This is a genomic window from Pandoraea oxalativorans (assembly GCF_000972785.3).
Taxonomy (GTDB): Bacteria; Pseudomonadota; Gammaproteobacteria; order Burkholderiales; family Burkholderiaceae; genus Pandoraea; species Pandoraea oxalativorans.
Genome location: NZ_CP011518.2, coordinates 461,371 through 633,357 on the forward strand (window position 1 = coordinate 461,371; position 171,987 = coordinate 633,357).

Genomic DNA, 171,987 nt, shown 5'->3' on the forward strand with positions numbered 1-171,987 from the left:
AGGCACGGGCGCGTTTGCGCTCGCGTGACCACGAAACCGCGCACCTCAAGCGGCGCATCGACAAGCGCCGGCACATGCCGGCCGGGCGCAAGTCCGAGGAGCTCACGCGCCGGCTCGAACCCACGGGCACTGCGCCCGGCGGGTCCGCCCGCCCACCAAGATACCGCCCAGGCCCCCGCACCGATGCCGCGCGAGTCCGGAGCGCGCGTCGATCCGCCCGCGGCAGACGTTTGCCGCCGGTGCGGTGGCGGCCGCAAACCCTTGGGCGAGGCCGTCGCAAAACCCCTCGAGTCCGTGCGAGCGCACCGGCGTGTGAATCGCCACCGCCGGCCCAAGCCGCCGTGTGCGGGTTGCGATGCCGCCGTGCCGCACCCGGCGCCGCGTCAACGCCCCACACCCGACGCCCGACACCCAACATTACGGGACGGATCGCGCGCTTACCCCGCCGACTACTGAAAAAGACAACCGGTACGGCACGCACGCTGAGACCGACGTGAAGTGCGCCGACCCCTTCCTGAGCACGGAACGGGCGCTGTGCTCACGCAACGCCACCGCCGGGCGGCGCCAACAGGCGTCGAGAATGTGCAACAGCTTGACCCGGCTGACTCACTCGACCCACTCGACCGGCTCGACGCGGTGGCGCGCAACGCGGCAGACATCGTGCGCTCGTGGCGGTGGCCCGCCGATCCGCGCGCCCCGGTGCTCAGGTCTCACGCGCGCGGCGGCAGGCTGTCGAGGGACCCTGGCCGGGCGCCACGGGCGCGGCCCCCGGTGGGGACAAAATGGCGCCGTGGCCCCGGGGCCCCACGCCTGCGGTCGTGACGCTCAGGCGGTCAGGGTCGGCCCGCTCGGCCCGTCGCCTGAGGGCCCGCCCCCGGACTCGCGCGTCACCCGTCGGGCGGGGCACGCGCGATGGCGGGGCGAGCGGCTTGCAGGGCCCGGGAGCGCCGCCGGACGGAGGTCAAGGGCGGCGGGCGGCCCGCGCGCGGCGGTCGACGTGCGTGTCACCGCGACGGTTTGAGGGAACGCCGGAGGGAATGCCTGAGGGGACACCACGCCGCCGCAGTGCGCGGCGGCACCGCGCCGTTGCACTGAGGGCACAAGTCACCCACCTGACCGCGCGCGCCAGGCGCATCGTCGCGCCGCACGCCAAGCAACGACAACCCGGCGCTGCGTCGATGCCAAGCGGTTGGGCGCTCGGGCCACCGCCCAGGCATGCGCAGGCTGACCGGCCACAGTCAGGTCTTTACCCGAGGTGCGCCGCCGACGGCACCGACTACTGTCAGGTGCCGCCGCTTCACCCTCCCATCACTCACACTTTTGCCAAGGACTTGCCATGCATTTCGATACGGCTATCGCCAAGATCAATAACAACGCCACAATCGCTTTCCCAACCAAAGAACTTGATAAAAACCTCAAGAAGCGGCTGGAAACCCTGAATTTCAATGACCCGCTCGCCGTCAAGGAGCTCCATGAGATCGTCGCCAAAACCACCCTTGTCGAGAAAATCTGCGACGTCTTCTTCTACGGGGGAGAACTCCGAGCGTGTCATAAGGCCTGTACCACCCTCTTCTTTTTCAAGATCGCCGAACGACGGGGACAGCCCATGGACCACATTCCGGGCACCCGCGAGGAGGCACTCAAGACCGTGGCCACATGGATGTCACCCGTCGCACAAACCGAACTGCTGGCCGCGGTGAAAGATCAGTCAATCAGCAACGCGTTTTCCATGTACTTCTCCGTCCATGACCGGTATTTTTTGGCTGCCAAGGTACTCCTCATCCAAGAGGCCGCCATGCCCGACAAGGACGCGAAAGACGGCCCCGGGAAGATGACGCACAGTCACGTGAAGCTCCAGGCGGCCGCGGACCACTTCCGGACCGCGGGCTTGTACTACGCCAATCAAGCAAAGAACCCCGCGCTTGCCATCGCAAGCTTTCAGTTGGCGCAAAATGCCTACCGGGATGTGCGGTGGCTGAGCCAGGTCGCGGAATGCAAACAGGCGGTCGGCGCCGTCCTCGGGAAAAAGGGATTGAACGGCGAGGCCGCAGAAGCCTTTATCGATTCCGCCAAGACTTTCGAGGAGACCGCAGCCGACTACGAGAAGCAGGGAGACAAACATTTCGTTCGGGTGTTCACGCAATCCGCGGCAATCATGTATAAGACCGGCGCCAAATTCTTCGAGAAGGACAAAAAGCCAGTGGACGCCGGTGATCACTTCATGAAGTGCGCCGACCTCTACCGGGCGATTGGCGATCACGCGCGCGCGAAAAAGAACTATCAGAAGGCGGTCGACTGTTACAACAAGGGGGGCCCGTCCGAGAAGCTGACCCTGGCCAAGGAGCAGGTGCAAGAGCGCAGCCAGCCGGCGGCCTGAACCCGCCGACAGCGGTCCTTGCCGAGCGCGGGCCCCGCGCGTCGACCCGCGGGTGGCGCGCCCCGAACGGACAAGCGTCGCCCGAGTGACGGCGCAGCGCCCCCCGGGCGCTCCCGGGGCGGGCGGCACGGCCGAGCGCTCGGGCGGTCGCCCTCGGGATACCGGCGCACCGCAGCCCGCCCCCGGGGGAGAGCGGCCCCGCGGCCAGCGCCGGGCACGGCGGCCACCGTCCGGGCAGGATCCGCTTGCCGCCGGGGGGTCAGGCGGGGCGCGCGCGGGTGTGCGCAGACTTATCGGCCACGCTCAGGTCTTTACCTGAGGTGCGCCACCGGCGGCACCGAGTACTGTCAGGTGCGCGCCGGCAGCGGCGTGCCGCCGCGCCCCCCTCACCTCACTCCCGCTCGTGCATCGAACCGGCCATGCATCTCGGTACGGCTAACCCCAGGGTCAATCACCGGGGGCGCCGGCCGGGGGATTGAACGGGATCACCGGCGCCTGTGCTTGGAATTTCGTTATGCTCGATAATCGCCTTGTCGTCTTTCGCAGCTTCGGCCGTGTCCTGCCCCTCGTGTCCGAGACACGTCGCAAGGCCATTGAGGGGGCGCTGAAGACGCTTAACTTCAATGATCGGCGGACGGTGGACGCGGCTTATCGGGCGCTCACCCAAACGGGGTATCTGGACCAACTCTGCGACTTTTTCTTTGCCGGCCGTAATAAAGCCAAATCCTTGCAGGCCTTGGCCGCTCTGGTCTTGTACCAGCTCGCCGAAGACCCGAAGCATAATCCTCACGCAGTGAATCCTGAGCCATTGCTGAGGAACCGCCAAGACGCCTGCAGGACGCTGGCGGGCGGTCTCACGGCGAGCGCGAAAACGATGCTGCTGGAGCTGGAAAGGAACGACATCCACACCGTGGCGAACGCGATTACGGACTTCCTGAGCGAAGCGGACTGGCGTTGTCTGGCCGCCGAGATGCACCTGAACGACGGTAAGGAAGCGCCGTGCCGAGCGTCCTCGGAGAAGGCGGCGCTCGCCTTCACGGCGTGCGCGGTTGCGCACGCGAACAGGCAGCGGTGGGCGCAGGAGGCCGCCATGCGGCAGGCGGCGGCGGCGGCCTTCACGGCGGCCTATACGGCGGCCAGGCAGGCCGGGGCGGCCTTCGTGGGCGATCTGCTCGCGAAAGCCGCGGACGCCCAGTGGCTGGCCGTGGGCGCCTGCGAGAAAACCCGTCCGAGCGGGTGGTCGCGCCCTGATCGCGAGCTCCGCGAGATCTGCGACGACGCCGCGCGCGCCGCTCGGCAAGCCGGTGAAGCGGCTCTGCGTGATGAAGATAGAGACAAATACTTCGGCCTCGCCGTGCACGCCTACACCCTTGTGGGTCAGTACACCGACGTCGCCAAGATCCATCGGCAACGGGCGAACGAGCATTTGTCGCAGTTCCGGTTCTCAAAGGCCGCGGAAGCCTTCCAGGCGGCCGCCATGGCTGAGCTTGAGGGAAAACGCCCCAGTCAGGCGGCACTCGTTCAGGCGGCAATCGACTTGCGCGCCGGCGCCGGCGCCCTCCTCAAGATATCCAAGCCGCCCAAGCGCTTCTCTGATGCAGCCCGCCTGTACGAGGCGGCCGCGCGCGCATACCGCGACGCCAAACAATACCGGGAGGCTGCGTCAGCCGCCCTGGACGCCGCGGCCGCTTACGAGCGCGATCACAAGCCCTTTAGCAGGGCACAAGCGCTCGAGTTGGCCGCCCGTGCGCTCGCTCAAGTGCCTGACCCCCTGGGCGCTGCAGCGCTCTGGATGCAGGTCGCAGACATCCACCCCTACATCGGTCTCGGGCGCTATCGCCGGGCGCTGGCCCTTACGGCGGCCGGCAGCGAATTTAAGAAAGGCGGCAAGCTCGACCTGGCCGAAGCGGCCCATCTCCAGGCCGAGACACTCTACATGGCGACGGGCGAGGTCGAACGGGCACAGGCAGCACGGGCGGCGGCAGACGCATGCCGACCAAAGAAGCTTAACATGGCCGCCTTCGAGAAGATGGCGCCCGCCAACGACCAGGTGATCGTCGAGATCAACGCTCTCATCGACGCGCATCAGGTCGCCCTGCAGTCTGTTGACGGCCTCCAACTCGCCGACGGGCGCAGGCTTTACTTTGAGGAGCTCTGCTGCTACATCGAACAGGTCAAATTCGTTCCGGGCACGCGCGTTGAGTTTGTTCTGCTGTTCTGCCAGCACGTGGGGAACTTCGTGATCATGCCGGCTGCCCAGCAGCTGGTCAGCATGGGGCGCCACCACATCGAGCGCCGCGAGTTGCAAATCGGGGACGTGTTTCGGGGAGAGGCGCTCCTGGCGCTTCTGTCGCAGGTGAACTGACAGGTTTTTTTCGCACCGCTCGCGTCCGGAGAGTCACGGCGCCGGTGGTCGAACGACCTTCGCCGGCCCGATGAAACTCCGCTGGCGTCAAATCCTGCCAACGCGAATGCGGACGCACTTCGTTGTAGTGAATCGCGCCGCGTCGCCGGCCGGCGTGGTCGTGTCGGCCCCCGGCTCGGCGAGACCGCGCAGGCCCCCGTCGGCTTGCCCGATACGCTCAAACATCGCCCCGTAGACCGCGGATGCTCCGCGTGGGCCGGGGCAGGCCTGTCATAACGCGCACATCAGCGGCGCACCACCACTGGAGCATGCGCCCGAGTTGCGCCCGCGTTGGGCTCGCGTGCGCCGGGTCCCCGTCGCTTTCTCGGCAAGTCTGCGGGCGCCCCCGGCCCCGCACATCGAGCCTCGGCACCTCAGCCACTCAGCGCCTGCTGACGTGTCCGGTCCCGCTCGCGCGTCGAGACACGCGCATCGCCGATCAGGGACGCACCTGCCGCAAGCTCCCCGCTCAGGGCCACAGCGGGCTCGAGCATCGCAAGGTTCACGGGTCGCGCCACGCGCCGTACGCGCCCCTGCTCGCACCGGTGCACGGGCGCACGGGCGACGCGCCAGGGATGACAACCGCTGCTCCCCGCGTGCGCGCCGGCGCGCGACCGTTTCCCGTTTCCTTTACGTGACGATCAAGCGGCCTGCGGCCAAGGACACCGCGCCGGCCCACCCGGCGCGGGCGATCATCTCGGGCGGCCCCCCCGGCGCTCGCCAAAACGGCCCGCTCAAAGCCGCAAGGCTTTGCAGATTCGTCACGTCGTCACGATCACCGGCGACGCACCGGGCGCCTCCCCTGCGCAATCCCTGGCAATCGAGAAGGCCGTCGCGCGACGGTTTGCCGAGCCAAGCGAGCCGCACGCGCAGCCAGGGACGAAACCGCCGCCCGAACGCGCCGTCAAGACGCACCGCAACGTCGAGCTAGAAAGCACGGGGCACGCGGCCGGTACCCCTCGCCGCGACGAGGTCCGCGCGAATTGATCGGCCCCCCGGCGTTGGGCGGCGCGTCAGCGCCAACGGTGCCCACCGAAAGCCCTGTGCACACAACCAGGACCGCGCTCAACTGCGACCTCCCCCCGGGCTTCGCCTGGAGCCCCCGCGTCGGGCGCAACGGCAAACGGCGCGATGATGCGCCGTCGACGCCGCGCCTCATCCACGCCGGCCCGCCACGCGGCGCATCGCCGGCGGGGCCGGCACGGGGCCGGCACCGGGCCGGTACTCAAGGACAAGGGCGGCGTGAATGCGAACCCGTTGCGGCGACAGCTGCGGCGGTATCAGGGCCGTGGCGAGCGGGTCGCGCTGTCAGGCCCGAGAAGGCCGAGATGACATCGGAACGAGCCGCGCCCGGCGTGGCCGACGCCTAAGCGGCCGTGCCTGAGCGGCCGTCGGCGCGCGACTCCCATTGACAACGGCGGTGTCGCGATAACGTCGTGATCGCGACAAAAGGGGGTGGGTCACCCAACGAACGACCCACCGTACCGGCTGCCCTTCTCACCGCTGGCGCATGCGGCCCCCGAGGGTCGCCGAAAAGCTTGCCACAAACGCGCCACTCAGCAGTGCCACAAACGCCCAGATCGAGAAAAGCATCAGCGCTTTTCGCGCCGCCTCGGCCGCCTCCTTGGCCTTTTGCTCCGCCTGCGCCGCGGCCTCACGCAACTGCGTCTGGATTTGCGTGAGCCGTTGCTGTGCGGCGGCTTCATCGACGCCCGCGCGCTTGGCAACGAGCTTGACCAGATAAGCGCGATCGGTGTCCGTCAGCTGCCCATTGAGCAGACTGCGCGCCATGATTCTCGACACCTGCGCACGCTCATCGCCCGCGGGCGGCGTGACAGCGGGATCGCTCGGGCGTAGCAACGCATCGGTGAAATCATCGAGCAGCCCGGCGCGATTGCCGAGCGGCGCGCCTTGAGAGACGGCGGCGGTGGCCGAGCCGGCGAGCGAGGCCGCCGCCCGGGTGCCCCCCGAGAGCAACGACGTTGTCGTCGCACCGAGGAGCACCAGACCGATGATCACGCTCACGGCCCACATCAAAAAGCCGTGCGCCGTATCGCGAAAATAAACCTCGTCAGGGGCCGCGTCGCTCCATTTGGTGCGCAGCCGGCCGGTGATAAACCCGCCGACGCCGTACGCGATGAGCTGACTGACGAGCAGCCACACGATCGATCCGACGGCGAGCGCCGTGGCCGGCGGCGCGGCGTTGCGCCATGGAGAAATCGACGCAAAGCCCAGCCCGGTGCCGCCCGTGAGCAGCATGGCGGAGACGGCCGCCGCGATGACCGCCCCCGCAAGGACGGCCCCCCAGGAAACCGCGGAGTCAGTGGACTCGGCATGGGCCGCGGGAAGAGGAGTGTTGGCAACCAGTTGCGCATCTTGCATGACGGTTCCTTGTGCAGGTGGAGATCGGTGACAAGCCAGGATCAATGGGCAAACAACGCGATCAAAATGACGATGGGGATCGGCACCCCCAGCAACAGCAAAATAATGGATCTCACGGTACCTCCTTGTTGAGCGGCCGCGTGCCCGGCGCTTGCACTCGCGTGCTCGCGCCGAGGCACGGCCAGCGGCCGTTATGATTGAGGTAGAACAAAATCAGGGAGAACGCCCTGTAGCCGCGCGAGGCGGGGACGCTGCCCTCCCCCTCGGACGTGGCCAAGCCGCCGCGCTTACCAGAGCTTGTGCCGCTCATTCCACGCATCGACGTCGCGTTCGACGTCGGCTTTCGACTTGGCCTGCCCGTAGCGCTCCTGAATCACACCGACGAACTTGTCACGATTGCCTTCGACCCTGAGCAGGTCGTCGTCGGTCAGATCCGCCCACCGCTTCTTGACTTCGCCTTTGAGTTGGCTCCACTTGCCCTTGATCGTCTCTGAGTTCATAACACCTCCCGAGTGTTGGCTTGAGTTCGCACCCTGCCGCGCACCGGCGGGCGACGGGACACGCGCCGCGCCCGCTCGCCCGTGCGCCCGCATGCGCACCCGCCACGGCTGTGACAGTGCCTCCAGCATAGGCGGTGCGCCGCGAGTACGCTGTCAGGCGCGGCGACGCCGTCGCGTCAGCGCAAGCCGGAAGTGCTGTAGGCGCATTCCGCCTCGTGGCGCGAGAAATGAGGGGTAGCAGTGGAGGCGGCGGCGGCAGAGGCGGCAAGGGCGGAAAAGCGTCCCCGAGCGAACGGCGTGCGTGTCACGGCGCTCGATGACATCCGCAGATACCCGAGCGGCGACCGAACGCTCGTCTTTGCATCGGCACTGCAAGCCACGCGTCAAGCGCGCCAAGCGCGTCGACCGCCCGCCACAGCCGGTGCTTCTTGCGGTGGCGCGTCACGCCCCCTGCGTCAACCGGCCCCTGTCCACCACGCCCCGCGCAGCTCGGACGAATTCGCCCGGCGACGGCCGGATCGCACCTCATCGCCCGGGCTCGTGCCGTCTCATCAGTGAGCGCCATGCCCCGGCGGTCCGCCTGTCCTCGTCGATGCGCAGGCGCCGTGGAAACCGCGCCGACAGCCCCACCGAATCGCGAAGCTTGTGCGGCGCAAATCGGTCGCCGTTGAACGAGATCGCGACGTCGCGCGAGCGCGCGGAATAAGCGGGATGAGGGGGATAAGCGACGTTTGTGCAGGCCGCGCATCCGAGCCGTCCCCGCCTCGGCCCACCGGACACTCCCCGGCTCGCCGCTTGGTGCCGCCCGAGCGCTGCGGCCGGCCGCACGGTCTCACGCGGGAATGGGTCCGCGCCGTGTCGCGTCGCCCTGCCTTTTGCGGCATCGGCCCCCCGCGGCCCCGGCGGAGACTGACAACAACTAACAAAAACTAATAAGTTGTCGCAGCGGGGCACCTGCGGGCAGCGTGGCCCAAGCGCGGCGCCGTTTCCCGGTCGGGGGCGGCGCGCGTGCACGCTCGCGAAAGCGCCAAGTGCGGGCCGCGGGCATACGCCGTCGTGTGGCACTGACGCGTTGGAGGCGGTACGATAGCCCCACCTCTGCGCGGCTTCCCAGCGGCCTTGCCGCCGACACCCGGTCACGACGATGTCGCGCGCACCCACCCCCAAGGAGAAGTGCATGGCCGATATCAAATCCGTCCTGACCGACGCCGAAGACCTTCTCACGCAAGCCGCCAACGCGAGCGGCGAGCGTGCTTCCGAGCTGAGCGCCAAGGCCCTGGCGCTGCTTGAGCAAGCCAGAGTCAAGGCCTCGGACGTGCAAGTGGTGGTCGTCGAAAAGAGCAAGCAGGCCGCGCGCGCCACCGATGATTATGTGCATGGCCATCCATGGCAGGCCGCCGGCGTCGGCATCGGGCTCGGTGTGCTGGTCGGCCTGCTGCTCCACCGCAAGTAAGCCGCGCCGACGCCGGTCCTTTCTCACCGACTCCGCCCACCACCGTGCCTGTCTGACTCGCCATGCGAAACAGGCGCACCGCCCACCACAGCCCATGGCCGAAAATGATCATACGACGGCGCCGCCCTCGCTGCGGCGCCTCGCCGGTGCGTTGCTCGAGACGGTTCAGTCGCGCCTCGAACTCGTCGGAATCGAACTGACCGAAGAAAAAGAACGGTGGGTGGGCGTCGCCTTCCTCGGCCTTGCCGCGATGCTCTTCGGTGCCCTCGCCCTCGTGTCCCTCACCGTGCTGCTGATCGTGGTTTCCTGGAACGCCTGCCGCCTGCCGGCCATCACCGGCATTTTCATCGTGTATTTCCTGCTCGCGGGCTGGTGTGCCGCCCGTGCCCGCGCCATCTTGCGCACGGCGCCGATGCCGTTCGAGGCCACTCTCGCCGAATTCGCGAAAGACCGCGACGCGCTGCGAGCGGACTGACGGAGATCCGAGCGTGCCACCGCAACCCCCTTGCCCACCCCGGGCCGCATCACCACGACAGCCCCGCCCTTCGCGTCTCACGCCTCTCACGCGTCATGAGCCGCTCGCGATGCGCAAGGCCATGGTGCTCAGGCGCATCGCGCGCGAGCGGGCCGAACTGGTTCAGGCCACCCACGTTGCGCGCGCGCGGCTGCGCAATGTTGGCCGCGTTCCCGGTTTACTCCTTGGCGGTTTCGCCACGCTTTCGAGCTTCGGCACTTTGGGCACCCTCGCCACCCTCACCGGCGCGCTGCCGCGCGAGCCCCTGCGCTCGGTGGCGTCGTCGGCCCTCGGCGGCTTGGCCCACACGCGAGTCGGACGCATCGTGCATCGCATTCTCCCTTGGTGCGGCCTCGGCATGCTCGTTTGGCGAAGCATCCGGCGCCCGCGGGACATGACGAAATTGTCAGGTTCGCAAAGCGCTGGCGCGGCAACGCCCGACGCGGCGGTGTCATCGTCCCCCCCGGCCCGCGCAGCCGACTATCCTGGCGCGCTGCCGTTGATGTAGGGCACGGGGCGGCCGTGCGCGGGCTCAAGGCGACAGCGCGATGAGCGCCCCCTCTTTTGGCGTCCAACGCCTTGGCGCCCGTGCCTCAGCGCGCCCGCCGGCCCGGCCCCGACGAATCCGGCGGCAGGCTTGCCGTGTCTGCGATGCGGGTGGCCTTCAGCGCGCTTCGCGCCGGTGTTATCGGTGCCCGACTTGAAATCTCAGAAGACCGTCCGACCAAGCGAGACCCTCACCCACCGTTGCTCCTGCGGTAAGGCGCAGCCCACGGCTGCCGCTTCACGGCGTCACGGGGCGACGCTTCCTGAAATTGCCGGATCACGTCGCCCAAGCGTCGCGCGATATATAACGTATAACGGGCGCGCGCGGGCGGAGGATACGGAGGATATCAAGCCGCAGGGTTTCAGCACGCACACCGGCCACCCAAAAAAACAGGGACCTTTCGGTCCTTGTTTCCGGTCCTGTTCCCGGTCCTGTTCCGGTGCGCGACGACTATTCCTCATGGCACCGGTTTTCCCGCTGACTCGAATGGCGACGCGCGAGCACTTCGGTAAACCGGAAAGCACCTCCCACGCCTGCCACCCAAGAGGCCGCACACCATCCAACAGGTGCCGGTTCCTTCAAACTTTGTCGTCCTGCTTGTCGACCTCCTTGTTGGCGTCCTGGTCGGCGTCCTCCAAGCGCTTCGAGAGCGATCCCCACGACTGCATTCGGGCTTGTGCAAACGACGGCTATCTTGCCAGACTCCTTGACTGGCGTGCCTCTCAGGTCGAGTGATCCTTCGTGCGGTTGCCCTGCAGAGGGGATAGCACTTCACCGCACTTCGGGCATTGACCTGATGTCGTCCTGCGGGGCGCCGCCGATAATAACCGCATGGGCCTTGCTGCGGCCGGACTGTCAATCCCGACGTACGCCGCGGCTTTCAGGGAGCGGACGGTGTCAGGCGGAAGTTGCGCCGTCTCGCGGGACCCGGCGGTGAGCCCGTCAGGCTGGCGGGACTCGCCTGACGGGCCTTTGCATTTTCCACAGTCCGACTCGCCCAGGCGCGGCGCCAAGAGAATTTTTCACGTCAGAACTATCCGTTAAGATCCGGACCAACTTGATTGGCAGCATGACCGGCCTGAACACCGTCCGCACGACGGGCGAAAACAAAGGTCGGTGGCGCACCCGACTGGACCCGCTCCTGAACTGGGTCTGTAACGCTGATCGAACCGGTGCGATCGAGTTGCTCAATGAACTGAAGTCCGCGAAAAACGCCGGGGCCCAAAGCGAGGACGGTACCACCGTCCTCGGCGACCGCGCGACGCTGGAAGCCTATCTCAAACTGAAAGGCCTGGTGACCGACAATTACCAGCCCAACCTCTGGGAGGAACTGTCCTGCGGACACCTCAAGTTCACCATCGCGGGACTCGACGAAGACGGACCGGTCAGCTTTGCGGTGCCCGCGGAGGACGTCCGGGACCTGGTGTGGGACCAGATTGCCAAAAAGGTTGATCCGTCCAATAAGTAACTCGCCCGCCAGGCACTCGGGCGCTTGTTGAGCGCCGACACGTTGACACGACAGGGGCGCGCGTACGCTGACCTTCTCAAATATGCGCCGCCGTCGCGAGACAGCACCTTGACCTGGCGAATTCCGGCCAACGGAGATCCGGTCTTCCGCCTGGGCACGCTTGACATCCCGTACTGTAAGCCGACCACCGGTGGCGCCGAGTATCTGGACCTCGATTGCGAGGACACCGCCCGCATGCTTTGCTCGATGTACTATGACGAAGCGTGTGTGGTCACCCGGTTCCCCGACTTCGCGGCGCAAGGCTCCCGTCATCCGACCACCGATGCGATCATCGCGGCACAAATTAGTTTTCTGCAGCAGGCCCCCCGGCTCGTCGACGCGCCCAAGCTCCTCAGGCTGCACGAACATGGCAACGGCACGGGCGACTACGAGTTGCGCCTGAGTCGCGCGGTCGAGCCGATCGCCGCCGGGTTACATGGCGGCATTGGCGACTGGGAGTTGTTCGCAATACGTTGCGGGGGGAACGCGGCGACGCTGATGGACTGCATTAAGAAGCTCGACGAGCTCGCTCAGAAACCCCCGCCGCCCATTGCCCCCTCGAGGTTCGCTTAGACCGGGGGTGAGCTTGCCCCGTTCTCACGTACAACCACTCACGCCGCGATGCGCGGGGCGGCACGAAGACCGGGCGACGCCGGGTGTACGTGAGAAATGACCGACCCGGCGGCTCGCCCGAGAAGCGCCGGCGGTAGGGTTTGCCTACTCACCGGAGCGGCGTGGCGAACTCCCGCAACGCCATCCGGCGAACGTTAGCGGCGTACTTTAGCGGCGTGCCGCAGGCCGACGCGTTTGCCGGTTACGCACGCTCCACCCCGATGGCCACCTTCGCAAAGCGGCGTGTAGGGCGCGCGCAGAACACAAGGTCTACGCAAGATCCACGACTTGCACGCGGTACGCCCGAACGCGGCGACTGAAGAAGCGCTCCGCCAAATGGGCGAGCTCTTTCAGACAGAAGCGCACATCCGGGGTAAGCCGCCGGATGAACGACGGCGGCAGCGCCAAGCTCGAGCGGCGCCACGGCTTGAGGCGCTGCGGCAAGGGTACGCGTCGGTACTGCCCACGCGCTGCGCCAAGGCCGACACGACCCACGCGATTCAGTCCTCGCCGAACCACCGGCCCGCGCTCGCCTATTACTGCGAGGAGGGGCGGGCGGAGATCGATAATCCGATCGCTGAGCGTGCGCTACGCGGTGTGGCGATCCGCCGCCGCAATTCTCTGTTTGCCGGCGCCGACCCGGGCGGTGAGCGCGCCGCGGCCATATACCGCCTGAACGGCACCAACCCCGCAGCGGACCTCGCCTACGTGCTTGGGCGCATTGCCAATCACACGGCCAATCGCATCGACGGGATGAGGCCCCGGAATGTGGCTCGGTCCCTGCCCGACACCGCAAAAATCGCCCCCGTCCGACAACCGGCGATCACCGCCGCGTCAACGACCGGCACGACGGTACCGTTCGAGCGCTCACTTTTGTCGGGCCGGCGAACGGAGTTCCACCACCGGGGCCGTGATTCTCCAGACGCCAGTGGGACGAAAACGTCACGCCCCCTTTTGCCCTTGCCCCGCCCCTTAACACCCAGCCCGCATTGAACCCGCCAATGCCATGGGGGCGTGCGAGCGCCTTCCCGCCGCCCGCGTTTGGCCGGCTGTTCGCTTTTCGGCGACGCCAACCGCCCGACAGAGCGATCGCCTCGGCGCCAGGGCCAACGGAGGCGCCCCCGATTCAAGAGCGGGCCCGGCGTCCCTTGCATGTGAGCGCGGCGCGCCGCCGGCATGCGCTCGGGCAATGTCGTATGCCGGTTCCGGCGTCGGCCGCGGGCGCGCGCGGCAACACGCTTGCCACGGTGCACGACCTCGCCGCTGTAACGTGCTATGCGGGCGTAGACCTTAGGCGGGCCTAGACCCTAGGCGGGCGTAACTCTCTCGGCGCACGAGCTTGTGCGCGACGCCGGAATAGCGGTGATCGACTTCGACGTGTGAGTCGACGATCACGCGGCACGTTACGAAAGTCGCGCGCTCGTATCGGCGCGCCGGTAACGGGCGCGGCGCCGGCCGGTCGAGTCGCTCGAACCCTTCGCGGCGGTTGCCGTCGGGCTTCTTGAATGGCCGTTGGGCCGGATGTCATAGCCCGGACTCACGCCGACCGTCGTCGGTTTCTCCCGGGGCGCAGCGTTGTGCGTCGGATCCAGTGACGGCAACGTTGCGCTCCCTGAACCGCAAGGCGTCCGGCATGACTCACGATCGGAAAGTCATTTGTGCCAACGTCGGCATTCTCGCGCCGGCCCGCCGGCTCGGGAATGTCAGTCAAGCCTGGCGCGTGACGGGCTGTTCACGCCACAGTTTTTACCGGTTCAAAGCGCTGTACGAGACGGGCGGCGAAGCCGCCCCGCAGGCAATCTCTCGGCGGCGCCCGCCGCCCAAGCATCGCGTGGAGCCGCGGGTCGGAGCCGCAGTGGTCGCGCCGGCCCCGGCGTTGCCCGCCTGCGGCCCGATTCGCTTCGCCCATCAGGTGCTCAAGCGTCATGCGTTGCGCGTCTCGCCTCAGGGCGTGCGCGGCATCCGGCGACCCCACGACTTCACGACCTCACGACTTCACGACCATGAACCAACGCCTGACGGCGTGGGAGGCCCAATCCCCGCGGCAAGGGCCGGTGCTCGCCCCGACTCGCCTCGCCTCACCTCGCACGCGCGGGCCAAGCGTGAGAAAACAACGCACGGCGCATGCGAGTCAGCGTGTCGCCGCGACCGCGGCGCTCGGGACACCTTCTGCGTCGGCACGCGCCAAGGGGTGGGCCGGGTCTGACGGCAGACGTTCGTCGAGACCGACGCGCAGGTCGCGTTCGCCAAGCGCTCCGATCGCAAGCCGCCACGGCCGGCCGCTGATGCGTATGCTCACCGATCGTGGCACCGACTGTTACAGTCACCCCGGCCTCACACGTAAGAGCGGCGGCCGGCGGTGAAAAACATCGACCCCACCCGCACTCGTGCCCGGTCGCCCGGAGCAACGGCGTCGTCGAGCGGTTGCACCAGACGGTGCGCGACGCGTGCTCTCGCAGCGCCTTTCGCAAGCAAATCTACGCCGGACACGACGGCGCCGCCGCACTGCGGTGCCGACCTCGACCACCGGGTTGACGCGTTTGCCGAGTCCCCGAGTCCAACACGCGGCGCGAGCATCAAGGTCGACGGTGCTTATGGCAAGACGCCCATGCAGACGGTCCTCGACGCTGTCTCGCGCGCCCGGCGCAAACGCATTGCTCATTCAGTCGCCGTCGCCGCCTAAGCCCTGCGAGCCCGCCGAGCCCTCCGATCCCCTATGTCCTCCGAGCCCCTGTGCGGTCACGTCCAAGCCCATCCCCCTGAGGACATCCGCCCGGCCGCCGCCGGGCAGGACTTCCCCTTTTTCCGGCCGACCTCACTCAGGCGTTTTCACGGCGACGAATTTCTTTAGCGTGGCGTCAAGCCACTCGCGGTCGGAGATCGGCCGGACAAGCAGGTCGGGCGAGCTTAGCAGCCGCTTCGCCATCTCCGCCCCCTGAGTCAAATTCGCGAGCGTGTCCACCTCGGCGGCATTTTTAAGGGCTTGTTCGGCCTGCGGGCGCCGACCTGCCATGAAGTGCGCTTTTACGATCCCCCAGAACGCGGTTGAGGACTGCAGATACGCGGATTGCGCTTCCTCGCTCAGACCCGAGAGGTCGAAAGCTTTGCCGGCATTCAGAAGGGCGAGGGCTTCATGATCGCCCGTCGCGTCCTTGAGGGATTGCGCATACGCCAAGAAAGCATGTGCCGCTTGCCCATAGGCGTGTTTGGACGGCCCGGACAGACCCGCGAGCGCGTAAGTTTTTCCGGCGTCCATGAAGGCTTGCGAGGCCCAATGGTGTCGCCCCGCCCGCCCCCCCTTTAAGTGCCAATTTGCGAACGCCTCGAAGGTTTTTGCGGCATCCCGATAGGCCTCTTCGGCACCGGGCAACCCCTCGCGCTCGAGCGCTTTTGCGGATTCCCAAAACCCTTGTGCGGCCAGATCCAGCCGGTCCTCACACTTCAACCACTGCTCGGCGGACGCGCGAAAGGCTTGTGCGGCTTTCATCGTGACCTCTAAGGCCTGCGTGTCCTTACCGATGCGCTTCAAAGCTTGCACGACGCGCAAATAGTCTTCGCCGGCTTCCCAGTGACGACCCCTTTGCATCTTCACGTCTGCCATCACCCGACGGGCTTCCGCAGCCCACAAGTAGGCGTCTTGGGCGAGTTGGAGCTCGCCTGACGACTCGTGAATTGCGGCAGCGCGCAGACCGGCCTCTTCGACGGTTTTATAGACCTTTAAGATGCCCTCGGGGGCTTTATCCGTTGGGCCCACGTTGACTGCCGCGTACAACCAGAAGGCCTTTACCGCCTCCTGGTAGGCCTTGAGCGCCGCATCGCGCTGCCCCGTGCCCTCACAGGCTTGGGCGATCTTCAGGTAGAGGGATGCCGCCTGGTCGAGTTTTCCCCACCGCGCGATGATTCCCGCGGCCTGCAGAGCGGCCTCTGCGCTCTGCGCGTGCATACCGGCGAGCGTATAGAGTGCCGCGGCCGCCTGCAAATCCTTGACGGCCCGCGCATAGTTTGACAGATGGACGGTGTCGTCCACTTGGTTGAGGTGCGTCCGGGCAGCCAAACAATACCTCTGCTTAAGCGAGAATAATTCTGAAAACTCGCTGTCTCCCGCCCCACCGCCAATGCTTTGCAGCAGCGCCTCTTTCCCGTTAGGCGAGAGATGTTTCGCCACCGTCTGTTCTGCCGCTTCGAGCTCCATCATGGGCTCTGCCTGACTCGCTCCCACCGCATCACCGTTTCGGTAAGCGCTCAGGGCGTCCACGGCGGCGCAAATGTCGGCGTCATCGCCATCGAGGAACAGGGCGCAGAAGCGCTTCACCGCCTCCTCTTGTCCGAGTGCCGCCGTATTCGAGACGCCAGGATTGTGGAGCACGGTATTTGCGCTATTGGCACCGTCCAACGCGTATAGGTTGAAGCCTTGAGTGAATGAAGTACCCGTGGTTTTCATCAGTGAACCCTTAAAGTAAGCGCGAATGACGTTGATTTGTACCCGGTTCAGCCGCCGGCCACATTCATATTTCGTCAAAAAACCCGGAAGAATGAGAAATTCTCGCTTCCGACTCCGCTGCTCTGACCTGTGGGATGGCCATAGCCCGCCCATGGCGTTGTCTTGTGCCGCCGCACTTCTCCGTGGGGCCGACGGGTTGCTTTTCCCCCAAGGACGACCCGGGGGGACGCGGCTTTTTTTCGGACTGTTTTACGCTGTTGTACCGAGGTTTGCCGCAAGCAATGCGTACCGATAACGACAAGGAATTTTGCGCTCGTGCAATGCTGTGCCGGGCTGAGCCGGGCGCGGCGTCAACCTGGTCCTGACCGGCCGGGAACCCAAACAGAATGCCTGCACCGAATCGTTCAACGGGCGCCTTCGTGATGAACGCCTGAACCCACCCGGGTTCACCCGCCTGCATCGTGCCAAGGTGGTCATCGAGGCTTGGCGACGGAAATACCACGAGGCGCGACCGAAGAAATCACTTGGCGGATTAACGCCGGCCACTTACGCGCAAAACCGGCGGAAAACCGGCAGAAATGCAATGACCTTAACCCGCGGACTCCAAAGCCGGGGCGAGTGGAAAAGGGGATACTGAAAACGGGGAGACGGCGGGCGCCGCCCGAACCCTGGTGCACACGCCCGGTGAACACCACCGCCTCGCGCCTCAGGCATCCCGGGCGCTTACAGGCGTTGACTGGCGGGATTTGCCGGTTCTGAGCGGGCTTGAATGGGTGCATTTGCCCGGTCTGTCGGCGGCGCCATGCCGACACCCACTGTCAGGCGTGATTTTACAGACCTGCCCGGGTGAGCCACGCGGCAGACGGCGCCGCTGCGCGCCACTGCCGAGCCGCCGCTCACACGTCGGCGTGACGGCGAAGGCCAACGGCTACCGATCGCCGCGGCCCTGCACCCGGCCGCCCCGTTTGTCGCCTTCGCCGCGCCCGTCAAGGAAGACCGTCCCGTGCAAGCCATTGCCGCTGACGCCGGCGTGTCCGCGCCGGTCGTGCAGCCGCGCTTGCCCCCGGATCCTCGACGAGCTCGACGAGGACTTCGCCGGCACGCACCCCGACGAATCCGACGGTGGCTCGCGTCACCGCGCAGGCGGGAAAGCGCACCGCCCCGTGGCGCACGCGAGGCACGCGCTGCGACAGGCTCCCTTGCCTTCCACGCAGGTTAACGGCGAGTAACGAAGGTTCATGCCGGTTCATGCCGGTTCATGCCGGTTCATGCCGGTGCGCCGCTCGGCGGGGTTGCCGATGTCGAATTCGACAGGTTCGCGCTGAATCTAGAAAGTCCCGCGCCGGCGGTTTAGGTAAAAGTCAGTGAGTGTCGGTGACTTTAACCGTAAAAGAGAATGCCCTTTTTCATCCCTCGGCCGCCGGCCAACCACCGGCGCACCCCGCTTCCGCAGACCGACCGGATTTGCGTGTTCCGCGACATCCTGAACGCTCCCCTGACGTTGGGCGCGATCGAGGACCTCCCGGCGGTCTGTGTGTGTCTGGCCGATCGCTTTCTCGGCACCGACGCGTGCGCAGCCGAGTGCTTGACGATTTCCATCGCCGGTGAAGCGCCTGACGGCCCCCTGGACTTCACGGACATTGCGAACGACGCGTCGCTGGCGCACGAGGCGGGCGGAAAGGCGGTGCTCAAGCGTATCGCCGAGCACATCGTGCCGCCGCTGCTGCTCGGTTGCCTTGACACGGAAATCGCCTACGCGGCAGCGCTTCAGATTGCGACGCAATTGGGCGACGCCGAGTTCGCGGCGCTGGGGCCGAGTGCCGTGCGGCGCGCGGTGGACGATCGCCTGACGGGTGGGCCGCTCGGCACCACGCACATCGCCCTTGAGGGCGACGGCACAGTGCTCGTGCATCAGCGCTCGCAATGGGCCGCCTATGTGGACGGGCAAGGACAAACCGTCGCCTCCGAGCACGCGGGCACACCGGTGCTCGAAGTCGGTTGGCTCGCCGCTTTCCGGGTGGTCCCCCTCGTGAGCGATTCGCCCCGGGCGAATGCCAACGCAACAAAGCGGTTCGCCTTGCACGGCCACATGCGGCACTGTTATCTGGACACGCTTGACGCGGGTCTGAAAACAATGCTCACGCGCTACCCGTCGAGCCTTGACGATGACATCGCCCACCGGCTGGCGAGCGTCTTCGAGAAGGCGCGGATTCGCCTCGAGCCGCGCACGCACGACGTCCGCCGCTCGCGAACGCCCTTACCGATTCCGCATGACACCGCGCGACGAATGGCGGCGAGCGCGACGAGCGCAACGGGCACGTGCGCCCGCCCTCGCGCGGTGCAGATTACGACCCCCTCACAAGCGTCGGGCGTCAGGGGCGTGGGCGTCCCCGCGCTCATCCACGAACAATTGGCCGTTTCCGACTTTTGTGATCTTTGCGTGACGAGGGTTCGCCAATTGATTTTAAAATCAGCGACAGAAGAAGACTTCGATTCAGGGGGCATGCAGCATCAAATGGCGACGCCGCGGTTTCGATTTTATAACGAGGCCATCGTTGCCTATCGGAAGGACATTCCCGAATCGCTCCCGCCGCCGAGAAAATACCTGGCTTTCGTGTTGGCGGCCTTGAAATATTCGACGGGCAACTGCGTGGAGATGGCATTGACGGCCGCCGCGTTTGCGCAGTTAAAGACGCAGGATTTTTTTTCGATGCGAGGCCATCATTCTGACGGCGTGAAAGCGGAAATTTATGGCCCCGCGTTTTATGACCCGCAGCTCGGCGGCAGCGCGGATCATTTCTTTTGCGTGTTAAATCTGGTGGTGAACGGGCACCCCTATAAGATGGCGGTCGATCCGTGGATGTGGAATTCCATGCCATGTGACGCCTATCTCAGGGCGTTGAAAGACCATCCGATGCCACCCATTACCCAACCGGACACGCTATTTGTGACGGAGAAAGACATGACTGATGCGATAAATCATCCGGATTTCACCGAGCCGGTCCGCAGCGTTTTCAACCGCTACGCGATTTGAGGCGAGCACGCCTTGCGTTGGCGCTCACGGGCTCGCGACCCCATGTACACGCCGCGCCTGCCCGGGCCGTCATCGGGCGCGCGGGGTGGGTGAAGCGGCACTGTCCGCCCCCATTGACACGGCCGCGCGCGTGCGTTTCTCACATTTCCCTTGCCCGGCCCGCGTGCCGGCGCTCGATGCCTCACACATAAGTCAGCACTCGCCAAGGGGTGGGCGCGGATGTGGCGTCAGCAGGAGCGTCGTCCCTGTCGAGCCCCCATGCCTTAAACGCTTGCCGGCCACGCCCCGACGAATCCGCCGACCGCCCTCGCGGCGAGCGCGACGACCACGAGCAGTCGCACGAACCGCCGCACCGCGCCATGATTGGGTTGGTTGCCGATCTGCGATGCCGGTGAACTTCAGCGCGCTTCTCGCCGGTCGTATCGGTGTTTAACGTGAAACGTCCGCGCTTAATTTCGGAAGGGGGCCGCGGACAAAAAATCGGGCGACCCGGCGGTGGTTCATGTACACATACGAAGCGCGCATGCGCGCCGTCAGGCGCTGCATCAAACCAGGAAAGCGCGTTGCCGCGACCCTTCGGCAACTCGGTCAGTCCTATTTATCGCTCAGAATGATGGCTGCCACCGCTAACGTTCGACAGCGCGCGTCTCTCCTGCCCGCGCATTCCACTCCGACTGCATCCCCCGTTTCGGTTTGCTCCGCTCACTGCCGGTCGCTACCGAAATCGACGGGCGCTTGCTCAAAGTTGCGCCCCGCCCTGCTTGCGGGACCGCCATCCCGCAAAACTCGCTTTTTTTGCGCTCATGCTCACCACGCCGCTTTTGAAAATGTTCACGGTTTCCGAAATGGATGCGCATCGCGTCAAAATAACACCCTGCCAAGCAACGCCGTCCCGAAGCCGAAACGCGCCGGCTGTGGCGGTTCGCGGTGCCACCGCAGTGAACGCGTTCTGCCATGATGCGAGTCAGCGACGGCGTCCACCACAGGGAGGTCTGTGAGCTCACGACGTTCAGGCGCGGACCGCTTCAAGGCTTGCCCGCGCCTGCAAAGGGCCAGGATGGCGAGGACGGACAGGTCATCGTTTTTTTCCCCGCCGCGAAAGACCGTATCGGTGACGCGGTCCCCGATTCCCCGGTGGATAATTGCGTGATAAGCGGCGCACACTGCCCGCTCATCGGTGACGTCAACCGCATTCGCGGCGTCGAGGGCGTCCGGACGTATTGCGCACAGGTCGACAGGGGCGCGGCGGTCAATGGAGAAGGGGTTCCCGCCAAGGCAGTTACTCGGACACGCATGCGTGAAACCGATCGATACCGCAGTCAGCCCCGCGCACCATTCCCATTTCGGCCAAAACATGCGTGAAAACCCCTGTCGGGCAGCAGAGATCGCCGGCAACCCGAGGAAGGACGGTTTGCGTCGGAAATTTCGGCAGTGGCGACGTACCTCCCCGACAATGGGGGTGACCGGAGTTTTTTGGGACGCCCCGAACCGGAACGCGAAGCCTTGGCCCGCACCCCGTCGTTTGGGCGTGGGCACCGCTTGGGCGGCGCAGGTTCCGCGCGAGCGCGAGGCGCGCGGCAGATCGCATGCGCCCGATCAGCACTACGCGACGTGTGTCCGGCGACAATCACTTCCGCCGGTGGCGACAACTCGACTGGCCGGTTTTTACGGCCGACCCGCCGAGGTTGCAGTCGTCACTATCATGCGGCTCGCTTCCCGAGCCGGCATGAAAAACGACGGAGAAATCAAATGGTCGCGGGAAGCACGGCGAAAAGGAGCGAGCCGGAAGCCAGCGGCCGCGCGAACCGGTATGAGCGGGCGCACGGTGCGTAAGTTCGAGCGCGCTTGCACGTTGCCAAGTCAAATGGAGACAGACGCCGCGCACGCATCGCACGCGGGAGAATCCATTTCGTCTCGATCGGCCACGGGCAGAGGCCCATTTCAAACGGGATGCGGCGCTGCAGGCGCAGCCACTGTTCGCGTTGCCGTGTCAGGCGTTTGCGCGGCGCTATCAGGATAGGATAACTGCAGACCTTGCAGCGGCACATTCAAGCGCGGCGAGTGCGTCACAGTGCGGAGCAGGACGTCACGGTTGCGCAGCGGCCCGGGCCCGGGCGCATGGCGCAGTCCGATGTCACTTCCATGAAAACCCCGGGTCAACATTGGGTGAAAATCAACCGCGATAGAGGCAGGTGAGCATGATGAGAGATCACGCCCCGTATGCGGCAGAGTTCCGGGCACAGAGGGCGGGGTTGGTGATGAAGGCCGGGCGCGGCGTTGACAGTTCAGGTGTTCGCCTGAGCGCGGCCGCGGCGAGCCTGCTGAGACTATCCTATTAAGAAAGGCGTTTGCGCCGATACCCTGTTTCCCCGGGGAACAGAGAACGCCTCGTGTCGCCCATCGATCCGCCCGGGGGTGACGGCCGGTAGTTGCTCTTCATAGTCCAAGAAAGAAGCCAACCATGCCGTTAAATATCTCCTTTTCTCCTTCTTCTTACAGCCAGATTGAGGCAATCGAGCAGCGCTTCGTTGCTTTGAAGCCCGAGGTCAGCGATACGCTCAAGGCGTGTGCTGAACTGAAACTGCTTTTGCCGCAATTCATTAAATTTTTAAAAGATGGCGACAATGCTCGCCACAGCGAGGATGTTGCCCATTTTTTGATGGGAAAAATAGACGCTCGCCAATTACCACCGGCACTGCGAGCGCTCGGCAAGACGTTCAATCACCATGAGTATCAGCCCGTGAAAACCGAATTGTACGAGTTGGTGGCCACGCATCGACATGATAGGGGCATCATGGGCTATTTTTTGGGACGAGATGAACCCCGCGAAAAAACCATTGCAAAACTCGAATGGTTGAACGCGCGTTTAAACGACATTAATGAAAGTAAGCGTATCGCCAAGGCACGACAAGCAGACAACATTGAACTGCTTGTTAGCAAGACCGATGTCAACGGAAAGAAAGTTTTAGATGTTGGATCAGGCTTGTGTTTTAATAGCGCAGCAATGTCAAACCTTGGCGGCGACGTCTATTCAGTAGACCCTGACAACGACGCGACGACATCGGCACTTGCGCTCGGGAACACGACACTCGAGAAATTGCGTCCCACCCTAGTGGAGGACGTCGTGGAAGAATTTCGCGACAGCGTCGATCTGGCAACCGTCTTTTATTTCTTGATCCCGTTCGATGTCCGCGACTCCGCATTCAAGGCCCTGTGCGCGGTGATGAAACAAGACGGGAAAGTTGTGATCACAACGGAAGACGATGATCTCAAAAACAGTATCGTCGAGCATGGTACAAACTATTTTTCCAGCGTAGCGGCATTTCCACGAGGAAGTAAAGATCCTATCCGATTGTGGAACGATCCCGTCTTCGGGGTTTTTGGCGGCCTTTGGCAAATCACATTGGAGCGACCCATCAAGCCATCCTCCATTTAGGATAGGCTCCCTGGTAAAAGTGAGGTCGCCTGATCGAGACGGGCACGATGATTCGTCGCCGGAGGGCCTCCTACGCGACTTCGGTCGGGCGTTGCGACAGCACGCGCCAGCGCGTCGATCAGTCGATGCTGACCAGGTTGGCGTCTCCCGTCTGCCGGTGTTTCCTTCGGCCACGGGCCGATCGATATGCTTGAGCTGCGCCGCGCTCAAGCTTCGGCTTGCGGCCTCACTTCGTGCCGCGAGCCTTCGCGGCCCCTCGGCCGCTGCCGGTACGCTTAACGATCGGGCTACGCTCGAATTCGGCGATGCCGCCGAACACCGTTAACGCCATGCGGCCCGCGTGGTCGTGTCGAGCCAAGGCTCGGCAAGACTGCGCAGGCCCCGCCCCGGCATCGCGTACGCGCTGAACAATCTCCAATGGGTCACGAATGCTGCGCGCGAGACGATTGAGATGCGTGACGACGACGTCGCCCGCTCGTAAATGGTCGAGCAGCCGATCGAGCTGCGGACGTGCGCGCCGAATACCCGTGATCTTCTCGGCGAACATCCGGCCGCACCCGGCCGCGCCTCCTGATTCGTCAGGTCCCGGTCGCGCGTGGAAACGCGCGCATAACCGATCAGGAATGCACCGGTCTGCACGTCACCCGTGGCATTGTCTGTAGGATCTCGCATGACCGGCCCGCTGAATTTCGGACCCGTTGAAACTTGAGAGAATGGCTTCCAACGAAGAGAGGAAGTCATGAAGAAGCGCCGGTTCACGCAAGAGCAAATGGTCACGATCCTGCGCGAGACGGACAAGGCGCCGGTCGCCGAGATCCCGAAGACGCTGCGAGACCGCCCGACAAGCCGGCACGCGCGGCGCTCGGAGATGTTGACCTTCTCCCGAACCGCCGCCACTGTTTCGCGCTTGACTTGCGGGCTCAGGGCTTTCCCTTGGCGACGACCTTCAACGCTTCCGTGTCGAGCATTGCTTCGGCCGGCAGTTTCTTCAGCCGGCCATTCTCCACCTCAAGATCCTTGAGCCGGCGGGCTTCCAAGACTTGCATGCCGCCGAACTTCGCGCGCCAGGTGTGGAACGACGCGTCACCGAACCCGCGCTTCCTGCACAGTTTCTGGACCGGCATACCGGCCTCAGCTTCCTTCAGAAACCCGAGGATTTGCTGTTCCGTGAAGCGCTTGTTCATGTTCGTCTTCCGCTGCGAAAACGAACTTTGCCAGACTCCCGATGGCGCTGTTTGCAGGGAGCAGGTCATGATGTCGAGGGTTGGCTTGGTGATGTGCGGCCAATAACGAGGTATGTGGTCTGGCCTCCAACATTGCATGACCCGCCAATAAGGCGCGGTGTTCGTAGTTGCGGATTTGGTGCGCCCAAGCATGGTTGTCGAGAACGCGTCTGTGAGCGCGCTCGGGGACGCCGGAGGCGTTCCCGCCGACCGATACCACGCCTTCGTGGCTGACGCGCGGCTCCAGGCGAATCGCGGCACTGAATACAGGCGCCGGTAGTGCCTGCAGCGTGCGACGCTGCTCGACGAAGCGCTGACTGACGAGACGACGAGTCGTGCCATGCACTCGTGCGTTGGCGACGGTGTCATTCTCGGCCACCGAGGATAAGCGCGAAGGCAGCTCCCTTAGCTCCCTCTCAGAACGATCTTCCTCGATGCTGTCGCATTCGTCGCGCTCGACGTCCCCGTCCAGCGAGCGTAAGCGGGAATTTAGCTCGCTTAGCTGACTCCCAAAACGATCTTTCTCGATGCCTTCGTATAGCGGATGGACGTTTCTGTTGATGACTCCCGCGAGGCGGAGCAACTCGCTGCGGCCGCAGCTCTCCTGGCGTCGGAAACGGCTTTTGTATTCTTCCAAAGCCATTTCCTGCATTTTTGTGAGGCAGTATCGCTTTGTGTAGACGCAAGTGGTTCCGCTCAGGAAGTCTTTCAAGTACTCCCGGGCGTGCCGCGCTTGACCTGTGGGGAACCACTTTTCGATTTCGGCCCAGGCCTCGCTTTCCTGCGCCCGCTGTTCCGCAAGGTGCAGCGCCAGGGTGGTCGTCGCATCCTTCGGATCGAACCCCGTCGTCGCCCCCACTGTCTTAAGGTGCGCCGCCAGCGTTAGGCGGCAGTACGCCGGATCGAACTGTAGTGGTCTAATCTCCCCGGACACCAATTTAGGCGAGAATACTCGCCATGAAGAGGTGTCTGATGAGCAAGCAACGTCGTACGTTTTCCCCTGAGTTCAAACGCAGTGCTGCGTCGCTGGTCCTCGACCAGAGCTATAGTCACGTCGATGCCAGCCGGTCGGTCGGCGTTGCGGAGTCGGTTCTGCGCCGGTGGGTTCAACAACTGCACCAGGAACGCCACGGCATCACGCCTCAGAGTCCTGCAATGACGCCAGAGCAGCAGCGCATCCAAGAACTGGAAGCGCGGGTCGAACGCCTCGAGAGGGAGAAGACCATTTTAAAAAAAGCTACTGCGCTGCTGATGTCGGAAGGGATAGAACGTACGAAATAATCGACCAGTTCGGCGACGGCGTGTCGGTGGCAATGCTATGTGAGTTGTTCGATATACCCCGGTCGTGCTTCTACGCATACAGACATCGTCGAGAGCGAGTCGACGTGGCACGTATGGCACTACGCAGTCGCGTGCACGAGTTGTTTGTCGAGAGCCGAAGCTCGGCAGGCAGCCGCAGCATCATGGGCATGCTGCGCGAGCAAGGCGCGACGATTGGGCGTTTTAAGGTCAGTCGCCTGATGGACGAGCTCGGCTTGATTTGCAAGCAACCTGGCCGCCACGCATACAAGCGCGCTACGGTGGAGCGCATCGACATTCCGAACGTCTTGAATCGGGAGTTCGATGTAGCGGCACCGAATCAAGTCTGGTGCGGCGACATCACGTATTTATGGGCGCAGGGCCGCTGGCATTATTTGGCCGTGGTGCTGGACCTGTTCACGCGCCGCGTTGTCGGCTGGTCATTCTCGACGAGCCCCGACGCCGACCTGGTGGTCAAGGCGCTGGACATGGCGTTCGAGCAACGCGGTCGGCCTACGTGCTTGATGTTCCACAGCGACCAGGGCGGTCAATATGCCAGCCGGAAATTCCGTCAGCGATTGTGGCGTTATCGAATCAGGCAGAGCATGAGTCGGCGTGGAAATTGTTGGGATACTCAGTCTAAGATCGGCTTTGAACGTCGGTCCGATCTGACCCTTGCTGGGATTGGCGAAGCTGCCTTTGAGTTGACCTGTCGATCGATCTCCGACGTTCCCCGAGCGTTGCCGGGCCCAGCGTTTGTGACCTAATAGGAGCTTTGTTCTGCACCATGAGTGTCCTGTCCAGCGAATGGGGTTGGCGATGCGTCCACTTCTTGGGAAACAAATATGGACGATCGAGCGATTGAAGGCGAAGTCATTCTGGGCGTCGATACGCATCTCGATACCCATGTCGGTGCATTAATTAGTGAAACAGGGAAACTCGTTGGAACCCTGTCAGTCGCGGCCGAAACTACGGGGTATCTCAAGCTTCTGACTTGGGCGAACTCATTGGGGCATGTTCGGCGCGCCGGAGTTGAAGGGACCGGCACATATGGCGCAGGTCTTGCCCGAGTGTTGCGAGATCATGATATCGATGTACTGGAGGTCAATCGCCCTGATCGTGCAGCGCGTCGATCACGAGGAAAATCTGATCCGACTGATGCGGAAAATGCTGCGAGAGCGGTCCTCGCTGGACGAGCCACTGCGATTCCCAAAGAGCAGTCGGGCGCGGCTGAGGCAATGCGAACTGTATCAGTTGCACGTCGCAGTGCCGTCAAGGCGAAGACACAGGCGATAAACCAATTGCGAGCCTTGCTGGTGAGTGCGCCGCAAGACATCCGCGAACGGCTTCTGAGGACGAAGACTTCGGAATGCGTTGCTAACTGCGCGAAGCTGCGTTCGTTGGGAGGTGCACCAATGTTGCAGGCATTGGCGACTACGTTGCGCCTGCTAGCAAAGCGCTACCTCGCGCTCGCGGAGGAACTCTCAACGCTCGATGCGATGCTCGAACACTTAACACAAAGACATGCCAGAAGGCTTCGAGAGCGATTCGGCGTTGGACCTCAAACGGCAGCAGTGCTTGTCGCCGTTGCTGGCGACAACCCGGAGCGCTTGAAAAGCGATGCGGCGCTCGCTGCACTTTGTGGCACGAGTCCGTTGCAAGCCTCCTCTGGCAAGACAGTCCGACATCGCTTGAACCGTGGGGGTGATCGAGCAGCGAACAATGCCCTGTGGACCATAGCGATGGTGCGCATGCGCAGTGATCCGAGAACTCGAGCATACGTCGAGCGCCGAACCAAAGAAGGTATGTCGAACAAGGAAATTCACCGCTGTCTGAAGCGCTATATCGTCAGAGAATTGTACCCACTCATTCTTGCCGATCTAGCCGATTCAGCGAGTGCTTCTTGACATAGGAGCGTCAACAGCCCGATGGAACGCCTGTTCCGAAGCTTGAAAACGGAATGGGTGCCGAGCATTGGATATACGAGTGCTGGAGAAGCCCATCGGGACATCAGCCACTACCTGATGCAGCGATACAACTGGACTCGACCACATCAATTCAATAACGGTGTGGCGCCGGCAGTCGCAGAAGAAAAACTTAACCCGGTGTCCGGCGTGAGTTGACCACTACAAACTGCGTTTGTTCGAGCAGCACCTTTCGCGGCACCCTTATCGAGATAGGGGTTTGATCGATGCTGATGATCGCGTAATCGTGATGGTCGGGGTCACAGTGGGCTTGGAATCGACTCAGTTGCGCGTTCGACGCCATCCCAAACAGACTGAGTAAGCTCTCGATTCGATTTTCGTCGCTCTTGTCCGGCGCCATCATGGCGTTAAGGTAGCCCGTGGCTTCCGCCCTGCGGGTCGTGCAGAACATGTTTTTCAGGTCGTCCCAAAATTTTTCGAGGCGGCCTCTATCGATCGGCTTGGCGCCTTTTGTGCGTTCGGCGTGATCGACCTCGGCCGCGCTGATCTGGCCATCGACGAGCCAGTTGCCGCGGAGCGAGATCGGAACGGTCTTGATGGGCGATGTATCCGAGGGTGGCATGATGTAAGTAGTCCTATTTATCGCTCAGAATGACGGTAGCCGCAGCTAACGTTCGACAGCACGAGTCTCTCCTGCGGGGCCGGGCGGACATGGCGCGCCGCCTCGCCAAGTGCGGTTCGGCCATCGGACCATCCCATCGCTCGACTCTCGCGCAGCACACGCGCGATGCCGAGCCCAGGGAATGCCTGAACACGCCCGGTGACGAAAGCCACGAACGGATCCATGACACATGGCCGCGGCCGACGCGGGCCATATCGAGGCGCCTGCACGCCGTTCTTACTCCGTTTGCGCACGGTCTTACGATCGATCTCGAGGCAAGCGGCGACGGCCCGGATGCGCGGTCCTGGCGGGGCGATTCCGGAATCGTCCTCACTTCTCCCGGTTCGATCACCGGTGCGCTGCGGAAAAAGCCCAAGCGCGACAGGGTTTGGGGGGTCGGGGGTCGGGGTGCGGGGTGCGGGGTGCGGGGTTTAGAGACCGGGCGCCGCTGACACGGGGTCCGGGAACAGCAAACCGGAGAAAATGACGTCGACGAAAAATGCGGAGTATCCGCCCGACAGTGACAACGAACCACCGGCTCGTTGGCCGGTCGAGGCGCAGAACTTGCCCGTCACGCCCGTCACGCGCGGCATCGGCAGCACGGCGGCTGCCGCGCAAACCCGCTTCACCGGACATTGAGGGCGGGGTGATCGCGCCCCCCCTCAACCTGTGGAGCGCCTTTGCGCCGACGCGTTTGCGCAAAAAAAGGAGCGCGGCGTGCGCCACACGCAAACGCTTCCCCCTTCCGCACCAAGCCCTTCAGACCCAGAAGCATTGGGAGCCCATCTCCGCCACCGGTTGCGCCACGTCGATCATCACGAGACTGAAATCCCGGGCCAGCCCAAGCGGGTGGGTCTCCACAAATTCGATGAACTTCAGGTATGTCTCATAGATTCCCCAGATTTCCATGGTGCGTTCCTCTCAATTTGACATTGGTTTCGGTCAGTCTCGCCAGCGTGGATTTCGCCCCACAGACCCGTTCGCGGCAACGTGTTAGCCGTTGAGTGAAGTATCGTCCTCACCGGTGGCGCGCAGCCTCAGGTATAGACCTGAAGTTATGACCCGCCCCGCCCCCATCGCCCAGGGCCGTCGCACGAAGGCATTCCCCGTTGAAATCACGGGATTGGGATTTCGCTTGCAAGCGCCGCGGAGAGGTCGCTGACTTTTGTCTTTTGCGCGGCAAAAGATACACGGTGACGTGCCCGGTACTGAAGACGCTGCGGGTGATCCGACCGATGCGCGCAGCCGCACGCCGGGGCACGGCCCGAGGCCGAGGCTGCGGGGCGCGCGGTGCACGCCGGCGCGCACCGCCGGGCCGGGACCCGGCCAGGGGGCGGGCAAAGCGGGAGTGGCTGCGCCGCCATGGGCCGCGCAAGAACGCCATCGCGTCGCACGATACCGTCGGCCGGTTGACCGCAGCGCTCGACCGTGAGCAATTTAAAGGTTCATCGCGCAATAGCGTGGAGGGATTTGACAAGTTTTCGTACTCTTGATGGCAGGAATTTGCCATCAGGAGTGCGTGGAGATGCTGGATCGCAAGCTGCTGGAGTCGCTGGGAGGCTGGCAGGGCTATGCCGTCGAACGCGTGGAGTGGCCCGAGGGCACAGGGCGCACGCTGTCGATCTATTTGAAGCCAACCGCCAAGGTGATGCTGTGCGAGCAGTGCGGCGCACGATGTCGCCAGGTCCATGAGACCACGGTGCGCCGGGTGCGAGATCTGCCGTTATTTGAGTACCGGGTTGTTCTTCATGTTCCACGCCGGCGCTTGTTGTGTGAGCAATGCGGTGGCCCGCGCCTGGAGCGGCTTACTTGGCTGGGTCGCTACCAGCGGGTGACGGATCGGCTTGCGGCGGCCTGCAGCCAATTGCTGCAATCGAGCAACGTGCAGGCGGTGGCGAGGTTCTTCGAGCTGGGTTGGCATACCGTCAAGACGCTGGACAAGGCCCGGCTCCGAGCGTCAGTGCGCGAACCGGATTGGTCCAGGATCGAGTATTTAGCGATGGACGAGTTCGCCCTGCATAAAGGGCATCGGTACGCGACGGTAGTCGTCGATCCGATCAGCAGGCAGGTGCTGTGGATCGGCCCAGGACGCTCACGCGAGACGGCTCGGGCGTTCTTCGAGCAATTGCCGCGTGGGGTCGCCCAACGCATCAAGGCCGTAGCCATCGACATGACTACGGCCTACGAGTTAGAAATCCAGGCCCACTGCCCACGGGCGGAGATCGTCTATGACTTGTTCCATGTCGTGGCCAAGTACGGACGAGAGGTCATTGATCGGGTGCGCGTGGATCAGGCCAACCAACTGCGCCAGGACCGTCCCGCGCGCCGGGTCATCAAATCGAGCCGCTGGCTGTTATTGCGCAACCGCGACAAGCTAGACCGGCAGCAGGCCGTCCGGCTCGACGAATTGCTGCAAGCCAACCAGCCGCTGCTGACGGTCTATGTCCTGAGGGACGAACTCAAGCGGCTCTGGTTCTACCGAAGACCTGCCTGGGCAAAACAAGCCTGGCACCACTGGTGCGAGCAGGCCGAGCAAAGCGGAATAGCCCCCTTGAACACCTTCGCTCAGCGTCTGAAAGGCTATCTGCATGGCATCCTGGCCAGATGCCGACATCGTCTAAACACCAGCATCGTTGAGGGCATTAACAACACTATCAAGGTCATTAAGCGGCGCGCCTACGGCTACCGAGACCAGGAATACTTCTTCCTCAAAATCCGCGCCGCCTTCCCCGGTAATGCTCAATGAACCAATTTAAAGCCCGCCTGAAGCCTGCTTGAAGCCTGCTTGGAGCCTGCTTGAAACCTGCTTCATGCCGTGGAGGGGCGGTGGAGGGGCGGTCGGCGCCCGGCACCGGCAGGCCCGGGGGCTCGCCATCGACGGCAAGACCGTACGTGGCTCACATCAGCGCGGCGAGCGCGCCATCCCTCGGGGGGCGGCCTACGGCGGCGGCCCGGGGGTGGCGCCCGGGCAGGTGCACCCGGCCCGAAAGAGCAACGGGATTGCCGCCCTCCCGGAGCCGCTTGACGCGTTGCAGCCAACAGGCGCGATCATCCGCCTGGACGCCCGGGGCCGCCGGCGCCATATTGCCACCCAGATCGGGGCCGCCGGCGCGCCGGTGCCATGCCTTCGACGCGCTCGGGCGCTTCCCGGACATCTTCCGCGACCTCACGAGCGAGCATGGCGACATCGAGAAACACCACGGTCGCATCGAGACACGCCGTGGCACCGCGCCGCGCTTTGAGAATCCGAACTTCGGTCCCGAGGGATGGCCAGGCATGCCATCGATCGTCACGATCGAGTCCACCCGTGCAGTGGGCGACCCCGTCTGCACAGAATGTCGCTATGGCGTCTGCCGCCTGCCGGCGCGACGCGCAGCGCCCGGCCCATGCCGTGCGCGCCCACCGGGGCCTTGAGAACGGCATCCACCGGCGCCCGGAGATGGCCTTTGGCGAGGGTCAGTGCCGCGCGCGTGCCGTCACCGCCCGAACGCAGTAACGTCGACAGGGCCTTGGACCGGAAGGCGGTTGTGCGTCGGTCGACGCGAAGGCGTGAGGCGGCGCGTCGCCCAGCGGGTTTCTCGAAGGCTTTATTGTCAACACGCCGGCGCGTCAAGACGGGCGGACCGGAGAACTCATCGTGGTCCTACCGGCCGTTCGCATTCACGGCCATTTCCTAGCAAGCGCTTTCCGCCAAAACACCGCCTCCTGTCTGACTATCGCGTGTCCGGCGTGTCACGCAGTCATTCGCGAACTTTGGGAAGCCGTTCAGGAAGGTGAAGCGCAGGGGATGTTATGCCCCGAATGCGCGACAAACTTCACGGTGCTTTTGCGTGAAAGTCCCAAGCGCGCGAGTGACGACGTGGCAGCCTCGATGACCGGAGGAAATTTCCCGGCTTTCGCATGCGCCGCGTGCGGGTTCACCGGTTCTGGCGCGACAACAAATTAGGCGGAAGCGAGGCCGGGGGCATGTTGGCTCTTACGCGGTCAGTGCATAGAATTGCTCGGCAGGGGACCCATGGGGTCCCTTGGGGGCAAGCGTCCGCCCCTTGCGAATCATGTGCATGGCCTCGATGCCGCCCAGGACGACGCGGGCACAACGGAAATTCCGCAAACCCAGCATCGGTCCGACGCGCCGTTGGATCGCGCGGTGGTCCCGCTCGATGCGGTTGTTTAGGTACTTGCGCCCGCGGCTTTCAATGGGTGTCTCGCGCCGGGCGCCCAGCGCTTGCAGCGCGGCGCAGTTCGCCCCGCCGCGTTTGTCTTCGCTCAACGGCGACGGCCTTGGGCGTGCCCCGCCCGGCGATGGCTTCTTCGAAGAACCGGCGCGCGGCGGCGGTATCGCGGCGCGCGCATAGCCGAAAGCCAATGGCGTGGCCGGCCTTATCCACCGCCCGGCAGAGGTATGTCCACCGGCTTCTGACCCGAATATAGATCTCGACCATGCGCCGGCGGCCGCGCATCGCTTTCTCGAAAACCGGCAGCCACTTGATCACCCGGCGATGGATCGTCGAGTGGTCCGCCGCCACGCCTCGCTCGGCCGTCATTTCCTCCCGTTCTCGCGAGCTCAGCGAAAAGGCTGGGTAATAGCGCACGCACGGCAACATAACCTCCAACGGATAGTGCAACCGCTTCAGCACCTTGGCGATGCCTGCGGGCAGGGCTTTCTCGGCGGTTTGGCTGCGCGCTTCATCGACTGCGGTCCCGGCGCTCGAAACCACAGAGCCTACCTGACTACCGCTATCGCGACGGAACCGTTATCTGCGCCCGGCGGGTGGGTCGGTTTTGTCAGCCGCGCTTCCAAACTTGCCAACGTTGGCACGGTTTTTCGAGATGCCCGGCGGTCGTTCCAGCCTCCGGGGCGGCGCGCTACGTGAGTCCGCGTTTCACCTTGTCGGGCGTTGGGGCGGCCATTTTCAATGTAAAAGCTCTTCGGACAAACTGGCGGTGGGCGTGATGTGCAACGCAGCAGAAGATAAACGTTCCGCCAGTTTTGAAACTTTGTGGTCACTTAACTGGGCAGTAATTTTGTTAGTTTTTCCGTGATGAAAAAACACGTCGGTCATCATATAAATACGCGTTTCATTTATAAACAAATTGTTCTTATTATGAGCGGCAAACAATTTAAAAACCAATCTGTATGATTTATCACCGCCGACGATGCGCATTTGGTACCGGTCTTTGTCTTTTTCGTTGTCTTTGATTTTTATAATTCCCTGCACTTTATACCGGCTTCTTAGGCAGCTGTTCGCCTGAATATCCAGCATTAGGACTTTATATTCTGATTCTGTAATTTTTTTTGATAGCTCGGAAAGAATCTCCTGGGGAAAAAATGCGTAATCTTTTGGGTGCTCTGTTTTGGTGTAACTAATGACAGATTTGAGGCGATCCTCGGTCTGCCATAAGCGACCGATGGAGAAATTTTCTTTTGTCAGATGTAGCACCCCCCCAGGAAAAGAAATTTTTCTTAAATCGCCGGCAAAAGCGTTGGGGTGCAATAGTTTTTTTGCATCCTTGGCGCTTATCATCCCATCTGACTGGTGCAATGTACTATTTTTTTTACTTTTCGGCTGCTTGATATTGTCCTTCTCAATTTTTTCAGGCTTTTCTGGCACTTCTTTGAAAACCTCAATGTCGGTGCGAGACGTTTCTTTTGCCAGAGCAGTGATGAAAGGGATGGTCTCAACAGGTTCCGGCGTTCGCGACCGACGAGGTTCTTCCCATTTAGCAGCCGCCATTTCGGAACTTTCTTGAGATATATCATCGCCCTCATCACTCAATGATTCGTACTCAATCGAAGGTGTCAGGTCTATGTTTTTCTGAACGGCTTGCTCGATAAGATTATTGGTGAATGCTAATACCAAAATTTCCAACGAATAAAGATTTTGCGGTGAAATCAACTCGATGGGGACAAATGTCGACACCGCTGTCAAGGTGGGATCCGGCAAGTCGTTCTTTTTTGACAGCATATACTCTTCCCAAATATCGTTCACTTCACGACGGGAATTCCCTTCCAGCATGGCGAGCAAAGAATCCTTATTAATTCCACAATCCATCGGCTCACTTTCTTCAATCGGTTCGTTATTGATTCTGGCTAAAATCCGTCTGTTCTGAGCGGCAAATTCTTTTAGATTTTTCAGGTAAGCGGCGCCTGCCTTGGCGACCAAGACATCACTTCCATTAAACCATTTCATTTTTTCAAAGTAATAATCGCAGTAGTCGGCCATAATATAGATGACGTCTTTCATGTCGTCGGCCAGCTTTTCAGATAATTCCCCTCCGCGAAAACGACGGGAAAGTGCATGAGTCCAGATTCTGCAGGAGGTATTGAAGCTTCCTCGAGTCATCTCAAAACACTCAGCACGCTGCACACTATCTTTCGCCAGCGGGATAACTGTTTCCTGAAAAAGATCTTCAATTATTTCATCGGATCGCTTAACGTCATCGCTCTCAACAACTTCTTTTTTTACAACCTTTGAAAAATACGCGACATCGTCTGCAGCCGTGGTTTTTCCGGAAATCCTAGGAATCGAAAAATTTTTCAAAACGTCAGCATCTGACATCTCCGCGTCAGAATATTGACGATACACTGCCGTTTCGTATTTTTTTGAATTTTTGTGTACCGAATTTATGAATTTTTCTATAGTTTCTATTTCGGTCATTTCATATAATTTGTTTTGAACATATATCAACTCTTTCAGATCATTTTTTAGATCTTTTTTGCCAACTTTATCGAGTAAAATATCTACAATATCGATAATTTTTTTTAATTCGTAATTATAATTTTTGCCGCCAAATTCAAATATGCAATCCACAACTACTTTTAAACATGTCGCTTCCATTGATGACCGAACTGTTTCAGGTGCATCGAGCACCAGCTTGATAATTCCACCAAATTCAGTAAGTAGCTTACCCCTTAACGCCATCGCCTTAGGGTTCATTTCCCCACAATTGAGAGCTTGCAAGTAAGTGGTAAAGGTATTCATATAACCCGATAGGCGATTATTTTCCTCTCCGTCAAAAAAATCGTCACTCCTTACTTTAACCTCTATTAACTTCTTTATTTCCTGACAAGCAGCGATGCCGGCATCGTAGTGCCTCTCTTCGTCTGAGCGCAACACCCCCTGGCCTGAGCAAGATGCCTTGCCTTCAAGTGGGTCCGTGCACGGCACCGGTTTCGGGCGTGTTTGGTAGTTCGGGTAAAGTTGTCTGTCTACAAATACGCGATTTCGCATAAAACCAACCTATTAAAAAAATAAAAATGGTTATCCTGTAACGCCCTGCTAAGGCCATGCGCATGATTCGCAAGGGGCAGATGCTTGCCCCCGTGGGACGCCGTGCCTCCCCGCTGAGCAGTTCTATGCGTTGGGCGCGTAAAAAACAATGCGCCCCCGGCTGCGCTTCGGCGTCACTTCGTTATCGCGCCAGCAGCCGTTTTTTCAATGGACAACCGGCAACGGGCGTCACAACCAGCAGTCCGGCGCGATGTTGGCCAGTTGGCAGGGGGACTGCGCGCACAGGGACGCGTAGTAGCGCTGGCCGTCCCGGATCATCTGCACGGCGTGCCGCATGGCGTCGAGGTAGGCTTCAGTGCCGGGCGGAGGATGATTGGCGGCACCCAGATCGTATCGGACCCTGGCGGCAAATCCGTTGGGTACCGCCAGGATCGTGTCGGACTGGCCGCAGCGTCTTAACAGTTGATTCAGGAGGATCTGAATCCAGACGCGGTTGTTCGCATCGGTAAACACATGGGCGGTGACCATGTCCGACACAAACCCGGCGATCAGGGCGATCTGCTCGTCGGCGGACCTGCCGGTATCCAGGCCGTGAATCAGGAATTTTTCCAGCTTGCCCCGATACAGATCCCGGATCTGGGCTTCGTCCTGATAGACGGTATGAAAATAAAGCTCCCTGCCGGCGCTGAAGGTGCGCACTTCGGAATAGAAGGGCGGCACCTCGTCCGCGCGGGGCTTTGAGCACTCGACAAAATCATTCGGGTATCGACGCCCAGGGAAGTAGGCTTCCGTCCAGCCGGGCCCGTGCATGGAACACTGTAAAACGCGGTGCGGCGCGAACAGCGTCTGCAGGCGTTCGCTCACCTCCTCAAACAGGCCCACCAATGTTTCCTCCGACACCGGGAGGCGGGCCAATTTTCCGTCCGGCCGTACGAACCCGCGCAGGTCCTCCCCGAATTTGGCCTTGGTGGCCGTATCGACGCCGGTCCTGAAAACGTGCGCGCTCAGTTTGCCGTGCGCCCTGATAAACAGCTGCTCGGTCGCGCGCTCGAAGTAGACGCCAACCCGCGCGTACCGTCCCATCGGCGTTGGCTGCTCCGCCGGCTTCATTAGGTCAGTCGGCATCACCGCGAAGGCCGGCGCGGCGACGCACAGCCTGACCCCGGGCCGGGCAATTCCATAAAGGCGGACAATGTCGTCAAATCGCTCGATATCAAATGCGGGGGAAGCGACATACATCACGCTACGGATAAATCGTTCCAGATAACCCGGTTCGTTGCTGTCAAACATATCCGCGGTGTACATCCGGCCACAGGTGTCGAAATGGCCGCCGCAGTACGCCGCGTCGAAGCAATAAGGTCCCCATTTCCCCCCCAAGGCGACAAGCCACGCCGGTAGCTCCAGCCCCCCGGACACCACAAACGCCAGCGACGCCAGCGGCGGCAACTCCATCAACGCGCTCGGCGGCGGGTAAAACTCGCACGCCGGACCCGCCAGTCCGGCACGCTGCCAATAGGGTGGGGTATCGGTGCTCTCGAGCGGGTCCGGCTTTTTGGGGGGCACGGGGCTGCGGCTGAGCGCGGTATTGGTGTACTGGAGCAGGTCCGGCTTTTTGGAGGGCACGGGGCCGCGGCTGAACGCGGTGGCCAGTCCCGTCGTCGCGGTACGGGTCAGGATGGCGGAAATGCCGGGGGGCCGATGAATCGTTGCCATGGGGGCGTCTTATAAAAAATAACGGGGCTGTCGCGATAACGCGCTTGCGTCGAAGCGACGCCCGGGCGCGCCGGTTTTGACGCGGCCGGCGCATCGCATGGCTCGGCAGCAGACGCACGGCGTCCCTTTAGGGGGCGAGTCTCGGCCCCTTAAGCCGGCGCAGGCGGAACGTTTCACGCCATTCGGGGTTGACAGGCCGCTGACGGCACCGCCGGCGAGGGTGCGCCGCGCCGCGTCGCCGGACATCGGTTCGTCCGAGATGCCTGCCGCAACGAGGCCCGACATCCAGTGGCAGCAAAGGTGCCGCAGCCCCCCCCCCTCGCAGGGGCCTGCGCAAAAGCGCGGTGTGCGGTCACCCCTTATACCTCGTGCCACGGCGCATGCCTTTCGAAAACCTGTCGCGATGGCCGATTTATGAAAGGGCGATGATCGAAGGCACGGTCAGCATCATCGTGGCGGTGCTCGGTTCCCTCGGTTCCGTATCGCGCCTGTCTGCGGGCAAAGCCCATCGCTCGTGATCTCGCCATTCTCCGTTGATGCGAAGACTGCGTGCAGAGAAGCCTTCCCTCCTGAATCCGAGGAGCCAATGTCAAATGCGGTGTACGGCGCTCAAGCGGCATGCTCCGGCGGCAAGCGCTTGCGCAGGCGCCGGCGTGCTCTCGGTCGTCGGTGTGCTGTCCTTGAAGGACACGCCTTTCAAGCGCGGTTCGATTTTGTCGACACCGCGAATGCGACGCCACCACTCCTGAACCGCTTCGATGAGCTTGAAGGCCATGCCAAGGAATGGCGCGAAGGTCGACTCGGTCGGATTGTCGTGCGCACGTGCTGCCAGTGCTCGGCCGGCAAGTCGTAGAACGCGAGAACGCGTCTGCCGGCATCACCGGGCGCTCTAAGACGCGATCTTCGCCGATGCAATGCGCTGACTCTGCAGAGCGGCCTTGGTGACTTTACGGTGCCGGGTACGTTCGGCCTCGGCCAAGCGAGTGCGTTGCCTGAACGGTTCCTGTTCGAGCACCGCCCCGTGGATGATTTCAAAGCCGCGAATCGACGCGCGCAGTTCCGTCAACGCCGCATCCGTTGCGCGCGCAAACGCCGCGTCGACGGCCTTAGGCACCTGGTTCTTTGCACCGGCCGCACGGCGCGGTGTACAGGTCGAAAAACGCGGGCGGGTCGACGTGTAGCCCGAACGCGCGCTCGTACCGGCGAAAACCGGCCTCAATCCGCGCCGAATAACACATCGAATCCTCCTCATTGTCCCCTCATTGTCCCCTCATGGCGCCCTCAGGGTCCGGCGCGCCGTCACTGCCGAGCCCGCCGGCGTCACGGTTGAAAGCCTCATCGTGGCTTATCTATAATACTGTACAAATAAACAGTATTTCGCTCTATGCTTGTCGACGTCATCCCGCTTCGCCGCGCCGGCGAAAAACTCTCCGAGGCGGACTTTCTTGTCCGCCCGCCCCTGCGGGGGCACCTGTGCAGCTGGTCCTACGCCGGCGGCTATCGCGCCGGCAGGCCCCTACGGGTGCAGGCAGTAACGCTGACCGCGTGCGGACGGGCCTCCGGCACCGCGCTGTTACCCCCACTGCACAACTTCCGTGTGGTTTGCTTCAACGGCGGCGGGCTCATCCTTGCCGGAGACGAGGAAGTGGAGGTCCGCCGGCGGCATATCGACGTTTACCGCCAGGCGTGGTTTTGCAAACCGGTGTTCGCGGATGTCTTCCAATGACATGGGGTGCTTGTGGGGAGCCATTGCGTGCCGCGAATCCCAATGGGCCCGAGGCGTTTTTTCCTGTGCATGCGCGGCAGAATACGACAGGGCCGGTTTGCGGCTTTGATCGGTACGCCCACCGGCCAGGCGTTACAAGTGCCTTTTCTTCGCGGCCGCCAACACGTACCGGCGCTTCGGATGAAAGTGCCCGGTTTGAAGCGGCCAACCAGACGCCGCCCGTTGGCCGCCGGTCCAATAGCAGGCTTCTGATCTTGCCGTCGTTTGCATTCTGCAGACTGACGCGAAGGGCGTTGACTTCCTCAGTCGTTGCTCCCAGGGCGCCTTCAGCAAAGATAAAAGAGGCGGGGCCTAACGATGCCGCCCCGAAGCCGTTATCGACCCGCGTGACGAGCAAACCAATGGCTTGAGCCGCAACGCGGCCGGGCAGAAACTCCTGCTTTTCCGGCGCACCGAGCGGCGGTACCAGGCGTCCCCCGGGCTTTAAGCGGTCGATCCAAGAGCGGGCAGGTCGCGCGACGCCGAAGTTGACGTAAATGCCGTCGACGGGCTCCACCGGATAGGCGGCGCCATCGGCGTGCACGACTTGAACATTGGTTCTGTGTGCAAGATTCTTGACAGCCCTGGTACACAGATCCTCATCGTATTCGAGGGCGATGACGCGGCCGGTACTCCCGACCAGCTCGGCGAGGATCGCAGTGTAGTAACCCGCTCCGGCGCCGAGGTGCGCGACCACCTCGCCCCTGTGCGGGGCCATCGCATTTAGCCATCGGGCGTGCAGCGCGGGACTGCCATTATTCACACCACGCTGCGTGGCCAGTCCGACCACGACATCCTGATAGATCAGGACGGGATCGTTCTCAGGTAACGGCGTGTAGCCGGCGAGCGAGGTCGGAATCCGCCATCGGTCTTCGCCAAGAAAAGTCTCGCGTGGCACCGCCGCGAATGCCCGTTCAAGCCGATGATTTTCCGACGCATTGGCAAGCGCCAGGATCTGTCGCGCGTAGGTTGCGCGCACGCGCGCCATTGAGGGTCCTGCGGAGACTCCCATCGAGGCTCCTGTCGTTGGCGTTCGGAGGGCGACCGGACGGTTTGGATGACGCCGCGCTCACGCCGCCTTTTTGCGCCGTTTAGGTTCTGCTGTAAGCCCAACCCGCCAGTGCGAGCCGGCTTGCTGTGACAAAGGGCGGCACGTACAGCACGGCGTGCGCCCGCGGAACGCGGAAAATCAGCATGGTATTGATTCGTGGCGGGATGCAGACGGCCGCGGAGGCCCCTTCCGACCACCGGCAGGTATGTGCGCCCCCATCATCACGCCAACCCTGCGTCAGATACAGAACAAAAGCCACTTCGCGCCGGCCCACGGATCCTTCCGGCTGTCGATCCGTATGCGACAGGATGAAGTGCCCCGCGTCGAGTCGTGAAGCCATGCCGGTCACGTCGGTCAGGCCATCGATACCGGTCATGTTGCCGATGAGCCCGAGAAAGGCACCGCTCACCAGGAGGCGCGCGAGGCGCATCATCGGGATGTCGCCATCTTCGCCCGTCCTGAATTTTTCGATCAGCGGGTACCGCTTGAAATACATCTCGAACGAAGCGGCCGCCCGTCCATGAAGATCGTCAATAATCGTGCGTTTTTGTCGGGCCGCCATGCGCTCCCATTCGGCTACCCGCCATTCGGTGCAATCACGCCCCGATACTCGGGCAGGTTCTTTTATGGTGATAAACCACTCCTGATGCGAGGCAAGCCGCTGATGCGCGTCGCGCGCCCCCGCCTCATCAAGCACCTCCTCGACGCGCACCGCGCCTGATTGCCGGAAAGCCTGGTGCAACCGCGCTATTTCTACGGCGGTTTTGGGTCGCATTTCCCTTCGCTGTTTCCCACGAAAGCTACCGCCCGGCCGAAGCTACGCGGCGACGGCTGCGTCCGAGTAGCCGCCGCGCTTGTGACCCTTGCGCATAGGCGCAGGACTGACGCGGGCGGAGCCGGCCCCCGCCCCTGACGATTCCTGTTTCAGCGATCAGCCTAGCGCCGCAAGTTTTGCGGTCAATGGGCCGTCACTACGCTCGCGGCTCGCGGCTCGCGGCCGGCCAGTCTGAGAGCCATTCACAATGCTGTGGATATTTCACCGCCGGGTATTGCTCAGCCGACGTCCCATCACCGTCGCCGAGCCACTTCCGCACCTTTCCCAGATCGGCATAGGGAATCGGCAACGCCATGTGCAGTTCGACGGCAGTATCCTTCTCGGGCGTGGCGTCATCGCAGTTGACGCTTAAATTCGGAACACTGGAACCCATCATCGCACGCCTAAAAAATGGGGAGATGCGCCCGCGACACTGTCAGCGGACGCCGGTTACCGGTTAATGACGTGCACCGGCGAAGATCAAGTCAAACTGAGATCGTTTCAGATTGACGTGCGCCGGGCCGTCCGCTTCAAACGGCGGGGCGGCGTCTCGACTTGGGCCCTTCTCCATCGTCCCTCACTGAATTGGGCTGACCTGGCCCCTTCGGCCCGGGTTCATTCCCCCGGCCCTGCGCGCTTCGCTTGCACACGGTCGGCATGCAGCACTGCCCTTTCCCGTTAAGCCATCTTTCCTGCATTCGTCCCCTTGTCCGCGACTGTAGCGCACGGCCCCCCCGGAAAGCGGGCTCCGAATCTTGGAATCCGGTCGCGATGAATGCCACCCCTTTTTGATGGAGGCCGATATGCCATCGCTGTCACTGCATCACTGAATTGTGGTCCTGGGTTGCGCGTACATGGAATACACGTTCACGCCTTGGGATGGCCGCGATCACTACCGCCGCACCGTCGATTGTGGCCACGTCGTGTGGTGCTGACAGGCGGCGTGCGACATGCGACCAAGCGCGGAGCCTGCGAAAGAGCGGCGGCACCCGCGCCCAAATGAGGGCGCCGGCCCAGGCGTCGCCTTCCTGCTTGGGGTCGTCTCGGATCGATGGCCCCCCCCTCTTTGTCAGGAGACACACCCCGCAACTCACTTCCCATTTTGCTTCCCATTCACCGGTGCTGCGCGCCGAATCTCCCTTGTCGGACGACCCGATCCGTGCCGTTGCACCGTCCATTTTCGCACCGACCCCGCATGAAAGCCGCGCCGAGCGATACCGCCACATCCCCACCGCGACCGTGCTGCCCGCACTACGCGGCGAAGGCTTCGCGCCCTTCACGGTGTGTCAGACCCGCGGGCGCCACGACGACCGGCGAGACGCGACCAACCACGTGATCCGGCTGCGCCACGTGAGCCGGATCAACGGCCGCGAAGCCGACGAAATCATTTTGCCAAACTCGCATGGAGGGACTCGTAGCTATCAAAGTAAGCGCTCGATTCATACCGTCTTGTGCGCGATATGAAGGATTGCGAAAGTGGCTCCCGCTACGTAAGTGACGGGAACTACTGTGGAATCGGAAAAGAATCATGGGATGGGTCGGCGGGGTCGTGCGAACCACGATGTCGCGTTTCGCCGGCGCCTGGCAGCCGCGGCGTGCGAGCCCGGGGTGTCGGTTTCCAAGCTTGCGCGTGCGCATGACATCAACGCCAATAGGCTGTTCAAACGGCAGCGAGAGTATCGGGCGCCGCTTGCCATCGAACCCGCGCCATTGCTGCCGGTGACGCTCGTATCGGCTGACTGGCGGCATTTCGGACGAGGCGGCAGTCGTTCATGATTGGCCCTACGCCAAAGAGCCCGTGTCGCGCGCGGTCGCTGACAAGGTGCTTCGCGAAGCATCAGCGGTTACGGGCGTACCCGGGTGGCTGGAGTTGACCCTGTAAAACCGGACACACCATCACACTAAGGTTGCTGAATCCATCGAGCGCCGGAACTCGCGAGGCGAGCGGTATTTCAGCGCGCTATGGGGGTGCTTCTCGTTGTAATGCTCAAATGCAATGGCCAGATTGTGAGCAGCGGTTGCAGCATCCGGCTTCGGCATGAAGGCGACGTAGTCGCGCTTCATCGTTTTCACGAAGCTCTCGGCCATGCCGTTACTTTGCGGACTGCACACGGGCGTGGTCAATGGCTTTAGTCCGATGTTCATCGCAAACCGGCGCGTATCGTCAGCCGTATAGCCCGAACCATTGTCGCTCAGCCACTCGATTTCGGACGGCGTATGCACCTCGTTGCCGAACCGATTTTCCACTGCGGCCAGCATCACGTCGCGCACAATGTCGCCGCTGTGGCCTGCTGTCGTCGCCGCCCAGCTCATCGCTTCTCGGTCGCAGCAATCCAGCGCAAACGTCACACGCAGCGGCTCGCCGTTGTCGCAGCGGAACTCGAAGCCGTCCGAGCACCATCGCTGATTGCTGCGCGCGACGGCCACTTTGCCATCATGTCGACGGTGGGCTCGCGGCGCAATCGGTCGGCGCTGCGTCAGCAGCCCATGCGTTCGCATGATGCGATAAATGCGCTTGGCATTGAACGGCGCCAGTCCAACTGCAACGCGCTCGTTGCGCAACGTGCCCCAAACCCGCCGGTAGCCATAGCTGGGCAAATCGCCGACGACACGGCGGATTTCCTCGACTACAGTTTCGTCGTCGGTCGGCCTTGATTGCCGGCCATCGCGCCACGTCGCCGGACGCGACAGTCGTGCCGATACGTTCGAGCGCGACACGCCGAGAACTTCACAGACCAGTTTCACTGGCCGTCCTCCGGCAGCAAGGGCGAGTGCGCTATCCATTTTTTTGCTCGGCTGTATTCAACTGCTTCCCGGAGAATCTCGTTCTCCATTGTTTTTTTGCCGAGCATCCGTTGCAGCTCGCGAATCTGCTTGAGCGCATCAGCCAACTCCGATGCCGGAACCACTTCTTCGCCAGCCTTGACCGCTGACAGGCTACCGTCCTGGTACAGCTTGCGCCAGTGGAATAGCTGGTTCGGGTTCACGCCGTAATGGCGCGCGACCATTGAAACCGATTTTCCCGGTTCGAAACTCTCGCGAACCATCGACAGTTTCTGCTCCGCCGTCCAGCGACGCCGGCGCTCTGGGCCCGTCAACACTTCCATCACTTCCTGCTTGGTGTTAGTCAAAAACACAGTCTTATGCCTACCCGTTATTGTAAGTGGGTCGCTGTGTCCGGTGTTTCATGGGGCCGCTCCAGTGGCGTCGGTGGCTGACGTGTCGGGGGGTGCGGTTGAGTGTCACATCGCACTGGCGTTGATGCTGCCCGTATCAAGGACGGGTAGCCGCACAGGGCCGCGTCCGACTGATAAGCAAGCGACCACCCGGTAACATGAGAAACTTCGTTTGCCTATATAATTGGAAAATGTGTATTTTTTATGAATTTTTCTAAAAATCATTGAAACTTTCGGGGGCGAAGGTGTTTTCCAACGTACATGCTGTCTCGTGGGTCCTTTCTTGTGCGATTGTTCCACTTTTGTCGGCGGTCGTTCTTGCGCGGCCAGCCGAAGCCGCGGCTGTGTGCGGCGGTCGATCTGCCATCATCGCGATTTGGGAGTGCGGCGCTCAGGGGAAAAGTGAGATTTGTACCCTTTGGGGCGTCGATGTTCCTCAGGCAGGAGCATGGACTGAAAAGAGCCTGTATGTTCTGGAACGGCCCGGCTCGGTAGAGCGCGTCGGATACGACGAAGTTTGCGAAAACGGTCGTTGTGCCCGCCCGCATTATTCGGTTTGCTCAACGCCTGTTGCTCACCCTACGCCAACGAAACTGGAAGTTCTCTTGGGTTCTGGCGGGTAATCTCCGTGTTGATTGCGCCGGCCCGCCAACTCCGCTCTTTCCGCTTGCACATCGGCACGCCGGCGTCGCTAGAATAGGTGCCTGTTGATTTTGCAAGGCTTCGTCGACCAGCCCGTGGCTCTCCTGCAAGGCCATCAGCCGTTCCTCCCGCGACCAGTCTTCCGGTCGTCGTGGGTCTGCAGAGCTCGGGCGCCGGTTCGTGGCGCCGGCACCTCTCGTCCTTTTCCTTAATGTCAGTACGTTGACGTTCAATTCGTCGGCCACCGCTCCAACCGTGCGGCTCCCGCGCTGCAGAACCTTGGACAGCGCCTGCGCCTTGAACTCAACAGAATACGTTTGTTTCACTTTCAACCTGCACCTCTGACGCTACTTGATAAGGAAGTTCAGAGGCGACAACTATTCTGACGCCGGGGGCGCATCGAGATCTCACCGGGTTCGATTTCGGCCAAGCGCACGTGGATGAAGTGTTGGTGCGAGAACTACACGGTTTGGCGTTTCTCTCCAGCGCACACAACGTCGTGTTTATCGGCGGGCCAGGTACCGGCAAGACGCACTTGGCCACCGCCATAGGCATCCAGGCGGTGCAGCGCCAGGGCAAGCGCGTTAGATACTTCTCAACAGTGGAGCTGACAAACGCGCTGGAGCAAGAGAAGGCTATCGGCAAGCAAGGCCAAATAGCACACAAACTGATGTACGTGGATAGGGTGATCCTCGACGAGCCGGGCTACTTGCCATTCAGCCAGACGGGCGGCGCGCTGCTATTTCATCCGCTCTTGAAGCTGGACGAACACACCAGCGTGGTGATAACGACGAACCTGAGCTTTAGCGCGTGGGTCGGCGTATTCGGGGATGCCAAGATGACAACCGCGCTGCTCGACCGGGTGACGCATCACTGCCACATCGTGGAAACGGGCAACGAGTCCTGGCGGTTCAAGACCGGTTCGGCAAAATCTCGGGTATCGCGGAAAAAGGCCCCCAAGGGCACGGCAACCGACGACTTGACGCTCCTATGTCAAGAAGCACTCGCTGAATCGGCTAGATCGGCAAGAATGAGTGGGTACAATTCTCTGACGATATAGCGCTTCAGACAGCGGTGAATTTCCTTGTTCGACATACCTTCTTTGGTTCGGCGCTCGACGTATGCTCGAGTTCTCGGATCACTGCGCATGCGCACCATCGCTATGGTCCACAGGGCATTGTTCGCTGCTCGATCACCCCCACGGTTCAAGCGATGTCGGACTGTCTTGCCAGAGGAGGCTTGCAACGGACTCGTGCCACAAAGTGCAGCGAGCGCCGCATCGCTTTTCAAGCGCTCCGGGTTGTCGCCAGCAACGGCGACAAGCACTGCTGCCGTTTGAGGTCCAACGCCGAATCGCTCTCGAAGCCTTCTGGCATGTCTTTGTGTTAAGTGTTCGAGCATCGCATCGAGCGTTGAGAGTTCCTCCGCGAGCGCGAGGTAGCGCTTTGCTAGCAGGCGCAACGTAGTCGCCAATGCCTGCAACATTGGTGCACCTCCCAACGAACGCAGCTTCGCGCAGTTAGCAACGCATTCCGAAGTCTTCGTCCTCAGAAGCCGTTCGCGGATGTCTTGCGGCGCACTCACCAGCAAGGCTCGCAATTGGTTTATCGCCTGTGTCTTCGCCTTGACGGCACTGCGACGTGCAACTGATACAGTTCGCATTGCCTCAGCCGCGCCCGACTGCTCTTTGGGAATCGCAGTGGCTCGTCCAGCGAGGACCGCTCTCGCAGCATTTTCCGCATCAGTCGGATCAGATTTTCCTCGTGATCGACGCGCTGCACGATCAGGGCGATTGACCTCCAGTACATCGATATCATGATCTCGCAACACTCGGGCAAGACCTGCGCCATATGTGCCGGTCCCTTCAACTCCGGCGCGCCGAACATGCCCCAATGAGTTCGCCCAAGTCAGAAGCTTGAGATACCCCGTAGTTTCGGCCGCGACTGACAGGGTTCCAACGAGTTTCCCTGTTTCACTAATTAATGCACCGACATGGGTATCGAGATGCGTATCGACGCCCAGAATGACTTCGCCTTCAATCGCTCGATCGTCCATATTTGTTTCCCAAGAAGTGGACGCATCGCCAACCCCATTCGCTGGACAGGACACTCATGGTGCAGAACAAAGCTCCTATTAGGTCACAAACGCTGGGCCCGGCAACGCTCGGGGAACGTCGGAGATCGATCGACAGGTCAACTCAAAGGCAGCTTCGCCAATCCCAGCAAGGGTCAGATCGGACCGACGTTCAAAGCCGATCTTAGACTGAGTATCCACACAGAAGTCGATGTACTACGCTGTTCGGGGTGGGTTAAATTTGGTTCATTGAGCATTACCGGGGAAGGCGGCGCGGATTTTGAGGAAGAAGTATTCCTGGTCTCGGTAGCCGTAGGCGCGCCGCTTAATGACCTTGATAGTGTTGTTAATGCCCTCAACGATGCTGGTGTTTAGACGATGTCGGCATCTGGCCAGGATGCCATGCAGATAGCCTTTCAGACGCTGAGCGAAGGTGTTCAAGGGGGCTATTCCGCTTTGCTCGGCCTGCTCGCACCAGTGGTGCCAGGCTTGTTTTGCCCAGGCAGGTCTTCGGTAGAACCAGAGCCGCTTGAGTTCGTCCCTCAGGACATAGACCGTCAGCAGCGGCTGGTTGGCTTGCAGCAATTCGTCGAGCCGGACGGCCTGCTGCCGGTCTAGCTTGTCGCGGTTGCGCAATAACAGCCAGCGGCTCGATTTGATGACCCGGCGCGCGGGACGGTCCTGGCGCAGTTGGTTGGCCTGATCCACGCGCACCCGATCAATGACCTCTCGTCCGTACTTGGCCACGACATGGAACAAGTCATAGACGATCTCCGCCCGTGGGCAGTGGGCCTGGATTTCTAACTCGTAGGCCGTAGTCATGTCGATGGCTACGGCCTTGATGCGTTGGGCGACCCCACGCGGCAATTGCTCGAAGAACGCCCGAGCCGTCTCGCGTGAGCGTCCTGGGCCGATCCACAGCACCTGCCTGCTGATCGGATCGACGACTACCGTCGCGGAGCTATTGTCGAATCTGGTGTACGGGGTGCTTTGGGAAATATGAGAAGGCGGTGGCGGTTTAGCTGAGAATGTTGCTTGTCGAAGGCACACCGAGCAAAGCCGGCGCGAGCCGGCCCCGACCACCATGAAGAAGATTACGAAAGAAACGAACGGCAGTAAAGCACAAACGAAGAGCGCGCTCGATGAACTGATCCAGCAAGGCGCGCGGCAGATCATCGAGCAGGCAGTCGAAGCGGAACTGGCGAGCATGCTTGAACAGTACAGCAACGTGAGGTCGATCGACGGTCGGCGTGCCGTGGTGCGCAACGGCTACCTACCAGAGCGCGAAGTCGTCACGGCCATCGGTCCGGTGCCGGTTCGGGTACCGAAGGTGCGTGATCGCTCGGGTTCGGGCATCCGCTTCAATTCGGCGGTCGTGCCGCCGTACGTTCGCAAATCCGCACGCGTGTCGGCCGCACTACCGTGGCTGTACCTGCGAGGCATCTCGACGGGCGACATGAGCGAAGCCATGGGCATCATGCTGGGCGGCCAGGTCAGCGGCCTGTCGCCAAATGTGGTGAGTCGTCTGAAGGCGCAATGGGCCGATGAGCATGCTCAGTGGAATCAGCGTGAGTTGTCGTTGGCGCGCTGGGTGTACTGGTGGGCTGACGGCATTCACACCGGCGTGCGCAGCGACGATTCCGACGGCCAGTGCCTGTTGGTGATCATTGGTGTCAAACCGGACGGAACGAAAGAGCGTGTGGCGATCAGTGACGGGTATCGGGAATCGAAGGCGTCGTGGGCCGAACTGCTGCTCGATCTGAAAAAGCGCGGTCTGCAGTCAGGGCCGCTGCTGGCTTGCGGAGATGGTGCGATGGGATTCTGGGCAGCGATGGAAGAAGTGTTCCCGCAGACCGAGCATCAGCGCTGCTGGTTCCACAAGATGGGCAACGTGCTCAACGCGCTGCCGAAATCGCAGCAGGCCCGCGCCAAAAAGGCGATGCAGGACATTTGGATGGCCGCCACGCGTGCCGAAGCGCTGGTTGCCTTCGATCACTTCGTTGATACCCACTCGGCAAAGTATCCGAAGGTGGTCGAAAAGCTGACGCAAGATCGCGACGAGCTGCTGGCATTTTACGATTTCCCGGCCGAACACTGGCAGCATCTGCGCACGACGAATCCGATTGAATCGACCTTCGCGACGGTGCGTCACCGCACCAAGCGCACGCGCAACTGCGTCTCGCGCGCGACGTTCCTCGGCCTGGCATTCAAGCTGATCGAGTCGGCCGAAGACTCGTGGCGGCGCATCCGCGCCCCCGAAAAGATCGCGACGATGCTTGACGGGATGACGTTCAAGGATGGAGAGCCGGTGACCGACAGCACACCGGCTCAGCAGCCCCTGGCCGCCTAATCTTGCTCACGCCCCGTACACCAGATTTGACTTTAACTCACCGTCGCGTACCGATGCCCTTTATGCAGGGCGAACTCGTCCATCGCTAAATACTCGATCCTGGACCAATCCGGTTCGCGCACTGACGCTCGGAGCCGGGCCTTGTCCAGCGTCTTGACGGTATGCCAACCCAGCTCGAAGAACCTCGCCACCGCCTGCACGTTGCTCGATTGCAGCAATTGGCTGCAGGCCGCCGCAAGCCGATCCGTCACCCGCTGGTAGCGACCCAGCCAAGTAAGCCGCTCCAGGCGCGGGCCACCGCATTGCTCACACAACAAGCGCCGGCGTGGAACATGAAGAACAACCCGGTACTCAAATAACGGCAGATCTCGCACCCGGCGCACCGTGGTCTCATGGACCTGGCGACATCGTGCGCCGCACTGCTCGCACAGCATCACCTTGGCGGTTGGCTTCAAATAGATCGACAGCGTGCGCCCTGTGCCCTCGGGCCACTCCACGCGTTCGACGGCATAGCCCTGCCAGCCTCCCAGCGACTCCAGCAGCTTGCGATCCAGCATCTCCACGCACTCCTGATGGCAAATTCCTGCCATCAAGAGTACGAAAACTTGTCAAATCCCTCCACGCTATTGCGCGATGAACCCAAAAAAAGCCGCAGATAGACAGATGGTATGAACGCCGCCCTCCCTTCGCGCTGGATTCAGGCCCCGGACACGGAAGTGACTTTGGGAGTGTTGGGTCCCTCCAGAACCGAATGGCATCAATGTGCCAAAGTGGAGGTGTCGCGACCACTTGAGGAACGGAGGGACCATCATGAATACTACGACGTTCGGGCTCGACATTGCAAAGCGGGCTTTCCAGATGTATTGGGTCGAAACGGAAACGGGAGAGATTGTGAACCGGCGGTTCACGAAGCAACAGGTTATAGAATTTCTTGGCCAGCGACCGGCCGGACGGGTGGCTTTGGAAGCCTGCGGAAGTGCGCACTGGTGGGCACGCAAGATCGTAGCGCTGGGTCATGAAGTCGTATTGCTGCATGCGAGATTCATCCGCCCGTTCGTCCAGAATAACAAGACCGATGCGACGGACGCTCGTGCGATCTGGACGGCAGCACAGCAACCCGGCATGCGTTCGGTAGCACCGAAGACAGCGGATCAGCAGGCCACGCTGGCCCTGCATCGCATGCGTTCACTGCTAGTCAAGTCACGTACCATGCAAGTCAACCAGTTGCGCGGCCTGCTGTACGAATTTGGCGTGACGCTCAAAGCGGGTCGCGTCGCCGGCCTTGCCGAGGTCCGCGAGCGACTACATGAAATCGAAGAGGTCGTTCCGGGCACGTTGTTCGATGCGCTGCGCGACCAGCTTCAGCACATCGAGCGGATCGACGGCGAGATCAGGAAACTCGAGAGACAGATCGTTGCCTGGCAACGACAGGAGGCGGCATGTCAGCGGGTCGCTACGATTCCAGGTATCGGACCATTGACGGCGACAGCCCTGGTCGCGACGATCGGCGATCCTGCTGCATTCAAATCCGGACGTGAGCTTGCCGCGTACCTCGGCCTGGTTCCCAGGCAAAGCGGTACAGGCGGCAAGGTACGGTTGGGCGGCATAAGCAAGCGCGGCGACAGCTATATACGCATGCTACTGATTCACGGTGCACGAGCGGTCATGTTCAAGAGCAGGAGCAAGGGCGCCTGGAGCGAGCAACTGTCCCTGCGTCGGCCTACGAATGTGGTTGCCGTCGCGCTGGCAAACAAGATGGCGCGAACAGCGTGGTCGTTACTCGCGCACGACAAAACTTACCAGACAGACTACGCAGCACAAAGGGCTAGCTGAAAAGCAGGGGTATCGAGCACGAGTCACGCAGACAGGTTGCGAAGGTCGATAACGATGTGATGGCGAGACAGGTTGGTCCGCAAGAACGTAAGCCTGATTGACGCTGTGCGCTTCGAGCGCGCTAGACAGTAGAGGTCGTTCTTGGCGAATTCCATCAGGGCGCGCAGGCTGGCCTGCAGACGCCGGATATAAGCCTGCAACCAAATTCTCGTCCAATGTCACAACGATATTACCTTGCAAGCCGGGCGGCGTTCATATAAGCGTCAAGCAGCATGGCCGGTCAGCGACAACTATCTTGGCCGGTCAACGGGTGTAGTTGTCGCTGGTTAAGAGGCCATAGTTGTCGTTCCTCCTTCGCAATTGTCGTTAGGTAATTGACGCCGGCGGGCGCTTTGTTTGTCGCTGGCCTTACGACGGCGATAGCTTTCGACGTTGAGCTCGAAGATCGTCGAGTGATGGACGAGCCGGTCGATAGCGGCGATCGTCATGCCCGGATCAGGGAAGACATCGTTCCATCCAGAGAAGGGCTGGTTGGCCGTAATCAGCAGGCTTTTGCGCTCATATCTCTCGGCGATCAGCTCGAACAGCACGCTGGTTTCGGCCTGGTCCTTGCGAGCGTATGACAGGTCATCCAGGATGATGAGATCGAAGCGATCGAGCTTCGCGAGCGCGGACGGCAGTTGCAGGCTTTGGCGCGCGGCCTGGAGCTTCTGGACAAGTTCAGCGGTGCGCGTGAACAGCACGCGATAACCGGCGTCGATCAACGCATGACCGAGGGCTGAGCCCAAATGACTCTTGCCGCCGCCCGGCGGGCCGAACAGGAGAATTGTGGCGCCTTTCTCCAGCCAGGATTCTCCGGTGGCCAGCGCCGTAACATGCGCCTTCGAGACCATCGGCACCATGCCGAAGTCGAAGGTAGCAAGCGTCTTCGTCGGGTCCAGATGCGACTCGGTACGGTGCCGCTCAATGCGTCGTTTGGCGCGTTCGGCCAGTTCGTGCTCAAGCAGCGCCCCAAGCAATCGCGTAGCGGGCCAGCCTTCCTTGTCAGAGCGCTCAACGAACTCGGGCCATAGCCTGCCGATCGTCGGCAGGCGTAACTCGTTCAACATCAGGGCCAGACGGCCGTTGTCGTGGGCAGGGGCGTTCATGCTGCCACCTTGTCGAGAAGCTCGTCATAGAGCGCAACGGGCGGCATCTCGACCACCACCTCGGGACATAGGGCCTGACGCGGCGCGAATTCATTGCACAACTGCTTTAGATCGGGCAGCTCGCCTGCTGCGAGCAACGCATCAAGCCGTTCGGCCAATAACGCCTCAACGCCGTGGTGGCCCGCGAGTTCAAGCAGACCCACCATGGTCTTGCAGGCCTGCCGTTGCGTCAGTTGCGCCTCCAGCCGCTCCCAGGTCCGGCGGTAGGCCTCGCGAGGAAACAGTGCGTCACGAAACGCGAGCCCTTTGAACGCTTGTGGCTTGCGTCGCAGCGAGTCGATGAAGTGTCGGTAATCAAGCGCGTGGCGGTTGTCGGCGGCACGGGAGCCTCGCGGGGTGCTATGCACCAGTGCGCCGGACAGGTAGCAGTCGAGCCGGTCACCGTAGACCCGCACCTTCAAGCGGTGGCCGATCAGGCGCGACGGCGCACTGTAGAGGATCCCGCGCACGGTGAACGTGCTGCAGCGGGTCACGCGTGCCTCTTCCTCGACGAAGTCAGTGGTACGACGTTCAGGCAGATCCTGCAGCTGTGCGCGCTCGATGCGAAACGCTGCGGCGTTGCGCCGGTTTCGACGCATCACCACCTCGCGTACGAACTCATCGTAGGCAGGCCGGTCAGCGAAGTCACGATGGCCGCGAAGCATCAATGCCTGCTCGAGCGCTTCCTTCAGATACCGATGCGAGGATTCCACGCTGCCGTTCTCATGGCCCAGGCCGCGATTGTTGCGCGTGCCATTCATGCCGTAATGGTCGAGCAGCGCTGCGTAACGCGCCGTGAAGTCCTCCTGCTCCGTCAGGTTCTTGAAGGCGGCCGACAGGCTGTCAGATCGATGTTCACGGGGACAGCCGCCCGCCTGCCATAGCGCGTTCTGCAATCCGGCCGCGAGGGCTTCGAAACTCTCGCCCCCCTCAACCACGTTCGCGTACTCCCAGCGCGAGAACGCCAGCACGAAGTGATACAGCCGGTGACCGAACGGGGCGCCACCGATCGTCACGCACAGCTTGCTCATATCAGTGAAGTCCGACAGTCCGCGCACACCGGGCTGATGCTCCTGCGGGAAGAACACCTCTTGAGTGGGGCCCTCGAGAGCGCGCCACTGGCGAATACGCCGCTCCAGCGTGCGCCGCATACTATCGGGATAACGATCCGGGTGATCATCTTGCAGCTTGCGTAAGACCGTGATGCCCATCAGGTGGGGCGAGTTACGCAGCAGCGGCACGACTTCGCGGTCCCAGACGTCGACAAACGGATCGGGACGGGTCCGCCAGGAATGCCGCGGCTTCTGGGATGGCAAAGTGGCGTCACGTTCGATACGGCGTGCCGTACGCACGCTGATGCCGGTCTTGGCGGCCGCGACTTCCTGCGGGTGGTGTTTGCGCTTGTTCATGTAGAGACGAACCTGTTGGTCGGTAATGCGGGTTCCAGACATGAGCTGACCGCTTCCTCAAGCTTCGGTCAGTTCATCCTAAGCCCCGTCGACCCGGCGTCGCCGGTGGCTCGTCGTCTCCGGCGGCTACGCCGCCTCCAACGCCTCACCACCGGCCAAAACAATCGTCAACGACCGGCCAAGATAATTGTCGCCGCCCACGCAGACAAGCTGCGGCGAAGAGGGAACCGGGTGCGGCTGGTGATTCCCCCCTGGGACCGAAGATATCCTGTGCCCGTTCTCACTTAACGTTTGGCTGCATCGTCGTCGACCGCCTCGCGAGCCAGAAAGGTCTCCGTGACCTGCGGAAGATGAGCGAGCAGCCACCGCGCCATTTCGATCTCCTGCGGAAGGATCGCTTCACAAGTCTGGCGTATGTCGTCGCGCCCACACTCTCGGGCGGCCGCGATCAGCGTCGTGTATGCGGCAATTTCGATATTCTCGAAGACGAAGCCCGCCATCGCGCCCTTGACCACTTCGTCCGACGCGAGGCCACCGCCCAACGCTTGTGCGAATGCGCCCATCCGGGCAGCAAGATCCTTCATCGCGGAAGGGCCGCTGTCCAGTCCTTCCAGGCACGTTTCGAGCGCTTTCTGTTGCCCGATCGTCTCGTCGATATGCTGCTCAATTCGCGTCTTCAGCTCGGGGTAATTGTTAAGTCGCGACGCCTGTGTCCTAAGCATGGTTTCAGCATGCTTTTCCATCGCGTAAGCGTCTTGCAGCCAGTCGACCAGATGGTCTATCGATTCGTTCATGTAACTCTCCATTTACGTTGGCGTTCGGTTTGGCAAAGCATCCCACGGCATGTACCGCAGGCTCACGCCCCGCCCGTCGCGATATCCGACAGCCATTGCTTGACGCTCGTCAGATGCTCGTTCTCTTGCTTCAGGGCGTCACCGAAGGCGTCCACCATTTCCGACAGCCCCTCCGCCTGCGCCATCGCGATCAGTAACTCCCAGCCGCACTGATCTGTCGCCTCCACCGCGAGGAGCGCCGTCAGCGCCTGCGACACGTCGGTGCGCGGATCGCACATCACCTGCACAAATCCCATGCTCGTCACACCGCAAACATCTGCCGCCGGGGTCTGCGCCGTGGGATCCGCGCCAAGCTCGACGATGCAATCGCAGAGCAGCGCAAAATGCTCTGCCTCTTCAGCGCGGAAGTGTTCGAGTCGCGCCTTCATTTTTCCGTCGCCCTCGCCGTAGCTTTCCACCTTGCTGATCAGCGCTTCGTAAAGCCTCACGCCGCTACGCTCGAAGGCAAGCCGCTCCCCGAGTCGGTCCAGGAACATCGGCGAAACCGGGGTTGCAACCACGTCGGACGACGTTCCGGCGGCCGCCATATCTGCCATGCCATCGACAGGTATGGAGCCGATGGGGTCGGCTTCGGCGGCGCATGCCGCACGCATCGTGGCAATGGAGGTAGGCGGCGCATTCGGATCCGCCGGTTGTTCTTCGGCGAAATCGCGAAGTTTTCGGCCGTCGATGGGATTGAAGAGAATGCCGGTTCGATTGACGCTCTCTTTTTGCAGAAGACTCATGGTGGTGTCCTCGGATGATTTCGCGGCGATGTAATGCGGCCCGCGCGAGTAATATTCCTGCTGGGATCGGACGCGAGACCAGAGACGGGACCGTAGACCGGCCATCCGTCTCACAGCGCCTTCGTGTTGAGTTCGGTGCCGGGCTTCCATTGGTAACCGGTCGCGACGGTGTCGGTGGGGGACCCCTCGGCGTTCAGCCCATCGCGATAGGCATTTGAGGCGTCCGAAGCGTCCGTGGATTGCACATACTCCGTTCCCTTCGCCCCCATCTGCACCTCCTTGTGCAGCACGCTTCGCACGAAATCGCGCTGACTGCGCATGTCGATAGGTTTCGGCAGTGGCCCTGCCAGCACTTCCGCCGGGTCGCGCCGCTCATGTTGCTTGAACAACTCGCACACGAGGTTCAGATGGCCCAGTTCGTAATCCAGAAATCGCTCCCAAATCGCCTTGATGCGAGGATTCGGTTCCTGTGCGACGCAGCTGTAATACGTGTAAGCCTCCATCGCCTCGTGGACCAGCCATTTTTCGAGCGGCGATTCGTCCGGGTCCGACAGGCAGCCGTATTGCGTCACGTGCTGCTCTTCGATGGAAGCTATTTCGGCGTAAAGCGCGCGCGCCACCGGGTCGGCAAAGGTCGGGCCGATGTTCATGTAGTAGTCATGCGTCTGATATTCGGCCCCCGTGAGCATTGCGGCATGGATCTTGGTAATCAGCGCGGCCTGCTTCCGGCCGTAGGGCGTTCGGATATCATCTTCCGGCGCGCGATGCTCGACGCGCGTCGGCCGTCCGGGAACGATATCGGTATACCCTTGCAGAATATTGTTGGCGTCTTTGCCTTCAACACGATCGAGCAATGCCGAATAGCGATAGAGGTGATCGAAGTCCTCCAGCAAGCCGAAGCGATACGTCTGCGCCTGATACGGGTCGGGCTCCGCCTGCGCAATCGCTGCGGTCACTTCCACAGCCACTTGCTCGTAGGCGATCGTGGTCTCGATCGGCGAGTGGTCGGCAGATAGCATCCAGTTGACCATCGTCGCCTGATGTTGCTCAACGCGCCGGACCTGCGCCAGGGGCAGTCTGAGTTCACCGCACATGCGCGAGAGAATATGCTTCAGACGAAGGGCGTCGCTTTCCACGCCGTTCATCAGAATGACGCGCACGCGGGTGAACGCGTCGTCGTCCAGCTTGCTGATCGGCCTGCCGACCATTTCCTTCCAGGTGAATTTCTGCCTGCCGAGCGGCGTGCCTTTCGCATCCAGCAAGTTCGTCAAGCTTTCCATGAGGTCTCCTCGTAGGTGGACCGAGTGTCACACTCCAGCTGCAATTGCCGTGCCATGGCACTTTCACTGCCCATGTGGAGACGAAGAAAGGTGTTTGTTGGAAAAAATACACCTATCTGTAAATAGCGCTTCGCCGCAGCGCGCGGCAAATCTTCGCTGAGCATCCTGCGGCGCGCAGAGATAGCCGGCGGTAATCGAACTAGCGGGGAAGGAATTTGCGTCAGTCCCTTGGATTGTGGAACCTGCAGCAGAGCGAGACGCAAAGCCCAGGAGGTTCGACAACCTAGCCGGGCGCTTGTCGCGGCTCGAGTACCTGCTACAGGAGGGCGACGAGGAAGAAGCGGTCAGACCGTCGCAACGAAACGACGGATTCAACAATGCTGACGCCGCCGCTCAGCGGCCCCTCATTGGCCCGCCGCTACACTGACCGAACGCTAACTCCACGATGTATCTTGACGGCAGACTTGTGTTGAGACGTTTCACGCTCCGCCAGTGAAACCACCCGCAGCACCGTATCTCGTTGCTCGGTTTTGGCTTGGTGAAGCGGTCGACCGTGATTTCAAAAACGTGATGCCGCTTGTTAAGCCCGCCGAATGCGAATAAATAGGAGACTGCGGGCGCATTGATCGTGGTTTGCTCATACAGTTCACGTCGAGCGGCAGAGGACGCTGCTTCCTGGCGTTTCAATGCACCGCCAGGAAGCGACCAACGGCGGCCATCACGAGCGACAAGAAGCACCCTTGGACCTCGTCGGCATACGACAGTGGCGCGCTCTCTCACCCGCGGCTCCCGCAAATATGGTGAACTGGAATGCAGCGGCTCATGGGACGGGCCCCTTCTTTCGCTGACCCTGGGCAGCCACTGCGTCTAGCGATTCTGCGACCCAAAGCGCCATCAGTGCGCTCACGATACATCCCCTCGATAGCGACAGCGCGCCAGATCGTCCTTTTTCCGCCAGTCTCCTCACGCGACGTAAGAAACCTCCCCATTCACCCTACCGCGCGCTGCCGTCGCCCCGTTAATAACCGCGCTCCGATAGCGTGCTTTGATCGGATTTATCGAGGTGAGGCAAAGGCCCCCACAGTGCGGTACACGTCCCAAAGACGGCATAGAAGACACCCGCCTGGGGCAGGTCGCTCATGCCGCTGGTCAGCGTCAGCGCCCCGTTCAGCGCGTCCGCGCGCGCAGGCCCGTATTTCAACCGTATCCGGAGCGTCAGCGTCACGGCGACAAAAGAATAGCGCGGCAGGGCGCTCGCTGGCGTTGGACGGTTGCTCTCCGTGGGCGCCTCTCGGGGCGTGTGCATTCTGTCTTCTCCCCGGTTTACCCGATTCAGCAAATGGCGGGCCATTAGTGACGGCACAGTAATTGCATACGCTCTTATCCGAGGCAGTCCCCCACCACTGGCAGGAGATAGGTATGACGACCCGCAAAATGCAATCCAATGACCCCGGCCTTCAAGAGTTGTTGTTTCAGGCCTACGAGACCGAACTCGGCGGGGAGCAGGTCTACACGGCAGCGTTAGCGTGTGTAAAAAATACAGATCTCGAGAAAGAATGGAACGAATACCTGGAGCAGACGAAAAACCATCAGGAGATGTTACGCGAGGTGTTCTCCGCATTCGGACTCAATCCCGATACCCGCACGCCCGGGCGTGAGGTTGTCGCACATCATGGCGCGTCGCTCGTCAAGGCGATAGAAATGGCACGTCAGGCCGGCGACGAAGCGCTTGCGCAAATTACCGCTGCCGAATGCGTCGTGCTGGCGGAAACCAAGGACCACCAAAACTGGGAACTGCTCGCAACCGGGGCGGAGAAAACGGGGGGCGAACTCGGCAAGGTGCTGCAAGAGGCCGTGTCTGCCGTGCAGACCCAGGAGGCTCATCATCTGTACCACACGATGGGTTGGGCGCGGGAGCTTTGGATCGAGACGCTCGGCTATCCGGCCGTGCTGCCCCCGCCCGAAGAGAGAAAGCAGGTCGAGTCCGCCATCGGCGCGGCGCGCGCGCAACAGGCAAGAGACAGCATGGTCCGAAGCCGACACTGAACTGGAGCGTACCCGTTGGTCGAGCCCGGCGCGCGGGCTCGACAGCCTGATGCCCGTTGGTCTCCGCGCAACGTCAGTAGGTGCCCAAACGTCCCGGCTTGGTAACAAAAATTTCCTCCCTGTCCGTCATGTTTCTGTCCGATAAACGCCTTCTTTGATAAGACCGACCGCGGCCCGCATTGTCGTCAGAATGCGCGTCGCGTCAGCAGAGAGATCCAGCAAGGCGGAATGCTTCACGATTGCGTCTTCGTTCTCGCGTCCGATGTGTGCTTGCCCCGAAGTGACCCCTCCGCCCTGCTTCGCGGATTTCAAGGAAACGCTCATCTCACGCCTGGCGTGCCTCAGGAGCCGTAGGCCCCGCTGACGTGCGGGGGCGGCAAGTGGGGTCGTCAGTCCGTCCAGCCGCCGAAACGGGATGACTCGAAACCTTTCGTGCATTTCGCCATGCACTTGTGTAGGAGCGCGATCAGCAAAAAAATGAGGGCCCGTGCGCAAGCGTAGCGGCAGCACCGCCATGAACAGGACTCGACCCCGCCCTGAGGGAAGCCGGCTCGGTCGGCTCGCCGCATACCGGCGCGTGAGCACCGACACGCCTGCCCATGGGGCGGTGGAGTATCGACGACGGAGCGCCTGTACGAGGTAATCGCGAGATTCCCGTTGTGTTCTTTCCCGTGCCGCTCCTGCTTCGGGCAACGGATTGCGTACTTATGTCCCCATCCGTCCGATGCCTCTGCGCAACGGGCGGCCGGAGCTTCATGACATGACCCAGACACCGACCCACGCTGGCGAGCGGCCGTTCCTCGACGCACTCGCTTTCACCTTCCGGCGCTGGCGTGCTCAGCCGTGGCGTCTCGCTGCGGTCTTCACCTGTGCGCTCGCCGTCGCGCTCGGCGACGTGCTCGCGCCGTTTTTCGCGGGCCGCCTGATCAACGCGCTGGCACACGACGCTGCGGGCGATGGCGCCCCCTGGCGCGACGCGCTGCGCGCGTTCTGCGCGTTGACTGGTTTGGGCCTTGCCAGCACCGTGCTGCGGCAAACGATGCTCGCCCAGATCATTCACCTCACGCTGAAGATGATGAGCGACATCGCGGGCGACGCGTTTCGTCGCTTGCAACGCTTCTCGACGGACTGGCACACAAACAGCTTTGCCGGCTCGACCGTGCGCAAGATCACGCGCGGCCTGTGGGGGCTCGACCTGTTAAACGACACGCTGCTGATGGCGCTCTGGCCATCCTTTGCGATGCTTGTGGGCACGACGCTGCTGCTCGGCGTGCATTGGCCGGTGATGGGCGAGATCGTAGGTGTGGGCTCGATCATTTATATCGTGGTGACGGCCATCATGTCGCTGCACTGCGTCGCGCCGGCCGCGCGCCTGGGCAACCATTGGGACACGCGCCTGGGCGGTGCGCTCGCCGACGCGATCACCTGCAATCCTGTCGTTAAGGCCTTCGGAGCCGAAACCCGGGAGGAGGCGCGGCTTGGGCGCGTCATCTCGAAGTGGCGCGCGCGGCTGCGGCGCGCCTGGGGGCGCAGCATACTCAGTGCCAGCGTGCAGAGCCTGATGCTTGTCGCGATGCAGGCGACGATGCTCGGCGTGGCGTTGTGGCTCTGGCGAGCCAGGCACGCGAACGTCGGTGACATCGCCTTCGCGCTGACAACGTTCCTGGTGATGCAGGGCTATCTGCGCGACATGGGGATGCACATCCGCAATCTACAGCGCGCCATCAACGACATGGAGGAGCTCGTGGCGCTTGAACGCCAGCCGCTTGGCATCGAGAACAAGCCGTGCGCGCGGCCCATCCGTATCTGCCGGGGCGAGATCCGGTTTGAGCACGTCACCTTCGGCTATCGCGGCACGCAGCGCCTCTACCAGGACTTCTCGCTGGAGATCGCCGCTGGCGAACGGATCGGACTGGTGGGGTATTCCGGGTCCGGTAAGACGACGTTCATCAAGTTGGTCCAGCGGCTATACGACGTGGCGGGCGGACGCATCCTGATCGACGGCCAGGACATCGCGCAGGCCACGCAGGCGTCGCTGCGCAGTCAGATCGCGATTGTCCAGCAAGAGCCGTTGCTGTTTCACCGCACGCTCGCCGAGAACATTGCCTACGCGCGGCCCGACGCCGGACGCGCCGACATCGAGCACGCCGCGCGGCTGGCCAGCGCGCACGAGTTTATCGCCGCGCTGCCCCATGGCTACGACACGCTCGTGGGCGAGCGCGGGCTCAAGCTGTCGGGTGGCGAGCGCCAGCGCGTCGCGATCGCGCGCGCCTTCCTCGCCAATGCACCTGTACTCATTCTTGATGAAGCAACGTCCAGCCTTGATAGCGAAAGCGAGGCGGCGATCCAGCAGGCCATGGCGCGACTGATGATCGGCCGAACGACGATCGTCGTCGCGCACCGGCTATCGACGGTGCGCGCGCTCGACCGGCTGATCGTGCTGGACAGGGGCCGGATTGTGGAGCAGGGCAAGCACCACGAGTTGATCCGGCGCGACGGCAGCGTCTACCGCAAGCTGTTCGAGCGGCAGGCGCTCGAACTCGCCAAGGGACTTGTTGGCCCCTCGGGGTAGCAGTTGATGCACCGTCGTCGATTTTTGTCTTTCGCTCGCTCGTCTTATGTTGCACGAGAGGCAAATTTTTAAGGAGAAATGTCCTGCGGAGAACCAGTTCTTCTCAACCTTTCGTTTTCGCATCTCGCCCGTAGCGTATCCGCTTCTACGCAGGGACGCCATGTGCTTGTGCTCACCGAGGAGACAGATCATCTCGAAAGCTCGCATGCTGAAAGGTGCCGTAAAGTCGCTGTTCAGGCTACACGGTCGGCTCGGCAGAAAAGCGCGTGCGGCGCAACTGGCTGCCCTTGATGCGCTGGCCAGTGACGCGCCCCGCGTCGTGCTCACGACTGGCAGACTAGTCGGGGAAGGTTTTGATCATCGAGCGCTGGATACGTTGGTGCTGGCGATGCCGATCGCATGGAAAGGCATCCTGCAGCAGTACGCCGGCCGACTTCACCGAGAGCATGCGGGTAAGACTGGCGTACGGGTTCTCGATTACGTTGACGGTGGGCATCCGATACTGCTGCGAATGTGGGAGAAGCGCCAGCGCGGTCGGCCACGTCGGAGCACCGGTTGTGAACCTCATCGTTGCTTACCTATAATACTGTACAAATAAACAGTATTTTGCGCCATGCTTGTCGACGTGTTCAGGCTTCGCCGCGCCGGCGAAAAACTCTCCGAGGCGGATTTTCTTGTCAGCCCGCCCGTGCGCGGGTACCTGTGCAGCTGGTCCTACGCTGGCGGCTATCGCGCCGGTACGCCACTACGCGTGCAGGCAGTGACGCTCACGGCGTGTGGACGGGCTTCGGGCGCAGCGCTGTTACCCCCACTGCACAACTTCCGTGTGGTTCGGTTCAACGGCGGCGGGCTGATTCTTGCCGGCGACGAAGAAGTGGAGGTCCGCCGGCGGCATAGCGAAGTCTACCGTCAGGCGTGGTTTTGCAAACCGGCCTCCCAGCGTGAATCCGGATGATCGAGGGTCCTGATTCCCGCTTTGCGGCACAGGTGGGCGCGGGCACCCGTGGAGCGGGAGCCCTATTTCAACGATGCATTATTTACCTACGGGAAGGAGAGTGCATGGATCTGCTGTTTGCCGCTGTTGCGGCCGTGAAGGAAACGGTACCGGCGGTCGTGTCGCGTCGCCGCACGGCCGGAGTATTGACCTGGGCGCTGCTGCATCAGATTGAGTCGGAAGTTCTCGCAGAGCTCGCGGCGAGCGGAGCACATAGTCCAAGGATCCTCAGTATGTTGCGTGCGCCAGCAGTACTCGGCTATCCGAAAGACGATCGGCCCGTGTCGTTTGACGGGCATGAATTCGTACCGCCGGTTCTCGGCGCCATTGATGATGCCTGGCGACGCGTCAACTGACACCGCCGTGTTCCGCTTCACGCGCGCGGGTGCGGCCGCCGCCTGTCAGGTGAGAATCCCGAGCATCTTCCCTACGAGGTACGAGAGCCGGGCCCCAGCCGGCTCCGGGGTAGCCCCGGGGCGCGACTCCGTTCCGTGATAGGAACCGGTTCAGGGCGGCGCAGGCTGTGCGCCGTTTTTCCAACATCGGTGAATAGCGGCGTCGTGCGGATCGCCACCATGGGAGGACAGGCCGCCGACATGAAGTCCGCGAAAAGTGACGACTATGGCTTCGGTTCTGACTTTTCCCTACAAGGGCTATCGGGTTTTCTGCACGGCTACGCCGACAATGCACGGCAGGTTTCGCGGGGCCGCGAAAATCCAGCGGCCCGCGCCGGGTTTATTCCAGGAGCAGCAGATGGGCCACGCGGGCGATACGATCCGACAGAAGGAGCAGGTGGCGCTTGGGTCGGCGGCGTCGCTCGCGCGTGACTGGATCGATCAACATCAGGAGGCGCTTTGGTAAATCACCATCGCACTCGGCCCGGCGTGCCCTCGAACCGTTACGCCGGCACACAAAAGCAGTGTCGGCGTGACATAGCGTGCGACTGAGGCTCAACTCAGGCTCGACTGAGGCGCGACGGTCGGCCAGAACACCGAAGCGCCGGTATGAGTGAGCCAGCGGGACATTCGGAGGAACGATGACGGAACGCTCGAGTTTGGGCGGAAACGCTCGGGCGAAGGCGCTTCGCCCGCAACAGCGCGCACAGATCTCCCGTGCGGGGGGCCTAGCGCGAATGGCGGGCATGTCGCCAGCAGAGCGCAGCGCCCTGGCTCGCCGGGCAGCCCAAAAACGGTGGGCCAAGCGGGGCTAGCCGTACCGCAAGCCCCGGGCCGGTTGCACACTGCCCTGCACCGCAGGCTTGATGAAGCGAGGCGCGAAAAAGGACAACGGCCAGACAACGTCGCGGCCACCTCGACTCGTTCTGCACGCGCATGCCCGGTGCCGCGAGCCGGATATGGTAACGCACCATGTGCCGCGTCTTCGGTCTTTAACTCTGGTGCCCATCGACCCACGCTCTGGCCAGAGAGGAGGCCACCTCAATCGACCAGGAGGCCTCACGGTACAGGCCACCCTGCACCGTGACTGGCAGATTTTTTTGCGAAACGGTGGGAGTGAGGGACGATATGCGCGCCGTGGCGCGAAAACCGCCCCCGGTGTTCGGAAGTGCCGTACAGAGCACTCGGAATCCCTTGTAGGCGAAAGCGAAAACGACAGCCATTTGTAATTACTCCCATTCACCTGACGAGGGCGCCCCGGCGAGCGGCGGCACGTCTTTGGGCTGCAATTCACATGCCAACCATCGCACGGGGTGCGTGTCGCGCGTCGCGCGGCAGCGGGTTACGCCGAAGAATCAAAGTTTTTCGGCGTGTCCTCCACGGCGCTGAGCAAACCTCGAGACACGTCTTTATCGTCCCTCACTCTGTTCGGCTGATATGACGCCTCCGGCCCGGGCTCTTCCATCCGGGCCTGCACGCTTCGCTTGCGCGCGGTCGGCATGCAGTCCTGCCATCTGCCGTCAAGCCATCTTTCCTTGTATGGTTCGAAACACCCAGGGGAGCTCGGCATGGTTGACGGTTTGCAGGTCTTCTTCAAAGGCGGTGGGCAACTCGCAAGAGTTGTCCGCGGCCGGCCCCCGGTCGACGTGGATGCCGCAGCGATCACGTCAGCCCCGAGTTCCTCGTTCACGGTTGTTTTGGCAGGGGCGTACAGCCCGTTCTTTCCAAGAGCTGGCGATCACCGTCGCAAGCCCGTAACTCAGCTATTGGCGTACGCCCCTTGCCGCTTGTTGTTAGCCCGAACAGTTGTAGGAAGGCTTCACTTCGCATGTACAAGGAGGGGTAATGACGAGCCTGTCAAAGCAAGCTAGCGGCACGCCGCTGTGCATTGGGGTAGACGTGGCGAAGGCCATGCTGGAGGTGGGCTTTAGCGACCGGGAGACGACGTTCGCGCCGGCTAACGACGCAGTTGGTCATCAGTCTCTGGTGATGCTCCTGCGCGATCTCCAGTCGCAAGGTGCATCGATCGGTTTGATCGTGCTGGAAGCGACGGGCGGCCTCGAAATCGTGGTGGCGACGGAGTTGCAGCTGGCCGGCTATTCAGTTGCTGTGGTCAATCCACGTCAGGCGCGCGACTTCGCGCGCTCGATGGGCTACCTGGCGAAAACAGATCGACTCGATGCCAAGGTGCTGGCCCACATGGGCCAAACACTTCTGCAGCGCAGCGATTTGCACAAGCTAGTGAAGCCGCTCACCGACGAAACGCATCGGATGCTGCAGGCGCTCGTAACCCGCAGACGACAGCTGATCGACATACGCACTGCCGAACAGCAGCGTCTTGCCGCCCCCGATAAGCGCATGCATCGAAGCGTGAGTTTCATGATCGAGACGCTCAACAGTGAACTCGGTCGCGTGGACCAGGATCTGCAGTCCTTCATCGAAGCGCATTACAGCGAACTGGCAGCATTGCTCGACAGCGTAAAAGGCGTCGGGAAAGCCACGATCAGCACGCTTCTGGCCGAGGTTCCGGAACTGGGGAAACTCAGCGGCCGCGAGGTCAGCGCATTGATTGGTGTGGCACCTATCAATCGTGATTCAGGTGCAACGCGCGGCAGGCGATCTATCTTTGGTGGCCGTCGGGATGTGCGCAAGGTGCTCTATATGGCCGCTCTTACCGCGTCGCGCTACAACCCCGTCATCAAGGTCTTCTATCAACGCCTGGTCACCGCTGGCAAGCCGAAGAAGCTCGCCTTGACGGCCTGTGCGCGCAAGCTGTTGGTCATTCTCAATGCCATCGCTCGAGCCGGAAAACCATTCGACATGACGCTTCACAGTGCTTGACTCAAATCACAGTTGCTGAGTTCATCCCCTTGTCCGCGACTGTAGCGCACGGCCCGCTGCCATCAAGGCGCGCCGGGCCGTGTCCTCGGCTGCGCCTGCGGGCCGCACCCACCCTGCGCGTGTTTCCTTGACGGCAGCGGGCCGCGCGCTCCTGACCGTCGCGGGCGATGAACTCAGGAAAGACGGCGGCAACAGGCCATCCGGGCTCCTCGTGCCGACCGCACCGAAACCCCGAAAAGCGGGCTCCGAATCTTGGAATCCGGTAGCGGTGGATCCCACCCCTTTTTGATGGAGGCCGATATGCCATCGCTCTCACTGCATCACTGGATCGTCATCCTAAGTTGCGCGTACATGGAATACACGTTCACGCCTTGGGATGGCCGCTACCACTACCGCCGCACCGTCGATTATGGCCACGTCGTGTGGTGCTGATAGGCAGCGTTCGACGTGCCGACCAAACTCCACACCTGCCCCACCGGGCCATGCGCACTATGCAGGGGTTCGACAATGATATTTGCCTCAATCGTGCCTTGCGGTTGCTGCCTGGTGATATCACGTGAACGCGATTCCCGAAACCCAACACGATGCCGAAGCGCCCGCCATCGCCGCCGCACCGCTCGAAGCGGCCGCCCCAACCCAGCACCTGATGCTGGTTCCGCTGTCCCGGCTGCGCTCGCGCCGGTCCAGGCGCAACGTACGCACGACGCCGCGCGTGTCCATAGACGAACTTGCCGCGAGTATTTTCGCGCGTTGGCTTGCTGCAAAACCTTATCGTGATCGCCGGCGCCGGTGAGCGATACGAAGACGTCGCGGGCGATCGCCGCTTGAGCGCATTGAAACTGCTGGCGAAGAAAAAGCGCATCCCCGCCGATCACGAAGTGCCGGCCTGCTCGTCGCCGATGCGTCGGCCCGTACCGTAAGCCTTGCCGAGAACGTGCAGCGCGAGGCCATGCACCCGGCCGACCAGTTCGTCGCCTTCGCCGCATTGGTTAAAGAAGGTCGTCCCGTGGAAGACATTGCCGCTGTTTTCGGCGTGTCCCCGCTGGTCGTGCCGCGACGCCTGAAACTCGCGAACGTCTCGCCGCGTTTGCTGGCCGACTACCGCAACGACTCGCCGGACGCGCCGACGCTGGAGCAATTAAATTAATGGTGCTGATTAGCTCACCCGGCTTCGGCCGGGTTTTAATAGGATGGTCAGCCCGTTCCCCATTCAGTGGACTACGCTGAGTGGGGTCGCGAGTGGCAACACGTTGTTCGGGTCCCATCCAGCACGCAGCTATGTGTTAGCGCCGATGTAAAACTGACCCACCGGGGATGCGGACAAAATCTTGGACTACTTTGAAGGTAGTCCATGTATTCATACCAAGAACGCGTTCGGGCGGTCGAGCTGTACCTGAAACTCGGGAAGCGCAGCAAAGCGACCATTCGCCAGTTGGGTTACCCGACGAAGAATTCTCTCAAGGCGTGGTGTAACGAATTCGAGAAGATTGGCGATCTGCAGAGGGGGTATGTTCGCGTAAAGCCGAAGTACTCAGAAGAACAGAAGAACGTAGCACTCGAGCATTACGTCAACCACGGGCGCTGCTTCGCCTTCACCCTCAGGACATTGGGCTATCCCTGTCGCCAGATACTAACGGAGTGGGTTCGCGAGCGCTATCCGGAAACCAGGAAATGCGTGGTTGGCAAGGCCGGTCGACCAACTGCTTCATTGGTGTCCAAGCAGGCTGCGGTGTACGAACTGTGCACACGGGAAGGAAGTGCAGAGGCGGTGGCCCGAAAGCTGGACGTCGACAGGGTGACGCTGTACAACTGGAAGAACCAGTTACTCGGCCGAGAGGCTCCTGCATCCATGAAACGCGACAAAGGCTCGCCCGCAGAGACAGATCGGGACGAACTGGAACGGCAGGTCGAAGCGCTCCAGCGCAAAATTCGCAATCTGCAGCTTGAACAGGACCTGTTGAAGAAGGCGAATGAACTCCTAAAAAAAGACCTGGGCGTCGACCTGCAACTCCTGAGCAACCGGGAGAAGACGACGCTGGTTGACGCCCTGAGAGAGCAGTACGTTTTGGCTGAGCTGCTTGAGCAGCTGGACTTGGCGCGCAGCTCCTATTTCTACCATCGGTCGCCCATGCGGGTTGCCGACAAATATGCCGAAGTTCGTCGTACCGTTGCGGAAATCTTCGAGGACAATCACCGATCCTACGGCTATCGTCGGGTGCAGGCAGCGCTCAGCAGACAACGCGTGTTTCTATCGGAGAAAGTCGTGCGTCGCCTCATGAAACAAGGCGGCCTCTACGCGGCGAGGCCCAAGCGGCGCCGATATCGTTCTTATGTCGGGGAAATTAGCCCTGCCCCAGATAACATCATCAATCGCGATTTCCACGCTACCGCCCCCAACGAAAAGTGGCTGACGGATATCTCCGTGGAGTTGACCCTGTAAAACCGGACACACCATCACACTAAGGTTGCTGAATCCATCGAGCGCCGGAACTCGCGAGGCGAGCGGTATTTCAGCGCGCTATGGGGGTGCTTCTCGTTGTAATGCTCAAATGCAATGGCCAGATTGTGAGCAGCGGTTGCAGCATCCGGCTTCGGCATGAAGGCGACGTAGTCGCGCTTCATCGTTTTCACGAAGCTCTCGGCCATGCCGTTACTTTGCGGACTGCACACGGGCGTGGTCAATGGCTTTAGTCCGATGTTCATCGCAAACCGGCGCGTATCGTCAGCCGTATAGCCCGAACCATTGTCGCTCAGCCACTCGATTTCGGACGGCGTATGCACCTCGTTGCCGAACCGATTTTCCACTGCGGCCAGCATCACGTCGCGCACAATGTCGCCGCTGTGGCCTGCTGTCGTCGCCGCCCAGCTCATCGCTTCTCGGTCGCAGCAATCCAGCGCAAACGTCACACGCAGCGGCTCGCCGTTGTCGCAGCGGAACTCGAAGCCGTCCGAGCACCATCGCTGATTGCTGCGCGCGACGGCCACTTTGCCATCATGTCGACGGTGGGCTCGCGGCGCAATCGGTCGGCGCTGCGTCAGCAGCCCATGCGTTCGCATGATGCGATAAATGCGCTTGGCATTGAACGGCGCCAGTCCAACTGCAACGCGCTCGTTGCGCAACGTGCCCCAAACCCGCCGGTAGCCATAGCTGGGCAAATCGCCGACGACACGGCGGATTTCCTCGACTACAGTTTCGTCGTCGGTCGGCCTTGATTGCCGGCCATCGCGCCACGTCGCCGGACGCGACAGTCGTGCCGATACGTTCGAGCGCGACACGCCGAGAACTTCACAGACCAGTTTCACTGGCCGTCCTCCGGCAGCAAGGGCGAGTGCGCTATCCATTTTTTTGCTCGGCTGTATTCAACTGCTTCCCGGAGAATCTCGTTCTCCATTGTTTTTTTGCCGAGCATCCGTTGCAGCTCGCGAATCTGCTTGAGCGCATCAGCCAACTCCGATGCCGGAACCACTTCTTCGCCAGCCTTGACCGCTGACAGGCTACCGTCCTGGTACAGCTTGCGCCAGTGGAATAGCTGGTTCGGGTTCACGCCGTAATGGCGCGCGACCATTGAAACCGATTTTCCCGGTTCGAAACTCTCGCGAACCATCGACAGTTTCTGCTCCGCCGTCCAGCGACGCCGGCGCTCTGGGCCCGTCAACACTTCCATCACTTCCTGCTTGGTGTTAGTCAAAAACACAGTCTTATGCCTACCCGTTATTGTAAGTGGGTCGCTGTGTCCGGTGTTTCATGGGGCCGCTCCACTCCGAGTTCCAGATCCCGGCCGGGAAGGTATATCTATCGCCGATGATCGACTGCTTCGATGGCATGGTAGTCAGTTGGTCGATTGGCACAAGCCCCGACGCCGAGCTCGTGAATACCATGTTAGATGCGGCTATCGAGACCGTGACCGAGGACGATGAGAAGCCGATCGTACATTCCGATCGGGGTGGCCACTACCGTTGGCCTGGCTGGCTATCGCGAGTTGCAAAGGCTAATCTGATCCGATCCATGTCGCGTAAAGCCTGCTCACCAGACAATGCGGCCTGTGAGGGATTCTTCGGAAGGCTGAAGACCGAAATGTTCTATCCAGGGGACTGGCGTTCGACGACCATCGTGCAATTCGTAGAGGCACTGAACGCCTACATTCGCTGGTACAACGAAAAGCGGATCAAGGGCTCCCTTGGCTATCTCAGCCCCATCGAGTACCGTGAAAGCCTCGGGTTAACGACGTAAAACAGTCCAAGAAAATAGCCGCATCCCCGGTGGGTCAGATTTAAACCGGCGTTGACAGCTATGGCGATGCTCGGTCTGACACACACGGTAGACCTCGCAGTAGCGCTCCACGAAACGCCTTGACAGTACCAGCTTATCAATGTATTGTCGGCGCTGAAAGATTCAAGAAGCTCGATTGCTGATCATCATTTTTCTGCGTCCTCTCCTCTGCGCGGTATTCGCTGTCCTCTCCTCCTCCTTGAAATTTTTTGCGCTCCGCAACGAGCTTATTACGTTTATTTCAAGGAATTGTCATGGAAACCGGTACTGTTAAGTGGTTCAACGATAGCAAGGGCTTTGGCTTCATTACGCCGGATGCAGGCGGCGACGATCTGTTCGCTCACTTCTCCGAAGTTCGAGGCGAGGGTTTCAAAACGCTCGCAGAGAATCAGAAGGTGAGGTACGAGACCAAGCGTGGCCCGAAGGGTTTGCAGGCAGCAAATATCAGCCCGCAATAAAGTAATTCAAGGGCCGGTACACCGGCCCTTTGCTTGAATAGCATCCTCGCGGAGCTTTGCGCTCCCGATCTGATCGCACCGTTTCAAGGTGCGCATCGTTTGTCTTCTCGACACGATTCCTCTCTCGCTCCCACTTCGTAGTTATCCATTTGTATGGTGCTAAATGCCATGCAAGTCTCTCGCTTATCGCTTATGAAAAATAATAACCATAGCCACCATTACAACGGGTATTTAGTCTCCCCTTCCGCCTATCGGCTACCGGACGGCTGGTTTGCCGCCAACCTCTTGCTCGTGCGAAGTGACGTCGCTGAAGCAGAGTCAGCCGCCTATACGTTCCACGCGCTCGACTATTTCGTTAACGAAATGCAGGCACTTGGACACGCCTCCACATGGGCACGCGACTGGATCGACAATCGGGGGTAGTCAGCAATTCGTCTGCTGCCATCGCGCCCCTTCCTCACTGAGTCAGAGCAAGCCCTGATCACGCTGGAGTCGGACAAGGCAACGATGGAGGTGCCAAGCTCGGCCGCAGGGTAACGTGCGACGGACGCCGTGAGATTGACCGCCCCCGACGTCAGAATAGTTGTTGCCTCTGAATTTTTCTTATCAAGTAAAGGCAGAGGTGCAGGATGAAGGTGAAACAAACGTATTCTGTTGAGTTCAAGAAGCGAGCGCTGTCGAAGGTGCTGCAATGCGGGAACGGAGCCAACTTGGAGGGGGCCGCAAATTCGGACGCCGAGGCTGACACGCCGCGCATCGCTGTCGCGGGGGTGGACACCGACGAATTGCCGGGTAACGTTGTCCGAGCGTCGCGCGATACGAGAAATCAAATCGTGCGACGCTTGTCGTCGCAAATGGGATTTGCCCGGCTTCGGCCGGGTTTTTTATGTCACGGTGCTTGCAAAGCAGCCGGGGGACGCAACAGCCGGATGCCCGCACCGCTAAGTGCGCAATTGTCGCGGGCAAAAAAGCGCACGGGCAAGACTGGCCGAGGCGATGACGCGAGGGCCGCCCGTCTTTCAGTGTCCTCGCCTCAGAGGCCCGCCAGCCGGGCCCCGACGAATCCACCTACCGCCCCCGCAACCAACGCGAAGCCGACGAGCAGCAGCACGAAGCGCCGCGCCTTGCGCTCAAGCGCGAGGTTCGCCGCGACGAGCTGCGCCGCGCCATCATTGAGTTGATTGCCGATCTGCGCCGCCGCGTGGCGGCCAGCCTCGGTCAGCTTCGCGGCATTGTTGTCGATGACGGTCTCAAAGTTAAGCCGGGCGGCCAGAAACGCCTTACCGGCCGCGTCCGTGGTTGCCTGCTCCATCCTGGCGGCCAGCGTCTCATCCGCCTGCTCAAAGCGACGCACGAGCGCGTCCGCCTCCTGCAGCAGCTCGGCCATTAGCGCTTCGCGCGCGGTGGAGACATCAGTGGTCATGGCCCCTCCCGATCACCTGAACAACGCCCGGTAGACGTTCTCGAGGTTCTTGTGGGCGGATCTGGCGAGTCGCTGGGCGCTGATCATGCTCACTGCGCGCGAGCGGGTCGCTTCATCACTCGCTTCGCGCAGCACGGCCCGATAGTCCGTGTCATCGGCGACAACGTCGGCGACGGATTTGTTCAGTCCCCGCAGCCGCTCGAAAATCTCGTTTTTGAACACCACGGCGTCTGCTCGCAGCGTGAAGCTGCGGGTGTCTTCATGCAGGCCGAAGATCGTGCGAAACAGGCGCGGCACGTCGCTCGCGTCTTCGAGTTCGACCTTGTTGAACACCACGCGGATTTTCTGGGCCGGCACGCCGAGGCCAGCCAGTGTCTCAATCGTGTTCACAGTGTCGGTTTGTTGCTTTTTCTCGCTCACCGCAGGCACCACGAAATAGTCAAACTCGTCGTGCGACCCTTCGAATTGGCCCATCTGTTTGATAAATTCCTCGACGTTGGACGCGCCCACGTCGACGATGGCCGAGTCCAGCATCATCAGGCCCTCTTGCAGCCCGCCGTAGTCGCGGCCCTTCAGGCGCAGCGCGCCGGTGTCGGCCGAGCCGGCATTGAGAGTCTCGATCTCGAACCTCGGCGCGTTCATGCGCGGCGCGAGCAGATGGTCGACCAGCGTGGTCTTACCCGGATTTCCGCTGAAATTTAAGACGGCGACTTTCATTTTCGGCTCCTTTCTTTCTCTATCGCGATACGCTCATAGCGCGCGATCCGTTCGGCCAGTTCTGCCGGATCGGGCTTCATCAGACGATCGATCTCCTGCACCGAGAGCGGTTCTCGCGGCGGGGGAGGCCCGCTATCTGTTGCGGGCGGGACATTCTCCTGCGACACGCCCGCCTCGGGCCGGGGTGACGCCGGTGCCGCGGCCGTCCGTGAGTCGACAGGCTCTGCCTGCCGCCCCGCGGACTTTGCCCGACGCTGCTTTCGGTATCGATACAGGTACGTCTTGAGCGTCTGGAACGTCAGCTCGAAACCCGCATCTGTCAGTGCCCGGTGAATCGTGCCGAGCCGTACCCCTGCGGCGAGCTTCGCCTCGATCTGCGGCATCACTTCGCGTAATTGCGCCGCTTTCGTGGTCGGTGCGGTCTGCTGGATAGCCTGTTGCGCGTCGGTCTTCATTGTGAATTCGCCACCGTCGTCATGTTGTCCTCCACCTGTCCCCCGCTCGTCCTCTGTTTGTACCCAACCTGCCTACCTGATGTCCCCGCTTTGTCTTCTGTATGCCTTCTGTTTGTTCACGCTTTGTCCGCTTTCTGTCGCCGACACCCGACGGCCTTCGGCCTATATCGTATGAACGTCCTTAACCCTGGAGGTTTTTGGTCCCTTAACGGGCCCGAAAACCTCAATACACAGAACGCACCCCTTACGGGGTCCACCGGGGCGCCGCCCGCGCTTTGATGGCCTCGGGTTAGTCAAAGCGCCCGTACCCCGGCGGTTGCCTGCCGCGCGCCGGCGCCGTGCGCTGCGGCTCAAGCGGCCCAAGCGGCGCGCAGGGCTGTCGCGAGCGCGCCGACTGGCCGTCGAGCGCACCTTTTGGTGGCAACCCGGCCTCGCGCCGCGACAACTGTCGTTCGCGCTGGAGCGCCAGGGCCGTGCTCTTGTCGAAGCGCCGGGCAATGGCGTCCGGCAGCTCGCCCAGCGAATTCGTGTAGACGCGGGCCTCGCGCCGTGCTCGGCTGATGGCGACGTAATAAAGGTTCATCGACGTGGTGCGGCTCCTCGTATCGAGCGCAATCAGCGCCCGCTCACTGGTCAGGCCCTGCGCGCTATGAACGGTCGATGCGTAGGCGTACTCGAGGTGCAGCGGTCGGAGGGTCGGCAGCTCGAGCGAGCGCACCGGCCGCCCGTCGCGCTGCTCGAGCGATTCAAGCGTGAGCGCCCCGCGGCTCACACCGGCCACCCGCATGCGGTCGCCGTTGGTCAGGTCGCGCCCGGCATCGTTGCGATTAATTCGCACGGTATCGCCGACCGAGAGCTCGGCGCGCTCCAGATGGTAGACGCTGAGCCGCGTCGCGCAGCGCGGGTTGAGGGTGGCCGTCGTGCCGTCCGGGCGTCGCAGGAGCAGCATATTGCCCGGCAACGCCTCCCGGACGCGGTAAGTTTCGCCTCGCGTCAAACCGGCTTTCCGATAGTCTCGCTCCGGCTGTATCACCATGCCCGGCTGATAGCTCGGGGCAAAGCGACGCTGCGCCTGCGTCATGTCCACCCGCGTTAAAGTCTCGAACTCGCGGCCGACGCCCGTGAGCCCCAACGACTCACGCACCATGCGGTTGATCTCGCGGCGGGCATCATTGGTGCCAGCGACGATCAGCGTATCGCGGCGATCGGCCTCGGTGAGCGCGATGTAGTCGGAGACGATGGCGCGATGCCGCTCGGTCGGCTCCTTGTATTCTTTCACGTGGCTCACGTGCGCCAGCGACTGTGTGACGCGGCCCTCGGCGGCGTGTTCGACCGCGGCTTTGAGCGCGCGGTCTTCTTGCCGCGTAATCTGGCTGATGCGCGTGGTGGGCATACCGCCCTGCTGGAGCTGCGCGAACGGCTTGCCGGCCTCGATGGCCTCGGTCTGCTTGGTGTCACCGATCAGGACCATGCGCGCTCCGGCCTGCTCGACCGTGCGCATGAGTTGTTCCATCTGACGCGCGCCGACGACGCCGGCCTCGTCGAGCACGACGAGCGTCCGGGCGTTGACGGGCGTGTCCTTGGCGCGAAGAAAGCTCGCCAGCGTGTGCGCGTCGAGTCCCGCGCTCCTGAGCATCTTGACCTGATTGCCGTACGGCGCGAGCGCGACGGTGCGGTAGCCCTCCCCGTCGGCCGACGCGTGTCGGATGAGCGCGACCGCCTGATTGACGGTGTAGGTTTTCCCGGTGCCGGCGTCGCCCTGAATGCCGACGAATCGGTGCGGCGTGGCGACGACGGTCTCGACCGCCAGACGCTGGTCAGCGTTCAGGGGGGAGCCCTCGAGCGCCGTTTTGACCGCTGCGGCGCTCAGGATCGGCGCCAGGGCGGCGCGGCCGGCATGCTCAATGGCGAGAATCGCCCTCTCACGCGCAAGCGCTTGATGCGTCGTATAACGCCTCTCCACCGGCACGAGAGAACCGCGCCGAATGGCATGGGCGACATATTCGCGCGCCGCTTTGGGCGTGCATCCTTTGCTTTCGCGCAAATAACACGCCCAGCCGGCCGATGAGAGCACCGGAGCGTCGGTGGGCCCGGGCGCGGGTGTCGCCATGCGGTACGCCGGCACCGACTCGATCAGGGCCCCCTGGGCGACCCGCCGCCGAATCTCGGTCCGTACCTCTTCCATACCCGCCAGCCCGACTGCGCGGCGCAGGGCCGTCGCCGTGAGCGTACTTTCGCGCACCACGGCCTCACGCTCGGTGAGGTGATTAATCGCGTACTGCACCACCGCCTGCGCCGGCGTGAGGCTTACGGGCAGGCTCATTGCCGCCGCGCGATCGAACGCGCCGCGCGGACCGTCGCCGCGCCCGTCAGGCGGCGAGCGAGCGCCATAATCGATGCCCAGTTCGCGGCTTTTCTCGATCCAGTACTGTTTGACGATCTGCCGGTCGGATTCGTCTTTACGCTGCCGTGTGGCGAGTGCCATCACCTGTTTTTCCAGGGTACTCGCGCTCGCGCGCGTCTTGCCCTCATTCGCCAGCGCCTGCTCGATGATGTGACTTCGTGCCGAAAACGCCTCAATCTGCTCGCGGCCGAGGTGGGCCAACTCAAAATTGCCCTTGTCGTCCACCACGCGAATTTGATAACCGATCGCCAGGAGCCCCTTAGCCAACTCCGCCTGGTAAATGGCATCGATCGCCTTTTTTGCGCCGAAAATGTCCTCGTTGGACAGCGCGCGCCACGCGCCGTCGGCGCGCCGCGTCATGTTTAACACCACGGCGTGCGTGTGCAGTTGCGGGTCTTTGGCGCGGCTCATTTCGTGCCGGAATTTGCCGATGACCAACTTCCCGGTCCGCTCGTGACAACTCTTGCCCTGGACCTTCTTGCGCGCCTTGGCGAGCCGCTCGACCTGCTCGAGGGCGCGCGTGACGGCGCGGTCATGCGCGGCACTGACCTGCCGGTCACCGGCGACAAGCGCCTGCATCGACACCGACTTGGGGGCCGAAAACGTGAGGTCCAGCCCCATACGCTTTTTGTGAGCGCTCCTGTCGAACGTCGTCTGGATGCGCTCGCCATTGGGCATCTGTCCATCGAGCAGGCGCGAAAACTGGGCCTGCTCGATTGGCCCGGTGAGCCCGAGCAGCCGTGCCGCTTCGCCCTGCCACTCGCCGCAATGTTCCTTGGCGTAGTAATCGTCGGCGGCTGCGAAATAATGCGCCGCCGCGTATTGGTTGTTGCCGCGAATCGGGGTCACGTTGAGCATGGCGCACTCCTTACTTGACCTCGATCGCCGCTGCGCGATGCGGATAGTTCACATAGGGCAGCGTGATGCGGGCAATCGGAAAGTCCTCGGCAAACATGACGTAGCCGTGCAGATCGCGCAGGTTCGAGATTTCCGAGTCGAGCACGACCGGCTCGGGCGGACTGGCGAGCACCTGGCGGCTGAGGCCGGCCCCGCCCCGGCCGGCGTTGGACGTGACCTGGACGCGCTCGACGTGCTGCTTGCCGAGGATCTCGCTGGCCTTGTCCGCATTCAGCGCGTTCGACGCGCCGAAGATCAGATAGTTGCGAAAGCACGCGAGCAGCGTCTTGGCCGCGTCCGTGCCGTACGCTTCGTCGAGTTGCGCCCAATCCTGGATCGTGCCGACCATGCGCAGTCCGTGCTTGCGCCCCTTGGTGGCGGCCGGGACAAACGACTCAAGCTTGCCGAGCGACTCCAGCTCGTCGAGAAACAGCCACAGACGGGCGCCGGTCATCGGCGCATAGCTCAGGATCGTGGCGCAAATCGTGTCGATCCACGCGGCCACCAGCGGCCTTTGCGCCGTGCGCATGTCTTCCCGCCACGTGATGAACAGATTGCCGGCATGCGGGGCGTGCACCCACGTGTGCAGCGAGAAGTCGCCCTGGCTCATGAAGCGCAGCGGGCGCACATACTTGTTCATCATGAATTGGATTGAGGCGATGGCCTTCTCGGCGTTCACCCGAAAGTAGCCTTGCGAATCGGTGTTCTCGAGAAATTCGCGGATCGCCTCGCCATCCTCTCGCACCAGCAAATTTACGAGCCTGTCCTGATCGGGCGCGTCGGTCTCGACGAGCTTGCGCATGGTGTCGGCGAGCACGTCGCGCGCGTAGGCGCACCATTGCTCATCATTCGGATCGACCTGCGGCGGGATCACGCTCTTGGCCATGCGGTCAAAGTCATGCACGCCCTTGACCTCGTTAAACAGCGTCCAGCCTGCCGTGCGGCGGTCGAACGGGTTGAGAATCGTGTCCCCGGGAAAGGCGAACTTTGAATAGAACGTGCCATTGGGGTCGATCACCGCCATCTTGTCGCGCCGCTTCACGGCCGAGGCGATCATGCTCTCCATGGCCACGGACTTGCCCGCGCCCACGGACGCGCAAATGAGCGTATTGCGATTCTCCAGACGGATCGGCATCGGCATAGCCCCGACCATGATGGGGGCCAAAGCGGTCGCGGCCTCATCGTCCTTGCGCCGACGCCGGTTCTCGCGACGGTTGGCCGCGTTGACCTGACGCTTGACGCGATGCCAGTTCGCCATGCGGGCGCCGCGCATCCAGCGGCGATACGGGGCGCCGCGGAAGCCGTCGTCACCGTATTCGTGCACCACGTAAGCGCTCGCTGCGGCGAGTCCCAACCCGAGCATCGCCCCGCCGGCGATCAGCGGATGGTGCGGGGTCATCCGCAGCACGGCGGTGAGTGCTTCGGGTAGCGGGCGAAGCGGGACATGCGCCGCCCACGCACCTGCGAGCCAGCCGGCGATCGGCAGACTGACGCCAAAGAGCAGCGTGGCATTTTCGACCTCATGTTTCTGCATCACTGGCTCCCGATGGTGGGATGGTTTCGCCGGCCGGCGGCCGACCTATGCTAGTCACTCGGCCGGTACGGCCGGCCTTGCTCCCAGCGGCTTTGCCAGTGCGCAAGATACTGAGCGGCCAGCACGGGGTAATTCCACAGGACCAGCACGTTTTCGCTATTGCGCTTTGCGGCCCCCACGGTGAAATTGAAGCTCCCCGTCTCGACGTGCAGGCCGTCGATGACCACGTATTTGTCGTGATGGACCGCGTAGACGCTGACCGTGCGGGTCGCAACGCCGGCGTTGACCAACAGGTTGAGCGCCTGCCGGGACGCGGTCGAACGGGTGCCCTTGTCATCGACTATGACCGCCACATCGACGCCGCGCCGCTTCGCATCGAGCAGGGCGCGGACCACGGGCGGCGACGTGAAGAGGTAGCCAGCCAGGCGGATGGACGTAGTCGCGGCCCCCATCGCCTTGAGCACCAACGCTTCGCCGCCTGCCTCCGGCGAAAAAGCAACTTCCGCGACGCGAGCGGCTTCGGCAGTCGGCGCGCGCGCTGCGGATCCCGGCTCGGCGGAGGCCGTGTTATACCCGCCGGCTAAGCCGTCAAACGTGAGGCCGTGCGCCTCCGTCACAAAGGCGAAGGCCAACCAGGCGGCGCAAACGATAGATCGACGCATCACTTTTCCTCTCTCGCTCTCTCGGTCACCAGCGCACGCGCTGTTGCCGAACGTTGTTGATAAACACGTCAATGGCACGCGGATTCTGGGGCGGCTGCCAGAGCACCTGCTCGAACACGTTGACCGTGACACTGTCGTCATAGCCGCCAATGGTATAAGTGCCGACCGGCTTGCCGACGCAGGCGCGCGGGCCTGTCCCGCCGCCACTCTGGCCACTTTGCGACTCGGAAATCTGCGGTTGACCGCTTAACGTGTACTGCCCGCTGCCGTCCCAGCCTCTCCCGCCACTGCCGGGGTTGCCGCCATTGCCCACATTGCGCCGGCCCTGCACGACGTAGGCGCCGCGTGTGGCCGGCCGCAGCGGCGGAGGACATGGGTCGTAAGGGTCGTAGACCTGGCGGGCATAGCTGCCACCGTCGTTGCCATCCGCGAGGTCGCATGTCGGAAACGGTCGGCCCTTGTCCAGATCGTGGTAGAGCCGGTCGATCGGCGCCACGCATTCGGCGACCCCTTGGGGACCACCGTTCGATGCCGGATTCGCCAGGCACAACAGCACCTTGCAGCCAAAGTCGGAAGCGTGCGCGGAGGCGGCAGCGCCCACGATGAGCAGTGCGATAAGCCGATTCTTCATCGCGTTGTCTCCTGATTTTCATATGCGAGCCAAGTGAGCTGTCTTTGGGCCACACGTCGCTCAATTCGCAAACTGCACGAAGGGAGCTTCCTTCTGAACATTGTTCGCCGTGGGGCGCTTTGTCCGCACCGCGCGTGCCTCACGAGGCGCGCCGACTTCTGGCCGGGCCACGGTGGCGTCGCGCGCGCCCTCGGCGCCTTTCAAATCCGCCGTACCTGACGTCACCCGTCGGACTTGCACCGCGGGGCTATCGGGCGTTCCGCCTGTCGAAAACGCGGACGAGGGCGTCGCCCGCTCTTCGTGCGATGGTGCGTCCGCGAAGAAAACCCATTGCGGCGGTGCACCGCCAGACTTGGCCGATCCCGCAGCCGCCCCGGCCGCCGGTAACGCCGGAATCGCCCCTTCGCTGCCGGGTGGTTGGGTCGCTTCGAGTGGCTCGATCGCCGGCACCACCGGGATCGGCGGCACCGCATCACTGGCGTGTGCCACGACCTTCTGCACATAGCTGGGCTGCCCCGCTTTGTCCGGGCGGAATCCGCGCGCAAAGTTGCCTGAGTAGTAGCAGCTGAATGCGGCGCGCAAGGCGTGCTGGTCGTCGCGCATTTGCGCCTTGGCCCGCGCATAACAATCCCTGAGGATGGCACCGCCCGTTTTGAGGTTGCGGCATGGATCGAACACCGTTTCGTAGGTTTCGCCGTACCTCGCAAGGTTGCCGCGATTCACCTGCCCGAGCCCCATCGAGAAATTGAAGCCCTTGCGCGCTAACTCGCGAGCCGTGGCGACCGCTTCGGCCAGATTGCGAGGCTGACGCTCGAGGCGCGCACCCACCACGCCGATGGCATAAGGGTTGCCCGAGGATTCCGTGCTCACCACGCCTCGCAGCGTGGACGGGTGAACGTCCGGCGCGCACTGAGCGGCCAAGGTCTCGAACGGGGTCTCGAGCAACGTCGCCGGCGGCTGCGATTGTGGCTGTGTCGGCGTGTGCGCACGCGCGGCGCATGGCAGCATCGGCAGCGCCACCACCACAGTGAGTACGCGCGCGGCGGTCGCCTTCCCGTTAAGCGCCTTCATAGAGGATCTCCGAGACGTAGCGGCAGCCATCCGCAGCGCGCTTGAACTGCACCACCACCTGTATCAGCGACTTCGCATACGCGATAATCTGGTCGCGGCTCATCGCCGCGCCGAAGCGCATCACCATTTGTGAGAGGCGCTCGTACATCAGCTGCGGACTGTCCGCGTGAATCGTCGTAATCGAGCCGGCGTGCCCGGAGTTAAGCAACTCGAGATAGGCATACGCTTCCGCACCGCGCAGCTCCCCCATAATCGGCCGGTCGGGCGTGAGGCGCAGCATCGCTTCGAGGAGCTCTACGGCCGTGACGCGCGCCGCCCCTTGCCCGCCTCTCGAATACAGCATGTGCAGACAGTTACGCTGGCGCGGCCGGATTTCGCGCGCGTCTTCGATGGTCACGATGCGCTCATGCTCCGGAATCTCTTTGAGCAGCGCGTTAAGTAACGTGGTCTTGCCGGCGTTCGCGCCGGCCGAGATCACAATGTTCTTGTGCGCGCGAACCGCGCCGCGCAAAAACGCTTCCCACTTGCGCCCCCGGTACAATTCCCGCAGCCGTTCGTCCGAATCATCGCCGTCCTCGAGCGGCGCGTTCACGCGATCGAACGCCCCCTGCTCGCAGTATTGATCCAGCCCGATATCGAGCAGCGTGGGCTTGCGAATACACAGCGCGATGGTCTTTTCCTCGACGGCCGGTGGGCGCACGACCTGCACGCGGTAGCCGCCGCGCTCGGTGTCATCCACGCCCTCCGCCAGATTGATCGGCATCGTGGCCGCCAGCAGTGGCCGCTCCCGATCGGTTTCCTGATTGGTGTACGCGGCGGTCACCTCGGCCAGCGATTCGAGCAGCCGGTAGGTCAGCTCCGGCACATCGACGTGCTGCATATAGCGTTGGCCCTGCCGGCCGATCCACACTTCCCCGGGCCGGTTGATTGCGACTTCGGTGATGCCAGGATCATCGAGATAGTCGGTCAGCAGCGAGAGCTTGGCGCGAAACGAAGCGATCTGTGACATGGGCCGGCCCTCACTGGATGAACGTCACGCCGCCATGCTTTGCGGCGGCGCGGGCAGCATCGATATCTGCCTGATAGACCGGCGTGAAATCGAGATCCTGGTTCACGTAAATGCGCACGCGCGAGCCGGCCGGCACGGTGATGGTGGGCGCGATGTTGATATACGGCTGAAGCACCGACTGCGAGGTTTGCGCGGCCGCCTGCTGCACCGACTGCCGATAGGCGGCCGCGGAGTTGTACTGATCGACCGGATTCACCCCGACGGTCGCAGCGCCCGCACCGATGATCGACAGCAGCGCGGACATGCCGAAGACCTCCGCAAAATGCGTGTCCACAAGACCGCCCATACCGGACGTGCCAAGCTGGTCGGCGCCGGCGCTGTCGAGCGCCACCTCGACGCCGTCGGGTCGGCGCACCGTGTTCCAGATCACGAACAGCCGGTCCTGCCCCTTGCGCACTTCGGCGCTGTACACACCGCACACGCGCGAACCCCAGGGAATCAGCTTGTGCCGGTCCTGTGCGCCGTACACGTCACGCTGCACGGTCGCACACACCATGCCGGGCAAATCGGAGATCGCGCGCGGCTCCAGCACGGCCTCAATGAGCTTGCCTTGCAAAATCTTGTAGGGCAGGTTGTCGATCTGGTGCGCCTGACCGACGGCAACACCATTCCCCGAGACGGCCCGTGCGAAGCGCGAATTCGGATCTTGCGCGCCGCCACCCCCACTGCCGCCACCGAGCGCACCGGCATGGGCCTGCCCTGCCTCGCCGCGCACGCCGGCCGCTGGGTTGTTGGTATTCGGCGCGATGATGGCCGACTTCATGCGCGCTTCGAGCATGCGGCGCGCCTGTTCCTGCCGTTGCAGCTCCATCTGTTCGCGCTGGGCGGCCATTGGGTCATCGCCGGGCGTCGCGCTCGCCGGCGTTGTGGCCGGCGCGGCGGGCGCGGCGGGTGCGGACACCGCCACCGGTACGCCGGCCCCCTCCTGATCCTTGAGTTTCGGCACCGGCTTACGCTCGGCAATGCTCAGCTCGCTGTTACCCGCCGGCTTCGCCGGTTCGCTACTGACGTGCTTGATGTACCCGGCAGCAGCGAGCACGGCCGCCGCGACTGCGACCATGGCGATGCCGCCCGCCTTCTTCTTGCGGCCATCGGCCACCAGCGAATGATGGTGGTGCTGTTCCCACTCGCGCACGGCCGCCTCGCGGTCCTCCTCGGGTTCTCCGGCAGGGTCGCTCATGTCAGTTTCCCCCTCCGGGATGCGTCGGATTGCGCGCCGGAGCCCTCACCGAACCACCGAGCGCACGCTGATACGGATTGGCGTTGTTCTGCACGCACAGATACGCGTCGCCATTGCGCAACGTGAAGAGGCTCGCCGTGCGCTCGACCACCAGGTACGTGCCTTCGCGCCGCGTGTTGACGATGGACTCGGTCCCGTCCGGCCCCACGGTGTACACGGTCGGGATCTCGGCGTTCTGGTCGAACAGGAAGTAAGTGAATTGACCGTCATCAAAGGCGCGAGTCAGCCGGATGGCCGACTTATTGCCCGAGGTGCCGTAATCGAGATTGAGCTTCGACGGGTCGAAGCCGTGGTTAGATCGGCCCGTACCGCCTGACTGGCCCGTGTTGGTATTCGGATAGATGAAGCGCACCAGGAAGGTCTGCGAAGCGCGGTTCTTCGCGCTCATGAGCTTGAAGTAATACGTGCGCTTGTCCGTAATCACGGTCAGGTTCGTGGCCGCGTTCGGCTCGACCGGCTTGATGAAAAGGCGGTTCTGGTACGGCACCGTCTGCCAGGCGATCGAGTCGCCTACGGTCACGACCTTGACCGTCTCGTCGTCGGCGAATTCGATCGAGGTCTGATAGCCATACGTGCCGACCAGCTCATAGACCTGATTGGGATCGTAGGCCACCTGTTTCACCCGATCGTCGGTCACCAGCTGTTTGGGCTTTTTGGCGGCCCACGCCGGGGCCAGCGCCAGCGGCACGCAGACACCGCCCAGAAGAACAAGCGCGAGGGACGCAGCGTTGGGTTTCATGGTCGGTGTCCTTGCTGAATTCGATGACGGGTGCCGGTCATTGACGTCGATTATTAACGCAGGTTACTGCCGGCTCAGTTCCTGATCTTTGCGATACGCCGTCGCGGCGAAACCCAGCGCGTTTTCCCAGCGATCGCCCAGCGCGAGCGGTTTGAACGTGAAGGTGTAGCGCACCAGCGCGGTGTAGTACTCCGTCTTCGGCTCCGTGCCAGCTTTCTCGGTAATCGACTGAAACGACACCTGATAGGCATCTTTGCCCAACGAGGTAATGCCGGTGATTTTGGGATAACGTCGCCCCCCCTGCCCGACCAGGTAGTACGGGTTTTGCGAGTTCTCCGCAGCAGTTTCCGCGTCGTACTGGCGCGCCACGTCGGGCGTGGCGTGCAGCCGGCACAGATCGGCAAAGCGCTGTCGCCATGCCGGATCGAAAGTGTTGCAGTCCATGATGAAGTCGTACACCTGGCTCTGAACGAAGCTCTCCTGTCCTGTGATCGTCTCCCGGTCCACCACCTGTTGTTTGAGTACGTGGCCGTTGGCATCCATCACGGACACGACGGGGATCACGGTATGGATGGTTGCGAGCACCGTGATGGCGCTCGCCATGCCGCCGACGACGAAGAGCAGCAGACCGATGAACAGATAGGCGCGGTTTCGCTCCTGCTTGAGCTTGTTCGAGCCGCCCAGTTGCAAACTTTGGGTATTGGCGTCGCCTTTGAAAGTGCCACGTCCGAAATTCATCTGACCGCCCCTTTCGAGAGCGCCATGCGCACGATCATCATCAACACGCCAGTCGACGACGAAGCACCACCCGCAAGGGCCGACGCCCACCCGCGAACGCCCAGCATGAACAAGATCAAGACGCCTTCCACGAGGACGAGCTGAGCGGTTTGCTCACTGGTTGCCAAATTTTCAGACTGCGCGACCATTCCCGCCGTCGCGATGGCATCGCCAAACGCCATATAACCAAAGCGAACAATGGCGATGACCAAGATGTAAATGAAGCAGAAATTCAGCATCATGCTCAGCCAGTTCATGAACCACTGTCGCGTTTGCGGAAACATCAGAAAACCGATAAACAAGGGGCAAAGCACCATCGTGATCGCCAGCCCAAACTTGGCGATGGTCATATAGACGAGCGCGAGAACAAACAGAAGGGAGTTCAAGGCGAACAGAAAAATGCCGTCACAGATCATGGCGAATTGATAGAGGTCCAATGCACGAAGCCGTGTAGAAACGGCATCCACATTGCTATACAACGCATCAAGCATCGAGGCCGTGGGCTGCCCGGCCATAATCGTTGCCGCGGTGCTCTCCATGAACGACACGAAGGCGTTGTAGAGCTTCTGTGCCAGACCGCCCCAGCTGAGCGTGCCGAATACCGCCACCGTCATGACGCATTTCGCGAGGAAGTCTTTCCACTGGAAGCTGGCATATCCGGCATAAACCTGGTAGCCAAAGATCGCCCAATAGAGCACGGCAGCGAAGTAAAGCGGAGTCGAGATTGCATCTGCGATGGCCGGGTACGTTTGCGACAGAAACGATTGGGTGACCCCGTCCGCAGCCCCCACCAAGCCATGTAAGGTCATGTTGGCCATCCTATTTCGCTCCCATCACTTCTTGCCAATGCGCCTTGACCCGAGGATCAAGCACGTCGTTACGACTGATTGACGCGCCGGTATAGTGGGCAACACGGTTGCGTATTTCGCCAATGCAAAATGTGAAGTTTCGGGCCGTGGGATCGGCATTTTCGAAGAGAATTTCCCCGCAGCGGATGGGATAAAGGGGAACCCACCGGCCCAATTGCCGTCGACTAGCGGTCAGCAGCGGATTGTCAGCTGGCACGACACGTACACGGCTGTCATTCGATGGTTGGGGCGGTACGCTGAAAGCGCTGGCGTCCGGTTCCGCTGACTGCCTCGGAAGGAGGTAGTACACCGCTCCGCCGATGGCCACAGCCATCGCAAAGCCAGATACGACCATCCAGACGCTACGCATGGGTCGTCCCTCCGAAGCTGCCCGTGTTGAGCCGGTTGAATTCGCAGCCACACGGCGACTTGTCGAACTTGTTCGGTGTGCTCGCGCAGCCCGAAAGGAGTGCTGCGAGAACCAGCATCATGAACAGACGCCAACTCTTCCTGACGAGCAGGATCATTGGCCACGTCAGCACGATCGCGGGCAAAAAAGCGAAAAATTTCATGATGGCGGCTCCTTGTTGGCTGTTGTGTCTCACAGGCGAGGACGGCTCACTGTCCGGAGCGGCGGAAATACTTCTGCGTCGCGGCCGTCGCCTGGTTCTGCTCGTTCACCATGTTCGCTTGCAGATTCATGTTCATCGTATTGAGCTTGGCCATCGCGCTCTGCAACATGCCGTTCTCGCTCGAAATGCGGTTTTGCAGATCCTGTGCGTCCTTGATGTTCGTCGTGACGTCGATCTGCTGGCTCAGGCGTGCCAGATTGATCAGGTGCGTCTGGACTTCCGAATACAGCGCGTCGCCACCGGCGAGCGCAGCACGCACGGCATCGGTACTCATCTTGTACGACGTGGCGTCCTGCGCTTGAGGATTGGCAAAAACATCCTGCGGCATCGTTTTGATGAGCTTCTCGTAATCGGCCTGCTTCGAGGCGAACGCGCCGCTTTGCTGCTGCGCGACAACTTCCTGCCACGATCCCGGCACCACCGACGCCGCATGCAGGGCATCGCTCAGGCCGATTTGCCCGCGGCCGTAGGTGCCCGTGATCGCCGCATACTGGCTCTTGAGCGTTTCGTATTGCTGCTCCAACTGTTTGAACTGCTGTTGCAACTGAAGCACCGTCGCCTCGTCGAACGTCGGAATGCCACCCGCGGGCGCGGGCGCGGAGATCCCGAGTGATGCCCCTGCAACCGCAACGGTGAATGCTACGTGAGCGTTTTTCATGCGCGTGCTCCTTGGCTCGTGAGGTTGTGCGCGAGGTTGTGGGTGTTGCGCGCCAGCGCGCGTTCCATAAACACCGGCCCCCAGACCTCGGGATCTTCGGTGCCGAATTCACGCATGAGCTCGTGCATGAGCGCGACGCCCTTATCGTTCGAGGACAGCACCGGAATGAACTCCGGCAAGTCGGACAGATCGAACACCGCCCGGATCGACTCGTTGCCGCGCCGGATCAGAAACTTGTAGGCTTCGGGTGGGGTGTCCCGAATGAAGTCGTACTCCGCGGGCGTGAGCTCGAGCTCGTCGATCAGGTCCGCGCGGCTCGCGTTGCCGTTGGGCAGATACAGCTTGGTCGCCGTCTGCTTCTTGATCGAGTCGGTTTCGCTGTAAAGAAATTTGGCGTCGGGGGTGACGAAACCGAGAATGCCGTTCTTGCGGCGAATCTGCATGAGGTAGCTGTCGATCTTCTCGCGCCAATAGGCGTGCTTGACGAGGTTTTGCCCTTCCTCGAGCACGATGATGAACGGCTCGCCGTTCATCGACTGCTCGATGCGATGAAATGGGTAGCTCAGCACTACGGGCAACTCCGGGCGGGCAGTGCCATCCTTGATCAGTTGCCGCATCTCGTAGCAGTAATGCCGGCACGTACGCAAATCGATGTTGTCGGTCTCGTTATCGAACACGCCCGCATTCGCGCCCGCAACGCCGTTGGCGCCGTGCCACACGCGCATGTCTTTGGCGAGCTCGCTCTGGCCAAAGCACCAGGCCACGTTGCGCAACCGGCGGTCTTCGACGGGCAGTTCGTAGTTCTCGGTCACCGCCGACTTGAACCGGTCAATGTCATCGGGAACCAGCTTGCCGCCGTAGCAGGTGCGCATCAGCGTGAGCAGTTCGACCAGATAGGCGCGGTTCTCGGGCGTATCGGGCAGGCTGAACGGGTTCCAACCGGTCGTGCCCTGCACGGAAAGCGTCGTGTGCCGACCACCCATCATGCACATGAATACCTTGGCGCCTTCTCGGTTGTCGAACCAGAACACGCGCGGCAACGCTTTGTCGGCCATCGTCACCAGCGCGGCCAGCAGCGTGGTCTTGCCCGCGCCGGTGTCGGCCGTGAGAGCGAAATGGCCAGCTACCATCCCCTCCATCTCGCGATGGAAATTGAAGTAGTAGGCCGTGCCGCTCTCGGTCTCGAATGGCATGATGGCCGGCCCCCACAGGTTCTCGTCGATCTTGCCCACTGCAAAGTTGTGCAACGACGCAAAGCCGGCGAAGTTGCCCGACTTGATCTTGCCGCGCCGGCCCATGAAGTGTTGCGCCTGACCCGGCAGTTGCGCCCAGAAGAACGTTTCCAGGGCGAACCATTCGCGCACGGGCTTCACGCCGAGATTCACAAATGCCTTCTTGAGCAAGCCGACGGCGGCATCGAGCTCGGCTATCGTTTCACGTCGGTTATCAAGGGCATCAACACGCTTCACGGTGGCCGGGACATGCACCAGCATGGTCAAATGATGCAGGCCGTTGACCGAGCGACCGCGCGTGAGGTCTTGTAGCCCCCGCGTGATCTCGTCCTTGTCTTCCTCGGCCACGCCCTCGTGATCGTTGACCGCCAGGCGCCGACGCTCCTGACGCATGTCATGCTCAGCGCTGATGCGGTCGGTAAAGAAGAACGATTGCGTGATGATGTACTCAACCGGCTGCTGCAAAAATTCGTCGAGCATGCGCGAGGGCGTGCGCGACGGCCACTCGGCCATGCTCAGCATCGCTGCGGCGCGCGTACCGCTGAGGTTCTGCACGGCCATCATGTTGCTGACCATCTTGAAATCGACCCACGAGACGGCCAGCGTGCGATCAAGCGGCAGCTCGGTCACGGGCACGCGCTCGTCTTCAAGATTGATCAGGTAGTGCAGAAACGCCCCGATCTCGGTGTAGTTTTCCCCGAGATAGTCGAGCACTTCGTCACGGCCATAGGTCTCGCGCTGGCCGAGATCCGTCACAAACTTGTGCCAGTCGAGTTTGAACTGCTCGATCGCGACGCGCGCTTCGGCCGCACTCACGATGTCACTCACCCACTGTGGCCGGCGCTGAACTCGCAGCTTGCGCGCGCCATAGGCCGCCAGCGTCTGCACCACAAAGTTAGACGCCTCATGAACGTCCTTGGCCTGTTCCTCGAACGATGCCAGATCGTCTTGCGTGAGCTTCTCGCCTGATACCAGCGAGAACAGGCGATCGAGCACGCCGGGCGCGCCGTGGCGAAAGCGGTTGCGAACGATCGAGATATAAATCTCGTTCACGTAGAACGAGCGCTGGCGATAGCGCTCGCGCCAGGCCGCATTGAACTTGCGCGCGAACCACGTTCCGCCCTCGCCTGCCGGATACTGGTTCACCTTGCGGCGAATCAGATGGACGTAGATGCCCCGGTCGCTGTTGGCGATCGAGCGCAGCACGGTATTACGCCGGGACTCGAACTGACGGATCTGCTCGGCGCTCAACGATTCGAAGTAAAGGCCGTCCACCTTGACGACCTGCACTAGCCCGTCATCCTTGGTGATGACGGTCTCGTCATCGTAGTGCACGGTGTACGGGACCATGTCGCTCAGCGCCATTTCCCTCGCGTCGGCACTGGCTCCGGGCGGGACCGGCATCGACAGCGACAGGTCGAATTTGGCTTTGAGCACATCAGCGAGGCGCATAGCGTCGGCACTCCCAAAGCCTTTGGTTCGGACACGCTTTCAAATGGGTGGCGGCCGAAAGGATGTCGAACAGGTACACGTCTTTGAGGCAAACCAGATAGCTGATCAGCAACAAGACCGGAATCAATGCCGCCGCCCACAGCGAGCGCGTGATTAACGCGGCCATGCCGGGAAAATAGAAACTCATCGCCAGACTGGCCAACGTGAGGCCACCTACCATCGTAGGCCGGGTCATCGCCGCGACAAGCGGCTCCCCTTCGTCGAGAAGCGGGGCGTCCTGGCTCATACCGAGCCCCCGGCACGGCTTTTGAGGTCGGACACGATGTTTGGCGCGAAGAATACGAGCCCGATGCCCAGGCCCCAGCCACCGAGCGCCATCATGTCGATGCGGCCCGTTTTCCAGCGGTAGCCCTGGATCGCAAGCGTGATGATGCCGATGTAGTAGCCCCACTCGTAGATCAGCAGTTGCGTGACCGATTTCAGGAATTGTGTGATGCCATCAAAAGCACCACCGCCGGCGCTTTGGGCGTTGGCCAACCCGGGAAGCAACACGAAGGCGACGACCAGCAAGTTCACCGTCAGTTCGAGCGCCTTGTCGACTTTGTCACTGGGGGGAAGATCGATTTTCCCCTGTCCCTGTTTACGAGTTCCATGCTCTTTCATAGCGTTCACCCAATTGTGAATTGCATCAGAAAAATGCTAGGTCAGCCGCTTTTCGCTTGGTGTTGGCCCAGGTTTTTAATATGTACTCCTATTTATATTAGCTATCGTTGGAGCGTGCTTTAGCTGCTCCTGCTATCTGTTGTTTCTATCGTCGGGACGTGGCTGAACCGGTGATGGCGGTTCCGCAGCGGCCTGCATACGAGCCCTCAGTTCAACAACGAGTTGCGCATTTCTCGAACGCTGTTCGTCCTTGGCCCGCGTAACCAACCAGTCATGGAGCGCCCTCGGAATGCGATACTGCGAACGAAAGACCTCCTCCATTCCGCCCCCTTAGTTTAGTCACTATAAAGTGACTAACAGTCACTATACGTCGTTGTCTCGGCAGTGTCAAATAGACGCATGGAAGATACCCACCGCTCTCAATACCGCCTGCCTTGGGCCCTCTATGAGGCACTGAAAGCCGCGGCCGAAAAGAACCGCCGCCCTTTGAATGCCGAGTTGGTCGCCCGCCTGGAAACGACGTTTCCCCAACTCAGTGTTGGCGCGTCTGCCGAGACCCATCAGCTTTACGACACCGTCTCGAAAATGACATTGGCCGAGGTCATGACGCCGGCCGAGCTAACAGCGCTTGCTGAGCGAATGGTGCAAATCGTCTCTGGCCGTGGCACCAGATAGTCACGCCGTGGCCATGAGGGAATTCTCTACCACGGACAGCGGGGAACACATGAGTAAAAATTACGTATAGCGGGGGCGATAAGACGGTCCGGGGAGCGATAGCAACAGGCGTTCTCCCGAGGTCAACCCCTTCTGGTCACATGATGCGGGGAAACGAACGCAACGGCAGACGGTGACTGATGCACGCTTCAAAATTCGGTTCGACGCATTCTCTTCGCTATTCGGATTACAAGGCCATCGCTTTCGTGGCGTTGGGCGGGACGCTCGAATTCTATGTCTTCGTGATCTTTGTCTTTTTCATAGAGACGGCCGGCACACTCTTCTTCCCTGCCACGATTTCCGATTGGCTGCGCCAGCTGCAGAGCTTTGGCATCTTCGCGGCAGGCTATCTGGCCAGGCCGCTCGGAGGGGTGGCTATCGCCCATTTCGGCGATTTGGTTGGCCGCAGGCGCACTTTCCTGTTTAGCCTCAGCCTGATGGCGCTGCCAACACTGGCGATCGGGCTACTGCCCACCTACGATCAGATCGGGCTGTTTACCCCCGCCATGCTCCTCGTATTGCGCCTGATGCAAGGGGCCGCCGTCGGGGGCGAGATGCCTGGAGCGTGGGTATTTGTCGCGGAGCACGTGCCAAGCATGCGGCTCGGTCGTGCCTGTGGGATCGTCGGGGGAGGCGCGTGTGCCGGTCTGTTATTCGGATCGGTAGCAGCCTGGGCCATCCATCGATTCCTCACACCCGATGAAGTGCTTCGCTACGGCTGGCGGCTTCCGTTTTTGCTTGGGGGCATACTGGGTGTCGCGACAGTTTGCCAATGCCGCAGATTGCGTGAGACGCCGGTGTTTCAGGCACTCCAACGAAACACTACCCGCCCCCGTGACGCCCCGCTGACAACACTTGCGCGCCGCCATCAGTGCAATGTCCTGCTCTTGATGTCGCTCTCGGCGGTGGTCGCGACGACTTTCGTGGCGGTGATGTTGATGACGCCGACGCTGCTGCAAAAGCAATATTCGCTCCCATCGGCTGACATTTTGGCGGCGCACTGCGCGGCGATCCGCGCACTCATCCTGGGGTGCGTGGCGGCAGATGCCTTGGTCGATTGCGTTGGCCAGAGAACCACGTTGACATGCGGATTTGTATTGGTCGCGGCCAGCAATTACGGGTTGAATGTCATCGCGTCACACCACCCCGCCTGGCTCCTCGCGCTTTACCTTCTCACCGGCTTTGCCCTTGGCACGGTCGGCGCCATGGGCGCGGTACTCATCCGTGCGTTTCCGCCCTCGGTGCGCTGCACGGGAGTCTCATTTTCGTACAACTTACCGTACGCATTGTTGGGCGGCATCACCCTCATTTGCGCATCGTTTTTATCGGCGCTGACACCGCTGGGCCCCGCCCACTATGTGGCCGCTGCGTGCGCGTTCGGGGTTCTTGTCGCGCAGACCGCCGCCATCAACGATAAGTCAGCAGGCCCCCGCCCGGCCGTGGCTAGCCACAGCGGCAACCAGCCCGATCACGATTCCCCTCACCCTTCTCCGAGAACGTGACATGACCCCCTCTTTCCTTCCCGATGTGTACCAGGTCACCCCCAACCCGAGCGAGCCACCGGAGTTCGAACCGTTTCTCTCCCATCTGCGCGCCACCTTGAATTCAGGGATCAAGCTGGTGCAACTTCGCGCCAAGCAGACGCCCCTGCACGAACGCATTATCGTTGCTCGAAAAGCCGTTCGTTTATGTCACGACCACGGGGCCATGATGATATTGAATGGAACAGTCGATGACGCGCTACAGGTTGGCTGCGACGGCGTCCACCTGGTCACTAATGCCATGATGCAACTGTCAGCGCGCCCCACCACATCCATACTGGTTTCAGCGGCCTGCCATAGGGCCGAGCACGTGGCGCACGCGGACCGACTCGGCTTGGACTTCGTGACGCTTTCCCCGGTGTTGCACACCCTGACACACCCCGAGTCGACCCCAATGGGTTGGGAGCGCTTCGCGCAAATCGTCGCCGGGGCACGTATCCCCGTCTTTGCGCTCGGCGGCATGACCCCGGATATGCTGGACACGGCAAAGCGTCGCGGAGCCCACGGAATTGCCGCGATTCGCGCCACTTGGCGTACGGACTCGGTCGTCTAAGATTGGCAGACGCCAACGAGTTTATTTGCGCGGAGGACACCATGACGATGGCAAGCCTTTCATCCGATACCCTTGAAATATGCCGGCCGTTCTTTATAGAAACTGGCATCAATGCGTTCTCTTACTCGAGGTTCTATGCGGACGGCACGCGCGCCGAGCTCTGGAGCGATTTTCAAGCGCTCGAGCACACCTTCTTCACCGCGCGCTACGTTGCGGGTACCTATACGCCCCAGTATTACGGGACCTCCGAGCGGCATTCGCTCATGCGCGAGAAGGTAGAAGCATACCCAAGCGAGCTCCGTGACCGCTTTCGTCAGCAACTGATTGATCAGCGGGAGTTTTTTAATCACGATCATTGTCTGGTCACGGTCAATCACAATGCAGACTTTGCCGAGTACTTTTGCTTTTACATGCCGCGCAGCATGACGGGCGCTGCGAGTTTTTATCTCAATAACATCGATCGGCTAGATGCTTTTTCTCAGTATTACGTCAATGTTGGGAAAAAACTGATTTGTCAGGCCGATGATTTTCTCATCGATAATCGCGCGACGCGCAACGCGCCAGACGCCCGAGCACCCACGACCACAGACGTCACGAGCCCTGGCCCGATGCGCAATGGGCGAGAGTCGATGCGCCAACAGTGTCGTTCAGGAGGTGAGTGGTCCCTGCTCACGACGCGCGAGCGAGAGATCGCAAGGTTGCTTCTCAGAGGTGTCGTGATGAGGGAAATTGCCATGTCTCTCGGTATCTCCCCTCGCACGGTCGAGCGTCACGTCGACAATATGAAGACGAAATTGAATTGTTATAGAAAATCAGAACTCATCAGCAAACTGTACCTACCTTTTTAAGCGACAACGTTCTGCGCTGCCGCGTATGCATACTGCGAGTGACGTTCAGCTCCTTGCAAGAGTTGCTCAGGGCTGGGCTGGCCCTCGGAAGCGTCCCTATAGTGTGGTTCGTTTCAAGCCGGAAGCTTGGCGGCCTGCCTCTCGTTCCTGCTGCCAGCGCGCCGAACACGAGGAAGATGAACCGCCCGCCTTGCGTGGTGATGTCGATGGCCTCCGTAAGAGGTCGCGGTTCGCCAAGTCGATCGAGGTGCTGGCGGTCCGGAAATCGCCGAGCAGGTCAACTTCCGCGTCCGGGGCCCGAATCCAGCGCGAAGGGAGGGCGGCGTTCATACCATCTGTCTAGCCCGGGAGCATGAGCTCTGCACGCTCCAGCGGTTGCAGCGTTCGACCGGCCTGGCCACCGAGTGCGTAAGCGACCTTGGCCCTCTCGCGAGCGGCTTTCGCCTCGCCTTCCAGCCCCACTGCGTAGTACGCGTGGGAGGCCGCTTCTTCGGCCTGTCCGGCGCGCACAAACATCTTATCTTGCCGGTAAAGGTGCGCGGCCTCCTCGAAGGCTTTCGCGGCAAGCTCGTGCTCTCCCGCTAATGTAAGGCTTTGTGCGGCCCTCTCATTGGCCTTTGCAGCTTCGCGGAAATCACCCAGATTCAAGTAGGCAAGTGCGGCGTCCTTGTGCGCTTTTGCGGCCAGGGCGTGCTCACCCATGCCATGGTAGGCGGCGGCTTGCGCTTCGATGCCGACGGCGTGCGCCAGCGCCGGCTGGTTGGCCGATTCGTAGGCTTGCACGGCGTCGCGGAAGGCTTTTGCGGCCAACTCGAACAAACCCAGCTTCAAGTAGGCGTAGGCCGCAAGGCGCCAGACGACCGCCGCCTTAAATTTCCTCTTCGACTCCGAATAGGCACTGCCTGCCAGGCACCAGTTTTCCGCCGCCTCCCGATACCGACCCGCCACGTTATGAGGGATAGCGGCGTGATCGTAAGGGTCGGCGGCATCCTCAGGTCGCCCCTCCATCATGTACAGGTCTCCCGCCCGGCGCCAGTGATATACGCGTAGCGCGAGCTTCTCCTTCGGAGGGTCCTCAGCGTAAAGGTTATGGGCCACTGCCGCCTCGATGCGGGCCTGGCTCGCTTGATCAACCTTACATGCCAGCGTGGCGGCGAGTACGGCGTGTTCGAAGGCGTACGCCGCTAAATCAAACTGCTTCAGCCGCATGTGGGCGTGTGCCTGCTGCCGGTAGGCGTCTGAGGCCGCTATGGGGAAATTTAACTGCGCAAGGATTTGCGCGGCCATCTTGTAAGCGCGTGCAGCGTCTGCAAACAAACCTGCCTGAACGTAGCAATCTCCGGCCACCATAGAGGGCGTTACCTTGCGCGAACCACACAGGAGCCGCGAGATAATGCAGGTCGGCAGCCGCGAGGTGTTGCGCAAACGCCGACTCACGATGGTCGACGCCCACGGCTTGCAACAGTTCATCTTTCCCGGTAGGTGACAGACGGTTGCTCACCGTTGCCAGTGCGTCTGAGCGACTTTGCGCAATCGCCGGCCCACTCACGTGCCATTTATCGGCCAACGCATACAGCTTCAGGTTGACCAGGGCGGCCTTGGCCAAGTCAATATCGACCCGGTCAAAGAACTGCCCACAGAAGTCGTGCAACTCGTCGGAGAAGAAAAGGGCGCGACGGAGTTTGCCGAGTTCCCACGGATCACTCAAGTCAATTTCATCCGCACTTACGTCGATGGCCGGCGCACGCGGCCCCGGGCCGCGAACATTCGTGGAATGGGTGATCCCCATAGGAAGGTGCCTCTACTAATATTGGTGAGGTCTATCTATAGCACCGGCAGCCCCCCGCCGCATTCGCATTCCAGCCAAAATGCGCTCAATTGGGAATTGAAGACCGTATCCATGCAGAATGTCGCTTCCGTCGCAATAGGGGGAGTCAGGAAGACTCAGCGGTTTCACGCGCCGGGAACCCGGTCGATGAAGTGCGCTGCCAACCCACCGAAAAAGCCCCTGTCCGTAGGTATGGCCAGGGTCCTGAAGCATGTGCACGACCGGTTGGAGGTTATGGGGCCGAGCGTGCGCTGGCACGTAGCCTATCCGCTGCGCTCGAGCGAACTGGAGGACATGGTAGTCGAGCGAGGCGTGGTGGTGAACCCCTCGGCGATCCCTCGCCGGGTGAACAAGGTGTTGCCGGTTTTCGGACGCTGTCGCAATAAGGCCACCGCTGACAATGGAGGCCTCCCATTTCAGATTCGGCTCGAAATGTCGCGCCTGCGCAACCCTTGACGAATCAGACTGCGGCGCACGCATTCGGCAGTGGCCTCCAAATGTGCTGTCACGGCGATTCGACGGCTAGGGGGCAAATCAAGCGTGGACGACGGAGATCACGTATCTGCCCACCGCCCGGGGCTGGTTTGGCCGCTGGTATGGATCTCGGCAGCCGGCGCATCGTCGGTTGGTCGATGTCTGAGCACATCGATACCGAGCTTGTCTGCCACGCATTGCGCTCGGCGTATTGGCAGCTAGGCAGCGCCGTCCCAACGCCGGGTTGATTCTACATTCCGACCGCGGCAGTCCCAATACGCAAGCTGGCGCTACCGGGAATTGGCAGGTCAATATCGAATGACGATGTCCCTGGGTCGGCGCGCCAACGAGCAGGGTCCACGCTTTACCCGCCGCTTTCGCCGCCTCGCCGATCTGCACGAACAGCTCGGGGAGGTCATTTTCCAGCGCTCCGCTGTCCGCTACCCCCACTTCAGGGTCGACCGCTATCGAAAGATCTCCGTATTGGAGCTTGAAGGCGGAGGCAAAGGATCGCAGCGCCCGCAGCGCCTCGTGCGCTTTCGCCTTCCCGTTGGCGACGACCGACAACTTGCGCAATACCTGATGCATGCGGGGTCACAATTGTTCACCCAGCGATTTATTCTCCGGTGCCTCAATCATAGAAGTGACATGACCCCGGTCTGTCACAAGTTTCTCGACCGCATTGAGCCGCACGGTTTTGCCACACCCCGCAAGCTCAAAAACATTTGCGAACGGCCTGGCTTACCCAGCAGCACGCGTTCGATGGCGATGCGCGCGTCCTCGATGATGGTTGTCCGGCCGGCGAGTTCGGGGGCTGACTGCCGGCCCCCGGTGAGAAAGGGTTCCGAACAGGATCCATGATCGTCGTTTTCTATAAAGATATAGCGACGTATATCGTCACGTTAATATACATGCCTATACTTTCCTAGTTTTACGTAGAGTTCGCTCAACACCTCTCGTCCGAATCGGCGCCGGCAGGACCCGCTCGCGCAACCGCCGTCGCCAGATCGACCTGGCACAGTTGGTCGCCATTGCCGACCGTGCAGAGGCGGCCCTCGCGCAACTACAAGACGACCTTGTGGAACCGTTCCCGCGCAAAGCCGCGCCGATGGTCACCGGTTCCCGCCTTGCCGAGATTTGCAGGATCGATCGTACCCGGGTTCAGTACCTCTGCACGCGCGGCAACACCAACGGCGAATACCCTGCGGCCATGTGGTGGGAAACAACCGCAGCCGTGAGTTTTCGCTTGCGGACGCCCAGCAGTTCATTCGCCTCGTCGGTACATATATGCGACGCCCCGAAGGGTGCCGCTAAGGTATAAGAACTGAAGGAAGGGGAGGATGCCAAACTCCTGCATGCTTCCTCACGCGCGACGTCCTGCTCGAGCGTGCGGCCCTGCCCTGCCTTCGCCGCCCGTCCATGGTCGCGATGCTCAGTGCTTTGCAGAAGAATTCAAAAAAACTGTACATATAAACGGTGTTTACCCATCTTAGCTACTGCCGCACACCGGACGCACTGGCTCATGTCATGCCGGCGGCCTCGAGCTCCCCCGACGAAGCCATGGCCACGATGGCCCCTGACGCGGCGTAAGGCCGCGAGCCTAGCGGCATCCCTTCGGGCGAAACGAACTCGTGCACCCTCTTGGCAAACCGAATCACGCCGCCACTGCCCCACTTGAACGATTTTCCACGTAGTGCCTCACGGGTCGTCACGGCCATGTTTGGGCGGCTGCACGGCGTTTCGGCGCGCTTGAAGGAAGGCACACCAGCGCCTTCACCGCTCGTTTCAGCGGCCAATTCGCCAGCGCAAGCTTTTGCGACGAGATCGGCGCAGGCTTCGTAAGGCCGTGAGCCGAGGAACCGGTTCTTTATCGAGTGGAACTCCACCATCAGGTCGGCAAAGCGGACCACGCATTGAGCGCGAGTGCACGCGGTTCAGGTGTTCGCTCGATAGCGGCCCGGGCGCGCCCGCGGACAATCGCGGCAAGATGTGCACGACGGCCGGTTGCGGCAAGCGAGAAGGCGGCGCTTTTGCGAAAGCCAAGTGTCGTTTCTGGAAGTTACCGCCGCCTTGTCATTAGGTCGTATTCCTTCACGATCGAAGCCTCGACCCGGCGACACCGAAATCGGTGCCGAAGGGGCGAGAAGCTCAGGCGCCAACGCGGCATTTGCAAAGCGGCGGCGACACCGTGCGCGACCTCGGACGACACGGCGACGCCAAGGCGGGCCACTGGCGCGGCGGGCTCCGGCCCGCACTTGTTTGCCGCCGTGCGCGCGGGTGTCGAAGACGATCGTGCTGAGCGATCGGCGCTCGTCGACGGCTACACAGGCGGCGCCCGCGGCACTTGGGCGGGGACGTCGGGCGCAGCCCCGCTCACCGGCGCATGGCGTTGGGCCTTAATGCCGCGACGAGACGGAGGCCGATCGCGGCGCTCGACCAGGCGTTGCTCCAGCACCTGGGCGTGACGAAGACCGGGGGCGCGGGGGACGGCGGTACGCCCCTCGCACTCGCCAGCCAGACGTTCCGGTCGCTACGCTCGCGCCTGGGCGCAGAGATTCGCTTCGCGTTGCCGGTGTCTGTGGCGGACGCGTTGCGCGAGCGTCTGCAGCCGACGTGACATCACGAGCTCCTTGACGGTGCGAGGTCGCGCGCGTCAACGCGCAGCGCCCGATTTCGCGAGGGAGGCACGAGTATGGCTATTCAGTAACGCATCGTCATCGCCCATCGCTTGCTTACCCGCGATGGCCTTGGTGGCGGAGAACGATCTCATATCCGACGCGATGACACGCTTGTCCCTCGCGACAACCCTGACCCGACGGAGGCGGGCACTAGGCACGTTTCAGATGACAGGTTGCTTTTTCGATCACGCGATGTGCGCGCTTCAGTGTTGTGTGGGGGCCATCAAGTGACGATATTGCTTTCCAAACAAAAACCCCCGTCGATTCTCATGCGAAACGCAATCGATGACGGGCTCAGATCAGGGTATTCAAAAATGATGGCTTTGCCGTTTTTGATTTTCTTCGTCAGCGTGGTGGCGATCTTACGCGACAGAAACGTTGTGGCGCTGTATGCCGGAGGACTGGCTATTGCTTCGACATTAGTGCTTTTCTTTTGCCACGCGACCAGTGCTCTGGGGCTAAACTTTTGACGAGGTGCGGTATGTCCCGAAATTTCTCTCAGACCTTCAATGTCGCCGCACTCGTGCTTATCAGTGTGGCACTCGTCGGTGCCTTCTTCGAACAATTTGTAAAGCACGAACTGCCGTGCCCGCTTTGTCTTTTGCAACGCGCCGCGTTTATCGGCGTGGGGATTGGTTTGGCGATGAACATACGGTTCGGCGCCAAACCCTCGCACTACGTGATAGCCCTGGTTGCGACAGCGATCGGGCTAGTCATTTCCGGTCGTCAGACGTTGCTTCATGTCGCTCCCGGCGCCGATCCTTATGGCAGTGCGCTCTGGGGACTACATTTGTATGTCTGGTCGTTTCTGCTCTTCGTCGCAATCGGCGCGGCGATTGTACTGATGCTGATATCGGAGTGGGCGCATCAATCCTCTGGCGCGCCGATGTTGCGTCTGCCCGTCGTGGTGTCGGTAGGTCTTATCGCCTTATTGAGCTTGCTGGCGCTGAGCAACGGGATCGCGACGGTATTTGAATGCGGGTCGGGAATGTGTCCAGACGATCCCATCGATTGGTTGATTCCCGGATAGCCATGCATCCGTGCTGCCGGGCGGCAACCGCGGCTCGGTAGCGCATTCCAGTGGCTTGGCCCGGTTGCGTGGGTGCGTGGAAAGCCTCGGTATTAAGCGTGGCGGGGCTGATTGCGAGCCTGCGCAGACGGTACAGGCAGAGGCGGCTTCGCTCGTTCGGACAGTTTTCTGAGATTTTTCAGTGGCACGTCCGAGGCAATTATGTGTATTAGCTGGGACTTGACCTGACAGGTGGTCGGACGGATTACGCGGCGACGGCGACTGAATGAGCAATGCGTTTCCGCTTGGCGATCGAGACAGAGTCGAGGAAAGTCTGCATGGGCGTCTTGCCATCGCACCGTCGACCTTGATGCGCTCGCCGCGTGGTGGACTCGTCAAGCGGTGGTCGAGGTCGGAACTGCAGTGCGGCGGCGCCGTCGTGGCTGGCGTAGATTTTCTTGCGAAGGCGACGCGATAGAACGCGTTGAGCCTCGCCTTGTGCGACCGCTCGACGATGCCGTTGGTCCGGGCGACCGGACACGAGTGCGGGTGGGGTCGATGTTCTCCACCGCCGGCCGGCGCTCATACGCGTGAGCCGCGAAGTGACCGCAATAGTCGGTGCCACGATCGGTCACGATGCGCATCAGCGGGATGCCGTGGCTATCGACGAAGGGCGCAACGCGGTGGTTGAGCCGATCGGCCGCCGTCCGTGGCGGCTTGCGATCGTAGCGCTTGGCGAACGCGAGCGTCGCGTCGGTCTCGACGAACGTCTGCCGTCAGACCCGGCCCACCCCCTTTGCGCGTGCCGACGCAGAAGGTGTTGCGAGCGCCGCGGTCGCGGCGACACGCTGACTCGCATGCGCCGTGCGTTGCTTTCTCACGCTTGACCCGCTCGCGCGAGGTGAGGCGAGGCGAGTCGGGTCCGGGTGAGCACCGGCCCTTGGTGCGCGGAGTCGGCCTCCAACGCCGTCAGGCGTTTGCTGATGGTTGCGAGGTCGTGACGTCGCCGGATGCCGCGCACGCCCCGGGGCGAGACGTGCAACGCATGGCGTTTGAGCACCTCATGGGCGAAGCGAATCGGGCCGTAGGCGGGCAACGCCGGGGGTGACCATCACATTACGAAAAATGGTACGTGTGCGAGACGGCGTCGCGCCGGTGACCGTCTCGACTCGCAAGGGCGCCTGAGGCTCCGTGTTGCCCCCCGCGACAGCCTACCGCGGCGCGAGGGCCTGGAAAAGAGCGGCGGAGCCGGGCGCAGAGGCCACGGGCTCGCCGGTCAGACGCCTCGAAGATTCAGGTGTTCACCTGAGTTCGGCCGGGCCGAGGATACCGACAATGTCCGCACGACAGGGTCTCGGCCGCGGCGTCGACACCGAAAATACGGCGCTTTTTCGTACGCGCCGCGCGTCGCGCTGCGGTGGCGTGGTTCGGGTATCCCCGTAAAGCACCGCGCCCAGTACCTCGAAATCGCCCCCTCGCGCGGCTTTTGAATCAAATCCTTAAAAAAACACCCATGTCAGGCTCAGGAATTGAGACAGGCTTCCGCCGGCTAAATACAGCCGGCCCGTCACCGATTGACACATTGTTCCTCGCTAAAATTGAACTTGAGAATCGAACCGACGCCGAAGTTGCCAAGCAAATGGAGACGCTGTATTTTGCGCCGCCTGCGGGTCACGTGCCGATCGCGCTGACCGTAGGGGAGGAAGCGTGGGACACGGTGGCTGGTAACGATCCGAAATTCCAAAGCGATCCGGGGGGCGCCCTGCTGCGCCAGATGATCGCAAAAATTCAAGACGCCTTAATGACCCGTAATCGGGAACCGGCGGATATCGCGTACCTCAAGGCGCGCGATATCGCGCGGCATTTGGGAAACGAAGCGTTCCTGAAGGCGAACCACGTGCTGGCCACGCACAATGGCCCGCACAACGAGCGTCGGCAGGCCATCAACGTGAGCATCGATGGCAACAAAGTCCGCATTCACACGACGACGACGTTCAAAGAGCCGAGGACGGAGGTCGTGGACGTGACGAAGGAGTTCACGAGTACGGACAGTGGCCTTGAGTTACGGGTTATTCACGCCGCGGTGCGCGTGGCTGCGCCGTCTGAGCCGTCTGAGCCGTTGGGTAACTCATCAGTCGAAGATATGCGCAAGCGATTCGGCATGCCGACTCCGCATGGTTCGCCACTCACTGCGACCACTCTCCGGTCAATCGACTGTGCCGTGTGGTGAGCGTTTCGCGCAGCGGCGACTGTCACCGGCGGGTACGCGCACCGAGCCGCAGGGCATAGCGAGGTGCGCGGTGGGATCGCCCAATCGCGGCACGGCACGCGCAGGGGGTCTCACAACCCGTGCCGAGCGCGCGCGCCGCAGTCTGTTTCGTCAAGGGCTGCGGCCGGCGTTCCCGCGAGCATGGAAGATAACCACGGACCCGGTGCACCGCTTACCCGCGGCCTTCCCAATCCGCTAGCCCGTCGATTCGACGGCCGGGGGCAAAATAAGCCCGGCCGACGAATATCACGTATCCGCCTACTGCCCGGGGCGCGTGACATCCGGCCGCTGTTTTGAATCCCGGCAGCCGACGCGTCGTCGGTAGGTCGATGGCCGAGCCGATCGATACCGAGCTTGTCTGCAACGCATTGGCAACGCGTTGGGCGCGGCGTATTGGCGGCGCCGTCCCCACGCCGGGTTGCCGTTACCTTCCGATCGCGGCAGTCAGCAGGTCAGCCGGCGCTATCGGGAATGGGCAGGTCCATAGCGAATGACGCGGTCCCTGCGTCGGCGCGCCAACGCATGGCACAACGCCCCGTGGGAAAGCGGCTTCAACGCATTGAAAGTCGCGCAAACCCGCGGTCTCGGTACGAAACACGAGCCCAGGCGCGACTGGATGCGATGAACCGGATCCGAAGCTTTCACCGTCGCCCACCTATCCGTTCGTCGATCGGGCACCGCACGCCGTCCGATGACGAAGCGATATTGCAAGCGGCGTGCGTTGCTGTACGTGATGACGCAGCGAGGTCATCAAAACATTGACTTGCTGTCCAGGGCCGTCCCTATATGTCGAACGTGGCTTCCGAACCACCCGTTTCCCGGCACACTTTTGCCACCGTGGTACCGACCTCGGCCTGCTTCAGCGCGAACGCAATCCGCCCATCGGTGCACTGCGACCTTTTCATTGCAAATCCCCCTGCCCGACAGGGCTTCACATTTGCCAGAAATTTCTAATTTCAGGTGTGACCGTTTCTCGGGAGAAGCCCACCCCCGTGGGTCGGAAAACATTGGACGGATTTTGGGTCACGCCGGGAATTCACGCCATTGAGCCAAGCGCGCCGTGCGCCCCTTGCGAAAGCGCGGCGCGCGCGGCCAACGGCGTTTGAGGGCGAAGGGGTGCCGAAACAGGCCCGAAGCTCGAGAGCAAGGTCTGCGTGCGCGCCGGGGCGTGAAAGCCTTCATACGCCGCTCGCGCTCAAGCGTCGGCGGACGGCGGTTGTGCGCGCGGCGGTTGGCCCGGGCTGCCGCTTTGATGAACCCATGCGTCCCAATGCCCGGCGCCGGGAGCCCGGCTTTCGCCGACGCATACCTGCGCAGTGGATCGATCACGATCGTGTGAGGCGACCCGGTTCGAGCACAGCACCCGCGTGAAGGCGCGCCGGGTGCCCGCCTTGTCGCGCCGCGCCTGCAGCGGGAGGTCGAGTGGCGCGCCAAAGCACGTATGACTCACCGCGCAGGCGCGTGAACCTCGCGTCGCGGCGCCAAGCGTCGCTCCACGCTCGAATCGCAACGCTTCGATGTCGCACAGGCTGTGCTGACATCGGAAGTCCCAATGCACACCGCATGGCCGATGATCGACGCCGCGAAACGGTGGCCGTGATAGAGTGATTCCGCTTTGCTCATCGCTTCATCGTATGCCAACACCCCGCCAACGTGACCGTGCCCCCGGCACGCTACCGCAAGAACGCTGCCATGGTTAATGACGTCGGAAATCACGCGCCCCCCCCCTTGGCGCAGACCCAGTACCGCGCGTCCGTGTCACCGGACCCCGTCGTTGTTAATGCAGCGTTCACGCACGCCCTCCGCGACTTTCTGCGCAACATTCCAAGATTCTTAAACGATTTTGATGCGATCGGCGGCAGTGGCGCGGGTCATACCGCATTGACCGACTGTCTGCACCACATCGAGCACGTGGAGACAAAGTGCAGACTCGGGCCGGTGGAGCGCCCCGAGATCCTGGTTGATTTGGCTCAAGCGGCGCAGTTCTTGGATGTTGCGAAACAAGAAGTCATCGATCAACTCCCCACGCTGGTGCCGGGTTTTGTGGAAAAGTTGTTTGCGGACTTCGGCCTGCTATTTGGGTTGATCGCCGCGGCGGCGCTCTTATGCGCGGCACCGTCTTGGGCGCTCGCCGCGGGGGGGCTGTTGCTCGCCGGCTTCTATGGGCAGGGCTGGGCGATGGAGCGCGAAGACGCGCGCGAACGCCTTGTTGAAAGATACGCGCCTCAGTTGGACATGATCCGGTCGGCGACGGTTCGCGCGGAGAGCGCCTATACCATTGCCTACCTCAAGGCGCGTGTGTCCGGAGTTGCCGCTGCGCGCTATGAGGCGTTACTGGCGTCACCGCGGCGCATCCCCGCCAACGATGCGTTAAGCGGCACCGCGTCGTTGCCCCAGATGCACTTGAGGGCGGATACGAATGGAAGTCCCCTTGACGGGATTCTCCTGGAGATCCAGACGGGCGCGATATCGATTCCTGACGAGCAAGCCAGAGCGCTGCTGTGCCAACTGCTTGACGCGGAAGCGCTGGCTCAACAGCAAGGCTCGGCGGCGGGCGATCAAGAGAACGCGCTGATTGCGGAGAACTTCCTCAGACTGCTACAGTCCTTGAAATTTCGCTTGCCCGCCATGCAATTGATTTTGGAGGGGAACGCAGGCGAAAAAAGAATTTGGACGAGGGGCGCGGCGCTCAATCGACTCCTACGCGAGCATACGCAGGCGCCCATCGATATCGATGAGCCGCCCCCCTCGACGCGCGACGCGCTACTCCAAGACACCGAGCTTGCGAAAGCGCGGCTTTGCGCGCCCCTGCCCTCGGCGCGGGACGCGCAGCAGGACGTGGAGACGGGGAACGACGCGTCGCGCCACGCCTCATGAAGCAGGCTGACACGGGCGTGCGCGCGTCCGAATTCGCCCTCGAGCCCCCTTCCGCGACGCGCGTGACACCACCAAGAAGTCCCTCCGAATAAATCCATTCCGCCGCGCGCCGAGGTGATGCAAGCTTCGTCTGAACGCGCTTAACGCGACATGGCCCTGACGTTTTTTTCATGTCGCTTTCTCTCGCCTCGACCAAATAAGCTGACCATACCCGTCCATACCCGTCGAAGACACGGTCAGCGGCACGAGGGCGGACCGCCCCGGTTTGTCCCAGACACTCGCAATGCCCCGCCAGGCGGACGCCCCGATCTTCGGGACGCCGGATCGTTTGGACCCCGTCGCGTCGCCTTGGTCGCGAGCGGCACCAGCCAGGCCTGCGGCGCAAGAGCGTGACCGACTCCACCGGCACCGGCACACCCTCCGGTTGCTTCTTTGTCCACGCCATGGCTATCCGGCCGAGACGGACCGGCGCCGATCGTCGCGCCAACCCGCGCCGGATTTGACGCAGCCAAGCAGCGTGCCGCATGGGCGGCCGCAAGTCCACGTTGCTTGACCGGCAGGTTGAGTCAGCCAAGACGCTGCCGGCCAACGGCGTTCCCCCCGAGGATGCGGCCAAGAACCTCGGTGCGCCCGGGGCGACGCTGTCGCGCCGGGCACCCGCCTCGGCACACGCTTGAACGCCCCGTCACCGTCCTCGGCCGGTGCGCACTTCGTCACCCGGAGGGGCCAGGACGCGACCGGACAGCGGGGTTCGCGGGTGCCGCGGCGACGAAGGCGACGGCGGCGACGAAGGCGACGGCGGCGACGGCGGCGACTGCGAGGCCCCACGTTGTTCGGCGGCCCGTCCTGTTCGGTTCGACCACCGCGAGAAACCCACGCCCATCGAACGCGCTCATGTAGCTCGCCCGGGGGTCCATGCGAACGACCGCGTGATCTCAGGTGTACGCCCGATGATCCGGTTGGCCCCGCGCGCCACAATGACGTACGCGCCTCTTGCGCCGCATCCCCCGCGTCGCGGCCGGGGCCAGGGTCAGCACCGAGACAAAAGATATGACGAAGCTAACTTTTGAAGCGATCAAGCAGATGACGTACGAGGACCTCGAAGCGATCGGGGATCCCATGGACCTGACCGGCATCGGGTTCATCTCGCCGATGCTCGTCGCCTATGCCGTGCGCACAGGGCAACTTCATTCGCGTTATGCCGGGATCGCCCTGCCGGAGCTTCTGAACGCGATCAACAACGCGACGACCATGATTGCCTCCTGCCCCGACGCCATACGCAACGCTTGCAGTGAACAGCGCGATGTCATGGTGGATGCGTATCTCGATCGCCTTCAGCAGCACATCCGCGCCGCGCTGCGTCCACACTAACCGGTGCGGGCAAGTCGGTGCGCAGGCGCGGCCCTGCCTCGGCGATACGCGTCGAGACCGTGAGGGGCCACGCGCCGTGCGCGCGGCTCGCGCGCACGCAACGTTAAGGAGTCTTTCAGCCATGTCGATCGACTGTGTCCCGCCCGCATCGCACGGGCGCCGCACCGCGTGCGCACCCGCGCCGAGCGGCGGAATGACTCACGCGCTCAGCGAGGCACGGAACACGCTTTGGCGCGAACTCGGAAAGCTCAGGCCCGGGTTATCGCGTTTCGCACGCGAGCTCGCAACGCTGGAAGAGCCGAGCGAATGCCGCGCGAGCGTCGAGCGTCTGAATTCCCTGTGCAAACCATCCCCCGCCAACGCCGACCGGCTCATTGACGCGCTTGCCCATGCAGCGGCCTCGTTAGCGCGGGCACAAGACGAAGCGCTCAGCCGCAAAGCGCGGCTCAAGCCGGGCCTGCATGTCGAGCTGCTCGAAGAGCTCGGGGCGCTCCTGGGCCTGCTTGCCAGCGTGGCCGTGTGCGCGTGGGTGCCGCAGTGGACGGGGCCGTCCAGCGCCACACCGCTGCTGACCAAGCTCTGGGCGGCAAGCGTCTTTCTGGCGGGAGGGGCGGCACAGCTGTGGGCCACGGCTCGCGCGGGGGCGTACCGGCGAGCGGACAAGCTCGCGCGTCAACTGCACGTCGCGAGAGCGGCGATACTTCACGCCGAAGCGCTCCATACGCTCGCAAGCCTGAGCACGGGGTTGTCGGTTCGGGCACAGCGTTTTTACGCCGCGCTGCTCGCGGAGGCACCGCCCCCGTGCGACGCTCGCGCGGCACGCGACCGGCGCCATGCGCCAGCGACGACGTGCCTGTGTGCGGCGAGCGACAAAAGTACGCTTTGCACCGTGTTGCTCGGAATTCGGGCCACGGTCATCTCTTTGCCCGATGAGCAAGCCCGAAACGAGTTACGCCGTCTGCTCGAAGCGGAGGCGCGCGCGGCCGATCCCGGCGAGCCCGCACAGACGAGTGTTCACACCGACGCCGAGGTGCCACCCTTTGGGCAACTGAAACAGTACCTGTTTTTCCGCCGAGCCATCACGACGCTGCAATGGAGCGGGCCGGTATGTCAGAACCGGTTGACGTTGGACCCGATATTCGACGCGTTCCTGCGTCAGCGGATGCATGTCTGTGGCGTGCCCGAGGACCGCCTGAGGACTGCCCGAGGACTGCCCGAAGTCGGCCCGCGACATGCCGGCGCACCGTGGATGCCGCCGCACCCCTGAATTGACCTGGAACCGAGGCCTGGGTGGGGTACGCCGAAGCCGAAGTCCGCTACCGTTGACCGAAGACACACGCGGCGGGGCGAACCGCGCTGCGAGCGCCGGGCGCCCGGCGCGAGCCCCCCGTCGGAATCCGCCGGAACCGGCCCCCGAACCCCCGCGTCGCGCAGGACCGTCGGGCGAGTACACGGCGCGTCAGGCCGATGCCGGGTTTTCAGCATTCCCGCGGTGCCCACATCGTCCCGGGCGACATCCCGGCCCCGCACCTGAACGCACACGGGGCGCACACGGGGCGCAAGCTTGCCCCCAAGGCACGCCGTGCGTGCCCTGCCAAGCAATTTTATTCGATGGCTGCGCCCCCCCCACGCGCCCCCTTGACTTCGCTTCGACGTCACTTCGGTGTCACGACACTCGCCCTTTTTTACGTCAGGTTTGACATATGAGCTCTTTCAAAATCACCACAAAACACTGGCTGGGTTACTTAAAACCCCCGGCTGACGATGACACTGACAAGCCCAACAATCAGCAAAGCCAGACGCTCGTTAAGGAACATGAGAAACAGCCAAGCGTGGAGCCATCGAACGCGGTTCTCGAACCCATTAGCCTCACGAGGCCTCACGTCGGCTCGGCGCTTCGTACGTCGTCCGACGCTGACAGAAAAAATCTGTATCGCTTGAGCAAATTAAGAAAATTGGATGTATTTGATGTGCACATTCTCGCGCATGGGCATGTTTTTGCCCAAAAAAAGACTGTGGCCAAACTGGTTTTCTTGGGAAACACGAAGCACCCCTTATATAGCTTAGGTGCCACTTTGCCAGGCTGCGGCCTCACGCTTAGGCACCTCAAGGAAATTTCCACATTAATGGACAAACATAAGCACAGCCTGAAACAGCTGGCTCTAATAATGCCAAAAAGTGGCTTTGGAAATTTTTTTGTTAATGCCGACTTAAGTCAATACAGCGAATCCGCGACCAAACTCACATCCCTTTTCAATGCCCTGGTTCTTTTAAGAAATTTAAAGTCACTCACGCTAAATATTAATGCATCAGCGTTTCTTGAATTTGACCAGACGCTGACCTCACTCGCCAAAACTGTGCGGCACCTGCCTAAACTGCGTGAGCTTTCTCTCGGCATATCCCTCAATATTTTCCGCGACGCGGAGATGAGGGAGCTTTTTTATAATTTGATTTATCAAGATGAGCTCGAATCACTCGCCCTGAACATTTCGCGGAGCTATAGAATCGCAGACAGGACATTGTGGGACGCCTGGGCTAACGTAAGCGAAATAAGGTCACTTAAAAATCTGACGATCGATATCTCGCAAATTCACCGCGTCGACGATAAGGTAATTGCCCATCTCGGCTGGGCTTTGTTGGACTTAAAAGAACTTAAAGAATTAAATTTGAAAATAAATTCCACTCACTGCACCACCGAGAGTATCGTTATTTTGCTACGCACCGCACGTGAACTGGAGCACCTGGAGCGATTAACCATTCATGCCGCAGGCTGTCAAAAAATTGACAAGAAACGCACCACGGCGCTCTTCACGGAGTTCGCCGAAGGGCGGCGCGTAGTGGCAACTGTCAGTTTCAAAGGTGACAAGCCGGAATTCGGACTCAAAGGCCCCCATGAATGACCGGGCGCAACCGTGTAAATTTGCCCGCGCAACGAAATATGCGGGCACCTCGCCCCCCCTGCGCAGGCATGAGGTCGGGATCGGCGGCAGGCGGCATCGCGCCTGGCGTCACCCCGTCGCCGGTGAACGCCCTACACGCGACTGACGGTCTGCCCGGCGCGTCTTGCGCCTTGACCGGTCGCGCGGCGCACCGTTGCGCGCCGTCCTGCGGTACGGCATCTCCGAGGGGTTCCGGTCACGCACGCAGCGCCACAGCAAAGGTGATGCGGGCGCTTTGGGTGTCAGCCTTTCGAGCCGGTCCTGCAAGGTCAGACTCACGCCTGGCGAAAAAAGTCGCCGCTACGCAAGCGTCCCTGCAACATAAGCACTCGATGGGTACCGGGGATCGGGTTGTTGACGCACCGGACAAGGGTGGTGGGCGACCGGGGCTCGATCTTGGCGGTGTCAGGCAGTGGCTGCGCCACGTTCCCTGGCGGCACCCCGTCGAGCCGATCGGCCGGGTGATCGGCCGGGTGATCGGCAATGCGCTCAAGCACATAGGCGAGGTACGCTTGCGGGTTAATGCCGTTCAAGCGCGCCGTGCCGAGCAGGCTTTACACAGCCGCAGCACGCTCACCGCCCGAGGCGGCGCCGGCAACCGGGTCATTGCGGCGGCCAATCGCCACGCCGCGCAGCGCACGCTCGGCCATCAGGTTATCGATCTGCGCCCGCCCGTCCTCGCAGTCATACGCGGGCGCGGGCCGGCGGTTCAGGGCGTACGGAATCGCGCGGACGGTGTCGGACTTTGCGCAGAGTGTTGGCGGCACGGGTGCGTACCACTGCCGTAACGCTTCGAGCCGAGGTACGGCCCGTACCCGTCGCACTTGCCGCCGCACTTGCCGTCGCTCGTCCGCCGGTTTGCCCCGGATTTCGGCTTCTATGCGAGATATGGCTCGCCGAGGCGGCGCAGCGCTTCTTATGTAATGGCGTTGGAACATACCGTATGCAGCTCGCACGTCTTGCGTCGCGCGTGCGCCATGCACGCCGCTTCGCGGATGCTGCCGTGCTCAAAGAGCGGCGCGTCACCGGCAAACGCATCGGCTTGCCGCACCCCGCCAAAGCTTGCCGGATGTCGCTGCGGGTGCTCACCCCGTCGATCGGGCGTGCAAGCAACCGCGTTTGCCTAACTGCCCGGACACCCGCATAAATATGGGTGGCGAAGCGAGGGGGATTCGAGCCGCCGACAGGCCATTAAGCGCGGGCGGGGGCGCGGAGCCCGGTGTCGCAAAGGATGCCCGGCAAGCGTGTTTAACGACTCCCGGCATGGTGCCATTGCAGCAAGCCTATGAATTTAAAGACCACTGATTCCACGAATAGCAGGCCAACGCACAGCCTGATGCAGGATGTTGGCCGCCAACGAAAGCCGCGCCGCTGTCGCGGCCAGACGCGTGTCTCTGGTCCATAAAGCCGCCCCCGGCGTTAAACGCGTCGCGGCCAGCAGATGCACGTCCACGTAGCCAATCCCGCATCCAAAGAGGGTTTGCTCACCCACGAAGCGCTGCACCTCTTCGTGCGTGGCCACGGTCACGCGAGGCAGATCCCCCAGCGTTGAAATCACAAGCTCACGGTTCTTCAAGCTTCCGAGAGCAAGTTCACCGATGACGTACGGATGCACCAGCACTCGTCCGGTCTCAAGCAACCGGACGAGTGCCGCATCACCCGCGCGCAAGTGATCAATCCACACTGACGTGTCGACCAGAATCATGCAGGCTGCGTTTGGCGTCGAGGAATGTCACCAAGGTCAGCCTCGGTTCCCCCCAAACGCGCCAAGCGGCGGGCGCTTTCACGCTCGATCAACGCCTTGAGTGCCTCGCGGATCAGCGCCGATTTTTCCTGCAAGCCGGTGAAGGCTTGAGCCTTCGCCAAAAGATCATCATCAAGCGCCAAAGTCGTCCGCATGGTTCGCCCCGTTAACAGTCCAACGGCACGATTATAGCATCGAATGATGTTTAATTTCGTGCCCATCGATCCGCGCATCTCGTCGTCCAACGTCGCGTTCCCCATTCCAAACGAGAAGAGGCGAAGCTCCCGACCTCCCTCCCAACCACCCTACATGCGACGGTATGTAAGCCTCAGAAGAAGCGTCCCTATTGAGGCTGTTGATGTGCAACGATGCCTGGCGGTTCAAGACCGGTTCGGCATATTTCGTCACCTGCTGACACTCGGCCGCACGGTGGCAAGCACGGTGTTGCACGACTTAGGCGTTTTGCAACGCGATACGCTCGAGCAGAAGCGCCCGGTGTGCGTCCGCGTGTGCGTCCGTGAAAGGGGTCCTCGCCAAGGTCCCTTTTCGACGACCCTGTTGATGACGAAATCGGTAGGTTAACGCTCACTTCCGAAAGAAAAACACATTTTTACAGAGTAAAAGCCATTTATGGTCGTCGGCGTGCCTACCTTCCCCAGGACGAATATGTGGTTCCGCGCTTCCTCTTCCTTTTGACATCCCAGTGTGCGGGGACGAACGTTCGCCACGTACGCCACGTGGCACGCGCACGAACCCGCCGCGATGTGCTCGCCATCGAGCGCCCCACTGATGCGTCGCTTTGCGGCGGAAACAATCAGCGCGACCCGTACTGTGTCCATAAGAGCCTGCGGGGGAGTCGTCCTGCTGCTCGTGTTCGGCGTGTATTTATCTCAGTTGCGCCTTCGCAAGGCGATGACGCTACTCCCTTAGCGATTATGACTGTCAGCATTTCATACCCAAGCAAGGACGGCCATCCGTAATAGGGTCCCCATTCACCGGTACTTATTTTTCCGGAGTTGAACTATGCAGGTATCGTTAGTGAGTTACAGCATGACCATTGACGAATGGGGCGCCGGTGAGTTGGCGGCCAAGGTGAACGATAAACACTGTGCCCCTCTGGACTTGCCCCACGGCGTCGGGATCAATGACGTGGCGCAAGAAAAGAATCTATACATTAATAGTCTCGATGTCTCATTCAATAGTCTAACCTACGACCCAGACTTACCCTTGAGCGCGCAAGGACTTGACCCTTCTTTCACATGTGGATTCAAGCGGCCATTGCATCGTTTACGAGTCCAATTTCGAGGCGTAGAAATTTCTCAAAATCACCTCAGTGAATTAGCAAAATTCATACGACGCAACAAGAATTCTATTAAAAGCATAGAAGTCAGCGTGCTGGATAGCACACCCCAAAACCTCGACGCACGGATCATTAAACCACTGATTAAGGCGATAGAAGAAATAAAAGATTTGCATGCTTTTGTGCTTAATCTAAATTCGTCGCGCTTCAATCGGCAGCACACAAACTTTGAATCACTAAGGTCTTTGGGAAATGCTTTACGATGCCTTCCCATGCTTGAATATCTAGCGGTCGGCGTAGATACCAATAGTTTTTCTCAAAGATCATTTGATAGACTATTTTATAATTTATCATACACACCAAAACTAAAATCGGTTGTCTTTGATTTCCAGAACAGCTGGGGAATTGGCTGCGGTGATTTCTGCAAATATATGGCCGATTTGCAAAAATTGCCTTGCTTGGAGGAATTGACTCTCTATCTTGGCGACAATCTTCACGTCAACGATAAGGTAATTGATTTTTTATGCGCTTCTTTGCGTCATCTGCCCAAGCTAAGAATGTTGAGCATAGACATTGATCGCACCGATTGCACCATCGAAAGTTTCGAGGAAATAGCCACGACTGTGCATTCGTTGCAAAACGTATCACTTGAGATTTCAGCTGTGCGAGATGAAATACGCATAGCAAATCGCGGAGCAGAGGACGAAGCAACGCCCGCAGAAAAGGAAGCGGCCAAGGAAGTGGCCAAAGTCATCGAAGCAGCCAGCGGTCCAATCGATGAGATCCCGGATACCGTCGGAAAGTTTCGGCCTACGAAGCGGCCCGTCCCGAATTTGAACGATCCCGTCAAGGACTTGAACGATCCCGTCCAGGATTGGAGCGGCCCCGTCGGTTGGATCGATAGCACCGGCATGAGGAGAAAACTCGACAGATACTCCCTCGATCATTGGCGCGACGGTGTCGAAACCTCGACGCGCCGTCGTGACCAAATAGTGTTCAATCGCCTTGCATAGCGGTTCACACGTCCGCTTTACCAGTCACTTTCCACGTCTGAAAAGCTTTGTCTCGTTTCATGGGTTGGATGAGTATGCGCTCGATAATGAAATTGAGCGAAATCTCCACCTCGTTCATTTCCTGATAGTCGCGCTGATAGTCGCGCTGATAGTCGCGTAACTCGGTAGGTACCGCTTGCGGTAGGTTCATCTGGCGCTTGGCCTTTTCCGGCTCACGCTTGACGATCGGGAGCATCAGGCGGGGCGACGAGCTACGCGGTGACTTCTGTGTCCTGGAGGGTTTGTGAGATCGGTCGGAAAAAGGGGAAGCCAACGTTTCGTACAATGACGAGACGGAGAGCACCATGCATCGAATTCCCAAAGCGAGCTATACCCCGGCGTTTCGTGCAGAAGCAGTCAAGCTGGCGCACGAGGTGGGCAGCAGCGCGGCGGCCGGGCGGCTGTCAATCTCGATCAAGACGCCGGCGAACCGGCAACGCTCGGACAAGGCCGCGGACCTCGCGAAGATCGGCAGCACACAACGTCCGAAGACTGAGGCCGAGTCAGCGCTGAGCCGCGTCAAGCGCGAGCTCGCAGAAGTCAAGATGGCGCGTGATCTGTAAAAAAATTTGCGGCCTACTTCGCCAGGAAGTCGCGATGAAGTACGCCACGATTGAACAGGTGCGACCCCGCTATCCGGTGCCGACACTGTGTCGCCTGCCGAGTGGCTCGGACAGCGGATACCACGCTTGGCGGGGGCGTCAACCTTCGAGGCGAGCGCAGGCAGAGCCCCGGCCGGCAACCGAAATAAGAGCCGCTCACCGTCGCACGCGTGAAACGTTCGGTCCCGAGCGGCGGCAAAGTGAATTGGCCGGGCGCGGTTCCCGGGTTGATGTGCATCGCATCACACGTCTCCGGAGTCAACCGGGCCTGCGTTGCCGGCAAAAGCGCAAGTGCAAGGCGACGACAAACTCGCGCCATGCTTTGCCGGTGGCACCCAACCTGTCGGTGCAATCGTGCAGCGTTCAGGCCCCCAATCGGGTTTGATGCGGTGACATCACCTGTATCGCCACTGACGAAGGCGGGCTCTATCTGGCCGGACCCAAAGACCTATGGAGCGGTGAAATTGTGGGGTGGGCGATGAGCGATCGCATGGCCAAACAGCTCGTCATGCAGGCGTTATTGCGGGCGACAAGCGCACACCGGCCGCCGGCCGGGCTGATCCAACACACCGACAGAGGGAGCCAATATTGCTCCCACGATTATCAGCAGCTGCTCGGGCAATTCCAGATGCAGGCATCGATGAGGCGCAAAGGCAATTGTTACGATAACGCCCCAATCGAATCGTTCTGGGGCACGTAAAAAACCGAGCCGGCGAATAACGCCCGTTTCGCCCCGCGAGCGCAAGCCCGACAAACGATCACTGCGTACATCGAACTGTTCTGCAATCGACAACGCATTCGGGCCCGGCGCGATGATGTATCGCCTGCGGCATACACCGCCCGATACTTCTCCGACGAAATCACCGCCTGATATCCCCATCCGTTGGCATACACGGATTCCGTCCGACTCAAACAAACCTCGCGCGCTGCGCCTCGTACGCCGGTGGTGCGGGTTCGGGCGCCCCTTGGCCAAAGAAATCGAGCCCGGTGGTGACCTGCGGAGCGCGCACGACGTGATGCATTTGCATGCGCTTTTACGTCGGTCATCCACGCGGCGTCGGCATCGCTTGCCACTGGACTTCCCGATGTCGAATCGCCTCCCGGCCTTCGAGCACGCGGGGTGAAGCGGCGCACCGGTCATGACTTCAGGTGTCCACCTGAGTTCCGCCCCCGGCGCCCCCTCCTACGCTAACGCTTTTGTGGGCGGCCCCATGCCGCCCGGCACCGGCCGTCGCCGAGGCCTGCTCGAGGAGCTCCTTATGTTGAAGAAGGTCGCCAATCCCGGCACCGCGCCGGTTGACCAGCTTATGCCCATCAACGCCCCCGTCGGCGACCCCGACGCGATGCCGGTCATCCCCCCCGACCTGCAGGACGTCCAGGCGCTGATCGAGACGCGTGAGGCGCTCCTCCGGGTGCCCGCGCTGCATAACTTGCGCGACGCGAACTTTGACGGCACGGACCCCGAGGGGGACCTCATCGGCCTTGTCGAGCTCATGCTCCACGCGCACTTCGATGACGGGCACCCGCTTGGCACGGCGTTGGCGCCGCGCGAGACCGCGCTGATGAGCCTGGCGCGCCATCTTTCGCCCACCGGCGCGGAGGCGCTGCGGCGAAGCCTCGACCCCACCGCGCCGCCCAACGGGTTTGGCACGCACCTTAAGGAAGAGGACCGGTGGCATCTGGATGGCGCGGTGTGGTACCAAGACGCGAAGGCCTGCCTGGCGCGCGGCGAGCACGCACAGGCCGCCATCTGCTTCGAGGCCGCCGCGAAGCGCTTCGCGCATGTGCCGGGTAAGGAAACGTGGGTGGCCCACCTCCATCGCCACGCCGGGGACGCACACGCGCAGGCCGATAACCGTGTGGCCGCCGTCGTCGGATTCATTGCGGCCAGCAAGCTTGAGCTCGCGTATGCGCTCGCCCTCACCGCACGCGTGCCGCCCCAACCCAGCGACGCGGCGGCAGCCCTGGACGCCGTGACGCGGGCCACCTGCGATTTGGCGGTAGCGGCCGCCTTCTATCGAGCGTTGGAGCTGCCCAAGTTGGCCCTCGTCGTTGGCGCAGTCTCCGCCTCGGCCTTCGTGGATTTGGGGTTGTGCCCACAGGCCGCAGCCCTCCTCGACGAGATCTCCGACATCTGGGCCGACGTCGCAAAGATACAGTGTCAGGCCAATCAGTTCACGCTGGCCGAGGCCGCCGTCGAGCAGGCCGTGCGTGCCGCCCACAGCGCCGCGCTCGCCCATTGGGTGACGCCCGATCACCCGGCCGCCGGGCATAGCTTGGTGAAGGTGTGCGACTACGAGGCGGCCGCCGAGCTCTTCAGGTTGGAAGGCGATCACGGCAGTGCCGGCCTGTGCTACCTGGCCATCGGACAGCACTGCGAGGCCGCCGTGGCGGCGCATCGGGGCGCGGCGCGGCCCGAGCAGGCCGACGCGGAGGCCCAGAGAGCTTTGGCGTTCTACGCGCTGGCCCGCAGCGAATTGGCCAAGGCGAGCGAAGACCCCGTCAACGCGCCTCGGTACGCCGAGGCGGCCGCCATGCTCTTCACGATAGAAGGCGATCACGGCAGTGCCGGCCTGTGCTACCTGGAAATCGGACAGCGCTGCGAGGCCGCCGTGGCAGCGCATCGGGGCGCAGGGCGGCCCGAGCAGGCCGGCGCGGAGGCCCGGAGAGCTTTGGCGTTCTACGCGCTGGCCCGCAGCGAATTGGCCAAGGCGAGCGAAGACCCCGTCAACGCGCCTCGGTACGCCGAGGCGGCCGCCGAGCTCTTCACGATAGAAGGCGATCACGGCAGTGCCGGCCTGTGCTACCTGGCCGTCGGACAGCGCTGCGAGGCCGCCGTGGCAGAGCATCGGGGCGCGGGGCGGCCCGAGCAGGCCGGCGCGGAGGCCCAGAAAGCTTTGGCGTTCTACGCGCTGGCCCGCAGCGAATTGGCCAAGGCTCGCGAAGACCCCGTCGACGCGCCTCGGTACGCCGAGGCGGCCGCCGTCGCTCAGAGGTACTTCGAGTCCTTACTGCTCTCGTGGCAAGCGCCATGACCCCGGCGACCCGGTGACCGTCCCCGCCGCCACGCCTGGCGGGCGCTTAGCGCCCCCCGGGCCGCCCGGAGACGCCGGCGGCGCCATCGTGACGGTAAGCTCAGGTCGGTTGGTTGACAACGAGCCAAGGCGCCATGGCGGATCCGGCGCAGGAAGCAACGCCCCTTACGCCACCATGGTTTTTTGCAGGCCCACTCACTGCTTGGGCAAACTGCAATGCAAAACGCTTCATTTCCCCTTCATGGCGCCGTCGATGTCTTCATCGGCGTCGACGTCGGCAAAGGCCATCACCCTGCCGTCGCCCTCGATCGCACCGGCCGCCGCCTCTACAACAAGGCTCTGCCGAACGACGAGGCCCAACTGCGCGCTCTCATCAATGAGCTCAAGACGCACGGCCGGCTTCTGTTTGTCGTCGATCAGCCCGCCCCCCTCGGCGCTCTGCCACTGGCCGTGGCCCGTGACGCCGGTGCACTCGTCGCTGACTTGCCAAGTCTGGCCATGCGTCGCATCGCCGATCTGCAGGCCGGCGAAGCCCAGACTGACGCGCGCGACGCCGCAGTCATCGCCGAAGCCGCGCGCGCCATGCCACATACCTTGCGCTCGCTGCGTCTGGCCGATGAGCCGCTCGCCGAGCGGACGATGCCGTGCGGCTTCGACGACGATTTGGCCGAGCAGGTCAATCACACCGGCGACCGCATTCGCGGCCTGCTCACACAGTTTCATCCCGCGCCTGAGCACGTGCTCGGGCCTCGCCTGGGTCACCCTGCCGTACTCGATTTAATTGAGCGATCTCCATCGCTGGCAGCACTGGCCCGCGCGGGGCGGAAAACTCTCGCCAATCGCCTGATCAAGCTCGCACCACGCAGCGGCAAAAACCTCGCCGCCGCGATCTCGCAAGCGCTTACCGAGCAAACCGTGGTCGTGCCCGGCACCCCCGCCGCCACGCTGGTGAAGCCGCGTCCAGCCCAACAACTCGCCGCGCTGCGAAAGCAACGCGACGAGATTGCTGCCGAAGTCGAGCGTTTGGTACAAAGCCACCCTCTTTGGCCGGTCCTGAGTAGCATGCCGGGAGTCGGCCTCAGGAGCGCTGCACGACTCCTCACCGAGGTGGCACACAAAGCCTTTGTCTCGGCCGCCCACCTGGCTGCGTACGCCGGGCTTGCGCCGGTGACCCGGCGCTCGGGCTCCTCGATTCGCGGCGAGCCCCCTCTCGGCGGGGTAACAGAGTGCTAAAACGCGCCTTGTTTCTCTCAGCATTTGCGGCGTTGCGAGACCCGATCTCGCGCGCTTATTACAGCCGCAAAATCCAGCAGGGCAAACGCCACAACCAAGCACTGATCGCGCCGGCTCGCCGGCGCTGCGACGTGCTTTTTGCCATGCTGCGCGACGGAACTTTTTATCAACCCAAGACTGCCCCTGGTGCTTGACGAACCACATAGGGGCACCCCCTAACGGGCGATCATTACTTCGCGTGATACTTATTTACTGACACCGGCACGCGTTGCCGTCGTATTCCCCCCGTCACGAGCTGCCCCATGCGCAAGCCTGCCCCGCCTCCTGTCTTCGTCTATGGGCTCAATCGTGCCGACATGCCCGTATGGGTGCCCGGCGCGGTCGTACCTCACGGCGTTTTTCTCTGGCCGCAGGTCACGGGATCGGTTGAGCGCGGGGCGTGGCAGGACTTCACGCGAACGAACGTCGGCACGCTGCTACTCAGCGCACCAGCGTTGCGGGCGATGGGCAGCGGCCGGACGGCCGGGGCAGCGTAGGGCCGGGCAGGCGGTCACGCTTGGCCGATGCAGCCGCGCCCGTAGCGTCGCTCCATTGCTTCGAGCACCGCCGGCGCTTCCTTAGCGTTGGTAATCGGCGGGTGATCGAATCCGGCGTTACATTCCGGTTCGTCCGGCGTTGTGTGGCCGTGGCGGCGGAACGCGGCCGCGCCGTGGGCGCTCATGTAGATATCAGTGGCGCGCCGGCCGGGGGACGTGGGTGTGTGCTGTGTCGCCATCCATAAAAGCGTTTCATGCACGGCGAGTCGGCCCGAATCGGCGGCCGTTGCCGGTTCCTGCGCGAACGCTTGGGCGAACGTCGGCCATTCCAGCGCGCGGCCGGTGGCCGGGTTCGTGATGGGGGCACGGCACCGGCTCGGCGGCACGCCCAAACGCAGCAGGCCCGTGACCGTGGCGCGGTCTTCGTCGGTCGGGGCGTAGGCTTGGCCGCGAGGGCGGCGCGTGTGCTTTGGCTTCTCGTCACGCATGACTCCGTCTCCCGATGGTGTGTCACTGCGCTCGCGGCCGACAACGTTTCTCTGTACGGAAAATTGCCGTATAATCTTAATCGTTGTACGGATGACCTCCGTATGATCTTTGCCGGGCGAGCGTCTTCGTGGCTCGGCATCGCCAATCACTCCTATCCCCCAAAGTACACGTAGCCAAGTATCCGAACCCCAGTACCCAGAGGCCAAAAGCATGAACGCAACCGCCCGATTTGAGGCTCGAATCCCGACCGAAGTCCGCGCCCTGCTTGAGCAGGCGGCAGACATTCAAGGTCGCTCGATGTCCGATTTCGCTATCGCCGCGATTTGGGAAGCCGCAACCAAGGTGATCGAGCAAACCAATCTCGTTCGCCTTTCGGTGGCCGACCAACATCGTTTTTTTAACGCGCTTCTCTCGCCCGCCGAACCGGCCCCGGCGCTGATGCGAGGCGCGAAGAAGTACCGGCAATTACAGGCGGATGAATGACGCAATTTCGCTTTGTCGCGCTTACCCCGAGCATGGGCCGCACGCCCTTTACGTGTGGCAAACCGGCTTTAGATACATATCTCAAGCAACACGTCTCGCAGGATGTGAAGCGCGACCTTGCGAAATGCTTTGTAGCCCTTGCCCCTGATGACAGTATCGCGGGTTTCTACACCCTGTCGGCGGCCAGTGTTCCGCTTGACGACTTACCCGCCGCGCTCGTCAACAAACTGCCCCGCGACCCGGTGCCGGTGGCGCTCATGGGCCGTCTTGCCGTGCACACGGCACATGCCGGGCACGGGCTGGGCGTATCGCTGATTTTCGACGCCGCCGCTCGCGTGATGGCCTCAGATATTGGCATGCTCGCGCTGATGGTTGACGCCACAGACGACGACGCGAAACGCTTCTATGAACACCTCGGTTTCGTCCCCTTGACGGACAAACCGCACACGCTCGTTATCGCTCTGTCCGTGCTGCGCAAAGCACTCGGCAAGCCGTAAGCACTACCGACGCCGGCGGGCGAAGCGCAGCAGGTCGGCCCCCTTCGGTGCAATCCAGTACCCACGAGCACGCGCCCCCCAGCGCCAAGCGCGGCGGCCTGATGGCGTTCGGCATCCGGCACGCGCAGTAGCGTATCGCGGGGTGCCGGGTGGGGCGGTGGATCGCCCGGCAAATCGACGGCGAGCGGACGGGGCACAGGGCAACCTTCCATGATGGGATAAAGAAGTTGCGTTCTCGCGCCGGCTACCTCCCTTTCTCAGAATCAACTAAAAGCGCATCTGTCAGCGCTAAAGAAGCAAGTCGCTGACAGCTCGTAGGGATTGGGTTTTGCGGAAATCGCTGACGCGGCTACGGCTCGAAATGCAAACGGATACTTCGCCAACGGTTGGTTATACCAGGAGCGGTACGCCACCAAGAGCAGTACGCCACCGACACCGGCCTGCGTCCGCACCTCAAACGCGAATTTACGACTCGAACGCCACACTTCGCAACATCCCAGCAGTCCATCGGATATCTCGCCCACCGGTTGGCGAACAGAGACGCATCGGCGTTCACGATGTCATGCGTGGCTGTCGAAGAAACGCTCGCGGAAAAGGTACTTTCATTCCTCCGTCAATTTGCCGAGCATCGCGCCGGCAAGCGGAACGATGGGGACAACGCATTAGTCCGCCACCTCTATGATGTGGGGTGCGTCGTCAAGGAAGAACAAGCCGTGGCTCACCGAGCGGCTGCGCACTTCAATGACTCGGTGGCGTTGGATCCGGGCGAATTCACGCGTCACAAAGCGTTTTGGGAAAATCCCGCCGCGTGCATGAGCGCCGCGCCGCAAACGATGGGCAACGACAAACAGACTGCCGAAGAATACGAGACGAAGCTCATCGCCCTGATCCACGGGTCCGATAAGCCGCCGACCTTCGCCGAGGCATTGGGCGTATTCAGAGACGTTGCGCGGAAGCGGCTCAACACGATACCGCGCGCACACGCTTAGCCAATTGATCGCCAGTCGATCACCCGTCGATGTCCCGCACGACGCGTCGATGCGGCTCTCTCACGACACCATTCATCAGGCGCTCTCTATTCAAGGGCGCGGCGCGCACAAGCGCGAGCGCGAGCGCGTGGGTTTCCTGCGCACCGCTTAAGCATTGCGAGCTCCCCGGGCACGAGCGCGTGCCCGCGCATGCGCGCGCCTCAGCGAGGAAGGGATGATCTCCAGTCGGCCCGCACAGGCGGAAGATCGCGCGGTGCCGGGCCACGGGGCAGGGCGACCTATTCATTGGCCGGAACCGATCGCTGATCGGCCCACGGGTGGCAGGATCAAGCCGCTTCCCAATGCCCGCGCACTTACCTCGCGAGCCCGGCTATGGACGGATGCCGCGCACGAAAAACGGCCCCCGCCGGCCGGCGACCGCGCCGTCACGACGGCCAACGCACGCAAGAAAGCCGCGACCGCCCTGCCGGCCGAGTTGTGCCGATCATTGGCCGCGGATCGGGGCAAGGAACTGTCGGATCACGCCCGTTTCACCCGCGAGTGCGGCATGAAAGTCGTCTTCGCGGCCCCACCTCGTCCATGGCAACGCGGCACGCACGAGAACACCGATGGCCTGTTGCGGCGCTTGACCGACGCAGGCCGTGTCGGCGGTGTGCCGCCGATCATCGGCGCAATCGATTCGACCGCCGCCGCCCTCAACGGATGTTCGCCACGCCGCTCGCACACCAAACGCACTGCGCGCGCTCGAACTTCCCGGGAACACTGGGTTACCTTCGTGTTCCTGGCGCCCTTCGCGCGAGCGTGGGCGTCCTCACAAAATACGAGGTGGTTCGGGGAAGCCTTTTCGACGGCGTCTCAAAGCCGGCGAGCCCCGCGGTGGCGAAGGCATCATCCGCCATTGACGGACAGACGAAGACGGTCGTCCGGATAGCGCGCAACATTGGCGCTTCGCCGCAAGTCTGTCATCGCGGAACCGCCGGCGCCGACGCAAACAGCGGAAAACCGGGGATGAAAACTCGGTACGTGGCGCGCGCGTGGCCCGGCGGTATCGCGAGCGCCCCGCCGCGCGTCAAGCACCGGGCGTGAACTTTTCCTTGTCGTCGCCGGCGACGCCCGACGACGCGCACCATCGCGGGCCAGGCAGCCACGCGCGAGCCGCCGACACTTCCCGTCGACAGCCCCATGGCAGATCCTCCGCAGACAACGGCAGGGAGCCTCGAACGCCACGACTCGGCATAATCTCGTCAACGGCACGTTAGCGGTCATTGAGGCTGGTCGCCTGGCGCACAACGGCCGGCGTCGGCGCGCGGCACCGATGGTGCCGCCCGCGTATCCGCCCGGCGCACGTGCGTGCGCCAATCAGCCGATCCCCATCAGGGTCACCGCATACTGAGCGGCATACTGAGCGTGTTCGGCGATGCTCGGCACCCAGGACACCAGCGTGTCTCCGGTGGGGATCACATACTTGCTAAGTTCGTCGGGAAGCGTGAATTCAAACGCGAGGACTTCGGACATGACATATCTCCAAAAGAAAAAACGTTCGGTTCAAGACGGTTGCTTTTCACGCCAAGCCGGAACAGCGCGGCACCCATTCAAGCTCACCTGAGACAAATCCCAGTACTCAATCACCGGTAAGCCGTCAGAGGAACCGCTCCCTGTCTTTCGCTGTGATGCGTTAGCCGTCGAGTGCAGTATTGTCATTGCCGGGGGGCCGGGGGATCAGGTCAAGACCTGAAGTCATGGCCGGCCAAGCGCCATCGCGGGCGCGTCGTCTCGCCGCGCGTCGCGGACACCACGTGTGGACACGCAGGCGTGCGCCAAGAAACGGATTTTTACGTACGTGTGCAAAGACCGACACTCGCCGGGACGGCGGCGCGACGACGGCGGGATGACGGCGGGATGGGCCCGCCGAAGCGCTTGGCCAGGTCCTCAGGCGAGACGCCGGTGGCGATTAGGCGGGGCCGGTGGGCGTTGTGCGCCGAACAACCGACGGCATGCGTGGGCGGACTCGGCCCCAACGGGTGGAGCGCGCCGGGTTTTGAGAGGGCCCCGGGCTTTGTCAGGAATCCGAATCTTGAGACGCGGGCGCGATGAACCGGAACGTCGCCGAATTTTTCGCGGAAGGCCGCGAGCGATACCTCGGATGCGCGAGCCGCATCCCGAACCTGCGTCGGTGCGCACGGCGCGCGCGTCGATGGCGCTAATGATCGGCGGTATGCGCAGACGGCTCGCGATTGGGCAAGTGGGACCCGGTGGACCTCCAACCCGGTGGACCTCCGGTGAGCGCGAACGGCGAAAGCTCCTGGCGCGCAAGGTTAAGACGCCGTGTCGTGCAACGAGATTCACACGGTCGCGAGCGCGCTTTTTTCACCCTGGCGGAGCTCGAGCGCCGTTTCAAGCCCTGAGGGCCTTTGTCGATCAACCTCGCGCCCCCGTGGGGCCACCGACGCCTGGCGGCCCGGCTGCTGAGTCCGTGCCGATGCTGCGCCCGCGCGAGACGCGGTAAGATTGTGCCACCCGCGGCTCACGCGTGGGAGGCACTGCAGGTCTGTCGCATGCCGAAGCTGCGCGAGCGGATGACCCGAGAGGGCATGGCGATTGCACGCGACACCGTCGCTCGGCTGTTGAAACGACAAGACTTGCGGGGTGCGGTTCGCGGCAAACGAATGCGCACCGCAATTGCCGAAGCGCAGCGGCCGAATCAGCGCCGGGTGTCGGACTTCCCTCACGTCACGACGCGGCCGGGCGGGCACTTCGGTGCGGTCGTCATCAACGCCATCGCCTCGGACGATTGGCCCGCGAGTCGGTTCCCCGATGCCCCCGGACTTCGTACGCGCCACATTTGCATAAGCGCTAACAGCACGCCAACCGGGCGAGGACAGGACACCGATCCCTCTTTCGCTCGGAGGCCCCATAGGTCCGGCTTTGCCACAGGCTTCGCTACCGCCAACGCCGGGCCGAAGCGGGCGTGGCGCCTTCGAGTGGCCGCCGCGGCGAGAGCGGTGACGACGCGCCGGCTGGCACGACCAACGGCCTGTACACGACGGAACCAATGCCTCGGCGTGCCCATGAGAAAACGAGCGAATCGGCCGACCTCGCGACGCTCGCGCCGGTCGCCTGAGGCCCCCCTCATCAACGGACGGAACCGCGGGGCGATGTCCCGCCCGCCGCAGCCGAGGCCAACGACTCCGGGCAACGCCGAACTACCGCTGACGTGCTCGCATTCACTTAGCCGCCCCAAGCCTCACCCGTTGCCGGTGCGGTTCGGGGTTCGGCCGGCCCGGTCCCGGCCACGTCGCAACCGAGCGTGTGACGCCCGAGCGACGCACATCACCTCCCGGCGGCGTCGGCCTGCCCGGGTCGACGCGTCTGCGCAAGCGTCCACGCGCGCCTTCCGGCAAGGTCGCCGTGCCGCGCGAACCGTAGCGCCCGCCCGGATTGGATGAAACGGGTGTGCCCCGTGTCGTCTGCGCAAGCGGCCGGGGCGAGTCGAACATGACCGAGCGACGGTGTCGGGGCGCGAATCGAGGCTGGACCACCGGGCAAGCAAGGCGATCCGGGGCGAACCGCGGCCGATAACCGCGGGGTTGGTAAAGCCATACTCCGGATCGGCCGAACGGGCGGCCCGTGGCGCGATTTACCCACCGAAGTGGGCCGTTGGCGTACGGGGTATCTGCGCTTCTCGCGATGGCGTCGCAACGGACGGGAGTGCGTGGCGCACGCGGCGTCCGGGCCGACGCGGATCAAACGCGGGTGGATCGACTCGAGCGTCGCGCGAGCCCGGCCGCATTCGGCCGGCGCTCGCACAACAGCGGCCCGCAAGCGCTCGGGCGTTCGCGCGGCGGACTCACGAGCAAGCGGCCTCCGGCGCTCGATCAAGCCGGGCGAGCGCTGCGAATGCTCACCGCCGAAGGACAGGTTCCGGATATTTCCCGGGCGCACGAACGGGTCGCGCCTTCGCGCACGGGCCTCGGGTTCGCCGACACCGGCCATGATGCGGATGACGTCGTGAGCGCCCTGCGCGCCGCGCGTGCGAAGGCCGTTATTGCACCGCGCTCGAATCGAAAGACCGAGCGTCGCTGTAGTCGTGTGCGGCATCGAACTCGGAACGTCGTCGAACGCTTTTCCCATCGCGTTCAACATTTTCGTCGCGTCTGCCGGCGTGACGACACGCCCGCCGGCCACTATCTCGCCTTCGCGGCGCCCGCCCGCGGCTTGGGACGGCCACGCGCCCGCGAGCGGTCTGGGTGGGCCGTTCCGGCCGCCACTTCAGGTGTTCACCTGACGCGAGCCGCGCGCCCCTTGACGACAATGTCAAGCAGCCCTCTAACACCGCTGACACTCTCGCCCCGGCGGCCCGCTTCCCCGGCGCCGGCCTCGCTACGCTCGCCGCGGGCGGCGCGCCGCTCGATAGCAGAAAACACTATGTCCAACGACTCGATCTCCGCTAGACCGTTTATTTCACTGCCGCTCAAAGGCGTTCTCGACAGTGAGCTGGCTGCCGAATCCATGGATCTGGCCGCTGTCCAAAAAGGCGAAGCCGGTCGCGCCCGCGGCTGTGTTGAGACAGTCTGGCGAGCTATCGTCCGCGTCCTCGGCCTGACCAATCTGACAGCGGCCGAAACCGCCGTCGAGGGCATGGCCGGCGCTCCCACCGACCAAGAAAAGCTTGAGCACTACCTGGCACTTATGGACGTGACGGCGAAGGCGGACCACACTCGATTCACCTACGAGCGGCAGGGCGAAAGCGTTGTGCTGCGCGTCACCGGCACCCCGCTCGAGCTCAGTTTGGGCGCGTCGAAGCTGGGGAATTGGGAGAGTTGGGAGAGTCGACTCACCAAGGTGGCGGATTACGACGCGGCCGGGGCCCACCTGTCCCAGGTGGGCAATGTCAACGCCTCGGACTCGAGGGATCACCCGGACGAAATCCCGAGCGCACGGTTGCCTTTGCCTGCTGACCGATATGACGAATCGCCTGACGGGGCGGCGGAAAAGAAGCACAGTGCGCATGTTAGGCGCACGTCACGAGCGCAAGTGCTGGACTTTAAGCCGTCTGTCCGAGAGAAACAGGTTGTCGCTTCGTCGCCGACCGAGGCCGGGGTGGCGCTCCCTGACGAGCGCGGGACTGACCCATCGGCCCCCAACGCGTCGGGCCCGGAGAACGGGGAAGTGGCTTCGTCGCCGACCGACGCCGGGGTGGCGCTTCCCGGCAAGCCCGAGACTGACCCATCGGCCCCCAACGCGTCGGGCCCGGAGAACGCGGGTGTGGCTTCGTCGCCGACCGACGCCGGGGTGGCGCTTCCCGGCAAGCCCGAGACTGACCCATCGGCCCCCAACGCGTCGGGCCCGGAGAACGGGGAAGTGGCTTCGTCGCCGACCCACTCTGGCGTTGCACTCACTGACGTGCGCCAGTCTGGACCATTGTCCCCCGTCGCGTCGAAAACGATTCGCCCGGCGGATACGAACGTTCGGGCCACCTCCGTCGAAGAGCAGGTCAAGTCGTGGTTCACTCTCGACAGGTTCGGTCAGCTATGGCAGGCGGTCGCACCGCTGCTTGACGATCCCAACGACTCAGAAAAAATCGACACCGCCAAACTGCATTTTGGACTCGCCATATCCTCCAAATTTGGCCTCGAGAGCCAGATCGAAGGTTTCCTGGCCCTCAGAGAGCTGGCGAAGAAGTCCGCCCATGAATTTGAAATGGTAGGCCCCAACGGCGCAAAGACTCATCTGCGCATGGGCACAGTTCACACGCCCTTGGGTCGACAGAACGCGCGGCGCCCCAACGCGGGCGGGCGCGATCGCGTGGGTTTGTCCAATCCGAGAACGATCTCGCCGGGTAACGAGTCGTTGGTGCAAAAGAATGAAGCGCCGATTAAGTCGCAGACTACCGCCCCCATGGAGAGCAGGAATGTGCTTGGGGTGCGCCCATCGCACAACGCCGCACCGAGCGGCGTTCAAAGGCCGACGACACAAGCCCGGCCCCCCACCTGGGCGGACATTGAGCGTTTCTTCAAGTCCAATCAAACTCCTGCCAAGGCTCACTTCGCCGCGGTCCTAAACCCCCATTTGAGTCATCAGAGCAGGATGACCAGTTTTACGGAGTTGAAAACGCTGGCGGGGCAGGCCGCCGCCGGGGACTTTGAAGCGATCAAGGTGGGCGAACGGACGACTCTGAAATTAGGCAAGCATTTCGTGAGCGTGGAGCCAGACGGGAGGGTGGTAAGCCCAAAGCCCACCGGGCCAAAGTCATGACGCGCCTTTGGGATGCGCCGGTGGCGGCGAAGGGCCGTCACCGGGCGGCCGCGGCCTCGCCCACCCCGCGCCGGATTCGCGTCGTGTCGGCGCTTGACTGCCACGACCGTACGGGCCTACGGCAGGCGCATGCGCGGTTGCCGCAGGGTTCGCCGCCAACGTTGATGGCGCAAGTTGGTTCAGGGCACTATGCGGTCTCGGCCCGTTGTCGTCCTGACGCCATGCCGCGATGACGGCCCAAGCGTGCGCTCGCATCGGGCGCCCGTTGGTCAGCCGTCGTCGTGGAACGCGTCGTTGAACGATTCGATGTTCGCCTTTCGCGTTGGCGTGCCCGCCTCCGGCAATTTCAGAGTGACGCCGCTCGCATACGCCCACGGGTCAAGCGCGCGGCTCGTAAATTCGGGCTCCGGGTCCGTTCGCACCGCCTTGCGCTCAACCACGAGGACGCGGTGCACGGTCCGATCACGGTCCGATGCCCGAGCGACAGACAAACCTGAGATGCCATGGCCGACGACAATGTCCACAGCCTCTTTCATGAAGTCGTCGACGACGGTCAGACACTTCACACGCGGGCCACGGCAAAGCGCCTTCATCGCGAAATCGATCGACTCCACCGCATGGGGCGCGCCCGGCAATGCCCGTGGCGCGCGCTCAACCACGCGTCCGTGGCGCGGGCGCCGGCGTCGCACCGCCTAGCGTGCCTCACGGTACGAGCGACAGCCGCGCGTGTGAGGGGCGAGCGTGCCGGTGCGCTCCACCCGGGGCGCGCGGTCGGCGGCAGCCGAATCGACGACGCTCATGCGCCAACGCCACCAAACGTGCCGCCGGGGCCCGTGCACATTCTTACCGGCCGTCCCCAGGCGCGGGCGAGCGCCGTCAAGGCGGGATAGTGGCCGGCGGGCGTGTCGTCACGCCGGCAGACGCGACGAAAATATTGAATGCGATGGGAAAAGCGTTCGACGCCGTTCCGAGTTCGATGCCGCACACGACTACAGCGACGCTCGGTCTTTCGATTCGAGCGCGGTGCAATAACGGCCTTCGCACGCGCGGCGCGCAGGGCGCTCACGACGTCATCCGCATCATGGCCGGTGTCGGCGAACCCGAGGCCCGTGCGCGAAGGCGCGACCCGTTCGTGCGCGCGGGAAATATCCGGAACCTGTCCTTCGGCGGTGAGCATTCGCAGCGCTCGCCCGGCTTGATCGAGCGCCGGAGGCCGCTTGCTCGTGAGTCCGCCGCGCGAACGCCCGAGCGCTTGCGGGCCGCTGTTGTGCGAGCGCCGGCCGAATGCGGCCGGGCTCGCGCGACGCTCGAGTCGATCCACCCGCGTTTGCTCCGCGTCGGCCCGCACACCGCGTGCGCCACGCACTCCCGTCCGTTGCGACGCCATCGCGAGAAGCGCAGATACCCCGTACGCCAACGGCCCACTTCGGTGGGTAAATCGCGCCACGGGCCGCCCGTTCGGCCGATCCGGAGTACGGCTTTACCAACCCCGCGGTTATCGGCCGCGGTCCGCCCCGGATCGCCTTGCTTGCTCGGTGGTCCAGCCTCGATTCGCACCCCGACACCGTCGCTCGATCATGTTCGAGTCCCCCGGCCGCTTGCGCAGACGACACGAGGCACACCCGTTTCATCCAATCCGAGCAGGCCCCAAGCCCTGTTCTCCAACGTCAGGAGCCGAGTATGGAACCGACCACCGGTCGCGTCGCCAACGTATCGCTGGTTGAGCGTCGCTCAATTGCCCCCATTCCCGAAGCCGAGCGCCACGGCAATCTCTTCAGTCAATTCACTCTCTGGTTCGGCGCGAACCTGCAGGTCACGGCGGTCGTCGTCGGCGCACTCGCCGTCGTCCTGGGCGGCGACGTCCTATGGTCACTGGTCGGCTTGCTCCTCGGGCAGCTTTGCGGCGGTGCGGTGATGGCGCTGCACGGCGCACAGGGACCGCAGCTGGGACTGCCACAGATGATCTCGTGCCGCGTGCAGTTCGGCGTATATGGGGCGATCGTGCCGCTTGCGCTCGTGTGCGTCATGTACGTCGGCTTCTCGGCCGGTGGCACCGTGTTGGCCGCACAGGCGCTCGCCGAACTGCTACATGTCAGCCACGCCGCGGCGATTCTGATGTTCTCGCTGTGCGTGACACTGCTCGCGGGGCTCGGCTATCGCACGATTCACGCGATGGGGCGCCTTTCCAGCCTCGTCGGCACGCTCGCGTTCCTATACCTGTTCGCGAGCCTGCTGCATGGCCATGCGCTCGCTGCGCTGCTCGCCAACCGTCATTTCACGCTTGCGTCGTTTCTGCTCGCCATCTCGCTGTCGGCATCTTGGCAAATCGCCTACGGGCCTTACGTCGCCGACTATTCGCGCTACCTGCCGGTCACCACGTCGCCGGCAAAGACTTTTCTGGCGGTGTTCAGCGGCAGCGTGCTCGGCGCACAGGTGTCGATGACCTTCGGCGTGCTGGCCGCGGCGCTCGGTGGCGATCGCTTTTCGGGCCATGAGGTCGCGTTCATCGTCCAACTCGGCGCGACAGGCGCCATGGCGGCGGGACTCTATTTCACCATTGCGCTTGGCAAGCTGACGGTCACCACACTCAACGCCTACGGGAGCGTGATGTCGGTCGCGGCTATCTTGACCGGCTTCGGCGGCCGGCGCGAGATCTCAGCGCGCACGCGGCTCGTATTCGTGCTGCTGAGTGTCGCGGCGTCGAGCAGTATCGCGCTCGCAGGGCAGGACAATTTCCTGAAGGCATTTTCGTCGTTTCTGCTGTTCCTGCTGGTCTTCTTCACGCCGTGGAGCGCCATCAATCTTGTCGATTACTACTGGATCACGCGCGCGCGTTACGACCTGCCCGCCCTGTTCGAGCCGGACGGGCGCTATGGGCGCTGGAACGTGACGGGCCTCGCGGTCTACGGGATCGGCGTGCTTGTGCAACTGCCCTTCGTCGCGACGGGGCTTTATACGGGGCCGTGGGTCGACGCGCTGGGGGGCGTGGACGTGTCCTGGATCGTGGGCATCGTCGTGCCAGGCCTACTGTACTACGCGGCTTTGCACCGCTCGTACCGGGGCACCTGATCGCGCGAGCGCGCACGGGAGCGGTAGACACCCCCGTGCGCCGGCCGCGCGAAACGGTGCAACGCAGCGGGGACGTCACACGGTGCGAGCTGCCGGACACCTCGCCCGGCGCGGCTCCGTCGCGGTGTTCGCCGACCGTAGGAAAACGGTCACTGTTTCACCGGACGGAGCGGCAACTGCGGCCATACGCGCCGCCCATTTCTTCGCAAAACTTACGGTATAAGGCTTCAGAGGACCGCTGCAGGGCGGACAATGCGTACACCCTGATCCTACCCGGGGTGGCCGATACGTTCGGCCGGCAGGCATGCCGCCAACGCTGCGCGCTGTTCCGGGTGCGCCTCACCGACGACGCGACGCATTGAAGGTCACGCACGGCGACGGTGGCGCCACACGCGGGCTCCCCCCACTTGCGAAACTTGCGAAGTTTGACGTCCGGATCCTCGATGACGGGGGCTCGCAGGATCTCTATCAGGCCGCGCGCACCGATCTGCTTGAAGTGCTTGAAGTGCTTGAAGTGCTTGAAGTGCTTGAAGTGCTCGATGATCGTGTCGGCTCGCGCTGGATCGTCGTCCCTCGTCAGTTGCCGCCCGAAGACCGGCGCACCTGGCGCCCAGACCGCACGCCCGCACACGCGATGCGCGTCCGCCGCGTGCATCGGGCTCGCAAGCTTCGGATCCAGGGCGATTTGATGCGCAAGACAACAGCAAGACACCACGACCTGTTCCGGCCAACGCCGGGTCGGGCCCCCCTTCACCCCCACCCATTGACCGTGCAACACCCCCCCTGACGGATCAGGATCGCCGAAATTTGCAGACAACGCCGATCCGCGGGCATGTCGGCGTCTGCGGCCATCCCCAAGGCGTGGCGACCCGCTGATCCGAACCGCCCCTGTGCGCGTAAGCGCGTAAGCGCGTACCGCCGTTCGGTCGGCGTTTACCGCCGACTCGGACGCATTCGCTTGCATTTGGACTGGCGCAGTCGTCCTCAGGCGGCAGGGGCGGCGGCCCCCTGGTCGAATTCCTGAGGGGCAGCCCGCTGGCCGAGTTCCTGAGCCTTACTGAGAGCGCCCTCCGCCTTAGACTTCGCGTCGGCGGCCAGGAAGAGTGCCTCCGGCTCGAGTATCCCCAGCTGGAGGAAAACTCGTTCGGCCGCAAAGAAGGCGTCTGAGGCTGACCCAAAACGATCCGTGCCCATGTGGGTTCCAGCGAGGAACGTGTACGTTCTACCAGCGCTCAAACCGGCGCTTACGGCGTCCTTGTCACTACCTTTTTCCCCGAAGAGCTTTGCGGCCTTCTTATAGAGCCCTGCGGCCTGCGTGAACGCGTGTTCGCATTTGCAACGGTTGGACTCGATCAAATTCAAGGCCGTTTCTCGCGTGGCGCCGCCAGAAACGGCCTCACTGATGGCGTCCGAGAGCTCGTAGGAGTGACCTTGCACGCTCAACACCTGCGCGGCCAGACAAAGCCTGATAGGTTCCGACAGGAGTTGGGAGAACGCATTGTCTATGGCGCCCGCTCCAAGGGTGTGTAATACCGCCTCTTTCCCCACGGGTGAGAGATGCTCGGCCACCCCCTCGATGGCGGCTTCCCAAGCTTTCTCAATGAACTCAGTGCTCGCGCCCCGTTCGTCGGCGTGCGTGTAAAGCGCCAGGATGGCAAGGTCGGACGGCGCGCGGTTGTCGCGAAAGAACGTCGGGTCGATGCTGTCCTTCAATGCCCGCTCGAGTGACTTAAGGGCCCTCTGGACTGCCCGCGGGCCAGAGACGTCAACCTCGACGGCGATCTTAAGGCTGTCGGGCACGAGCGGGGTAAGGCCACCGCGCAGAGCAGAGAAAGTGATACCCATAAGGGAGCGCTTCAGATGAGAATGAATAATGCCCATAAATACCACCGTCGGGCCCCCGCCACATTCGGGTTTTGGCCAACATTTGCATAAACGGGAAACGTCGGGGCCGGGGCCGGCTCGCAGGCAAGCCGTGAGCGCGCGAAGGTGTCCGTACAAGGGAGGCGCGTGCAGCAAATGTCGTGGCAGTGTGACGGGCGGCCGCAGGGGTCCGAAGCCGGGAGGTCCGGCGTGCGCCATGCGTCGCGCCGGCCCCGCCTGCGCCACTCACGCTTGCGGGTAACCTGATGGCGGCTGCGCGCGCGATGATTGACGCACACCGCCGCTTTGACGTGCGCCGGCGTCACACGAGCAAACTCAGCGCGCTCGGCTTTCGCCGCCAGACAGCGGTGAGCGGTGCCGTTGCCCCCCTCCCAAGCTCGAAAATCGCGCCCCCGAGGCGAACGGCCGAGGTCGACTCGCCCGCCAACTTGCCGAGTTTTCCCCAAGGCGGCTGCGCGGCCGTCGATGTTTTCGCTACCTATTGACCGCCGCGGCGTCTGTCGAATGTTGACCGACCTAACCCGCCACCGCGCGACGCGCACCCCGTACGATGCTCGGCATGGGAATGGCGGGGCCGCAAGACGCGACGCCGCACCTCGGCACGCGCGCGCCGAGCAGTGCGAAGCCATTGCAAATGGCTGTCGCGGTCGCTTTCTCTTTCGCCCACCGGCGAAAGACGGCAATGCGCCCATGGGCCAATTCGCTACGCTATGCAGATCGACGCATCGGGCCTTCCGGGGCATGACTTCACCCGCCTGGTGAACGCGCAAATTCCCCCCGAGTCTCCAAGCGCCAAGTCGACGACGACCGCTCTTGCCACAGCACCTGCCACCGTGCCCACGGGGGCGCTCCGCGCAGGCGCCCCCCTCCTGAATTGCCTCACTTGCCTCGCTTGCCTCGCTCCACGCACGCGCTTGCCGACCCCTGCGCGGGCGGCGGGACCGGTGATCACTCGCCGGTTACCCTTCGGCGGATGCCGAGATATCGGAGCATTGCGCGCCCCCGGTGCTTCACCCGGGCGCCGCGTTCGCCTGCTGCTGACTTCCCGCCCAACGTCATGACCGGGCGGCGACAGGTTTGGCCGTCGGGGCCTGCGGGGCCTGCGGGTCGCGGCCCTGCCGGGCCCGCCTCGCTCAAGCGACGCATCTCGCGTCGCAGCGCACAGGCCGTGCGGCGCCGATGCGCTCGTTGGGCGCCGAGCCCGCGCCCGATACTTGCGGGGCAGGCGTACGCGGCGCCAAGCCGTCGGGTTAGGCCGCGGCGTTCACGGTCGTGAGGTTGGCGGCCGCAGCGAGTCGCCGCTCCAGCCCCCGCTTGCCCTCAATATGTTGGGTGATACTGGTGACGATCTCGACAAACTCCGTCTTATCGGGGTTCTTCACAGCGGCGTCGGACACCTCCCGGAGCGCTCTGAATTCGTCAATCGCTGCTTGAATGCACATTCGCTTGGTCACCTTGACGCGAAGTTTCGAGAAGCGGCGGCTTCTGTTCGGCTGCTGCGCGTCGAGGGTCGCCGACGACTCCTCCTGCGCGTCGACGTTCGTTGACAACGCAAGATATCTCGCCATCAGCGCACCCACGAAGAATTCTTCGGGATCCTTCTCGGCCAGAAACTTCTCTTCGAGCGTCGTGAGGTCAGCGTCGGCCCAACCCCGAATCTTCTCGAGCTCGGCGTCGGCCGGCGCACCGACCTGTTTTTTGTCTCGTCCGGCCCTGACCCATTCGGCGACCGCGAAACCGAGCCAGCCGACGGCCAACGTAACGACGGCCGTGACGAAGCCCACGGCAAGCAAACCGCCGATACCAAGATACGCGAAGACGCCGAGCACAAGCGAACAAACCACTGACCCACCCCCAAACCCAATGCGAATATTTGCATTACGACGTTGCCTGGCTGCCGCTTCCATCATATGCTCGGCGTTCTTCGACAACTTGGCGAGTACGACGTCCGCCAGCTTGCTCGCAACGCTCAGGTCATACTCTTCGGATCCCTCAAGTAATGTGCGGAAGTGCTCTTTGCCCGGCATACCGGGGCTGTCCTCGCGCAGTCGACGGTCAAGCTGCACCAAGCGCGCGCGCGAAATGTCAGCTGTCGAAAGGGCGGCGGTCAACGGGGCGGCAGTCAAAGGGGCGCCTGTCGAAGGGGCGGCTTTCAAAGTTGCTGCCTGCAACGCGTCATCCTCGCCGCTGGCGAGCCCGAGCACTTCAGCGTTAAAGCGCTTCAGCGTCGCCGTGTCCTGCATGGCGCGCGTGCGCTCGAACGTGCCTTGCACGATATGCAACACACCGCCCACTGCCCCAAACAAGCCGGTGAACGCACCCAACAGCGGGGAAATTAAAAAGCCGAATTTGGTGCCCGCCCAATTCAACAAGCGCACCACGGTGGCGCCTGCCTGAACGTAGACGTCGCGAACATACCACACCCGGTTGGCGCGCGCCGGCAAGCCCGCCACCGCCGAGAGCGTCGTGAGCTCCGTCCTTTCGAGGGCCGCGCGCGCGTCCTCAACCCTCGGCCGAACCGGGCGCGCCTCAGCCCCGACGGCGCGCTGGGTGGCCTCCGTTTGACCGCCCTCATCAACGGCCACTTCGGGACTTTTGAGTGCCCCCCCGCCGGCGGGTTGCTCGCCCGCTTGCGCCTTAAGCAGGGTCATTTTCAATTTGTACGCGGCGTCCTCTGCACGGAACCGGTCGGCTTGCGTCCCGACTTTGGCGAGGTCCTCGTCTCGGGTTCTTTGCTCGGCCGCCTGCTTACGGCCCTGCCACCAAACGGTCACCACTTCGGCGATCGCCCCGCCTTGCATGACCGGGTAAATCAACATGGTGGCCGCAGCGCCGAGGGCTTGAAGCTTCTCAAAAAACTGCACAGCGGTGCCGGTCAAATAGGCCGCCGCCGCGGCCAGCCAACTGCCGTACAGCGTCGGCGTCCACCAACCACGAGCGCCGGCGGCCGCCTGCTTCGCGGCGCTCGCAGAAGACGCCGGCACTTGCGGCTCGTGCGGGGCGGCCCGCATCGACACGGGCACGGGGCCCGGCCCGTCGGGCCGGCTCGCGCTCGCCCGACTCAGGGCGCCCGGGAGTGCGGCGCCCCCTTTGGGCGAGGGGGGTGCCGCGCGCTCCGCGGCGCCCCCCTCGCCCAAAGGGGGTGCACCTCGATCGCCGGCGCTCTCTTCGGGTTGCCGGGGCGCGACCCAATTCGCCGCGCCGACGACCCCTAACCCGACCGTGGCGCAAGACTCTTTATCTCCAGGCGGGCCGCCGACGCCGCGGGGTGGCACGACGCGGAACCCGGCGTTACCCCATACTCTCGCCAGCGCCTCGCACACGTGATTCTCGAGCCCCAAGCCGCCGGACTTCAGCTCGGCGTCCGGACCCGCACCGAAGTTCGCCCGGGAAGCGCTCTCCACCTGGACGTGCCAAACAAATCGCGCCGCGCCGACCGCCTGCGCCGAGCTCACGGCGCCTATCTCACGCTCAAGCCAGATGGCGCTCTTCACAAGCAATGTGAATTCCTGGGGATCGGACTTTTCGGTCTCCACCGCGCCGTATGCCGGGGGCGAGGAATCGACAGGCGGCGTCCACAGAAATTCACAACCCACCTGCACCTTCCCCTCGAGCGTCAAGGCAATGCGCGTCGCGCTCCGCGGCGAGCCCGTCAACGAGGCGGGCAACGCGCTCGTCGCCGCTAACCGCGGGAGCTCCGCGAACTCGGGCGTTCCCAACTGGGTCGCGAGCGCGACCGCTGCCGCGCGCGCGCTCGCCGCGTCGGCGCCGCCGCTTGCCAGCGTCGACGCGACGTACCCGACGATTCGCGTGAATAACGCCTTGCCGCGCGCCACGGGCGTGAGCGTGTGGTCGGTGGCGACGCTCTCGGGGTTGAAGAGGATGGTTGTGCCGGGGGAGGACGCGGTGATCGTCAACGGGTCCGCCGCTCGACCCGCAGTGCCGAAAAACCGATCGGCCAGACTTTCGTACACCTCATCCGAGGGTTCGGGCGCATTGCTCGGCATGGATTCGATCGACGCGAGGTTAAGGGCGGGTTCAAGACGTGGCACCCCCTCCTTGTTGGGACTTACGGCAAGGGCGAAATTGTTAGGCATAACGGAGAAGGCTCAAAGTCATTGGCTGCCCAAGACTCTTACCCTAAATCCGGTAAAAAACTTTCGGTATTGCGTGCAAACTTTCGTATCGTGTCACCCCTCGGCGCAGAGCGCACCGCCCTTGCCACGAAACGACGTACCGCAGAGACGTTCGATACTCTGCTAAGCGGGGGTCCCCACGGGCGAAAAAGGCGGACCGAACCGTCGCTACCCGGATGAGTGCCGGGGGGCGGTTGCGAGGCCGACACATTCGGCGCGACACCCTCGGGCGGCACGCGGCCGGGGCGTACCGGTGGCGGCCATCGGCCACGGGGGCGCACCGGCCGCGCGAAGGGGCGAGCGCGCCCGACGCGCTCGCCGCTGCGAGCCGAGCCAAGGCCGGCGTCCAAGGCCGGCGTATCGGCGCTCACAATGCCGGTCAGCGCGCGGTGCACGGGGCTCGCCAGTGCAAAGTGCGATGTGAAAATCTTCCGAACAGCGACGCCATACGTCGCCAAGGGGTCGCCAAGGGGTCGCGGTGACGTCCGCTTGGGTCGACCGCTCCCCGCGACCATGGCGGCGTGCGCCGGCTGCGGGCAGGCGGCCTTCGACGACGAAGTGGTGCGCGCAGCGCACGCGACAAGCGCGGAGCGCGGACGCTGCGCCCGGATGCGTCAAAGGTTACGGATGGTGTCGCGGCGTGCAAGGCGGATTGACATCCCCGCCTGCCTGAAGGAAGGGGGTGCTACAGCGCTTAGGCTGCGGGAGCCCGGGGCGCTTCGGTAGGTTCCCGCTTCTTCGAGCGGCCTGAGCGCACCTTCTCTCCGCAGGCTGAAACGGCGCGCCCCTCCGCTAAAACATGGATCGCGCCGACGTGATCGGCATTGGCCGTGTGCCCGCATGTGAGGCAGGCGAACCGCGCCTGCGTCTTACGGTTATCGGCTGAAATGTGGCCGCAGCGAGCACAATCGGCAAAAACCACGCCATGGTCGCCGTCGAGCACTTGCAGGTGCGCAACATGAGCAAGTCTGCACACGGCACGTTCGCGCTCGGAAAACGCTCGGTTAGAAGACGTCCGCGCACGCTTCCCACGAACGGTTATCCGCCACATAACGACGGGGGCTGCGACGACTCCTTGAACCTGAGCATTACGCGCGCGGGGCACACCGCGAGCTCGCCCAAGGGTACGCACGCATCATGTCGATGCGCCCGCGTGCCTTTGCTTGAGGCAACGCCCCGCCGGAAAGCGTCTTCACCCGCCGGGAAGTCGAGCCGACCGCCCGGTGTCGACCCGAGCCCCGAGCGCAGGCAAGACGGGACACGGTCGACGGGCCCGAAGGTGCTGAAGGTGCCGCCCCCCCGCCGACGCCCGCCAACGCCCGCCTGCGTCGATCGTCTACGGCACACCGCATGATGACGAAGCGATGCGACACGTGGCGTGAGTTGCCGTGCGGAAAAACGCGGCGCGGTCATTCGGCCGTCCCCGTGCCGATTGGCGTTGCCTCGACTATGACGGGGGCGGATTGTCACGCAGTCAATACGCCCACGCCTAATCACTTAAGCGCACAAGGATTGATAATAGGCCATGCCATCCCGAATGGCATCGACCGCCGGGCGCATCACCTCCAGATAGCCGGGGGTGCCCGGTTCAGGCAACCCTCCGGTCACCCAATCGTGACGGACGGCATGCGCAAAGCCATTAGGCACCGCAAGAATAGCCTCACTGCGCTTGCACGATTTGAGCATATGGTTTAAAAGTATTTGCACCCATATTCTGTTATTTTTATCTCCAAAAAAATGCCAATGCACCATAGTGGAAACAAAACCCGCAATCAACGAAATCTGCTCATCTTCGGTAAAATTATTTAAATTTGCGATCTTGTACCTATCGTAGGCATCTTTATACAAGTCCTTGATTTGAGCTTCATCCTTGTAGTTTGTTCGGTACAACATAAAATATCCGGCGTGATTTTTTTCCAAGGAACTGTGCAAAAATCCTCTTTCCGCCATGGTGGGCTTTGCATCGAGCGAAAACCACCGCGGATATTCCTGTTCGGGGAAATACAAATGGGCATATCCCGGCCCGTAAGTGGCTGAAAAATCGTAGATTCGATCACCCTCCGGAAGCGCGTACTTGGCATATTCAAAAAGATCCGCGAGCCTTTCCGGAGCGATCAACCCATCGGTGGTTTTGAGGTCATCAATAAATTTGTTTTTGTCGACCTCATCGATCCCGGGCTTGAATTGAAATGCGCAATAGGCATCCCCCGCCTCTTTAAGGTTGAGGGTCCTGTCCGCTATATTGAAACAAACACTCCCCTCTTTATAACGTTTCATTACGCTGTACTTGGCGCCGCAACTACCGGCCGAAACAAGAGACACTAGAAAACTACGTGTCTTCAGTGGCACACACAGCTTCACATCCCCTGCCACGATCCGGTAAAATTCTTTAATGCACTCAAAATCCCATAACTTAAAATCTTCGGAGTCGGCATAGTGCATCCCTGCGCAAAATTTTTCCGCATGCCGGGTTCCCCGCCAGGCGTCAAACAGGCTCTCACCAAAGGTTCGAGACGATGGACAGTCATCCACGTAGAACAGCGATGGGTCAATATAAAAAACATATCGTGATTCAGGCCTTAACTTGCTGATTGACAGCGGCAAGTGAATCACCTTGCATAAATGGGCGCCGGTACCCTTGGGCAGGTCGTCGGGCGGCACAAACAGCCGGCTCGCCAGGCTTTTACAATTCAACTTTTTATAATAGGCCTCATCACACCCCACCCGACCTCGAGGGGCCTCGCGAGCGTTAGGGAACCCCGCCACCTGCGGCGTGCCCCTGCGTGACGTCGGCACAATACTTCTGACCATAAGGTATTCTTCCTTCATCAAAAAACGCGTAGCCGCCACACAGCGACGGGGCTTTGCATCGACCGACGCACCGGCTTCGCGCGGCGCGCGCTCGCCGCGGGTGCGGCGGCAACCCGCGCTTGATGCATGAGGACGGTAGAGCCCCGGTCGGGGCGGGATGCCGCGGCGACCGAGCGCGAGCCTCACCGCCGCGCGCGGCCCGTCAGGCAAGGCGTCACGGGACCGGCTCGCTCCGTTTTCCCTGCGCCGGATCGATCCCGGCGCTTGCGCTCCTCTGCAGGCGTGGCGCCCGTCGTCTCGCGTGGCCGGCCGGTCGCGGCGCCCGCTCAGGGCAGCCGCGAGATCCGCGCGAGCAACGTGTCGTAAAAGCGCTCGGCGTCCACATCCGTGAGCCACATGGCGTTTGCCGGCCGCTTCGAGCGGCCGTTCCAATCCACCACGGTTTGCCCGAGCGTGAGTTGACCGGTCGTCTCGACAGCCACGCTCACACGGCGCCCGCCGAACATCGTCGGGTCGATGAGATAGCCGATGGTGCACGGGTCGTACATGGGGGCCGAGGCCACCCCGACACGTCGCTGCTGAAACGCCACTTGCGCCGTCATGATGTCCGCGACGATTGCACCGCACCGGTTGTTCAACGCGCGGAACGCCGCGATGCGCGCGGGCGTGATGGGCGCCTTGACACTCACGTCGCGCGGCACGACCGTGATCGGGGCGCCGGCGCCGACCACGATGCTGGCCGCTTCCGGGTCGACGTAGACATTAAACTCGGCCGTCGGCGTGATGTTGCCGCGCTGGTACCACGCCCCCCCCATGATGACAATCTCACGCAGGGCCCGCACCCCCTCGGGCGCGGCGGTCAGTGCGAGGGCGAGGTTGGTCAGCGGGCCAATGCCGACCAACGTGAGGCTGCCCGGCGCGGCAGCGCGCAGGGTGTCGATCAGGTACGTCACGGCGTGCGGCTTTTCCAGCGGGCCACGCGGTGCATGCAGCGTGACACCGTCCAGCCCCGAGCGACCGTTGACGTCGGCGGCGGTCGTGAGCCCGCGCATGAGCGGCCGGGGGCACCCCGCGTAGACAGGCAGCGTGTGGGTTTTGCCCGCCCAGTCGCGCACGATCCGTGCGTTGCGCTCGGTCAGCGCCAGCGGTACGTTGCCGGCGACGGCCGTGATCGCCGACAGGTCAAGCTGATCGTCGGCGCCGATGGCGAACAGGATCGCAATGGCGTCGTCCTGGCCCGGGTCGGTATCGATGATAAGGGTGCGGCGCGGCGCGCCGGTCGCGGTGAGGCGTGCAGCGCCGTCGGTCAAGGTGAGCTCGGCGTTCGCGCCACCGGCTGCGCTCGCGCTGAGCGTGACGAGCGACGCCGCGAGCGACGTGCTCAGGAAGCGGCGGCGGCCGCGCAGCCGGTGCGCGCCGCCCTCGCCGTGACGCACTCTATCGTTCGGTTCACTCATCGTTGCGGGCTCCCTGCGCCGTCTGCGGTGCCACCCTGTCAGGCGCGGCGTGTCCTCGAATGGGGGCGCACCGCGTGCGGCCGGCCGGTGAACGCTTCGCGCGCGACGCCTGCGGCCGGGTGCGCGTTGCGCGAAGCGGCGCCAACCGGGTGCCCCCCGTGAAACCGACGCCACGCGAACGCCCCCGCCGAACTCACCTCAAATACGCGTCTCAGGGTAGCGTCCGGTGCGTATGGACGACGCGCACACAGTGGATGTCATCGCGTGAGATGAAGAACGACACGTCGATAAAATCGGTTGGCCCCAAGTACTTTATGCGCGCGATGAGGTAGCCGTTGTCTTGCCAGACAAGCACTAAGTTCCGCGTGAACGACGCGAGCTCGTTCGCCAATTCGGCACCGTCGATTCCCGCTTTACTCAGGCTGATTTGATCGGACTCCTTGCATTCTTCGAGCTTGTCAGGCACCCCGAAGAGCTCAATGGTGACGGGCTTGCTCGGCTGAGGCTTCTCCGGCAACGACTTCTCCGGCCGAGACTTCTCCGGCTGAGGCTTGTGCATCCGGGCTTGCTGCGTCGGGGTTTTCTCGGGCCGGGGCGGCCGCAACGCTTCGGCAAGTGCCTCAAACGTCGACGGGGCGGCGAGCTTGGCCAGCATCGTCTTTTGCCAACTGTTGGCGCGCTCGAAAACGGGGTCAAACGCCCGAATGTTGACGGCCTCCCACAGCGCCTCCATGTTGACGTACTCGGGGTTAGCCAGTTGCCGGAAGGTGTCCGTGGTGCGCTTGAGCTCGCCGCTTGTGGTCAACTGTTGGGTGAGCGGGGCGGCGTCGACCCCCGTGAGCGATACCGTCACGGTGTCATGATTCATCGCCAGGAAGACAAGCTTATCCCGGTGCTCAGGCGGGAGCTTGTCCGCCAGTTTGGCACAGCAGGCAACGAGTTTGGACTGGTCGATGGGCGCATCCGGATGCACTAAGCCGAAAAACACCGCGCGGGCGAGCTCCCTGTCCTCACTGGGTTCAGGGCGGAAAATATCCCAAACGCAGGGCTCGGGGTTGACGTCGTGGTAGCACTTCGCCTCCTTCGCGTCCCTCAGGTCCCCGAACGTGATCGGGACAGGCGGGTCACCGGTGAGGGTGAACAAGACCTTGGTGCGCGGCGTGTCCGACCCGACCGGGGTGACGGTGCTCGGCTGTGCCGTGATGCTCGAGACGGGTAGCATATGCATGATCTGTTCTCCTGATCGTAAGAGGGGGGCCCAGGCAACGGGCGAAAGCCAAACCTCCGCCCGGTCCGCCCGTGAAGGCATTGGGACGATGGACGATGACCCTGGCGACGCTCGGCGGTCCCTCCGCCCCCACGCGAGGCAGCGGTGCGGTCTGCGCGCTCTCGGCCCTCTCCGCGGTGTCCGCGGTGTCCGCGGTGTCTTAGGGGCGGCCGGGCGGGTCACGCGGCGCGTCTCGCCGCCTCGCCCATGACGCACCGGCTTATGCAACGCCGGCCGCGTCGTGGGTTCATTTGTAGATCATGGCGCCGGCCATTTCTTTCGGAATTGAGCGGCGATCGCCGAGTTATGGCGCAGATAGCGACGGGGACTATGACGGTGCCCGTGCGCGCAGCGTGAACGGCACACGGCGCAGGCGTTGATTCGCGAGCACCGGCGAGCGGGCGAGCGTCACGGCGCGACGAACAACAGCCCTGGGCGGGTTGGCGGAGTGGCGATGGAGCGCACCGCGCATGGCGTCGTCATGGTCTCGCCATCGGCGAACGCGACGGTCGGCGTGACGGTCGGCGTGACTGTCGGGATGATTGTCGGCGTGACTATCAGCGCAACCATTAGCGCCACCGCGTCGCCGGCGCCGAATGCGCGATGCGGCTGCGCCGACACCGCGCGGTCGCTGCGCGGGGCGACGCTGCCGGTCCCCTGCGCGGGCACCGGCACCTTGGCGACGGGCTGCAGAGGTGCGCCACGCCGTTCTGTTGCAGGCTCGCGTGCACGGTCGTCATGCCGAAGGTTGACGGTGATACGCCCACCGCGTCGATCAGCGCGTTGCCGGCGGTCACGACGCAGGAATAGGCCGCCAAGAGCGCGCCGCCGGGAAGGGTGCCTAACTTCCCCTCGAGAACCCTCATGACGCCGTTCGCCGCGGCCCCCCTCACCGGCGCACCCGGCTCACCCGGCCCGTCAGGCGCCGCCCGCCGGCAACACCGGGCAGCGAGCCCCCTGCGGCGATCGACTTCGACGGCCACCCGACCTTGCGGGCCAGGCGGCACCCGCGGCGGCTCCGCCAAGGCGCCGTTGCCCCTGCGCGGTTCACCCAGGCGGCCGGTGTGGTGCGAGCAGTGGGGTTCGAGAAAATGGGCAGCCTGCCGCGCGTCGAGCGTCACGGGCGGGGCGCGGCCCCCTATTGACGCGCGGCCGCGCGCAGGAGGAGCAGGAGAGGAACGGCGGTGCGGCGCCGCCCGTCTGTCGAGCGATTGTCGGTCGATGCGGGTGCCTTCCCCCGGTCCCACGCGTGCGCCCGACCATACAGCGGCGCCCGGAGCGGCGCCACCATGAGCGCTTGGCGCGGCCCGGTACGCCACGCCGCGGCCGCGTCAGCCCCCGCCGACGTACCGCGCACTCAACCTCGACCACCGACCGACCGGCAGGCCTGCCGGTCGCGACAGTCCTCGTGCAGCGCCCACGCCGCGGCATGCCGCTCAAACGCCGGGGAAAACGAACGACGTGATCGGGTCGTGAGCCACCTCTGCCTCGCCGGCCGTCTCACGTCCCGGCGCTTGCGCGGGCATAAATTCCGTGCCTTGGACCGACCCGCAGGTCTCATGCGTGATTCGCTCAACCCCGGCCAGCAGACAGTAGCCAATACGAGGAATCGTTCGGATGCAGTCCGCGCCGACCCCCGCGTCGTCCAAGGCGCCGCGCAGCACAAAAATGGTCTGATTAATGCTGCCTTGCGACACCTCAAAGCCAAAGTCTTCCCACACCGCGCGAAAAATTTCGCGGCGCTTGACGATCACATTCGGGTGGCAGCAAAGAAAGAGCAGCAACCTCGATGCGACCGGCGCGAGGGGGAAGGTCCGGCCCAACCGCTTATTGACGAGCAGGTTGTCCTTCGGCGAAAAAACGGCGCTGCCATTGACGCGAAACTCGTACATAAAAATGCGATGCATCTTGTCTTTCTCCTCCGTCGTGCCCTGAACTGCAGGCGCGATTGGCTAGTCGATCTCACCAGGTGACGTCCCTGTGACCCTCTTTTTTTCCTCGTCCCTAAGCCTAGAGAGCGGCCCGGCATGAGTACACCTCGGACTTTTGCCGCACGTCGTATAGTTTTGCTGGCGGGAAAAATTTCCGTGATGACGACGCAGGACGCCCCGCATGACCCTCGGCCCCGCCGGGGCGCCGGGCACGCCGCGGCGGGTGCCGGGAAGGGCCGCCGCCCCGCCGAATCGTCGTGTACGGCTTGCGGGTAGCGGGATCCTGCGGCCCCGACAGGACGGCCCGCGGACCGTGGCCGGGCGACCCGAAGTGCGGGACGCTCGCCCCGATCGCGGCGGCCTGTCGGATCGACATTTTCCACCGCGCAGCGGGGACCACTATCCGGCGAACACCTGAAGTGCCCGCAGTGGGCGGCGGGCAGCGGGTGCCACGCAAGGGATCGGGCGGCGCCGATGCGCTACAGGCCGGGGTGGCGACCTCGCGCGTGCCCCTCACGCCCGCAGGACCGGCGAGCGCGCGGGTTGCCGGTTCCCCCGGCGGCGGCGCGCCCGGCGTCGCGTCGAGACTTCCCCGCGATCCGCCGCCCGCCTCAGTGGCGTGCCACCGTGTCGGCCGGGCGCCGACGACCGGTCCCTATGGTTCCATGTGGCTCCAATGTGGTTCCAAGTGGATCCATAAGGGGACGGATGGCCGCCCCCCGCCACCGGCGGGCCCGTCCCCGTCGACGCGTTTGTCACGCGGGGCGCGCGCACCGCCGCTGCGCCGGGACCGGCGGACCGCACGGCACGCCTACCCGTCCCGCCCGACGCACGCTCCCGCGACGCGACGTCCTACCCCGGCTCCCGGTGTGCGCGGCCGGGCGCACGGTCCATCCAACCGGGCCACGCTCATCGACGCCAAGCGCCGCGCGCGAGGCATGCATCTTCAGGTATGCACCTGAGGTTGGTCCCGACACGGGGCACTGACAATGGACTCGTGCCATGGAACGCGTGTGAGCCGTCGAGCCGTCAAGCGGACGCCGCGCTTTTTTGGCCCTCCCGAGCCCGAGCAGCGACCACTCCTTTGATTGAGCCGCGCCGCCGGCGCTCGGCACGCCGAGGCGAATGGCGCCGACGGCGTCTCACCCCGCAGCGCCCAGCGCGTGCGGACCATGGATCGCACAGAGATCACACTATGGACAACCTTTCCGTCTACCTGGCCGGCCAACCGTCGCGCCCGCACTCGCCGACGCAGCGCCACCTCCCCTTGACCCTCAAAGATCGCCACGCGGGCACGATCGGCGACCAAGAGTGGATCGCGGCCCGCACGCGTGGCGGCGACGCCGCGCTCGGCGCGTGGCCCACGCGGGTCTGGGAGCGCCTGTTGCAATGGCTGAACTGGTCCGATCGGCGCAGCGCCAAACTCGCCTGTCGCGATATCTACCAAGCCGAGAGCGACCGGGAAAAGCTGGCGAAATTCATGGACCTGCGCGACCTGGTGGTGCCGGCGGACCGGGCGCGCTTCACGTGCGAGTTTCGCGGCACCCAGGTCAGGCTCGCCATCGTGGACAGCCCGCTCACGGTGGAACTGGAGTGGGCCGCCACGATTTGCTTGCCCGGTCGTTGAGCGGCAGGTCCGCCGCGCTGGCGGACGTTTGCGCCGGGCTCGCGAGGTGCGCGTCGTCCGCCTCCCTGCGCGGCCCACGCCTCACGCCTGCCGTCACGCCAAAATGACCCCCGCGGGTATGCCCGGCCGCGGAAAAACGCCGATGCGCGCCGCGACCCGCCATGCACGTGCGTCAATCATGTGCGCCAACGCCGAGCCGCCGGCGCGAGCGCCTGACGCGCCGCGTGGCGTGACTCGGACGCATCGAGCCACGCCCGGGCCACCCTCGTTGGCGCGATGCCGAAGGCCGTCGCCCCCGCACCCGGTCCGCGCGGATGTCAGGCGGCGTCGACGCCCCGAGGCCCGTGGTCGGCCTCGATGTTTTCGCGACTAAGCGACTAAGCGACTAAGCGAGTGAGCGAGTGAGCGAGTGAGCGAGTGAGCGAACTCCGCGCGGTTCGCGGCGCATCGGGTTGGCGTACCAGGCCCGCCCCCGACGTTGCCGTCATGCATCGGTTGGGCGGGTCACGGCGTTATTGGACCGCGCGGGTGCGCCTGGGCAGGGCCACGCCGGTCGGGGCCCGCACCCGCGCCGCACTCGATTGCCCGGCACCCGCCGCCCTCTAATGTGGTTTAATTTCTCCATGGCCGAATTTTCTTTACCCTCAGGTTGTGACGCCTTGCCAGGGCAATCGATTCTCGTCGTGGACGACGAGGAAAGCGTCCGAACACTGCTCGCGGAGTTCCTGCAAACGCTCGGCTACCGCGTGCGGCTGGCCAACGACGGGCAGGAGGGGGTCCACAAAGCGCAGGTGTTGCGCCCCGATGCCATCCTCATGGACGTGCGCATGCCCGTGTGTGACGGCGTGGCCGCCTGTCGTTTGCTCAAAGCCACGCCCGCCACGCGGGACATCCCGGTGATCTTTATCACCGCGGCGAGCTTGCCACAGGAGCGCGTCGCAGGGCTGATGGTCGGCGCCGTGGATTACATCACGCACCCCTTTGACTTGGAAGAAATCCGGCTGCGCTTGGCGATTCATCTGAAGCCGCCGCCGGACGAAGCGCGCGAACAGGGCGACCCGGCGGCGCCCCTGCCGTCGTGCACCGCGCGCCTGGACGTGGCGCTCTTCGAGGCCGCGCGGGCGCGCTTGCTCGACGATCTGGCCCATCCGCCGCAATTGCAAGCGCTCGCCGCGTCGATTGGCACCAACGCGAAGCGGCTCAATGCCGCCTTCAAACAATGTGTCGGCGTAACGGTCTTCGACTACTTGCGCGAAGTCCGCATGAAAACCGCGTTGCGCCTGCTCTCGGAGACCTCATTGGAAGTCCAACAAATTTCCCATGCCCTCGGCTATGGCAGCACCGCCAATTTCTCCACCGCCTTTCGCGAGCGCTTCGGCGTCGCGCCCCGTCAGTTCCGCAAAGCGCGCCACAGCGGCGTGGATTGATCTCGCGGCCGCGCCGCGCGCGTCGTGCGGGCGGAGGCATCGCCCGCGGCGCACGCGCGCGGGCCGGTGGGGCATCCTTTGGCTGCTGTGCTGCCTCCTCTCGCCCGCGCTGCGCGCAGCGCCGCCCTCGCCTGCGTCGGCCGCGTGCACGCCGGTATCGGCCGCGCCCTCGCTCGCGCTCACGCCGATGGCGATGCTCACGGTGGCGCAGCGCGACCTGACCCTGCGCGAGGTGCTCGCGCGCGACGACTGGCGCCCGGTGCACGGTGCGAATGTGAATGTGGGCTTCACCGCCGCGACGGTCTGGCTCACGGGCGCGCTGTGCAACCCCGGCCGCACGCCGGTGACGCGGTGGCTCGCGGTCGGCACGCCACGACTGGAGTCGGTGACGTTCTTCCGTGAGGGCGATGCGACGCGCGGCGGGGCGCCGCCCCTGGTGGCGGGCAACCACACGCCGCTGGCCGCACGCGCCGTCGCGGCGTTGCTGCCGGTGTTCCCGATCACGCTCGCGCCCGGCGAGCGCATCCGGTGGGCCTTGCGGGTGCAAAGCCGCTCGGCGGTGGCGATCGTGCCGACGCTGTGGGAGCCGACGGCGTATCGCCAGCACGAGGGCCTGGCGCTGGTCGGCACCGCGTTGCTGGCGGCCATCGCGCTGCTGGTCGCGCTCTTCTCGCTGGCGCAGGCATGGAGTTGGCGCGATCGCGGTTTCCTGCTGCTGGCGACGTGGATGACGCTGGCGCTGCTCTACGCGCTGGCGTTCGACGGCTACCTGTATCGGTACGTGTTCGTGCAAGGGGGGGCGTGGGCCGTGCGCGCGCCCGGTACCCTGGGCAGCCTGGCCAGCCTGTGTTACGTCGCGGTCACACTGGCCTTTACCGGCCTGGCTCGGGTGCCGCTGTGGCGATGGGTCTATCGGGGCTTTGTCGGCTTGCTGCTGCTTGCCGTGGGCTGGACCGCGTGGGGCGATTACCGCGCCGGCGCGCTGTACGCCAACGGCGTGGGGATGGCGTTCTACGCGGTGTGGTTCGTCTCGCTGCTCGATGCGTGGCGGCGGGGCTTGCCGCACGCGCGCGTGTTCCTGCTGTGCTACACCCCGGTGTGGGTCTCGGTGGCCCTGGGCATGTTGCAGGTGCAAGGCGTGCTCGATTGGGCGCCGTTGAGGCACCTGCACACGTCGTGGCTGCCGGGGCTCTGCGTGATGGGCATGGTGGGCCTGTTGGCCACGCGCCGCGCACAGCAGCTTCACACCGCGCATGCGGTGGCGCTGAACACCTATCTGAGGGCTCAGGACGCGGCACAGGCACGCCTGGAACAGGCGGTCAGTGAGCGCACCACGGCCTTGCGCGCGGCGCTGGCGGGCGCCGAGCAGGCCCGGCGCGCGAAGGCGGATTTCCTCGCCAGCATCAGCCACGATCTGCGCACACCGCTCACCACGATCCTCGGGCAAGCCGAGCTGCTGCAGTCCGGCGGCGGTGCGCCCGCCGAGCGCGCGCGGCTCATTCGCAGCAGCGGTCAACACATGCTCACCATGGTCAGCAATTTGATCGACTACGCCCGCGACGACGCGCTGGAGGCGGCGGAGCCCACCGCCGTCTATTTGCACGCGATGCTCGAGACCATCGCCCACACCGGCGCCGAGCTGGCGCGGCGCCACGACAATCAGTTCACCTTTTCCGTGGAAGGGACGCCGCCGCCGGTGGTGGCCCTGGACGCGGACGGGCTGTATCGCGTCCTCGGCAATTTGTTGGATAACGCGAGCAAATACACCCGGCACGGCACGATCCGCCTGCATGTGGCGTTCGAGGGCGGCGATGCGCGCGACGGGGGCGAGGGGGGCGAAGCGGTCGACGCGGGCGCGAGCGCCGAGGCGCGCGCGGGTGACGCGGTGCCGTGCCGTGCCGCCACCCTGCGCTACCAAGTGTCGGACACGGGACCGGGCATTGACCCCGCCGACCATCAACGCATTTTGGAGCCCTTCACGCGCCTGGCGAATGCACAGGGCCTGCCCGGCATTGGCATGGGCTTGGCCATCGCCCATCGGTGGGTGACGCGCCAGGGCGGCACCTTGGTCATTGAGAGCGCGCGCGGGGCCGGCACCACCGTGCGCGTGACGGTGCCGGCGCGTGTGGCGTCCGAGGTGGACGTGGCGCACCCCGCGCTCACCGCCGTGGCATGCCCCGGGCCTGACATCGACGGGACGGGACGACGGCTCTGGCTGGCCGAGGACACGGCGGAGATTCGGCACCTCTTGGAGGACCGCTTAAGCGCTCTGGGCTTCGCGGTCGAGGCGTTTGCCGACGGTCGCGCGCTCATCGCGCGCCTGCACGCCCCGCACACCGCGCGGCCCGACGCGGTGCTCACGGATGGCGCGATGCCACACGCCGACGGCATGGCGGTGCTGCGCGCGGCGCGCGCCTGGCGCGCCGAAGTGCCGGTGGTGTTGCTCAGTGCGTGGCCCCTGCCCGACACCGCCGACGGCGCGCCGGCGCGTCCCTCGTTCGACGCGGTGTTACGTAAGCCCATCGACTTTTCCGAGCTGCAGCGCACGCTCGCGCACCTGCTTGGGCTGGGGGCCACCGCGGCCCCGGCCCCGGTCCCTCCCGCCGCGCCCGGCGCGGGCGACGAGCGCGCGCCGGTGGGTCAATGCCGCGCCAGCCACCGGTCGGCGAGCTCCGCCGCGGGCAGCGCGGCGGAGAAGTGAAAGCCCTGTCCCCATTGGAAGCCTAGCCGGATGAGCGTGGCACACTGCCATTCGGTCTCCACGCCTTCGACGATCAGCGGCAGTTCGAGCATATCGCCCAGCAGCAGCATCGCGCGGCACAAGGCTTCGTCGGCGCCGCCGTCGGCCAAATCCTCGACGAACTGCTTGTCGATCTTGAGGCTGTCGATCGGCAGTTTGCGCAGATAATGCAGATTGGAGTGCTCCGCCCCGAAATCATCGAGCGTGACGCGAAACCCCAGGGCGCGAATGCGGGCAAGCGTGGCGGCCGCCACCGAGACATCCGCCACGATGGTCGACTCGGTGATCTCGAACTCGAACAGGGCGGGCGCGAGGCCATGGCGAGAGGTGCATTGCAAAATTTTCCGGGGCAGCTCGGCGTCGCTCAGTTGTCGCCCCGACAGGTTGATCGCCACGCAGGGCAGCACGAAACCCTCGGCACGCCAGCGCAGCAGCTGCTGACACACCTGCTCGAGCACCCACCAGCCGAGCAGTTCAATGAGTTCCGACTCTTCCGCGATCGAGATGAATTCGCTCGCCGGCACGACGCCGAAATTCGGACAGGTCCAGCGGCACAGGGCTTCGACCCCGTACAGGTTCCAGGCGGTCAAACCGACCTTCGGCTGATATTGAAGGTGCAGGCTGAGATCGTGCTCAAGGGCGCGCCGCAAAGCGGCCTCGAGCGCCAGCCGCCGCGCCGCGGATTCGCGCAAACTGGGGGTATAGAGATTCACCGAATACTCGCTGAGGGCGGCGGCACGATCGAGCGCGCAACCGCTTTGCGACATCACTTCCTCGGCCCCGTCCATGCCGAGCGGCGCCAGGCCGATGCCCACATTGACGCCGATGACCACATCCACGCCATGCGCGTCGAGGGGCCGTTGGAACGCGGCAAACACGCCGCGCGCGAATTCGCAGGCTTCGTCCTCGCCGCTGACCTGCCGGTAAAAGCAGAAACGGGTGCCGTCAAGGCGCGCGAGCGAGGCGCCGCCGATGAACGCAGCGAGTCGGTGGGCCGCCTCCGTGAGCAGGGCGTCGGCGGCGGCGTCGCCGAGCGCGGCACGAATGCGACGCACGCGGCGCAAGCGCAGCGTAAAGACCGCGATCTGCGTGCCGGCGCGCCGCGGCCGGGCCAGCACCGCCGCGAGTTCCAACCGAAAGCCGGAGCGATCGAGCAATCCCATGAAGCCTTCTCCACGTAGGGTAATGAGGGGCGCGCCCCACGGCGCGGCAGCCGCCCGAAGCACGGGCGCGGCCGCCGCTGCGGGGCGACAGCGACGCTGTGACGGATGCCGCCGCCGGGATGGCGGGGGCGGGGGCGCGCGCGATGACCTCCGCCCGCGCGGGGCGAGGGTCCCGGGCCGAAGGTCGTCCGTTGACGCGGTGGAGGGCGCCCTAACCGGCCGGGGTGACCGCGCGCTCGCCCGGGGCATGCGCCGCGGCGCGCGCGCGGTGCGGCGCCGTGTCGGCGCCGCCCGCACCGGCGGGCGGCGTCAGCGGCGCCTCGCGGAAGCCGGGGATGGTGCGGATCACGTTTTTCACGTAGGTCGGGGTAATCAGGCCGGTGCACTCGAACTGGCGCGCGGTGCCCTTGTGGCGCGGGCACCACATGAAATCGAAATGGTCGAAGCGATGGCGCACGTCATTCCAGCAGCTGTTGCACGTGTGGTGATTGACGATGCGATACGGCGTCTCAAACTCGTTCGTCTCATGCGTGAAGCCACTGATCATCACCACCGGCGTATTCGTTGCCCAGGCGAGCCAGGCCAGGCCGCTCGACAAGCCCACAAAAAAATCCGCGTGGCGCAGCCAGCGCGCACGCTCGGCCAGCGGCCGGTCACCGGTCTGGTCCTCGCAGCCCCACGGGATGTGATTCCAGGTGGTGCCCACGCCATGGGTGGACTTCTGGTCGATGCAGATCACCCGGTACCCCGCGTCCTTGAGGAACTGCACGATCTCCTTCCAGCCCCCGGGAAAATTCCAGTACTTGCATTGCGTTGACGCTTGCACGGCGATGCACACATAGCGCTCCGGGATGGGGCGTGTCTCATCGGGCAGCGACAGCAGCGGCGGCATTTCGGTCGGATCCACGCCCAAGATGTGTCCGGCCGTGCGGTGCAAGCCGACCTGCCGGAAGTCACTGGGCTGGAACGCGTACTCGTGATCGTCGAAGAACAGGCCGATGCGGTAGGTCGCGTAATACTGATCCACCTTGACCTGCTCGGGCGTGACGAACTCGATGTGCGGGTAAGCGCCTTGGAACAGCGGGATCAGCAGCGCGGACATCGACACCGTGAGGCGGCATTGGTGCTTTTCCTGAAACTTCACGGCGTAGGGAAACCAGCCGACCAAGTCGCCCAGCGTGCCCACCGGGAACAGGATCAGCACCGCCTTGTCGCGCGCATCAAACCGATGGTGCATGACCGACTTGCCTTGGCGGCTCACGTCGATCTCGAACGGCACGAAATACTTCTTCGCGCTCATCACACAGCCTTCGGTCATGCTCGTCTGGAACAGCGTGTTGCCGGTATGACTGTCGCTCAAGGTCACTTTCCAGTCCCCCTTGGGCACCAGAATGCGGCAGCCGTCGTTGAAATCAAACCGAATCCCCGTGCCTTTCGGACCCGCCAGGGTGGGCAGCGTGGGGGCCGTCGGATACGGCGGCTGGCCGGGCGCCCCGGCGGAGGTGAGCACCGGTGCCGCCGCGGGGCTGGCGGGCGCCGACGACGACGCGTCGACCGGGGCGGAGGCGGCCACGGGCGCCGAGGTGGGCGCCGGGGTGGGCGCCCCGGCCTCGGCACCGGGACTCACCGATGCGGCGCACAGGCGGAAAGCAGAATCGACGCTCGACATCAAGGGCTCCTGGTTCTTGAAGCGGGACTGCGCTCGTCCTCGGGACACCCCGCCACTCGGGAGTTGGCCACCGTGGCCAAACCAAGGGCGCGCTGGGGACGGGGGTTTGACGGGTTCAGAGAGATTGCATGGTCTCGTTTGGCCAGGCCCCCGGACAAGTCTGCAACCATCACGATTTATCAGGACTTCTCATCATTGCCGCGGCTCGCGAGCGGCACGGCGCCGGGGCCGCCCCTGCCGAGCGAAAGACCTCGCCGGCCCCCGTGCCTCGTCCCGACGCCCCGCCCGGACGTCGAAGCGTCCGGTGAACGACGGCCCCTGTGGGCGAAAAAGGCACACGGTCAGGGCGGCGTGCCCGTCCACCTGTTTGACGCGTCCGATACACATTGGGCGTCGCAGATCACCGGTTTCGGTCGCGCAAGGGCATAACCGCGGCGTCCTTATCCGGACCTTGATTCAGCAGGGGACTTGGCCGCGGACATGACACGCCCGCACGCGTGCCCCTCGCGGCGAGGGGCGGCATGCGCATCGCCGGGCCGGCCTCGGTGAGCGCCGCCCCCTTGGGCGCGGCGCCGCCCGCAGGGGACCTTACGCGCCACGCGCGGCGCCGGCGGCCGCGCATGTCACGTCTGCGCCTCGACGCCCACGCCGCCACTGGAGAATCAGCGCCGCGGCGACCACGCATCCGGCCAACGCGCCGGTGGTGAGCATCTCGCAGCGCTGTTCCTCGCGCCACACCATCGTCAGCAGAATCGCGCAAATGAAGACGATCACGGCCCACGTGAGCCACGGGTAGAGCCACATCCGAATCGGCAGCTCCACGCCCTCGGCCCGGAACTTGGCGCGCATGCGCAACTGCGACACCGCAATCACCAAATACACAAACAAACCGATTCCCCCCGTCGTCGACAACAAAAAGCCAAAGACGTACTCCGGGAGAAAGTAGTTGGCAAACACCATCAGGAAGCCGACGGCCGTCGAGGCAAGCACCGCCGGCCGTGGCGTGCCCCTTGCATCGGTGCGCGTCAGCAGTCGCGGCGCGTCGCCGCGTGAGGCGAGCGAAAATACCATGCGCGACGCCGTGTAGAGCGCGGAATTGAGCGCACTGGCCACGGCGACCAGAATCAACAAATCGATCATGAGGCGCGCGCTCGGAATCCCGATCAACTCGAGCGTGCGGTGGTACGCACCGTGCGAGCGAAGCAACGGGTCATCCCAGGCCACCAGCGACGAGATGATAAACACGGAGCCCAGGTAAAACAGCAGAATTCGCCAGATCACGGAATTCGTGGCCTTCACGATTTGCGACTTGGGGTTGTCGGACTCGGCCGCCGCAATGGTGATGATTTCAGTGCCGACGAAGCAGAACATCGTCGCCAACATGGCCGAGAAGATCGCGCCCACCCCGTGCGGCATGAACCCGCCATTCGCTACCAGTTTGGACACGCCGGACACCGACGAGAACGGCAGCCACCCCATGATTGCCGCCGCGCCCAGACACAAAAACGCCACAATGGCGGCGACCTTGACCATGCACAGCCAGAACTCGAACTCGCCGTAGTTCTTCACCGATAACAGATTGCTCAAGGTCAACAGCGACGTGATCCCCAGCGCAAAAACCCAGGTGGGAACCGCTTGCATCCATGCGTTGAGGATGGAGGCCGCCGCAGTCGCTTCGATCGGAATCACCAAGACCCAAAACCACCAGTAAAGCCAACCAATCGAGAAGCCCGCCCAACGCCCGATCGCTTTGTCCGCATAGGTCGAGAACGAGCCGCTGTCCGGCATCGCCACGGCCATCTCGCCCAGCATTCGCATCACCAGCCCCACCAAAGCGCCCGTCAGCGCGTAAGCGATGATGGCCGCCGGCCCGGCGTTCGAGATCGCGATGCCGGCCCCTAGAAAAAGGCCCGCGCCGATGACCCCCCCGATGGACATCATCGTGACATGTCGCTGCTTGAGCCCCGAGCTTAAGCGTGCATTCGGTATGTGTTGCATTTCGTCTCCGAGTAACTTTTTTAGGCCACTGCCCCCCAAACGCATGTCGGGGGAGCACTTGAGCCATATCGGTGCATGCGCAGCGCCGCCTCACGGACAGCCCGCTTGCGCCCGACACCGTCAATCCACGTCGATATCGTCGATATTCGCGTCGACCTCGCCGCCCCGGCGTAGTGGCGTAGTGGCGTAGTGGCGGATGCCGGGCCGTGCCACACGCGCGCATTTGGTGACATGGGCGACATGGGCGACATGAGGCGACGAGCGCCCGGCCCGCCGACCCCGGCCGACCGGCATCCGACTGGCTCAAACCATGGGCGGCGAGGCCACTTTTTAAAGCATGACCCGTCGCATTGCTTTCGAAATCGTGTCGCGATGCCCGATTTATGAATACAGGGACGCGCCGGTGTTGCGCAGACACGCGCGGCAAGCGACCCAATGACGACGCCGCTCACGTCGTTGCCGCAAGGGGCATACCGCGTGGTGTGAATGCGGCGACGTCGTCGGCCGCGGTGGCCAAGGGCGGTTTTCCAAATGGCCGGCGCAGCTAACGATACGGCGCGATGCCATTGGCCGTGCACGTCTTAACGAGCCAGTGCAGATTCGCACTGGCCCGGGTGCCGGCGACGGTGCCGGAAAACCACCCGCTCGTGCGCCCGATGACGCACGGGCGAATCGCGTTCTCACACAGAGAGAACGCGCGATCGGGCAGGTACCGCTCTCGACGTCGCGCCCCCGCTTGGGCCACTGTCCCTGCAGGGACTGCCAGGCCCGGCCAAGCGGGCTCGACAGCCCGACGCCGCCCAGGTGTTCGGCGAGGACGCGAGCGCGGTTGCGCATGCGCAAGCGTCGACGCTGCCAAGGCTCCCCGGTGGCGCTGTGAGCCGCGACAGCGAATCGCTTGCCGATCAGGGTGGCGCGGCGCGTGACCGGCAGAGCCGGTGGGCGAGCGGCTTTCGGCTCCGGCTTTCGGCTCCGGCTTTCGGCTCCGGCTTTCGGCACCGGCTGTCGGCACCGACGCCTCTGCCTTGATAACTGCGCGACGCGCAGGCACCCCGCATCCGAGAGGCACGAGCTAACGCTTTCGGGCCATGCCGTTGTGGGGCTCGTAGGCGTCGATCCTCAGGGCAGCGCCCGACGCCACACCGCAAGCGTCAAGCCAAGGCATCTACCGAGGTTTTGCAACCCTTGTCATGCTTATTGGATTTCAGCTTATTGAATTTCAATAAGACATGAAAATGCAAAGCAACGATGGGGTGACAGTGATGCCGCGCACGGCGCGTCGTCGTTTCCGTGCGCAGTTCAAACGGGATCCGGTCGAGCAAACATTGCGCCGGGATGTCTCGCCGGCGGCCGTAGCGCTCGCCAACGGCGTAAGTGCAAACCCATTGTCGCGGTGGCGCCGGCTGCATCTTCAGCAAACAACGGCCGCGACGTTCGTGCCGGTCGAGGTCGTTGAAGCGGCGCGCTCTGCACATGCAACGCCGGTCCGCGCGCCGAGCGGCGAGATCGCGTCGCGGCACGGCGCGACGTGCCTGACAACACGCGCTCACGTCGATGCGGCGATACTTCGCACGATCACCTCGCAGGCTCTGGCGCGCGGCGGCACAGCATCGGCATGCCCGCAGGAACATAGATCCGGCGTGTCGCCGGCGTGGCTGATATGCGTCGCGGCGTCGACGGCCTGATGGCCATTGTGCAGTCCAAGCTCGCGAGCAATCCTTACGGCGGCCATGTGTTCGTTTTACGGAGGCGCCGTGGCGACAGCATCAAACTGCTGTGGTGGGACCGGGACGGATTGTGTCTGCTGTGCAAGCGCCTTGAGCGTGGCCATTTCGTCTGGCCCCAAGCCTCAGACGGCAGCGTGTATCTGAGCGCCGCACAACTTTCGATGCCGCTCGAAGGCATGGAGTGGCGCCGTCCTCGGCGCAGCGCCGATACACCGGGCCCCCCGGCCGATCGGCTCGTGCCACCCTGGCGGGTCTCGACGCCACGCCGGCGTCTGCAGCCCGCCCGCCGCCCGCCCCGCGGGGCGGGCACCTCGGCGTCATGTTGAGAAGGCTGATCGGGCACGTGGGACAGGCGGGAGCGCTCGGGCCGTGATCGGCAGGCCCGCCGCCCCTACCGGATCGGGGGCCACGGCGCGAGGCCGTGGTGGGTGGATCCCGCGCCAGTAAATTAAAGCCTGTCCAAACGATGAAAATGCGCGTTCCCCATAAATCCTGCCTCCGCGGCTGCTTGCTGTAACGCCCGCTGGGACGCATCGTCATCGGGCAGGCCCATATTCAGGTAATGCGCCTGCATTTCGTAATAGCTTTGGCCCGCGACAAAGGGCCGGACGTAAATCTTCGCCTTCGCGAGCGCCTGACAGAGACACTCATTCTCCGGGGTGGGGGCTGCGCGCATGATCCCGGTCATGATGAGCTCAACGGTATCTCGATTGTCACGTAGGAGTTGGGGCGCAGTCTGGGCGAAGTCGGCCAGCTGACGAAGCAGGACGTTTTCGTTGTCGGCGTTGGTGTCCATCCAGCGGGAGCGGGCGAAGTCGTCCGCCGTCAGCCGGCCCTTGTCGTCTCGGCCGTACGCGTACTCGTGAAAGCATTCCGGGACCAGGGCCAGTCCAATGCTGATCTCGCCGTGCGGGCCCGCGACCGTCACTTTCGCCATGAACTGCCCGTCTTTGCGCAGTTCCAGCGGCGTGTTCAGCATGCTGACATGCGCCTCCGCCACCATGTGCTCCAGGAGATACTCGGTGCTTATCCGGAGGTCATACAGCTTGCCCGCCTTGACGAGCTACTCATAGCCTTCCGGCGTGCCGGCGGCGACTTGATACGCGACGGCGTTCAGAAGTTTTTTCTGGCTGCCGCCCTCACTCAAGCGAAAGATGTGAGAGAGCATGTGCCTGAGCCAGGCGCCTAGCGTCATGTGGGTGAAGTCCTTGATAAACTGCTTCACGTCTTGCGTTTGGGCGGCCTGTTTTTGAAAGTCCTCAAGGAGCTTGGTCTGCTTGACGTTCAGCGCGAACTACGGCGCGGCTCGCGAAGAGGTGCCGTGTACGGGCATAGGAAATCCTCCATAAGAAATGCGTTGTCTAAGAATGGAAGGGCACGCCTCGTGTGGCCGAGCCAATGGCGACCATCGCCAGCTGCGCGCGCGGCACCGCCCTGTCGAGAAAAACCCGCGGCCTTCGGCGTGAAGTGCCCGATGGCGTTCAGGGGGTGCCCGTTGATTGTCGACGGAAACGGGCCGCCCGACTTCAGGTGATCACCTGATTCGGGCAATCGGTGCGCCCGGCGCCCCCGGGCCATCGTACGACGGCTTGACGCGCTGGCCGCAGCGCGGGACGAAGTCGTGCAGCCCTGCGGCGGCGGCGCGCACTCCGTCGCCGCAAGTGCGTGTCGAACGACTTCGCGCAGTCGGTTCGGATCAAGCGGCGGGCGCCCGCGCTTGCGGGCGGTGAGGGTGGTGCCCGGCACGTCGCCGCGCACGGGCTCCGGGGGTAAGAGGCTAAGAGGTTAAGAGGCTAAGAGGTTAAGGGGCTCGGGGCTAAGGACAGCGGCCGGCCACTCGGCTTCTTGAACCGGCCGAGTGGGTCGGCATGACGGCTTCACGTGATGCGCCGAACAGTTCGCGCTTATCGGCGCGCTGTGTCGCTTCTGCCCGATCACGCCGGGTCGTCACGACTCGACGCTCGCCTCACAACGCGTCGCGCTCGGCAAGCCGCCCCTGGGATTCCCAGCACTGAGCATGCGGGTGCCTTGACGACTTCATTGAACGTTGCGTCCGCAACGTGCGTTTGCGCACGCAAGCGTGCCAATCCAATAGCGACGACGTTAGGACCTCGCTGTCTGATCGCTGAACACACGTCTGCAAAACCTTGAACGTCGAACAAACCTCGCGGCACCGATACGAAACACGAGCTCGGGCGAGACCGGCGGTGACGGACGGAATCGAAGGCTGTTACCAGCGCCCACGCATCCATGCGTCGATCGGTATTGCCGCCGTGCGATGACGCAGCAATATGACAAGCGACGTGAGCGGCTGCACGCGCTAACGCGGCACGCTCACATCCCCCCAACCCTTGTGAGCTGCGCGTCGACGCCAACATCATGCCTGCCAAACGGTGGCTTTTCGAGGCGCCCGAAGGCGACGAAGTCCCTATCGCGACTCCGACTTATCCACGCCCTCGTTCACCTCGCCTGAGGCGCCGGGCGCATCGTAAAGCGCTTGCCAGAACTCGTTGGTGGCAGGTTTGATGTCCCCCTTTATCTCTTTGGCCTCGCCATCGAACCGTGGCCTCGTGGCATAGTATTCAGGCAGAATGCAGGTGCCCATTAGCATTTGCTCCGGTGTCGGCACAATTTTCTTATTCACGACCTTAAAGTCCCACAATACTGCGTTTTTATGATGATGTTTGCTAAGGATCCGCCCGCTTTCCAATGCCCCCTCCTTGAATGTACCCGTCAACAAAACCTTTAGTTTCGGATCGAAATAGGTTCCGTCCCCGTCGAGTGCGTTACCGCGCTCTTTCTTGAGTTCCTCCGGTATGTCGCGCATCGGTTTTTCCCCCTGAGCAGCATCGATTTTCTCGGCGCCACCGTAATGTCGGAAAGCGCTTTGCACAAGTGACGGCGGGCGATGAAACGAAGTTGTCGTCTCGGAGACGGAAGCTGTCATCGGGCTGTCGCCCACGCGCGCCTCGTCGCGTTCGCCTGCAGTCGGGTGTGGCTCGGTCGCCGACGTTTCGCGCTCGCCACCATTTGTCCTATGGGCCGCGTGGAGCGGGGAAGTTTCCCCCTGGGAGTTCGTTGGCAGGCCATCCCCCCCCTGCGTGGCGCTTTGGGTGTGCGTTGTGGGCCGCCATGGAGCGCCAAGATCCAACAGGTGAGAAGATCGAAGAATTTTCATAACGGTTTCCTTTAATGATATGACGGGGTTTTCGGTGTCGAACACGACGCGTCGTACTGCCGTTCGCGAATGTCACTGACCTCGGTCAGCGAAGGACAGCCACTTATCAGCCGTGCCGCTCAGTGCGGCTTGACGCCGGTGCTACACCTCCGACCGTGCAGGTGCAAGTGCCCGAGCCCTCCCAATAGCCTCCCGGGTCGGGGTAAGCGGAACCCCGGGACTGTCGAGAAAATGCGTTGGCTTTCGGCTTTTCATGCGCCCGCCGCGCCGGGGGTGCTCACCTCCATTCTCGGCATGGCGGTCCACGCCCATATCGAGTAAACACCTGAAGTGTTGGCCACTAAAAGGGGCCTGCCGCGATAAGGGTCACCCCCGCTTCTAACGCGGAGGGTAACGCCGTACCGATGTCACCCGGCGCGGCAGAAAAAAGCCGGTGTCGGCAATGACGCCCGGCGGGTGGGCGTTTAACACGTTTTCGCGAGGCCCGTCGTGAAGCGGAAGTTCTCTGCGCCGAGGTTCTCGAGCGTCAGCGAGCGGTTGCGCAACGGATCGTGGATGTCCTTGCATCGGACGATCGGCCCGGCGATCGGTTGCGAGAAGAACAGGATGTAAAGCCCGCCCTCGATCAGATTGCGGATCGGCTTCGCATTGCAGCGGTAGAGCTCGATCAGGTACGAAATCGCGTGCAACGTGTCAAACGAGATGCCCGGCGCCTGCGCGAGATTCTCGACGATGGCGGGCGCGTGCCCCGGCGGCGCGGCGGTCCGGCCCCACGTCTCGACGGCAAAGTTGCCCGACTTGAAAACGCCCGGCGCGCACAGCTTGAGCGTCACGGCATTGGGGCTTGGCGCGCTTGTCACTGACGGGCCCCTTGAGGCGCATGCCGAACTCTCGCCCCCCACTTTCGGGGTTCCGGTCCGGTTGCGCCCGCCGCACGCCATTCGGCCTACCCGATGTCGCCCGCCGGTCACAGCGGCCGTGCGTCGCAATGCCCCACCGCTGCGCCACATCCGCCTCCGAGTGAGCACCCTCCGCGACCGGCTTGAGCGCTTCGGTCCTGAACTCATCCGGATAGCACGTAGGACTCCTACCGAGCGCCTCGGATGCGAAAAAAAATGGCTCGACGAGGTCTACGAAACGCTGCCCCGTCCAAGCGTTGGCACCGAAACCGGCGCTCGCGCGGCGCCGGCGTGTGCCTGTGACGAGATCCCGAGGAAGATGACCGTCACGCCGATGGCCGCCGCCGCTTGGCGGCGCCGCGGGCCGGCGTGGCACCGCCCTCGCGCGCATGCGATCACGCTACAATTTCACCCCGGCGCGTAGCCAAACCGTACGCCCGGGTTCCATCACCGGGACATTGGCCGGGTAGCCAAAGCCGGCGTTACCCGCAAGATTCAGATGCTCGGCATAGGCCTTGTTCAACACATTGTCGACGCCGACCGAGATCTGCACGGCCTTACTGACCTTGTATTGCGTATGCAGCGACAGCACGCCGAATCCGGCGCTCGGACCGAAGTCCTGGCCCACCACATTGCCCTCGCCCAGCGTGTAGCGATGCTGCGGCGCAACGACCCGCCACAGCCCACCGACCGACCAGGCCCCACGCGTGTATTCGAGCCCGAGGCGCGCCTCGAGTGGCGGCATCTGCGGTAGGGGCGCCCCGCTCGAGGCGTTGCGCCCCCAAGCGTACGCGAGCGACGTCGCGACGCGCAAAGGTGCCACCGGGCGCCAAGACACACCGGCTTCCCCCCCCATGATCTGCGCATTGACGTTGCTCACCTGCGAGGTCGGTCCCATCATGCCGGGCGCGTAGTTGAACAAAATGAAGTTCTGCACGTATCCCGCATACGCCGAGAGCCAGGCATCGAACCGAGCGCTTTTGTAGCGCGCGCCAACGTCGAGCTGCGTGGTCTTCTCCGGCTGTACGGCGGTGAAAGCGTTGACCGACCCCGCCGGCCCCGCGTCCGCGGAGAACAGCTCCCAATAGTCGGGATAGCGCTGCGCATGACCGATGCCCGCATACCATGTGACGGGCAGTGACGCGAGATCACGCTCGTAGCGCATGAAACCGCTCGGCAATACGCGCGCCCGTCGGTCGTCGAAGGTCGGATTCGGCAGCTCCGCCATGTCGCCGGCCATCGCACGCTTGTCGCGCGCGCCGGCGTAGTCAAGGCGCGCGCCCCCGATCACGCGCGAGACGTCGCTCGCGTACCACGTCAGCTCGCCGAACGTCCCCGCGTTCCACATCATGGCCTGCGCATCCCACGGCTGGTCGCCGTAGTTCTGCCGCCCCATCGCCGAGCGCGAATCGAGCCAATTCGCTTGCGCGTCGACGCCCGTCACGAGCTTGAGATCGCCGGCCAAGCGCAACGTCGCCGCGGTCCGTGCGCCGAACGTGCGCCGTCGTACGTCGGCAGCCATCGGCATGGGCATGCCGCTCGTCGGGTCGGGCGCGCGCAACGTATAGTTGTCCATAACATGCTCGACCTGGTTGTAATACACGCGCGCCTCGATACGCTCGAGCACCTCGCCCAGATGCCGCTTGTCAAGCGACAGGCCAAAGGTCTCGCGACGAAAACGCACCCCGTCCATGCTGCGCCCCGCGTAGCGCGCATAGCCGTCGCCACCGCCCGCGCTCAGCTCGACGCGCGTATGCTCATCGGGGGTCCAGCCGAGCGCCGCGTCAGTGCTCCACTTGTCCCATTGCGACGGCACCGTATTGCCATTGCCGTCCCGGTAATCCTGCGAATGCGCGTGATTCGCACTCACACGGCCATACCCGGTGGGCGTGCCCACCGTCATGTCGACGTTCTGATCGTTGCGCCCGAACGAGCCGCCCACCACGCTGCCGTCAAAGCGCATGCCGGGGCGCTCAAAACGCGGCGTCACCCGCTCAAAGAGCACGGTGCCGGCCGACGCGCCAGGGCCGTACACGACGCTCTGCGGTCCCTTGATCACCGTCACCTTGTCGTAGCTCTCCGGCGCGATGTATGAGCTCGGCGCATCCATCCTGGCCGGGCACGCCCCGAGGGTCGGCAGCCCGTTCGCCACGAGGTTCAGTCGCGAGCCGAACATCCCGCGCAGCACGGGGTCGCCATTCGTCCCGCCGCTGCGAATCGACGTGAACCCCGGGATCGTCTTCAGATAGTCCGCCCCGTCACTTGCGGGCAGCGGCTGGCGCGCCGCCTTCGGATCGGTGAGAACGATCAGCGGTGTCGTCAACGGCGACGCGACGACCTCGACCGGCGCCAACTGCACTGCCGCCTCCTGCGCCGGAAGCGGCGTCGGGGGGGCGGTTTGAGCCACGGCAAGCGTGGGGCTCAGCACGCTGATGGCCAGCGCCGAAACGTTGCTTCCCAATCGTTGCGACAGATGCCGCGAATCGGCACGGCGGCGCGCCTGCGGCGCGCGCGGGGAGAATACGGTCATGTTGGAGAGTCCGAGTGGCGCCGTGGTCGCACGGCCTCGCCGCACCGCACGTACCCCGGCAGTCAGAAAAAAAGAAAGTGGGCGTCGCAGCCGCGCTCGGGTGGCGCGCGGGAACGACACGCACAGGCACAGCGCTCGCCTCGCGCCTGCCCCGGCGCAGGCATCGTTGCGCGCGCGAACCCGAGGGGCGTCACGGCGTGCGCACGGCACCACTGCGACATCCGTGGCGCCGTGATCACGAACCCCGTCGCGAACACGCCCGGCCAGGCCCGCCGGTGACGACGTCGATTCAACACGCGAGCCGGGGCGGCGTTGCGCACTTTGGGGGGCGGCGGCGCGCGGGGCGGTGAGTGTCGCGGGAAATCGGCCGGCCTCCTGGTGGTGACAAGACTGCGATGGCGCGGCGCATGCTGCACCGCGACCCGCTCGCGCCTCTTGCAATACGGTTGTCCGGCACGTTCGGGAATCGCCGCCGCGCTGCGGCCCCCTGTCTTGGCACCGATAACGTTGGACACGCGGGGGCCTCCGAGGCGGCGCGCTTCCGAGAAGCGTCCGACGAGCTTCCGACGAGCTTCCGACGCGCTTCCGACGCGCTTCCGAAGAGCTTTTGACGAGCTTCCTTAGGCAGGCCCGACGGGCTTCAAAGGGTGACATGCAGCCCGGTGTTTCGAGGCGTCAGGGCCGTCGAGCAACGAAGGCTTGGCTCGGAGCGACCTCTCAGAACCGGATCGGGTCACGGCAGTGATCCGAAAGGGGGCGCGGGCCGGCGACGCTGCCGCTTAAAGCGTCCGGTTTTCACTGCCACGATCAATCGGCCGCCCTTTCTGTTCCCAAGCACCACTCGCGTGGCGGGGCGGCAACTCGGACGCGGGGATTTAGGCCGCTTCGTAGTAAAAGGCGTCGTTTTTGCCAGTTACGGTGTTGTGCCGATTAGGTCGGGCACCTCTCCTGCTGCCGTCTTCGCTAGCTCGCCCTGTCGAACCCAAGGCACCCCCACCCCAGAACGCTTCACCGACAAACGCCCTCGGGTGGAGGTGGCGGGAGTCGAACCCGCGTCCAGAACGCCTTCACGTTGAAGGAATTACAGCAATCACCATCGCTTGATGGCAGCACCGATTCTGCTTATCAGGTTGCGCTCGTGCTTTCGAGAATGCGCAAAAACTTGCGGCTTTGCACATCAGCGCGTGCCACGTGCCCCGCGCGAAAAGGGCAGTCGCCGCGCCAGAGGAGCGACCGCCCATAGACGGTCGCGGCGTCGTGCGTTCGGTGCGCTTGGACCGGCGCGTCAGCAGCCGTGACAGCGCAACCCGCATCAGGGACCCAACGCGGCCAGTCAGCACCCTACGCCGTGTCCCTCGCCGCCGGTGCAGCAGTCGGGGCTGCGATCCTCCCAAGGCGTAAACACGTATTCCCTGTACGCGCCACTCATGACCACAATCCAGTGATGCAGTGAGCGCGATGGCCTGTCGTGCGCCACCAAAAGGCAGGGGAGGCATCGCCACCGGATTGCACGATTTGGCGCCCGCTTGCCGGGGTTTCGGTGCGCTCGGCCCGAGCAGCGTTGATGGTCTGCTGACGGTCTGCTGATGGTCTGTTGTGACCTGCAGCCGCCGTCATTCCTGAGTGCATCGCCCGCGACGGCCAAGGGCGCGCGGCGCGGTGCCGCCCCGCCAACCCGCACAGGGGGGGTGCGGCCCGCAGGCGCAGCCGAGGACGCCGCCCTGCGCGCCGTGATCGCATTGGCCGCGCGCCACCGTCGCGCACAGGCGGAGGAAGGCGAGGACGACGGCTTGACCGGAAATGGCCGCGCCCGGCTGGCAAGCGCGCGCACGCATCGACGTGTCAGCGCCGTAGGCGTAATGTCAACCGAACGGCGTGAGCGATGATGGAGGCGTGCCCCGGCTCGAGATGCCGTGATGGGCTCGGGTCGCCGCACCACCGATGCCGATGCCGATGCCGATACCGATGGCACGGGGGACGTTTGAGCCGCACGGGCATGTTCGGCCGCCCCGCGCCAAATGGCGGGTCGTTGAGGCCCGCCGCTTGGGTTTCGATGAGAGTCGCCCATTCAGGCGCGATCGGTGTCATCGGCGCCGAACCGGCGCCTTGCGCCGCTCACTTGCCGCTCACCGCGCGCACACCGGACGACTTCCCCATGGGAGGCCGTCTGACAAAACCGCGCCGCGCTCGGCGCGCCTTGGTAGCTTGAGCTTTCACGGTGACGCCTTGGCGAGGCGTCCGGAACGTTGTCGCGCGTCTCGTTGCGCGTCATGAAGGAGCGCTCGGGTGGATCGCGGTTCGCCCGCACCGTCCCCCCGCGGCACCCCATGCGGCGTGCGTAGCCCTTTGGACGAGCCACCGAAAAACTTCGATTCCGCGATGTCACCCGCTGCCGCGCGACGCGCAACACGCCCCCATAGGAGGGTTGGCACGTGAATTGCTGCCCGAAGACGTGAGGCCGCACGTCCGCGCGCGTTCGTCAAGTGATGGGGAGCAATTACAAATGGCTATCGTTTTCGCTTTCACCTACAAGGGATTCCGGATGCTCTGTACGGCACTGCCGGAGACCGGGGGCGGTTTTCGCGCCACGGCGCAGATATCGTCTCTTACCCCCGGCGTTTCGCACGACGATCGGGTAATCACGGTGCATGGGGGCGTGTACGTCAAGGGCCCGGCGGCGATTGAGGGGGCCGCTTCTCTGGCCCGAATGTGGGTCGATGCGCACCCGACGAAGTAAGCGCCGATGATGCGCCACCTGATGCGTTACCCTATCCGGCGCGCAGCACCGGGCAAGCGCGCAGCACGAGTCGACGCGAGCGCGACGGTGTCTCGCCGCTGTCGTTTTTCATGCCGGGCGACCTCCCGCACGCGGGACCCGGCCGTGTGCCGCCGGGCCGCCGGCGCGGCGGATCGGCGCCCGCGGGGCCCAGCGCAGCGCATTCGCCCGGGCCTGTGCGCCCACACACCAGCGTTCCGTGATCGATCCGCCGGGCGTCCCGCGGGCTCCCGCATACCGGCAATGGGAAAAATGGCAGATTCCGGCCGGCCGTCGCGCCTGAGGTGAACTTCAGTCGAACGTCAGGCGAATGCCGGTCGCACGCGACGTCACGCCGACCCCGCTTTTGCCTGTCGGCGGCTCGGCGCGAGCGCGCGACAGGCCGCGTGCGAGCGTGATTTACCAGCGGGCCTTCCGGTGAAGGTCGATCCACTCGCGCGCGAGCGACGCCGCCGACGCAAGCGCAAGCTGCTCCTTCTGACGGAACGTGTCCCGCGCGTGGGCTATCTGCCGCGCTTGAAATAAACCCGGGGCGGGCCACAGGATTTTCGCCGACCCTCGAAACCCGCCGTGCGTTGCCGGCGTAGCCGTGCACAACACCCGAAAGCCCTTGTAGGAAAAAGTAAGCACCGAAGCCATCGTCGTCATATTTCGCGGACTGCATGTCGGCGGTCTGTCTTCTTAGGGATGCCATTCGTACGACGCCGCGATTTACCGATGTTGGGGAAAAAACGGCGCACAGCCTGCGCCGCCCTGAACCGGTTGTTATCATAGAATGGACGCGCTCGCCGGCGCTACCCCCGGCGCCGGCCGACGACCGGCTCTCACCCGTCATCGCGACGACTCTCGGATCTGCGCGCGCGTTTTGCACGTGGCAGTCGGCGGCCGTCCCCCCACCCGCATGGCGCGGCACGCCGCGGTGTCACTTGACGCGCCGCCAGGCCTCATCAATGGCGCCGAGCACCGGCGGCACGAATTCATGCTCGTCAAACGACACGGGCCGATCGTCTTTCGGATAATTCACTGCGGCTTGCCCACGCAGCAAACCAAGCATCCTGGCGCTATGCGCGCCGGTCGCCGCGACCTCTGCGAGGACTTCCGACTCGATCTGATGGAGCAGCGCCCAGGTCAATACTCCGGCCTCGCGGTGACGCGACACAACGGCCGGTACCGCATCCTTCACGGCCGCAACAGCGGCAAATAGTGGATCCATTCGATCTCTCCTTGGCGTAGGTAAATAATCCATCGTTGCAATGGGGCCACCGCCTCGGCACACCTGTCCCGAACCGAGGCAGGCCATGGATCATCCGGGTTCACGCGGCGATGCCGTTTTGCGAAGCCAAGCCTGACAGCAGACTTCGCGATGCCGCCGGCAGACCGCCCCCCGGAAGTTGTGCAGCGGGGCCAGCGTGGCGCGCCCAACGCCCCTGCACACGCCGTGAGCGTGACTGTGCGCATGCGAAGTGGCGCACCGACGCGATAGCCGCCGGCGCGGCGAAGCCCGATGACGGCGACACGCGGAGCGCCCTCGGGCTAGTTGCACCGCGTGCCGCACCGGCGGCGGCGAGGCCCGACGGGGCTGCGTCAGACATTTCGATCGGATAGCACCGCATGCTTGGACATATTTTCAGCCAGCAAACGTAACTTCCTTCGCTGCTCGGCGTCCGGCTCAAACCGGTACGCCCGCCTGAAGTTAGCTTCGGCCCGCTCATACATATTCCTGCCGAAGTAGGCATGCCCGGCCGAAGCGGGCTCCTTCGCGCGCTCGAAGAGGGGCGCGGCCGTCAAGGAGTCGCCCCGCTCCATGTGGGCCACTGCGGCCGGCAAGTACGCCCACCCCTCCTGGTAATAACCTGCGGCTATCAGGAAGGCTTGGTTCTGCTTGTCTTCGGGCTCACCCGCCCCCCTGAGGGCGTAGCCGAGCTGCATGTAAAGGTCTGCGATCAGCGAGAGATCGTTCGCCGCCAGGGACTCGTGGATGGCCCGCGTGCAGGCGACGACGGCCTGTTTATAACTGCTCGCCAACATGTAGGGGTTTGTCGCCGCCGCGACCAAACCCTCTTTCATGAAGGCGTGGGCGGCCCGTTTGTAGGCGTCTTCCGCCAGCTGTCGGTGCTCCTTTTCGACCTCCTTGGCATTTTCGCCCCGCGCATGCTTCGCCACCGCCTCGTGGGCGTATGCGGCGAGCAGGAAGTAGTGTGCGGCGGGCAGGGGCTGAACAACGTCCGGGCCACCGAGCGCGGCCCACCGGTAGGCGGTTGCCACGTTCTCATTGGCGTCCGCGGACAACTCGGGCTCACCGAGTTCTTTGTGAAGGGCGGCGACGCCGCGCCAAGCGTCGCCGGCCAAGCCGGGTCGGCGGGCCTCCGTGTTAGCCTCGGCCGCCTGCCGATAAGCGGCTAACGCCTTGCGGGGCTCATGCGCCCGCGTGTAGGCTTGAGCGGCCCACAGCCAGGCGTCGGCGGCCAGGTCGGGCCGCCCCGCGTCGGCGTAGCACTTGGCCACGAGCAGGTAGACGTCGCCCGCCAGCGCGTACTTCCCCTTCTGCGGATGGGCGTCTGCGGCCGCCCGGGCGGCGTGTGCGGCCTTCAGGCAAGTGGCCGCGGCCAGCTCCGGCTGGCCCAAGTCCGTGTAGAGGTTGAAGACCCGCAGGTAGACGGCGGCGGCCCGCCCCGGCCGCCCCGTTCGCAGGTAGGCGTCAGCGGCCGTCAGGTAGAGGTCCACCGCCTTGTTGGTTTGATGCGTTTGCATGGAGAGATCGGCGGCCAGCAGGCAGACCGGCGCGGCGAGGCCGGATTGGCCCGCGCGCGTGTAGCAATCGACGGCCTGCAAATACTCTGCGGCGGCCTGCGCATCGGCATCCTGCGGCGCCGGACCGAGGTCCCCTGCCGCCCCACGGGTACTTGCGCGTTGGCGGTACAAGTGGCCGGCCAGACACCACCTGTCGAGCTCGCCGAGGTATCGTGAAAACGCGTTCTCGCCGTGACCGCTCTCAAGGCTTTGCAGCAGCGCGTCCTGCCCGGAGGGCGTGAGACGGCCGCACAGCGTCCCGAGGGCGTCGTGCGCGCCGGGCGCAATCCACCGCGTGCTCCGGTTGCGCTGCGCGGCCCCATGAGACAGGATCAGGCTGGCCAGCGCGCGTCCGACGTCCTCGGGAGCAACGCCGTCAAAGCACGCGTCGGGAAAGAGCGCCGGCGCTTGCGTCTGCAGACGCAGTTGCGCGGCGTTGACCTCTCCCGCATCGTTGAAGTTAAGCGCGGCCAGCATGGCAGACACGGCGCCGTGAGCCTCGGGCGGCAACTGCACGACGCATTTGGAGACGCCGGATTCTATCGACAGGTGCATCGGCAAGTGCTCCGACAAAATAGGGGAAAGCCGGTTATAGATACCATTGTCGGCGGCCCGGCCCTTTCGGATTGTGGCCAAAACATCGGATAACGCACAAGCGCGAGTGCCGGTGAGCCCGGCATGGCGCTCACCGCGAAAAATGAGCGGCAGGGACGGTCAGGGGGTTACGTTGAAAATGCGCCCAAGCCCCCGGGCAGGTGCGGCGGCTTGGCGTCAGATAGCCAGGTGGCCGGAAACGATGCTCATCATTGACGCCGCGGCCGGCGACACGAGTGACGCGCACCCACGTGACACCGGCGAGGCCTTGTGAGAGGAGCCGGCGCCATGCGCGGTGCGGGCGATGAGCCGGCCGTCAACGTAAGGCGCCGAGGGCCGAGCGCAGCGTCGAGGTCAAACATGCGTGGCTGCACCGCCGCGTCATCAAGCGCGTGCCGCTGCGGCAAAAAAGCGGTTTGCAAACGCCCGCGCGCGAGGGGCCGGCGCGGCGCGTGGAGGCGCCCGACGCCAACATCAAACGCCAATGGAAATCGCGGCACCGGGCACTCGTCAGGGTGGGCAAGACGGGTGAATGCCTGGCGCGCGACCCTCGTGAGCAGGCCGCGGCGCTTCATTATTTCACCCGGGCGATCGACCGAAACGACGCACCCGAAACGGCGAACCCGAAACGATGACCGTAGACAGCCGCGGTGCCGTTGCGGCAGCACGCGCAACGCGAACCGCGCAACGCCGACCCGCCGCTGCGGCTCAAGGTGCGACTCAAGGTGCGGCGGCCCCCCGTAGCAGCACCCCCGTGCCGCCCAATGCCCGGTGGCTCGCGCATCACGACTTCGCGGCATTGCGCCGGCGGGGCGACCCAATCGATGAGGGGCTGAATCCGCGTGGGCTGAAAGCCGCGATACGCGCGTTGCGCCCGGTGGTCGTTCTCGCCCTCGTCCTGCGCTTGCGCGGGCGGCGGTCGCGCCGCTACGTGTGCTTGTGCAGGGGCCGCTGCCGCCGCTCTTGCCGATCCCGGCGTATTTCACGATGTTCGTGGCCGGGCGCGTCACGCAAGGGTGACAGCCTTTTGTCGTGCCGGTGCCGGCACCGGCGTTGCGTGTCGCGTGCGTGGCGCGCACCGCGCCCGGGCGGGACACCTTCCTGCGTCGCGCCGTCACAGATTCGCGGGTGCTGCCGCCCGGGTCGTCGGAGGCTACCCGATTTGATTTTTTTGGACGCCAACGTGAAGAACGCCGGGCGGAAGCTCCTCGGGCCGAAGACGTTAAGCACGGCGCTCGAACAGCGCCGGCATGCCCGGTACGGTGCGCCATTGCGCCACGCGGGCGGCCCCCCGCTCTCGCACGGGCCGACATTTTACGTACCCCGCAATCCGCGTCGGCTCGTGACATGGACGAACGCGGCGCGGCCCACCGTCTACACGCACGACATTGACGCAGGCCGGTGTCTGGCGCGAGGGCGTGCCGCGCGTCGGCGCGTCGGCGCGCCGGACGTGCGGTGCGCCAATACCGACTTTACCGCGTGGCTAACCGCTCGGCCAAAGCGGTGGCCGTCGCCAACGGTTGATGCGACCGAGGACGTCCTATTCTCGTTTCATGGAAAAGTCGGGCAACAGCGGAAGCCTCTTTGCGTCGCGAGGGGTGCCCCGTTCGAGGCGCCCGCGGCGCATGGAATTGCGTGCGGGACGCCGGCGCAGAGGAAATGCGCCCGCGCGGCGTGCGTTCCCCGCCGAGCAATTGAGGCACCGGCCGCGTCACACCCCGCGCTCCTTTGGGCTCGCTTTCGGGGGGAGCCCCGTTAGCGCGACTGAACCGCCCGCGGTCCCGGAGGTGCCCGTCATCAAAAAACAGGTGTTTACCGGATAACGGCACGGAACGAACCCACGTAGAAATCGGCGCTGCGATCCGGCACTCGCCAGTCACTCGCGGAAAACAACAGCTTCAGGATAAATATGCCGACGGAAACAAAACTCATGCCGAGTAATGCCTGCGCCATGTCGTATAAAAAAGGCGCAGATGCAGTATTTGATGCCAAGACCCATGCGTTAAATTTGATCAAAATCTACACCGAAGAGTGGTCGCAAATGTGTGGAAATACTGACGCCTTAGACGAGACCCTGGGTGAAGTGAAGCGCACCATTCAAACCCGGAGAAACAACTCCTCACTAGGAAGAGATGAAATCTTCGGCTGCGTGGCAAAAATAAAACTTTGCCCGGGGGACAGTTATCAAACAGAGCAGGCCAAACAGGCGGTGGATTTTTTAAAGTGCTGCATTCTGATAGCAAGGCATGAAGACGGGTTTCTTCACTCATTGAATACAAAACTAAACCGAAATACCGATTCAATGAATAAAGCACTAAAAAATGACTCGTATTATCAAATCCAAAACGGCAACAGGATAGCCACAACTAACAATCCATACAATACACCCGGCTACAAGGCCGCCGCCATCCAGGCAATAGAGCGTCACTTCAATAGCTATACGGACTTAGTGAGATTCGACACAACATCATTGCCACAACCAAGCACAAACGAAAAGCAGCATAAAATCCCTGCAGATTACGTAAACTATATTCGGGAGCACATGCAGACAATCAATGGAAAAATTAAATATTCACCCACCGCCGAGCCGGCCTTGATGTCCCGGTTAAGACCCGACCGTACGGCACATTGGCGGAGTAAAGCACTGCAAAGAAACGCAGAAAATGTACGATGTCAATAAGAATCTCGACGAAAATAAAAAATCCCACCCTATCGAAAAAGAAATGGGAAACAGCGGAGAAATCAACCAAGTTCTCTATCACCTTATGAAAAATGATAGCAGAATGAACAAAGACTTCAGAGACACAATCCACCTGGTCCGATTGGTCGATCCGGATGATCATGTATTTATTTGCATAGGCGACATAAACGGCGACACACGCTTTGATTGCTCCGCTTTGGATCATTGGAGCAGGTATGTTGATCAGGAGGACGCCACACATTGGGGGCGCGGGGCGGAAAACCCAACCTATGGGTTTATCGGTTCGCTCGAAGATTACAAAGAATTTTTAGCGGGTCGCGAGGACGCTATTTTTATAAAAAGAAAAAATTTTCACCATTTCGAAAAAGCAGTTATCAACACTGACACGGAAAACGCTTACGCTAACGTTTTTAAGGAAATCGAGAAGTCGAATCCTCACAATTATGCATAACCGTTTAACATTCATTCGATCATGCGCGTCGCGTAGACGCGTTGACCGGTTTGATGATCCGCACTCAAGTACGTGATTGCCCGTCCGAACGGTGGGCGGCTGACAATAATGCGGCATGCAAAGCGTCTGACGCGACGCTCTCGTTCACGGGCCGGCGCGTTGCGCCGCACGTTATGCGCCAAGCGGTGTAGCGGTACGCCCGGTTTGCGCCGAATCCGCGCATGCTCACGCAACGGTTGGCCGCCCCGGGCGGCCGAACTCACGCGACGGGACGGTGCCGGGCGACGACGGTCGGCTTGACCGTCGTTTGGCGCCTCCGAGCAAGGCGCGCCCTCCCGGTGGCTCAGTCTTTAATCGGCGTTGACATTCGGAATGCCTCACGCCCGGTTTGACTCGCCCCCCTTTCGCTCGTACCCGGGGCCGGCATTGCTCGGCACGGCGCTGTTGACATGGGCGGTCCCAACGCCGATTGCGAGGGCGTCGATCGCCCCGGGCAAACCCCGGCAGAACAGCCCCCTCGAGCGTTTTGACGGAAAATTCGCGTGGGGCGTGTTTGGCCATGGCGGGGTGTCGGACACGGCTCAAGACCAAGGTTGTCATTGCGCCATGGCGGCGGCACCCGGCTGCCGCGGGGCCGCATTCGAGCCTGCCCCACCTGACGCCGAACGAGCCATTCGCACGGCGCCGGCCCGGCCGGCTCATGCGTCGGCGCGCTCGAGCCAAACGGCCGAGAACGCCGGCGTCAAG

The 171,987-nt window shown here is 63.2% G+C and carries 124 protein-coding genes, 1 other RNA gene and 27 pseudogenes; 72 read left to right on the top strand and 80 right to left on the bottom strand.

The annotated features are described in order from the left end of the window. Positions 1–1,336 precede the first annotated feature (1,336 nt). Together MB84_RS26655 and MB84_RS26660 are read left to right on the top strand one after the other, a co-directional pair. Positions 1,337–2,377: a soluble NSF attachment family protein gene (locus MB84_RS26655; RefSeq protein WP_052653925.1), complete on the top strand. Its 1,041-nt coding sequence runs from the start codon at positions 1,337–1,339 to the stop codon at positions 2,375–2,377. Between the two features lie 514 nt (positions 2,378–2,891). Beyond that, positions 2,892–4,742, top strand: a complete 1,851-nt coding sequence (locus tag MB84_RS26660; protein WP_052653928.1) for a hypothetical protein — start codon at positions 2,892–2,894, stop codon at positions 4,740–4,742. A gap of 413 nt (positions 4,743–5,155) precedes the next feature. On the opposite strand, the gene MB84_RS31530 is transcribed toward MB84_RS26660, so the two are convergent. Next, positions 5,156–5,287 carry a hypothetical protein gene (locus tag MB84_RS31530; protein ID WP_281192330.1) on the bottom strand — a complete coding sequence of 44 codons (132 nt, stop codon included), beginning with the start codon at positions 5,285–5,287 and terminating at the stop codon, positions 5,156–5,158. 244 nt (positions 5,288–5,531) lie between these two features. On the opposite strand from MB84_RS31530, the gene MB84_RS26665 reads away from it, so the two are divergent. After that, positions 5,532–5,768 carry a hypothetical protein gene (locus MB84_RS26665; protein ID WP_052653931.1) on the top strand — a complete coding sequence of 79 codons (237 nt, stop codon included), beginning with the start codon at positions 5,532–5,534 and terminating at the stop codon, positions 5,766–5,768. 510 nt (positions 5,769–6,278) lie between these two features. Here the strand turns inward: MB84_RS26665 and MB84_RS26670 are convergent. Both MB84_RS26670 and MB84_RS26675 read right to left on the bottom strand, forming a co-directional pair. Then, positions 6,279–7,163 (bottom strand): hypothetical protein, encoded by an 885-nt coding sequence (locus MB84_RS26670; protein ID WP_052653934.1) that lies wholly within the window; start codon positions 7,161–7,163, stop codon positions 6,279–6,281. A gap of 287 nt (positions 7,164–7,450) precedes the next feature. Beyond that, the gene (locus tag MB84_RS26675) at positions 7,451–7,663 is read right to left on the bottom strand and encodes a CsbD family protein (protein ID WP_052653937.1); all 213 of its coding nucleotides are present in this window, start codon (positions 7,661–7,663) and stop codon (positions 7,451–7,453) included. 1,144 nt (positions 7,664–8,807) lie between these two features. On the opposite strand from MB84_RS26675, the gene MB84_RS26680 reads away from it, so the two are divergent. From MB84_RS26680 to MB84_RS26705, 6 genes and pseudogenes are all read left to right on the top strand, one after another. Further along, complete coding sequence (locus tag MB84_RS26680; RefSeq protein WP_425415926.1) at positions 8,808–9,116, top strand: ElaB/YgaM/YqjD family protein; 309 nt, start codon at positions 8,808–8,810, stop codon at positions 9,114–9,116. 94 nt (positions 9,117–9,210) lie between these two features. Beyond that, positions 9,211–9,591, top strand: a complete 381-nt coding sequence (locus MB84_RS26685; RefSeq protein WP_052653940.1) for a phage holin family protein — start codon at positions 9,211–9,213, stop codon at positions 9,589–9,591. Between the two features lie 109 nt (positions 9,592–9,700). Then, entirely contained in the window at positions 9,701–10,138 is a 438-nt protein-coding gene (locus tag MB84_RS26690; protein WP_052653943.1) for a hypothetical protein, read from the top strand. 1,108 nt (positions 10,139–11,246) lie between these two features. Then, positions 11,247–11,645, top strand: coding sequence for a hypothetical protein (locus tag MB84_RS26695; RefSeq protein ID WP_052653946.1), 399 nt, complete (start codon positions 11,247–11,249; stop codon positions 11,643–11,645). A gap of 24 nt (positions 11,646–11,669) precedes the next feature. Continuing rightward, positions 11,670–12,257 carry a hypothetical protein gene (locus MB84_RS26700; RefSeq protein WP_052653949.1) on the top strand — a complete coding sequence of 196 codons (588 nt, stop codon included), beginning with the start codon at positions 11,670–11,672 and terminating at the stop codon, positions 12,255–12,257. Between the two features lie 56 nt (positions 12,258–12,313). Then, positions 12,314–13,109, top strand: a pseudogene (locus tag MB84_RS26705) (IS66 family transposase); the annotation flags it as partial. 274 nt (positions 13,110–13,383) lie between these two features. Here the strand turns inward: MB84_RS26705 and MB84_RS29500 are convergent. After that, positions 13,384–13,811, bottom strand: a pseudogene (locus MB84_RS29500) (IS21 family transposase); the annotation flags it as partial. A 118-nt stretch (positions 13,812–13,929) separates the two neighbouring features. Here MB84_RS29500 and MB84_RS31855 point away from each other — a divergent pair. Continuing rightward, a complete protein-coding gene (locus tag MB84_RS31855; protein WP_425415927.1) occupies positions 13,930–14,502 on the top strand; it encodes a helix-turn-helix domain-containing protein in 573 nt (190 codons plus the stop codon). Between the two features lie 609 nt (positions 14,503–15,111). Here the strand turns inward: MB84_RS31855 and MB84_RS26710 are convergent. Beyond that, positions 15,112–16,737, bottom strand: coding sequence for an ATP-binding protein (locus MB84_RS26710; protein WP_052653954.1), 1,626 nt, complete (start codon positions 16,735–16,737; stop codon positions 15,112–15,114). A gap of 263 nt (positions 16,738–17,000) precedes the next feature. Here MB84_RS26710 and MB84_RS29510 point away from each other — a divergent pair. The 3 genes and pseudogenes from MB84_RS29510 to MB84_RS26725 form a co-directional block, all read left to right on the top strand. After that, positions 17,001–17,374 (top strand): annotated as a pseudogene (locus MB84_RS29510) (integrase core domain-containing protein); the annotation flags it as partial. A gap of 1,047 nt (positions 17,375–18,421) precedes the next feature. Continuing rightward, entirely contained in the window at positions 18,422–19,771 is a 1,350-nt protein-coding gene (locus MB84_RS26715; protein ID WP_157123065.1) for a hypothetical protein, read from the top strand. 2,461 nt (positions 19,772–22,232) lie between these two features. After that, the gene (locus MB84_RS26725; RefSeq protein ID WP_052653963.1) at positions 22,233–23,207 is read left to right on the top strand and encodes a class I SAM-dependent methyltransferase; all 975 of its coding nucleotides are present in this window, start codon (positions 22,233–22,235) and stop codon (positions 23,205–23,207) included. A gap of 226 nt (positions 23,208–23,433) precedes the next feature. Here MB84_RS26725 and MB84_RS26730 read toward each other — a convergent pair whose 3' ends face one another. The 3 genes and pseudogenes from MB84_RS26730 to MB84_RS31305 all read right to left on the bottom strand — a co-directional run. Then, positions 23,434–23,754 carry a recombinase family protein gene (locus MB84_RS26730; RefSeq protein WP_052653966.1) on the bottom strand — a complete coding sequence of 107 codons (321 nt, stop codon included), beginning with the start codon at positions 23,752–23,754 and terminating at the stop codon, positions 23,434–23,436. Between the two features lie 275 nt (positions 23,755–24,029). Then, positions 24,030–24,391 (bottom strand): annotated as a pseudogene (locus tag MB84_RS26735) (transposase); the annotation flags it as partial. 73 nt (positions 24,392–24,464) lie between these two features. Next, positions 24,465–24,797, bottom strand: a pseudogene (locus MB84_RS31305) (Mu transposase domain-containing protein); the annotation flags it as partial. Between the two features lie 605 nt (positions 24,798–25,402). Between MB84_RS31305 and MB84_RS29515 the strand changes: the two are divergent. The 3 genes and pseudogenes from MB84_RS29515 to MB84_RS30310 form a co-directional block, all read left to right on the top strand. Beyond that, a pseudogene (locus MB84_RS29515) lies at positions 25,403–26,361 on the top strand (IS3 family transposase); the annotation flags it as partial. A gap of 213 nt (positions 26,362–26,574) precedes the next feature. Then, a complete protein-coding gene (locus MB84_RS29520) occupies positions 26,575–27,636 on the top strand; it encodes an IS110 family RNA-guided transposase (RefSeq protein ID WP_084009614.1) in 1,062 nt (353 codons plus the stop codon). Between the two features lie 12 nt (positions 27,637–27,648). Continuing rightward, positions 27,649–27,852 (top strand): annotated as a pseudogene (locus MB84_RS30310) (IS3 family transposase); the annotation flags it as partial. Here MB84_RS30310 and MB84_RS26760 read toward each other — a convergent pair. Further along, on the bottom strand, positions 27,827–28,276 hold the full coding sequence (locus MB84_RS26760; protein WP_052653975.1) for a hypothetical protein: 450 nt from the start codon (positions 28,274–28,276) through the stop codon (positions 27,827–27,829). The pseudogene MB84_RS30310 and the gene MB84_RS26760 sit on opposite strands and share 26 nt — an antisense overlap. A 65-nt stretch (positions 28,277–28,341) precedes the next feature. Then, a pseudogene (locus MB84_RS31310) lies at positions 28,342–28,667 on the bottom strand (IS21 family transposase); the annotation flags it as partial. 131 nt (positions 28,668–28,798) lie between these two features. On the opposite strand from MB84_RS31310, the gene MB84_RS30315 reads away from it, so the two are divergent. Then, entirely contained in the window at positions 28,799–28,954 is a 156-nt protein-coding gene (locus tag MB84_RS30315) for a hypothetical protein (RefSeq protein ID WP_157123067.1), read from the top strand. 120 nt (positions 28,955–29,074) lie between these two features. Here MB84_RS30315 and MB84_RS30320 read toward each other — a convergent pair whose 3' ends face one another. After that, the gene (locus MB84_RS30320; protein ID WP_157123069.1) at positions 29,075–29,224 is read right to left on the bottom strand and encodes a hypothetical protein; all 150 of its coding nucleotides are present in this window, start codon (positions 29,222–29,224) and stop codon (positions 29,075–29,077) included. 616 nt (positions 29,225–29,840) lie between these two features. On the opposite strand from MB84_RS30320, the gene MB84_RS26770 reads away from it, so the two are divergent. Then, positions 29,841–31,061, top strand: a complete 1,221-nt coding sequence (locus MB84_RS26770) for an ISL3 family transposase (protein WP_046289972.1) — start codon at positions 29,841–29,843, stop codon at positions 31,059–31,061. 1,230 nt (positions 31,062–32,291) lie between these two features. On the opposite strand, the pseudogene MB84_RS26785 reads toward MB84_RS26770, so the two are convergent. The 8 genes and pseudogenes from MB84_RS26785 to MB84_RS26830 all read right to left on the bottom strand — a co-directional run bounded on the left by MB84_RS26785 (position 32,292) and on the right by MB84_RS26830 (position 41,287). Next, positions 32,292–32,919 (bottom strand): annotated as a pseudogene (locus tag MB84_RS26785) (IS6 family transposase). A gap of 309 nt (positions 32,920–33,228) precedes the next feature. Next, a complete protein-coding gene (locus tag MB84_RS26790; RefSeq protein WP_157123071.1) occupies positions 33,229–35,547 on the bottom strand; it encodes a hypothetical protein in 2,319 nt (772 codons plus the stop codon). Between the two features lie 228 nt (positions 35,548–35,775). Continuing rightward, positions 35,776–37,260: a hypothetical protein gene (locus MB84_RS26795; protein WP_052653987.1), complete on the bottom strand. Its 1,485-nt coding sequence runs from the start codon at positions 37,258–37,260 to the stop codon at positions 35,776–35,778. Between the two features lie 589 nt (positions 37,261–37,849). After that, a pseudogene (locus MB84_RS26800) lies at positions 37,850–38,124 on the bottom strand (hypothetical protein); the annotation flags it as partial. A gap of 25 nt (positions 38,125–38,149) precedes the next feature. Then, positions 38,150–38,326 (bottom strand): hypothetical protein, encoded by a 177-nt coding sequence (locus tag MB84_RS30640; RefSeq protein WP_169835089.1) that lies wholly within the window; start codon positions 38,324–38,326, stop codon positions 38,150–38,152. A gap of 556 nt (positions 38,327–38,882) precedes the next feature. After that, positions 38,883–40,004, bottom strand: coding sequence for a protein-L-isoaspartate O-methyltransferase family protein (locus tag MB84_RS29525; protein WP_169835090.1), 1,122 nt, complete (start codon positions 40,002–40,004; stop codon positions 38,883–38,885). Between the two features lie 112 nt (positions 40,005–40,116). Beyond that, complete coding sequence (locus MB84_RS29530) at positions 40,117–40,851, bottom strand: 2OG-Fe(II) oxygenase (RefSeq protein ID WP_084010138.1); 735 nt, start codon at positions 40,849–40,851, stop codon at positions 40,117–40,119. A gap of 196 nt (positions 40,852–41,047) precedes the next feature. Next, positions 41,048–41,287: a hypothetical protein gene (locus MB84_RS26830; protein WP_052654006.1), complete on the bottom strand. Its 240-nt coding sequence runs from the start codon at positions 41,285–41,287 to the stop codon at positions 41,048–41,050. Between the two features lie 650 nt (positions 41,288–41,937). Between MB84_RS26830 and MB84_RS29535 the strand changes: the two are divergent. From MB84_RS29535 to MB84_RS31860, 3 genes and pseudogenes are all read left to right on the top strand, one after another. Next, positions 41,938–42,348, top strand: a pseudogene (locus MB84_RS29535) (DUF932 domain-containing protein); the annotation flags it as partial. 75 nt (positions 42,349–42,423) lie between these two features. After that, positions 42,424–42,666 (top strand): transposase, encoded by a 243-nt coding sequence (locus MB84_RS26835; RefSeq protein WP_052654012.1) that lies wholly within the window; start codon positions 42,424–42,426, stop codon positions 42,664–42,666. Continuing rightward, positions 42,638–42,772, top strand: coding sequence for a DUF1353 domain-containing protein (locus tag MB84_RS31860; protein ID WP_425415934.1), 135 nt, complete (start codon positions 42,638–42,640; stop codon positions 42,770–42,772). Before MB84_RS26835 ends, MB84_RS31860 begins: the two co-directional genes overlap by 29 nt. A gap of 14 nt (positions 42,773–42,786) precedes the next feature. On the opposite strand, the gene MB84_RS26840 is transcribed toward MB84_RS31860, so the two are convergent. Then, a protein-coding gene (locus MB84_RS26840) for an IS3 family transposase (protein WP_157122856.1) occupies positions 42,787–43,997 on the bottom strand; the annotation gives its coding sequence in 2 pieces (ribosomal slippage) (positions 42,787–43,682 and positions 43,682–43,997; 1,212 coding nt in all). A gap of 1,105 nt (positions 43,998–45,102) precedes the next feature. On the opposite strand from MB84_RS26840, the pseudogene istB (MB84_RS26850) reads away from it, so the two are divergent. Further along, positions 45,103–45,768 (top strand): annotated as a pseudogene (istB, locus tag MB84_RS26850) (IS21-like element helper ATPase IstB); the annotation flags it as partial. Here istB (MB84_RS26850) and MB84_RS29550 read toward each other — a convergent pair. Further along, a complete protein-coding gene (locus MB84_RS29550; RefSeq protein ID WP_084009614.1) occupies positions 45,702–46,763 on the bottom strand; it encodes an IS110 family RNA-guided transposase in 1,062 nt (353 codons plus the stop codon). The pseudogene istB (MB84_RS26850) and the gene MB84_RS29550 sit on opposite strands and share 67 nt — an antisense overlap. Before the next feature lie 264 nt (positions 46,764–47,027). After that, positions 47,028–47,738 (bottom strand): annotated as a pseudogene (locus MB84_RS26860) (ISL3 family transposase); the annotation flags it as partial. Between the two features lie 127 nt (positions 47,739–47,865). Between MB84_RS26860 and MB84_RS26865 the strand changes: the two are divergent. After that, positions 47,866–49,131, top strand: a complete 1,266-nt coding sequence (locus MB84_RS26865; protein WP_046290067.1) for an IS256 family transposase — start codon at positions 47,866–47,868, stop codon at positions 49,129–49,131. Between the two features lie 38 nt (positions 49,132–49,169). Here MB84_RS26865 and MB84_RS26870 read toward each other — a convergent pair. Then, a pseudogene (locus tag MB84_RS26870) lies at positions 49,170–49,688 on the bottom strand (helix-turn-helix domain-containing protein); the annotation flags it as partial. Between the two features lie 253 nt (positions 49,689–49,941). On the opposite strand from MB84_RS26870, the gene MB84_RS26875 reads away from it, so the two are divergent. After that, the gene (locus MB84_RS26875; protein ID WP_046293183.1) at positions 49,942–50,964 is read left to right on the top strand and encodes an IS110 family RNA-guided transposase; all 1,023 of its coding nucleotides are present in this window, start codon (positions 49,942–49,944) and stop codon (positions 50,962–50,964) included. 326 nt (positions 50,965–51,290) lie between these two features. Here MB84_RS26875 and istB (MB84_RS26880) read toward each other — a convergent pair whose 3' ends face one another. The 6 genes from istB (MB84_RS26880) to MB84_RS29555 form a co-directional block, all read right to left on the bottom strand. Then, complete coding sequence (gene istB / locus MB84_RS26880) at positions 51,291–52,112, bottom strand: IS21-like element helper ATPase IstB (RefSeq protein ID WP_044453167.1); 822 nt, start codon at positions 52,110–52,112, stop codon at positions 51,291–51,293. Next, complete coding sequence (istA, locus tag MB84_RS26885) at positions 52,109–53,602, bottom strand: IS21 family transposase (RefSeq protein ID WP_044458677.1); 1,494 nt, start codon at positions 53,600–53,602, stop codon at positions 52,109–52,111. Before istA ends, istB (MB84_RS26880) begins: the two co-directional genes overlap by 4 nt. Positions 53,603–53,844: 242 nt before the next feature. Further along, positions 53,845–54,354, bottom strand: coding sequence for a ferritin-like domain-containing protein (locus tag MB84_RS26890; RefSeq protein WP_052654613.1), 510 nt, complete (start codon positions 54,352–54,354; stop codon positions 53,845–53,847). A gap of 62 nt (positions 54,355–54,416) precedes the next feature. Continuing rightward, a complete protein-coding gene (locus MB84_RS26895) occupies positions 54,417–55,244 on the bottom strand; it encodes a DUF892 family protein (protein WP_169835091.1) in 828 nt (275 codons plus the stop codon). A gap of 5 nt (positions 55,245–55,249) precedes the next feature. Then, on the bottom strand, positions 55,250–56,419 hold the full coding sequence (locus MB84_RS26900) for a hypothetical protein (RefSeq protein WP_052654018.1): 1,170 nt from the start codon (positions 56,417–56,419) through the stop codon (positions 55,250–55,252). A gap of 393 nt (positions 56,420–56,812) precedes the next feature. Next, positions 56,813–57,199 carry an NUDIX hydrolase gene (locus MB84_RS29555; RefSeq protein WP_084010143.1) on the bottom strand — a complete coding sequence of 129 codons (387 nt, stop codon included), beginning with the start codon at positions 57,197–57,199 and terminating at the stop codon, positions 56,813–56,815. A 639-nt stretch (positions 57,200–57,838) separates the two neighbouring features. Here MB84_RS29555 and MB84_RS26915 point away from each other — a divergent pair. After that, positions 57,839–58,465, top strand: coding sequence for a hypothetical protein (locus MB84_RS26915; protein ID WP_052654027.1), 627 nt, complete (start codon positions 57,839–57,841; stop codon positions 58,463–58,465). Positions 58,466–58,591: 126 nt separating this feature from the next. On the opposite strand, the gene MB84_RS30330 is transcribed toward MB84_RS26915, so the two are convergent. After that, entirely contained in the window at positions 58,592–58,789 is a 198-nt protein-coding gene (locus MB84_RS30330) for a hypothetical protein (protein ID WP_157123073.1), read from the bottom strand. A 436-nt stretch (positions 58,790–59,225) separates the two neighbouring features. On the opposite strand from MB84_RS30330, the gene MB84_RS26925 reads away from it, so the two are divergent. The 9 genes and pseudogenes from MB84_RS26925 to MB84_RS26960 form a co-directional block, all read left to right on the top strand. Beyond that, complete coding sequence (locus MB84_RS26925) at positions 59,226–61,037, top strand: ABC transporter ATP-binding protein (protein WP_052654033.1); 1,812 nt, start codon at positions 59,226–59,228, stop codon at positions 61,035–61,037. A gap of 150 nt (positions 61,038–61,187) precedes the next feature. Then, positions 61,188–61,635: pseudogene (locus MB84_RS31315) on the top strand (hypothetical protein); the annotation flags it as partial. A gap of 15 nt (positions 61,636–61,650) precedes the next feature. Then, positions 61,651–61,992, top strand: a complete 342-nt coding sequence (locus MB84_RS26935; protein ID WP_052654036.1) for a hypothetical protein — start codon at positions 61,651–61,653, stop codon at positions 61,990–61,992. 104 nt (positions 61,993–62,096) lie between these two features. Next, positions 62,097–62,387 (top strand): DUF2471 family protein, encoded by a 291-nt coding sequence (locus tag MB84_RS26940; RefSeq protein WP_052654038.1) that lies wholly within the window; start codon positions 62,097–62,099, stop codon positions 62,385–62,387. A 265-nt stretch (positions 62,388–62,652) separates the two neighbouring features. Continuing rightward, entirely contained in the window at positions 62,653–62,892 is a 240-nt protein-coding gene (locus MB84_RS26945; RefSeq protein WP_052654041.1) for a hypothetical protein, read from the top strand. A gap of 1,379 nt (positions 62,893–64,271) precedes the next feature. Next, positions 64,272–65,267 carry an IS110 family RNA-guided transposase gene (locus MB84_RS26950; RefSeq protein WP_052653755.1) on the top strand — a complete coding sequence of 332 codons (996 nt, stop codon included), beginning with the start codon at positions 64,272–64,274 and terminating at the stop codon, positions 65,265–65,267. Positions 65,268–65,567: 300 nt separating this feature from the next. Then, positions 65,568–65,699 carry a hypothetical protein gene (locus MB84_RS31535; RefSeq protein ID WP_281192331.1) on the top strand — a complete coding sequence of 44 codons (132 nt, stop codon included), beginning with the start codon at positions 65,568–65,570 and terminating at the stop codon, positions 65,697–65,699. Positions 65,700–65,823: 124 nt separating this feature from the next. After that, positions 65,824–66,408, top strand: a pseudogene (locus MB84_RS29565) (ParB/RepB/Spo0J family partition protein); the annotation flags it as partial. 210 nt (positions 66,409–66,618) lie between these two features. Then, a pseudogene (locus MB84_RS26960) lies at positions 66,619–67,689 on the top strand (IS3 family transposase); the annotation flags it as partial. Positions 67,690–67,721: 32 nt separating this feature from the next. On the opposite strand, the gene MB84_RS26965 reads toward MB84_RS26960, so the two are convergent. Then, positions 67,722–68,932, bottom strand: a protein-coding gene (locus MB84_RS26965; RefSeq protein ID WP_157122856.1) for an IS3 family transposase whose coding sequence is annotated in 2 segments (ribosomal slippage) — positions 67,722–68,617 and positions 68,617–68,932 — 1,212 coding nt in all. Because the reading frame shifts where the segments join, the coding sequence is not laid out codon by codon here. 95 nt (positions 68,933–69,027) lie between these two features. Here MB84_RS26965 and MB84_RS26975 point away from each other — a divergent pair. The 3 genes and pseudogenes from MB84_RS26975 to MB84_RS31540 form a co-directional block, all read left to right on the top strand. Next, a pseudogene (locus tag MB84_RS26975) lies at positions 69,028–69,498 on the top strand (IS3 family transposase); the annotation flags it as partial. Between the two features lie 293 nt (positions 69,499–69,791). Next, positions 69,792–69,995 (top strand): cold-shock protein, encoded by a 204-nt coding sequence (locus tag MB84_RS26980; protein WP_052654047.1) that lies wholly within the window; start codon positions 69,792–69,794, stop codon positions 69,993–69,995. 462 nt (positions 69,996–70,457) lie between these two features. Next, positions 70,458–70,529: pseudogene (locus tag MB84_RS31540) on the top strand (biotin/lipoyl-containing protein); the annotation flags it as partial. Between the two features lie 499 nt (positions 70,530–71,028). Here the strand turns inward: MB84_RS31540 and MB84_RS26990 are convergent. The 19 genes from MB84_RS26990 to MB84_RS27075 all read right to left on the bottom strand — a co-directional run bounded on the left by MB84_RS26990 (position 71,029) and on the right by MB84_RS27075 (position 89,099). Further along, the gene (locus MB84_RS26990) at positions 71,029–71,382 is read right to left on the bottom strand and encodes a hypothetical protein (protein ID WP_052654617.1); all 354 of its coding nucleotides are present in this window, start codon (positions 71,380–71,382) and stop codon (positions 71,029–71,031) included. Between the two features lie 48 nt (positions 71,383–71,430). Next, positions 71,431–72,135, bottom strand: coding sequence for a StbB family protein (gene stbB, locus MB84_RS26995; RefSeq protein WP_052654050.1), 705 nt, complete (start codon positions 72,133–72,135; stop codon positions 71,431–71,433). Then, positions 72,132–72,590 (bottom strand): hypothetical protein, encoded by a 459-nt coding sequence (locus MB84_RS27000; protein WP_052654053.1) that lies wholly within the window; start codon positions 72,588–72,590, stop codon positions 72,132–72,134. The genes stbB and MB84_RS27000 overlap by 4 nt, the downstream gene beginning before the upstream one ends. Positions 72,591–72,879: 289 nt before the next feature. Then, complete coding sequence (gene mobF, locus MB84_RS27005; RefSeq protein WP_052654056.1) at positions 72,880–75,852, bottom strand: MobF family relaxase; 2,973 nt, start codon at positions 75,850–75,852, stop codon at positions 72,880–72,882. Positions 75,853–75,862: 10 nt separating this feature from the next. Next, positions 75,863–77,425 (bottom strand): type IV secretion system DNA-binding domain-containing protein, encoded by a 1,563-nt coding sequence (locus MB84_RS27010; protein WP_052654059.1) that lies wholly within the window; start codon positions 77,423–77,425, stop codon positions 75,863–75,865. Between the two features lie 50 nt (positions 77,426–77,475). After that, entirely contained in the window at positions 77,476–78,057 is a 582-nt protein-coding gene (locus tag MB84_RS27015; protein ID WP_425415935.1) for a phospholipase D family nuclease, read from the bottom strand. A gap of 55 nt (positions 78,058–78,112) precedes the next feature. Then, positions 78,113–78,718 (bottom strand): hypothetical protein, encoded by a 606-nt coding sequence (locus tag MB84_RS27020; protein ID WP_052654064.1) that lies wholly within the window; start codon positions 78,716–78,718, stop codon positions 78,113–78,115. A 60-nt stretch (positions 78,719–78,778) separates the two neighbouring features. Then, complete coding sequence (locus MB84_RS27025) at positions 78,779–79,789, bottom strand: lytic transglycosylase domain-containing protein (RefSeq protein WP_052654067.1); 1,011 nt, start codon at positions 79,787–79,789, stop codon at positions 78,779–78,781. Continuing rightward, positions 79,776–80,798, bottom strand: coding sequence for a P-type DNA transfer ATPase VirB11 (gene virB11 / locus MB84_RS27030; RefSeq protein WP_052654070.1), 1,023 nt, complete (start codon positions 80,796–80,798; stop codon positions 79,776–79,778). Before virB11 ends, MB84_RS27025 begins: the two co-directional genes overlap by 14 nt. A gap of 10 nt (positions 80,799–80,808) precedes the next feature. Continuing rightward, complete coding sequence (locus tag MB84_RS27035; RefSeq protein ID WP_052654073.1) at positions 80,809–82,038, bottom strand: TrbI/VirB10 family protein; 1,230 nt, start codon at positions 82,036–82,038, stop codon at positions 80,809–80,811. Position 82,039: 1 nt separating this feature from the next. Then, positions 82,040–82,837 (bottom strand): P-type conjugative transfer protein VirB9, encoded by a 798-nt coding sequence (gene virB9 / locus MB84_RS27040; RefSeq protein ID WP_052654074.1) that lies wholly within the window; start codon positions 82,835–82,837, stop codon positions 82,040–82,042. A 63-nt stretch (positions 82,838–82,900) separates the two neighbouring features. Then, a complete protein-coding gene (locus MB84_RS27045) occupies positions 82,901–83,575 on the bottom strand; it encodes a VirB8 family type IV secretion system protein (protein ID WP_052654077.1) in 675 nt (224 codons plus the stop codon). Continuing rightward, positions 83,572–84,432: a TrbL/VirB6 family protein gene (locus tag MB84_RS27050; protein ID WP_052654080.1), complete on the bottom strand. Its 861-nt coding sequence runs from the start codon at positions 84,430–84,432 to the stop codon at positions 83,572–83,574. Before MB84_RS27050 ends, MB84_RS27045 begins: the two co-directional genes overlap by 4 nt. A gap of 1 nt (position 84,433) precedes the next feature. After that, positions 84,434–84,832, bottom strand: coding sequence for a hypothetical protein (locus MB84_RS29570; protein WP_084010144.1), 399 nt, complete (start codon positions 84,830–84,832; stop codon positions 84,434–84,436). Further along, the gene (locus tag MB84_RS27055) at positions 84,825–85,034 is read right to left on the bottom strand and encodes a hypothetical protein (protein ID WP_052654083.1); all 210 of its coding nucleotides are present in this window, start codon (positions 85,032–85,034) and stop codon (positions 84,825–84,827) included. Before MB84_RS27055 ends, MB84_RS29570 begins: the two co-directional genes overlap by 8 nt. Before the next feature lie 46 nt (positions 85,035–85,080). Then, positions 85,081–85,752, bottom strand: a complete 672-nt coding sequence (locus MB84_RS27060; protein ID WP_052654085.1) for a TrbJ/VirB5 family protein — start codon at positions 85,750–85,752, stop codon at positions 85,081–85,083. Further along, on the bottom strand, positions 85,749–88,400 hold the full coding sequence (locus tag MB84_RS27065) for a VirB4 family type IV secretion/conjugal transfer ATPase (RefSeq protein ID WP_052654619.1): 2,652 nt from the start codon (positions 88,398–88,400) through the stop codon (positions 85,749–85,751). Before MB84_RS27065 ends, MB84_RS27060 begins: the two co-directional genes overlap by 4 nt. Before the next feature lie 22 nt (positions 88,401–88,422). After that, a complete protein-coding gene (locus MB84_RS27070) occupies positions 88,423–88,722 on the bottom strand; it encodes a VirB3 family type IV secretion system protein (RefSeq protein ID WP_052654088.1) in 300 nt (99 codons plus the stop codon). Beyond that, a complete protein-coding gene (locus MB84_RS27075) occupies positions 88,719–89,099 on the bottom strand; it encodes a TrbC/VirB2 family protein (RefSeq protein ID WP_052654091.1) in 381 nt (126 codons plus the stop codon). Before MB84_RS27075 ends, MB84_RS27070 begins: the two co-directional genes overlap by 4 nt. A 399-nt stretch (positions 89,100–89,498) precedes the next feature. On the opposite strand from MB84_RS27075, the gene MB84_RS27080 reads away from it, so the two are divergent. From MB84_RS27080 to MB84_RS27095, 4 genes are all read left to right on the top strand, one after another. Continuing rightward, positions 89,499–89,774: an Arc family DNA-binding protein gene (locus MB84_RS27080; protein ID WP_052654094.1), complete on the top strand. Its 276-nt coding sequence runs from the start codon at positions 89,499–89,501 to the stop codon at positions 89,772–89,774. A 179-nt stretch (positions 89,775–89,953) separates the two neighbouring features. Then, entirely contained in the window at positions 89,954–91,315 is a 1,362-nt protein-coding gene (locus tag MB84_RS27085) for an MFS transporter (RefSeq protein WP_065225896.1), read from the top strand. Position 91,316: 1 nt separating this feature from the next. Beyond that, the gene (locus MB84_RS27090) at positions 91,317–91,907 is read left to right on the top strand and encodes a thiamine phosphate synthase (protein WP_052654096.1); all 591 of its coding nucleotides are present in this window, start codon (positions 91,317–91,319) and stop codon (positions 91,905–91,907) included. A 2-nt stretch (positions 91,908–91,909) separates the two neighbouring features. Next, the gene (locus MB84_RS27095) at positions 91,910–92,755 is read left to right on the top strand and encodes a response regulator transcription factor (protein WP_052654099.1); all 846 of its coding nucleotides are present in this window, start codon (positions 91,910–91,912) and stop codon (positions 92,753–92,755) included. Between the two features lie 339 nt (positions 92,756–93,094). Here MB84_RS27095 and MB84_RS27100 read toward each other — a convergent pair whose 3' ends face one another. Further along, positions 93,095–93,964, bottom strand: a complete 870-nt coding sequence (locus tag MB84_RS27100) for a soluble NSF attachment family protein (RefSeq protein WP_169835092.1) — start codon at positions 93,962–93,964, stop codon at positions 93,095–93,097. Then, positions 93,945–94,544, bottom strand: coding sequence for a hypothetical protein (locus MB84_RS30650; RefSeq protein ID WP_169835093.1), 600 nt, complete (start codon positions 94,542–94,544; stop codon positions 93,945–93,947). Before MB84_RS30650 ends, MB84_RS27100 begins: the two co-directional genes overlap by 20 nt. Before the next feature lie 532 nt (positions 94,545–95,076). Between MB84_RS30650 and MB84_RS31330 the strand changes: the two are divergent. After that, a pseudogene (locus MB84_RS31330) lies at positions 95,077–95,405 on the top strand (DDE-type integrase/transposase/recombinase); the annotation flags it as partial. A 1,172-nt stretch (positions 95,406–96,577) separates the two neighbouring features. Here the strand turns inward: MB84_RS31330 and MB84_RS27120 are convergent. Beyond that, the gene (locus MB84_RS27120; RefSeq protein WP_157123077.1) at positions 96,578–96,967 is read right to left on the bottom strand and encodes a hypothetical protein; all 390 of its coding nucleotides are present in this window, start codon (positions 96,965–96,967) and stop codon (positions 96,578–96,580) included. A gap of 551 nt (positions 96,968–97,518) precedes the next feature. Between MB84_RS27120 and MB84_RS27125 the strand changes: the two genes are divergently transcribed. The 4 genes from MB84_RS27125 (at position 97,519) to MB84_RS27145 (ending at position 100,974) form a co-directional block, all read left to right on the top strand. Beyond that, positions 97,519–97,674 carry a hypothetical protein gene (locus MB84_RS27125; RefSeq protein ID WP_157123079.1) on the top strand — a complete coding sequence of 52 codons (156 nt, stop codon included), beginning with the start codon at positions 97,519–97,521 and terminating at the stop codon, positions 97,672–97,674. A gap of 330 nt (positions 97,675–98,004) precedes the next feature. Next, entirely contained in the window at positions 98,005–98,205 is a 201-nt protein-coding gene (locus tag MB84_RS27130; protein ID WP_052654117.1) for a DUF5993 family protein, read from the top strand. Between the two features lie 11 nt (positions 98,206–98,216). After that, positions 98,217–98,765, top strand: coding sequence for a disulfide bond formation protein B (locus tag MB84_RS27135; RefSeq protein ID WP_052654119.1), 549 nt, complete (start codon positions 98,217–98,219; stop codon positions 98,763–98,765). A gap of 1,561 nt (positions 98,766–100,326) precedes the next feature. Next, positions 100,327–100,974 (top strand): hypothetical protein, encoded by a 648-nt coding sequence (locus MB84_RS27145; RefSeq protein ID WP_157123081.1) that lies wholly within the window; start codon positions 100,327–100,329, stop codon positions 100,972–100,974. An 830-nt stretch (positions 100,975–101,804) separates the two neighbouring features. Here the strand turns inward: MB84_RS27145 and MB84_RS31340 are convergent. Next, positions 101,805–101,918: pseudogene (locus MB84_RS31340) on the bottom strand (IS3 family transposase); the annotation flags it as partial. 823 nt (positions 101,919–102,741) lie between these two features. Between MB84_RS31340 and MB84_RS27155 the strand changes: the two are divergent. The 4 genes from MB84_RS27155 to MB84_RS27175 all read left to right on the top strand — a co-directional run bounded on the left by MB84_RS27155 (position 102,742) and on the right by MB84_RS27175 (position 108,161). Continuing rightward, positions 102,742–103,890: a hypothetical protein gene (locus MB84_RS27155; RefSeq protein WP_052654129.1), complete on the top strand. Its 1,149-nt coding sequence runs from the start codon at positions 102,742–102,744 to the stop codon at positions 103,888–103,890. A 993-nt stretch (positions 103,891–104,883) separates the two neighbouring features. Next, positions 104,884–105,261 (top strand): hypothetical protein, encoded by a 378-nt coding sequence (locus MB84_RS27165; RefSeq protein ID WP_157123083.1) that lies wholly within the window; start codon positions 104,884–104,886, stop codon positions 105,259–105,261. A 193-nt stretch (positions 105,262–105,454) separates the two neighbouring features. After that, a complete protein-coding gene (locus MB84_RS27170; protein WP_157123085.1) occupies positions 105,455–106,528 on the top strand; it encodes a hypothetical protein in 1,074 nt (357 codons plus the stop codon). A 436-nt stretch (positions 106,529–106,964) separates the two neighbouring features. Continuing rightward, the gene (locus tag MB84_RS27175; protein ID WP_052654141.1) at positions 106,965–108,161 is read left to right on the top strand and encodes a hypothetical protein; all 1,197 of its coding nucleotides are present in this window, start codon (positions 106,965–106,967) and stop codon (positions 108,159–108,161) included. A 425-nt stretch (positions 108,162–108,586) separates the two neighbouring features. Here MB84_RS27175 and MB84_RS31655 read toward each other — a convergent pair. From MB84_RS31655 to MB84_RS27195, 3 genes and pseudogenes are all read right to left on the bottom strand, one after another. Beyond that, positions 108,587–109,311: pseudogene (locus MB84_RS31655) on the bottom strand (IS66 family transposase); the annotation flags it as partial. Between the two features lie 180 nt (positions 109,312–109,491). Beyond that, positions 109,492–109,905: a type II toxin-antitoxin system VapC family toxin gene (locus MB84_RS27190; RefSeq protein WP_052654150.1), complete on the bottom strand. Its 414-nt coding sequence runs from the start codon at positions 109,903–109,905 to the stop codon at positions 109,492–109,494. Next, entirely contained in the window at positions 109,902–110,099 is a 198-nt protein-coding gene (locus MB84_RS27195; protein ID WP_052654621.1) for a type II toxin-antitoxin system VapB family antitoxin, read from the bottom strand. The genes MB84_RS27190 and MB84_RS27195 overlap by 4 nt, the downstream gene beginning before the upstream one ends. 895 nt (positions 110,100–110,994) lie before the next feature. Here MB84_RS27195 and MB84_RS30350 point away from each other — a divergent pair. Further along, on the top strand, positions 110,995–112,257 hold the full coding sequence (locus tag MB84_RS30350; RefSeq protein WP_157123087.1) for a hypothetical protein: 1,263 nt from the start codon (positions 110,995–110,997) through the stop codon (positions 112,255–112,257). Between the two features lie 4 nt (positions 112,258–112,261). Here MB84_RS30350 and MB84_RS27205 read toward each other — a convergent pair whose 3' ends face one another. Next, positions 112,262–112,603: a hypothetical protein gene (locus tag MB84_RS27205; RefSeq protein ID WP_245725603.1), complete on the bottom strand. Its 342-nt coding sequence runs from the start codon at positions 112,601–112,603 to the stop codon at positions 112,262–112,264. On the opposite strand from MB84_RS27205, the pseudogene MB84_RS27215 reads away from it, so the two are divergent. The 4 genes and pseudogenes from MB84_RS27215 (at position 112,602) to MB84_RS27230 (ending at position 117,702) form a co-directional block, all read left to right on the top strand. Next, positions 112,602–113,769, top strand: a pseudogene (locus tag MB84_RS27215) (IS3 family transposase). The gene MB84_RS27205 and the pseudogene MB84_RS27215 sit on opposite strands and share 2 nt — an antisense overlap. Positions 113,770–114,157: 388 nt before the next feature. Continuing rightward, on the top strand, positions 114,158–115,933 hold the full coding sequence (locus MB84_RS27220; RefSeq protein WP_157123089.1) for a tetratricopeptide repeat protein: 1,776 nt from the start codon (positions 114,158–114,160) through the stop codon (positions 115,931–115,933). A 216-nt stretch (positions 115,934–116,149) separates the two neighbouring features. Further along, positions 116,150–117,360 (top strand): annotated as a pseudogene (locus MB84_RS27225) (IS110 family RNA-guided transposase). A gap of 108 nt (positions 117,361–117,468) precedes the next feature. Further along, the gene (locus MB84_RS27230; protein ID WP_052654161.1) at positions 117,469–117,702 is read left to right on the top strand and encodes a hypothetical protein; all 234 of its coding nucleotides are present in this window, start codon (positions 117,469–117,471) and stop codon (positions 117,700–117,702) included. A gap of 14 nt (positions 117,703–117,716) precedes the next feature. Here the strand turns inward: MB84_RS27230 and MB84_RS27235 are convergent, their stop codons facing one another. Next, positions 117,717–118,190 (bottom strand): hypothetical protein, encoded by a 474-nt coding sequence (locus MB84_RS27235; RefSeq protein WP_052654163.1) that lies wholly within the window; start codon positions 118,188–118,190, stop codon positions 117,717–117,719. 211 nt (positions 118,191–118,401) lie between these two features. Between MB84_RS27235 and MB84_RS27240 the strand changes: the two genes are divergently transcribed. The 4 genes and pseudogenes from MB84_RS27240 to MB84_RS31345 form a co-directional block, all read left to right on the top strand. Then, a complete protein-coding gene (locus MB84_RS27240) occupies positions 118,402–118,674 on the top strand; it encodes a type II toxin-antitoxin system TacA family antitoxin (RefSeq protein ID WP_052654165.1) in 273 nt (90 codons plus the stop codon). Continuing rightward, complete coding sequence (locus MB84_RS27245) at positions 118,671–119,171, top strand: GNAT family N-acetyltransferase (RefSeq protein ID WP_052654168.1); 501 nt, start codon at positions 118,671–118,673, stop codon at positions 119,169–119,171. Before MB84_RS27240 ends, MB84_RS27245 begins: the two co-directional genes overlap by 4 nt. Before the next feature lie 386 nt (positions 119,172–119,557). Then, positions 119,558–120,160 carry a nucleotidyl transferase AbiEii/AbiGii toxin family protein gene (locus MB84_RS29595; RefSeq protein WP_169835096.1) on the top strand — a complete coding sequence of 201 codons (603 nt, stop codon included), beginning with the start codon at positions 119,558–119,560 and terminating at the stop codon, positions 120,158–120,160. A 7-nt stretch (positions 120,161–120,167) separates the two neighbouring features. Continuing rightward, positions 120,168–120,800, top strand: a pseudogene (locus MB84_RS31345) (transposase); the annotation flags it as partial. A 719-nt stretch (positions 120,801–121,519) separates the two neighbouring features. Here the strand turns inward: MB84_RS31345 and MB84_RS30355 are convergent. Beyond that, positions 121,520–121,675: a hypothetical protein gene (locus MB84_RS30355; protein ID WP_157123093.1), complete on the bottom strand. Its 156-nt coding sequence runs from the start codon at positions 121,673–121,675 to the stop codon at positions 121,520–121,522. 2,008 nt (positions 121,676–123,683) lie between these two features. Between MB84_RS30355 and MB84_RS29600 the strand changes: the two are divergent. Both MB84_RS29600 and MB84_RS30360 read left to right on the top strand, forming a co-directional pair. After that, a pseudogene (locus tag MB84_RS29600) lies at positions 123,684–124,369 on the top strand (IS5 family transposase); the annotation flags it as partial. Between the two features lie 216 nt (positions 124,370–124,585). Beyond that, positions 124,586–126,415, top strand: coding sequence for a hypothetical protein (locus MB84_RS30360; protein ID WP_157123095.1), 1,830 nt, complete (start codon positions 124,586–124,588; stop codon positions 126,413–126,415). A 120-nt stretch (positions 126,416–126,535) separates the two neighbouring features. Here the strand turns inward: MB84_RS30360 and MB84_RS31350 are convergent. Continuing rightward, positions 126,536–127,125, bottom strand: a pseudogene (locus MB84_RS31350) (integrase core domain-containing protein); the annotation flags it as partial. An 86-nt stretch (positions 127,126–127,211) separates the two neighbouring features. Further along, positions 127,212–127,972, bottom strand: a protein-coding gene (locus MB84_RS31865) for an IS5 family transposase (RefSeq protein WP_425415928.1) whose coding sequence is annotated in 2 segments (ribosomal slippage) — positions 127,212–127,687 and positions 127,687–127,972 — 762 coding nt in all. Because the reading frame shifts where the segments join, the coding sequence is not laid out codon by codon here. Between the two features lie 123 nt (positions 127,973–128,095). On the opposite strand from MB84_RS31865, the gene MB84_RS27290 reads away from it, so the two are divergent. Both MB84_RS27290 and MB84_RS31870 read left to right on the top strand, forming a co-directional pair. Beyond that, positions 128,096–129,484, top strand: coding sequence for a purine-cytosine permease family protein (locus MB84_RS27290; RefSeq protein ID WP_052654193.1), 1,389 nt, complete (start codon positions 128,096–128,098; stop codon positions 129,482–129,484). Between the two features lie 304 nt (positions 129,485–129,788). Then, entirely contained in the window at positions 129,789–130,271 is a 483-nt protein-coding gene (locus tag MB84_RS31870; RefSeq protein WP_425415929.1) for an ATP-binding protein, read from the top strand. A gap of 197 nt (positions 130,272–130,468) precedes the next feature. Here the strand turns inward: MB84_RS31870 and MB84_RS27300 are convergent, their stop codons facing one another. The 7 genes from MB84_RS27300 to MB84_RS27330 all read right to left on the bottom strand — a co-directional run bounded on the left by MB84_RS27300 (position 130,469) and on the right by MB84_RS27330 (position 142,946). Next, the gene (locus tag MB84_RS27300) at positions 130,469–131,365 is read right to left on the bottom strand and encodes a hypothetical protein (protein ID WP_052654201.1); all 897 of its coding nucleotides are present in this window, start codon (positions 131,363–131,365) and stop codon (positions 130,469–130,471) included. Positions 131,366–132,618: 1,253 nt separating this feature from the next. Further along, on the bottom strand, positions 132,619–135,465 hold the full coding sequence (locus tag MB84_RS27305) for a hypothetical protein (protein WP_052654204.1): 2,847 nt from the start codon (positions 135,463–135,465) through the stop codon (positions 132,619–132,621). Between the two features lie 1,536 nt (positions 135,466–137,001). Further along, positions 137,002–138,525 (bottom strand): hypothetical protein, encoded by a 1,524-nt coding sequence (locus tag MB84_RS30375; protein WP_157123103.1) that lies wholly within the window; start codon positions 138,523–138,525, stop codon positions 137,002–137,004. Positions 138,526–138,641: 116 nt separating this feature from the next. Then, positions 138,642–139,772 carry a nucleoside hydrolase gene (locus MB84_RS27315; protein ID WP_084010148.1) on the bottom strand — a complete coding sequence of 377 codons (1,131 nt, stop codon included), beginning with the start codon at positions 139,770–139,772 and terminating at the stop codon, positions 138,642–138,644. 211 nt (positions 139,773–139,983) lie between these two features. Next, entirely contained in the window at positions 139,984–141,000 is a 1,017-nt protein-coding gene (locus MB84_RS27320) for a hypothetical protein (RefSeq protein ID WP_052654210.1), read from the bottom strand. A gap of 447 nt (positions 141,001–141,447) precedes the next feature. After that, positions 141,448–141,708, bottom strand: a complete 261-nt coding sequence (locus MB84_RS27325) for a hypothetical protein (RefSeq protein WP_157123105.1) — start codon at positions 141,706–141,708, stop codon at positions 141,448–141,450. Between the two features lie 767 nt (positions 141,709–142,475). Then, a complete protein-coding gene (locus MB84_RS27330) occupies positions 142,476–142,946 on the bottom strand; it encodes a winged helix-turn-helix domain-containing protein (protein WP_084010149.1) in 471 nt (156 codons plus the stop codon). 1,219 nt (positions 142,947–144,165) lie between these two features. On the opposite strand from MB84_RS27330, the gene MB84_RS27335 reads away from it, so the two are divergent. The 3 genes from MB84_RS27335 to MB84_RS27345 all read left to right on the top strand — a co-directional run bounded on the left by MB84_RS27335 (position 144,166) and on the right by MB84_RS27345 (position 148,725). Beyond that, on the top strand, positions 144,166–144,597 hold the full coding sequence (locus MB84_RS27335; RefSeq protein WP_052654219.1) for a hypothetical protein: 432 nt from the start codon (positions 144,166–144,168) through the stop codon (positions 144,595–144,597). 683 nt (positions 144,598–145,280) lie between these two features. Next, positions 145,281–146,024, top strand: coding sequence for a response regulator transcription factor (locus MB84_RS27340; protein ID WP_342672665.1), 744 nt, complete (start codon positions 145,281–145,283; stop codon positions 146,022–146,024). 187 nt (positions 146,025–146,211) lie between these two features. Beyond that, the gene (locus MB84_RS27345) at positions 146,212–148,725 is read left to right on the top strand and encodes a hybrid sensor histidine kinase/response regulator (RefSeq protein WP_052654227.1); all 2,514 of its coding nucleotides are present in this window, start codon (positions 146,212–146,214) and stop codon (positions 148,723–148,725) included. On the opposite strand, the gene MB84_RS27350 is transcribed toward MB84_RS27345, so the two are convergent. The 3 genes from MB84_RS27350 to MB84_RS27360 form a co-directional block, all read right to left on the bottom strand. Further along, positions 148,665–149,927 carry a GGDEF domain-containing phosphodiesterase gene (locus MB84_RS27350; protein WP_052654231.1) on the bottom strand — a complete coding sequence of 421 codons (1,263 nt, stop codon included), beginning with the start codon at positions 149,925–149,927 and terminating at the stop codon, positions 148,665–148,667. The genes MB84_RS27345 and MB84_RS27350 overlap by 61 nt on opposite strands. Before the next feature lie 211 nt (positions 149,928–150,138). Next, entirely contained in the window at positions 150,139–151,596 is a 1,458-nt protein-coding gene (locus tag MB84_RS27355) for an autotransporter strand-loop-strand O-heptosyltransferase (protein WP_065225903.1), read from the bottom strand. Positions 151,597–152,184: 588 nt separating this feature from the next. Then, the gene (locus tag MB84_RS27360) at positions 152,185–153,594 is read right to left on the bottom strand and encodes an amino acid permease (RefSeq protein WP_052654234.1); all 1,410 of its coding nucleotides are present in this window, start codon (positions 153,592–153,594) and stop codon (positions 152,185–152,187) included. Between the two features lie 1,262 nt (positions 153,595–154,856). Between MB84_RS27360 and MB84_RS27365 the strand changes: the two genes are divergently transcribed. Both MB84_RS27365 and tnpB read left to right on the top strand, forming a co-directional pair. Further along, positions 154,857–155,279 (top strand): transposase, encoded by a 423-nt coding sequence (locus MB84_RS27365; RefSeq protein WP_169835098.1) that lies wholly within the window; start codon positions 154,857–154,859, stop codon positions 155,277–155,279. After that, positions 155,279–155,647, top strand: coding sequence for an IS66 family insertion sequence element accessory protein TnpB (gene tnpB, locus MB84_RS27370; RefSeq protein WP_342672670.1), 369 nt, complete (start codon positions 155,279–155,281; stop codon positions 155,645–155,647). The genes MB84_RS27365 and tnpB overlap by 1 nt, the downstream gene beginning before the upstream one ends. 122 nt (positions 155,648–155,769) lie before the next feature. On the opposite strand, the gene MB84_RS27375 is transcribed toward tnpB, so the two are convergent. The 6 genes from MB84_RS27375 to ssrA form a co-directional block, all read right to left on the bottom strand. Then, entirely contained in the window at positions 155,770–156,300 is a 531-nt protein-coding gene (locus MB84_RS27375; protein WP_157123109.1) for a hypothetical protein, read from the bottom strand. Positions 156,301–156,384: 84 nt separating this feature from the next. Further along, a complete protein-coding gene (locus MB84_RS30380) occupies positions 156,385–156,546 on the bottom strand; it encodes a hypothetical protein (RefSeq protein ID WP_157123111.1) in 162 nt (53 codons plus the stop codon). A 1,203-nt stretch (positions 156,547–157,749) separates the two neighbouring features. After that, the gene (locus tag MB84_RS30385; RefSeq protein ID WP_211279397.1) at positions 157,750–158,544 is read right to left on the bottom strand and encodes a hypothetical protein; all 795 of its coding nucleotides are present in this window, start codon (positions 158,542–158,544) and stop codon (positions 157,750–157,752) included. Between the two features lie 419 nt (positions 158,545–158,963). Continuing rightward, positions 158,964–159,359, bottom strand: a complete 396-nt coding sequence (locus MB84_RS27385) for an MBOAT family O-acyltransferase (protein ID WP_052654250.1) — start codon at positions 159,357–159,359, stop codon at positions 158,964–158,966. Between the two features lie 439 nt (positions 159,360–159,798). Beyond that, the gene (locus MB84_RS27390) at positions 159,799–161,928 is read right to left on the bottom strand and encodes a TonB-dependent copper receptor (RefSeq protein ID WP_052654255.1); all 2,130 of its coding nucleotides are present in this window, start codon (positions 161,926–161,928) and stop codon (positions 159,799–159,801) included. Between the two features lie 807 nt (positions 161,929–162,735). Then, positions 162,736–163,058, bottom strand: a transfer-messenger RNA (tmRNA) gene (ssrA, locus tag MB84_RS27400). Between the two features lie 1,373 nt (positions 163,059–164,431). On the opposite strand from ssrA, the gene MB84_RS27405 reads away from it, so the two are divergent. Continuing rightward, positions 164,432–164,665, top strand: coding sequence for a hypothetical protein (locus tag MB84_RS27405; protein ID WP_052654259.1), 234 nt, complete (start codon positions 164,432–164,434; stop codon positions 164,663–164,665). Between the two features lie 961 nt (positions 164,666–165,626). Here the strand turns inward: MB84_RS27405 and MB84_RS27415 are convergent. Together MB84_RS27415 and MB84_RS27420 are read right to left on the bottom strand one after the other, a co-directional pair. Beyond that, positions 165,627–165,917, bottom strand: coding sequence for a DUF2471 family protein (locus MB84_RS27415; protein WP_052654261.1), 291 nt, complete (start codon positions 165,915–165,917; stop codon positions 165,627–165,629). A 371-nt stretch (positions 165,918–166,288) separates the two neighbouring features. Then, entirely contained in the window at positions 166,289–168,049 is a 1,761-nt protein-coding gene (locus MB84_RS27420) for a soluble NSF attachment family protein (protein ID WP_052654264.1), read from the bottom strand. Between the two features lie 431 nt (positions 168,050–168,480). Here MB84_RS27420 and MB84_RS27425 point away from each other — a divergent pair, with 431 nt between their 5' ends. From MB84_RS27425 to MB84_RS27430, 3 genes are all read left to right on the top strand, one after another. After that, positions 168,481–168,723, top strand: coding sequence for a hypothetical protein (locus MB84_RS27425; RefSeq protein WP_052654265.1), 243 nt, complete (start codon positions 168,481–168,483; stop codon positions 168,721–168,723). Positions 168,724–170,018: 1,295 nt separating this feature from the next. Beyond that, on the top strand, positions 170,019–170,768 hold the full coding sequence (locus tag MB84_RS30390) for a hypothetical protein (protein WP_157123115.1): 750 nt from the start codon (positions 170,019–170,021) through the stop codon (positions 170,766–170,768). Continuing rightward, complete coding sequence (locus tag MB84_RS27430; RefSeq protein ID WP_052654266.1) at positions 170,752–171,240, top strand: hypothetical protein; 489 nt, start codon at positions 170,752–170,754, stop codon at positions 171,238–171,240. The genes MB84_RS30390 and MB84_RS27430 overlap by 17 nt, the downstream gene beginning before the upstream one ends. Positions 171,241–171,987 lie beyond the last annotated feature (747 nt).

Excerpts from the sequence above, each read along its gene's own strand:
- MB84_RS26655 (WP_052653925.1), top strand. The coding sequence starts at position 1,337 with ATGCATTTCGATACGGCTATCGCCAAGATCAATAACAACGCCACAATC.
- MB84_RS26660 (WP_052653928.1), top strand. The coding sequence starts at position 2,892 with ATGCTCGATAATCGCCTTGTCGTCTTTCGCAGCTTCGGCCGTGTCCTG.
- MB84_RS26670 (WP_052653934.1), bottom strand. The coding sequence starts at position 7,163 with ATGCAAGATGCGCAACTGGTTGCCAACACTCCTCTTCCCGCGGCCCAT.
- MB84_RS26675 (WP_052653937.1), bottom strand. The coding sequence starts at position 7,663 with ATGAACTCAGAGACGATCAAGGGCAAGTGGAGCCAACTCAAAGGCGAA.
- MB84_RS26680 (WP_425415926.1), top strand. The coding sequence starts at position 8,808 with ATGTCGCGCGCACCCACCCCCAAGGAGAAGTGCATGGCCGATATCAAA.
- MB84_RS26685 (WP_052653940.1), top strand. The coding sequence starts at position 9,211 with ATGGCCGAAAATGATCATACGACGGCGCCGCCCTCGCTGCGGCGCCTC.
- MB84_RS26690 (WP_052653943.1), top strand. The coding sequence starts at position 9,701 with ATGCGCAAGGCCATGGTGCTCAGGCGCATCGCGCGCGAGCGGGCCGAA.
- MB84_RS26695 (WP_052653946.1), top strand. The coding sequence starts at position 11,247 with ATGACCGGCCTGAACACCGTCCGCACGACGGGCGAAAACAAAGGTCGG.
- MB84_RS31855 (WP_425415927.1), top strand. The coding sequence starts at position 13,930 with ATGACTCACGATCGGAAAGTCATTTGTGCCAACGTCGGCATTCTCGCG.
- MB84_RS26710 (WP_052653954.1), bottom strand. The coding sequence starts at position 16,737 with ATGAAAACCACGGGTACTTCATTCACTCAAGGCTTCAACCTATACGCG.
- MB84_RS26725 (WP_052653963.1), top strand. The coding sequence starts at position 22,233 with ATGCCGTTAAATATCTCCTTTTCTCCTTCTTCTTACAGCCAGATTGAG.
- MB84_RS26730 (WP_052653966.1), bottom strand. The coding sequence starts at position 23,754 with ATGTTCGCCGAGAAGATCACGGGTATTCGGCGCGCACGTCCGCAGCTC.
- MB84_RS29520 (WP_084009614.1), top strand. The coding sequence starts at position 26,575 with ATGGACGATCGAGCGATTGAAGGCGAAGTCATTCTGGGCGTCGATACG.
- MB84_RS26760 (WP_052653975.1), bottom strand. The coding sequence starts at position 28,276 with ATGCCACCCTCGGATACATCGCCCATCAAGACCGTTCCGATCTCGCTC.
- MB84_RS30315 (WP_157123067.1), top strand. The coding sequence starts at position 28,799 with ATGACGTCGACGAAAAATGCGGAGTATCCGCCCGACAGTGACAACGAA.
- MB84_RS30320 (WP_157123069.1), bottom strand. The coding sequence starts at position 29,224 with ATGGAAATCTGGGGAATCTATGAGACATACCTGAAGTTCATCGAATTT.
- MB84_RS26770 (WP_046289972.1), top strand. The coding sequence starts at position 29,841 with ATGCTGGATCGCAAGCTGCTGGAGTCGCTGGGAGGCTGGCAGGGCTAT.
- MB84_RS26790 (WP_157123071.1), bottom strand. The coding sequence starts at position 35,547 with ATGCGAAATCGCGTATTTGTAGACAGACAACTTTACCCGAACTACCAA.
- MB84_RS26795 (WP_052653987.1), bottom strand. The coding sequence starts at position 37,260 with ATGGCAACGATTCATCGGCCCCCCGGCATTTCCGCCATCCTGACCCGT.
- MB84_RS29530 (WP_084010138.1), bottom strand. The coding sequence starts at position 40,851 with ATGCGACCCAAAACCGCCGTAGAAATAGCGCGGTTGCACCAGGCTTTC.
- MB84_RS26830 (WP_052654006.1), bottom strand. The coding sequence starts at position 41,287 with ATGATGGGTTCCAGTGTTCCGAATTTAAGCGTCAACTGCGATGACGCC.
- MB84_RS26835 (WP_052654012.1), top strand. The coding sequence starts at position 42,424 with ATGGGTCGGCGGGGTCGTGCGAACCACGATGTCGCGTTTCGCCGGCGC.
- MB84_RS29550 (WP_084009614.1), bottom strand. The coding sequence starts at position 46,763 with ATGGACGATCGAGCGATTGAAGGCGAAGTCATTCTGGGCGTCGATACG.
- MB84_RS26865 (WP_046290067.1), top strand. The coding sequence starts at position 47,866 with ATGAAGAAGATTACGAAAGAAACGAACGGCAGTAAAGCACAAACGAAG.
- MB84_RS26875 (WP_046293183.1), top strand. The coding sequence starts at position 49,942 with ATGAATACTACGACGTTCGGGCTCGACATTGCAAAGCGGGCTTTCCAG.
- istB (WP_044453167.1), bottom strand. The coding sequence starts at position 52,112 with ATGAACGCCCCTGCCCACGACAACGGCCGTCTGGCCCTGATGTTGAAC.
- istA (WP_044458677.1), bottom strand. The coding sequence starts at position 53,602 with ATGTCTGGAACCCGCATTACCGACCAACAGGTTCGTCTCTACATGAAC.
- MB84_RS26890 (WP_052654613.1), bottom strand. The coding sequence starts at position 54,354 with ATGAACGAATCGATAGACCATCTGGTCGACTGGCTGCAAGACGCTTAC.
- MB84_RS26895 (WP_169835091.1), bottom strand. The coding sequence starts at position 55,244 with ATGGCCGGTCTACGGTCCCGTCTCTGGTCTCGCGTCCGATCCCAGCAG.
- MB84_RS26900 (WP_052654018.1), bottom strand. The coding sequence starts at position 56,419 with ATGGAAAGCTTGACGAACTTGCTGGATGCGAAAGGCACGCCGCTCGGC.
- MB84_RS26915 (WP_052654027.1), top strand. The coding sequence starts at position 57,839 with ATGACGACCCGCAAAATGCAATCCAATGACCCCGGCCTTCAAGAGTTG.
- MB84_RS30330 (WP_157123073.1), bottom strand. The coding sequence starts at position 58,789 with ATGAGCGTTTCCTTGAAATCCGCGAAGCAGGGCGGAGGGGTCACTTCG.
- MB84_RS26925 (WP_052654033.1), top strand. The coding sequence starts at position 59,226 with ATGACCCAGACACCGACCCACGCTGGCGAGCGGCCGTTCCTCGACGCA.
- MB84_RS26935 (WP_052654036.1), top strand. The coding sequence starts at position 61,651 with ATGCTTGTCGACGTGTTCAGGCTTCGCCGCGCCGGCGAAAAACTCTCC.
- MB84_RS26940 (WP_052654038.1), top strand. The coding sequence starts at position 62,097 with ATGGATCTGCTGTTTGCCGCTGTTGCGGCCGTGAAGGAAACGGTACCG.
- MB84_RS26945 (WP_052654041.1), top strand. The coding sequence starts at position 62,653 with ATGGCTTCGGTTCTGACTTTTCCCTACAAGGGCTATCGGGTTTTCTGC.
- MB84_RS26950 (WP_052653755.1), top strand. The coding sequence starts at position 64,272 with ATGACGAGCCTGTCAAAGCAAGCTAGCGGCACGCCGCTGTGCATTGGG.
- MB84_RS31535 (WP_281192331.1), top strand. The coding sequence starts at position 65,568 with ATGCCATCGCTCTCACTGCATCACTGGATCGTCATCCTAAGTTGCGCG.
- MB84_RS26980 (WP_052654047.1), top strand. The coding sequence starts at position 69,792 with ATGGAAACCGGTACTGTTAAGTGGTTCAACGATAGCAAGGGCTTTGGC.
- MB84_RS26990 (WP_052654617.1), bottom strand. The coding sequence starts at position 71,382 with ATGGCCGAGCTGCTGCAGGAGGCGGACGCGCTCGTGCGTCGCTTTGAG.
- stbB (WP_052654050.1), bottom strand. The coding sequence starts at position 72,135 with ATGAAAGTCGCCGTCTTAAATTTCAGCGGAAATCCGGGTAAGACCACG.
- MB84_RS27000 (WP_052654053.1), bottom strand. The coding sequence starts at position 72,590 with ATGAAGACCGACGCGCAACAGGCTATCCAGCAGACCGCACCGACCACG.
- mobF (WP_052654056.1), bottom strand. The coding sequence starts at position 75,852 with ATGCTCAACGTGACCCCGATTCGCGGCAACAACCAATACGCGGCGGCG.
- MB84_RS27010 (WP_052654059.1), bottom strand. The coding sequence starts at position 77,425 with ATGCAGAAACATGAGGTCGAAAATGCCACGCTGCTCTTTGGCGTCAGT.
- MB84_RS27020 (WP_052654064.1), bottom strand. The coding sequence starts at position 78,718 with ATGAAGAATCGGCTTATCGCACTGCTCATCGTGGGCGCTGCCGCCTCC.
- MB84_RS27025 (WP_052654067.1), bottom strand. The coding sequence starts at position 79,789 with ATGAAGGCGCTTAACGGGAAGGCGACCGCCGCGCGCGTACTCACTGTG.
- virB11 (WP_052654070.1), bottom strand. The coding sequence starts at position 80,798 with ATGTCACAGATCGCTTCGTTTCGCGCCAAGCTCTCGCTGCTGACCGAC.
- MB84_RS27035 (WP_052654073.1), bottom strand. The coding sequence starts at position 82,038 with ATGAGCGACCCTGCCGGAGAACCCGAGGAGGACCGCGAGGCGGCCGTG.
- virB9 (WP_052654074.1), bottom strand. The coding sequence starts at position 82,837 with ATGAAACCCAACGCTGCGTCCCTCGCGCTTGTTCTTCTGGGCGGTGTC.
- MB84_RS27045 (WP_052654077.1), bottom strand. The coding sequence starts at position 83,575 with ATGAATTTCGGACGTGGCACTTTCAAAGGCGACGCCAATACCCAAAGT.
- MB84_RS27050 (WP_052654080.1), bottom strand. The coding sequence starts at position 84,432 with ATGGCCAACATGACCTTACATGGCTTGGTGGGGGCTGCGGACGGGGTC.
- MB84_RS29570 (WP_084010144.1), bottom strand. The coding sequence starts at position 84,832 with ATGCGTAGCGTCTGGATGGTCGTATCTGGCTTTGCGATGGCTGTGGCC.
- MB84_RS27055 (WP_052654083.1), bottom strand. The coding sequence starts at position 85,034 with ATGAAATTTTTCGCTTTTTTGCCCGCGATCGTGCTGACGTGGCCAATG.
- MB84_RS27060 (WP_052654085.1), bottom strand. The coding sequence starts at position 85,752 with ATGAAAAACGCTCACGTAGCATTCACCGTTGCGGTTGCAGGGGCATCA.
- MB84_RS27070 (WP_052654088.1), bottom strand. The coding sequence starts at position 88,722 with ATGAGCCAGGACGCCCCGCTTCTCGACGAAGGGGAGCCGCTTGTCGCG.
- MB84_RS27075 (WP_052654091.1), bottom strand. The coding sequence starts at position 89,099 with ATGAAAGAGCATGGAACTCGTAAACAGGGACAGGGGAAAATCGATCTT.
- MB84_RS27080 (WP_052654094.1), top strand. The coding sequence starts at position 89,499 with ATGGAAGATACCCACCGCTCTCAATACCGCCTGCCTTGGGCCCTCTAT.
- MB84_RS27085 (WP_065225896.1), top strand. The coding sequence starts at position 89,954 with ATGCACGCTTCAAAATTCGGTTCGACGCATTCTCTTCGCTATTCGGAT.
- MB84_RS27090 (WP_052654096.1), top strand. The coding sequence starts at position 91,317 with ATGACCCCCTCTTTCCTTCCCGATGTGTACCAGGTCACCCCCAACCCG.
- MB84_RS27100 (WP_169835092.1), bottom strand. The coding sequence starts at position 93,964 with ATGCGGCTGAAGCAGTTTGATTTAGCGGCGTACGCCTTCGAACACGCC.
- MB84_RS30650 (WP_169835093.1), bottom strand. The coding sequence starts at position 94,544 with ATGGGGATCACCCATTCCACGAATGTTCGCGGCCCGGGGCCGCGTGCG.
- MB84_RS27130 (WP_052654117.1), top strand. The coding sequence starts at position 98,005 with ATGCGAAACGCAATCGATGACGGGCTCAGATCAGGGTATTCAAAAATG.
- MB84_RS27135 (WP_052654119.1), top strand. The coding sequence starts at position 98,217 with ATGTCCCGAAATTTCTCTCAGACCTTCAATGTCGCCGCACTCGTGCTT.
- MB84_RS27170 (WP_157123085.1), top strand. The coding sequence starts at position 105,455 with ATGACTCACGCGCTCAGCGAGGCACGGAACACGCTTTGGCGCGAACTC.
- MB84_RS27175 (WP_052654141.1), top strand. The coding sequence starts at position 106,965 with ATGAGCTCTTTCAAAATCACCACAAAACACTGGCTGGGTTACTTAAAA.
- MB84_RS27190 (WP_052654150.1), bottom strand. The coding sequence starts at position 109,905 with ATGATTCTGGTCGACACGTCAGTGTGGATTGATCACTTGCGCGCGGGT.
- MB84_RS27195 (WP_052654621.1), bottom strand. The coding sequence starts at position 110,099 with ATGCGGACGACTTTGGCGCTTGATGATGATCTTTTGGCGAAGGCTCAA.
- MB84_RS30350 (WP_157123087.1), top strand. The coding sequence starts at position 110,995 with ATGACCATTGACGAATGGGGCGCCGGTGAGTTGGCGGCCAAGGTGAAC.
- MB84_RS27205 (WP_245725603.1), bottom strand. The coding sequence starts at position 112,603 with ATGGTGCTCTCCGTCTCGTCATTGTACGAAACGTTGGCTTCCCCTTTT.
- MB84_RS27220 (WP_157123089.1), top strand. The coding sequence starts at position 114,158 with ATGTTGAAGAAGGTCGCCAATCCCGGCACCGCGCCGGTTGACCAGCTT.
- MB84_RS27230 (WP_052654161.1), top strand. The coding sequence starts at position 117,469 with ATGCGCAAGCCTGCCCCGCCTCCTGTCTTCGTCTATGGGCTCAATCGT.
- MB84_RS27235 (WP_052654163.1), bottom strand. The coding sequence starts at position 118,190 with ATGCGTGACGAGAAGCCAAAGCACACGCGCCGCCCTCGCGGCCAAGCC.
- MB84_RS27240 (WP_052654165.1), top strand. The coding sequence starts at position 118,402 with ATGAACGCAACCGCCCGATTTGAGGCTCGAATCCCGACCGAAGTCCGC.
- MB84_RS27245 (WP_052654168.1), top strand. The coding sequence starts at position 118,671 with ATGACGCAATTTCGCTTTGTCGCGCTTACCCCGAGCATGGGCCGCACG.
- MB84_RS30355 (WP_157123093.1), bottom strand. The coding sequence starts at position 121,675 with ATGTCCGAAGTCCTCGCGTTTGAATTCACGCTTCCCGACGAACTTAGC.
- MB84_RS30360 (WP_157123095.1), top strand. The coding sequence starts at position 124,586 with ATGTCCAACGACTCGATCTCCGCTAGACCGTTTATTTCACTGCCGCTC.
- MB84_RS27290 (WP_052654193.1), top strand. The coding sequence starts at position 128,096 with ATGGAACCGACCACCGGTCGCGTCGCCAACGTATCGCTGGTTGAGCGT.
- MB84_RS31870 (WP_425415929.1), top strand. The coding sequence starts at position 129,789 with ATGCCGCCAACGCTGCGCGCTGTTCCGGGTGCGCCTCACCGACGACGC.
- MB84_RS27300 (WP_052654201.1), bottom strand. The coding sequence starts at position 131,365 with ATGGGCATTATTCATTCTCATCTGAAGCGCTCCCTTATGGGTATCACT.
- MB84_RS27305 (WP_052654204.1), bottom strand. The coding sequence starts at position 135,465 with ATGCCTAACAATTTCGCCCTTGCCGTAAGTCCCAACAAGGAGGGGGTG.
- MB84_RS27315 (WP_084010148.1), bottom strand. The coding sequence starts at position 139,772 with ATGAGTGAACCGAACGATAGAGTGCGTCACGGCGAGGGCGGCGCGCAC.
- MB84_RS27320 (WP_052654210.1), bottom strand. The coding sequence starts at position 141,000 with ATGCATATGCTACCCGTCTCGAGCATCACGGCACAGCCGAGCACCGTC.
- MB84_RS27330 (WP_084010149.1), bottom strand. The coding sequence starts at position 142,946 with ATGCATCGCATTTTTATGTACGAGTTTCGCGTCAATGGCAGCGCCGTT.
- MB84_RS27335 (WP_052654219.1), top strand. The coding sequence starts at position 144,166 with ATGGACAACCTTTCCGTCTACCTGGCCGGCCAACCGTCGCGCCCGCAC.
- MB84_RS27345 (WP_052654227.1), top strand. The coding sequence starts at position 146,212 with ATGGCGATGCTCACGGTGGCGCAGCGCGACCTGACCCTGCGCGAGGTG.
- MB84_RS27350 (WP_052654231.1), bottom strand. The coding sequence starts at position 149,927 with ATGGGATTGCTCGATCGCTCCGGCTTTCGGTTGGAACTCGCGGCGGTG.
- MB84_RS27355 (WP_065225903.1), bottom strand. The coding sequence starts at position 151,596 with ATGTCGAGCGTCGATTCTGCTTTCCGCCTGTGCGCCGCATCGGTGAGT.
- MB84_RS27360 (WP_052654234.1), bottom strand. The coding sequence starts at position 153,594 with ATGCAACACATACCGAATGCACGCTTAAGCTCGGGGCTCAAGCAGCGA.
- MB84_RS27365 (WP_169835098.1), top strand. The coding sequence starts at position 154,857 with ATGCCGCGCACGGCGCGTCGTCGTTTCCGTGCGCAGTTCAAACGGGAT.
- tnpB (WP_342672670.1), top strand. The coding sequence starts at position 155,279 with ATGGCCATTGTGCAGTCCAAGCTCGCGAGCAATCCTTACGGCGGCCAT.
- MB84_RS27375 (WP_157123109.1), bottom strand. The coding sequence starts at position 156,300 with ATGCTGAACACGCCGCTGGAACTGCGCAAAGACGGGCAGTTCATGGCG.
- MB84_RS27390 (WP_052654255.1), bottom strand. The coding sequence starts at position 161,928 with ATGACCGTATTCTCCCCGCGCGCGCCGCAGGCGCGCCGCCGTGCCGAT.
- MB84_RS27405 (WP_052654259.1), top strand. The coding sequence starts at position 164,432 with ATGGCTATCGTTTTCGCTTTCACCTACAAGGGATTCCGGATGCTCTGT.
- MB84_RS27415 (WP_052654261.1), bottom strand. The coding sequence starts at position 165,917 with ATGGATCCACTATTTGCCGCTGTTGCGGCCGTGAAGGATGCGGTACCG.
- MB84_RS27420 (WP_052654264.1), bottom strand. The coding sequence starts at position 168,049 with ATGCACCTGTCGATAGAATCCGGCGTCTCCAAATGCGTCGTGCAGTTG.
- MB84_RS30390 (WP_157123115.1), top strand. The coding sequence starts at position 170,019 with ATGCCGAGTAATGCCTGCGCCATGTCGTATAAAAAAGGCGCAGATGCA.
- MB84_RS27430 (WP_052654266.1), top strand. The coding sequence starts at position 170,752 with ATGTACGATGTCAATAAGAATCTCGACGAAAATAAAAAATCCCACCCT.